Source organism: Halohasta salina (assembly GCF_024178165.1).
Lineage (GTDB): Archaea > Halobacteriota > Halobacteria > Halobacteriales > Haloferacaceae > Halohasta > Halohasta salina.
In genome coordinates, this window is sequence record NZ_JAMZIE010000002.1 from 388,812 (window position 1) to 614,405 (window position 225,594).

Below are 225,594 nucleotides of genomic sequence, written 5' to 3' on the forward strand. Positions count from 1 at the left end.
CGCCGATACGTGGTACTCGGAGAAGGGCACCGAGATGACGGTGTATGCGCCATGTGAGGCGGCGCTCGTCGTTACCGCGGGCACGGAGTCGACCACCGATCGGCTCAAGGCCACGATCAAAGACCTCCTCGGCGCGCTGGGGGTGTTCGGCCTCCTCAGCCTGTTGGTGCAGTACGTCGCCACGACCTACCTCCAGTCCGCCCCGACCGACGACTCCGCCGCGGGGCCGGAGCCGATGTCCGTGGAGACGACCGACGCCGCGACCGCGGCTGACCGGGCCGCCGGCGGTGGCCTCGTCGAGTTCCTGACCGAGCCGGGTGTCGTCTTCTTTCTCGGCTGCGTGATCGCGCTCGTCGTCGTGGTCGTCCTGATTCGTCGACGGCAGTGACGGCAGTCGGCCGCGGATTACCGGATCGGCGGTAGATCGGACGCCGACCCCGATCCGATGAGCGAACTGTTGTCGCCGCGGCTCTGGATCACATTGAACGCCGTCATCAGATCGGTCCGGGAGATGATGCCCCGAAGATTCCCCTGGCCGTCGACCACCGGTAGTCGGCCGACGCCGTGTTCCTGCATGGTCCGCAGGGCGGTGATCGCGTCGGCGTCGGGGGCGATCTGCTGGATGTCGCGTTCCATCACGTCCTCGACGCGATAGGCGTCGCGTTCGATCTCCTTGATCGTCCGGGCGTCGTCCAGCGTCACCATCCCCACGAGGTCGCCGCGGGCGTCGACCACCGGGTAGCCGGTGTGCCGCTCGGTGAACATCCGGCCGACGAGTTCGGCGACCGTCGACTCGGCTTCGACGACGTGAAGCTCTTCACCGGGGGTCATGATGTCCCGGACCGAAACGCCCTGAAAGGCGGCCTTGATCGTCGACTGCTGGGCCTCGCCGGAGGCCGCGATGTAGATGAAGAACGCCAGGAGGATAAACAGCGGGCTGAATGCGAACAGCCCGACCATCCCGAGCAGGAACGCGAAGATCTTGCCCACCTCGGCGGCCAGTTGGGTCGCCCGAGCGTGGGGGCGTTTGCGGGCCAGCAGCGCGCGGAGTACCCGGCCGCCGTCCATCGGGAACCCCGGAAGCATGTTGAAGAGCGCCAGCGTGACGTTCATCACGGCCAGATAGCCGAGGACGAACTGGACGGCCCCCAACCCCGGGGGGACCAGCCTGAACGCGCCGTAGGAGACGATCCCGACGAGCACGCTCACCACGGGACCGGCGATGGCGATGGTGAACTCCTTGTGCCAGTCTTCGGGCATCTCCCGGAAGCTCGCGACCCCGCCCAGCAGCCACAGCGTGATCGACTCGATTTCGAGCCCGTAGCGCATCGCCACCAGCGAGTGACCGAACTCGTGGAGCAACACGCCGAAAAACAGCCCGCCGGCGGCCGCAAAGCCGAGGAGCCACGGCGTCGACCCGGCGGTCAGCGAATCGGTGGCGATCGATCCGCCGAGGACGCGGTTGACGAGTTCGGCCAGCGTGATGATATCCGAGCCGATAATCCACGCGAACACCGGCAAAACGAGCAGAAACGTCCAGTTGAGTTGGATGGGGATGCCGAAGGCGCTCCCGAGACGAATGCCACGCATACCCACAGGTAGTCGCCGAGCCGGTATTAAATTGGCCGTCGACCAGCGTCGTCGGCTCGCGGCCGCCGTCTACGGTGCCCCTGTGTCGGGCTCGCACGTCGACACCGAGCCGAACCGCTGATATACCACGCTCGCATACCGTCGGGCGTGTCTCAGCAGGTCGCGCAGGTCGGTACGCTGTTCCTCCACGAATCCGGCGACAGCTACCGCGTCGTCGCCCGGAAAAACGGCAGCCGCGTCTTCCACGGCAGCCTCGACGTCAAGGAGACGAGCGCCGGCCCCCGGCCGGGGCGGTTTCGTCGTAAACAGGGCTCCAGCGAGGAGCCCCGCGATCCGACCGAGTTCGTCGACCTCGCGCGCAACGCCTCTCGTATCCGGATCTCTCAGCAGACCTCCACGCAGGGCCGCCAGGAACTCCAGGACCTCCTCGATGGCTACCAACTGGAGGCGGCGGTCGTCCGGACCTGCCGCTACTGCGCCAACGACGGCCGGTACTCCCCCGTAACGAAGGAGACGGCAATCAAGACCGACCGCGAACACATCTGTCCCGACTGCGCGGTCGAAGAGCTCGAACGCGAACTCTCCTACAAGGGGCAGTTCACCGGCTCCGCACAGGACCGGCTCGAAGACCTCCTCTTGGAGGTCCAAGACCTCGACCGGATCGTTGACCTGCTGTCCGGCAACCTCGATCCGGACCTCACCAAGTTCGACACCATCAGCGCGACCGTCGACGACGTCGACCCCGTCAAAACGGCCGACCTCGATCTCCACCCCCGGCTCAAGTCGATGACCGAATCCCGATTCGAATCCTTGCTGCCGGTCCAGAGCCTCTCGGTGCGCAACGGCCTCCTCGACGGTGAGGACCAACTCGTCGTGAGCGCCACGGCGACCGGGAAGACGCTCGTCGGCGAGCTTGCGGGAATTGATCGCGCCCTCAAAGGCAAGGGGAAACTGCTGTTTCTGGTTCCGCTGGTCGCCCTCGCTAACCAGAAACACGAGGACTTCCAGGAACGCTACGACGAGTTGGGCCTCGACGTGACGATCCGGGTCGGCGCGAGCCGGATCGCCGACTCGGGCAGCCAGTTCGACCCCAACGCCGACGTGATCGTCGGTACCTACGAGGGGATCGATCACGCGCTGCGGACCGGCAAGAACCTCGGCGACGTGGGGACGGTCGTCATCGACGAGGTCCACACGCTCAAGGAGGGCGAACGCGGCCACCGCCTCGACGGGCTGATCTCGCGACTCAAATACTACTGCGAACAGCGCGCGAGCGGTGACAGCCACGGCAGCAACTACGACGGCGCACAGTGGGTCTACCTCTCGGCGACCGTCGGCAACCCCGAGTGGTTGGCCGGTCGACTCGGCGCGCGACTCATCGAGTTCGAGGAGCGGCCGGTCCCCATCGAGCGGCACGTCACCTTCGCCGACGAACGCGAGAAGCTGCGGCTCGAAGATAAACTCGTCAAGCGCGCCTTCGACCAGAAGTCCTCGAAGGGATACCGGGGCCAGACGATCATCTTCACCAACTCCCGTCGACGCTGCCACTCGATCAGCCGGAAACTCCAGTACGATTCCGCGCCCTACCACGCTGGCCTCGGCTACAAGAAGCGCAAGAAGGTCGAAAAACAGTTCCTCGATCAGGAGCTGTCGGCGGTCGTCACCACCGCAGCGCTGGCGGCGGGTGTCGACTTCCCGGCCTCACAGGTGATCTTCGACACGCTTGCGATGGGGATCGAGTGGCTCTCCGTCCAGGAGTTCAGCCAGATGCTCGGGCGGGCGGGTCGACCCGACTACCACGATCAGGGGACCGTTTACATGCTGATCGAGCCCGACGCCACCTACCACAACTCGATGGAGATGACCGAAGACGAGGTCGCCTTCAAGTTGTTGAAAGGCGAGATGGAGGACGTCAAGAACGTTTACGACGAGGCGGCGGCTGTCGAGGAGACGCTGGCGAACGTCACCGTCGCGGGCAAAGGGGCCAAACGCCTCAACGACCGGATGCTCGGCGAGATCGACACGACGCGAGCGATCGGTCGACTGCTCGACTGGGAGTTCATCGACGGGCTAGAACCCACGCCGCTTGGCCGGGTCGTCACGCGGCACTTCCTCTCGCCGGACGACGCCTTCCGGCTGCTGGACGGCATTCGGGGGGGCCTCACGCCCTACGAAATCGTCGCCGAACAGGAACTGGCCGACGAGGAGATGTAGCGCTCGTGGTCGACGAACGACGGTAACGAACTCCTGTAGCCGCCAACAGATGGTGGTAGATAGCAGCAACACGGATAGATGCCGGCAAACACCAGTGAGTCCGGCTGTGGATGGGCGAAAAACGTTGCCGGTTGCCGCTTTGCAATCTCAGTTCAGTCACCATTGGCAGTTGCCCGACGTCCGCGACGGATCGGAAGTTAGTACATATATCCGTCATCCGTGTATTCCGACGATATATGCAATTCTGTGACGAGTGTGGCTCGATAATGCACACGGAGGGCGACACGTGGGTGTGTCGCTCCTGTGCGAACGAGGAGCCGCGGGACTCGCAAGCGGAAGCGGCGATGGCGACTCAGGATGGACAGCGGGACGACGGGGCACCCGCCGTGGCCGACGCGACCCGGGGGTCGACCGAGACGGTACAGGAGCCTTGTCCGGCCACCGACTGCGACAGCGATCGGGCCACTTCCGAGATGATGCCGAAGCCGGGCGGCTCCTACGAGGTTCGGCTGTTCACCTGCGTCGAGTGCGGCCACAAGTGGCGCGACTCCTGATACGGTTTGCTGTAGGAAGACCGCATCTCGACTACCCACCAGGGTGACGCTCAAGCCGCAACCGTCGACGGCAGACTATGGGTAGATCTCGCGACACTCGCCGCGTACAGGTACACAGGCTATCTGTGATAGGGAACAGTTCTCAGCAACGGGTCGCAGATCAGTCCAGCGAGATCGCTCGTCCCTGTTCGGACGAGCGGTAGATGGCGTCGATAACTTTCTGGACGGCCAGCCCCTCCTCGACGGTGTTTCGCTCGGGGGGAGAGCCGCCGACATGGTCGAGGAAGTAGCGCTGTTCGGTTTTGTGAGTGTCGGTGGCACGAGTTTCGATCTCGGCGTCGGTGAGGTGGTCCTGTCCGGCGGTGCTGTCCTCGTAGATCGTGAGTTCGTGGCTCGATCGATCGAACGTCGCCCCGGCCTCGGTCCCCCGAAGGATGAAGGCGTCGTTGGTCGGGCGGTTGGTCGCCCATGCGATATCCAGTGAGATCGTCCGGTCGTCGGCCGTCCGGATGAACGCGCTGGCCGAATCGTCGACGTCGAACCCCTCGGGGCCAGTATCGTCGCCCCACATCTCGACGTAGGCGTAATCTTCGCGGGTGCCGAACTGCGAGCGAGCGGTCCCCGAGACCTCGGCGATCCGCGGGAAATCCAGGAAGTACAACGCCAGATCGATGGCGTGGACGCCGATATCGATCAACGCGCCGCCGCCGGCGACCTCCTTCGAAGTGAACCACGACCCCCGGCCGGGGATCCCCCGGCGGCGGATGTAGTTGGCCTCGATGTGGGTGAGTTCGCCGAACCGGCCGTCGGCCTGATACTGTTTGATCACTTCGACGGGGGCGGAAAACCGGTTGTTGAAGCCGACCATACAGAACCCCTCGGCGGCGTAGGCCGCCTCGACGATCCGTTCGGCGCTTGCAACCGAGTGGGCCAGCGGCTTTTCGAGCAGCACGTCACAGCCCGCCTCCAGCGCCGTGACCGTATACTCCTCGTGGAACCGGTTGGGAGTGGTGACAAACAGTGCGTCGACCACGTCGATGAGGTCGCCGACCTGTTCGTACGTCGAGACGTTGAACTCCTCGCTAAAGCCGCGTCTGGCATCGCCGGAGATGTCGACGCCGCCGACGAGTTCGGCGTCCTGTTCGGCCAGCAGTTCGGCGTGGTACCGACCGATGCCGCCGAGGCCGACGATTCCGATCCGTGGTGCTGAGTCAGACGACATTGCTGTAGTGAGTACTCCCGAGTTCGACCGTCGCACAGCAGCGTCCCACGTCATCGACGGGACAACGCACGCGGGGTAGGTCCGTCTGAAAGTCCGCCAGCGTCGACAATAAACCCTGTGACGAATCAACAAGCGGGGAGGTCGGCGCTACGCGTCGGGATCGGCTGCAAGATGCCGCGTCGACAGGCCGACCAGATGCGGGGCCTCCTCGAGGATGATCGCTTCGGTCGCCAACTCGACGGCGTTGGTGCTGCCCGGCACGACGAACACCGGCGTCGCGTCGGCGATGCCGGCGGTCGCCCGCGTCGCCACCACACGCGTCCCGATCTCCCTGTGGGAGAGCCGGCGGAACAGCTCGCCGAACCCCGGCAGCTCGCGGTCGAACCGGGCGGCGACCGCCTCGGGGGTCACGTCGTCGACCGTCGGCCCGGTCCCCCCGGTGGCGATCACGAGGTCGACTGTCGGCTCGGCGACCAGATCGTCGAGGGCCGCCTGGATCGGGGCCCGCCCGTCGGCGACCAGCCGGCGGTCGACGACGCGGTGACCCGCCGCCTCGAACAGCGATTCGATCCGGTCGCCGCCGGGGTCGTCGGGGTCGACAGCCTCGGCCCGCGAGGTCGAGACGGTGATGATCGCCGCCTGAAGTGGGGTGACGATATCGTGGCCGTGGTCGTCGGTCGTCCGCCGGTCCGGATCGGTCGTCGGGGTCGGCTCCGTTGGTTCGGTCATCTCGGCTGTAGCTGCTCGGCTCGAAAACATAAAGCTTCCAGCAGTCTCCCGGTCGTCGGATCGTTTGCGGACGACCCCGACGCTCCCCCCGGAGCCGTCGGCGTCGTCGCCGATTGGAGCAGTGCTGATCTCGGTCGGGATCACCTCACCGTCGGCGGTCCGGACGCCCGCCTCGAAGGCCGACCAGTCGGTCTCGGGATCCCCGCGAACCCCGGCTAGGCAGTCACTACCGACCTGATAGTCGCCGGCTACGAGCAGTTCAGCGGCGTCCATGCCGACGACCTCCTGACGGTCACGACCGAGCATGTCGGCCAGCGCCTCGTTGGCCAGCGTGACCGTTCCCTCGGCGTCGAGCATGTACATCGGGTCGCCGACCGTCTCGACCAGCAGTTCGTACCGTTCGAGCTCTTTTCGGGCCCGATAGCTCTCGACGGCGTTTATGACCCGGTTGGCCAGCAGTTCGTACTGTTCGGTACCAGTCCGTTTCCGGAGGTAGTCCGTTGCCCCCGCCGAGATCGCGTCGCTGGCGATGGTCTCGGATCCCTCGCCGGTAAACAGGACGAACGGCAGGGCGGGGTACCGCTCCCGGACGGCGTCGAGGAACTCGATGCCGGTCATCGATGGCATCCGGTAGTCGCTAACGACGCAGTCGAACGCGCCGGTTTCGAGCCGGTCGAGCCCGTCGGTCGCCATCGATTCGGTGACGACCGACAGGCGGTCGTCGGCCGCGGCGAGGAACTCCGCCGAAAGCTCCAGAAACCGGGTCTCGTCGTCGACGTGGAGTACCCGGATCGGTGCCCCCATGGCCGGCTGTAGGGGACGAATCGAGGTAACTGTTCTGACTGCTGGAGTGTCGCTCCGGGAACGATCAGATCTCCGGCGGGGTCTCACGGCCGATGTGTATCTCTCGGCCCTCGATGTCCTCGAGGGCGGCGACGCGCCCGCCGATCTCGACGCGGCCGGAGTCGGTTGCGACGGTCAGGGAGGCGACCTCCTCGGAGTCGGTGAAGTCGACGCCGACGACCTTCCCCGAGCAGACCCGTGACTCGCCGGTTTCGACGTCCCGGCCCTCGACGGTCGCGTAGAACTCCCCGCCGAGCCCGCGGATGTCCTTGACCGCCCGGCGGATCGAGGCGTACTTCCGGGGAAACGGCCGCTCGGAGCTATCGGTCGCCAGCGTCTCGGCGGTGGTCCACAGCACGGTGCCGAAAAAGCCCGACACCAGAAAGCCCAGCGCCGACCGGTTGAAGATCACGCCGTAGCGGTCGGTGTCGTTCCGGAGGGCGTTCTGCGTGGCGTACACCGAGCGTTCGCCGTCGGCGACCGCCACCACCGGGGTAGTGATCCCGCGGCGGGCCCGGACGGTCGTCGCCACCGAGAGGTAGTCGAACGACGCCGGTTCGGGGGCGGCACTCGCCGGGGTGACAAGCAGGTCGACGCTGACACCGGCGGCGGTTCGGGCCGCCAGCGTGTCGCCGAACTCCTCGAGCAGCTCCGGGGTCAGCGAGACGGCGAGTTCGTACTCCGCCGACTCGATGCACTCGGCGAGATGGCGGACGATCGTCGACCGGGATTTGACCAGCGACACCGCCTCGGTCTCGCGTGCCGGCGCGGTGTAGCGGGCGACCAGTTCGTCGACCAACTCGGTGAACGACGTCTGGATCTCGCCGAAGGCCTCCTCGGGGTCGATGGCGACGATCCGCATCGGTCGGGACTCCCGGAGTTCGACGAGTTGTCGGTCCGCGAGGCTGCGGACGGTGTCGTAGACCCGTGGCTGTGGGATGTCGGTCCGATCGGCGATCTCGCTGGCGGTGAGCTGGCCGTGTTCGAGGACGACCAGATAGGCGTCGATCTCGTACTCGCCCAGATTGAACCGCTCGCCGACCGTATCGAGCGTCTGCCGGAGGTCGTCGGTCATAGTTCGATATCGGAGAGTGTACCTATGAGAGTTACTATACCCCGAGTTACACGCCACCGGATAGATCGGCGGCGTTCGGCATGGTACTTGTATCTGGAGCGGAACAGTCGGCTATGGACCGACGGACGTTCCTGCGAACGACGGGCGTTGCGGGCAGCGCGCTCGCGGTCGCGGGCTGTCTGGACGACGGCGACAGCAGCGAGCCGATCAGCAACATCGGATCGGGCCCACCGGAGTACGACCGGCCACCCTACAGCGCGTGGCCGCCGGCCGAGAGCCACGCCGGCGGCGGGGTCGTCGCCCTCTCGATGCGGCTCGATTCCGCCCACGGCGTCCGACAAGCGCTTGCGGCCGGTCGACTCCCAGTCGACGAGCCACTGGTGGGACTGCCGGCAGCCGCAACCGGGGCGATCCCCGACGCGGTCGCCACGCTCACCAGCTACCCGTTTGCGGCCCCCCTCCGCCGGGCGGTCAACGTCGCCGTCGGCACCGATCCGACCGACGACGACGTAGCCGGCAACGAGACCGTGATCGATCCGGTAAACCGGTCGATCGCCGGCATCATCGAGGAACCGACCGTGGCGGGCAACGAGACGATCGAGTCGACCAACGGAACGACTGTGGACGGGAACACGACAGCCGTCGACGAAAACACGACGGCTGTGGACGGAAACACGACGGCCGCCGACGAGAATACGACGGCCGTGGACGGAAACACGACAGCCGCCGGCGAAAACACGACAGTGGCGGCAAACAGGAGCGCCGAGGGGCCGGTCGTCGACACCCTCGGGATCGAGGTCGACAGGGTCACGCTGGTCGACGGCCTGCTGGTCTGTCACGGTCGCTTCGATACGACAGTGATTGCCGACCGGTACACCGACGGCTTCGAGGAGGTCGACCGACAGCGCGGCATCTCGATCTACGAGGCGACCGACGGCCCGTCGGCGTTCGCCGTCTCCGATGACGTCCTCGTGGTCCCGACCGAGCGGCCCGACCGGGAACCGCCCGCCGAAACCGTCCTCGCCCACGGCCTGAGCGGCTACGTGTCGACGGTCGGCCGGATGGTCGACGACGAGGACGGTCAGTGGCTCTTTGAGTCGACCGGCGAGGCCGCCCTCGCGGTCGCGATCTGGGGGAGCGACGACCCACTCGGATCCGTGGCGTCGATCGATCCCGACGGGCGCATGGTCGACGGCGAGGACCTGCTTGCGAGCGCCGACGGACTGGTCAGCATACTCGACGTGACGACCAACGAGGGGACAGTGACGGGGGGAAACGCGCGGTTCGCCGGACTGTTTTCGACGGCCGCCCCGACCGAAGACGAACTCGACGACCGCCTCGTCGGGGCCGGCACCGACGGCGAGATCTTCGTCGACGCCGAGCGCGTCCACGTGATGGCCGCGTTTGGCGGCAACTGACCCGGTAGGCAGTGGCTACTACAGCGGGCTTGTGGGACTCTCACAGTAAGTGGTGACTACTGCGACCCGGCGCGTGGTACCTCGCCCCGCACAACGCTTATCCCTCCGGCGGCGTTCGGAACAAAGGCAATGGCAAACGGTACGGTTGATTTCTTCAACGACACTGGCGGCTACGGTTTTATCGACACGGAAGATGCTGACGACGACGTGTTCTTCCACATGGAAGACGTCGGCGGTCCGGACCTCGAAGAGGGTCAAGATGTCGAGTTCGACATCGAGCAGTCCCCGAAGGGCCCCCGCGCGAACAACCTGACCCGTCTGTAAGGTCTCGCACCGCACAGACACCCGCTTTCTTCCATATTTCAGCCGGCTAGCGGCAGCGCCACACGGCAACCCGATCGACTACGCGTCCGAGGCGGCTGCCTCGTCGGTGTCGACGCCGGTAAACTCGAAGCGCGCGCCGCCGTCGGTGCCCGTCGTTACTGCGACGTGCCAGCCGTGGGCCTCGGCGATCTCCCGAGCGATGTTGAGCCCGAGGCCGGTGCCGTCCTCGCTGGTCGAGTAGCCGGGGTCGAACACCGAATCACGGTCGTCCTCGGGAATCCCCGGCCCGTCGTCGGCGACGTAAAACCCGTCTTCAAGACCACCGACGTGGATCGAGACGCCGGATCCCTCCACAGAGCCATGTTCCACACTGTTCCGAAAGAGGTTTTCGAGCAGCTGTCGACACCGGCTGCGGTCGGCCCGGATCCGGAGGCCGTCGGTCACCGACAGCGTCGCGTCGTCGGTCGAGACCGATTCCCAACACTCGGCTGCGAGCGCCGCGAGGTCGACGATGTCGGTCTCCTCGACGGTCTCTCCCTCGCGGGCCAGCGTGAGGACGTCCTCGATGATCGCCTCCATCCGGTCGAGGTTGCGTTCGATGACAGCGGCGTGGTCACTGTCGATCATCTCGATGCGCCCCTGAGCGACGCTCAGGGGGTTTCGGAGGTCGTGGCTGACGACGTTGGCGAACCGTTCGAGCCGGGCGTTCTGCCGCCGGAGCGCCTGTTGTTGGGCGTGGCGTTCGAGGGCATACCGGATCGTCCGGCGGAGGAGCGGCCCGTCGACGGTGTCTTTCACCAGATAGTCCTGTGCCCCGCGCTCGATCGCCTCAACGGCGGTGTCGTCGTCCTCCAACCCCGTCAGGACGATAACCGGTACGGGATCGATCCCCTCGGCGGCCGCGATGGCGTCGCTGTACCGGTCGAGAGTGTCGAGACCAGTGCTGGCCGGCAGCCCGAGATCGAGCACTACCAGATCGAACGCGTCGTCCTCGAGTGCCACGATCGCCTCGTCGAGCGATTCGACGGTGACGACGGTCGACGGCGGGAACGACCCGCTTCGGGTGGTCGTGAGGTAGCGCTCGAACAGCGTTGCATCGCCCGGGTTGTCCTCGATGAGGAGCACGCGAAGCTCCCCGTCTGCACCGACCGTCATCTATGTCTCCGGTAGTTTCACGACCTTGAACCAGAAGTTCTCCAGCCGGTCGACGATCTCGACGAAGCCGTCGAAGTCGACTGGTTTGGTCAGATAGGCGTTGGCGTTGAGTTCGTAGGATCTGGCGATGTCCTCCTCCGACTCCGAGCTAGTCAGGACGACGACCGGGATCCGACAGAGGTCGTCGTCCGCCGCGAGTTCCTGTAGCACGTCTTGGCCGTCCTTCCGTGGCATGTTGAGATCCAGCAGGATGAGGTCCGGTCGCGGAGCGTCCTCGTACTCGCCGTGCTGTCGGAGGTAGTCGAGCGCTTCGACGCCGTCGGTGACGACGTGGAGGTTGTTGGCGAGTTTTCCCTGTTCGAGCGCCTTCTTGGTCAGCATGACGTCGCCCGGATTGTCCTCGGCCAACAGTATCTCGACGGTTTTGTCGGGTGCACTCATCGCATCTCACCGCAGCGTAGCCGTCGATTCGAACGGCAGAACCCACTCATTGAGCGGTCTACGCACTCGGCCCGTTTAATGGTTCGGCGACACGTAGACTCGGATACGGAATCGACGAGCCGTTGGTCGACCGCCGGGCCGGGCCACGGTTTATTATGCCGGTCGAACTAGTACGGAAAACAGCCAATGAAAGAGACAGTGTCGACCGTCTTCGACGATCTGGAGATCGGGATTACGCTCCACGATCCGGAGACGGGGGCGATCGTCGGCGTCAACAGCCGGCTCGAATCCCTCTACGGCTACACCGAAGCCGAGATCAGGGAGCTATCGGTTGGCGACTACAGCGCGACCGACGAGGGGTACACACAGGCCGACGCCGAGGCCCGAATCGCGGCGGCCGCCGCCGGCGAGCCGCAAGCCTTCGAGTGGGTGATCGAGCGCGCCGACGGCCAGCGGGTTCCGGTCAGGGTCCGGCTGGCACGCACCGAACTCGACGGTGAGGCCTACGTTATCGCCGAGATCCGCGACATTAGCGACCGCAAACAGCGCCAGCAGACCCTCGAAGCCGAACGGGGGTTCATCGAGCAGAGCCTCGAAACGCTCCAAGACGTCTTCTATATGCTCGATGCCGACGGGAGGCTACAGCGGTGGAACTCGTCGTTTTCGACGATGACGGGCTACACGGACGAGGAACTCGACGGGATGGACGCACTCGATCTCATCGCGGCGGCCGACCGCCGGCGGGTCGACGACGCGATCACAACCGTCCTCGACACCGGCTCGGTCGTCGTCGAAGCCGAACTCCTGACCGCCGACGGCGAGACGATCCCCCACGAGTTTACGGGCACCCGACTGACCGACACCGAAGGGAACCTCCGGGGGATCGTCGGGATCGGCCGAGACGTCTCCGCACGAAAGCGGCGGCTGGAGCGACTCCGCAAGCAGGAGGCGGCGTTCCGACGTCTCCACCAGACGGCCTCGACATCCGCCCCCTTCGAGGAGAAGGTCGCCGAACTGCTGGAGTTCGGACGAGCGTATATGGATGTCGAACAGGGCTTTTACACCCGCGTCGACGACGATATCCAGAAGATCGTCGTCGGTGTCGGCCCGAACGAACAGCTCCAGACCGGGGCGACCGCACCGTTCGCCGAATCCTACTGTCGGAAGACCGTTCGGGGCGACGAGCCGCTTGTCGTCGACGATGCCGCCGCCGAGGGGTGGGCCGACGACCCGGCCTACGAGCGGTTCGAACTGGGTTGTTATCTCGGGTCGACCATCACGCACGACGGCGAAACCATCGGTACCGTCTGTTTCGCCGATCGGGACCCACAGGATGGCGAGTTTACCGACATCCAGTCGACTTTCGTGGAACTGCTCAGCGAGTGGCTGGGCTACGAGCTCGAACGCGCCGAACGCGAGCGGACCTACCGCCGGCTGACCGAGCGGATCTCGGATGCCTACTACGCCGTCGACACCGACTTCGAGGTCACCTACTGGAACGACACGATGGCCGCCCGGATCGGCGTGTCGGCCGACGACGTCCACGGGGAGAACCTCTGGGAGTACTTCCCCGAGGTTCAGGGGACCGTCGTCGAAGATCGGCTTCGGGAGGCGATGGAGACACAGGAGCCGACGGGGTGTGAGTACTACTACGAGCCGGCCGACTACTGGACCGAACTCCAGATCTATCCCGACGAGGACGGACTCGCGGTGATCTCGAAGGATATCACCGACCGCAAAGAGTACGAAGCCCGGCTCGAACGCTCCAACGAGCGACTCCAAGAGTTCGCCTACATCCTCTCGCACGATCTGCAGGAGCCACTGCGAATGGTATCGAGCTACGTCGACCTCTTGGAGACCGAACTCGACGAGCATCTCGACGCCGAGACACGGGAGTACATGGCGTTCGCGGTCGACGGGGCCGAGCGCATGCGCGGGATGATCGATGGCCTCCTGCAGTACTCACGGGTCGAAACCGAGGGCGAACCGTTCGAACCGGTCGACGTCGAGGCGGTCCTCGAAGGCGTCCGGCAGGACCTCCAGTTCGCACTCGACGAGGCCGACGCCGAGTTGCTGGCCGACGAGTTGCCGACGGTTCGGGGCGACGCCGACCAACTGGGGCAACTGTTCCAGAACCTCGTCTCGAACGCCATTGAGCACGGCTCAATGAGCAACCGGTCGGAGACCGGTGACGTTCACAGGAGCGATGCTCCTGTGAGCCAATCAGAATCGGGTGGCGATTCTGATAACGCCATCGAACACGGCGGGTCGACCATCGAGATCACGGCCACTGAAACCGCCGGCGGCCACCGGTTTGCGGTCAGCGACGACGGGCCGGGGATCCCGGCCGACCAGCAGGACGAACTCTTCGGGCTGTTCGACAAGGGTCCCAACAGCGACGGGACGGGGATCGGACTGGCGATCTGCGAGCGGATCGTCACTCGTCACGACGGCGAGATCTGGGTCGAGTCGACCGAGGGCGAGGGGTCGACGTTCTATTTCACCCTCGATGCGGCCTGATCGCCGAACGAAACGCTTTACACTACCTGTCCGGTAGAATGTGGTGAGGGTTCGTGGGTTAGCTTGGCCATACTTCGGGCCTTGGGTGCCCGTGACCCCGGTTCGAATCCGGGCGAACCCATACAACCGCCGACTCAAGAGAGGCGTGTTCTATTTCTGTGAGCGCGGATTCGAAGCAGGGAGTGAAGTGAGCGACAGCGAACGGAACGACCGAGGTTCGAACCCGGTCGACCCCACCAGCGTCGACACTCGGGTGCCCTACACTCCGTTCGGTGAGATGATAACAGTCACCGCCTCGTCGTTCCGTCCCATCGCTTGGACAGTCCAGCCATGACGCTCGACAGCCGAGCGAAGATTGTCGGGAACGAGATTCGGATCGCCCGCGTTACAGTAGACTCGCGGGAGCAGTCGTCGCCAACCCGTCGGCGGGTCCCGCCGATGGGCTTCGGGGAGTGGAACCTGTCCGCTCGCCTCGTCCGGATAGCCGTCGGTCAACGTGAGCTCCTCGTGTCGCACAGCCACGATCATAAACGTCGACCTTACTGGTGATACCCACGACAGCAACTGCTCGGAGTCCGTCCGCCGAACGACACCGGGACCTACGCCAGCGTGTACCGGTCGCCGTCCTTCGAGATCATGTTCTGTTTCTGTAGCGTTTTGAGAATACTGTAGAGGGAGATCTTCTTCATATTCAGGCTCTCTTGGAGTTCGGTGATCGTTGCCGTGCCGTTCATCGAGAGGAATAGATAGACCAGTTTCGCCCGCGGCGACCGAAGATCGGTCGGAATCGAGATCGCTTGCGACGACTGTGTGAGCATATCTGTAGATTGGGTTCGACAATAATAAAGCTGTCCTACGACATTCGTCGAACTTCGGGAGAGCGCCGCTGTCGACCGTTGGTGGCTGTTTAGTCCGATCTGGCCGGATCGAACCGCACCGGCGACGTGGGCCACAGGGCTCCATCGAGGGCGGCTTTCGACTCGTGACGAATCTGTGAGAGGAACTCCCATGCACGGTGGATTCGACGGTCACGGCCGCAGTCGACCGACAGCGTGTTGCCTCTCGACGAGGGGGATCTGCGGAGAAAAATCGGTGGTCGACCGCGATCAGTAGCTGCGCGTCTTCGGCTCGTAGGTCTTGTTCTCGCCTTCGAGGATGACCGGGCGGTACCAGAGTTCGGGCGCGCCGTCGTTCCACGAGAGCAGCGTGTGTTTCAGCCACTCGTCGTCCTTCCGCTCTTGGGCCTCGGCGCGCCAGTGTGCGCCACGGAACTCCTCGCGGGCCAGCGCGCCGACGGTGATCGCCTCGGCGAGATCGAGCAGGTTCCGGGTCTCGATCGTCTGCAACAGATCCGTGTTGAACGTCTGTGAGGGGTCCATCACGGTCACGTCGGTGTACCGCTCGCGTGCGTCCCGGATGTCACGTAGCGCCTGTTTGAGGCCTTCTTCCTCACGGAAAACGTTGACGTGCTGGGTCATCGTCTCCTGGACCGCCGAGCGGACTTTCGAGTGGTGGATGCCGTCGTCGCCCGACTGGAGATCCTCGATGCGCCGGCGCTCGGCCGCAACACTCTCTTCGAGCAGCGTGTCGGGATCGGCCGATCCGCCGGCGGCGACTGCGCCGCCGTCGGCGACCGCATCGCCGGGCGAGCCGCCCTCGCCGAGTTCGACCGGGGAGTCGACGGTCGCGCGCTCGAACTCGCCGCGCTGGCCGGTCTCGATCTCGGCGGGTTCCATCTCTTTGCCGGCGGCATGGTAGCCGGCGCGCTTGCCGAAGACGATGAGTTCGGGCAGCGCGTTGCCGCCCAGTCGGTTCGCACCGTGGACCGACGCACAGGCACACTCGCCGGCCGCATACAGGCCGGAGACACAGGTCTCGCCGTTCTCGTCGGTCTCAATGCCGCCCATCGCGTAGTGTTGGCCGGGTTTGACCGGCATCGGCTCTTCGAGGCCGTCTGCGCCCTCGAAGTCCTCCGCGAGGTGAAGGATGTTTTCGAGGCGGTCGAGAATGCGCTCCTCGCCGAGGTGCCGCATGTCGAGGTGGACGTACTCGTCTTCGATGCCGCGGCCCTCGTTGACCTCGGTCAACTCTGCACGAGAGACCACGTCACGCGAGGCGAGTTCGCCGTCGTTGTTGGCGTAGCCGTGTTCGAACATGAACCGCTCGCCGTCGCTGTTGTAGAGGATCCCGCCCTCGCCACGAACACCCTCGGAGATCAGCACCCCGGTAGAGGGGAGCGTCGTCGGGTGGAACTGGATGAATTCCATGTCCTCCAGCGGCACGCCCGCCCGGTAGGCCATCGCTTGGCCGTCGCCGGTACACGAAACTGCGTTGGTCGTGTGGTCGAAGGCCTGCCCGGGGCCGCCGGTGGCGAGGATGACGCCGTCCCGTGCCTTGAATCCGGAGACCTCGCCGGTCGCCACGTCGTAGCCGACGACGCCGTGGCAGTGGCGGTCCTCGGGGCGCTCCTCGTCGGTGACCGCGAGGTTGAGCACGTGCCACTCGTCGTAGACCTCGATCCCCCGCTTGACGACCTGCTCGTAGAGGGTATGCAGCAGGTGATGGCCGGTTTCCGCGCCGGCATAGGTGGTTCGGGGGAACGACAGTCCCCCGAACGGTCGCTGTGAGACCCGGCCGTCGTCCTCCCGCGAGAAGGCCATCCCCCAGTGTTCGAGTTGGATGACCTCGTAGGGACTGTTCTGACAGAGGGTCTCGATCGCCGGGGCGTCGCCCAGATAATCCGACCCTTTCATGGTGTCGTAGGCGTGGTCTTCCCACGAGTCGGCATCCCGCAGAGCGGCGTTGATGCCGCCCTCTGCCGCCCCCGTGTGGCTCCGCACCGGGTGGAGTTTCGTAACCATTGCCACGTCCGCACCGGCCTCGTCGGCGGCGATCGCCGCTCGAAGCCCGGCACCGCCCGCACCGACCACGATGACGTCGTGTTCGTACATAATTGTTTGTTGGTTTGTATTGGATCCGCAGCCCTTTGAGCGTTCCTACCAGAACTTCAGGTTCTTCTTGACCGCTTCGCGTTTGAGTTCCTGAATGTGTTCGGTGAGTGGGATATCCTTTGGACAGACGTTCGTACAGGAGAACTGGGTCTGACACCGCCAGACGCCGTGTTCCTGTTCGATAGTTTCGAGTCGGTCCTGTGTCTTGGCCTCGCCCTCCCGTTCGTCCATCGCGAACCGGTAGGCCTTGTTCAAGGCCGCCGGCCCGAGATACTGGTTGTCTCCGGCGGCGATGTTACAGGAGGAGAAACAGGCCCCACACCAGATACACCGCGTCGACATCTTGATCTTCTCCCGATTGGCCCGCGACTGACGCTGTTCGGCGAGTTCACCGTCGGGCGTCTCGTCGGGGTCGAAGTAGGGGTCGACTGCCTCCATCTCCTCGTAGAAGTGGTCCATGTCGACGACCAGATCTTTGACGACCTCCTGATGCGGCAGTGGTTCGATCCGGACCGGCTCGTTGAGGTCCGACAGCTGGGTCTGACAGCCCAGCCGCTGCTCGCCGTTGACGAAGAAGGCATCCGAGCCACAGACCGCCTGCCGGCAGGAGTGCCGGAAGGTCAGCGACGGATCGTACTCGTCGCGGGCGTAGATCAGCGCATCGAGGACGGTCATCCCCTTGGTGAAGGGGACGTGGAAGTCGTCGAACCGCGGCTCCTGTTTCCCCTCGATCTCGGGGTCGTAGCGGAACACCTTGATGTGCCGGGTCGGCTCGTCGCGTTTGGCCGCGGCGTCGTCCTCGGCCTGCCGCTGGGCGTCCCGCCCCCGCTTGTCGGCTTTGGCGTCCTCACGCCGCTGTTGGGCCGGCGGCGTCGACTCCGTCTCGTCGACGCTGTCGGCGGGCGATTCCTCGTGTTCTTGTTGTGGTGGTTGTGTGCTCATGGTTAGAAGAACGTCGTGAAGCCGGCCCACGCGTTCGCCGTCCGGACCCCCTGAACCAGCAGCACGACGCTGGCAGCGACGAGCGTCCACTTGACAGCTTGGCGCTTGGTCCCTGTTAACCCTTGGTTGACCAAGGCGTTGTAGACGCCGTTGACGCCGTGGAACGTCGCGGTGACCAGGAACAGGATCATCAGCGAGTAGTAGCTCAGCGTCTCCATCCGCCCCTGACTCATCGCGAAGGTGACTTCGTCGGCGTGGTAGACGAAGTGCAACAGGAAGAAGTGGAACGCGAGGACGACGACGAGGAACGCCGCCGTGATGCGTTGCCACAACCAGAGCCGTCCACCCTTCGTAAAGGAGGAGTAGTGCTCGGCCATCTCAGAACGCCCCCGCGATGAACGTTGGGACAGAGGCAACCGTGATCGCTCCGGTGAGGATCAGGGATGCATAGAAGCTCTTGTCCTGTGATTCCAGCCCGATTCCGAGGTCGACGAACAGTAGCCGGAGCCCGTTGAGGATGTGGAAGACGGCGACCGCGAGCAGGCCCACTTCGAGGATGCGAACCACGAGTAGGCTTTCGAGCGCGACGATCGTCGTCGTGTAGATGTCCTCGTTGGCGGCCAGCACGGCGGCGTCCTGGCTCGATGCCGGAATCGCTGTACTGAGCACCGCAATGTGGGTAAACAGGTATCCCACAAGCACCCAGCCGGTGAACTTGTGGAAGATCCATGCCCACATGCCCGCCGAGAACTCCCGCCAACGGCCGAAGTCCTCGATGAGGCCCCGATTGTACGACTGACTCATGTCGTGTGTGGATCCGTACCGGGGTGGTATAGAAGTTACGTGTCGACCATGCGGGTTAGCCCGCGGGCGACCGGTCGGGACGACGGCGGGATCGGTCGGCGACCGGTCGAGACGGGGGGTCGACCGGTGGGCCGGAGCGGGCGGTCAGCGCCGGGTTGCCACGATGGGCCGGCGCTACCGATCGCGGCGGAACACGACGAACACCGCAGCGCCGACCGCGAGAACCGCCAGCGTGCCGAGGACGAACAGCCCGGCGACGATCGGATAGACGAGCGCGAGCGCGATGACGAACGTGAACGCAAACAGGGTCAGTACGACGAGGAACAGCCCCATCGCCGGCTGCTGGCTCGTCGCAAGGGCGATCCGTTCCGGAATCGTGAGTTCGGTCAGGTCGACGTCCGGCTCCGCGGTCGCAGCGCCGTCGGCCTCGCCCGGGGATTGTGCTGAATCGGCCACACCTCCAGTATGACCGGGAGCCTCCTGAGTGTGTCGCTTACAGCCGTTCGTCCCAGTCGAGCCACTCGTACTCCCAGCCCGTCGGCGCGAAGTACCTCTGGGTGTCGAACTCGCTGTCCTCGCGTTCGGTCCGGTTTCTGACCGGCGCGCTGGCCTGCTCGCCGTCGACCAACATCGGGCGGAACTGAACGGCACCGAACTCACCGGCCGCCTCGACAGTACCGCTGTCGGGAGTCCGGTCGAAGGCGACGAGCGTCTGGGTGGTCGTCCCGCGGGGAGCCACCAGCCGCCCGCCGGGTGCGAGTTGGTCGACCAGCGCGCGCGGCGGCTCGACGACCGCACACTCGACCAAAACCCGGTCGAAGGGCGCGTACTCGGGCAGGCCTTTCGCGCCGTCACGCCGGTCGACCAACACCTCGTCGTACCCCGTCTCCCGGAGGTTCCGGCGGGCGACCGACACGAGCCGGCGGTCGATGTCGACGGCGTGGACGTGGCGGCCGCCGACGAGTTCGGCGAGCGCCGCGGCGGTGTAGCCGACGCCCGCACCGACGATCAGCGTCTCGTCGCCCGGCCCCGCATCGAGGGCGAGCAGCAGGCGGGCGACCAACTCGGGTGAGAGACTGCGCGACCCAGGGCCCTCGCCGCCGCTCTCGGGGTCGGAAAACTCGTGGGCGGGGACCGTCTGGAGGGCGTCGACGAGTGCGGGATCGAGCGGCCGGTCGAGGCTGTACTCCAGTCCCTCGACCATGTCTGCTCGGAGGGTTTCGCGATCCATTGTGGTGGCTCTGGTGTGGACAGTCTTTAACGGTCGGAGTTGTCAGCTACCACGCCGACCACGCGCTGGTGGTCTCGTCGGTGCCGTAGATCCGTTTGATGTCCTTTGCGTACACCATATCGCCCCGCTCGTCGAACTTGTCGAAGCGGTAGCCTTCGGCGTCGTCGCGGACGAAGATCCCGGTGATGGTGAACTCGTTGTCGCCAAACGACTCGGTGTCGCCGACGGTGAACTCGTAGTCGCCGGGGACGTTGACTTTCAGACTCCGGGTGTCGTCCCGCGAGCCGTCCTTGGGGTGGAGGGTGACGTTGACACCGACGTTGTCGACCGCGCGCGTCCAGACCGATTCGACCTCGTCCATCACCGCGCTCTCGACGCGGCTGTCGGTCTCCAGCAGTTCGATCCCGGTCACCCGGACCTGCAGGATGGCCTCGGGGGTGTCGACGATGAACTCGTCGCCGACCTCGACGTGTTCCTCGGGGTCGGTTTCGAGGTGGGTGCTGAACGACTCGCCCTCTTGGGAGACGATGACCCGTTTTTCGACGCTGGGCGTCGACTCGATGGTCGTCTTGTGGACGTGGCTGCAGTCGGTACACCGGACGGTCACGTCGCCGCCGGGTTTCAGCACCTCGTGGACGGTGTCTTCGCGTGGCGAACAGGCGGGACAGGCGAGTGCCACCCGGTCGCCGGCGTCGATATCGCTCATAGCCGCTTTTCCGGGGGCGGCAGGTAAAAAGTCGTGCTTGTGCGGGCGGTGTGGGTCTGCCTCACGCGGTGTCGAGCGCTTGGGAGTCGACTGCGGTAGCGAGTAGGATGACCCCACCGAGCGCTGAGAGTGCTGCACCGACGAGGCCGATCTGAGCGAACGGCAGTGGTGTTCCGGTGAGTGGATTTAGCAGGACAAGGCTGGCACCAACACAACTGAGCCCACCACCTTGTGCCAGTGTTGGATCAACACCCGTCAGTCGGCCCGTCGACTGCAAGAGGGCTGCAAGCAGGCCTGCAAATCCAATTCCCGAAACAACGGCGGCAACCCTCACCGAGCCGTAGGGACCAACAACAGCACCATTGACCACACCAATGACAGCCGTGACGAACATCCCACCGGCACCGATGAGCATGATCGTCATGCCCAGCAGATCCTGATCAGACATCGAAGCCAACTCGTGTTTGTTTACTGTTGTTTCTGTCGAACAGCCCTGCTGACAGCCATCCCGAGACTACTCGGGCAGTTCGATCTCGCTTCCGTCGACGGAGACGGTCGGCTCCCGCAGGATCCCATCGAGGTGGAGCGGAGCCTCGGTCTCGCCGCCGATCGAGGCGTTGTCGCCGATGGCGATGTGGACCGTCCCCGCGGCCTTCTCGTCCAACAGGACCGACCCCACGAGTTCGTCGACCCCCACGTTCGTCCCGATCCCCAACTCCGCGAGATTGTAGGCAGCCTCACCGGCCTCCTCGGCAGCGGTCTCGATCTGCTCGCGGATCTCGTCGTCGCTAATCGAGGTCACGAGGCCGTCGTCGACCTCGAATCGGAGTTGCTGGCCGTCTTCGAGCAGCCCGTGGGGGCGCATCGTCCCGTCGACGACGTAGGTCCCGGAGGCGCTTTCGGGGCTGACGAACACCTCGCCGGCCGGCAGGTTCGAGAAGTCGCCGGGCTCGTGGACGATCCCGGTGTCGAGATGCCACTCGCGGTCGCCGATCTCGAACGTAATGTCGGTGCCCTGCGGCGAGGTGACCCGGATCTCCTCGGCGTCCCGCACCTGCTCGTGGAGCGTCGCGGAGTGGGCGGCGATCGCCTCGTAGTCGGCGTCGAGCCCGGTGACGAACACGTCCTCCGTGATTCCGGGGAGAGTCGACCCCCGCGCGCCGGCCTCGCAGGCCGCCCCGCGGGCCCGAGTGTGGCTGATGCTCTTGGTGGTCGGGGCGAGAAAGACGTCGGCCTCGTCGAGTGCCGCGGCGACCGGTTCGGGTGGTTCGGCACCGTGCTGTGGCCCCGGCGGGTAGCGGACGATCACCGGGTCGTCGGTCAGTTCGGCGGCGACCGCATACAGGGCCTCGCCGATCGGCTCGCGTTTGTCGTCGGTGACGATTAGACAGGTCTCCTCGGGGCCGAGATCGAGACACTGGGTGAGTGCCGTCTCGGCGGCCGCCTGCAGGTCGACATCGCTCATACCGATCCATGGCAGCGGCGGCTGTTAGCCCTTCCCCCTCGGTCGACGACGGATCAGTGTCCCAACGTATTTATTGCGGACGCGGGACTACATCGTGTCTCGATCGAGGCGCACAATGAGTTGGGGACTCCCGGATCGACGGGGCGAATGGCGGCCGACCACGCCGATCCAGTCGACGGTACTGCTCGCCTTTACCGTGGGACTCGGGCTCGTCGTCGGGGTCGTGGTCATCCAGTTCGTCGGTGGGACCGGGCCCACGACGACCGTCTCGGGTGGCGACGCCCAGTGTAGCTACAGCCAGACGTTCGATCCGCGTGACGTGGCGGGCTTCGCCGCCGACCGCGCGGCCAACGAGCGCTACACCGACGGGACGGTGCCCTGTGTGCTCTGGCTCGACGCCGGCGCGAGCCCCGGCTTCGATCCCGGAACGCCGGTCGGGGAGTGGCGGGACCAAAGCAGCAACGGGTTCCGGGCGACGCCGACCGCCGCCGGCCCCGAGTGGGCGGTCGTCGACGGCGTCGAAGCCGTCCGGTTCGACGGCAGTCGGGGCTGGCTCCGGCTCGACGCACCGCCGTCGGCGCTGTCGGTGACAAACGACACCGGACTGACGGTGACGATGCTGGTCTACGTCGTCGACAGCGACCGCCGTGGCGGCGGGCCGTACGCGATCGATGCGGCCGACGGCAACGGTAGCGCCGTCGAACTCAGCCAGTCCGACCGGCCACCGGCGAGCCCCGAGGCCGACGAGTGGTGGTCGACGCCCGGCCCGGCCGCCGAGATCACGACCGACGGCGAGTGGGCGATCGTCACCCACACGACCGACGGCGAGACGGGAACCCTGTTCGTCGACGGCGACTCGCAGGGCACCGCCGGCGACGGCGTGGCGGCACTCGGCACCAGCGTCCGGATCGGCGGCGACGGCTCGGGGCGGGCCTTCGAGGCGTACGTCGCCGAATACTTCGTCAGCAACGAGCAGCTCTCACCGGGTGCCCGAAACGTCGTCCAGTGTGCGATGAACGCCAAACACGACGATATCGTCGACCTTGACGTGTGTTAACACGATCCTATTGGTAGTAGAAACCGACAACGTATTTCTCGGTGGGCTTCCGGCGGCTCGCCACAAGCTACCGACGGACGACGATCCGGGAAAGGACGTCCTCGGTGTGGTCGACGACCCAGTACACTGGGGCGCGGGTCGACCGAGAGGGACGTGGAACTGCCGATGCAGAGCGGCAGATCGCTACACTCGTCGACTGACCGTTCCCAGCATTTACTACAGGAACGGGAGATAGTCGGCCCAATGAGAAGCTGGCTCTGGCCGGTGGGTTCGGTGCTCGGGCTCTGGCTGCTCGCCGGGCTGACGTGTCTCCCCGCCCTCGCCACGAGGCAGGTTCGGGAACGGATCGAGCGGTGGCCGACCGGCCGGCTGGGCGTGAACTACACGGTGCTCATCGGACTCCTCGTGGTCATCCAGACCGGACTCTATCTCGGCCGCGCGTTCGTTCAGGGACCGATCGGCGGCCAGCCACTGCTCCGGTGGACGGCGCTGATGGCCGTCGGCTATCCGATCTGCGTCTGGGCACTGATCGCCGTCGGCGGATCGGCGACTGGGCGCTGGGATCGCTCGGAGCCCGGCGTCGACGGGCGACTCGTCCTCGGCGGGGTGGCCCTGCTGTATGCCGTCGCCACGGGTGGACTCGCTGCACTGATCGTCTTCTTGCTGTTCGTAGCGTACTTCCCCGGGTGAAGTCGGGTGGCTTATTCGAGTCGACCGCCCAAATGGCGTATGGAACCGACGACGACCGGCCGGTTTCGGGTGTTGGATCGGCGACCCGACGGCAGGCTCCTGTTGGTCGACCTCGACGAGGCAGTCGCTGCGGTCGAAGACGACGACACCGAGGCCGACCTCCAGCCACTTGCGGCCGTGCCGCCGGCATCTGACGACGACCTCGCCGAGACCGTTAGGGACCTCAAACCGGGCTACGAGGTGACCGCGAGCCTCTCGTGGGACGACAGCGAGGCGCGGTTCGTCGACTGCGCGGTCGACGGCCGGACGTGGATCCAGTACGCCGACGGCGTCAGCGGCCTCTTCGAAGCCGCACAGGAGACGTGGTACGACGCCCAGATGGCCGGGGAGGCGATGAACTCGCGGCTGACCTACAGCACCGACAACGAGCCCAACGGCGTCGTCTACACCTTCGCCAAACAGACGCCGCCGCAGGACCTCTTCGAAGAGTTCCGAACCGGCGCGACGCCGATCGAACCGCTGATCCAGCGCGTCGAGGCCGAACGCGACGACAGCGACGATCGGGCGGTGTTCGTGATGAACCCGGTCGACGAGGAGTTCGTCCTGATCTATATCGTCTTCCGCAAGGACGGCATGCTCGCCGAGACGGTGCGGGATACCTACGGCCTGCCGCCGCTGTAGATAGATCGGCGCGGCTGTTTCAGGCCAGCGCCATCGTGATATCGGTCGAGGAGACGATGCCGACGTAGTCGTTGTCCTCGTCGACCACCGGGAGGTGTTTGATGCCGAAGTTGGTCATCATCGCCGCTGCTTCCCCAAGCGGTAGCGACCGCGGGACGCGTTCGACCGGCGAGGTCATCACCTCGCCGACCGTCACGGCGGTCGTATCGGCGGCCGCGGCGACGGCGTCGACGATATCCGAACTCGTGACGATCCCGGCCTCGGCACCCGGTACGAACAGCGCATTGATGTTCTCGGCTTGCATCGTCTCGGCGGCCTCCCTGACGGTGGTCTCCGGCGACGTGGTGATGATCGGTTCCGACATCAGCTCTTCGACCGTTCGGTTGGACCCAGTTGACATACACCATACTCTAGAGGCCGGCGGCTTTGGTGTTTCGCCCGCCCGCTCAGAACTCGCCCAGTCGCGACTGGCCGTCGCTACCGCCGTTGCCGTCACCGAGGCTGGCGAGGTCGACCGCCTCGGCGATCGTCTCGAAAAAGGTCGCCCGCTGGCTCCGGTCGTACAGCGTGGCGGCCGGGTGGACCGACAGCAGGACGCGCTGACTCCGGTCGCCGAAGCGGGCGTCGACGATCTCGCCCGCCTCGTTCGTGATGCCGACCGACCGCCCCAACAGGTGTTCGCTCGGTACCTTGCCGAGGGTGACGACCAGCGTGGGGTCGACGGCCGCGATCTCGCTGTCCAGATACCCCCGACAGTTGGCGAGTTCTTCCGTGGTCGGGTCCCTGTTTTCCGGGGGTCGACACCGCACGCAGTTGGTGATCCGGACCTCCTCGCGGAGGACCCCGGCCTCGCCGAGCGCCTCGTCGAGGACGCTCCCCGACCGACCGACGAAGGGTTCGCCCTGCTCGTCTTCGGTTTCGCCGGGTCCCTCGCCGACAAACAGGAGGTCGGCGTCGTCCGGTCCGACGCCGTTGACGATCCGGCTCCGAGATTCGACGAGATTGGGACACCGCTGGCAGCCCTGCACACAGAGACCGTCGAACTGCTCCATACCGATCAGGGGGCGGGCAGCGGCTTAACCCTCCGTGTTTTCCGGCCTGTCCTCCGCCTGTTCCACCCCGTCGAGCCACTCGCGGCCGGCGCGGGCGGCGAGGCGGGCGACGCGCAGGGGTTCGGGCCGGCCGCTTCCCTCGAGCGTGAACGCACGAACCACGTCGGCGGCCACGTCGGTGTCGACCCCGACCGCCCGAACGAACACCGATTCGTCGCCGACCGAGACGCGGGTTCGAGGAGGGAGTCGGCGATAGACGTCGAGCCGAGTGTCGAGTGCATCGCCGTCGAACTGCTCGCGGAGCGGGGCTTCGAGGCCGTCGCTGTCCTCGAAGGCGACGGCGATGACCGGACGGTCGGTGTGGTCCGCGAGGGCATCGAGGTCGACGAGGTTGAACCACGCGGGCGCGACGCCGGCCAGCAGGAGCCACTGGACGTCGGGACGGTCGAGTCGGTCCCACAGCCGGCCGCAGGCGGCGGTCGCGTCGCTACCGCCGATGGTACAGCTCGCAAAAACGAGGTCGTCGACGACACGGTCGGCGCGGACCACCGCGCCAGATAGTCGGCTGCGGTCGGTAGCGTCGGAGGCTGCGATCCCGAGAGCGCGGCTACCGGCTTTCGGGGCCACTCCTCGGGCTACTCCTCGGCGGCTTCGGCCTCGTCGTCGGCCTTCATTTCCTGGAGCCTGTCCAGCAGTTCGTCGTTCGACGCGCCGATATCGAAGTCGACGCTCCCCGAGTGGACGTTCTCGGCGGTGTCGTGGCCTTCGTCGTCGTCGAAGTCGGTATCGAAGTTCTGGTTCTCCTGTTCAGACTCATCGTAGCTTCCGAAACCCATACGGAGTATACTACAGGAGCCGCACACAAAAATCCACGTCCGACCGGTCCGCGCTGGCTGTGGCGGCTCAGACGTCCCGAACCCGGACGATACCGTCTCTGAGGACGGTTCGGTTGGGAACGACGTACTCCTTGCCGTCGTTTTCGATCCGGGTGACGAGCAGGTCGACCTCCTGGACGATGCCGTGTCGACCGCCGATGGTCACCTCGTCGCCGATGCTGTACGGTTGGTGCAACAGGAGATAGACGCCGGCGGTCCCCGAGGCCAGCAGGTCCTTGGTGGCCAGCGCCGTGAAGACGATCAGCGCCAGCGCGTAGGCCGCCAGCAGGACGATCAGCGCCAACACTGCGACGCCGATCTGACTCAGCGCGATCAGGACCGCCACGAACAGCACGCTGTACTTCGCGAGCAACGGAAGCAGGCCGATCTCGGGGAGTTTGACCCCCCGAAGCCGCTCGGAGACCAGCAGTTCGATCTTGTCGGCGACGACAACCCCGACGACCAACACGACGAGCGCGGCGAACAGCCGCGGGAGAAACACCGCAACCGTTCCCCAAAACAGGTCCGCAAACCGGAGATCAGCGACCGTGACAGCCAGAAACACCGCTACAAGCAGCGTAAACCCGCCGCTAAGCTGGGTGATGATCCGGGCGGTCGACGTACCGAACTCGTTTGTCGTCCGCTCGAAGCTGGTTCCCTCGATCGTCTCGACGACGCCGATCCGGTCGAGTAGCCGGCTGGTGATCCCCATCACGACGTAGGCGGCAACTACCCCGGCGGCGACGATTCCGAGGGCGAGCCACAGCCGGATCGACACCGTCCCGAACAGCCGGTCGAGTGCCAACTGGAGCGGCCCGAACATCGGTCAGTAGGCCTCCGGATCGAGTTCGAGGATCAGCTCGCCGCTTTTGAACGCCCGTACCAGCCCGTCGGACTCCGAGAGCACGATCGCCGTCGCGTTCGTATCGCGGGTGATCGCCCCGCCGGCCATGTGGCGGGCCCCGAGCCCCTTGGGGATGTCGACGCCCTCGGCGGAGGGTTCGAGATAGCGGTAGGCGGAGACGATCTTCCCCGAATCCGAGATCACGAACGCGCCATCCAGCCGCGAAAACTCCTTGAGCATCACGTTGACGATCGGATCGCCGACGTGGACGTGAGATTTCTCGAAGGGGTTGTAGCTCAGTGGGCGGGACTTGTTCATCACCTTGCCCGCGTCGCCGACGACGAACAGCGCGCCGACGGGTTTGCCCTTCTGGCCCTTCCGGCCGAGTTCGAGGGCGACCTCGAAGACGTCGCTGATCACCGCCGGGTCCGCCCGGGAGTTGGTAAACAGGTCGTAGATCCCCGACCGCATCGACTCGTCGACCCGGACGCGGCTCACGAAGTCGGCGTCGTCGGCGAACAGCGAGCCGAAACAGGCGACGACATCGCCCTCACCGACCAGCTCGTCGTCCATCGCCCCCTCGATTCCGAACCGGATCCGGTCTTGAACGTCCGCGAAGGGGATCGGAAGCTCGACGAACGTTTCGGCGTCGACGGTGTTTTCGGGGCCAACCACCACCACGTTCTCGATCTCGCCGAACCGCTCGTAAAACGAGCCGTTCGGACCGAAGAGAAAGACAGCGTCGACGTCCGAGACGAGGCCGTCGAGCACGTCACTGAGGGAGGTCATTGCCTTATATACATTTCCGTTGTTAATAAAGGTTTAATGCAGCGTCCGACGGACGGCAGACGCATCAGGGGTCGACGGGTACAGGTCGACAACCGGCATGCGTGGATCGAACCCGAACCGCAGTCGCTCCGCTCACTGTGTTCGCTCAGTGCGTGGGACCGGATTTGAACCGGCGGACCCCTACGGGACAGCGTCCTAAGCGCTGCGCCTTTTCCTGGCTTGGCTACCCACGCGCAGGCTTACGTAGGCCCCAATCCCGGTAAGAAGCTGTCGTTCTCCACTGCGAAATGGCCGGAGGGTTCAATTGGCTCGGCGGGCAACCGGCGGGCATGTATCGCGCACGGGACCGGCTCGAACACCGCGAGTGGCTCGACCGCCTCGACGAGGCGGGCCAGCAGCTGGACCTCGGCGAGTCAACCCGGTCGACGGCCGGGGACCTCTTTCTCACGCACGTCCCCGACACGGAGCGGTCGAAGCCGGCGGTCGCCGCCGCGAGCCTCTACGTGGCCGCGCTGATCGACGGCGAGGAACGCTCCCAGCCGGCGGTCGCCGAGACGCTAGGGGTCTCGCGGCTCAGTATCCAGTCGCGGTGGAAGGAGATGATGGCCGAGGCGGGGTTTCAGCCGCCGGAGTGGTGACTGTCGTCCGAGCAACGACTGTTGGAGCAGGCTATTCCACTGGCGTACCCACTTGACTCACAGTTCCATCGAGCCAAGCGGCATCTATTGTGATAGTACACAACCGCTATACAATTGGCACTCAAACCTGACTGTATGGATGATGATCCATTCTTTTGTGACGATTGCGATACGGAATTAGACCACGAGGATATCAATACCGCCAAGGACGTCCCGAAAATCGACGTTGAGGGGTTCGAGATGTTCGCGGACACAGTCGACGTCTACCAGTGTCGCGACTGTGGCGTCGTCATCGGGTTCAACTCCGAGTAGGTCCCCTCTCGGAGGGTCCGCTGTAGCCGAACGTACGAGCAAGCCACACCAGTCGACGACCGAGTGAGGCGTGTTCCAAACCGCGGCTCGGAGCCACACTCAGCGCGTCGCCTCGCGGCCGGTCCGCTCCGGCGTGAGGTTGCCGTGGCGGTCGATCTCGCCGGTGACGATCCGCGTCGACGAGATGCGCTTGCCGTCGTCGGCCGGCACGTGGTCGACGACCTCGATGGCGAGCGGTTCGAGGCCGCGCTCCTCGCGGCGGTCGTTGATGCGTTCGGCCCCTTCGACCGTCTCGGGCGAGACGACAAGCGCATCGAACCGGGGTTCGACGGCGATCCCGGTCGGCTCGCTCAGCGGCCGGATCTCGAAGCGGCGGTCGTACTCGCCGGCGATCGGTTCGAGTTCGGCCCGGAGGTCGGCCTTCCGGTCGTCGAAAGACCGGACGTAGCGCTCGACGTGTCTGGTCTCGCTTGCGAGGTCGTCGTCGGTAAGCCCGACGGTCACATCACCCAGCGAAAAGGCCCGCTCGAACAGCGCACGGTGACCGTCGTGGACGGGGTCGAAGGTCCCGCCCAGCGCGACATTCATACTGCCGGGTAGCGGTCCCCGAACTTAAATATCCACACTCTACTCGTGGTCGTCGGCGTGGGCGTCGTCTCCGTCGGCATCCTCGTCCCCGGCGGCATCGTCGGCGTCCTCCGCAGCCTCGGCGTCGTCGACCTCGACCTCCACCGGCTCGTCGTCGACGCTGATCGTGATGGGGCCGCCCTCCTCGTCGTCGCCGCCGAGCCGATCGTCGAGGGTAAAGACGGTGTTGAGTTCGCGCTGGACGTCGCCGACGACGCCACGGACGAGTTCGCTGGGGGCGATGGCCTCGTACTCGTAGGGGTTGTTGCCCGCACCGCTGGACTCGCGTTTCTCCCGGTGGACAGTACCCTCGTCGTGGAGTTCCGCCAGCGCCTCCCGGACCGTACTGGGGTAGAGCCCCGTGCCGTCGGCGACCTCATCGCTGGTGCTGTGTGGGTGTTGCCGGAGGTAGACGTAGATCCGCGCCCGCGTCTCGGTGTCCAACAGCCACGCCAGCAGGTCGACGATCCCCTCATCGAACTCCGTGACTGCCCGGTCGGCCTCGGCTTCGATCCGGGCTTTCGTCTTCTGGAGTTCGACCCGCGGGCCGTCGGTCGACTCCGCATCCGCCTCACCGTCGGTTTCGTCGTCCGGATCCGTTGTCATAGCACCAGTACTCGGGACGCCGACGGCAAAAGAATTTCTGTCGCCACACCGGCGACACGTCGTTACAGCAGCAGCGATCGACACAGCGCATCGAGCCCCGACTCGGCCATCAGTTCACGCTGGCGCTGGCTCCCACTGGGGCGGTCGAGCAGGTCCTGAATCCCCTCGACGCCGAGCCGATCGGCCTCGCGGTCGACCACCTCGGCGAGGTCGACGACGCCCTCGCCGTCCCGCTCCAGAAAGCTCGCGTCGTGGCCGTGGCGGATCGCCCGCCACTTGTTCTCGTCGAGCAACTCCCGACGGAGCCCGTCGGTCGGCTCGCCGTCCTCGTAGCGGGCGGCGAGGTCCTCGACGAGCGCGTGGATGTACTCGACGAAGGCGTCGACGACCGCGGGATCGGACTGCCCGTCAGGGGTCCGAACCTCGACGGTGCCGTGGCCGGTGTGCGGGCGGACGTCGTACCACAGTTCGCCGCGGTCGTTGATCGAGCCGGTCTCGACCATCCGCTCTTCGAACCGCTGGAAGGCGTCGAAGTCCTCGAAGCGGGTCGGCACCCCTGTGTTGGGAAGGTTCTCGAACACCTTGGCGCGAGCCGAGGCCAGCCCGGTGTCGAACCCGTTCCAGAACGGCGAGTTGGCCGACAGCGCCAACACGGGCGAGAGATACCACCGGAGCTCGTTGGCGATCCAGACGGCCTTGTCGGCGTCGTCGACGCCGACGTGAACGTGGAGCCCGGCAGTCGTGTTTCGGTGCTGGGGATACTGGATGCGGTCGAGTTGGGCCTTATACCGCGGCTTCGTCGCGTGGTCGAGCTCCCGCCACTTTGCGGCGGGATGGAGCCCCGCGGCGGCGATCCGAAAGCCGTGGGCCTCGGCGTGGTCGACCAGCGCCTCGCGCACCTCGCGGAGCGTCTCTCCGGCATCGGCAGGCGATTCGATCAGCGGTGTCTGGGTCTCGATCGTACACTGAAACAGCTCGTGATCCAGCCGGTCTTCGAGAATCGTCGGCGGCTCCGAGTTGTAGATCAGCTCGTCGATCCCAGAAACTGGTCGACCATCGTCGTCGACAATAAAAAACTCCTCCTCGATGCCGAGAGTTCCCATTCGGGTGAACGGCTCCGACGCGCCAGTCTCCATTACTCCGCCGTATGGAACGGTCTCATAAATACCCCTTGAAGGCGGGTCTCTCTGCGACGGTAGCCACCACCTACTCGGAGACGGCAGCCCGACCATCGGCAAGCCGAGTCCGGAAGTAGGAGCCGACTAACAGGACGGTCGCGACGCCCAACAGGAGGGCGAACGCCAGCACGCCGCCCGCAAGCGGGGTCAGACCGCCACCGAGTTGACTCCCGACGAACGAGCCGGCGAGGACGCTGGCGACTGCGAAGACCGCAACTCCGCCGGCATTGAGCAGCGGTCCCGGCATGTCGGCAGGGGTCTCGGGGTCGTTCAATAGGACGAGTACGAGCGCGAGGGCGAAGGGCGTCCCGACAGTGCCGACCGCCAACACCAACACGAGCTGCTGGAGGAACGAGCCGCCGATGAACGCACCCGCCGCCGACAGCAAGGCCGTCGCCGCCAGCAGCCATCGGTAGCGGCTGTCGCTCACGTCGGTCTCCCAGCCGAGTTTGTCGGCGACGACGTAGGGCGGCACCAGCGTGTTCCCGCCGAGCGTCGAGACGGCCGCCCCGAGCAGGCCGGCGAGGAACAGCCGCTCGGCGAAGCCCCCGGCGATCGGTTCGAGCGCCTGTCCCGCCGCGACCGCAGTCAGCCCCTCGGCGTCGACGGTGCCGAACAGCGCACCTGCGGCGACGAGGAAGGTCGCGATGCTGAAGATCCCGAAGGCCACCAGCATCGAGACGCCGATATCGAACCGGGCGAGTCCGGCGTCCTCAGTCGTCCAGCCGCGGGCCCGGACGGTGTAGGTCTGCATCGTGATGATCGTGATGTGGACCGCGCCGCCGAGGATCCCAGCCGCGACCAGCGCCCCCTCGACACCTGCCGGGATCGTCGGTGCGAGCCCGCCGGCGGCGGCGACGATGTCCGTCGGTACGACGAAAAGCGAGACGACGAAGGCGACGACGACTGCCGAGACGAGCAGTTTCGCGCCGAGTTCGGCGATCCGGTAGCCGCCGCCCGCGAGCCCGGCCGCGAGGATAATCGCCCACGTGAGCCCCCAGACGCGGGCGTCAAAACCGGTCAGCAGCCCCGAGACGTCGGCGAGCGTCTTCATGATGATCAGCTGGGCGAAGCCGGCGGCGAGGACGACATCCGCCACGAGGAGCCACGCCCACATCGAGCCGAGCCGGCGGTCGACGGTCGTCACGAGTCCCTCCTCGGTCGCCAACGCGAGTTTGGTCGAGAGATACTGTGCCAACGCGCCGAACAGTGCCGAAACGATCACGACCCACAGCAGGGTGTAGCCGAAGCTTGCCCCCGCGACGACCAGACTCGCCATCGTCGCCGGGCCGGCCGCGATGGCCCCCGCCAACCACGTCGGCCCGAGCGCCGAAAGCTTCTCGTTGATCGATCGTTCCGCAGGTTCCTGACGGCTCATACTCGGGGGTCGACTCCCGAGTGGTAAAGCGTTATTACTTGGTGTTACCACCGGCAGTAGTCAGCGCTTACGGGCGACGACGGCGAGGTGATCGTCGTGGAACGGTTCGAGCCGCCGAGTGTCGACGATCTCGTAGGCGGCTGCTACCGCCTCGCGGACGTCCTCGAAGACCGTCTCGGGGTCGACAGTTACATCCTCGCTGCGGGCCTTGACCGCCAGACAGAGTTGGCCATCGTCCGCGAGAAACCGGGCGTTGTCGACGGCGACCGACGCCTGTCCGCGAGTGGCCACGTCTTGGACGAGCAGGTCGAGATCGCTCTCGACGACGTGGGCGTAGGTCTCCGGCTTCCGGGCGTCCTTCAGGAGCGGGAAGAGGTTCGGCCGCTCGGCGGCGACATCGAGCAGGTCTCGCGTCGGCCGCGGGGCGAACTCGACGGCGTAGGTCGGCCCCGCGAAGTCGGCGACGTGGCTCACGGTCGTCCCGCTGGCCGCGCCGAGATACAGGACGGAGTCGACGGCCGTGAGGTCGACGTCCATCCCGGTTTCGACCATTGCGCCGAGCTTCGAGCGGCCGGCGTCCCACAGTCGCCACTCGCCGTCGGTCGGCTCGCCGTAGACGGGTTCGCCGCGGGTCGCGAGCCGCTGTCGGCCGTCGAACTCGCGGCGCTGGATGCTCTCGGGGAGGTCAGTCATTGGTCGCCTCCCGTGGCGTCGTCGTCCGCGCGAGCTTGGATGGTCGACATCCGGTCTTCGAGATCCGCATGGATCTCCGGGCGTCGCTCGCCGCTGTAGTGGTCGACGCGAGCGGCAATCGAGAGTTTGCCCGCGAAGGCGCGGGCCGCCGAGCCGCGGTCCTCGGGCCGGGTGCCGCTGACGTACTCGTGGGTGTAGATGATCCCGTGTTTCGGGGAGCTCCCCCGTCCCGCGAGATGGGCGAACAATGCGTCTTCGGCTCCCAGCACCTGGACCGTGCCGCTGGGTTTCTTCGCCAGCGCCTCAAGCCCGCCGGCGAGCGCGATTAGCCGCGCAGCCAGCACGGGGCCGGCCATCTCGCTGAGGTTCGGCGCGACCTCGGGGGCCTGCCGTTCGATGAACGTCCGAAGCTCTTCGGCCTCGCCTGCGAGGTCGTCGACCCGCTCGGCCAGCGAGATCACGCGGGCTTCCAGCGGACTCTCGGGCTCGTGGTCGACCAACTGCCGGGCGGCGTCGACACCGGTACCGGCGTCGTCGAACAGCGTGCCGGCCCACTCGCCGAGTCGCTCGGCGAGTTCGTTGGCGGTTCGGGTGGCGTCGTCCATCGCCCGCACCGCGTGGAGGAGCTGTTTGTCGTCGGCCCGCTCGCGGTCGACGACGGCCGCCCGCGTGGCGGCGACGGTCGCCTCGTGGAGTAGTTCGTAGTAGTTGTCCTCGTCGGAAGCGAAACCAGCGTCGACGGCGCGTCGGGGCCAGTCGGCGGGCTCGGCGGCCGAACCCGACTCGATGGCCTCACGCGCCCCGTCGACTGATCCGGACGCAAGCCCAGTGAACCAGCCTCGGTCGGTGGTATGGTCGGTCATACGACGCCGTTCTTTCTCAGGCAGTATATCGCTCCCCCTTTCGACTGGTGATGCACAACTACTTCCATCGGGACGGCACACAGTCGGCTATGCTCTCAGAGGGCGACCGGGCGCCAACGTTTGAACTGGAAAATCAGGACGGCGGGACGGTGTCGCTGGCCGACGTCGACGGCGAGTATGCGGTGGTTTACTTTTATCCCCGAGCCGACACCCCGGGCTGTACGACCGAGGCCAAGAGCTTCCGCGACCAGTTCGCCGCGTTCACCGACCGCGGGATCACGGTCCTCGGGATCAGCGACGACCCCGTGGCTGATCTCGCGGCATTCGCCGAGAAACACGACCTCCCGTTCGACCTCCTGTCGGATCCCGACGGCGAGGTCGGCCGCGCATACGATTCCTACGGCGAGAAGAACATGTTCGGACGGACGTTCGACGGCGTCTTTCGGAACACCTACATCGTCGACCCCGACGGGCGGATCGCGCGTGGCTTCGAGGGTGCCTCCCCGGACGGGCACGCCGAAGAGATCCTTGCGGCGGTCGACGAACTCCACGCATAGAACCCTCCGACACCGGTCGGAGTCGACCGGTCAGTAGCCTCGAGAGATCAGGTAGTCGGCGAGATCGGCTAGCAGATCGCTTGCCTCGTTGTCCGGTAGCGCCTCCAGTCGCTGCTTGCTCCGTTCGGTCAGCTCTTCGGCCATCTCGCGGGCGTAGTCGATGCTGCCTGCGGCTTCGAGCTCCGCTACCGCGTCGTCGATCTCGGCTTCGGTGACCGTCTCGACGGTCGACCCATCGAGCAGGCCATCGACGTCGACGCCCTGCTGGCGGGCGTGGAGCGTAATGAGCGTCTCCTTGTTCTCGACGAGATCCGAGCCGCGCTGTTTGCCGAGCTCCTCACTCGGCACTGTCAGATCGAGCACGTCGTCCTGAATCTGGAACGCCTTCCCCGACTCGACGCCGTAGCTGTACATCGCGTCGACGACCGCCTCGTCGGCGTCCAGCAGCACCGCGGGGATCGCGGCGGCGGCACCGTAGAGGACGGCGGTCTTGCGCTCGACCATCTCCAGATACTCCTCGGGCGCGAGGTCGTCGCGGGACTCGAAGGCGACGTCCAGCGATTGGCCCTCGCAGATCTTGGTACAGGTCGAGGACAGCAGCCGCATCGCTTCGAGCGTATTGGCCGGATCGCCACCGACGTCAGCCATGATCTCGAAGGCTTTCGAGTAGAGCGTATCGCCCGCGAGGATCGCGGTCGACGTGTCGTACTGGTTGTGAACGGCTTTGACCCCGCGACGGAGGTCGTCGTCGTCCATGATATCGTCGTGGATGAGGGTAAACGACTGGATGACTTCGATCGAGACCGCCGCGGCCATCAGATCGACCTCGCCGCCGGTCACCGTCGGGAACGCCCGGTAGTCGGCCTCGCCGTCGACGTCGGCCAGCGCCTCGCCGACCAGCAGCGCGGCGGTCGGCCGGAGCCGCTTGCCGCCGGCTTCGAGAATGTATCGGGAGGCCTCGTACAGTCGCTCGGGCTCCTGTTGGGGAAGGTCGACGTCGATCGCGTCGTTGACCAACTCGCGGCGCTGGGCGATCGCCGCGAGCACCCGCTTTTCGGTCGCGTTTTGGGTCATTACTCCACCAACTGAATGAGGTTGCCGTTGCGCGAGACGTGGAGATCACGACCCATCTCGTAGCCGAGACTCGAACAGAGGTCGACGTACGGCGCGAGGCCCTTCAGATCCTGGTGCGCCGGGATGACGTGTTCGGGCTGCAAGGCCTCCAGCATCTCGAAATGCCCCTCCTCGCGGAGGTGGCCCGAGACGTGGATGTCGTCGTAGATGCGTGCACCCTGCATTTTGAGGAGGCGCTCGGACTGGTAGCGCTGGCCCTCGTTGGTCGGTTCGGGGATCACCCGCGCCGAGAAGATCACCTTGTCGCCCTCGTCGAGTTCGTACGGCGTCTCGCCGCGACCCATCCGGGTCAACATCGCTCGGGGCTCACCCTGATGGCCCGTGACGATCGGCAGGAAGTTCTCTTTGCCCTCCTTCATGATCCGCTTGAACGTGCGGTCGACCGACTTCCGGTGGCCGTACATCCCGAGATCGTCGGGGAACTCGACGAAGTTCAGGCGTTCGGCCGTTCCCGAATACTTCTCCATCGAGCGGCCCAACAGGACGGGCTGTCGACCGATCTCTTGGGCGAACTCGACGAGCGATTTCACGCGGGCGATGTGGCTCGAAAAGGTGGTCGCCACGATGCCGCCGTCGTAGTCCTCGACCGACTGCATGACGTCCCGGAGGTGTTCGCGGGCGACCGACTCCGATGGCGTCCGGCCCTTCCGGCCGGCGTTGGTGCAGTCCTCGATGTACGCGAGGACACCGTTGCCTTCCCGGCCGATCTCCCGGAACCGATCCATGTCGATGGGGTCGCCGATCACCGGCGTGTGGTCCATCCGTTTGTCGAGGCCGTAGACGACCGCGCCTTCAGGGGTGTGGAGCACGGGGTTGATCGCGTCGATCACCGAGTGAGTGACGTTGACGAACTCCAGTTCGACCTGCCCGCTGTCGCCGATCGACATCGTCTCGCCGGCGTCCATCTCGACGAGGTCGTTGTCGACGCTGAACTTCGACTCGTCGTCGATCTCCTGTTCGACGAGGGCGATCGTAAACGGCGTCGCGACGATCGGTGCGTTGTAGCGGTGGGCGAGCTTGGAGATCGCACCGATGTGGTCGAGATGACCGTGGGTCGGGACGATCGCTTTGACGTCGCCTTCGAGCTCGCTCATGACCCGGTCGTCGGGGATCGCACCCATGTCGATCAGGTCGAGACTGTGCATCTGTTCGGTTCGGACGTCGTCGTGGATCAGCACCTGCGAGAGGTTCAGACCCATATCGAAGATGACGACGTCGTCGCCCGCACGGACGGCCGTCATCTGCCGGCCGACCTCCTCGTAGCCGCCGATAGTTGCGATTTCGATTTCCATAGTTTCGAATCCTGCACAGCTCGGTCACGTACTGTGGCCCGCTGTGCGTCGAGCCGCGGAGGGGCCAACTGCCCCGGCGTACCGCGCGTCGGTCTGGCCCCGCTGTGTCGGCCGGCGGTCGACCGCCGAGCGACAGTTACCCGCGGGTGTTGGTAGATGGGGGTTGCACGCGTGGTGTTAAAAACTACGTGGGTTCTCGCAGTTCGCCCCCGCTGGGGGACCCATCAGCCGGCCTGAGCGAACCACACGGTTCCGGTACGTTTATTACTGAAACTGGAGGCAGTGACGGTATGAGTGGACGACCCCTCGACGTCCTCGAGGCGTCGCTGGAGGAGACGGTGACCATCGCGCTGAAGGACGGTACCGCCTACGTCGGGACGCTATCGGGCTACGACCAGCATATGAACGTCGTACTCGAAGCGCCGGGCGAGGCCGCCGACACCGAGGCACTGGGCGACCTGACGGTCGACTCGGTCGAAGACACAACCATTATACGCGGCGATAACGTCGTCTCGATAACTCTATGACCGGAGCAGGAACCCCCTCTCAAGGAAAGAAGAACAAAACGACGCACGTCAAATGCCGCCGCTGTGGCGAGAAGTCCTACCACTCCCGCAAGAAGGTCTGCTCGTCGTGCGGCTTCGGCAAATCCGCCAAACGACGCGACTACGAGTGGCAGTCGAAAAACGGCGAATAACTCTCCTGCGGTCGCCGCACGACGCCGACTTCTCGCCGACCGACACCGACCACTAGCGTCGGCTGTGGCCGGTCCGTTGCTCCACCACGACCCGAGAGTGTCGCCTCTGTGTGTCGCAAAGGTATGCACGAACGTGTGTATATTTGACGAGTAGATGGCTGTGAGGAGGCACAAACACGGGGTTTTTAGCTACTCAACCTCCAACGGTGGTGTATGGAACACGGCCGGGATTCGCACCACCCAGTCGACGGGCCCACAGAGAAATGTGGTGTCGTCGGGATCGCCACGGCGGATCGCCCTGTCGCACGACCGTTGTACTACTCGCTGTATGCGCTCCAACATCGGGGCCAAGAGTCGGCGGGGATCGTCACCCACGACGGCTTCCAGCAGCACAGCCACGTCGACATGGGACTCGTCGGCGATGTCTTCGACGAGGGCGATCTCAATAATCTCAACGGCTCGACGGGGATCGGCCACGTGCGGTATCCGACCGAAGGATCGATCGGCACCTGTTGTGCCCAACCCTTCTCCGTCTCGTTCAAATCGGGCTCGTTGGGCCTCTCGCACAACGGCAACCTCGTCAACGCCGACGAGATCCGCGAGGAACTCGCCGGGCTGGGCCACGCGTTTACCTCCGACGGCGACACCGAAGTCATCGCCCACGACATCGCCCGGAACCTCCTCGAAGAGGACCTGATTCGGGCGGTCAAACGGACCATGGAGCGGATCCACGGCTCGTATTCGCTGACGATCATGCACGACGACGCCGTCATCGGTGTTCGTGATCCGCAGGGCAACCGGCCGCTCTGTATCGGCAAACTGGAGGACGGCTACATGTTGGCCTCCGAATCCGCGGCCATCGACACCCTCGACGGCGAACTCGTCCGCGACGTCAACCCCGGCGAACTCGTCGTGCTCGACGACGACGGCTCCGGCTACGACTCGTATCAACTCGTCGACAAGGACAACACGGCCCACTGCTTTTTCGAACACGTCTACTTCGCTCGGCCCGACTCGGTGATCGACGAGAGTCTCGTCTACGACGTGCGGCGGACCCTCGGCGAGAAGCTCTGGGAGGAAAGCGGGATCGAGACCGACGTCGTCCTTCCTGTCCCGGACTCCGGACGGGCCTTCGCCTCCGGCTACGCCGACGCCGCAGGGGACACCACTGCCGACGGCGAACCCCGTGCGGCCGACGACGACGGCGTCGAGTTCGCCGAGGGGCTGATGAAAAACCGGTACGTCGGCCGGACGTTCATCATGCCGACACAGGACGAACGCGAACGCGCGGTCCGGCTCAAACTCAACCCGATCAAAAGCACCATCGAGGGCAAGACCGTCACCATCATCGACGACTCCATCGTCCGCGGGACGACCTCGAACCAACTGATCGGCCTCCTGAAGGACGCCGGCGCCGAGGAGGTGCATATGCGCGTCGGCTCGCCGCAGATCCTCGCGCCGTGTTATATGGGGATCAACATGGCGACCAGAGAGGAACTGATCGCCGCCGACAAATCCGTCGAGGAGATCCGCGCGGAGATCGGCGCCGACAGTCTGGCCTACCTCTCGATCGATGCCATCGCGGAGGCCCTCGACAACGACCGGCAGGACCTCTGTCTGGGCTGTGTCACCGGCGAGTACCCCTACGACATCGACGGCGAGACCACCGACCGCGAGGTGAGCCGGCCGGCCATCGGCGAACCCGAGGCGTTCGTCGCCGACGACTGAGCCCGACTGGGCGTCACTGACACCCGTTCTGTAACACGGCGGTACCGCAGCCGCACGACTAGGACCCATAAACGGACGACGACCGCGTTACCAGCGGAACGGGAGCAACTGAGCCGAACTGAAACGATCAGTAGACGACGTACAGCAGGCCGTAGACGAGGATCCCGAGACTAAAGGAGATCAGCCACAGCACCGCCGCGATCTGTCCGACGCTCCGGTGTCGACTCCGGTATATCTCTTCGACAGGGCGGCTCACCGCCAAGAGGAGTACGTAGAACAACAGCGGGACACAGACGACCGCCAGAAGGATGTGGATCGCCAACATCGGCAGGTAGAAGAACTGATAGACGGCGTCCGGGCCGCCGAACGTCGAGGGACCCTCGATGCTCACCCGGTAGAGGTAGAACACGAGGAACGCCCCGAAGAGTCCGAAGGAGGCCACCATCAGGTTGCGGTGGGTCGCGACCGCCCCGCGGCGGATCGCTCGCCAGCCGGCGACGATCGTGCCGATGGCAGTGAGGCTGATGACCGCGTTGAGGTGTGGGATGAGGTCGACGAGCGTCTGACTCCGTGGCAGCAGCCACTCGGGGACGACGCCACCGACCGCACTGAACACCAGTCCGAGCGAGACGATACTCAGCACCGCGGTCAGCAGCGGTACCCGCTGTCGTGAGACGAGTTGCATACGCTGATTGTTGGTGGCCGGCGGTCAAAATCGTTTGTTTGTCCGGCCGGCCGACCGGGACATCGAGGCTTCGCTCGGCTGGGACGCCGACCGTGACATCGGGGGGTTCGTCGACCGAGGGTGAGATGTGGGTTCCTCCCCCACTGGGGCGGAAAATCGACAACCCTTTTAGTAACCCTCGGATACGAATGAGTGCGGAAAGACAGAAACCACACGACGAGCGTGGGTAGCCAAGCCAGGCCAACGGCGCAGCGTTGAGGGCGCTGTCCTGTAGAGGTCCGCCGGTTCAAATCCGGTCCCACGCATCGTTAGCGGTTCACGCCGCATACCGATGCTCGGTGTTGTCTCTACGACAGCACCCACGCACATTCTTCCGACGCTACTCGGCGAGCGACCGCTCCGTCGACCCGCCGTGTACGTCCACGCACACAGCAAGCTACGGTACGCCTGTGACACAGCATGAGCTACGGCACGTCCACGACACTCCGCAAGCTACGGTGTCGACTCATACGGTTACACAGAACCGTCACACCGCCGTTGCGAGAACGAGTTTCGGAAAAAGCCCGACGCCCTACGCGTTCTCGTAGTCGCCGCCGTACTTGATGAAGAAGAACGCGAACGAGAGCGTCGAGACCATCGCGAAGAAGGTCGCGATGCCGAGGGTCTTCGCGCTATCCGGGATCTGTGGCGCGCCGCCGCCGCTGTCGCCGCCACCGGTTTCGACAGTCGGGACGTCGTCGCCGACGGCGACCGCGCCGAGCATCCCCAGCGAGGCGTGTGGGTTACACTGATAGTTCGTGATCCCCGCGTACTCTTCGGTGAACTCGAATTCGAACGTAAAGCCCGCCTCGGCTGTGAGTTCGCTTTCGAACTCGGCTGGCCCGTCGGTACTCTCGACGTTGTGTTCGCCGCCCTCGCCGGTCCACTCCCAGATCACGGTCGTGCCCGGATCGACCCATATACCTGCGGGCGCGAAGGCGAGGTTCCCGCCGTTGCCGCTGGCGCCGACCTCGACGGTGACCTCGCTTTCGCCGCGGAGGTCTTCGGTTCCGCCGTCGACGTCTGCGACCTCGCCGAAATCCGGCATTTCACTCTGTGCAGCGGCCGTGCCTGCGGTGGCTGTTGCGGCTCCTGCCGCGGCGGTCGCTCCGGCAGTCGTCCGGAGGAACCCGCGCCGAGAGACTGCGTTGTCGCTCATACCAAGAGGTTTGTCATCGGCCGTAGTGAATACTTTGGTTCGCTGTCGGCCGCGGTGCCGACACAGCCGCCGACTGGTCGGTGGCGAGGCGGCCGGTGTGTTGTCGTTCCGGAACGTTTTTGCTCTCCATCCCGCCTTGTGGGAGTATGACCGATATCGAAGCCGAACTCCGCGAGCAGTTCACCCAGGCCTTCGAGAACGCCGAGTTCCCGGTAACCAGTCAGATGGATCTGGTACCGGCACTCCCCGACGGCCCGGGAACGACCTTCTCGGCCGGCGACCGGAGCCTCTCGGCGATGGAGTTGGCCTCGAAGCTCGGCGGCCATCAGGACTTCCCCTACGAGGACATCGAGAGCCTCGTCGACGACGTGATGGCCGGACTGAAGGCCGAAGACGTGATCTGACTGCTCCGAGAGCTTCTTACTCCCTCGTCTCCAAATCCGGTTGTGCTCATCGAGCCGCTGACTTCCCTGCCCGGATGGTTGGTGCTAGGGGTCGGTCTCGGCGCGGTCGCGTCGGTGGTCGTCGGAGCGGTGTTCTACTTCGGCGACCGGCTGTTTCCCGCCACCGACCACGGCGACCACTACCGCCGAGTCGACGGCACCCTGCGCCGTCACGCCGAGGTCCGCTCGTACCTCAACGCTATCGGCGAAGGGTTCGTCGAAAACGCCGACATCGATGGCTTCACCGCTGCGTTCTATCTCCCCGACCGGGACGTCGTGGTGACGTTCGATCCGCGGGTGTTTTTCGGCCTCGAAGCGGCCGCGACCTACGTCGTCCTCTGTGAAGACGAGATGCCGATCGGCCAACTCGGCCGCCGGCTCCCCTTCGAGGTCGACGAGCCCGCGGGGTCCCAGCGCCGCGGCCCCGTCGACCGATCGGTGACCAGCGCGTTCGACGAGCTCGGATTGGACGCCGGCGCCACCGAAGACGAGATCCGGAGCGCCTACCGCTCGCTGGCCAAGGAGGCCCACCCCGACCGCGGCGGGACCGAAGCCGAGTTCAAACAGCTCCAAGACGCCTACACGACTGCCAAGGAGTACGCCGATTGAGCCGTGACTCGGATCCAATCGTCAGTAGTGATTGAGTGATCGAGAACGGCTGTCAGTTCCGATCGGCAGCGTTTGTTTGAACAATGAGGTCGGTGCCGGTGATTTCGAACCGTGCACCACCGAGGTCGCTGTCGGTGACACCGATCCGCCAGCCGTGTGCGTTCACGATGCGTTTGATGATCGCCAATCCGAACCCGGTCCCCTGTTCGTTCGTCGTAAACCCCGTCTCGAAGATCTGGTCTTTTTTGTCGTCCGGGATGGGGTCCCCGTCGTTTTCGACGTAGAACCCCGATTCGTCCTCCAGCAGGCCGACGCTGATCGTCACGTCGTCGCCACCGTGTTCGATGGCGTTTCGGAAGAGGTTCTCGAAGACTTGCCCCAGCCGAATTTCGTCGGCCTGAATCCGGACGTTCGTCTCGGCCTGCAGCGATGCGTTCTTTTGATCAATATTGTTCCAACTCGACAGCACGAGTTTGTCGAGCGACACCGGTTTGGTGTCGGTTACTTCTTGGCCCTCTCGGGCGAGGACGAGCAGCTCACTGATCAGTGTCTCCATCCGGTCGAGTGCGCGAGCGACGGTTTCGAGATGGTCGCTATCGGCCTCCTCGCGGGCCAGTTCGAGGTAGCCGTCGGCGACGCTCAGTGGGTTCCGCAAGTCGTGGGAGACGATCGAGGCAAACCGTTCGAGCTGTTCGTTTTTGCTCCGGAGTTCGAGTTCGCGCTGCTTGCGTTCGGTAATATCGTGTGTGAAGCCAGCGACGCGGACGACCGACCCCGTCTCGTCGCGGATCGGCTCGGCGTGGGACTCGACCCATCTGGTCGTGTCTCCCTCGATCCGGTACTCGATCTCCTGTGGGTTGCCCTCCGAGACTCGTTTCATTGCGCCTTCGAGATCGTCGACGTCGTCCGGATGGGTTGCCCGGAGAAACGCCGCCGGGTCCTGGTATAGTGTCTGGACCGATTGGTCGAACATCTCCTCGTAGCGCGAGTTGATGTATTCGAGTTCGGTCCAGTCGGCCGAAAAGATCCATAGCACGTCGTGGGTGTTCTCGGCGAGTTCGCGGAGCTGTCGTTGGGTACGATTCGCAACCGCTTCGGCCCGTCGACGCTCGACGTGTGTCGTGATCTTGGTCGCCAACAGCTCGTACTGGTTTTTGACCCTCTTTTTGATGACGTAGTCGGAGACCCCCGCCGAGATCGCTTCGCTGGCGATCGTCTCGCTGCCCGTGTCGGTAAACAGTATAAACGGGAGCTCCGGGTCGACCGTTCGAACCTCATCGAAAACGTCGAGGCCGGTCAGTTCCGGCATCGCGTAGTCGCTGAGTACACAGTCGACCGCTTCGGTCGCAACGATCTCGGCGACTTCCTCCGAGTCGGTCGTCCACTCCACGGTAAAGCGGTCGTCCTCCCGTTCGAGATTTCCGGCGACCATCCGTGCGAAATCCGGCTCATCGTCGACGTGGAGGATACGGATCTCCGAGCGTGGTGCGACCCGAGTCTGTGATGAAGCAGTCATAAATGGTTCCTGAAACTGCAACCACTGCTGATTGTCTTAGCGGTGTTTTATCAACCAGAAATAAATACGTTTGGAGTATTTATTGTAAACTAAATTTACATATTGTCCCACATTTGTTGAGTTATGTATGCTTCCAGAGCCACGGCGTCAGCGGTTGATGCAGTGAGTACAGAGCGGTACTGTAGACTGCGATCAGCACGGCTGCTCGCCGCTTAAAAATGGGGAAACTGAGTTGGGATCGGTTCAGTCGTCGGCCGGGGCCGCGCCGCTGCCGCCTTCGGCCTGCTGTTTGGTCCACGAGAGCTTGCCACCCGCGGCGAGGATGTCGCGCTCGCGTTCGGAGGCGTCGAGTTCGGCGGTGAACTCCCACTCGCCGTTGACGCTGACGGTGAACTCATCGTCGCCGGAGCGGACGCCCTCGCCGATGTCGTCGACGATCTCGATGTCGTCGCCCTGATCGATCTTCGCGTAGGTGTCTTCGTCGATCTGGAGCGGGACGATCCCGAAGTTGAACAGGTTCGCCTTGTGGATGCGGGCGAAGCTCTGGGCGAAGACGGCCTCGATACCGAGGTACATCGGACAGAGCGCCGCGTGTTCACGCGAGGAGCCCTGGCCGTAGTTCTCGCCAGCGACCAGCACGCCGCCGGGAGCGGCCTTGGCGCGCTCGGCGAAGGTGTCGTCGACACGCGAGAGGGTGAACTCCGAGAGCTTCTCGATGTTCGACCGGTACTTCAGGATGTCTGCGGTGGCGGGGATGATGTGGTCGGTCGTGATGTTGTCGTCCATCTTGAGGATGGTTTCGCCGCCGACCGTGTCACCGAGGGGGTCCTTCAGCGGCACGTCGCCGATGTTCGGCCCTTTGATGAGCTCGTCGTCGATCGCCTCGTCGGGCGAGATGAGATCCGCCTTCGAGCCGTCGTACTTCTCGGGCAGCTCGATACCGGGAGCTTCGAGGTCGTGTTCCTCGGCCAGATCCCGTGGGTCGACGATCTCGCCGGCGATGGCCGCCGCGGTGGCGACTTCCGGCGAACAGAGGTAGACGTTGTCGTCTTCGATCCCCGAGCGACCCTCGAAGTTGCGGTTGAAGGTACGCAGCGAGACCGAATCCGAGGCGGGCACGTGGCCGATGCCGATACAGGCACCACAGGTCGCCTCCGAGAAGTTGACACCGGCGGCCATCAGTTCCGCGACGTGGCCCTGTCGGGCGAGGATCTCGGCGGACTGCTTCGAGGCAGGCGCGATGATCATCTCGGTGTGTTTGGCCACCTCGTTGCCTTTGAGCATCTTCACCGCGGGCAGGATGTCCTCGTAGCTGCCGTTGGTACAGGAGCCGATCATGACCTGCTCGACGCGCTCGCCTTCGACCTCGCGGACGGGCACGACGTTGTCGGGCATGCTCGGCGTAGCGATGAGCGGTTCGAGCTCCGAGAGATCGATGGTGATCTCGTCGGCGTACTCGGCGTCCTCGTCGGGGCCGAGCTCGACGAACTCGTCGGCGCGGCCGACGCGTTCGAGGTAGTCTTTGGTCTGCTCGTCGGTCGGGAAGATCGACGAGGTCGCACCGAGTTCGGTACCCATGTTGGTGATCGTCGTTCGCTCGGGGACGGTGAGCGACTCGACGCCGGGACCGGTGTACTCGAAGACCTTGCCGACGCCACCCTTCACGCTGAGGCGGCGGAGCATCTCGAGGATGACGTCCTTCGCGGAGGCCCAGCCTTCGAGCTCGCCCTCAAGTCGGACGTTGACGACTTCCGGCATCTCGACGTAGTAGGCGCCGCCACCCATGGCAACGGCGATATCGAGGCCACCCGCACCGATGGCGAGTTGGCCAAGGCCGCCGGGGGTCGGTGTGTGGCTGTCCGAACCGAGCAGCGTCTTGCCGGGGGCGGCGAAGTTCTCCTTGTGGACGTTGTGGCAAATACCGTTGCCGGGTCGGGAGAAGTGCGCGCCGAAGGTGCCAGCGGCCGAGCGGAGGAAGCGGTGGTCGTCGGTGTTTTTGAAGTCGAACTGATAGGTCTGGTGATCGCAGTACTGCGCGGCCAGCTCGGTCTGGACGTCTTCGAGGCCCAGCGCCTCGAACTGGAGCCAGACCATCGTGCCGGTGGTGTCCTGCGTCAGCGTCTGGTCGATTTCGATACCGATCTCCTCTCCGGGGGTGAGTTCCCCTTCGACGAGATGATCGTCGAGGATCTTCTCTGTGAGCGTCTGTCCCATAACACTCGCCGATGGTCCCTACGCGGGTATAAATCCCGCGTATTTCTCGACTGTTAACCGTGTGGAATCGACCGCCGACATCCCCGTCGAGACGGCTCACCACCCCTACGCCATCGATTTTCGAGAATCGAACCAGTCCGATCTCGGTACTGTTTAGTCGGTTCCGACGGAGCCTCGGCCATGTTCGAATCAGGCGCGTTCGTCGGTCAGCATCTCACGCCGCTCGACGAGAGCCAACGCCAGCCCAACGGCGTCGACCTCACGGCTGCAGTGATCTACGAGCAGACGGGCACTGGGCGGATCGACCGCGACGACAAGACGATCGGCGACCGCGAGGAAATCGGCCCGGTCGACGGCACCTACCGGCTCGATCCGGGCGCGTACATCGTTCAGTACGGCGAGACCGTCCACATCCCGGAGGATCATATCGGCTTCATCTACCCGCGGTCGTCGCTGATGCGGAACTCGTGTATGCTCCACACCGCGGTCTGGGATGCGGGCTACGAAGGGAAAGGCGAGGGCCTCCTGGAAGTCCACCACGAGATCGAGATCGAACAGGGCGCACGCATCGCCCAGCTCGTCCTCGCCGAGGCCGACCACGAGGGCACCTACGACGGGAGCTATCAGGGCGAACACGTCGACTGATACCGATGGGAGTACCTGTCGGAGTCGTACTACTGCGTGTTTTCGTGGAGTGGATTTGGAAGGCGGTCGCCGAGGATAGCTGTGGTAGCCACTCCGCAGACGATGCCGAGGGCCAGACCGATGACCTCACCGAACAGCATATTCCCGGCGATCGCGGTGCCGAAAAAGACCGCCCCACCGACGAGTACGACCGTCCAATCACGTAGCTCATCGATGATGATCGCTTTCAGCCCAGCGACCAGTTCCGTGAGGAGACCCATACGGGCGCATCAGGATGTCAGTACAAAACCATTTTGATCAACAGCACAGCCCCATGACCATACTGCCTTCTGGAACGGTTTGGCTGCGCCACCGCGGGGACGGCTCACTCGTTCGTCGGTCGGAGACCGTCGACTGAGCTACTCGACGTCCTCGAACGGCGCGTCGACGAGTTCGGCGGCGGCGTCGGCCTCGGTGTCGTCCACCAGCGAGGCGAGATAGGGGGCGTCGGGATTGAAATGCCGGTGGGTGAGCGTCGAGGCGGCGTGATCCAGCGCCAGCGCCAGACTCGACGTCGTCTGGACGAGCCGGTGGCGGATCCCGCGGTTGCGGTCGTGGACGTAGAGTTCGATCTCGTCGGTCGGCAGGAAGATGTCGACCGGTTTGAGGATGACGTCGTAGGAGCGCTGGGTGTGGCTGAACACGAGCGCGTCGGCCAGTGGCTCGTCGCCGAACTTGACGATCTCGGGGTCGACCGCCCAGCCGGGGTCGAGCCGCCGATTCAGCGCGCGATAGTTGATGACGTTGCGGACGGTTGTCCGCTCGCGGATCGTTTCGAGGTCGACCCGCGGCTCGGATTTGAACACGGTGACGAGCCGCCTGACCAGCACGTCGATCGACTCCGAGGGGACCTCGTCGGCCGCCGACTCGTCGGCCGTGGCTGTGGGCACGGACGAATCGGCCTCGGCAGCGGGGTCGGTGTCAGTCATGCGCTGGCTCGCTGTCACCTCACGCTTGGATCCACTCCCTCAAAAATTGCTCGTACGGCCGCCGGTTCCCCGCGATATCGATGCGTCTGAACGGTGCTGTCGTTCAAGCCGTTCACGACGACGCAGAGAAAGCGGGCTGGGAGGGAGTTGAACCACGGTCGCAGCAAGCTGCTCCCTGATTCAACGCCCTCGACAGTCGCTTCGCTCTCCACGTTGTTCCGAGCAGAAGCGGGCTGGGAGGGAGTTGAACCCCCGACCGTCTGGTTAAAAGCCAGACGCTCTCCCTAACTGAGCTACCAGCCCTCACTCGAATTTGCCCACACGCGGTCATAAGCGTTTACATCGTTCGCCGCCGCGGGCTGCGGTCACACTATCCCGTCGACTGACAGGAGCTACCCGTCCCGCTCGAAGTACGTCGACAGCGCGTCGGCGACGACCGCGCCGGGGTCGCGGTTGGCCATCGAGGCCCGGTGGCGGAGTTCGACGTACAGCTCCGGTGGCAGCGTCATCGATAGCTGGCCGGGCGTCAGCCCGTGGTCCCGAAGGGCGGCCTCGACGTCGGACCCGTTGTTGATCTCGCTGGCGACCGACCGGATGTCCCGTACCGTGAGGTCGGCATCCAGACTCGCCCACGCCAGCAGATACCGGTCTTCGGTCGGCACACGGGCGATATGTTTGGCCGCCGTCGGAGCGATATGCCCGCGGGCGACGTGTCGACGGATCGACTGTGGTAGGTCGTGGACACGGGCCCACTTCCGGATAAACGAGACGGTCACGCCTTCGCCGGCTCGCTCGGCGGCCTGCTTGTACGAGCCGACGCCGCGGACCAGCGCCGCACACGCCGCCGCGCCCCGCAGCATCAGCACGTGGTCGTTGCCGCCGACCGCGCCGGTGGCGAACTCGGCGACGACATCGGCGGCTTCCTGTACGCTGGCGGGATCGTCGGGATCGAAGCCGACCGCTTCGGCGGCCCGCTCGCCGGTGATCGCCGGATCCGCACGCACGACGGGGGTGCCGACCGGTGTGTCTCGGTCCGAGCCGTACTCCTCACTCATCGACTGATCCAACAGCCGCCATGGTCAAAAGTATCGCGCACACTGACGGGCCGTCGACATCGATCGTGGTCGACCGAGAGTGAGACCGGCGGCCCTACGGACACAGCAGTGTGGCGTCGGCCGCGTCGACATCGTCGCCGTCGGGATCGTCGGCCTCGGCCTCGGCTTCGGACGTCTCGGCATTCTCGTCGTCGGCGTCACTGTCGCTGTCACGCTGCGCCGACAGGTGTTCCCAGACTTCCGCACAGCCGGCGCCGTCGGAGAGATCTGCCAGATGGTCCGTCTCGTCGCTCATAGAGTCGCCTCCGTAGGTACTGCTGTCATCGATACCTCGTAGACACCCATCACGCTTAACCACCGTCTAACCCGTAACACTGGCCCGCGCTCTGTGATAGGGGAGACTCTTGCGCCTATCACCGACGCCGAAACTGGGGCCGAATCGAATCCGGGCGGTCGAATCACCCTCCGGAGTGGCGTCAACGGTGCGGTCAGTGATTGCAGCGGTCGACTGATACACCTCCGTGGGGCGCCTACCGATCCGCAATGAGTGTCGCCCTGCGAATCCTCGACGACGGCGCGTGGCTCTCGGTCGACGACCAGCGCCGGGTCAGCGTCAGCGAACTGTGGCGGCTCGACGCCCCCGAGTTCTGTGACTGTGACCTCGTCGACTTCATCGCCGAGGGGTTTACCGAGGTGTCGGCCGACGGCCGCGAGGTGGCGGTCACCACCTACGGGAAGTGTATCGCCTGCGGCGAAAGCGGCGTTCCCGGCAGACTCCCAGTCGGCCGGATCCGCGAGGGGAGCTACGAGGGGTACGACCGCCAACACGTCGTGTTGCGGCCGATCGAACGCCGGGGGTAATTGTCGGCAACATCATCCGGTATACGGAACCACCGGGGAGGGTTGACGCGGCAACCGGCTGTTTACGTGTGGGGGGTTTGGGAGGAGACATGCCAACCGACGTCGAGCGATGGAAATCAGAGGTCTACGGCAACGAGATCCGGGAGCATCTCTTCCGGTTCGCCGAGGAGGGCTGGGAGTCGATTCCGGAGGACGAACACGACGCGTGGTTCGAGCGCTTCAAATGGTGGGGACTGTACCACCAGCGAAATGGTCAGGAAAGCTACTTCATGATGCGGATCGGCACGCCCAACGGCGTGCTCGAACCGGGCCAGACCGAGGTCGTCGCCGAGATCGCCGACGAGTACGCCCGCGGTCCCGAAACGAACCCCGAGTTTGGCGATGGCTACGTCGACTGGACGACCCGCCAATCGATCCAGCTCCACTGGATCAAACTGGAGGATATCCCCGCGATCTTCGAGAAACTCGAAGCCAACGGGCTGTCGACCCAGCAGGCCTGTGGCGACTCCTGGCGGAACATCGTCGGCAACCCGATGGCCGGGAAGGCCCCGGAGTTCGTCGACGCCCTCCCCGTAATCGAAGAACTCAACGAGACGTTCAAAGGCAACGAGGACCACGCGAACCTCCCGCGCAAATGGAAGGTCTCGGTCACCGGCTCGCCCGACGGCTCGGGACAGGGCGACATCAACGATCTCGCGCTCGAACCCGCCTCCAAGGAGATCGACGGCGAGGAAGTACGGGGTTTCAACGTCCGCGTCGGCGGCGGCCTCTCGCGGAACGAACCGCGCTTGGCCCGCGATATCGATGTCTTCGTTCGCCCGGAGAACGCCGTCGAGGTCGCCGGCGGCATCTCCGCGCTGTTCCGTGAGCACGGCGACCGCGAGGACCGGTACAACGCCCGGATCAAGTTCCTCGTCGACGAGTGGGGGCCCGAAAAGCTCCGCCGCGTCTTGCAGGAGGACTTCGTCGACTTCGAACTCGAATCGGCCGGCGAGGACATCCGCGAGCAGTACACCTACAACGCCGGCGGCGAGGAACACGGCGACTTGATCGGCGTTCACGAACAGCGCGACGGCAACTACTACGTCGGGCTCAACGTCTTGGTCGGCCGAATGGGTGCCGACGATACCCTTGAACTCGCCCGACTCGCCGAGGAGTACGGCTCCGGCGAGGTCCGGATCAGCCAGCGGCAGAACGTGATGATTACGGACGTGCCCGAGGCGGACCTCGACGACCTGCTCGACGAACCGCTCCTTGAGGACTACTCGCCGGACCCCCATCCGTTCATGCGTGGCTCGGTCGCCTGTACCGGAACGGAGTTCTGTTCGCTCTCGATCGTCGAGACGAAGAACCGTCAAGTACGGTACGCACGGTGGCTCAAGGAGAACGTCGACCTCCCCGAGGGCGTCGAGGACTTCCACATTCACCTCTCGGGCTGTACGGCCTCCTGTGCCCAGCCGCAGATCGCCGACATCTCGCTGCGCGGGATGAAAACCCGGAAGGACGGCGAGCCGGTCGAGGCCCTCGACATCGGACTGGGCGGCGGCCTCGGCGAGAACCCGCAGTTCGCCGACTGGGTCGGCCAACGCGTGCCGGCCGACGAGGTCCCCGGCGCGATCGAGAACCTGCTGGCGACGTTCGAGGACAACCGCGAGGGCAGCGAAACCTTCCGCGAGTTCATCGCCCGCCACGACGAGGAGGAACTAGAGGAGTTCATCGAGCCCGAGGAGACCAGCTACGAGGATCCCTACATGCACAACACCAAGATGACGTGGTACCCCTACGCCGAAGACGACGACATGGACGCCTCGCCCGCCCCGACCGACGGTGACGGCAACTCCATCGTCGCCGACGACTGATCGCCGGCCGACTGCGCGGCGGTAGCCGGATGCTACCGTCTGGTAGTCGACGCCTACCGACGGCTCATCGCACGAGATAGTAGGGATCGCTTTCGATCCGCTCGGCGAGGAACGCCTCCATATCGCCGGCCCGAACCCCCATCACGTTCAGTCCGTCGAGCAGATAGTGATCCATCACTCCCGCGGCCACCATGTCGTCCCGGAGGCCGCGGCGGTTCCAGAAGTAGAGGTAGTTGTTCTTGCTGTAGGTTCGTTGGGTGATCGATTCGGTCGACCCGTCGGCACGGAGTTCACCCTCGATTTCGATCGTCGAGGCGTAGGGGACGTCACAGATGCGTTCGATATAGTGAAGCTGTGTCGAGATCAGCCACGGCGTCCCGATGTTGAGACAGAGGACGTTGTCGTCGCTAAGTCGGCCGTAACAGCCCGCCGGCGAGAAGGTGTCCCGGAACGTACAGTCGGCGAACCGATACGGCCCCCCGACGAGGATCGAGTGGAGTGGATCCGGCGTCCGGTAGTCGGCGTCCTCGAAGAACAGTCCCGAGAACGCACCCAACTCCGGCGGCGTGTCGTCGACGTCGAACCGACGGGTCTCCCGGAACGATTTGGTGAATCCCGGCACCAACACCGACTCGAAGGCCCGGTCCAGCCGGTCGACGATGGCCTCGTAGGGGTCGCCGCCGAGTGCGGTTTTGACGTCGCTCAGCCCGATATGGACGAAGACGATGTCGTCGGTGTAGCCCTCGATGATCGTATCGAGGAGGGATCCGTCGATCGGCCCGACCGACCGGCTTCGCTGTTTGTACAGGTAGTGGGTGGCACTACACCACGCCGTTTCGGGGAGGTGTGTGACGCGCTGGATGGCGCGGCGAGCGGTCGACCGAGAGCTGTGTGAACTGTTTCGAATCATATTGATCGAACCGCGAGCAACTGATATCGACCGCCGTTTCCCTGTCGCAAGACGTTTGCCGGCTGATCGGGCGTAGTCCGACTCGGTACTGGAAGCCATCGGCCGATCACACTTCAGTAGGTGGGGCATAACAAACCGTACAACCCACTGCTGGCCATCCATGCCAGATTCGAATTGGGTGCAGGCGATCGATCGAACAGCGCCGAGTCGACCGCAGGCCGGCGGGCGCGACCGCCGTGATCACTGATGCGGGTTCAGTTCGACGTGACACACCCCGCACACGTCCATCTGTTCAAGAACGCGATCCGGACGCTGGCGGCCGACGGCCACAGCGTCGCCGTCGCCGCCCGGGAGAAGGAAGTGACGACGGCGCTGCTGGAGGCATACGGGATCGACCACACGGTGCTCTCCTCGAAGGGCCGGAGCATCGCGGCGCTGGTCGCCGAATGGTCGCTCCGCGAGCTCCGGACGATCAGCTATACGCGGGCATTCGATCCCGACGTGATCGTTAGCCGGGCGCTTCCCTCGGCGGTCCACGCGGCGGCGCTGACCGGTGCCTCGAGCGTGGTCTGTACCGACACCGAGTACGCCCGGGGGATCGCCACCCTGATCGGCCCCTTCGTCGACTACTGGTGGACGCCCGCATGGTTCACCGGCGACTACGGCGACCGCCAGCGCGTCCACGAAGGCGTCGACGAACTCGCCTACCTCCACCCCGACCGGTTTTCGCCCGACCCCGATCGACTCCGGGAGTACGACATCGATCCAGCGGAGCGCTACTTCGTCCTCCGGTTCGTCTCGATGGGGGCTCACCACGACCGCTCGCGGGCGGGGTTTTCGCCGGCGGGCAAACGTCGGCTCGCCGAGGCGCTGTCGGCCCATGGGACGGTCTACATCTCCGCGGAGGGGTCGCTTCCGGACGGTATTGCCGGGGAGCCGGTACCGGTGGAGCCGGCCGACATCCACCATCTGCTGGCGTTTGCCGATCTGCTCGTCGGCGACAGCGAGACGATGGCGACCGAGGCCGCCCTGCTGGGAACGCCGACGATTCGGGCGAACTCCCATGCGACCGACGAGGCTCTCGGGGTGTTCGTCCGGCTCGACGACTACGGGCTCGTCGACTCGATCAGCGACGAAACGACCGCCCACGAGCGGGCCATCGAGCTGGCCACCGACCCAGCCGCAGGCGATCGGTGGGACCAGCGGCGGGCGGCGCTGCTGGAGTCGACCCCCGACGTGACCGGCCATCTCCTCGGTGTGATCGAGGAAGCCGCCGATGGAGGTGGTCGATGACTTCGACCCGACCGGCAGACGCGGAGTTACGGGTGTTGAGCCTCGTCACGAACCACCGGGCCCGGTTCTATCGTCAGCAGGTCGACCGGCTCCGGGGGCGTGGAATCGGCGTCGACGTCCTCACGGTGCCGGACGGCGACGGCGGCGGCAGAGGACCGCACGACTACGCCCGGTTCTACGTCGCGGCCTTCCGGGCCAGCCGCGGGGCCTACGACCTCGTCCACGCCAACTACGGGCTGTCGGCCCCGCCGGCGGTGATCCAGCGGAACCATCCGACAGTCGTCTCGCTGTGGGGCAGCGATCTGTTGGGTACCTACGGACCGATCGGCCGGCTGTCGGCCCGGCTGGCCGACGAGGTGATCGTCATGTCCCCGGAGATGGCCGCCGAACTCGACGGCGACTGCCACGTCATTGCCCACGGCGTCGACAGCGAGCGGTTCCGACCGGAGCCACAGGCCGACTGCCAGGAGACCCTCGGATGGGCACCGGGGAGTGCCCACGTGCTGTTTCCGTACCCGCCGACACGCGATGTAAAAGATTACCCGCGGGCCGAGCGGCTCGCCGCGGCCGCCGAGGGCCGGCTGTCGCGGCCGGTCGAACTCCACACCGTCAGCGGCGTCGACCACGAGGAGATGTACCGCTACATGAACGCCGCGGACGCGCTGCTGTTGACCTCCCGCCGCGAGGGGTCGCCCAACTCGGTCAAGGAGGCGATGGCCTGTAACCTCCCGGTGGTTGCGACCGACGTCGGCGACGTCGCCGACCGGCTGGCGGACGTCGAGCCGTCGGCAGTCCACACCGACGACGACGCCCTCGTGGATGCACTCGTCGACATCCTTCGGCGTGGCGAGCGGTCCGACGGCCGCGAGCGGATCGCCGAGATCAGCCTCGCCGGACAGATCGATCGCCTCGTCGGCGTCTACCGGCGCGCATGCGACGACTGAGTGGGATATCGGGGCCCACGTGGCGATGGATTTTTACTCGTAGACGCCGGTTATTCGCTACCTACCAACGGCCCAGTCGTTGAGGGAGCCGTAATCTATGACTACCAACACCGACACGGAGACACGCGCGCAAGTCGACGTGATCAACTTCTGGTGTGTGGTAGTGCTGGTCGTCTCGGCGGCCTCGGTCGCGGGTGTCGTAGGTGCGGCAGTCGTCGCCGGTGAGTTCGCCGACCGTAACTTCAACTCCGATCCCGCCAACGCGACCGAGACGGGCGTCATCATGGAAACCAACGTCGACGGAAAGACCAGCGTTCGATGGTCCGAGAAGGGCGATGCGAAGTTCTTGGAGCTCCACGTCGACGGCGAGCGGGTCGACGCGCTCAACTACGTCGGCGACGAGGTGACCATGGAGGCCGAATCCTTCGAGGTCGTCGCCGTCTACGAGGGCCGAGAGACCGAGGTCATTGATAGCCACGGCCTCTAACGGGAGTAGGGACTACTTACCCCGCGGCTAACTACCGGGGTTCGGTTTCTGTGTGCGGATTCCGGCCGCTGTCGCCTCGCCGACTCGTCTACGGGATCGTTTGCTACCGGCAGCCGGCGAGCCGACGGCACAAGCGACCTATAACAAAGCGCGTCTCGTGACAGTCTCGGGTAGTCCGCACGCCGCATGGCGGCTCGGCGGCGTCGGGGCGCATCTATGACTGACACCAGACGACAGGCGACGGTTCTGAAGGCACTGCTCGCGGTCGGCTGTCTCGCGTTCGCCGGCGCGCTCGTGGCCGCCTACAGCCGGCCGGCGACCGGCTACGAGCTTTCGATCTACCGGTCGACGCCGGTCGGCTTCTGGATCGGCGTCGTCGTCGCCGGCGTCCTCGGGCTGACGGTCGCGTTCTCCCCGCCGGCTGCCCGCGGGATTCGGGCGATCGGCCTCGGCCTTGTGACGGGCGTAGCGCTTGCGGTCTTCGCGCTGCCGCTCGTGCGTGGCTACTTCTTCTACGGGGCCGGCGACTCGATGACCCACCTCGGCTGGGCCCGTGAGCTTCACGCCGGAACCCTGAGCCCGCTTGAGTTCGTCTATCCGGGGATCCACACGACCGCAGCGTATCTGGCTGAACTCAGCGGCTTCGCGCTGACCGACACCCTGCAGTTCGTCCCGCTTGTGGTCTTTCCGATCGTGAGCGTCGTCTTTACCGCACTGTGCGTGCAGTATCTCACAGGCAACAGGTGGGGCCTGCCGGTCGGCGTCGCCGTCGGTCTGCTGTTGGTCCCGATCAACCACCTCAGCATCCATCTGCTGGCCCACCCGTCGAGTCAGGCGGTGTTGTTCCTCCCGCTGGTGTTGTATCTCGTCTTGCGGTTCGTCACCGCTCCGGACGATGGGTCGACCCTCGGGACGCCGATCGGGATCGCGCTGGCGGTCGTCTGCGTGGCGATGGTGTTTATTCACCCACAGGAGACGCTGAGTCTCCTGCTGTTGCTCGGCGGGATCGCAGTCGTCCAGCTGGCGGCCACCCGGTGGCGACCGACCAGCCGGATCGCTCGCCACCGCCCGATCTACGCCCACGCCGCGCTGACGTTTCTCGTCTTCGCCACGTGGCTCCCCCAGCACGACCGGCCCGTCGGGCGGATCCGGTTCGTCGCCTCGCAGTTCCAACAGGTGGGTGTGACCGCGGGCGCGGAGAGCACCGACACGCAGGCCGCGTCGCTGGCGGCCCTCGGCGGCAGCATCGAGGAACTGTTCGTGAAACTGTTCGGCGTCGCGTTGCTCGTCTCGGTGATCGCGGCGGCGCTGATGGTGGCCGCCCTGCTCGGTCGACTCGACGACCGACCGACCGACCGGCGGGCACTGGTGACGTATCTGACCGCCGGGCTCGTCCCGCTCGGGTTTGCGTTTCTCGCCGTGTTCGCGGCCGATCAGGGGGACCACTACTTCCGGTTTCTGGGATTCATCATGGGTCCGGTGACGATTCTGGGGGCGGTCGGGATCGTCGCCCTCGTCGGGCGGGTCGACGGCGTCGTCTCGCGGCGAACGGTCGCCGCGGGGCTGGTAGTCGTCCTGACGGTGGCGATGGCCGCACAGGCGGCGGCGATACATCCCTCGCCGTACTACTACCAGTCGAACGGCCACGTCACCGAGCGCTCGATGGCGGGCCACACGGTCGCTTTCGACCATCGCGTCGAAGACACCGTCTTCATGGGGACCAGAAGCGGCCCCCGCCGGTACGTCCAGACCTACTACGGCCGGCCGACGGCCGATCGGGTTGAATTCCCCGATGTCGGCGTTCCCGGACCGGTGTTCAACACCAACCTGTCGACGGCGTACGACGACGACCGGTATCTCGGGATACAGGAATCGAACTACGCCACCGAAGTCGAACTCTACGATGGACTCCGGTACACCGACGACGGGTTTGCGGCCCTCGAACGGCGGGGCAACATCTACCGTGTACAGGACAACGGCGGCTTTCGACTGTACCTGATCGACAACGGGGAGTAATTCATGTCCTTCGCCGACCGCATCGCCGCCGGCGTCAAAGCGAGTTTCGGGGCCCGGATCGTCAAGATCGCCACCAACGCACTGCTGTTGGTGATTCTCACCCGATTCCTGTTTACCACCGACCAGTACGGCCTGCTGTATACGGTCGTCTCGGTCGTCGGCGTCGCCTCGATGTTTGCGACCCTCGGGTTGCCCTCCTCGGCGGCCCGCTACGTCGCCGAGTACTCCGAGGTCGACCCTTCGCAGGTCCCCCGGATCCTCGGGATATCGCTGCTGTTCGTCGCCGGCTTCGGCCTGCTGACGGCGGTCGTCATCGCCGGCTTCGACGGGCCGATCACGGCGCTGGTCGGCGAGGCGGCGATCGCACCGTTGCTGTCGCTGGCGGCCGTCTACGTCGTCTTCGAGTCGCTGCATAAGTACCTGACTGCCGTCCTCCAGGGGCTCAACGAGATCCCCCTGAGCGCGGGGCTCAACGCGACCGCCCAGATCGGCCGACTCGTGTTCGCGGTGGGGCTCGTCGTCGCCGGCTTCGGAGTGTGGGGTGCGCTGGCGGGCTATCTGCTGGGCTTCGTGCTCTCAGTGACGATCGGCGGCTGGCTGCTCTACAGCCGGATCTATACGTCGCTGCCGACCGCGTCCGAGATGGAAGACGGGCTAGCGCGGCGGCTCGTCGAGTACAGCGTCCCGCTGACCGCGACCCGCGGGGCAACCGTCATCGACAAAAAGGTCGACACGATCCTCGTGACGTCGCTGGCGGGGCTGACGCCGGCGGCCTACTACGCGGTCGCCAAACAGGTCGCCGATGCCTGCGTCTCGCCGGCGAGTTCGCTGGGGTATACGATCTCGCCGGCGTTCGGCGAGGACAAGGCCGGCGACCGTCTCGAACGGGCCGCCCGGCTCTACGAGTACTCGCTGGAACACGTGTTGATCTTCTACATCCCGGCGACTGTCGGGTTGATTTTGGTCGCCGAGCCGACGATGCGGCACGTCTTCGGCGCGTCGTATCTCGGTGCGACGCCGGTGGTACAGGTGTTCAGCCTCTTTATTCTCGCCAACGCGGTCAACAAGATCACCACCGATAGCCTCGACTACCTCGGGCGGGCCCGGATTCGGGCGATCTTCAAAGGCGGGATGGCCATCAGTAACGTCTCGCTGAACCTGCTTTTGATCCCGATCTACGGAGCGACCGGCGCGGCGGCGGCGTCGGTCGTCACCTTCGGGGCCTACACGCTGCTCAGCGTCTACATCATCTCGACCGAGCTACCGATCCGGTTCCGGGTCGTCACTGGCTCGGTCGCCCGGATCGGCCTCATCGCCGGAATAATGGGCGTGGGAGTGTGGCTCCTTCGCCCCTACGTGAGCGGCGTCTTCACCCTCGGTGCGGTTATCGCTACGGGGGGCGGGATCTGGTTGGCGCTGTCGGCGGCGTGGGGCGTCATCGACATCGAACAGCTGTGGTCGTACGTCGCGCCCTCCTCGTCGACTGCCGACGCCGACTGAGCTAGTCGTCCGAGGCGGCCTCGGATTCGACGGCTCCTTCGTCAGCCGCCTCGTCGGCCACGGTGCGCTCCTCCGGAACGCTCGCACGGATCGCCTCCTGAAGCCGGACGGTCCATCGGGCCTCCTCGACCGAGACCGCCGGCTCGGTGCCGGTCAACAGCGCCTCGGCCTCCCGATCGAACTGGTAGTAGCTGCCGTTGCGCTCCACCGCCGTCTCCCATTCGCCGGCGCGTTTGTCCGCGAGGACGACCCCGGCGTTGGCGGCGGTCCCCCGGATCCGGTCGGCGATCTGGTCGATATTGTTCCGGGCACGGGCCAGCGGCGAGGCCTTGTAATCACGGTCGAGCCGGACCAGCGTCTGGGAGACGAGATCCGCTGCCAGCGTCGACTCCGAGCCGTGGACATACAGAATGCGGACCGGCTTGGTACCGGAGAGCATCGTGATCGAACACAGCGCACCCGCCTCGCTGACGTACTGGAGCTGTGCGCCGTCGTAGCCGAACTCCATCTCGTAGTCGCCGACCAGACTCGTCTGGGCGGCCACGTCGGCCTCGCTCCGGGGGATCCCGCCGGCGGTGAGCCCGAGATACAGCGGATGAGGGAGTCCCTCCTCGAACTCCCCGCCGAGCAACTCGAAGTTCCACGGCCCGCGGTTGGCCGTATCGGGCTCGGTCGAGCCCGTATACAGCAGGTCGACGCCGCGGACCGTCCCGATGTCGCCGGCGGCGATCGACTCCCGAAGCTGCCGCATCACCAGCCCGAACTTGTGGTTGTGGACGACCGAGAAGTCGACGCCCTCGCGGTCGGCGACCGCCGCGAGCTCCTCGAACTCGTCGATGGTTTCGGTCACCGGCTTTTCGATCAGCACCGGGACGCCGGCTTCGAGGACCTCGGTGGCGACCGCTAGGTGGGTCTGCGGCGGGGTGCAGACGTGGACCCAGTCGAGCCCTTCGGAGTCCAACAGCTCCGCGACGTCGAAGTAGGCCTTGATCCCGTAGTCGGTGGCTCGATCCCTCGCGGTGGCCTCGTCGAGATCACAGATCGCTACTAGCTCCGTCTTTGGGTTGCGGGAGAGTCCCGAGAGGTGGGTCTCGGAGACGGTCCCGCCACCGATGACTGCCGTCTGAAGTGACATCGCTCCTAGATGCCGTCGACGGTATTTTGTTATGGGCCGGTATTCGGTCGCCAGCCACCCCACCCCGACCGTTGATTCGGACGCGAAACGGACGCTACCGCCAGCGTAGTCGGTCGACCGACTCGGATCGGTGACGGCCACAGAGGCCGACAAACAGCTCCGTCGACGCGGGTCGTTCCGTCGGGCTGTCAGCTATAACCACCGGCTGATCGAACGCACACTCAAGTACCGACGATCGACGAGGCGGTATCGTCGATGAGCAGGAGTTTGGGCGTCGGAGGGTGGAGATCAACCCGCAGACAGGGTGTATCGACGGACAGCCCCCGACGACGTCGATCCGGCGACTGCAGTAGGTAGAGGTTATTCCCGTCTCGGTTCGCAACCACGAGGGTAGGAAGCACCTAGTAGCAGCCGTCGAAGCTCTCACCGGCCCGGATCAGGTCGATAATCTCGGTCTAACAGCAAGTGTTTTAAAAGGCGTCTCCTACTCAGCGGAGTGCATACGGGCCAACTTATGACAGATGAATCCTCTCCGGGCAGTTCACGGCCGAGCGGTGAACAGGATAGCCAGCCACGGCGGTTTCGGTACGACCACCCCGACGAGTCGATCGGTGTCTCGATCGCCCACGCGGTGGCGACGGTCTGCGACGTCGACCCGCTGTCGCTGGAACCGCGGCTCTACGACGTCGTCGACCCCGACGCCCTCGAGACGTTGCTGGCCTCCGGAACGGGCGACAGCGACGTTCGAATCTCCTTTGCCTTCGGCAGCTGCGCGGTGACGGTGACACAGAACGGCGAGATCCTCGTCGGAGAGATGGCAAAATAACTATGCTATAAATTGTTACATTCTGGGAATGACCATTACCTCTACATTTTTATATGAGTGTGCAGAACGTGCAGGTGCATGTCCGATTGGCTGACAGACGACGAACTCGATCGGATCTCGCAGTTCGTCGACACCCCCGCATACGCACGGCGTCCAGAGATGTTGCTGCCGGACGCCGACGAAGAGTAGCCCTCCAACCGTTTGTCAACTACACCACAGAAACGTGTGTGCCCTCCAGCCAGTGACCGGGTCACTGGCAGGAATCCCGTCGACTGCTCAGGAGCGGTACCGGATCGACCGGCGGTGGTCGATTGGAGCCGTCTCCACGGACCGAATCAGTCGATAAGGTTTTTCGCCTGTATCTGGTCCCAGAGCTCCTCGCCACGGTCGGTCACGCCGTAGACCCGACCTTTTTTGCGCTCCTCGGGCACGAGTAGCTCGACGAGCTTGCGCTCTCGGAGCCGACCGAGTGCTCGCGAAACGTGGGTGATGCCGATCCCGGAGTCTTCGGCGATTCTGGAGGGCGTTGCTGGTCCCTCCGAGAGTCGTTTCAAGACTGCAATCCGGTACTGAGAGCTGATCACGAAGCCGATTTCGTCCCAATCTTCTGCCATTTGTTGTCCCTCTGTCATTATCTCTCTCCGCGGAGCTGCCGTCGTCGTTCGACGGCCGATCGTAGGACCAACGCCGACCGCTCGCCCGCAGCCCACTGCCAGCCCGCTGGCCGGCCTCGTCACGGGTCTCATACGGGAGTTGGTGCCGGCGGACGTGCCGCCGACCCGCCTGTGTCTCCCGCCGCCGCTACAGCATTGACCCCTTCGGTACATATGAGGTTGGCGATGCTACCTCTCTGTTACAGACTGTTTACGCGTCGTTTCCGGGTATTTCTCAGATTATCCATTGTTTGGATCATCTTACCGACTCGGTAATTCGGGCTGAACCGGTCGACCGACTGTCGACCGATCGGCCGGCGGTCGGATCCCCGCCAGTGTGGTCGCGTTCCGTGCTCGAACGGTTCGAAACGTTCCTACGGTAACTATAACAAAGCCGATAGCTGTCGGAGGGTCGCGCATGGATGCACTCTCCCCCCAAGAGGCACCAACAAAACGGCGGTCGGCCAACCGGCAGTGTCAGAACTGTGGCCACTACGTCACCAAGCAGTTCGTCCGGGTCTTCGGCGCGAACGACGGCTCGCTGTACGGCTGTCTGAGTTGCCTGACACTCCGTGACCTCCGCGAAGGTGGTGGCAAACAGCCGTAAGCTACCGGCTTACTCCCTGTCGACGAGGTTCGAGGGGAGTTCGGTCTGCTCCCTGCGCAACGAGAAATAGTGGGCGGCGGCAACTCCTCCGAAGGCGACGAGCACCGCCACCCCGACGAGAAACTGGAGGCCGGTGGTGACGCCAGCGATGCCGGCGAGGACGTAGACCGCAAAGCCAACGCCGGCGAGGGCGAGGTAGTAGTACTGCCACGGCCGGCTGCTCCGCTGTTGGCGGAAGTAGGCCCCGATCTCGCCGGCCCCCGATCCGAGTTCGACTCGGCCGGTTTCGGCGTCGTAGTGGACTGCCCCCGCGTCCTCTAGCTTCGGAATGTGTGTCTGGTACAGCGAGACGTAGGTCCGCTTGCGTTGCTGGCTGGTGAGTTCTTCGACCGACACCTCGTTTTCGATCGCCGCGATCTCGGCGGCGAGCTCGCTGAGCCGAACGGGGCCGTCGGCCTGCTTGAGGTAGTGCAAGACGAACCGTCGTCTGGGGTTGCTCAGCAGGTCGAAAACCGTATCTTGTGACAGCTGTTGATAATCGGAATCTGACATTCGATATCTGGTGTGGTTGTATCTGTGTCGGTCCCCGAACACGGCGGGGGATCGCCGAAATCCGATTGGATTGATTCCTGTTCGACACTTTGTTACGAGTAAATTACTCACAGTAGGCGGCTATTTATCCGGGCAGGCGGTCGGTCGACGCCGAATCGCCGATCCCGGCTACAGGAGCCGACCGCAGGACGCCGACCGATCCGCCGCCGGTAGGAGGCGGCTACCGATGGCGGCAGCCGCTATGCTCGGCATAACAAAGCCGACCGCCCTGCGGCCTCCGGTACATGTATCGGACTCCTACCGAGTCGCCACCGCGAGGTGTCCGGTGACGCTCAGTGACTCGAACGATGCCGACGGTCGGCTGCCCACAGCCGAAACCGTCCCGATCGACATGGTGGCGGTCGTCCTCGTCGTCGCCGCCATCGTCGGGCTCTACGCAGTCGGAGCGGGCCGACCCGTTCGGTTTCTGGTGGCGGTGCCGCTCCTGTTTTTCCTGCCGGGCTACGTGCTTGTCGGCGTCCTCTTCCCACGGAGCGGGCCACCAAGCGGTCGGGTACCGGCTGCCGGCGCGCAGTCGACGTCGACCGTCGGGGACCGATCACAGGTGGGGCTGACCGAGCGGCTGGCACTGTCGGTCGGGCTCAGCGTAGCGCTCGTTCCCCTGTTCGGGATCGGCCTCGAACTGCTGCCGGTGGCGGCGTTCGACGGCGCGATCCTCCCGGCGCTCGTCGTGTTCGTCCTCGTCGGGGCGGTCGTCGCCTCCGTGCGCCGGCTCCGGACGCCCGCCGTCGACCGGTTTCGGTTCCCGATCGATTCGATCCACGGGGCGATCACGGCGCCGTTCGACCCGGAGATGGCCCGCGGCGAGCGGCTCGCGACGATCGCGCTGGCGGTGGCCCTGTTGGTGGCGGTCGTGGCCACGGGCTACGTGTTCGCGGTGCCGCCGTCCGGCGAATCGTTCACCGACCTCCGGGTGATGACCGGCTCGCCGGCCGACCCCACCCTCGGCGAGTATCCCGAGGAGATCACGACCGACGGCGCGGAGCTGGTCGTCGGGATCGACAACCGAGAGGGGCGCCAGCAGACCTACACGATTGTCGTCACCGCCGACCAGCTCATCGAACGGACGGAGTCGGTGCGGCCGATCGAGTCGACCGAGCTGCTCCGCTTCGAGACCAGCCTCGATGACGGGCAGCGCCGGCTCCAGCCGATGACGATCACCCCCGATACGGGCGGGGAGTACCGCATCAGCTACTATCTGTACCGCGGGGTGGCTCCCGACGAAGCCGGCCCGGAGAGCGCCGACCGCCACGTCCACTTCACCACGCGCATGGTCGGCGATGGGGGATCGCCGGACGGCGAGCCTATCGACGGCGAGCCCGATCTCGACGGGACGGTCGATACCGACCGCGGGCGAACCGAACCGATCCCCGAGCAGCCGCCGTCGCTGACCGCCGATCGGTGAGCCGGCGGGTAAGGTGGCACCTACTGACCAAATGGACTCATAACAAAGACCGGCTCCCGTCTGTCGTCGGGTACTGCGACCGTGATGACCCCATCGCGGCTGCGAACACCTATGTATTTCACACAGACGCGTGTCGACGCCGGATCCGTATCGTGTACGGACAGCCCGCCGGCCGGGAGGCCGCAATGAGCCGGATCCCGATCGCCGACCCGGATATCGGCCGGGACGAACACCGCCGGGTGGCGGCAGTCCTCGAAGGCGGACGGCTGGCCGACGGCCCGACGGTTCGGGCCTTCGAGTCGGCGTTCGCCGACCGCTGTGGAGCCCCCCACGGGGTCGCCACATCCAACGGCACGACCGCCCTCGAGACGGCGATGCGCGCGCTCGAACTGGGGGCCGGCGACACGGTTCTCACCTCGCCGTTTTCCTTCATCGCCAGTGCGAACGCGATCCGACTCGCGGGCGCGTCGGTCGCCTTCGCCGACATCGACCCGTCGACCTACAACCTCGATCCGACGGCCGTCGAGGCGGTCCTCGAAGCGCAAGAGGTCGACGCCATCCTCGCAGTCCACCTCTACGGGCTGCCGGCCCCGATGGACCGGCTCCGGGAGCTGGCCGACGAACACGACTGCCTGCTGATCGAGGACGCCGCCCAGGCCCACGCGGCGGCGATCGACGGCCAGCCGGTCGGCTCGCTCGGGGAGGCGGCCTGTTTCTCGTTTTATCCGACGAAGAACATGACTACCGGCGAGGGCGGAATGGTCGTGACCGACGACGAGGCGGTCGCCGACCGGGCGGCCCGATGGGTCAACCACGGTCGGACGGAGACCTACGAACACGCCACCGTCGGCCACAACTACCGACTGACGAGCCTCGCGGCCGCCATCGGGCTGGCCCAGCTGAACAAGCTCGATGAGTTTACGGCCGCCCGCCGGTCGACCGCCGCGCGGCTCACCGAGACGCTGGCCGACGTCGACGCGATCGTCCCGCCGACCGAACCGGAGGGGTTCCGCCACGTCTACCACCAGTACACCGTCCGCACCGACGACCGGGAGGCCTTCCGGTCGTATCTCGACGAGGCGGGTGTCGACACTGCGGTCTACTACCCGACGCCGATCCATCACCAGCCGCCGTATGCCGACCACGAGCCGACCGCGCCCGAGGCGGAGGCCGCCGCCGAATCGGTGGTCTCGCTGCCGGTCCATCCGGGGCTCTCAGAGCGCCAGATCGACCGACTGACGACGATCCTGCGGGCCTACGACCGGCTCGAAGACCCCGTCGACGCCGGGCCGCCGGCGACCGCAGAGGGGGAGGGGGCCGATGACTGACCGACTCCCGGTCGGCGTGATCGGCGTCGGCAGCATGGGCCAACACCACGCCCGGGTGTATCAGGAGTTGCCGAGCGCCGAGTTGGTCGGTGTCGCCGACGTCGACGCCGAGGCGGCCGCCGAGACCGCCGCCCAGTACGGGACGACGCCGACGAGCGTCGACTCGCTACTGTCGACGGCGGCGGCGGTCTCGATCGCCGTCCCGACGCCCTACCACTACGACACCGCGATGGCGGCCATCGAGGCAGGGGTAGGGCTGCTGATCGAGAAGCCGATCGCAGAGGAGCCCGCCCAAGGTCGGGAGCTACTGGTCGCCGCCGAGGAGGCCGGTGTCACCCTGCAGGTAGGCCACATCGAGCGGTTCAACCCCGCGGTACGGACCTTGGAGACGGTCGCAACCGATCTCGACGTGATCGCGGTCGACAGCCAGCGGCTCGGCCCGCCGGCGGGCCGGGAGATCGCCGACGGCGTCGCCACGGACCTGATGATCCACGACGCCGACGTGCTGTTGTCGCTGGTCGACGAGCCGGTCGCCGACGTCTACGCCGCCGAGACCGCCGACGACCAGTACGTCGCCGCAACCGTCGCCTTCGAATCCGGCGTCGTGGCGACGCTGACCGCCAGCCGGGTGACCCAACAGAAGGTTCGGACGCTGTCGATCACCGCCGAGAGCTGCCGGGTCACCGTCGACTACATCGACCAGTCGGTTCGGATCAACCGCCACTCGCTGCCGGAGTACGTCGAGACCGACGGCGAGGTCCGCTACCGCCATGAGAACGTCGTCGAACAGCCGACCGTCGAGAACGGCGAACCGCTCAAAAAGGAGCTGACGGCGTTCGTCGAGGCCGTCCGAACCGGTTCGGAGCCGGTCGTCACGGCCGCCGACGGCGTCCGCGCGCTCGAACTCGTCCAGCGGGTCGAGGCCGTCGCCGAACGCGAATGATCGACGCACTGTTCGACGACCGCCGGTCGGGAGTCGACGGCGACGCGTTGGCCATTGAGCGGCTCGACGTGGCGGTCTACGGACTCGATCGGACCGGCCTCGCGCTGTCGGTGCTGTGTGCGCAGGCAGTGGGATCGGTGACCGCCGCCGACGCCGACGGGAGCCGGGTGAGCGCGGTCCGTCGCGGTCAGCCGCCGGCCGGCGGCCCGCTGGTCGCGTCGGCACTGCCCGACGAGATCGAGGCCGGCAGGCTCCGGTCGACGACCGACATCGCGGCCGCGGCGGCCGACGCCCGGATCCACCTGCTGGCGGTCGGTGCGGGGCTACGGACCGACGACACGCCGGACTGCTCGGCGCTCCGGTCGACGCTCCGGGATGCCGCCGCCGGCGTCGACCCCGGCGATATCGTCGTGGTGATCCCACCGGTACCGCCGGGGACGACCGAGGGCGTCGTCGCCCGGACGCTGGCTGACGGCGGGCCGTCGACTGAGGCGGTCGGATTGGGGGTGTGGGCGCTGCCGACCGATCGGTCGCTGCGGGCGATCCGGAGCGGTGACTCGGTGGTCGCCGGCACCGACGATCGGAGCCGAGAGGCGGTCGCCGACCTCGCCGGCGCGACCACCGCCGGCACGGTCTCGACGGTGCCGACGGTGGCGACTGCCGAGTGTGTCGACGCCGTTGAGCGGACCGCCGAAGAGATGTTGCGATCGCTGAGCAACGAACTGGCGGTATCGGCGGGGATCGACGCCGCGACGGTCGCCGAGTTGGTCTCGATGCGGGTCGACCGGCCACTCCCCGGTCCGGGTGTCGGTGGCAGCCAGCCGATCGGGGCAGGGTTCCTCCGGGATGCGGTCGCCGACCGGACGCCGCTGACCGACAGCGTCTACCGGTCGACACGGGAGTTCCCGCGGCTGATCGCCGAGACGGTTCTGGATGCGGTCGACCACGACCCCGAGGACGGAGAGACGACGGTCCTGATCGTTGGCGTCCCCGAGGCAGGGGCCGACGACGCCGCGGCGATGCCGCTGTCGTTGCTCGTCCGGGCGTTGACTCGGGCCGAGACCCGACCGCTGGTCTGCGATCCGGTCGCCGACCTTCCCCGGGGTCTCACCCCCCATGCGGTCTCGATCCGGGCGGCCAACCGGCTCAATCCTGACGCGGTCGTCGTGCTCGCCGACCGGCTGGTGTTCGAGGAACTCGACTGGGAGCGCTACGACGCCCCGGTCGTCGACTGCTGTGGGTCGGCCCTCGACGTCGGCGAGGACCGCCAACGCCTCGGTCGCCCGGATTCGCTCCGGAGCCGGTAGTCGGCTCCCGCAAGCGCCGACCGCGACGGACCAGTTATGTGCAGCCAAACGCCGGTAGTCACCGCCTACTGGGGGAGCGCCGAACGGGCGGCCGCGGCCCCGGTCCGGACGCCTAGGTTGACAGCCGGCCGCTCGCTCCCCGATACTGGCCGAGAGGCTGCCGTGGGGACCGCCACGGCCGCGTGTCGACCACCACCCGACCGCTAGCGGGAGCCGCCGGCCCGCAAGGTGGATATAACAATACCCACCGAACCCCGCAGAACGCGTAGTGGCCGGGCGTTTCAGTCGGCCAGAGACACCCATGTACAACGAACACACGGTCGCGGTCGTGGTGCCGGCATACAACGAATCCGGGTTCGTCGGGGAGGTGATCGAGACGCTTCCGGACTTCGTCGACCGCGTCTACGCCATCGACGATCGGTCGACCGACGAGACGTGGGCGGAGATCACCGCGACCGCCGCGACGGTCAACAGCGCGGCCGCGACCGGCGAGACGGCGTCGACGGAAGAGAGATCGGCCGTCGACGCGACCTCGACCGACGGCGGGGCGGCGTTCGACCGGCGGGTCGTCCCGATCCGCCACGAAACCAACCGCGGGGTCGGCGGCGCGATCAAAACCGGCTACCTGCGGGCCCGCGAGGACGAGGTCGACGTCACCGCCGTGATGGGCGGGGACGGACAGATGGACCCCGACTACCTCGAACGAATTATCCGGCCCATAACGACCGGCGAGGCCGAGTATACAAAGGGTAACCGGCTGCTCAACCGCGAGGACCACGCCGAGATGCCGCGGTTCCGGCTGGTCGGCAACCGGATCTTGACGCTGTTGACCAAGATCGCCAGCGGTTACTGGCGGATCGGCGACCCACAGATGGGGTATACGGCGATCTCGTTGGACGCGCTTCGGGAGACCGACATCGAGAACATGTACGAGTTCTACGGCTACTGCAACGATCTGCTGGTCCGGCTGAACGTCGCCGGCCACCGGGTCGCCGACGTCCCCTCGCCGCTGAACTACGGCGACGAACACAGCGACATCAACTATCTCACGTACATCCCCCGCGTCTCGCTCATGCTGCTGCGGACGTTCCTCTGGCGGCTCTGGTCGGGTCGCCGGACTGCCCGCGGAATGGCAACGCTTGTGTTGTACGTCGGCGGCGCTGCCGGCACGCTCGGCGGACTGGTGACCGGACTCGCCGACGACGATGGGTCGACGGCCAGCGCTCTCGGTGGGATCTTCGTGCTCTGTGTGGCAATGGTCTTCGACGGCCTGTTCAGCTGGCCGCAGAACAGCCGCGTCGAGCCCGAAGAATAGGTCGGCCGCCTTACTGTATCCGCTTGTAGACCTCGGCGGCCAGCGTCAACACCGGCGTCCCGCGCTGGAGCGTCTGGTAGGTCCGCAGTTCGGGGGCGAACTTCGCCTTGTACTTCGAGATGCGCTCGTTGTTCGCGCCGACCAGATCGTACCGTTCGAGCCCACGCTCGCGGGCCGAACTGATAATCGCCCAGTCGAGTAGATCGTTGACCGGGATCGGGGCGTCCATATCGCCCCAGCTCTGCCAGCCGTAGACGGTGTCGCCGGTTTCGAGGGTGATGTGGCCGCCGACGAACCGGTCGCCCCGGTGGCAGGCGTAGATCCGGAAGACGTCGTCGGGGAGTTCCCGCCAGAGGTCGACCACGAACTCCGGGGTGATCTCGAAGGCGACGTCTTGCTCCGCGTGGCGCTGCTGGAGCCGGCGGATCGTCCGGCGGATCTCGACGACGCCACCCCGAGAGATCTCGTAGGCATCGGCATCGGTGCCGGTGATGTTGCTGCGGGCGTCGCTGCTGAATGCCGCCAACAGATCGTCTTCCGACCGGTCGAGGTCGACCTCGTAGGTGTAGCGGGTCGTCGGCTCGAAGCCGGCCCAGACGAAGGGCCGGCTGTCGGTGTAGCCGGTGGCGGTCCGGAGGTGGACGAACGATGGGTCGACCGTCGCGTCGAGTTCGTCGAGACAGGCCGCAATAAAGCGGCTGTTGGTCTTCTCTCGGCGGCGCTGTTTCCCGTTGAGGGTTACCAAGGCGGGGCCGAGATAGCTGATCTTCTGTTTGGGCGGCGGCGAGAAGGCGGCGGTGACCGGCCCCTTCGAGAGCTCGAACAGTGGGAAGATCCCCACCGGTTCCTGACCTTTATAGCCGACATAGGGGTGGAGCCGCGCATCGGCGTAGTCCGCCATCACGCCGAGGCTCTCGGCGCGGTGAAACGGCGTCGCCTGCGGGCTCCGTTCGACCAGTTCGTTCCACGCATCCGGATCGTCGACGGAAGTGATATCGAGCACCATCTTACTCTAAGTAGCCGAGATCAGCGAGCCGCTGTTCGACCGCTTCGTCGTCGGTTGCCGTGGGTCCATCGGTGTCGAAGGCGGGGTACGATCGCCGCCCGACGGGGTCGACGACCGGCAACGGATCGCCGTCCATCTCCCGGTCGGTAGCCACGCCGAACGCCGCCAGAACCGTCGGTGCGATCTCGAAGATGTGCCCCTCGATCTCCCGTGGGTCGACGTCGTCGCCGGCGGCCATGACGAGCCCCTCGCGTTTGTGCTCCCACGGCTCGGAGGGAGGAGCGAACCACGATCCCCGGAGCGACGCCGAGAGGTAGTGGCCGAACCCCGCGGGGACGGTGAGGATGTCGGGGGCCGCATCGAGATGCGGGCCGTCGAACACCGCCTCCCGCGGGAGGACCTGCTCGAAACACGGCTCGCCGTCGGGGGTACGGACTGCCGACAACGCCTCGATGAGTTCGCCTCGAACCGACTCGTAGTCGTCGGGATCGACGACGCCGTCGGGCTCCCGGCCGGCGACGTTGAGCCGGACGCCCATCTCGGTCCGCGAGCGCATGTAGGCCGTCGAGGCGGCGAAGTCGACGCGCTCGCTGCTGGCCCGCACGAGCCCATCGGGAACCCAGGTGGCGACCGCCTCGGCGAGGCCGAGCCGCCGGAGCGCCGAGGCGATCCGCTGGCCGGTGAGACCGACCCCCGCGGCGAGTTCGAGGGCGCGGGCGGCCGTCGACGGCGGGCTATCGTCGGTGTGGTCGCGAAGCTGACTGCTGGCGAGACTCGACCACGAGGGCATTCCACCGTCGCCGGCGGTGGTCGCGGCGTGGCCGCGGTCCCGGAGGAACTCGTTGACCCGGAACTCCCGGTCCATCGGCCCGAGGCCGTGGTCGCTGACGACGAGCGTGAGGTCGGGATCGCAGGCCTCGATGGTCGCGCCGACCTCCTCGTCGACCGCCTGGTAGACCGCCTCGATGGCCGCCTCGTCGTCGGGATACTCGTGAAAGACGGTGTCGGTCTGCTGGAACTGGACGAAGCCGAAGTCGGGCTGACGGTCCGCGACCAGATACCGGAACGCCTCGCCACGCATTTCGATCAGTTCCCGGTAGCTGTCGACCCGGCGGTCCCGTGACATCTCGCCGGAGCCGACCTCGGCGTACAGCCGGTAGCCGCCGAGTTCGGCCTCCAGTTCGTCCCACGTGCCCTCGGGGTGGCAGGTGGGGGCCTCCGGGGCCATGTAGCCGGGGACGAGTGTGCCGTCGAACGGCCGCGGCGGACTCGTGACCGGCACGTTGACGACGACGCTCTCGTAGCCCGCCATCGACAACAGCTCCCACACCGCCCGGGCGTCGACCGCCGAACGGTTGACCACGTCCCAGTCGTAGCCGTCGAACCGGAGGAAGTCGTAGACGCCGTGTTTACCGGGGTTTTTGCCGGTGTACAGCGAGGGCCACGCGCTGGGCGTCCACGGCGGCAGCTGTGACTGCAGCGGGCCGACGGCAGCCTCCTCGGCGAGCGCGGCGAGGTTTGGGGCGACCCCCGACTCGATCAGTGGGTCGAGCACGCGGCGACAGACTCCATCCAGTCCGACCACGAGCAGCCGCAGCCCGGTGGTCTGGGCGTCAGGCATACGGTCGGCGGTCGGATGGCTGCGGCTTTGTTATGCTTCGCTTTGTCCATTCCCGCCGATCACCGGCCTCCCTACCCGCCCGCGCTGTCGACGGCGTCGCGGCGTGATCGCCCGGTCGACGGGACGGTGGCTGCCCGGTCGGCGAGCGGCCAGTGGCGAGCTATCGGCCGGCGTTACTAACCCCGCCTTACCGCGGCCGGTTCGGCAGGGATGGGTTCCGTCGACGCGCCGGAGCGAGACACGGCAGCCCGGAACCCGGCGGCCGGCGGACCGGCAGACAGCGGCTGGCGGCCGGCGGACCGAAAGGATCCTATAACAAAGCGGCCGCCACTGGAAGCCGCACCCGGTTCCACGGGCAGCGACTCGTGGGGCGAGCCATGAACGCACACGATGCCACATCGACGAGGGGCGGCCCCAGCGCCACCCACCGGGGAGGACCGTACCGATGAGTACCGAACCGCGGCTCGGCGAGGGCTGTGAGGTCGGCCCGGACGTCAGCCTCGGGGCGGCCAGCGAGGGCGACCCACCGACGATCGGCCGGGAGTCGACGATCCGCTCGGGGACGATCATCTACCCCGACGTGACCGTCGGCGACCGGCTTTCGACCGGCCACAACGTCCTGATCCGCGAGGAGACCACCATCGGCGACGACGTGACCGTCGGCACCAACACCGTCATCGACGGCGCGTCGACGATCGGCTCGGGGGTTAGCATGCAGACCGGAGTGTACGTCCCGCGGGAGACTACCATTGGCGACGACGTGTTTCTGGGTCCCCACGCCGTCCTGACCAACGACCCCTATCCGATCCGGCAGGACGTCGACCTCGCGGGGCCGATTCTCGAAGCCGGCGTCTCGGTCGGCGCGAACGCGACGCTGCTGCCGGATGTCGCCGTCGGCGAGGGCTCGTTCGTCGCCGCCGGGGCGGTCGTCACCGAGGACGTGCCGCCGAACCGGCTGGCGGTCGGCGCTCCGGCGACCCACCGCCGGCTGCCCGAGCCGCTACAGGGGGACAACGAGATCCGATGAGCGATCTCGGCCTCTACAACAGCGACCGCGAGGAATCGGCCCAGCGTGAGGCCCTGCTCGGTGGCGAGGTTCCGGTTGCCGTCTACGGCCTCGGAAAGATGGGGCTCCCACTGGCGGGCGTCTACGCCGATCTGACCGGCAACGTCGTCGGCGCCGACGTCGACCCCGCGGTCGTCCAGTCGGTCAACGACGGCGCGTGCCACGTCGACGGCGAGCCCGGACTCGCCGAGTTGGTCGACCGAACCGTCGAATCGGGCGCGCTTCGGGCGGTCGACGATCCCACGGCCGCCGCCACCGAGGCGCGGCTTCACGTCGTGATCGTCCCAACGCTGATCGACGACGGACGAGCCGATCTCACGGTCGTCGAGTCGGTGATCGAGGACATTGCCGCCGGTCTTCAGCCGGGGGATCTGATCGTCATCGAGTCGACCGTGCCGCCGCGGACCTGCGAGGACGTGGTCGTCCCGCGGCTGGCGTCCGACAGCGGCCTCCCAGCCGAGGAATTCGGCGTGGCGTTCTGTCCCGAACGCACCGAAAGCGGCCGGGCCCTCCGTGATATTCGGGGCTCGTGGCCGAAGGTCGTCGGCGGGGTCGATTCGGAAAGCACGCGCGCGGCGGCGCTGGTCTACGATCAGGTCACCGACAACGACGTAATCGCTGCCTCGGATGCGACGACCGCCGAGGCGGTCAAAGTCTTCGAGGGAGCCTACCGCGACGTGAACATCGCGCTGGCAAACGAGTTGGCGACCTACACCGACGCGCTCGGAATCGACGTGCGAGAGGCCATCGCGGTCGCCAACACGGTCGACGAATCCGACATCCTGCGACCGGGGCCGGGCGTCGGCGGCCATTGCATCCCCTACTACCCGTATTTCCTGTTCGGCGAGTTCGACGTCGACAGTCCGCTGCTGCGGACCGCCCGCGAGGTCAACGACGAGATGCCCGCCGTCGTCGTCGGCAAACTCGCCTCGCTGCTGGCCGACCGCGGTCGGTCGCTCGACGACGCGTCGATCCTCGTGTTAGGCGGCACCTACCGCGCCGGCGTCGCCGAAACACGGGCCAGTCCAGCCATCGGTATCACCGAGACCCTCTCTGCCAACGGGGCGGCAGTCGACATCGTCGATCCGATGCTCGATTCCTTCGACGAGTTCAACGCCACGCCCGTCTCGCTGGCCGATATCGACGCCGACTACGACGGGATCGTCCTCGTGACAGCCCACGAGGCGTTCGAAGCAATCGACTGGGCGACCTTCGACGACCCGATCGTCGTCGACACCCGCGCAGTACTCGACCCCGAGACGGTCGACCACGAGGTGTACACGATCGGTGGACGGGGTGGGGTCGACATCGCCACGCGGATCCGTGGTGGACCGGCAGCCAGCGGCCCCGCGGACGCGGCCGCCACCGACGGGGGTGGCGAGTGATGGTCGCCGATTTCGGCGACGAGGCCTACGCCGCCTTGCTGGATGCGGGCCTTGATGCTGGTTACGAGTTTCTCACCGTCAGGGAGTACCTCCGGACCGAGGAGTTGCCCGAGCGGTTCCTGATCGTCCGCCACGACGTCGACCGCAAACCTCGGAACGCCCTCCAGATGGCCCGCACCGAGGCGGTCCGCGGGGTGTCGACGACCTACTACTATCGAATTATTCCGAAGACGTTCCGCCCCGAACTCATCCGCCGGACTGAGGCGCTGGGCCACGAGGTCGGCTACCACTACGAGGACCTCGATTCGGCCGACGGGGACCGGGAGGCCGCCCACGCGTCCTTCGCCCGCAACCTCCGTCGGTTCCGGCGGCTCTGTTCGGTCGACACCGTCTGTATGCACGGCAACCCACTGACCGCCCACGACAATCGGGATCTGTGGTCCGGCGACCGAGTATACGCCGACTACGACTTGGTAGGCGAGGCCTACCTCTCGATGGATTTCGAGGACGTCACCTACTTTTCGGACACCGGGCGGACGTGGAAGGACGGTCCGCTCAAGGTCAAGGACCACACGATGGGCGAGGGCGACAAGCAGGTGCAGGTCGACTCCACGTGGGAGCTGATCGACCTATTGAGTGCGGGCGACGACCTATTGAGTGCGGGCGAGGTCGACCGTGCCTGCCTGCTTGTCCATCCCAATCGGTGGGCGGGCTCCTACGCCGAGTTGGTCGCCGAACGCACCAAGGACGCCGCGACGAACGTCGTGAAGTACGGCCTCCAGCTTCGGCCATGATCGACGACTACAACTTCGCGCTCTGTCTGACCCACGACGTCGACCGGCCCTACAAGACGTTTCACGCGCCGCTGTATGCGATTCGGGATCGGGACCCCGAACATCTCCGGTCGCTTTTGCCCGGCACCAACAGCTTCTGGACGTTCGACCGGATCATGGAACTGGAAGACGATCTCGGCGTCCGGTCGGCCTTTTATTTCCTCTCCGAGCAGCGACTGTGGGATCGGCCGCCCAGTGAGTGGCTGACGAAAGACGGCTGGCGGCTGTTCGCCGGTCGCTACTCGCTGGACGATCGCCGGATCAGGTCGCTGATCCGCGAACTCGACGCGGGCGGCTGGGAGGTCGGTTTGCATGGCTCCTACGAGTCGCCGACCGACCGCGAGCGGTTGGCCGCTGAAAAACGCGCTGTCGAGCGAGTCCTCGGGGAGTCGATTCGGGGCGGTCGACAGCACTACCTTCGGCTCTCGGTCCCCGAGACATGGAGCCATCATCGGGCGATCGGCCTCGACTACGACTGTAGTCCGGGGAGCGCCGAGCGCTACGGGTTCGAACACGGCTACGGGATCAAGCGGCCGTTCGACGACTCGTTTGTCGTCTTCCCGCTGACGCTCATGGAACTGGCCCTGCCGAACGTCGAGACCGATCTCGAAGGTGCATGGCGGGAGTGCGAGCAGTTGCTGGCGGAGGCAGTCGACAACGAGGCGGTGATGACGGTGTTGTGGCATCCGCGATTTTTCAGCGAACTCGACTTTCCGAACTACGCGGAGCTGTATCGTCGGCTTATCGAGCGTGCTCGGGAGTTGGGCGGCTGGGTCGGGCCACCCGGCGAGTACTACGAGCGACTCGACCACCCGAGGCCGTCGATAACGCCGCGACACCCCGGATAACCTGTCGATAACAAAACCGTCGGCTTGGGTTTCTTCGGTCGATTTCAGCATGCGAATCGAACGACTCACGCTGACCGACTGGGACGACGTCCTCCCCGCCCGTGGTTTCGAACCGTTCCATACTGCCGACGCGCTGTCGGTACTCGACGACCACGCGAGTGGTCGACTCCACCTGTTTGCGGGCTACAATGGAGGGAATCCGGTCGCGCTCCTCCCGTTGTTCGTCCAGCGACGGGCGGTCGGCTCGATCGTAACCTCGCCACCGCCGGGGTTCGGCGTGCCCCGACTCGGACCGATTTTGATGCCGGCCAGCCCGAAACGCAGCAAGGTCGAGCGGCTCAACCGGCGGTTCGCCGAGGGGATCGTCGACGAACTCTCGCTGGACGACTCGCGGACGCTGTTCCGGATGATCGGCAACACCAACTACACCGATCCACGTCCCTACCGATGGGCCGAGTTCGAGGTCGAGACCGCCTTTACCTACCGGCTCGATATCGACGGCCACTCGGCCGACGACCTACTGGCGAACTGCTCGAAGAGCCTTCGGCGGGAGATCCGGGACGTCCGTGAGTCGGCAGTCACCATCGAGCGGGCGGGGAGTGAGGGGACGAAGGCGATCTACGACCGGACCGCCGAGCGCTACGCCCAACAGGACGAACCGTTCGACCTCTCGTGGTCGTACGTCCGGGACCTCGTCGAGGCCCTCGACGACCGCGCACGAAGCTACGTCGTTCGGGATCCCGACGGCGCGTTCCTGAGCGGGATCACGGTGCTGTACTCCAACGACGCCGCCTACTTCTGGCAGGGCGGCACGCGTGGCGAGTACGACGGGACGACGGTCAACAGCGCCCTCCACTGGCGGATCGTCGAGGATCTCGTCGACGAGCCGCCGGTCGACTCGATTACCGCCTACGATCTGATGGGCGCAAACACCGACCGGCTCTGCCGGTACAAAAGCAAGTTCGGGGCCACGCTCGTCCCCTACTACACCATCGAGTCCAACGGGCCACAGATGGCGCTGGCGAAGCGTGCCTACCGCGCGATTTCCGGCTGACCCGTTTCGGGCCGATTCTGTCGGCCAAGCTGCAGTTATACCATCCGTCTGTGTGACGTGTGGACGCGACCGTTCGTCCGCCCGTTTTGGCCACACCATAACAAAGCCGGTCGTCTGCGAGGCGCTGACAGTATGGACGTTCCTGACGAGACGGAAATCGTGTACACGAGCGTGTCGACGCCCGGCCACCACGTTTTGAAGACGCTCCTCGATGAGGGGGTACCGATCACCCAACTCGTTTCGATCACCCCCGAGATGGGCGCGGCTGCCAACGTGGCGAAGTACACCGATTTTTCGGGGATCGCGGCGGCCAACGACCTGCCGATCTACTACCCCGAGACCTACAGCATGGACGAGACGGACGTCGACTTCTTCGAGCAGTTGGACGCCGATCTGATGATCGTCAACGGCTGGAACCGGATCATCCCCGGCGAAGTACTGGAGACCTTCGACCACGGCGTTCTCGGCAACCACGGCAGCGCCTTCGGCCTCCCCAAGGGACGGGGACGGTCGCCGCTGAATTGGTCGCTGATCGAGGATCTCGACCGGTTTCTGCTCTCGCTGATCCGCCTTGACGCCGACGTCGACGCCGGGGCGGTCGCCGCGACCCGAAAGTTCGACATCACCGAGTTCGACACCATCCAGTCGCTGTACTACAAGGTCAGCCTCGCCGTCGAGGAGATGTTGTTGGCGGTCATCCCGCCGATCTGCCGCGGCGACCACGAGTTCCACTCCCAAGAGGGCGAGCCGACCTACTACCCCAAGCGGACCCCCGACGACGGGGCGATCAACTGGGAAGAGCCCATGGACGCGATCTACAACCTCGTACGGGCAGTGACCCAGCCGTATCCCGGCGCGTTCACGTTCCACGACGGCCAGCGCGTCGACGTCTGGTCGGTCAGGCCGTTTTCGACCGACTTCGGATTCGACGCTGCGTCGGGCGAGATCCTTGCGGCGTTCCACACCGACGAATTCGTCGTTGCGACGCCCGACGGCTCGGTGCTGGTCACCGAGTGGGCCGCCGACGGCTGGCGACCCGAGGCGGGGATGGTCTTCGAGTCCGCGGGCGACCACGATCGGGTCGACGGCATCGAGCAGAAAGCACATCTGACCGCGAGCGACGATGACTGAAAGCATCCAGTCGCCGGCGGAGCTCTCGTCGCTCGACTACCGCCTCGAGAGCTATGCGGGGCTGCTGCGGTCGTTTCGGGAGGCGGGCTACGAGTTCGGCTCCTTCGAGGGCGGCCGGCCCGCGCCCGGCGAGATCCTGCTGCGGCACGACGTCGACCTCTCGCTGGATCGGGCGCTGGCGATGGCCGAACGGGAACGGGAACTCGGGGTGGCCTCGACCTACTGTGTCCTGTTGTCCGCGCCGGTCTACGACCTCACGCGCCCGCGGAACCTGCGGCTGCTCGGGCGGATCGTCGACCTCGGCCACGACCTCGCGCTCCACTTCGATACCCACCGCTACTGGTCGCCTACCGCCGATCCGGGGCGAGCAGTCATCGAGGCCAAGGCCACCGACGAACTCGACGTCCTCGGACGGCTCGTCGGCGAGACGCCGTCGACGGTCTCCTTCCACATCCCTCCCGAGTGGACGATCGACCGATCCTTCGAACCGTTTACCAGTACTTACGCCCCGGCGTTTTTCAGCGAGATCGGCTACCGCTCGGACTCCAGCCAGAAGTGGCGGTCGACTGATCCGTTCGGCGACACCCTCCCCGAGCGGTTGCAGTTGTTGGTCCATCCGGGGCTGTGGCACGCCGACGGCCGGCCGATGGGCGAGATCGTCGACGAGCGCCGCCGCCGATGTTACGGCCGCGTCGACGACTTCTTCGATCCCTTGGATGCGGCCGCCGGCGAGCAGTAGGAACCGGCTACGGAGGGCCGACACACCGGTAGCAACTGCCTACCCGCGGCGAACGGCGACAACCACTCCATAACAAACCCGGCCTCCCGTCTCGGGCCGTCAATGAACGACCAGAGAGCCGACACCCCGACGTCGACCGAGCTCGGGCCGACCGGCGAGTCGATCCTGATCACCGGCGGAGCCGGATTCATCGGCAGCCACCTCGCGGCGGCGCTGGCGGCCGACAACGACGTGACGGTGCTCGACAACTGCGCCGGTGAAGTACCATCGAGGCTCCCCGCGACGGTCGACGTCCGCCGCGGGGACGTTCGTGAGGCCTCGATACGCGACGCGCTGGTCGCCGAGGCCGATATCGTCTACCACGAGGCGGCGCTGGTCAGCGTCGAGGAGTCACTCGAACGACCCGCCGAGAGCCACGGAACGAACGTCGCGGCGACCGTCGACCTCCTCGATACCGCACGCAAGCACGGCACTCGAGTCGTCTTCGCCTCCAGTTGTGCGATCTACGGCGATCCGACCGGGGTCCCGATCGACGAAACCGAGCCGGCCAGCCCGCTGTCGCCCTATGCGGTCGACAAACTCGCCGCCGACCACTACGTCCGGGTTTACGGCCGCCAGTACGACTTCCCGACGGTTGCCCTCCGATACTTCAACGTCTATGGCCCCGGCCAGCGCGGCGACTACAGCGGGGTGATCGACGCCTTCGTCGAGCGGGCGCGGGCCGACGAACCGCTCGAAGTCCACGGTGAGGGCGACCAGACGCGGGATTTCGTCCACGTTTCGGATATCGTGCGGGCCAACTTGGCGGCGGCGGTGACGCCCCACACGGGGCGCGCCTACAACGTCGGCACCGGCCGGGAGACCTCGATCCAGGAGTTGGCGGAGACGGTCCGCGACCTCGTCGACACCGACGCCCCGATCACCCACACCGATCCCCGCCCGGGCGACATCAGCCGGAGCCGGGCGGATCTCACTCGGTCGACCGAATGGCTCGGCTACGAACCGACCGTCGAGCTGTCGGACGGGCTCAAGACGGTACTCGACGCCTAATTCGGGGGCGGCGAAACCCGATCCTGTCTGCCGGTCGGCTGCAGTGTAGCCGCCGACTACCGATCGCCCACGGTAGTACGGTGTGGCTATCGCTGACCCGTAGGAACTACTTACACGCTTGTTGTATCAGTAAACTGTACGTGAGATTTATACAATAGGTCTCACAATGTTCGTGTGCAGAGAAACGAACCGATGCGACACCCCACAGACGACACGTTCCGCCGAGGTCCCCAGCGCGTGCCTGACGCGGCCACTGCCCCCCATGCTCGCCGGTTAGACCGTCGCTACCGACGGTTCGACCGGCGCTCCGGCCGCACCACGGTACCCACATTCCGGAGGAACTGTCAGCCCGCCGCTGCCGACGACGCCAGTAGCACCTGCATAAACAGGCACTACTGTTGATGTCGGCGGGTGGGCCGACGGCCCGCCGGGGTGGAACGCTCGGCTGTCGACAGCACACGGTCGAAGCGATCGGGCGCTGGCCCCCCGCCGTAACCCGATCATCCCCCGCTGCATCCGTGACACATGAGTTCACAACTAGCCCCCACAGAAACGACACAAAGTACCGAGACAACGACCCCCACACCGACCGACGGCAGCGACGAGATGGGCGCGGAGTCGCTCTCGTTGGACCTCGTCTTCGAGGTCCTCAAAAACGAGCGCCGCCGCCGCGTACTCGCCTACCTTAGGGAGCACGACGGCACGGTCTCGCTGAGCGACGTCGCCGAGCATATCGCCGCCGTCGAGAACGAAAAGCCCGAGACGGCTCTGTCCTCACAGGAACGCAAACGGGTCTACGTCGGGCTCTACCAGTGTCATCTGCCGAAGATGGACGACACCGACGTCATCGAGTTCGACGGCAACCGCGGGACGGTCGCACTCGGAGACAACGCCGAGCTGCTCTACCCGTTCCTCGAAGCCGAGGCCGACCAGCGCCGGCCGTGGCCGACCTACTACCTCGGCCACACCGCGCTCAGCCTCACCCTGTTCGGGGCTGTCCTCCTCGCGGTCCCGTCGGTAGCGACCCCCGTCTTCGGTGCGTCACTGCTCGGGTTCGCCGCGTTGGGAGTGGCCCATCATACGATGAGCTAACCCCACATAGTCGAGAGCAACACACCCACCGAGGACGTCGACCCTCGTCTTCCATGGTCGAGATCTACCCGATCGATCTCGACCCACCCTTCGACGTTCAAACGTGGTGAAACGACACTCGTTTTGAAACAGTTCGGCACTGATCGGTCTGCGTCGCCACCGACTGGCCACTACCTGTGGGTAGTTGGGTAGTCACTACCTAGTCGGCTCCGGTCGCGCTGCCGTCGTGACAACCCATCTATAACAAAGCCCGTCGGGGCCCCCGAGGGGGTGTTGACAGTGTCCGCATCGACCAGTCAGCACCGTTTCAGATATCCATGATGGTTCGAGACACCCCCCCACGACGACAGCGAACCGGACGCCAACTACGCAGACCGACCACCGGGAGGGTCGACTGATGTGCGGCATTACCGGACGTATCCGCTCGGGCAACGCGGTCGACGACCTGCTGTCGGGGCTCGAAAACCTCGAGTACCGCGGCTACGATTCGGCGGGCCTCGCCGTCCAGAACGGCCACGGGATCGACGTGCTCAAACGCGAGGGCGAGGCCGACGTACTCCGTCGACTGGTCGAGGAACGGGAGCCGACCGGGCCCATCGGCATCGGCCACACCCGCTGGAGCACCCACGGGCCGCCGTCGGATGCCAACGCCCACCCACACACCGGGACGACCGACCGCGTGGCGGTGGTTCACAACGGGATCATCGAGAACTACGAATCCCTCCGTGAGGAGCTTCGGGACCGCGGCCACGAGTTCACCAGCGACACCGACACCGAGGTCGTCCCCCACCTCGTCGAGGCGTTCCTCGACGAGGGATGCGAGCCGTTCGACGCGTTCATGCAGGCGGTCGACCGGCTGGAGGGAAGCTACGCGCTGGCGGCGATCGTCGAGGGGACCGACGCCATCTTCGCCACGCGGAACGGCTCGCCGCTGGTCGTCGGGCTGGCAGACGACGGCTTCTTCCTCGCCAGCGACGTGCCGGCGTTCATCGAGTTCACCGATCGGGTGATCTACCTCGAAAACGAGGACGTCGCGGTGCTGCGGCCCGACTCCTACGGGATCTTCGACCGCTCGTCGACGCCGGTCAAGCGGCCGGTCGACACCGTCGAGTGGTCCTCCGAGGACGCCCAGAAGTCGGGGTTCGACCACTACATGCTCAAGGAGATCCACGAACAGCCCGCCTCGCTCAATCAGACGATCCATGGCCGGTTCGACCCCGAGGCGGGGTCGATCGAGTTCGAGGACTTCGCGCCCGGCGAGTTCAGCGATATCTCCCGTGTGGAGTTCGTCGCCTGTGGCACCTCGTATCACGCCGCGCTGTACGGCTGTCACCTGCTGGGCCAGCGCGGGATTCCGGCCTACGCCCATCGCGCCGGCGAGTACGCCTCCAACCCGCGGCCGGTCGACGAGGAGACGCTCGTGATCGGGGTCACCCAGTCGGGGGAGACGGCCGACACCCTCGAATCGCTCCGGCGGCTCGACGACACACCCGCGCGCACACTCGCGTTGACGAACGTGATCGGCTCGACGGCAGCCCGCGAGACGGACGACGTGCTGTACATCCGGGCCGGCCCGGAGATCGGCGTGGCGGCGACCAAGACGTTCTCCTCGCAGGTGACGGCGCTGGCGCTGCTGGCCGAACGGCTCCACCGCGATATCACCGGCGAGCCCAGCGAGCACTCCGCGGAGCTGCTCGACTCACTGAGCGCGCTGCCCGACCAGATCGAGTCGATCCTCGATGCCGATCCGACCGCCGAGCTCACGCGGAAGTACGAGGGGATGGACGCCCACTTCTTCATCGGTCGGGGGATCGCCCATCCGGTCGCGCTTGAGGGGGCCCTGAAGTTCAAGGAGATCACCTACGAGCACGCCGAGGGGTTCGCGGCGGGCCAGCTCAAACACGGGCCGCTGGCGCTTGTGACCCCCAACACCGTCGTCATCGCCGTCTTCACCGGCGACCACGACGAGAAGACGCTCAACAACGTCCGAGAGGTTCAGGCCCGCGGCGCGTCGGTGATCGCCATCGCCCCGGCCGACGCCGACGAGATCGCCGCGACGGTCGACGACTTCGTCGGTATCCCGGCGTCGACGCCCGCGCTCAACGGCCTGCTGGCGAACGTCCAACTGCAGTTGCTGTCCTACCACGTCGCCAACCGGCTCGAACGCTCGATCGACAAACCACGAAACCTCGCCAAGAGCGTCACCGTCGAGTAGCCGGCCGGCGTGGCCACCCGAACGTACGATGAACCGCGGTCTGTGATTTTCTCAATAACAGTAATTTACTTTACAAGGGAGTGTTTATCTAGAAGTATCCCTCCCGCTGGCGGCATAGCCGGCGACTCCTACGCATGAGCTACCCCAATACGGACACCGACTCCCACCGGACTGACCGGACAGACCGCGTCTCGTATCTCTCCGACTGGCGGACCGCCGATTCGGCCGCGACGGCCATCGTTCTCTCGGTTGCCGACAACTTGGACTGTACGCCGATGGCCCTCCCCGCGCTGTCGACGGCCGTCGACCCCGATGCGCTGGATACCGTGCTGGAAAGCGGCGACGAGTCGATCGTGGTCAGCTTCAGCTACGCCGGCTGTGAGGTGTCGTTGCGGGGCGACGGCGAACTCGTGCTCCGATAAGGCGCGAAAAAGGGCGCCGTAGCGCTACTCGGCGGGCGCCGAGACGTACTCGTCTTCCCACTCGCGGCGCTGTTCGATCAACTCTCGGCCCTCGGGGGCGAGTTCGTAGTAGTTGGTGCGCTGGTCGTGGCGTCCCTTCTCGACCAGTCCATAGTCGACCAGCGTATCGAGGTTGGGGTACAGCCGGCCGTGGTTGACGTTGTCGACGTGCTTTTCGATCTCTCTGCGGACCATTTGACCGGAGGGCCGTCCGAGGCCTGCGATGACGTACAACAGGTCCCGCTGGAAGCCGGTCAGTTCGAACATACGGGTCATGCAGATGGACGGTCACCCCGCACCGTCATTGTTAGTTACTGCTGAAACCGATATGCAGTAATTTACCGGCGTTCCGGCCGAATACGGACCGGTTTACCCCCATGTTGGTACGTCGGTAAGCCACAGTGAACGGTCGACCCCGCCTCCGGCTGGCGATTGCAACGATTGCAACGGTGCACAATCACCGATCTATGTGGGTCAGGGATCTCTGAACGATCACCTTACCAGACAATCGAGTGACAAACTCACGGCGTCCGTCCATCCCGCCGCCGACGCGTCGCTCACTCGAGGCCGCAGAATAAACGCCGCTACATACACCTTCAATTTGTTGTGAATAAATCATTTGTGTGTCGGCTGAGTACCGACTACCAATGGTTGGGCTGACTCGGCTGTGGGATTCGTTCGGTGACAACCGACCGACGGCGAAGCCTTCGGACGGAGCGCGATGACAGACGTCGACGACCCCAAGCGGCTGGTCTCGGTCGTCGTCTGTGGGCTCCTCCTCGTGGCCGGCGGGGGTCCGGCCGTCGGCCCCGCCGGGGCTGTCCCCCCCTCGTCCCCGACGGCGGTTCCGACCGAGGGAGCCGCCCAGCTCTCGGAGGCGTTGTTCCGGGAGCCCTCGGACACCGTCGGCGAACCCGAACTGGCCGTGGCGCTGGCCGATCCGGTCGTCGAGCCCGGAACCGAGACGACCGTCGAACTCACGATCGTGAATACGGGCCAGATCGAGGCCGGGGCGAGCCTCGACGAGGCGACCGCCACCGCCCGCGGGCTCACCGTGACCGTCGACGACGACGAGGCCCCGGTCGAGGTGGCCGACGGGACGGCCGCCGTCGGCTCGTTGCCGCCGGGGGAGTCGGTAACGGTCCCACTGGCGGTGACCGCGCCGGCGTCGGCCGACGGCGACGAGGGCGAACTCGACGTCGAGATCGAGTACACCTACACCGAGATCGACGACGACAACACGGCCGACGACGAGACCGACACCGACGAGTTCGACGTCGACATCGAGGTCGGCGAGCGCTCGCGGTTCGCCATCGAGGACGCCGAGACCGACGCGCAGGTCGGCACCGACGGACTGGTCGACGTCGAACTCGAAAACGTCGGCGAGGGCGACGCCGAGAACGTCCGGGTTACCGCTCGCTCGCCTACCGGCGGGGTAACGATCGGCGCGGGCTCCGGCGGTGGCACAGCGACAGGGGTCGACACCCCACCGCAACGCGGCGACAACGGGGGTCGTAACGCGTCGCTGAGCGAGCGAGCCGATATGTCGACGGAGTCGGCGGCCTTCCTCGGCGATCTCGACGAGGGCGACGACGAGACGGTGAGCTTCGACAGCCGGATCGACTCCGAGGTGAGCGTCGAGAGCTACCTGCTCGAGGTGACCGTCGTCTACGAGGACGAAGACGGCATTCTTCGGGAGTCCGCGACGCTGGCGGCAGCCGTCGAGCCGACCGGCGCACAGACGTTCGCGCTCAGCGACGTCGACAGCAGCCTCGCAGTCGGCGAGAGCGGCACCATCACCGCGACGCTCGAAAACACCGGACCGGAGGCCGTCGAGACGCCGGTCGTCAGCGCCGAGCCCGCCTCCGACCGGATCGATATCGGCGAGGGTCAGATCGCAGTTGAGGATCTCGACGAAGACGAGTCGGCGAACATCAGCTTCGAGGCCGACGTCAGCGGCGAAGCCGATCCGGGGCCCCGGCCGGTGACGTTCACCGTCGAGTACGGCGTCGACGACGAGCGACTCGATAGCGACCCCTTCGTCCGCCGGGTCGCAGTCGCCGACGACGAGCCCGCCTTCACCATCACCGCCGTCGACGCGGCGGTGCCTGCCGGAACGACCCAAACGGTCCAGTTCAACGTGACCAACAACCGCGCCGAAGCGCTCTCGAACATCAACGTCTTCCTCTATCCCGACGGCCCACTCGACGTCGACGCCGACGAGGCGTTCCTCAGCGACCTCGAACCGGGCGAGAGCGAAACGATCAGCGTCGACGTTTCGGTCGACGAGGGGACCGAACCGCGGACCTACCCGCTCGAGGCCGACGTTCGGTACGACTCCGAGACCGACGACGATCTGATCTCACAGGTGTATCAGGTGCCGATCGACGTTACCGAACCGCCCGACGACGACGGGCTACTGCCGTCGCTGGTGTCGCTCGTCGGGATAATGGTGATCGCCGGCGGCATCGCCGTCGTCGTACGGCGACAGCAGTGAGATGCGAGCCGACCACGTCGTCGAACGGCTCGCCGACGGGACCGTCGACCACGCGCGCGCAGTGCTCGTCGCCACCGCCCTGCTGTCGGTCGTCTTCGCGGGTGGGCTCGGGTTGGTCGATCAGGAGGCCGGCACCGACCAGTTCACCGAGGAGGTGCCGGCGGAAGACGCCCGACAGCAGGTCGACGATGAGTTCGCGGGGACGGTCGGCGACAGCGACACCAGCGCCCAACTGCTGATCGAGGCCGACAACGTCGTCGCCCGGCCCACGCTGCTCCGGATCCTCGAAACCCAACGGCGGCTCGAAGACGACGGCACGCTCCGGATCGGCGAGACCACCAGCCACGCCGACCGGATCGCGGCCGAACTCGATCCCGACGCCGAGACACCCGCCGACCGCCGCCGGGCCATCGAAACCGCCACCGACCGCGAACTGGCGACGGCGATCAGCGCGGCCGATGACGGCTCGACGTTCGACGAGCAGGTCTCAACCGACTACAACCCGACGACGGGCCGGGCATCGACCGCGCTCGTGACGATCGAGTACGACCTCCCCGACAGCGTCACCACGAGTCGGCTCCAGACGCTACAGGCCGACAGCGCCGCGACCGTCGACGGGGTTGGGGGTCTCGAAATCGGTGCCAACGCCTACCTGTTCGGCGAGGGGATCCTCCAGACCGAGATTACCGCGCTGCTGACCGACACCGCGATCGTCGTCTTTCCGGCGGCCCTCGGCCTCATTCTACTCTTCTTGCTCGTGGCTTACCGCGATCCGGTCGACCTGCTCGTCGGGCTGTCGGCACTGCTGTTGACCCTCGTGTGGACGTTCGGCTTCATGGGGTATGCCGGCATTCCGTTTTCCGACGCGATCGTCTCGGTCTTTCCGCTCCTGTTGGCGGTCGGGATCGACTTCGGGATCCACACGATCAACCGCTACCGGGAGGCCCGCCCCGACGAGCCGACCGTCGAGACGGCGATGACGAACGCGATGCGACAGTTGAACACCGCCTTTCTGATCGTCACCGTTACCACCGTCTGTAGTTTCGCCGCGAACCTCGCCAGCCCGCTGGGCTCGCTCCGGGAGTTCGGCATCGTCGCGGCCGTCGGGATGATCGCCACGTTCGTGCTGTTCGTCGTCTATCTGCCCGCCGCGAAGGTCACCGTCGACCGACTCCGCGAAGGGTTTCCGGGGCTCGCGTTCGGCACGACACCGATCATCAGCGAGGGATCGCGGCTGGCTCGCGGGCTCGGCGGTGGCGTCGCCATCTCGCGGCGAGCCCCGGTCGTGTTTCTCGGTATGGTGTTACTAACGACCGCCGTAGCCGGCGGCTACGGGGCGGGTGTCGACACCGAGTTCTCCGAGGAGGCCTTCTTTCCGAGCGAGACGTGGATCGACCGCTACGAGCGGCTCCCCGAGCCGTTTGCCCCCTCACAGTACACGTTCATCGAGACGGTCGACATCCTCGAAGAGTCGTTCGACGAGCCGATCGGCGGCGGGGTGACGCTCTACGTCGACCAGCCGGTCCGTCGGGACGACTCCTTGGAGCGGATCGACCGACTCGGCCGCGATCCCCCCGGCAGCTTCGCCGAGACGAGCGCCGGCCGCGCCGAGACGGAGAGCATTCTGACGGTGATCGAGCGCCAGCGCGAGGCGGACCCGGCCTTCGACCGGCTGGTCGCCCAACACGACCGACTCGGCACCGGGGTTCCCGACCGGGATATCGAGGTGGTGTACGACGCTCTCGACGACTCGCCGCGGGCCGAAGAGGCCGACCGGTATCTCTCCGACAACCGTGAGAGCGCCCGCGTCGACGTCGCGGTCGACCCCGACGCCGACACGGCCACCATCGTCGAGGATGCCGAGGCGGTCGCTGCCCGGTCGCCGCTGTCGGTGGTCCCGACCGGCGAGCGAGTCGTCCAACAGCAGGTGATCGACGCGACACTCGACTCGGCGATCCGGAGTCTCGTCGTCGCCTTCGGCCTCACGGCGATCGTCCTCGTCGGTAGCTACCGCCTACTCGAAGGCCGGACCGTGTATGGACTGCTTAACCTCGTGCCGGTGCTCGTGACTGTCGGTCTCCTGCTGGCTTCGATGCGGCTGCTCGGCATCCCACTGACGCCCATCAACGCGCCGATCCTCTCGATCTCGATCGGGTTAGGCGTCGACTATACGGTGCATTTCGTCCACCGGTTCGTCGACGAGTTCGAGACGGCGGGGGTTTCCGAGGCACTCGCGGCTACCATCGCCGGGACGGGCGGCGCGCTCACCGGGAGCATGGTGACGACCGTCTCGGGAATCGGCGTGCTAGTGATCGCACTGATCCCACTGATCCAGGAGTTCGGGATCCTGATCGCGCTGGGGATCGGCTATGCCTTCCTCGCGTCGATACTGGTAACGCCGTCGGTGATCGTCGTCTGGGAACGGATCGCGGGTGCGCTGCCAGCGTCGCTGCGGTCGGTGTAGTCTCAACCGTCGGTATCGAGAGCCTCGGCGTCGAGCGGGCGGCTCTCGTCGCGATAGCGCTCGTAGGCGTCCCGTGCCCACGCGGCGACGACCGCGTCGTCGGTGTCCAGTGCCGCCTGTAGCCGGCCGTCGTCGTCGCGGATCAACAGCCCCACCCGGTCGTCGGTCACGGTGACCGCCAGCGGGACCGGGCCCTCGTAGATCCGGATCGTCGACCCATCGGCGTCGACGAGTCGGCCGAACAGCCCGGCGAGGGCCTCGTCGTCGGCGACCGGCTCGATCGCCGCGGCCGAAAACACCCCCTCGAAGCGGCCGCCACCCTCGACCCACTCGGTGACCGCCTCGAGCATGCGGTCGTTGAACGCATGCGAGAGCACGGTGACCTCGTCGGTCCGCCCGAGGAGTTCGATCACACGGCCGACCGGCGCGCCGGGGCGGGTCCGGGTCGGGACAGTGACCGTCGCATCCCGAAGCTGCCGGAGGTCGAACGACAGCTCTTCGGCCGGGAGCCACTCGACGAACTCCCGGAGCTTCAGCTCCGTTTCGACGACCGCCGAGAACTCCGCGATCCCCTCGGCGACGAGCCGGCCGGTCGGTGTCAGTTCGTACCCCTCCGGCCGGCGGGTGACCCATGTTCGCTCCTCGAAATCCCGGAGAATCCGCCCCAGCGTCGGCTGGGAGGCCCCGGTCGCCGATCCGAGTTCCTGACGACTCCGAGGGCCGTCGGCGAGTTCCGTGAGGACCGCGACCCGATTCTCGGAGCGAGCGAGAAACTCGATCTCCGCCAGTGGCCGATCCATACGTCGGGTTGGACCCTGCGATGGAAGTGGGTTTCGCCCGCGTTTCACGCCGTGAAATCGTGTCGTGCCGTGAGGAGGTTCCGCACGTCGACCGATTGTCGGCGCGGGTTCGTATTTCTTCCAATGAAATTTTTACTGAATTAATTTATACGGCTGTGGCCCCTTCTCCTAGTTGATGACCGACACCAGCGAAATATGGATGTTGTGCCGGGGTCGGACTGGAGGTCGACGGTGAGATCTCGATGTCGGACCCTGTGTTCGTTTCTGCTCGTGAGCGTCTTCTTCGGCGGGACGTTCGTCGCGGCGAAAGCCGGACAGGCGGACGTGCCGCCGCTGCTGTTGGTCGCCCTCCGGTTCGACATCGCGGCAGTGCTGCTGTTGGGCTACGTCGTCCTGTCGACCCCGCGGTCCGAGTGGCTCCCGACGAGTCGGGGCGACGTGGCGGCCATCCTCGCGGCGGGGCTGTTGGCGATCGGGCTCTCGAACGGCCTGCTGTTCGTCGGGCAGGGCTCTGTCTCCAGCAGCGTGGCCGCGATCGTCTTCGCGCTCGTCCCGATCTTCGCGCCGCTGTTCGCCGGCGGGCTACTGGCCGACGAACGGCTGTCGGCAGCGGGTGGGGTCGGCACGCTGGTCGGCCTCGTCGGCGTCGGCCTCGTGATCGACATCTCGCCGTCGACGGTGGCCCAAACGGTCGACGGCGGGGCAGCGATCGTCCTCGCGGGCGCAATGAGCCTCGCGCTCGGGACCGTGTTGATCCGCCGGGCCGACAGCGGGCTGTCGAGTACCGTCCGGACGGCGTGGGCGCTGCCGATCAGTGCCCTCCTGCTCCACGGGCTCAGCCTCCGGGCCGGCGAGTCGCTCGCGGCCGCCGACTGGACGCTCGGGGCGATCGTCTCGCTGGGCTACCTCAGCGTGCTGGCGGGCGCAGTCGCCTACATCTACTACTTCGGACTGGTCGACGAGATCGGGGCGACCCGGTCGAGTCTGGTGTTCTACGCCAGTCCCGTGGTCGCCACCCTCGGTGGCTGGCTCCTGCTCGGCGAGTCGGTGTCGGCGACGACGATCACCGGCTTCGGCGTGGTCGTCGTCGGCTTCGCCATCATCGGCCACGAGTCGCTCGCCCCGGTGGTTCGCCGCGTCCTCGGCCGGTCGACCGACCGCTGGGGCCCGGTCGAGACGCGGGGGAACTGAGCGGGTGTCGACGGCCCGCTGGACGACGTCTTTGGCAGCCAGTTCATCCTCGGAAGGCCCGACGACTGCGTATACAACCGACACGTCTGCCTCGGGCGGCTGCTGGATCGCAACTGGGTGCGACGATCTAGATCCCAGACGATTGATCTCGAGCCACCAGTTTCGTGGTGTCGATACCACGACCATTAATTCGATATTCTACAAACTATATCCCGAATAAGACCCAGATAGAGTCACTAGTTGTGCTATTTGAAACTCAAAATCTGTATTTGTACCACTATTAGCGCGGTTGTGTAAGTTTTATATACGCGTGGCTGTTTGGTAGTGGTAATGAGTGTCAAGGGGGTGTCGGTCTGAAGTACGGCTATATAATGGGTCGACGCTGGCTCAGTTGCCACCGGTCGACCCACAGACTGCTCGGTTGACTCGTTCAGCGTTCAGCCCAAGGATTTACTCTCTGCTTGGGTACTGCCTTAACAGTCCGACTGGCCGAATCGAAGCCGCTCACTGCGGCTTCGTGATCCACCGTTCTCGCGTTCACCACTCGCCGTGTACAATCAAGAGACTGTCCCGAGAGAACCCCGATTCCTCGTCGGCGTCTGCGACTGAGAGAGCGACTGTCCACGTCGGGACGGCGTACTCAAGCCTTCCTCGACCGACGGACGGTTAGTCTTCGGACGCAGAACCCTCGCGGCGAGCGAGCAAGATCCCGGCGATGATGAAAACGGCCCCGAGGACCAACAACCCTACCGTGAGTTCCCTGCCCGAAACGAATACGCCGGCTCCAATAGCACCCGTGCCAAGAATATGAAGGATAGCAGTTTGGTTCACAGAGACAGTACAGGGAGACTGGATTTAACGCCATTGGAAGGCACGTCTATGGTGGATACCGTACCAGCAGTCGCTGACTCCCGTCAGGATTCGGATTCGGTGCCAGCCGTGATGCCGAAATCTCGCCGGATACACGTTCGGGCAGACGATGGAAAACACAAGATTTCCGGGATTCTCCGACGGTGTGGGGTAAAAAAGCTAAACTGATATTCATGACCACCGAACAACTAGTCGTGAACGCTCCGCAGCCGAAGACAGGCAGACAGGAACGATACGAGGCTGCAGCCGAGTTCGTTCGCCAATGTTACAGCGAATGTGGTCGCGATGCTGCGATCGACGATCGTATCACGGATGTTTGGCATGCGATCGGCCAGACTGGACGCTATACCCACACGCCGATGGAGCTCGCACATGGTGCGAAAATGGCGTGGCGAAACAGCAATCGGTGTATCGGTCGACACTTCTGGGATCGCCTGCGAGTGCGTGACTGCCGGGATGCGACCACCCCAACAGCAGTGTACGAAGCGTTAGTCGACCATATCACTGCTGCCACAAACGGGGGGAACATCCGTCCAACAATCTCCGTGTTTCCAGCGGCGATGCAGGACTCCCCACGAGTTCGGATTTGGAATACGCAACTAATCCGGTATGCTGGCTACGACACGGGGACAGGAATCGTCGGCGATCCTGACACTGCGGCGCTAACGAGATATTGTCAGTCCCGTGGGTGGGTGGGTGAAGGCACCCCGTTCGATCTGCTTCCGCTGGTGATCCAGGTCGGGGATCGAGAGCCGGAACTGTTCGAACTCCCCGAAGAGACAGTAGTCGAGGTACCACTATCGCATCCGGAACACGAGTGGTTCGCCGATCTCGAACTACAGTGGTATGCTGTCCCGATCGTGTCCGATATGATATTGGAAATCGGCGGGCTCCGATATCCTGCTGCGCCGTTCAATGGCTGGTATATGGGCACCGAGATCGGCAGTCGAGATCTCGGGGATCGAGACCGGTACGACAAACTCCCGGAGATCGGTGAGCGACTCGGGTTCGAGACGACGACCGATAGATCGCTATGGAAAGACCGGGCGCTCACAGCACTCAACCGCGCCGTTTTGCACTCGTTCGATCGCCACGGGGTTCGAATCGTCGACCACCACACGGCTGCCGATCAGTTCGAGCGGTTCGAACACGAAGAACGAGCCGCAGGGCGTTCGGTGACCGGCGATCGATCGTGGCTGCTCCCGCCGAACGCCTCGTCGACGACACACGTTTTTCATACCGAGTACGACGAGACGGTTCGGACGCCGAATTTCTTTTATCGGGATGCATCGTTGCCGAACTGAGCAGGCGTATGCGGCGGGCCACTAGTCGTGCTTCCAGTCAGATAGCATAATACCGTAACCAAACCGGTCTGCTCTCCTTGCGCGCGCACGCGCGAAGACCTCATAAGTCTCAAGCGTCTACTGTTCAGTATGGAAAAAACGGGGGCGGTGACGACTGACAGTTCGGCTGAGTACGACCGGATCGATGTCTCAGTGCTGGTCATCGGCGCAGGTGCTGCTGGCGCACGAAGTGCGATCACACTCGCCGAACAGGGTGTCGACGACATACTCGTCCTCGGCAAACGGAATCACGGCGATGCACATACGACGTGGGCGCGTGGTGGTATCAACGGTGCCCTCGGCACCCACGACCCCGAAGACAACTGGGCAGTTCACGCCGCCGATACGCTCAACGAGGGCCACTTTCTCAACGATCCCGAGAAAGTAGAAACGGTCGCCAAACAGATGCCCGACCGTCTCCGCGAACTCGACGAGTGGGGCATGGAGTACTCGCGGACCGAGGACGGAGCGATCGACCAGCGGTACTTCGGCGCCCAGTCGTTCCGTCGCACCGCGTTCGCTGGCGATCATACCGGTGAATCGCTGCTCGATACGCTGGTCGACCGGGCCCAAGACCTCGAAATCCCGTACCGGGAGAACGTGATGATCACGAAGCTCCTCTCGGACGGCGAAGAGGTCCATGGAGCAGTAGGGTTCGATATGGATTCCGGCGACTTCGTGCTGTTCAACGCCGGAAACGTCGTGCTGGCTGCCGGTGGCTACGCGGCCATCTACAACCGCCATACCTCGCGTGACGACGAAAACAACGGTGACGGTCCCGCACTCGCCTACGATGCCGGCGCGTCGCTGATGGACATGGAGTTCGTCCAGTTCCACCCGACCGGGATGGCAGTAGACGACTCAGATCCCGACTGGGAGCCGTGGAGCGGTCGACTCGTCACCGAAGCGGTCCGCGGCGAGGGTGGTCGACTGTACAACAGCGAGGGAGAGCGGTTCATGGAGCGCTACTCGCCGGACCAGATGGAACTCGATGCGCGGGACGTCGTCGCCCGTGCAATCGCCCAAGAGATCGCGGAGGGTCGCGGGACCGACAACGGCGGCGTCTATCTCGACATCTCCCACCGTGATGCCGCGTTCATTCAGGAGCGTCTCCCGCGGATGTACGAGCGGTTCGACGACCTCGGTGTCGATATGGCTGCCGAACCGGTCGAAGTCGCCCCGACGTCCCACTACGGCATGGGCGGAGTCGCCGTAGACGAGTACGGAGAGACTGACGTGGAGGGACTGTTTGCCATCGGCGAGACGATGGCTGGCGTCCACGGGGCGAACCGCCTCGGGGGGAACTCGCTGGCCGAGACGGTTGCCTTCGGTGCGGTCACCGGCGACCGCCTCGTAGACCGGGTCGACGGGCCGGGTGCGGTCCCGGCCGACCTCGTCGACGAAGTCGCCGAACCCCATTTCGCGGCCCTTGATGCGATGGCCTCCCGTGAGGGGACCTACGACGTCATGGAGGTCGTCGCCGAACTCCAAGAGCTGATGTGGGACCACGCGGGGATCCTCAGAGACGAGTCGACGCTACAGGCTGGCCTCCAGCGGCTGTCGGAGCTCCGCGAGCAGAGTGCCGATATGGACGTCGGGCCGATCACGAGCGACTCCTTCGAGTTCGCCGTCGACATCGGCTTCATGCTGACGGCTGCGGAAGCGGTACTCCGCGGCGCAGCCGAACGCGACGAGTCACGTGGGGCCCACTACCGGACGGACTACCCCGAGACCGATCCGGAGTGGCAACGAAACATCCTCTTCGAGGACTCCGACATCGGTGGGATGCGGACCGATACCGCTCCGGTTGGCACGCCGAGTGACGCTGTGCAGACTGCCCTCGATGAGGGCCACGAACTCGATTACCACCAACTAGAGTGAGGCCGTTCCGAACGTGAGGTAGATAACGGCCCACCGTTGTCTGGCGGTTTTGTCTACTTCGCGCGACGTATGGACCGTAGTGGGTTGGAGCGGATTCGGACCCCAATTGCAAGCCACTGCGTAGATAGAAACCAGTGTAGTAAGTGATTTGACGCTCCTCACAAAGAGTCTCGTATGAATTGGCTGTTATTGGCGGCTGCAGTGGCTGTCAACGTCGTTGTCTGGATCTCACTGTTGTATCTGTTTTTTACGAACTGAGACGACCCAACCGGTTTCAGTGCAGCGGTTAGTTGCTATCTGTCGACGACAGACCCCACAGTCGTATTCGGATCCGCCGAAATCAAAACATGGGTTGGGGCGGATTCGCACCTCAGTCGCTCTCTTCGATCGCTCCCTGCTTCGAATCCGCCAGTCAACCGAACAGACGGCACCGACTCCTCGCTCCGCATACGCTCCGCTCGTCGTTGTGATGCCGTCAGAAATGGGTTGGGGCGGATTCGAACCGCCGGCCTGCTCCGTGTGAAGGAGCCGTCATAACCTGGCTAGACCACCAACCCGCTACCGTTCGCTACCTGTCGACCGGACTTAAAGGCTTCTTTCTACACCCACCGATAAAAACGCGGAATTACCCGATCAGGCCGTCTGCTCGTCGGGCTGACGGACCTGCCGCAGACGCTGGAATCCCTGGGTGGCAGCGACGCGCACCCGTCCCGTACGCGTTTCGGGCTCCGTGGGCTCCTCGACCTCGTAGCCGAGACGGGCCCGCACACGCCGCGTGACCGGAGCCAGCTCCTCGCCCAGCCCGAGTTTGAGGTGCGATGCGGCGCGGCCGAGGTAGTACCGTGCGTCACTGAAGTGCTTGTTCATATCTGACCTAACGGCAGCAACAGATATAGCTTTTGTGCCGACTGTTTTTAGGCCGTCCTAAATCGAAGCCTTGATTATTCTTTAGGCAAACCTAAAAACACGGCTGGCGGGCGTGGCTTCCCGCCGCCGCGTATTGCCTCCGTCGCCGGGTCGACGGCACCGTGGGCTCGATCGATAACCTGACCCGGATCGGCCGCCGCCACACACTCATCCGTCTGTCCCACCACGGCGGCGGTCGAACCCGCTTCCCGCGACAGTACCGTTCCAGCAGCGCGGCGTCCAGTCTCAGTACGTCGGCGACTCCTCGGGGACGCCGTCGCGGGCGTTGACCAGCCGCGCGAACGTAAACAGGGCGTCCGAAAGCCGGTTGAGGTACGTCACTGCCTCGGCGTTGATCGGTTCGTTCTGAGCGAGTTCGACCGCGCGGCGCTCGGCCCGCCGTGTGACAGACCGGGCGTGATGCAACGCCGCCCCCGCGTCGCCGCCACCCGGCAGAATGAACGACGTGAGGGGTTCGAGTTCCTCGTCGGCGGCATCGATCCACTCCTCCAGTTGGTCGACGTGCTCCTCGCGGATCCGCGGATCCTCGTCGTCGGGCTCGGGGGTGGCGAACTCCGATTGGATGATATGGAGGTGGTTTTGGACCGACGCCAGCCAGTCGTCGACGTCGTCGTAGCCGCTGGGACGGGCGGTCCCGATCAGCGAGTTGGCCTCGTCGACGACGCCGTAGGCCTCGATTCGGGGGTTGGTCTTCGAGACGCGGGAGAGGTCCCGCAGGTCGGTCTCGCCCGCGTCGCCGCGACCAGTGTAGATCGTCACTGTCGACCGCCTCCGCCGGTGTATCGGATTGACATACATCCCGTTTCGGTGGCGATCAGCAAGTAGTTTGGTACCGTCACTCGATCGCGTCACCTTCGAAGTCGACGATCGCCGACCGCCACGCCTCGGGCACCGCCACCGGCTCGTCGGCCGCGTAATCGTAGCGTACCACTACCACGGTCGCAGTCGACACGACGTCGCCGTCGACCCGGAGGTCGTGGTCGAGCGTCAGGCTCGTCGTGCCGATGGCCGAGACTCGCGTCTCGACGGCGAGGTCGTCACCGAACTCGATCGGTCGGCGGTAGTCGATCGACAGCGAGGCCACCACCGTCCCGACCGAAGCGAGGTCGACACCCACCACCTGCTCGAAGTAGGCCATCCGAGCCTCCTCGACGTAGCTCGCGTGGACCGCGGTGTTGACGTGGCCGAACGAATCGAGATCACGGAACCGGACCGGAAGCTGCGTCACGAACGGCTGGCTGGGCATACGGGAGCGCTCGGCGGCCGACCATATCGGGCTGTCGGACGGGGGAGCCCCTCCCGCCGCTCAGCCACCCATCGGTACACAGCAGATCGGCACGTCCGCGTGCCGGACGACCGACTCGGTGACGCTCCCGATCAGATAGCGCTCGACGCCGCTGCGGCCGTGGGTTCCCATGGCGATCAGGTCGATCGCGTGCTCGTCGCTATAGCTCCGGATGACGCGAGCGGCCGGACCGGTGCCGATCGTCGCGGTCACGTCGACCTCGGTTTCGGCCACCTGCTCGCGGATCGCATCCAGGGCGGCCTCCCCGGTCGATTCGAGGGAGTCGTAGACGCCCGCCAGCTCGCCGCCGGCGAACCGCCCGGTGTCGACCGAATACAGCGCGTGGAGCCGCCCGTCGTCGGCATCGGCCAGCGTGAGCCCCCAGTCGACTGCGCCGGCTGCCGCCTCGCTGCCGTCGGTTGGGACGAGCACCTCCCGATACCCGGCTCCGATCTCGTCGGTCGACGCCGGCGGGACCACGAGGATCGGGACGCTCGCCGTCCGGAGGACCTTCTCGGCGACACTCCCGAGGACGAGGCGTTCGAGCCCGCTGCGGCCGTGGGTGCCCATAACGATCAGGTCGACCCCGTGGCGCTCGGCGTACTCGGTGATCGACCGGAAGGGACGACCCCACTCGACGGCGGTGGTGGGTTCGGAATCGAGGTGGGGCTGAGCCAGCTCCGTGACGGTCTCGACCGCGCGCCGCGCTTCGGCTTCGAACCGCCCCTCTGGATCGGTCTCGTCGACACCCGACAGCGAGGAGTCGAGTTCGAGGGCGTCGACGACCGACAGTACGTGCAGTTCGGCACCCGCCTCGGCCGCGACCCCGATTCCGTGCCGGGCTCCCGTCTCGGCCCCGTCGCTACCGTCGGTCGGAACCAGAATCGTGTCGATCGGCTGGTACATGGTCGACGTTCGGTGCTGGCACAGTTAGCCGTAACTGTCGACAGACGAAGTGTTCCGTCTCCGATCCAACTCGAGTGATACGACCACGATTGTATATCGCGGGATACGATTTATCAGTGTGTCGGCGGCCACCGTCGAGCACCGATGAACGGATATCTTAACAGGACGCGGTTCGAACGCCGTGGTATGAGTCTGGAACGTAGCCAGTACTGTCCCGACTGTGGATCCGAGTCGACGTTCTACCGGGCCGCCAGCACCACCCTCCATCTCGGCGAGAAGGTCAAGTGGCGGTGTCCGGACTGCGAGTACACCTTCGTCGAGATCGACGGCATCGACACCCTCCCGGCCGAGAGCTGACCCCCGCGCTGGCCGCGCTGCCGGCGACAGCCGTGGGTCGACGCGTGGCCGATTCACGGTCGACTGCTGTCCGGACCGGTACCCCGGTTAGCGGGTCGCCCGGCAGCACGCGAGGCCACTTCGCTACTCCCTGTTTCGGCCTCGGCCGTTGGGCGTGATACTTCTGGATCCCAGTGTTACCGCTACTGCCCCGCGTCGGGCGGTTCGTCGACTACGCGTAAATGGGATAACGATATACGAAATAGCATAACTCGCACAGCGCAGCCATGACTGCTGGCCGCACACGGTGATGGGGACTGAGAGGTCCGCTCCGTCTCAGAGCAGAACCACAACCGTGTTGATAGCGCCGCGGTGAGTGAGGGTATGAGGCGGACGCGCGCGACGCTGTGGGTGATCTTGGCGTCGGCGACGCTGACGGTGATGGCCGGCGCGATCCTCGGGCCAATCGTGCCGGCAATCCAGTCGAGCCTCGGCGTCTCCGAATCCAGCGCCGGCCTGATCATCACGACTCACGGGGCGCTGATCGTGCTGGTCAGTCCGCTGGCGGGGGCGCTGGTCGACCGGATCGGCCCGCGCCGTCCGTTCGTATTCGGCCTGCTACTGTACGGGGTCGGCGGCGGGGCCGGCCTCGGGATCGACTCGTTTTGGCCACTGCTGGCCTCGCGGGCCGTCCTCGGTGTGGGCGTGGCGTTCGTCTACACCGGGATTACGGTCCTGATCTACCAGCTCTACGAGGGCCAGCGGATGAACCGTGCGCTGGGCCTGCGGAGCAGCGCCAACAGCGTCGGTGCGGTGATCTGGCCGCTCGTGGGCGGCGCGCTCGGGACGCTCTCGTGGCAGGCCCCCTTTGGCGTCTACCTGATCGCCTTACCGCTCGGCCTGCTGGCGATCCTGACGGTTCCCGAGACCGGCGGCCGACAGCCGACCGCCGACGGCGGGACCGACGAGTCGGAGACCGGAGGGGAGACCGGGCTCGCCGGCGTCGTCACCGTGTTCCGCCGTCGACCGACGCTCGTCGGCGTCTACCTGCTGTATTTCGGGGCGAACGCGCTGCTGTACACGATCGTCGTCTTCTATCCGCAACTCCTCGAAGGCGTCGGGATCACCTCCTCGTTTTCGATCAGCCTCTATCTCGCCGCCAACGGGCTAGCCGGTGGCGTCTCGGCGGCGCTCTACGACCGTCTGATCGCCCGGACGAGTCGGCCCGTCCTCGTTGTTGCGGCGCTCACTCTGTGGACGGTTGCGTTCGCTGGGGTGCTGCTCGTCGACTCGCCGCTCTCGGCGATCCCCTCGGTGGTCGGCTTCGGCCTCGGACTCGGCCTCGTCTTCCCGTCGGCGTTCGGCTGGATCGAGGCGCTTGCGCCCGCCGGTCGACAGGGACAGTTCAGCTCCTATCTCGCCTCGGCCGGCTACACGGGACAGTTCGTTTCGCCCGTGTTCTTCGGCCCGCTGGTGCCGGTCGTCGGCGTCCGTGGCGTCTTCGGGGCGGCCGCAGTCGTGGCGACAGCCGGGCTCGTCGTGGTGGCTGTCCTCGGACGGTGAGCGAACGGAAAACTAGTCGGCCGGCTGTTCGGACTCGGGCTCGGACTCGAATGCTACATCGAGACACCGGCAGGCGTCGAGTTCCGGATCGAAACAGTCGGGACACTCGGGTTTGCGATCGATGATGGTATCGAGTCGCTCGGCGACGGTACCGTCGATGACGGGTTCGAGTTCGCGGGCCTCCGCACGGAACTCCTCGACACCGAGGACGTTGGCGAGGAATCGCTCGATGATGCAGTAGGTCTGGAGGGCATCCCGCGCGCGAACGATCCCGTCGTCGGTGAGACTCACGCCCTTGTACTTCTCGTGTTCGGCCAGTCCGCGGTCTTCGAGTTTGCCGATCATCTCGTTGGCGCTGGCGGGACTCACATCGAGCATGTCGGCCACGCGACCGGTCGCGGCGGGTTCGTTGTCCTGCTGTTGGATCAGATAGATGGCTTTGAGATACTGGTTGGCCGTGTTCATTCGCGTTCCTCCATGATCGTGGTTACTCGCTCGACGCCGTCGCGCTCCTCGTCTTTCAGCCCCTCCAGCACCTCGACCACGTGCTCGCGGTCGACGCTAAACTCGGCGTCGCTGGCCTCGATCGCTTCGATCAGGTCGTCGTAGAACTTGTAGGCCGTCTCCTCGTTGCAGAGTTGGTCGTAGAGCACGCCGTCGAAATCCTCGGGTTTGGTCTTGCCGTAGCGGGCCTCGACCAGCGTCTCGATCTCGTCGAAGGGGACGCTGTCGACGGTCAGTCCTTCGATAAGATCTTCGAGCCGCTTGCGGTGGTCGGCGGACTCGTCGGCGGCATGCGAGAGCAACTCCTCGATCTCGGCATCGAGGTCACGCTCGTCGGCGGCCAGCGACTGGTAGTGGCGGTGGGCGCGAGCCTCGACGACCTCTTCGAGGACGATCCCGATCTGGAGCAGGCGGGCCAACTGGCGGTCCGACCCCACCTGCTGACCGAGACTCACGGCCGTCCCCCGTTCGATACTGTCGATTCCATACGTTCCTCTCTGTGCGTTGGGAACTTACGGTTTTCCCCTCGGCCGTTCACCGGGGGTCAGCGACCGAACAGCCGGTCGACCAGCGACCGTTTCTGTGGCCGCTCGGCCAGCAGCACCGAGGAGTCGACGTCGTTGAGCACGTCGAAGGCCAGCGAGCCACGGACCAGCCGCGAGAGGAGCCCCTCGCGGGTCGCCCCGATGATCACCATCGACCGGTCGGCCGCGTGGTGGGCGATCGCGCCCTCGACATCCCCGGAGGTGTCGACGATCCGGTTTGCCTCGTCGAGCCCGCGGTCTTCGGCCCACTCTTCGAGGAACGCCTCGCCGTCTTCTTGTTCGGATTCGTCGTCGGCGACGTACAGCAGCGAGACGTCGGACCCCTCTTCGAGGAGGATCTCGGCAATCTCCGCGGAGAGATCCGAACTGTAGCCGCCCGCCGTCGGCACGAGCACGTCCGAGAGATCGAAGCCGCGATCCTTCATTACGAGGAAGTCACACGGAAGATTGCTGGTAAGTTCGTCCAGTGGGGACTCGACACGACCGGCCGACAGCGCGGAGTCGGCACCGCCCCACCCCATCACCACGAGGTCAGCCGCATCGGTTTCGGCGGCGTCGAAGACCTCCTCGAAGGAGCGATGCGAAAGGATAGTCTTCGTCTCGACGGGCGCGCCGAACGTCTCGGCGTCCTCGCGGGCGGCCTCGAGGAGTTTCTCCGATTCGGCGTCGATCCGGTCGACGTGCTCCGAGCCAGCGTACAGCGGCGTCTGATCCGGCACCTGGACGATGTGGGTCGCCACGACGGTGCCGCCCTTTGCCTTCGCAATCAGGCTGCCGAGTTCGATCAGGTCCCGCTCGGTTCGGGGGTTCGACAGCGGTACCATCACGCGGTACTCGCCGCCGTCAGGTTTGACCGAGGAGGCCGCCGACACCGCGGCGTCGGGCATCTCCTCGGACCGCGAGAGGATGTACTCCGAGAGCACGCCCTCGGCAGTCGTCCGCGAGCGTGCGTACAGCAGATACCACGCGACCGCCAGCGCGACGAAGATCCCACACAGCAGGACGACGAACGGCTCAATAAAGCCGATCAGGGCAAAGGAGAGCACGGCTCCGAGAATCGGCACGATCGGGTAGAGCGGCACCGTGAACTCCGGGTCGTACTCCTCGGGGTCGGCCTCCCGCATAACGATCAGCCCGATGTTCAACAGCCCGTAGACGACCAGATGCAGCACGCTCCCGGCGGTCGCCAGCAGTTCGAGGTTTCCGGCCAGAATGAACAGCACGATCAGCCCGCCGGTGAGCGCGATCGATTTGTACGGCGTGCCGAACCGCTCGTGGACCTCGTTGAGCTGCGGCGAGACGATCTTGTCCCGACCCATGGCGAAGTTGATCCGCGACGACGAGAGGATCGAGGCGTTGGCCGACGACGCGGTCGCCAGCAGCCCGCCGAACAGCATCGCCAGCGCGCCCAGCGGCCCGATCAGTATCTGGGCGACCTCGACGACCGCCGTATCGTTGCCCGCGACGATCTCGTTCGGTACGGCCGCCAGCACTGCGAGCAACACGAGCGCGTAGATGACTGTCACGATGACGACGCTGCCGACGATGGCGATCGGGAGATTACGGCCGGGATCCTGGATCTCCTCGGCAACCGAGGTGATCTGGACGAAGCCGAGATAGGAGACGAAGATCAGTCCCGTCAGCGGGAGCAGCGGCGCGTAGTCGTTCGGCGCGAACGGACGAAGCGATTCGATATCGGCGTTCAGTACACCGAACAGCGTGAAAACGGTGAGAATACCAAGCAGCGTGAAGACGATGATGTTCTGGAGTTTGCCGGTCTCCTTCGCGCCGAAGTAGTTGACCGAGACAAAAAAGACCGCCCCGAGCAGGGCGATGATCTTCGCGCTCGACAGCGGGATCGGGGCGAGGACGATTCCCGGTATTTCGAGCGCCGCAATAACGAGGTCGCCGAAGGGAGCCGACGAAACGATCTCGGTCAACAGCGGCTTGAACGCGATGACGTACTCGCCGAAGCCGAACATATAAAAGGCGGAAGCGAACGTGAGCCCAATCCAGTTGCCCCACCCGGCGATAGAGCCGAACATCGGCCCCAGCGAGCGGTTGATGTAGAAGTACGCGCCGCCGGATTTCGGCATCGCCGTCCCGAGTTCGCTGGCCGACAGCGCGGTGAAGATCGCAATAAACCCGCCGAGGACGAACGCCCCCGCAGCCAGCGGCCCGGCCTGTTCGACGGCTGTCCCCGGCAGGACGAAGATGCCCGCGCCGATCATCGTCCCGATCCCGATGGTCAGCGCCGAGGTCAGCGTCAGGTCTTTGGCGAGTTCTTGGTCACTCATCTCGACCCTCCAGTGAGCGACAGTCGACGCCTCGCCAGTGGCCCGGACCGGTCGACTGACCGAAGCAGCTGTGCTCAATCATACCGAGTGGTTCGTCGCCTTCGGTTTAATCGATTCGACTGTCCAACGAGGCGGTGTCGCCTGACGCCCCTGCCGGTCACAGTGTCGACTCGGTGTATCATACCGATCACTATCTACGATCTGTACTTAACGTGTTCGACAACTACATTCGGCATACACAGATGCATATTTAAACTGATTTGGTATACAGCATTTGTAACGGATTGTAGTTCGGATTTAGACATCTGGATCTACGACACGTTCCAGTTGCCACAGAACACTTATACAGGCTGTTCGTGTCGACTGCATATGGATCAGTCAGTCGACACGGAGCTTCTCTCTCATGTTATCGTGCCCGTTGCGACCAAGGAAGACGCACGGATAACCGCCCAACAGCTCGCCCCGTACAGCCCGAATCACGTGACTGCACTCCACGTCGTCGAAAAAGGCGATGGTGTAGTGGACAAGACGCCTGTCGAGCAGTCCGAGGAGATCGCCGAAGCGGCGTTTGCGGCGGTCCGCGAGGAGTTCCCCAACGCCGACACGCAGACTGCCTACGCACGGAACGTCGTGAAAGCGATCTTCCAGGCCGCCGACGAGGTCGACGCCAGCGCGATCGCCTACCGCGCACGCGGCGGCAACCGTCTCGTCCAGTTCCTCTCGGGGGATCGCTCGCTGAAACTCGTCACGCAGGCCGACCGCCCCGTAATCGCGCTGCCGAACGTCGACGACGAGTAGTTACCGCTTACGTTCCGGTACCGACAGGCTACTTCCGGTTCCGGAAGGCCACAAGCGTCTCGTCGCTGATCCCGCCACGGGAAAACAGCGTGACGAGGTCCCCCGCCTCGATCCGTGTCTCGCCGTGCGGTGTCAGTACTTTTCCCTCGCGTTCGATGGCGATGACGAGCGTGTCGTCGTCGAGCAGTCCGCGGCGGCTGGCCCCCGAGAGCGGTCGCCCGACGATCGGCGAATCCTCGCCCGCCGTGACTTCGACGATCTCGGAGCCGCCAGCCAGACTGGTGAAATCCGACAGCGTCTTGCGTTCCTCCTCGGGTTCGGGGCCGTACGGCGAGTAGGGGTGGACCGATTCGGTCTGGACCAGATCCTCGTCTTCGATATCGATACCGAGACTGGAGATGGCGCGGGCGATCCGCCGGAGGTCGTCGATCGACTCACCCACCGCCAGCACGTGGAGGTTCCGGCGACCGGTCATTAGCTCCCGGACGTTGACCACGCCCGGCACCGCGCGGACCTTGCTCGCATACGATTCGCGTTCGTCGACCGGCGCGTTGCAGAGATAGAGGTTCGTCAGGCGGCCGTCGGCAGCCTCGAAGTCGACCGCGGCGTGGTAGCCGGTGATGACGCCTGCTTCTTCGAGGCGGTCGATCCGGTTGCGGATCGTCGCCGGCGAGACGTCGACCGCCGCGGCGATCTCGGGGGCCGACGTCCCGCGAGCGTCGGCCATCAACTCGTAGATCACCCGGCGGTCGATCTCGTCGAGCTGCGTGTCCATACCCCGGCCACACAGCCGACTCATAAGACGGTTGTCCTCCGGCTACGACTCGAGTTCCGGCTCCAGCTCCGACTCCGACTGTTCGCGTCGACCTTTCCCGAACAACCGCTTGAGCAGCGAGCGCGAGGAGGGTCGTTCGGCCAACAGGACCGAACACTCGACGTCGTTGACGACATCCAGATGGAGCGAGTCGGTCGCCAGCCGGGAGAGCAGTCCCTTCTCGGTGGCGCCGATCGCGATCAGCGTCGCGTCCCGGGCCTCGCGTTCGATAGCGGCCTCGACATCGCCGGAGTCGTCGACGATGAACGCCGCGTCTTCGAGGCCGTGTTCTGCGGCCCACGTTTCGAGGAAGGCTTCGCCCGCCTCGCGCTGGGCGGGACTGTCGACGACGTGGAGCAGCGTGACCGCCGCACCGGTCGTTGCCTGCAAGGCCGCCGCGACCTCGGCGCTGAGTCCCGAGTCCGGACCCCCGGCAGTCGGAATCAGGATGCGCGAGGTGTCGAGCCCGCGGTCGTTGATGATGGCGAAATCACACGGGAGCTGGTTCGTAACCTCGTCGAGGGGGCGCTCGGCGCGGGCGGCGTTCCAGAGTTGGTCTTCGCCCCACTCCATGACGACCAGTTCCGGGCGAGTGCGGCGAGCCATGTTGAACACCTCCTCAAAGGAGTGGTGGCTCGCCAGCGACGATACCTTGACATCGGTGTTGTACTGCTCGCCGAGCCCGTAGATGTCCGCCATCCGCCTGTCGGATTCGGCCTCGATCCGCTCGATGTTGCCGCCGCTGACCAGCGACATCTTCGCGGGTGCCTGAACGATGTGGACGACGTGGACGGTGGCGTTCTCGCGGTGGCTGGCGATCCGACAGGCGAGTTCGACGATCGGCACATCCGTCCGGGGGTTCGTGATCGGCACCATGATCCGGTAGCGGTCCTCGCCGACGATGGCGGCCTCGGCGGCATCCAGGATCGGGACGTAGGATCGGCCAGCGAACCGACCGAACGTCCACTCGGGGATCGTGAGCCGGCGGTTGAGCCCCTCGAAGCGGGCGGATTCCAGCCGCTCTTCGCTCGTCTGGAAGTAGTTAACCACCGTCACCAACCCCACCCCGCCGATGGTGTTGCCGAGGAGGACCGGCAGGACGAAGCTCGTCATCCCGACGACGAGCGAGTAGTCGGTCTCCAAGACGAGATAGATGACCTCGGTAAACGACACCACGACGTGGAACAGGTTCCCGTTCGGGATCGCCAGAAAGGCGAGATAGACGGCCAAGAGCCGCGTGACGGTGTCGCCCGCCGCGAAGCCGACCCAGACGACGCCGGCGACGATGAGCCCGGCGAACACGGCCTTGAAAAACAGCGACCACCACTCGGTGTACAGGGCGCCTTTCTCGGCGATCTCGATGGCCTTCAGTTGGCTTTCGGGTTCGAAGATCCCGCCGTAGACCAACGAAATCGCGCCCATCGCCCCACCGATGAAGTTCCCCGCCAGAACGATCCCCCAGTGGCGAAACAGCGTCGGAATACTCGCCAGCCGTTCGAGGGTCAACGCGACCGGCGGCAGCGTGTTTTCGGTGTACAGCTGGTAGCCGCCGATGATGATGTAAATGAACCCAAGCGGGTAGAGTAGCGTGCCGACGACTGCGTTGTCGGCGGCCGCGGACATCGAGACATAGAGGAGAAAGGTGATGGTGATGGCAAAGCCGGCGGCGACCGCGCTGAAAAACAGCTCGCGGCTGCCGGAGGTGATTTCTTCGTCGGCGGCCGCCACGACCCGTTGAAACACTTCGTCCGCCGAAAACCGATCGCGGAGGACCTCACCGACAGCGGGTGCGCCGCTCCTGGACCGCTCGACGGCGTCCCGCACCGAGTCTTCCTGCTCGTTGCCGTTCGATTCGCTCATTACGGGTGACGAATCGGCTCCAAACCTAAGGTGTTGGCTTTTCGACTCGGGAGGTCCGGCTGGTGGGGCGCTACTGAGGCGCGCCCGCGAGGACCTCGACCCCAGCCGAGGCCCCGATCCGCTCGGCCCCCGCATCGAGCATCGCCATCGCCGTCTCGTAGTCGCCGATCCCGCCGCTGGCCTTCACCGGTAGATAGTCGCTCATCAGTTCGACGTCCGCGACGGTCGCCCCGCTCGGCTCGACGTCCGCGAACCCGGTCGACGTCTTGACCATCGCGGCGTCGGCGTCGACGGCGGCCTGACAGGCCCGCCGTTTCTCGTCGTCGGTCAACAGTCCGGCCTCGATGATTACTTTGACCGGAACCGGGACCGACGCGACGATCGCTTCGATCTCCTCGGTGACGGCGTCGGTCTCCCCGGCTTTGAGTCGACCGACGTTGATGACGACGTCGAGTTCGTCGGCACCGGCCTTCCACCCCGAGGCGGCCGCCTCGCGTTTGATTCGCGTGCTGTCTTGGCCGTGTGGGAAGCCGATCACCGTGGCGAGCGTCAGGGTAGGCGGTGCCTGCTCGGCGGTAGCCGCCACATAACACGGTGGAATACAGGCGTTCATCCCGTGTTCCGTGGCCTCCGCGACCACGCGGTCGACGTCGGCGGGCGTCGTCTCGGGGCCCAACACCGTGTGATCGATCCGCCCGGCGAGCTCCTGTCGGTTCATGGCTGGTCGACGGAGGGGCGGGATGATAAAGCTCGCTTCGAGCCTTCGGCACAGTTTTGACGCCGAACCGACTGCCTCCGGGTATGGTCTTGCTCCCCGAAGGGTTCGCGTTGCCGCCGTGGCCCTATTTGCTGGGTTTGCTCGCGGCCGCAGCGGCGGTCGGCGCTGGGCTCTTCCGCCGACGGCCGCCGGTCACCGCGCGGCACATCGTCGCGTTCGCGCCGTGGATGGCCGTCGGCTCGGCGCTCCACGTCCTCTATGTGGTCGATGGGCTCCCGCCGGCGCTCGCACCGTTCGGCGGGACGGCCGCAGTGTATCTGACGGTCGCGGTGCTCGCTGGGGCGGTCCTACTGGCTGGGGACGTGAGCCGCACGCGACGGCAGGTCCCACTCGTGATCGCGGCCACCGGGCTCGTGGTGTTCGTGCCGGTTGTCGGGACGACGCTCGCGGTCGGTGTCGACCGCGGCACGTTGGCGCTGTGGTGGCCCGCAATCGCGGCGGTCGCTTCGATCGGCCTCACGGGGCTGGCGTGGCTCGCCGTGCGGCGACTCCGCCCGGCAGCAGCGGCGACGACCGGCGGGGTCGGGCTGCTGGCGGTGTTCGGTCACACCCTCGACGGCCTGTCGACGGCCGTTGGGGTCGACGCCTTGGGGTTCGGCGAGCGGAGCCCCGTCTCGCGGGCGATCATGGGGGTCGCCGAGGCGTTGCCGACCGCCGAAGCGCTGGGGATCGGTTGGCTGTTCGTTCTGGTCAAACTGGCCGTGGTCGGCGGGGTTGTCGTGCTGTTCGCCGACTACATCGAGGAGACGCCGACCGAGGGCTACCTGCTGTTGGGATTCATCGCGGCTGTGGGGCTCGGTCCGGGGGTGCACAACCTGCTGCTGTTCGCCGTCACCGGCGGGTGACGGCCGTGATCGTCTGACGTGGATTATATACCGGCCGGTCGTGTGAGGGGTGTGTATGGACGGGCTGTTGACGACGCTCGGGGCGGCCACCGCGCCGCTGTCGTGGGTCACGGCGGTCGCGCTGGGTGCGCTGGCCGGCCTCGTGGCCGCGATCGTGATGGACTGGCCGATGAGCCGCCAGCCGGACGGGTTCGTCCCGGCGGCGATCGCCGCGGCGGTCGTCACCCGGCAGTCGGTCGACGACGTGTCGATGCCGGAGCTACTGGTAGTCCACCACGTCGCGGGGCTGCTGGCCGGCATCGCCTACGGCGTCGTCGCCCGTGGGCTTGCGGCTGGGCTGCCTGACCTCCTCCGAATCGGCGGTCTCGACCTGCTGGCCCATCTGTTGTCGGTCGGGCTCGTGGTGGGCTTTATTTACGGCTTCTTCGGCCACCTCGTCCTGCCGCGGGCTGGCGGCCGGAGTTACGAGGAACAGGCGACGGCGATCCGGGGCCAGTGGCTTCGGTCGGCGCTCGTCTTCGGGGTCACGCTGGCGGTGGTCGTGCCGCTCGTGGCCCCCTCGCTGGCGGGCTAATCAGTCGTTGTCGTCGGTTTTCTCCTCGATCTTCTCTTCGATCTCCTCGGTCTGTTGTTCGAGTTTCTCCTCGACTTTCTCTTCGACCTCGTCGGTCCGCGGCCGGCGGTCGACCCGCTCGTTGATGTCTTCGAGCTTTTCGATGACCTCCGAGACCTCCTTGCTGACGGTCCGTTCGACCGTCTCTTCGACCGTCTCGTCTACGGTTTCGCCGACCGTCTTGTCGACCGTCTTCTCGACGGTTTCGCCAACCGTCTTGTCGACCGTCTTTTCGACTGCCTCGTCGACTGTTTTGCCGACCGTCTCGTCGACCGTCTTCTCGACTGCCTCGTCGACTGTTTTGCCGACCGTCTCGTCGACCGTCTTCTCGACGGTTTCGCCGACGGTCTTTTCGACTGTCTCGCCGACGGTCTTTTCGACGGTTTCACCGACGGTCTTCTCGACTGTTTCGCCGACCGTCTCGTCAACCGTTTTCTCGACGGCCTCGTCGACGGTCTTCTCGACGGTTTCGGCGACCTCCCGTGTCATCCAGTCGGGGTCGAACCGGGCCATCTTCCAGACGACGTGGAGCACGTAGGACAGCAGCACGCCGAGGCCGAAGGCGACACCGACCCGGTTGCCGACGACGACGAAAAGCGAGATCGCCACGAACAGCAACACGCCGTAGGCCAGATCCACGAGGAAGTCGACGCGGTTGGGATTCATCGACACACACCACCTAACTGCGAATATATCTCGATCATATACTGACTGTTTGCGTTCAGCGGGGGAAAAGGGCGTGATTGACCGGCGGACGACGACCACCGACATCGGACGGTTTTTGTCGCCACCGACCGACCTCCAGCCATGGCCAAACAGCCGCATCTACTGGTAGAATCGGGCGATCTCCACGATCTGGCGATCATTCCGGGCGACCCCGGCCGCGTCGACCGGATCGCCGAGCAGTGTTCGAACGCCGAAGTGGTCGCCGAAAACCGCGAGTACAAACTGGTTAACGCCAGCTACGAGGGCCGGGAACTGACCATCTGTTCGACGGGTATCGGCTGTCCCTCCGCGGCGATCGCCATCGAGGAACTCCACGCGGTGGGCGTCGAGACGGTGATCCGATGCGGAACCACGGGCGCGCTGCAGGCCGACATGGAGATCGGTGACATGGTCGTCGCCACCGGCGCGGCCAAGGAGGAGGGCACCACCAAGCGCTACGAGTCGGCGGTCTACCCTGCGGTGCCCGACTACGAGGTCCTCGGCGGGCTGGTCGACGCGGCGGAGGCCAACGACGAGGACGTGCATGTCGGGCCCGTCGTCTCCGACGACGCCTTCTATGCCGAAGACGAGGCGGCCGTCGACGACTGGGAGGCCGCGAACCTCTTGGCCGTCGAGATGGAGGCCGCCGCCGTCTTCTCGCTCGCGCGGCGCAAGGGAATGCGAGCCGGCGCGATCTGTACGGTCGACGGTAACCTCGTCGAAGGCACCCAGAAGGGAGCCGACAGCGAGGAGGAGTTGCCCGAAAAGGCCAAGAACAACGTCGAGCGCGCCATCGAGATCACGCTGTCGGCGGCCGCCGAGTTATAAGCGTCTTTTACCGATCAAGATTTATATTCACATAGCAGCACACGGACAGGTATGTTGGCACGTAGCGGCGTCGATAGATGGTCCTGGCTCGTCAGTCGGCGGAGCGTCGACTGATGTGGATCACCGCGATCGCCGTTGTCATCGTGCTACTGGGTCTCGCGATTGGCTGGGTCGCGCTGCGATCGCTTCTGGTGGTCCCGCGACTCGTTCGGAGCGAGGTTCAAGCGCCGTCGACCGTCTCCGAAGGATCATTCGCCGTCTGTCGCGGAACCGCGACCGAAGGCGACGAGGGGGTGATTGCCGCACCGTTTACCGGCCAAGAGTGCTTGAGTTTCGAATTCGAGGTGACCGAACGCCAGCCGTCGTTCGTCGGCATCCCGTGGTCCAACGACCACCTCGACGACGGCGTTGCCACGACGACGTTCGAACTCGACGGCGAGTATGGGGACCTCGCGGTCGACCCCTCGCCGCGCCGTTTCTCGCTTGATACCGAGTCGACGGTCATCACCGTCGACCCACGCGAGACGCCGCCCGACCGGATCCGGCGGTTTCTCGACGTTCGTGGGCTCCCATCGGTCGCCCGGTGGCTCGCGGTGGTGCCGTTGCTCGGCACCCGCCGCTTCGTCGAACGCCGCGTCGACCCCGGCGAGGAGTACCTCGTCGCCGGGAAGGCCGACTACCGCGAAGGCCGGGTCACCCTCATCGGCGACCTCGTGATCACCGACCGCACGCCGTGGGGATTCGCGCTCGGTCGGCTCCGGATGGCCGTGTTTCCGCTGATCGTCGCGGCCGTCTTCGTCGCAACGGGATCGTGGGTACTACTCGGCTGAGATGGGCTCCCGGTCGGGGCTTCGACCGAGATCTTCGATCGAGAATATCCTGTGTGAACGAATATGATTCCGCGACAGACTCCGGATAGAGAAGCTTATGCTACCGAACGGCCCTGTAGAGCTATGCTCACTCGTCGAACACTCCTGTCGACGCTCGGTGGATCGGTGGCGCTTGCTAGCTGTCTCTCCGGGGATTCCGACCCCGCCGCAGCCGTCGAGCCCACCGAACCCGACCGACCCAACGACCGCACGGTGGCTGCCGACCGAACCGAGACCGTCGACCGGACCGATCCGGAGTCGACGGCGTGGCGGTTCTACGAGACGCTACTCGGCGGCGACGTCGACGCACTGAACGGACTGGTCCACCCCGAGTCACCGGGCTACCCGGTTGCGGCTACCGACCTGCCGCCCGAACGGTTCACACAGTTCGAGACGGTCCGGATCGCCGACACCGAAGCGGTCTCGGTGCAGGATCGGGTCGTCCAGCGGCTCTACCCCAACGTGACCCGAACCTCGAGGACCAGAAAGGCGATGGGGGCTGAGCGAATGCAGTACGTCCACACCCGGTTTTATATTACGCGTCCCGACGACGAGGGGATCTACGAGGCCGACACGATCGACTACCTCGTCCGCGACGACGGCCAGTGGTACGTCCGCTACGAGGGTGCGTCGGATCGCTGAGTCGACGGCAACGACCACACAATCAGGTCGCGGTCCCGTCCGGTTCCGCGCGGCTGGCGGCAAGCACCGACAGCGGGAACACGAGGAGTCCGAGGAGCGCCACGACAAAGGGGAGAACGAAGAGGATCAGGAAGAACGGTCGGCTGTCGAACGGGACGAAGGCCCCACCGGCGACGACGAAGGCGGCCACCGCGCCGGCGACGGCGGCGGCCGTCGACCGACTCATGAGGGCCTCACCGAGGACGCCGACCCCGAAGGCGGGGGCGACCGCCAGCGGGAGGTGGATCGCCATCGTGTGGGCGACCGTCGGCGCGAGGTCGGCGAACCGCGGGTCGATCGCGCCGAGTCCCAGCAGGATCCCGCCGACCGCCAGCAGCGCCGCGAGGCCGACCGCCAGCGACCCCCGAACCGAGCGGAGCCAGTCGGGGCGGACTAGCCCGGCGAGGCCTATCTCTGCGTAGAGTACGCCGACGCCGAGGAGCGTCGTCGGAAGCAGCCCGACGGCGGCGGCCAGCGCGCCGAGGACGCCGGCCCCGGCAACGGCGGCGGCGAACCGCCCGGCGTCGGTCGGCGTTTCGACCGTCCAGCGCGTCACGGCGGCGAGGCCGATCGAAACGAGGCCGTAGACGACCGCTCCCGGAAGCACGATATCCCGGACGTTCGAGAGCCAGATCGGCAGCGACGCCAACGTCAGCGCCGCGGTCACGCGAGTCGACCCCGTCTCGGGCTCGGCGAAGGCGATGTAGAACTCGTCGTACAGCTCCGCCGGATCTTCGGCGGCCGCCGTCCGCTGCCATGTCAGCGTCCCCTCGTCGACGGTCGGCAGCTCGCTGTCGGTGGCATGCTCGTCGTCGACGATCGAGCGAGGGTCGTTGGCGATGACCGTCCCCTCGGGGCCGGTGAGCGAAACCCGGTCGGCGTTGAAAACCGCACCCCACGTGCCGATCGCGTGGAAGTAGTCGACGACGAGCACGCCGGCGTGGCGGCTGGCCGCGTCGGGATCGGTAAACCGGACGCGAACCGTCTCGTTGTCGACGGTCGCCGACTGGACTGTGACCGACCCGGCCGAGTCTGCTGCCAACCCGTTATCGACGGCGGCCCCCCGAGCGATCTGCCTGAGCCGTTCGGGGGTTGCCGCGAGCAGCGACGCGTTTGCCTCGCCGAGTCGGTTAGTGACGATCCATGTCGCCGACCCGTTTTCGTCGACCCTGATCTCGGCCGTCGAGTGGGTGACATTGACCCCGACACCCTGCTGTTCGGCGCGTTCCTCGAACGCGGAGCTACAGGGCCCGCAGACCGGCTCCGGCGGCGAGCTGGCGGCCGCCGGCGCGGCGAGGGAGCCGACGGCGAGACACAGCACGGCAAGGATACCGAACACGACGGCGTGTTTCACTACCACGGTGTGTTACTGTTCGGGATAAATGTCTTCCGTGTGAAAACTCGCCGCGCTGCCGGGATGGCGACGGGGCGATCGACCGCGACGAATAGTTGGGTGGAATTTATATTTCTGCCCGAAGTTTATTCGGACAATGCACTGCCACGTATGACGACACCACCTACACAGCTCCGGGTCACGGTCGTCGGCGACAGAGCGGCCCTCGACAGCCCGACCGTCGATCGGCGGCTGTCGGTTTCGACCGCCGAGGCCGTGGCAATCGCGCCGCAGGCCGTCGACGGGCAGGCCGACAGTTCCGAGGCCGACCGGCTGGCCGACGCCGACTGTCTGATCGTCGACCGACCGACCGCAGAGGCGTGGCGCGCGGTCGTCGAGCGGGTGGTCGACCGCCGCCCGGAGCTACCGGTCGTCGTCTTCTTCGAGGAGCCGGCGGCGGTCGGCGAGGCGATCGCCGCCGGAGCCGACGACTATCTCCCGCGGTCGCTGGCGGATCGTCGGCCGTCGCTGCTGCTCGACCGACTGGTGGCGATCGCCGCCGACGGTTCCGAGGAGGAGTCGACGTCGGGCCGCGAGGAGTCGGGAGCCGAAAGCGAGATACCGGGGTCGGAAATCGAGACGTCGTGGGCCGAAAGCGAGGAGTCGACGCCGAGCAACGAGATACCGCTCGACGGAGTCACCCGCGAACTCTTCGAGAGCGTGGCCGACGGGCTGGTCGTCCACGACGCCGAGACCGGCGAGATACGCGACTGCAACGCGGCGTTCTGCGCCCAAACCGGCTACGATCGGGCCGAACTGCTCGGTGAGCCGGTCGACCGCGTGGTCGCCAGCGGCGAGGGGTACGGCTACGCGGAGGCCAGAGATCGGATCCGCCGGGCCAGCGAGCGCGGCCCCCAACTGTTCGAGTGGCGCGGCCGGCGGAAGAGCGGCGAGACCTATCCGGTGGAGGTCAGCCTCCGGCAGGCCACGATTGGGGGCCACGAGCGGGTCGTCGCGAGCGTCCGCGATATCACCGAGCGCCGCGAGAAGGAACGGCGGCTGGCGGCGGTCCGCGACCAGCGGTCGACGCTGTTCGCGAACTCCCCGGACCCGATCGTCGCGGTCACCCGGGTCGACGGCCGCCCGCAGATCACCGACGTCAACCCGGCCTTCGAGTCGACGTTCGGCTTCGAGGCCGAGAGCGTCGTCGGCGAGCCGATTTCGACGGCCATCGTCCCCGAGGACCGCCGCGAAAAATACGAGGGCCTGCGCGACCGCGCGCTGGGCGGCGAGCCGATCGAGGCCGAAGTCCGACGCGAGACTGCCGACGGGATGCGGGACTTTTTGCTCCGGGTCCTCCCGTTCGAGACCGACATCGACGACCACGCCTACGTCTGGTACACCGACATCACCGAGCGTCGCGAGCGGGAACGCGCCCTCGAACGCGAGCGCGACCGCCGGTCGGTACTGTTCGAGAACAACCCCGACCCGGTCGCCGGCATCGAGTTCGACGGCGACCGGGCGCTGATTCGCGAGGTGAACCCGGCCTTCGAGTCGACGTTCGGCTTCGCAGCCGAGGGCGTCGTCGGCGAACCGGTCGCCGAGACGGTCGTCCCCGAAGCCGAACGTGACGGCTACGACCGGCTTCGCAGCCGGGCGGCCGCCGGCGAGGCCATCGAGGGGGAGGCCCCGCGGCTGACCGCCGACGGCCGCCGGCAGTTCGTCTTCCGGGTGATCCAGTTCAACGACGAGCCGGGGACGACCGACGCCTACGTCTGGTATACCGACGTCACCGACCGTCGACGCCACGAGCGGGCCGTCGAGAGCCTGCAGGCGGCCACCGGCCGGATGCAGCGGGCCGAAACCGCCGACGCGATCGCCGAGATCGCCGTCGAGGCCGCCACCGAGGCGCTGGAGCTTCCGAGGGCGGTCTGCTGGCTCCACGACGCCGACCGTCGGCGGCTCGACCCGGTCGCGGCGACCGAGGGCGTCGACGCGGCGTTACAGCAGTCGATCGACGCCGGCAGCGAGCTGTACGACCGCTTCGAGACCGACGAGGTTACCCGGTGTCGAACCGACGACGGCGCGGCTATCGACGGACTGCTGTTGCCGCTGGGCGACCACGGCCTGCTGGCGGTCGGCGGGGCCGACGACGACGTGATCCGTGACGTCGTCGGGACGCTGGCCGAGCAGACCGAAACCGCCCTCAGGCGGGTCGACCGCGCCCAAGCGGTCCGGGAGAGCGAGCGCCGGCTGCAGGCCATCCTCGACCGGATCGACGAGGCGATCTTCCTCGGACCGGTTCCGGAACTCGATACGACCGCTCCAGACCCCGACTTCGTGAGTTCGGGCTACGAGGCGATCTGGGGCCAGTCGCTGGAGGCGATCCACGAATCGCACGACGAGGGGTTTTTCGAGACGGTTCACGACGACGACTACGACGGCTACCGCGCGTTCATCCGGCAGCTCATGACCGAGGTCGACGGCGGCGAGCCGGCCGCGAGCTACAGCTACGAGTACCGCATCCGGCGGCCCGATGGCGAACTGCGGTGGATCCACTCGGATTTCTACCCGATCGACTGGCTGGCCGGCCCCGAGCGCGTGGTGATCGTGAGCCGTGACATCACCGCCCGGAAACAGCGGCACCGCACGCTGGAATCGTTCCACGACGCCACCGCAGAGCTGACGACCGCCGACACCGTCGACGAGGTCAGCCGGCTGGGCGTCGAGGCCGCCGCCAGCGTCTTCGAGTTGCCGGCGACGGCGGTCTACCACTACGAGGAGTCGACCGCGCGGCTGACCCCGCGGGCGACCGGCCCCGAACTCCCGCCGCCGGACGAGCTGTCGCCGCTGAGCTCCGACCACCGCCACGTCTGGGATGCCTTCATCGGCGAGGGGATGGCCCGCATCGACACCGGTGACGAGCCCGCGCTGGCGGTCGGCCCCGGCGAGGAACTGCTGTTGTTCCCGCTTGGGCGCAACGGCCTGCTTGCGGCTTGGCGGGCCGGCGACGCCTTCGACACCGACGCCGCCAGCATCCTCGCGGCGACCCTCGAAGCCGCGCTCAACCGGCTGCGGGGGGAAAGACAGCTCGAATCCAGACAGCGGGAGCTCGAAGCCCAGACCGAACGCGCCGAGCGACTCGACGCGGTCGCCGAACTCACCCAGCGCGTCGAGGCCGCGATCACGACCACCTCCTCCCGTGAGGGGATCCAGACGGCCGTCTGTGAGGAACTGGTCGACGTCGAGCCCTTCGCGGGGGCGTGGATCGCCGCCGCCGAGGTCGGGGCCGACCGGCTGACCCCGCGGGCGGTCGCCGGCGTCGACCGGGACCACGCCGAACAGCTTCTCGGCGGCGAACAGGGCGGGACCGACCCCCACCCGGCGGTCGACGCCTGGCGGAGCGGCGAGTCACGGGTCGTCAACGATCTGGTCGGCAGCGGCCGGGCCAGCGGCTGGCGGGAGCAGCTCCTGAAGGCGGGGGTGGGGTCGGTGTGTGCGGTGCCGCTGACCTACAGCGGGATCACCTACGGCGTCGTCACCATCCGCGCCGACGAACCCGGCGCGTTCGGCGATCGGGAGATGGACGTCCTCGCCCAGCTCAGCCGGTCGATCGGCTACGCCATCACCGCCGTCGAGCGGCGGCGCGCTCTCGAATCCGACGACACGGTCGAACTGGAGTTCACCGGCAGCGAGATGGCGCTCCCGTTCGCCGAGCTTGCCCGCGAGACGGCGTGTCAGGTCCGCCACGAACGGACGGTCCGCCGACAGGACGGCACCGTCAGCGTCTACTACAGCCTCCGGGGGACGATCCCCGAGACGGTCGAGACGATCGCCGCCGACGTGCTCGCCGGCGAGGTGGACGTCGTCTCACAGCAGGACGGCGAGGCGGTCGTCGAGCGACAGGGGTCGTCGTGGTTCGGCTCGCTGATCTCGGAGTACGGCGGCGTCCTCCGGCAGGGAATGGCGACGACCGGCGGTGTCACGCTGCTGGTCGAACTCCCGCGGGAGGCCGACGTCCGGACCATCGTCGACCGGCTACAGGCGGCGTTCCCGTCGCTCGAACTCGCTGCCAAGCGCCAACACCGTGAGACAGCGTCGACCCCGCGGGAAGCTCGCAGCCGGCTCCAGCGGGCGCTGACCGACCGGCAGCACGAGGCCCTCCAGACGGCCCACGCGATGGGCTACTTCGCGTGGCCACGGGAGAACAGCGGCGAGGAGGTCGCCGACGCGCTGGGGATTACCCAGCCGACGGTAAACAAACACATCCGGCTCGGCGAGCGGAAGGTCTTCGACTTCTTCTTCGGCTCCAACGGGGAGTGATCGGCCGCAGAGCCGGAAGAGGAGCCCGCCGGTCAGCAGGGCGATGGGGGCTCGCGGAGTTCGCCGTCGACGCCGTCGCCAGACAGCGAGAAGGCCACGGTCTCGACGGCAAGGCGGTACTCCTGATGGTGGTGGCCCGACGCCGACGGCGAGCAGACGGCCTCGACCAGCCCGGCGTCGGTGAGCCGGTCGAGCCGCCGGTAGACGGTCGGCCGGGACATCTCACAGCGGTCGACGAGGTCGGCCGCCGACAGCGGCTCCGCCTCAAGCGCGACGAGCAGTCGACAGGCGTACTCGTCGCCGAGGAGAGCCAGCAGTGTCTCGGTGTCGGCACTGGCGTCGTCGTCACCGGCGGCGACACTGACGCTGTCGGTGTCGGCATTGACGCTGTCGGTGCCGGCAGCGTCACCAGCCGCCGGCGTCGACCGGGCGTCCGCCGACGCGCCTGCGGCCCCGTTCGATTCCGTCTCCGCGATAGTCGGGGGAGGGGTCATCACCGTCGACAAGGCCGACGGCCACCCCAAAGCTGCCGGAAACACAGATTACCGTGTCGAGCAGTTGGGGGCTATACATATTGCGTCGGGGGGTCTCTGGGTCAGAAACAGCCGGGGAGCGTTTAGGTAACTCGCGGCTGCGGTCGACGTATGCCGCAGTTTCCGGTCGGGGGCGAGCGCCCGGTGTTGGTCGTCGGCCGCGGGCTCACCGCCGCCGCGACCGCGGGCTTCCTCGATCAGGCGGGGCTGGATCCGGTGGTCGCCCCGACCGCCGAGCGGGGCCGGGTCGCGGGAGTGACGGTGCTCTGGCGGCCGGGACTGGTGTTGCTCGAACGCATCGGCCTCCGGCGACCGATCGAGCGGGTCGGGACCGCCCTCGAGAGTCACCGCTGTCTGACGACCGGTCGGTCGACGACCGCCGCCGAGGGCGACCGGCCGGCAGTCGTCGCCGTCGACCGGGCGCGACTCGCGGAACTGATCGAAGCGACGGTCTACGATCGTGTCCGGACGGTCGACCGCCCGGTCCGGCGCGTCGAACAGGCGGCCGCCGGCGTCGAGGTCGGCTTCGAAGGGGGCCTCACCGAGTCCTTCGACGCGGTCGTGACGACCACCCGCTCGCTGCCACCCGAGCGTTCGGCACCGACGCCTGACCGGGGGGTGCACAGTTGGTCGTTCGACTGGCCCGCCGGTCGACCGACGCCGCAGGCTCCCGCCGCAGTGTGGGATCGCCGCCGGGCGGCGCTGTTCGTCCCGACGGCCGACCGGACCCACGTCCGGCTGGTGTCGACGGCCGGCGTCGACGCCGCCAGCGCCCTCTCGATCGACGACCTCGAAGGCCGGTTCGGCGGGCTCTTCGAGACGGCGGACGGACTGTTCGCCGCCCTCGACCAGCACCGCCTCCGATACGCCCGCTCGGCGGCGGTGACCCCTACAACGGTGACCGGCGACGGGGTCGTGGTGGTCGGGGCCGCGGGCCGGCCGGCCCTCCCCGGCGACTGTCTGGGGGCGGCCCTCGACATCGAGGCGGCGTGGGTCATCGCCGACGCACTGGCCTACGGCCCGGAAGACATCGACGCCGCCCTCGAAGCCTATCAGTGCCGGCGCCGACGCCGCCAGCGGGTGATCGCCGAGGCGGTGGCCGCCGCGACCGACGACCCGCCGGTCGATCTCGACCCCGTCCTCCGTTGGCTTCGGACCCGTCGCAGACTGGCGTTCGGTCACACCGACGACGGCAACGCGGCGCTCGCCGAATCGATCCCCGACCGACTCTGAGGCCTGAGGCAATACATATAGCCCCCGCGAGAGGCGCATGTCAGTGTAGACAGACAGCAACAACAGGGAGGACGGGCCGGTACGTGGAGATACGATGGCGACGATACCCGATGACGCGAGTAGCGATCGATCGACCGTCGAGTCGGCCGGGCCGGGCGTCGACCGGGAGGCCGACGGCTCGTCCGAACCGGTGGTCGACCGAGCCACAGACGGGGTTCCCGAGCCGCTGTCGCTGCTGGAGGACAGCTACGCCCGGCGGATCCTTGCGGTGCTGACCGACGACCCCCACCGGGGGCGGGAACTCGCGGACGCCTGTGAGTTCTCCCGGCCGACGGTCTACCGCCGGCTCAATCGGCTCGAAGACGCCGGCATCGTCGACAGCGAACTCCGGATCGATCCCGGCGGCAACCACTGCAAGGAGTTTTTCATCCAGCGGGACGCCGTCGAGGTGACGATCGCCGACGGCTCGCTGACGGTGACCACCCGGTCGACCGATCGGTAACGGTCCGACGACCCGAGCAGCACCGACTCCCGGTCGCTGACCCCGTCCGTGTCGTGCGGCCGGCACCGTGATCCGCCGACCCCTTATGTGTCCGACTACGATACGAAACCACGATGACTGACGACCTGCTTTTCGACGAATTCGAACTAAACGGTCACAACCTCGCTAACCGTATCGGCCTCGCGCCGATGACACGCACGAGCGCGACCGACGACGGCCATGCGACCGACCGCATGGCACGCTACTACGCCTCCTTTGCCCGTGGCGGCTTCTCGTTCCTTGTTACTGAGGGCGTCCACCCGGACGCAACCCACAGCCAAGGCTATCCCAACCAACCCGGCCTCGCTACCGACGAGCAGGCGGCGGCCTGGGAGCGCGTGGTCGACGCCGTCCACGCGGAGGGGAGCCCCATCTTCGCACAACTCATGCACGCCGGGGCCCAAGCGCAGGGCAATCGCTACGGCTACGATCCGGTCGCTCCCTCTGCCTACCGTCCGCCGGGTGAGATGTCCGAACTCTACGGCGGGTCCGGCGAGTTCCCGGAAGCCGACGCGCTCGATGCTGACGGCCTCACAGCGGTGACGGAGGGATTCGTTGCTGCCGCCGAACGCGCCGTCGAGGCCGGCTTCGATGGTATCGAGGTCCACGCGGCCAACGGCTATCTTCTCCACGAGTTCGTCGACCCGCTGGTCAACGACCGCGACGACGAGTACGGCGGCTCGCCGGCGAACCGTGCGCGATTCCCCGCCGAGGTGACCGCCGCGATCGACGAGGCGACGCCCGACGAGTTCGTCGTCGGCGTGCGTACCTCGCAGGCGGCCGTCACCGACGAAGAGCGGGTTTGGCCGGACGGCGAGGAGACTGCCGCCGCGCTGTTCGGGGCGCTCTCGGAGGCCGGTGCCGACTACGTACACGTCACTGGCGGCGACGCGACCGCCCCGGAGGTGCCGGATACCGACCGCACGCTTGCCGAACTGGCGGTCGAATACGTCGACGACGTCGCCGTAATCGCCAACGGAGGGCTTGGTGATCCGGAAAACGCGCGGACGGCACTGGCGGACGGCTCCGACCTCATCACGCTCGGGACCGGGGCGCTCGCCAACCACGACTGGCCCGATCGAGTCCGGACGGGCGAACCGCTCGACGAGTTGGATCCGAGTATCGTCTTCCAGCCCGACGCCTCACTGAGCGACGCCGAGATCCCCGGCGACGATTGAGGGCGTCGGGTTACGATCTCCCGCACTCGTCGACCGGGCCGCGTACTTCGCAACCAGTAGCGTCGATATCGCCGCCCCACTCGGGAGATCACTCTGTCGAGGTACCACTGGGTTCCACGATCATCGTGGCGTGGTACCACTCACCAGCAAGTGCGACGGCTCGTAGACCAGCCCGACGACGCCGAGCGGACACGCCGTCTCTCCGGTGGTGTCGACGGCGTTGAACAGGATGAAACCGTCCGAGATGGTAGTCCCGTCTCGTCAGCAACCCCCTCAACAGGGATTCGATCAGCCAGCGATAGGTGCCGTCGCTGGCGACCCTAATACTGTGTGAATTGCACATACCAGTGGCGACCACTCGACCGGCTGCCGACCCACCAACAACGAGTGCGGTCGATCCAGCTCCGTGTGTTTACACCCAGTTTCCGATCGGGGGTCGGGCCGAACACTCACGCCGATCACGTGATTCTAACCGACCGACTGCAGCCCGATAGACTGGTTGTCGACGAGCAACACGGCCTCGGAGTAGTCGTTATTTTCGAAGTGAGGATGCAGAAACGAAGCAGTCGGATCGGTCCCGTGAGTTCCGAACAGACGACATCCGACAGCAGTATATTCTCGCAACGTATTGCATTGTAAGTACAAGATTACTTGCCAGTAACTTCGACACCAGCAAGAAATTCCCGCGAAAGCTGTGAACGAGAGATACTTATGATTTTTGATTCGGAATACCGTTCTCAGTTTTTAGAAACCCGTTATTGGGTTTATTAAATAGTGATGAATGCGGCCGAACATGGCTCAATCTGGTGTATCGGTGACTGAGTCTGGGACGACACGTCGGAACTTCTTGCGACTGGTGGGGACGGCCGCGACGGGCTCGGTCATCACCGAGTACAGTTCGGACGTCGCAGCAGCGCTCGACCGTGCGACGAACGGATCGAAAGAGGTCGTCTGGTTGCAGGGACAGACCTGTTCGGCATGTACGATGTCGACGCTACAGGGGACGTCACCGAGCCTCGAAGAGGCGGTCTCGGAGTTCAAACTGGACGTGACCTACCACCCGGAGTTGATGGCCGAAACCGGTGACGCAGCTATCGACGCGATGAGCAGTTCGCCGGACGTGCTGATGATCGAGGGGGCGATTCCGACGAAGATCCCTTCGGCCGCGACGTTCGGTCGGGACGCCGAGGGCCGTCCCAAACCCATCGTCGACTGGGTACACGAACTCGCCCCGGAGGCCGAGTACGTCATGGGGATCGGCACGTGTGCCTGCTACGGCGGCTGGCAGTCCGCCGAGAACGGCGCGCCGGCGGTCATGGACGACCCCGAGGAGGGGCCGTGGTTGGATTCGAACGTCACCGGCGCGAAGGGGGTCCAGTTCACCCACCAGCAGGGCGATCAGGGCGTCCTCGGCCCCGACTTCACCTCGAACGCCGGACTGCCCGTGATCAACGTGCCGGGCTGTATGACCCACCCGGACTACGTCCTGTTGACCGTCGCCACGCTGCTGAACGGCCACACCCCGGAACTCGACGAGTTCAACCGGCCGGAGGCGTTCTACGGGCCGCTCGTCCACGATCAGTGTTCACGGCGGGGCTACTTCGACCGCGGGGAGTTCGTCGACCACGTCGGCGAGGACTCCGAGAAGTGTCTCTACACCGTCGGCTGCAAGGGGCCGTACTGTCACTGTGACGACTCGGTTCGCCTCTGGAACGACGGGACGAGCGTCTGCCGGAACGTCGGCGCGCCGTGTATCGGCTGTATGGAACCGGGCTTTTGGGACAACATGACGCCGTTCTACGAACCGATCGAGAAACAGGGAATGGGAGTGACCGACATCGAAACGGCCGGGAAAGCGGCCGTCGGCGCGACGGTTGCGGGGCTCGGGGCCCACGCCGCACGGAAGGCGACAGGTTACGGTGACACCGACGAACCGCCGGCCGAAGCCGACGACGAGGCCGCGGAGAACGAACAGCCACCCAAAACGGACGGCTGTGGCTGTGGCAGCGCCTGCGGCTGCCAGCCGGACGACACGGAGAACACGGAGGACTGACAGATGCCGGAGATCGAAATCGATCCGACGACACGTATCGAGGGGCACCACAGCACGACGCTCGACGTCGAGAACGGAGTGGTGACCGAAGCCAAGAGCCACATGGACATGTTCCGCGGCATGGAGCTGGTCGTGCTGAACCGGCCGCCGTCGGACGCGCCGGTGTTCACCCAGCGCGTCTGTGGCGTCTGTTTCACGGTCCACCGCCAGACGTCGCTGTTGGCCATCGAGAACGCGGCCAAGAACGCCGGCGTCTTCGACGGCATCCCGGAGACGGCCCGGAAGATGCGGAACCTGCTCGAACGCATGGCGACGCTGTGGAACCACGCCGTCCACATGTTCGCGCTCGTCGGGCCGGACTACAGCGACGCCGTCGCCGACACGGGGCTGACCCGGATCGACCCGATGGAGGGAGAGGGGTACAAAGCCGCCTTGGAGGCCCAACGCGAGCTGCTGTCGGGCTTCGCCGAGTTCGGCGGGAAGGCTCCCCATCCCCTCACCTACGCCCCCGGTGGGATGTCCGCGAACCCCACGATCGAGAAACTCCAGCAGATCCGCGATCAGGTCGAGTTCGTCAGCGACTGGCTCGGCCCGACCGACGCCGTCCCCGAAGTCATCGAGAACGTCCGCAACGACGAGTTCGACCCTACGCTGGGCGAGGGGCTCCACGACATCGTGTCGATCCTCTTTGCCGCCAAGGAGGCCGGTGCCGACGACTTCGGTGTCGGGCCCGGCCGCTACTACTGCAACGGGATCTATCCCGACGAAAATGGCGACGACCAGATCCCCTCAGGGATCTACGTCGACGGCGAACTCTCCCATCCCAGCGACGAGGAGATCACGGCGGCGATAACCGAAGACACTGCCCACTCGTGGTACACCGACGACTCCGGCGGCCACCCGATGGAGGAGACCCCACCGAAGCCCGACCCCGAAAAGGAGGGGGCCTACTCGTGGGGGAAGGCCCCGCGGTACAACGGGATGAACATGGAGACGGGATCGCTGGCCCGCTTGATCATCACGGACAAGGACCCGTTCGATCTACGGTCGACGCTGGGCGGCGACCCGACCAAAAGCAGCACGCTCAACCGGCTGATCGCCCGTGCCCAGGAGTCACTGCTCCTCCGGGATCAGATTCTGGAACTGCTCGACGACATCGACCCCAACGGGACGGTCAACAACGGCTGGAGCGACGACTTCAGCGGCGAGGGCGTCGGCCTCTGGGAGGCCTCCCGGGGTGCACTCTCCCACTGGGTGAAGATCGAGGACGGCACCATCACCAACTACCAGATCATCACGCCGACGCTGTGGAACCTCGGCCCGCGAGACGAGTCGGGGACGCCGAGCATCTTCGAGGGGGCCGTCGAGGGGATGGCCGTCGAAGACGTCGAGAACCCGATCAACGTGATGCGGACGGTCCGGTCGTTCGACCCGTGTCTGGCCTGTTCGGTCCACGTCGAGAGCCCCGACGTGAGCTACACCGAAGAGATCACGCCGGCCTCGCCGGGCAGCGCGATCGGCGCGGCCTGTGACGCCCCCATCGCCGGCGAGGAGGTCGACGATCCATGACCACATCGGACCCCGGTCCAACCGGCGACGAGGCGGCTAATCTGCGCCAGCGACTGGTTGGCCTCGTCGGCTCGGTGCTCGCACCGCCCGAGGAGGCCGACGACCGGTACAGCCGGGTCCAGGCGCTGAAAGGCCGGGTTACCGTCGAACGACACGGCCTCGGCGCACGACTCTCCCATTGGACGCAGGCGTTTCTGATGTTCGTCCTGATGGGGACGGGGTATGCCATCTGGACGGGGAGCTACGGCCCGCTCAACGTCGTGCCGTGGGACGGCTACTACCTCGCCTTCGGGCTGCACATGTGGGCCGGGATCCTGCTCATGGCGTTTTTGTTCGTCCTGTTCCCGCTGTATCACGTCTACGTCGACGGCCACCGCCAACTGGCCGAACTCGCGGATATCCGGGTGGCGCTGCGGGTCGGTCAGGCCTTTGTCGGCCTGAAATCCTACATCCCGGGCTACCACGAGGCACGCCAGACCTACGACGAAGAAGACGGCGACTGGGTCGCCTACCACCCGATGCAGAAGACGTTCTTCTGGTGGGTATCGATCCTCTTCGGCGTGCTCGCGTTGACCGGCTTCGGCATGTATCGGGAGATGCGGTCGGATCCGGCCTGGTGGGTCGACTGGCTCGGCTTTCTGGACGGCTGGCTGAACATCGTCCTGCTGAAGCAGATCCACCTGCTGACCTTCTTCCTGATCGTGGCGATGGTCGCCGGTCACGTCTACTTCGCCCTCCTGCCGAGCAACCGGGAGACGCTCAAGTCGATGGTGTTCGGCGAGATGGACGCCTACGTACTAGGGGGAGAGGATGACGACGAGCGGTGAGGCGACCACAAGCGGAGTAGCGTCGAGTGGCGAGTCGACCGCCACGGAGCCCGCCGTCGAGCAGGCCGTCGTCGGCGTCGGCAGCCGCGTCATGGGCGACGACGGCGTCGGCTTCCACGCCGTCGAGCGCCTGCAGGACCGCTCGCTGCCCGGCGGCGTAACCGCGACCCACGCCGGAACGACCGCCTTCCTCGCGCTGGAGGCGATGAGCGGGGCCGACCGCGCGGTCGTCGTCGACGCGCTCGCACTCGACGACGACCCGGGGACGATCCGCGAGTTCCGGCTTCACGACGCACCCGAGGAGGCCCCGGAGGTAACGATGCACGACTTCAGCTTCACCGACGCGCTCGCGGTCGGCGACGCTGCCTACGACCTGCCCGAGGAGGTGTTGCTCGTCGGGGTCGTCCCCGAACGACTCGAACCGAGCCTCGAACTCTCCGAGACGGTCGCGGCGGCGTTACCCGACCTCGTCTCGCGTATCGAAACCCGACTCGACACAGCATGAACGGAACCTGGTACTGTACCGACTGTGAGGAACAGATCGACAAGGACGCCATCGACGACCACGAGGCCGACGGCCACCACGTCAAGGGGCATTTCCGCCCCGATCGGCTGTTGTCCGGCGATCCCGAACTCGTCGGCACGCAGGCGGGACTCGGCGATACCGGGGGTGGGTCCTGATGTGTCTGGGCGTCCCCGGCGAGATCAAAGAGATCGACGGCCACGAAGCCGTGGCCGACTTCTGGGGCGTCGAGCGACGCGTCCGCCTCGACGTGGTCGGCGACGCCGTCGACGTCGGTGACTACATCCTCAACCACGCCGGCTTCGCGATCCGAAAGATCCCCGACCGCGAGGTCGAAGAGACGATGGCGATCTACGAGTCGCTGTTCGGCGACGACGTCGACGAGGCGCTCGACGAGATCGGCGCGCCCCAGGGTGCGGATATCGACCTCGGCGACGAACAGCCGGCGGCCGAACCCGTGGGTGAGTCCAATGACGACTGAGGTCGACGATCTGAAGTTCCGCGACCCGGAGGCCGCAGAGGAACTCGCCGCCGACATCGAGGCCCAGATGGCGCGGATCGACGAGCCGGTCGAGATCATGCACGTCTGTGGGAGCCACGAGCAGGTCATCGCCAAGTTCGGGCTCCGGAGCATGCTCCCGGCTGACCTCTCGATAACGATGGGACCGGGCTGTCCGGTCTGTGTGACGAACATGCCCGAAGTCGACGAGGCGGTGGCGCTCGCGGAGGCCGGCAAGACCGTCGCGACCTACGGCGACATGTTCCGCGTGCCGGGGACGGTCAAATCACTCGCGGACGCCAAATCGGAGGGCGCGTCGGTCGAGGTCGTCTACAGCGCGAGCGATGCGGTCGACCTCGCCGCGGAAAACCCCGACGAGGACGTCGTCTTCTTCGCGACCGGCTTCGAGACCACGGCCGCGCCGACCGCGGCCGTCCTGCAGGCCGACCCGCCGGAGAACTTCTACGTCCTCTCGGCGCACAAGTACGTCCCCCCGGCGATGGAAGTCGTCGCGGAGATGCCCGACACCGACGTCGACGCGTTCCTCGCGGCCGGCCACGCGGCGACCATCACGGGCTACGGCCTCTTCGAGGAGTTCACCGACGAGTACGACCTCCCGGTCGTCGTCGGCGGTTTCGAACCGCTCGACGTGCTGTACGGCGTCCGCAGGATCCTCGAATTCATCGAGGCGGGCGAAAGTGGCCTCGACAACGCCTATCCACGTGGTGTCTCTCGCGAGGGTAACGTGGCGGCAATGGGTGCCATTGACGAGGTGTTCGAGCGCACGTCCGGCGAGTGGCGCGGTATCGCCGAGATCCCGGAGGCCAACTTCGTCCTGCGCGACGACTACGCAGCCCACAGCGCCCGCCGACAGTTCGACGTCGAGGCCGTCGACGGGGCGGGCGATCCCCTCACCGAGGAGTGTATTTGTGGCAATATCATGGCCGGAACGGCCTCGCCAAAGGAGTGTGATCTGTTCGGCGAGGAGTGTACGCCGTCGAACCCGGTCGGGGCGTGTATGGTCTCCGACGAGGGCACCTGCAAGATCGCCCTCGAGTACGGGGGGCAGCCGGACCTATGAGCGACGAGACGGTAACCGTCGCCCACGGCTCCGGAGCCGGGAAGACCCGGGAGTTCATCGAGGACCGTATCTGCTCGCGGTTCGCCGACGCTGGCGGAGACCCGGACCTCGCCGTCGGCCTCGGGGCACTCGACGACGGCGCGGTCCACGATCTCGGCGACCAGTCGGTGGTCGTCACGACCGATAGCCACGTCGTCTCGCCGCTGTCGTTCCCGGGCGGCGACATCGGTCGGCTGGCCGTCGCGGGGACGGTCAACGATCTGGCGGTCATGGGGGCAACCGACCCACTCTCGCTTACCTGTTCGCTCGTCGTCGAGGCGGGGACGTCTCTCGACCTGCTGGAGGAGATCCTCGACTCGATGCAGGCCGCCTGCGAGGAGGCCGGCTGTGCCATCACCACCGGCGACACGAAGGTGATGGGCAGCGGCGAGATCGACGGGATCGTCATCAACACCACGGGGGTCGGCGTCCTCCCGCGGGGCGAGCACGTTCCCGACGCGGGCCTCTCGCCGGGTGACAAACTCGTTCTCTCGGGGCCAGTCGGCGACCACGGCATCACGCTACTGGCCGAGCGCGAGGGGTTCGATATCGACGGCGACCTCACGAGCGACGTCGCGCCGATCAACGACATCGTCGACGCCGCACTCGACACGGGGACCGTCACCGCGATGAAAGACCCGACGCGGGGCGGGCTCGCGACCGCACTCAACGAGATGGTTCGGAAGGCCGACATCGGGGCGACGGTCGACGAGACCGCGATCCCGGTCCGCGAGTCGGTCGCGGCGGCGGGCGAACTCCTCGGGATCGACCCCTTCGACGTGGCCAACGAGGGGAAGGTCGTCTTCGGCGTCGACGCCGCCGACGCCGAGGCCGTCGTCGAGGCGATCCGGTCGACCCAACGGGGGAGCGACGCCGCCGTCATCGGCGAGGTCACCGCGGACAACGCCGGGCGGGTCGTCCTCGACACCGGGTTCGGACGCCGCTACCTGAGTGAACCGGAGGGCGAACAGCTCCCACGGATCTGCTGAGCATGCACGAACTCAGCCTCGCGGAGGCACTGCTCGACCGGGCCGCCGAGGTCGCCGCCGAACACGACGCCGAGACCGTCGACGCGCTGACCGTCGAACTCGGTGCGGCGACCCACGTCAACCCCGACCAGTTGCGGTTCTGTCTCGAAACGGTCGCGACGGCGACGGTCGCGGCGGATGCCACGGTCGACATCGAGACCGTCACCCCACGCGCGGCCTGCGACTGCGGCTGGGAGGGCGAGCCGCCGAGCTTCGAGGGGACCGCAGCCGTCGTACCGACGGCTCGCTGTCCGGAGTGTGGCGACCGGACCGAGTTCGTCCGCGGAAAGGAGTGTCACCTGACCGCCGTCTCCGTCCCTGACGACGCCGAGTCGACCACCGCCGAGAACGACAGCGATTCGACTTCCACCGAGAACGACACAGAAGCGACCACCACCGAATAGGAGCACGACACCATGACGACAGTACCCACCGCGAGACGGATGCATCGAACACCAATCGACCGGCTGCTGGCCGCTCTGTTCGGTCGATCACAGCGATCACAGCGAGCGCCGATCGCCCGCGCCCACCGGTTCGGCCACGATCACGACGAGTCGACCGAGTCGGAGGCCGCCGACGACGTACTCGCACAGTTCCGCGAGCAGGCCCAGGCGCTCCACGAGGAGGTCGTCCACGACCACGGCGTGTTCGTCGTCGAGTTCCTCGGGGCGACCGGCAGCGGCAAGACGACGCTCGTCGAGCGACTTATCGAGCGCGCCCCGAACGACGAGCAGATCGGTGTCGTCGTGGGCGACGTGGCCGGGGACGACGACGCGAGCCGGTTCCGTGACCACGGCGTGTCGGTCGCCAACGTCACGACCGGCAAGGAGTGTCACCTCGACCCCGGCCTGTTGGAGGGGGCCCTCTCCGAGTTCGATCTCGACGAACTGGATCGGCTGTACGTCGAAAACGTCGGCAACATGGTCTGTCCGGCCGACTTTCCGCTCGGCGCACAGGCACGGGTCCTCGTCGTGAGCACGACCGAAGGCGACGACGTGGTGCGCAAACACCCGCTGTTGTTCGAGGCCTGCGACGCCGCGGTCGTCAACAAGGTCGACATCGCGGATGCCGTGGGAGCCGATCTCGACCGCATGGCCGCGGATGTCCAGGATGTCGTCCCTGACATGGACGTGTTCCGGACGAACGCACGGGCCGACGAGGGTGTCGACGACCTCGCGTCGTTCCTGGCCAACCTCCGGACGGGCGACCACCACCATCACGGCCACGGCAACCACGATCACGCCCATGACGACCACGTAGGGACACACGACCACCACGACTGACGATGGTCGACACCTGCCGAGCGACGGTCCGTATCTCCGGCACCGTGCAGGGTGTCGGATTCCGGCCGTTCGTCTACCGAACCGCGGTCGAGGCGGGCGTGACGGGCCACGTCCGCAACGCGGGTGGGACCGTCGAGGCCGCCTTCGAGGGCCCCCGCGATGCGGTCGAGGATGTAGTAGCGACCGTCCGAGACGACACCCCGCCGCTGGCGACGGTCGACGCCATGACGGTCGACTGGGGTGAGCCGGCCGGTGACGATAGCTTCGAGATCCGCGACTCCGAGGCCGACGCCAGCGGCGGGATCGACGTTCCCGTCCCGCCGGACACGGGGATCTGTGAGGCGTGTCTCGACGACGTTCGCGATCCGTCCTCGCCGTACCACGACTACTGGGCGACCGCCTGCGTCGACTGTGGCCCGCGGTTTACCGCCGTCCGGGACGTTCCCTACGATCGAACCCGGACGTCGATGGCCGACTTCCCCCTGTGTGATGACTGTCGGGAGCGCTACGAGACGCCGACGGACCGACGCTACCACGCCCAGACGACCGCCTGTCCGGACTGCGGGCCGACCCTCCAGTATGAGGTCGACGGCTCCCCCGTAACGACTGGCAACGACGTGCTCCGGCGGGCTGGCGACGCGCTATCCGCCGGAAATATCATCGCGGTCAAAGGGATCGGCGGGTTCCATCTCGTCTGTGACGCGACTGACCCGGCGGTCGTCGACGCGCTCCGGGAGCGCACGGGACGGCCCGCCAAACCGTTCGCCTGTATGGTCCCATCGCTCGACAGCCTCAGTGGGTTCGCCGCGGTCGACGAGGCTGAGGCCGACGCACTCGGCGACATTCGCCGGCCGATCGTCCTGGTCGACAAAGCCGCCGAGACACCGTGGCTTGAGGCGGTCGCCCCGGGACTCGACACCCTCGGCGTGATGTTGCCGTACGCCGGCCTCCACCATCTCCTGTTCGACCACGTCTCCGGCCCGCTCGTGATGACGAGTGCGAACCGCCCGGGCGAACCGATGTGTACGACCGCCGACGCGGTGTGGGCGCGACTCGACGGAGTAGTCGACGGCGTGCTCACTCACGACCGCGAGATCGTCGCCCGGTGTGACGACAGCGTCGTCCGCGTCGTCGACGGCGACCGACGGTTCGTCCGTCGCTCCCGTGGCTGGACGCCGACGACCCTCCCGAACCCCGCGGGGGACAGCGAGACAGCGCCCGTGGTGGCGCTGGGCCCAGAGCGGGACGCCACGGTCGCCGTCGCGACGGGCGAGGGGGTCGTCGTCTCCCAGCACCTCGGCGATATCGACGGCCCCGAGGCGCTGTCGTTTCACCGCGAGGCGGTCGACCACTTGTGTCGACTGACCGACATCGAACCCGAGGTCGTAGCCTGCGACCAGCATCCCGAGTTCCTCACGACCGCCGAGGCCGACAGCTACGCCGCCGAGGGGACAGAGGGCCCGGTCGCCGTCCAGCACCACCACGCACACGCCGCCGGGTTGTGTGCCGAACACGGCATAGAGCGGGCCATCGTCGTGACGGCCGACGGAACCGGCTACGGGCCGGACGGAACGGTGTGGGGTGGCGAGGTCCTCGACGTCCAGTACGCCGACTTCGAGCGTGTCGGCGGACTGGGACCGTTCCCACTGCCGGGCGGACGGGCGGCCGTCGAATACCCGGCCCGCGTGCTCGCCGGTCTGCTTGCAGACCCCATCGTCGACGACCGACTCGTCGAGACCGGGGCCGTCGACTCGCGGGCGGAGGCGACGGTCGTCCGTCAGCAGGCCGAAACCGGGGTCAACGCGCCGACAACCACGAGTGCGGGGCGGGTGCTCGACGCGGTGAGCGCGCTGGTCGGTGCCTGCGACAGGCGGACCTACGAGGGCGAACCCGCCCAGCGGCTCGAAGCCCTTGCCACCAACGGCACGGTCCAGCCGATAGACATCCAGTACCGCTCTACTAACGGCCGTCGCGTTTTGGACACACAGTCCCTCGTTTCGGCTCTCGCCGACATGCTGACTCGCCAGTCGGCGGCCGACGTGGCGGCGACGGCCCAAGCCGCCGTGGCGCGCGGGCTCGGGACGCTCGCGGTCGCGGCTGCGAGGAGACGCGATGTGGGGACGATCGGGTTCACCGGTGGCGTCGCCTACAACGACGCCATCAATCGACACCTCCGAGCGGTCGTCGAGGGTGCGGGTCTCACGTTGCTCACACCGAATGCCGTCCCGCCCGGCGACGGGGGGATCGCCTACGGACAGGCCATCGTCGCCACCTCGCGCTCGGTCGACCGACATAACGAGTAGTTCCCACGCCGTCAGGCGGGACAGTAGTCGATCCAGCAGCGAGGCGGCGGTCGGTTCGAGCGGCGGTGAAGGGGCGTGGCCTGTCGACACCGGTCGACCACGGGGGGTGCGAAGCGCAGCCACAGCCGGCTACCCGACAGCGTCACGCCCGTCTGGCTCGCCTACCGCGGCGACGTAGCCCGTCTTCGTCCCGATGAGTGCCCGTGTCCCGTCCACAGCCGGCCGTGTGAACGCGCCCGCATGCGAAAACGACCACCGCTCGGTCCCGTCGGGCGCGTACGCCCGGAGCTGCTGGTCACCTTCGTCGCGGCCACCACGGACGATGAGTCCCTGCCGATTGCCGGCAACGAACCTCGCCTGCCCGGCTACCGGTTGTTTCCACTGCCGTTCCCCTGTCGTCACATCGACGGCATGGACACCGTCGTTCCTGCTGACCACATAGACCAGCCCGTCTCCGATCATCGGCGCGTCTCGCGTCTCGCCGTCCGTCGAGTACCGCCAGCGTTCGGTCCCGTCACTGGGGTCGACGCCGAACAGCCAGCCGCCGTACTCCGTGATACACACCGTCGCTCCCGACACGACAGCACCGGTCGGAACGAACGGTTCGTCGACGGGTACCGAGAATCGCCAGCGTTCGGTTCCATCGGCCGCAGCCACCGCGACGACCGGGTAATTTCCGTGCTCGTTCGTCCGTTCGGCTACCAGATACAGGGTGTCGTCGAACACGCGGGGCCCGTCGGTCGCCGGGCGCATGGCTTTCTGCCACCGCTTGGCCCCATCACTGACCGCATAGGCGGTCGTTCGACGGCTACCTTCCACGGCATACAGCGTTTCGCCGTCCACGGTGGCGGCGGTCGTGTCGCCGGCCTCGATAGCCCAGCGTTGGTCGCCATCGCCCGTGTGCACGGCAGACAGTTCCTCACCCTGGAGCCCGAACTCGTCGTCCGAGGTGCCGAGGTAGGCCGTCCCGTCGCGAACCGCCAAGAGGTGTCGGAAGCGGTCGCGTGACCGCGTCGACCACATCTCGGCGCCGTCATCGAGACGGACGAGCCGCTGGTCGATGCCGTGTGTGCCGGCGTTCCACCCAACGACGACGAAGACGCCGTCGCTGACGATCGGCGACGACGCGACGCCCGCCGACGCCTCGTAGCGCCACTGCTCGCTGCCAGTATCGGCACTGAGCGCGTAGACGTTCTCGCTTCTCTCCGGCCGGACGTGTTTCCTCTGGCTGGTCGCGTTCCCGTTTTCCCCGCCACCAACGTAGACGATGCCGTCTCGAAGAGTTGGCCGATGGCGAACGGAGCCGCCCGTCCGGTACGTCCAGTCGACAGCATCGCCGCTCGGTGCCGCACCCTCGGCGTCCGTTCTACGACCGGACGACTCACCGAGGATCCCGGTGCCGCCTCCACTCACACAGCCAGCACTGCTGACCGTTGCTGCAGAAACGGTAGCCAGCAGTTCCCGACGTTTCACACCGGATGGCTTTCCTCGACAACAATGGGTCTGTCGGAGACACAAAGGACCGTTTTACGTTCTGCAAAACCACTGCCGTACCAGCGATCGGTGGCTCCGTCTCGATCAGGCCGTCACCGACCAGCTATTTGACAACCCGATTCGCCACACGGCCCATGAATGCCAACCAAATTCATCAAAAACACCTCGAAAAGAGAGGCGTGATCGGAGAACGACCTATTGTTTTTATATTATCTGAGTGCTACCGTCGGAACGTTATAGAATGGATCGGAGTCAACTCGGCGAACTAACTATCGAACAGTTTCACGCTCGTCTCCGGACCGACGAACTCACCGTCGACGCCGTCGTCCGGGCGTATCTCGATCGCATTCAGGCGCTCGACCGATCCGGTCCGGCGCTCAATGCCGTCGTGACCACCAACGACGAAGCAATGGGCCGGGCCCGTCGACTCGATGCCGCCCTCGCCGACGAGGGGTTCGTCGGCCCGCTTCATGGGGTGCCGGTGTTGGTCAAAGATCAGGCGATGACCGCCGGGCTCCGAACGACCTTCGGCTCGGCGGCGTTCGCCGACTACGTGCCCGACACCAGTGCGACGATCGTCGACCGACTCGAATCGGCCGGGGCGGTGATCCTCGGCAAGACGAACCTGCCGGATTTCGCCGCCGGCTTCGTCGGCTACTCCTCGGCTGGCGGCCAGACACGCAATCCGTACGACCGATCGCGGGACTCCGGGGGGTCGAGCGCGGGCACCGGTGCCGGGATCGCGGCGAACCTCGGGCTGGTCGGCATCGGGGAGGATACCGGTGGGTCGATCCGCGTGCCAGCGTCGTTCTGCAACCTCTTCGGCCTGCGGGTGACGACGGGGCTCATCAGTCGGGCCGGGATGTCCCCGCTCGTCGCCGAACAGGACACCCCCGGCCCGATGTGTCGGACGGTCGACGATCTGGCCCGTGTGCTCGACGTGATCGTCGGTTTCGATCCCGCCGACGAGGCGACTGCGGTCCACAGCGAGTGGACTGCCGACGGCTCGTTCGTCGACGCCGTCGACGGGGCGAGCCTCGATGGCGCACGGATCGGCGTGTTGCGCGAGGCGTTCGGCGACAGCGATGAGACGCGGGTGACGGCCGTGAACGAGACCGTTGAGTCGGCGCTTGTCGAGATCGAGGCGGCCGGCGCGACGCTGGTCGACCCCGTTGAGATCGACGGGCTCGAACAGTTCATCGACGACACCTCGCTGTACGGGCTCGTGGCGAAACGCGATCTCAACGCGTTCTTCAACGAGCTCTCCGACCCGCCGGTCGACGCCTTCGAGGACATCTACGAACAGGGGGCCTACCACGAGGCACTCGAACACGTCCAGACCATTGCCGATGCGCCCGCCGATCCAACTGGCGACCGGGAATACTGGTGGCGGCTGGCCCGACAGGCGGCGTTCAGACGGCGCATCGAGTACACGCTGGTCGACCACGATCTCGACGCGCTGGCGTTTCCCGACGTGCAGGTCGTCCCACCGGTCGCCGACGACTACCACACCGGCGAGATCACGCGTGCGGACGTACCGACCAACACGTTCATCGCCTCCCAGTCGGGCTGTCCGGCGATCTCGATGCCCGCCGGCTTCACCGACGAGGGGCTGCCGGTCGGGATCGAACTGCTCGGCGCGCCACTCGCGGACCGTCGACTAGTCGAACTCGCGGCGGCCTACGAGAGCGCCACCGAGCCACGTCGATCGCCCGCCCTCGAATGAACGAACTCCACAGTCCCGACGTCTACGACGATCCGGCCCCGTATTCGCAGGGGATCGTCCACGGCGAGACGATATTTCTCGCCGGGCAGGTCCCGGACGACGATACCGGCGCGATCGTCGGCGACGACATCGAGACACAGACGCGACCGGCGATCAGTAATATCGAGGCGCTACTGGAGGCGGCCGGCTCGTCGCTCGACCGGATCGTCTCTGTGACGGCCTATCTCACGGATCGCGACGATCTCGACGGCTTCAATCGGGAGTACGCGGAACTGCTTGCCGATCCCAAACCGGCACGCGCGACCGTCGTCGTCGAGGAGTTGGTGGTCGACGCCCGGCTGGAGCTACAGGTTACCGCTGTCAAAAACGGGTAAACGAGGAGCCCGATCAGGCCTGTCGCCACGCGAAGGCGCGGTTCTGGACCGGGTTCAACACGGCGTACTCGATGACGAGCACCACGCCGACGAACAACACGGCGTAGGCCAGCACTTCGGCGATGTTGCCCTGGAGGAACCAAAACCGGACCCGCGAGCCGACACCGTTGCTGATGCCGAAGACCTCGGCGATCACCGCCACCTTCCAGGTCATCCCGAAGAGGTTGCGGAGCGACGAGAAGATGTACGACATGAGGTGCGGAACGTAGATCTGCCGCCAGATCTCGACCCGGCTAGCCTCGAAGGCGTCGGCCATCTCGACGAGCCCCGGGTCGACCTCCTGGAGCCCTTGCCAGATCGTCACCAGCGCGAACGGCGTGTAGGCGAAGGTGACCGCGACCACGACCGCGAGGCTGTTGAAGCCGAGAATCACCATCACGACGAGGATCACCACGACGTCCGGCGGCGTCATCCACACCGGCAGCCACGCTTCGAAGGCCTTGGCAACGCCGTCGTTGGTTTTCATCGCGATCCCGATGACGAGTGCGATCCCCAACGCGAGGGCGGTCGACGCCAGCACGCGGCCGAAGGTTACCCAGAGGTGGTAGAGCGCCGACCGGTTGTCGATATCGCCCTCGAAGACGAACTCGACGATCAGGCCGCCGACGGCGACTGGCGAGGGAAACATCCGGCCGTTGTAGAGCGACAACAGCCACCACCCTGCCACGAAGGCGACAAGCGAGACGGCGATGCGAGGGGCTCGGTTCATGACTCGTCGGGGCCGGTATCGAGATGGGCGAAGAACTGCTCCATCATCGTAGATTCGGTTTCGATCAGTGCCTCGTCGCCGATGGTACGTGGTCGCGGCGCGTCGACGCTGACCTGATCGAACAGTTGGCCGTTGTCGTCGAGGATCAGGATCGAATCCGAGAGGAAGACCGCCTCGCTGCTGTTGTGCGTGACGAAGATGATGGTCTTGCCCGTCTCCTTCCAGATTTCGAGTAAGTCCGCTCGGAGTTCCTTGGCGGTGAACTCATCGAGGCTGCTGAACGGTTCGTCCATGAACAGGATCTCGGGGTCGACCGCCAGCGCGCGGGCGATGCCGACACGCTGTCGCATCCCGCCCGAGAGCTGCTGGGGGTAGCTGTCGATCTTGTCTTCGAGCCCGACGAGTTCGAGATAGCGGTAGATCCGTCCCGACTGGTCTTCAGGGGGGACCCCCTGGGCCCGGAGGGCGAACCGCACGTTTTCGCCGATGGTGAGCCAATCGAGCAGCCGCGGCTCCTGAAAGACGTAGCTGTAGAAGAACTCCCCCGGCTCGACGATCTCGCCGTCCCGTCGAATCTCGCCTTCGTCCGGCGGAATCAGCCCGGAGATGACGTTGAGCAGCGTCGACTTCCCGCAGCCCGAGGGGCCCATAATCGAGGTGAAACTCCCTTCGGTGATCTCGAAATCGAGGCCCTCGAAGACGGTAAACGACTCCTCGCCGTTGGCGAAGGACTTCTTCAGGTTCGAAAACGCGATCACCGAGGCCTGGCCGTCGGCGGAGTGGCTATCGCTGCTGGCGGGAGCAGTTGGTTCGCCGTCGCCGGAGTGGCTCTCGTCGACTGGCGGTCCGGTCGTGGTGTCGTCGGATTGGCTCATCTGTGTCGTGCTGGCGGTGGTATCGGCCATCGTCAGCCCCAATCAGTCGCTCGGTACCCGTTGAGACGGCGGTCGACCTCGTCGCGTGAAGCGATCATGCATCGGCCTCCGCTCGGAGATCGTCGATCGAAATAACGTGGTCCTCACGCGGCGGGACCTCCTCGATCGAGCCGAGATCCGCCATCGCTTCGACGAGTCGCCACTGGGAGTCGATCAGGTCGTCTGTGTACTCGTCGATCGGGAGGTGGAGCCCGCCGGACTCGGCGAGCTCGATTACCGCATCCTGATCGCCTTCGCCGACACCGGCGAGCTGGCCGTACTCGGAGACGACCGCTTCGGCGTTGTTCTCGATGTGTTGTTGGGCCGTTCCCCAGCCTTCGACCAACGCGAGGGCGGTGTCGTAGTTCTCCTCGAGCCAGCTTCGTTGAGCACACCACGGCGTGATTAGCGGCGGGTAGCCGGTCTCGGCCTCCCACTCCTCCCAGGCGTTGTAGACGGGCCGAACGTCGTCGGAGTTGGCGAGACCACGCACCGTCTGGCCCGTGAACTGCAGCATCGCATCGACCTCGTCCTGCTCGACCATCAGATCGTACAGCGTGGCCGGATCGGACTCGACACTCTCGTTTTCCTCGCGGATGTCGAAGCCGTATTGCTCCCAGATCATCGCTTGGGTGTAGGTGCCGGTCCCGGTCGACCAGCCGGGATGACCGAACCGAATCCCCTGGAGGTCTTCGACGGTCTCGATATCGGAGTCAGTGGGGACGAAAATCGAGTTGATCTGGGTGATACACGGGCCGAACTGCACCAGCTCTTCGCCCTCTTGGGTGTACTGTGCGAGGTTGTTGTATTCGAGCAGTCCGACGTCGTTGCCGCCGGACGGCAACGCGTTGACGAACCGGCCGTAGGCCGCTACCTCGGGGGCGAATTCGAGTCCCTCGTCGGCCCAAAACCCCTCGTCGGTCCCCGAGAGGAAATGCATGATGTTGAGGTTCCCCTCCGGCGTGAGCAGTTCGATCGACTCCCCCGACTCGCCGCCGCCACCCATACACCCTGCCAGTCCGACCGATGCGGCAGCACTGATGCCGGCGGCAGATTTCACAAACGAACGTCTACTGAAACTGCGTTTTCCCATTACAATCAGGTCGATACACCACGCATAGTTATAGTTTTGGTCGGATTCAATCACAATATACTGTACAAGAGCCAAGGTAGACTGTATACTGTTTGTATGTCCTAATATTCGAAACGATTCGGCGGTTACCCATCGACGAGTCGGCTCTCGGTTCGGATTCTGGCTCGGAGGGCCACAGTTCTGCCGGAACAAACATTCCAAGTCGAGCGATTGCAGAATAAAGTGCCGGATCGACCGAAGCGGGTGCGGACATGCTGGCGATCGACCGGACGGATGCGGACGCGTCGGCGGTCGACCGGTCGGTCGACCTGTCGACGGCGGCATCGCTGGCAGCATCGGTGACGAACGGCGGTCGGAGGACAGTAGAACGGAGAGCGGTCAGGCGGCCTGAGTCGGTGCGTCGGCGTCCCGCCAGGAGAACCGCTCGGTTTCGATCCGTCGGAGCCCCCGGTCGATGAGGAACATCAGTGCCATCATCGGGAGCACCCACGCGATGATCATGTCGTTTTGGTTGGCTTTGAAGTAGTAGTTGATAATCTCGCCCAGTCCGAGTTGCGTCCCGAAGATCTCCGCGATGAGGGTGATCTTCCATGCGAGTGTCAGCGTGAGCCGCGTGCTACCGAAGATGTGTGGATAGAGATGGGGAATGTAGATGTTCTGCCAGACGAGGTACGACGAGGCATCGAAGGAGTCTGCCATTTCCGTGAGGTTCGAGTCCAACTCCTCGATTCCCTCCTTGATACTGATCGCGACGTACGGGGCGACGATCATGAAGACAGTGAAGACGGCGACGAACCACGTCGTCAGGCCGAACCAGATCACCGCCAGGAACGCCCAGATAACCGACGGGAACGCGAAGGTCCCGAGGACGTAAACGAACAGGTAGTCGTCGGCACGCTGGCTCGTGCCCATCAGGATCCCGGCCGAGATACCCACGACCAGGCAGAGCACGGTCGCTGCCAGGACACGGAGCAGCGTCATCCCGTAGTTGTCGACGACCGAAAACTCCCCGCCCGAGCCGAACACCCCAACGATGGACGCCAGTAGTTCAGGAATCGTCGGGAAGATGTACGACGGCGTCTGTGACGCCGCGAGCGTCCAGACACCCATCACGATCAGCACCGATACCGGAACGGCAACACGCTCGCCCAGCGGGCCGTTCCACCCGTCGGCCCACCCGTCCGTCGACGAAGACGTCGTGTCAGTGCCCATCGTTTTCCCCATTATTGTTCGACATGCATCCACTTTTCAGCGCAGATTTCAGTTGTCCCATCAGCTATGCAGCGATCGATCGGGCGAACATATAAATCTGTGTGTCAGCGCAGTCCTACCGTCGACGGCCGCCCTCAGTAGCCGATCGCCGCCCCGTCGCCGCGGGGATCCGCACCGCCTTCGAGCGTGCCGTCGGCGTGCAGGCGGATCGCCCCGGCGTGACCCATCACGTCGTCGACATCGCGGACCATCGCCACCGGTTGGCCCCGACCCTGAAGCTCCGTGGCGACGCCGTCGGGAATCCGCCCTTCCAGCGACAGCGATTTCGATTCCTCGCCCCACGTCCGGCCGAACAGCCATCGCGGGGCCTCGATAGCCTGCTGGACGTCGTAGCCGAAGTCGACGATCCGGGAGACCAGCGCGGCCTGCGTCTGTGGTTGGCCCTCCCCGCCCATCGTGCCGTAGACGAGCCACGGCTCGCCGTCCCGCGTGAGCAGCGACGGAATCAGCGTGTGGAACGTCCGTTTGCCGGGTTCGAGCCGGTTGACGTGGCTGGCATCCAGCGAGAAGAACGACCCGCGGTTCTGTGGGATGATCCCCGTGTCGCCAGTGATCATGCCGCTGCCGAAATCGAAGTAAATCGACTGGATCATCGACACCGCCAGCCCATCGTCGTCGACCACCGAGAGATAGCAGGTGTCGCCGCCGGGATCCTGTGGCTGAAGCGTCACACCTTCGGGCGTCAGACCGGGCTCGACAGCCGCCGGCAGCGAACTCGCGGCGTCGATCAGTTCGCGTCGTTCGTCGAGATACGACGCCGAGAGCAGCCGGTCGGCCGGCATGTCGACTGCCTCAGGGTCGGTGACCCAGGCGTCACGATCGGCGAAGGCGACTTTGACGGCTTCGGCCATGTGGTGGTAGTAGTCGGCCGTGCCGTCGCCCCACGATTCGACGTCGAACCCCGCCAACAGACCGAGGATCTGCAGCGCGGCGATCCCCTGGGTGTTCGGCGGTAGCGAGTAGGCCGTGAAGCCGCGGTAGTCGACGCTGAGTGGGTCGACCCACTCGGCGGTATACTGCTCGAAATCCTTCGGCGTGAGCGGCGACTCCTCGCCGAGCCCCGCACAGAACGCCTCGGCGACTGACCCCTCATAAAAGCCATCCCGTGGGCCGTGATCGGCGAGGGCCGCCAGCGAGTCGGCGAGGTCGGGCTGGCGAAGCACCGCCCCCGGATCGGGTGCTGCACCGTCGACGAGGAAGGTCTCGGCGGCAACCTGATCCTCGCCCAGCACGTCCGCATCCAGTGCGATCCACCGGGTGAAGTCGTCGGTCATCGCCACCCCTCTGCGGGCGTAGGTGATGGCATCTTCGAACAACCGTGCCCACGGTAGCTTGCCGTGTTTCTCGTGAGCGAGCCGCCAGCCGTCGACCGCTCCCGGCACCGTCAACGCTGACCCACTGCCACGCTCTGGAATCTCGTCGTACCCCAACGCGGTGTAGTACTCACGGGTCGCCGCTTCGGCTGCAGGGCCGCTGGCGTTGATCGCCTCGACGTCGGCGTCGTCGCCGGCGATCAGCCAGAAGCCATCGCCGCCGAGCCCGGCCATATGTGGATACACCACACACAGCGTCGCGTTGGCCGCGATGGCGGCGTCGACTGCCGAGCCGCCGTCCCGAAGGACATCGACGCCGGTACTGCTGGCGAGGTAGTGCGGGCTGGTGATGAGTCCGTGCTGTGCTCTGGTCGGTGGTCGACCGGTCGGTGTGTTCGAATACATCGGCTATCTTCCCCTCGTCGACCGTCTCTCAGTAGGTAACAACATCTGTCTTGTTATGATGGTATCCACAATTACTTATTAAAGTTATTCTCTCGAAAGGGTGGACGAGTCGATAAATATAGCTGTGGGTCCTCGGTTGATCGCCGTGTCGTACTCGTCGCTTCGATGCGCTCGATGGACGGGCAGCAGGCCGTCAGTCGTGTGGTCTCAGGCGGTCGAGGCTGGTGATTCGAGGTATCGCATGAGCGGTGGGATCGCCGTCCCGACGACCAGAACGGCGAATCCGACGGTCCACAGTGTCGACGCGCTCCCGGTCGACCCGAGGCTTATCAGCGGCAGCGAGATCGCCATCAGGACGAAGGCGACCGTCTCGAACTCGATCCGCTCCATTCAGGCCACCCCCAGGAAGCCGATGGCGTTGAACCCGACGATCAGCAGGCCGATGAGCGCGGCGACCGCCGCCACCCACGGAATCGTCTTGCGGAGCACGTCACCCTCGCGGCCGACGATACCGACCGCGGAGGTGCCGAGGATGACGTTGCCGGGCGACATCGCGTTGCCGATCGCGCCGCCGGAGGTCTGACCGCCGAGGATCCAGTTCTCGCTGAGCCCGCCCAGCGAGAGGGCCGTCTCCTGCTGGAGGCCGCTGAAGAGGATGTTCGAGGCCGTGTTACTGGAGGTCATAAACGCACCCAGCGCGCCGATCAGCGGCGAGAGGAAGCCGTAGCTGGCTGGCGTGGCGACCTCAGCGATCCCCTGTGCGAGCACCAGCGTCTGGCCGCTGTGGTCCATGACCTTCGCCATCACGAGGAAGGAGATCACCGCCACGGAGGCGGGGATGGCAGTCGACAGGACCGACCGAGTCAAACTGGTCGACTCGGTGGGTCCGGCCTCGAAGTAGCCCTCGTGTTTGTAGACGGCGTAGGCGACGAGCGTGCTCACGAGCAGCAGCGTCCCGGGGTGCGTCAGCGGGGTGAACGGGGAGTAGGGGGCTGCGGCCTCGACGGCGACACCGTAGCCGGTTTCGATCGCCGGGAACGAGAGCCCCGCCTGAACCGTGTTGAGTGCCGCAGCCAACGGGTCGAGCGTGGCCGTCAGGAACGCCACCGCCGCGAGGACGCCGAACGGAAGCAACGCGAGTTTCAGACCCATGAGATCGTCGGTCTCCGGTATCTCGACCCCGTTGGCGGTTGCGACGCCGCCGTCGGTCGCTACCGTGGCGGTGCCGCCTGCGGAGCCACCTCCGAAATCGTCACGCATCGCCGGCCGAAGCTCCAGCGCCGAGGTCGAATCGGCGTAGGGGGCCCACTTCGCCAACAGCGGCAGGGCGAGCAGGCCGAGCGTGGCGGCCATGAAGTTCGCGAACGCCGGCTCCCAGACGTAGATGCCGAGGAGCTGGCCCGCACCGTGAATCAGCGAGACGACACCGATCATCGGGAGGGCGTAGGTCACGGCTTCCTTGCGGCCGAAGAGCCACGCGACGGTCACCCCACCGGCGAGGTTGACGACCCACAGCAGGACGCCGGCTGCCACCGCCGTCAGCAGCACCGCCTGCAGTTCGACGGTCGAATCGAGCGCTAACCATGCTACACCGAGCGTGCCGAAGGTATTCGCCCACGCGTGGCCGACCAACGGAATGGCGACGGCGTACACCGGTTTGACCCCGAGTGCCAGCAGGATCGGCGCGACGACGACGATCGGCGTCCCGAAGCCGGAGATCGACTGCATGAACGAGACGAACACCCAGCCGAACCCCAACACCAGAAACAGCTCGTTTTCCGTGACGGCTTTGACCTCCTCGCGGAGCGCATCGAACCCGTTGGCGCGGTCGATGACGTGATAGAAGATCAACGCGGGGATGATCACATAGAGGACGAACACCGCGTCCCAGACACCCTTGCCGCTGGCGACCGTGAGATCCCGAAGCGGCATCTCGTAGGCTGTCAGTCCGATGAGCACCGCGGCGAACATCCCGACCGAGGCAGCCTCGTGAGCCTGCCAGCGGAGCCCGACGAGGGTCACCAACAGCAACACCAACGGCGCGACCCCGAGTCCCCAAAACAGCGGATCAACTGGCGGAACCATCACCAACCTCCGGTTTGGGTTCCGTTGGGCAATCGAAGACAGATTCGCCGATTCGTCTATGCTTTCGTCGACAGGGTAGACGTGTGTTTGTCTCTTCGAGCATACGACATACACTCGTAGTTCGAATTTTGCATATAAGTTTTTTCACACCCTTCTCGAAGGCCGATTGAGGCAGTATAACGTCCTATTATGTCTGGATTCGATATTCGAATCCGCTTTTCATGCTCGAATATACAGAATTAGGTCGACAGCATCGGCGGCAGCGCGCCCGTTCGGCGCGGGTTCGAACGGCCGTCGCTCGGAGCGAGGGTCCGAACCGAGGGGAGACGGGAACGCTCAGGTGTCGGGCGACGAGTCGGTCCGGTGTGTCGACCGCCCCCGTCGACTGAGGACGATCGCAAAGAAGCTGCCCAGCGCCGGGAACACCGCCAGTCCGAGGAAGGTGCCGTCGGTGGTGGTGACCGACAGCAGGAACCCCGCGATCGCGGCTCCGGCAGCGCCGATACCGAACGACATGAGGTAGGTGTAGCCGTAGGACAGTCCGCGATCACCGGGCGGGCTGTGGTCGGCAATCGTCGCCTGATACAGCGGCTGGAGCGCGAACAGCAGGAACCCCAACAGTCCGCTCGCGGCGAGCAGTGTCACCAGACCACCACTGGCCGCGGGGACGAACGCGACGGTGACGACGACGAGACTCCCGAAGACGACGGCCAGCCCGGTGGTCGACGGGATCCGATCGGAGACCTTGCCGCCGACGTACTGGCCGCCGATCCCGATCGTCAGCAGGGCGACATAGACGTACGACGAGAGGGTGAACTCCTCGGCGATCGGGCTGTCGGGATCGAACAGTTGGATGTAGTCGGTGATCGGCGGGAGGAACTGATCGAGGACGTCCGGGAGGAACGTCAACATCCCGCGGTAGAACAGGCCGTTCATCATCACGACCGCCATCGCGAGCGCGAAGCCGACGGTAAAGAGCGCCCGGCTGTCGACGAGGAACGTCGACAGCGACATCGGCTCGGTGTCGTCGACCGCCTCCGAGCGGTCGGTACCGCCGTCGGCAGTGACGGCGGCAGCCTCGTCGAACTCGGTGGTCAGCGCGTAGCCGATCGCCACCACCGTCGGGATCACGAGCAGTCTGGCCACCATCCGCCAGTCGAAGGTGAGCAACAACAGCGCCGTGAGCAGCGGGCCGAAGGCGATGCCGATGTTGCCCGCCATGCCGTGGTAGGCGAACGCCGACCCGCGGTTGTCGACGCCAGTCGAGATGAGCGACAGCCCAGAGGGGTGATAGACGCTCGCTGCGATTCCCCAAGCGGCCAGTGCGATCGCGATCGTCACCACGCCGGGGGCGAGACTCAACAGGAGAAACGAGATCCCCATGCCGGCCAGACAGCCGATGATGAGCGTCCGCGAGCCCAGTCGGTCGGCAAGCACCCCGCCGGGGAGCGCGCCGATGCCGAACAGTCCGTAGCCGATCGACACGACCGCTCCCAGCGTCGCCGTGGTGACCGGGAACTCGACGAGCCAGATGGCGACTAGGATCGGAATCGATAGTTCGTATGTATGAACTATCGCATGCGAAACACCGGTAAAGAAGACGATAGAACGGGAGTTATCGTTCATATTGTTGGGCACTTCGGGAAATCAGGCCGCAGTATTTAATATTTGTGGAGCTTCGTCCCAGTGGCACTCAAGAGATCCACGAGTGTTTCTCGGTCGCAAACGAGCGGGTCGACTCCCACCCCGAGTCGAGCCGGCTTTCGATCCGGGTTCGCAACCCGACTGCTGCCTCGGTGAGTTCCACAGAGCGCTGCTCGGAGCGGTCGGCCGGCAGGACCGCCCCGACGCTCCCACAGCAGTCGCCCGCCTCGTCGACGATGGGAACGGCGACGCAGTCGATCGACGTCGACGTCGTGAGGGGGCCGACGACGTACCCCTGCTCGGCGACGGCCTCGCGGATCGCTGTCGGCTCGTAGTCGGCTCCCGTCGACTCGGCCGAGACGGTCGGCGCACCGTCGGTCGCACTGACCGCGGCGACGAGCCCCGTCAGCGACTCCGAAACGGGGATCGGCGTGCCGACCGTGAGGTCGAGACGCTGGGGAAGTCGCTGGACATCGGTCACGATACACTCCGTCGAGGCCCGCTCACAGAGCACCACTCCGGTGTCGAGACGGTCGACGAACTCCGAAAGCGGGGCGTGAGCCGCAGTGAACAGCCGGGAGTACGACCGGGCCCGAAACCCGATGCTCAGGAACTTCGGCGACAGCTGGTAGTAGTCGCCGGTCTTTCGGACGTAGCCGAGTTCGCGGAGCGTACTCAGGTGGTTGTGAACGATCCCTTTGCTCTCGTCGAGCTCCGCCGCCAACTGGGAGAGCCGAATCCGATCGGTCCGACTCAACTGTTCTACTATCTCAAACGTCTTGACGCTTGTTTTTACAGGTCGGTTCGCTTCGAAGCTCATAGGAGAAAATTGTACAGTAACTCGTATAATTGTTGTGGGAACCATCACCGGACCACTGCTGTTCTACAATGTAGAACGCACAGGCACCAGTGGCCCCACTCCGAGACGTTCGAACTCTCGGACAGGTGTCGTTTTTATACATATGGTGGCGATTGTCGGTGAGTTTCGGTTCGTCGCTCGACAACACTCGTGGTTTCTGGATGAGCCACTCCATGAGGCTCCGGTAGCGGACCGAGGGCGTTTGCAGGAATAGAACGCGCTGGGACGTCACCTACAGCTGTCCGGATTGCTCCGCCTTCGCGGAGATCCGTTTCGCCATCCGATACATCTCTTGATCGATGATCTTCCCGTCGATCGCGGCGACGTCGTTCGACGGCGTCGACTCGTAGGTCTCGACGATGCGGCGGGCACGGTCGGCCTCCGCGTCGGTCGGCGAGAAGACCCGATTGACGGTCTCGATCTGGTCGGGATGGACGATGAGTTTCCCGTCGAATCCCAGCGCCGCTTCGGCCTGACAGGCCGCCTGAAACCCCTGTGTGTCGTAGGGATCCGTGTGGGGGCCGCCAATGGCCAGCAGGCCAGCACTCGCAGCCGCCTGCGAGACCCGCGACAGCGGGTAGTGCCAGTAGTGGCCCGGATAGTCGTCGACGCCGTGTGCGGCACCGATCGAGGCGGCGTAGTCCGCCGGGCCGAAGACGAGCGCTTCGAGCCGGTCGCTGGCGTGGGCGATCTCCCTGACCGCGTTCATCCCGGTAGCCGTCTCGATCTGCGCGCTGATGCCGATCGACCCGATCTCGGAGCCGGCGTTCGTCTCGACGGCCGCCAGAAGCGTCGCGACCGTCCGAATATCCGCGGGGCCCTCGACTTTCGGGACGATCATCGTGTCGACCACACCGCCGACAGCCTCGACGACGTCGATGACGTCCTCGTACCACCACCGCGTGTCGGTTCCGTTGATTCGGTAGCCGAGCCCGGTGTCGCTCCAGTCGTGGGCTCGCACGGTCTCGATCAACGCCGATCGGGCGGCGGTCTTTTCGCTCGGGGCAAGGGAGTCTTCGAGGTCGATAAAAACCACGTCGACCGGACTCTCGATCGCCTCTCCGACGAGTTGGGATTCGTTTCCGGGAATCCCGAGCTGAGAGCGGCGAAGACGGGTTTCGTTTGGCATATCCCCTATGGATGGGCGACTCGTAAATATACTATGGACGATGTGACGCTTTGTCGACCTCTCTTCGGCCGATGCCATCCGAGCGGACGAGTCGCGGCGTCGCGCCGGCGGTCGACATGTTGGGACGCGTAAAGTGATGTCCCACAACTGTCTTCGGGGCCGTCCGGTCGTCTACCTCAGGCGGGCTGGTCGACGTGATCCGAGACGACGGTCCAGTCGTCCGGCGAGAGCACGTGGCCGTCGAACTCGCCGGCCTCGGGGTAGGCGGTGGTGACGACGTAGTCCGTGCGGGCTTCGAGATAGGTGACGAGTGTGTGGATGTGTTCGCTCGCCAGTCCACCGAGGTCGTCGAGCAGGATACACGGCACCTGCTCGGCGACGTCGAAGGCTTCGTGGCCAGCGAGTGCCGCGATGAGCCCGATCAGTTCGACCTCGCCCTCCGAGAGCGCGTCGACGGATATCTCCCGGCCGTCTCGGGCGATGACCAACTCCAGTCGTTCGGTTCGTCCCGTGTCGGGGTCGGCGTGTTTTTCGAGCCGTGCCTGCTCGAAGCTGGGGTTGAATTTCGCGACGACGTCTTCGAGTGCCTCGTGGAAGGCCGTCCGAGCCGACCGAACGACGCGCTCACGGCGCGACCGAAGCGCCTCGATCTCATCGGAGAGTTCGTCGACCCGCTTTTGGAGCTGTTCGCGCTGCTGTGCACGTTCTTCCAGCGACGCTTGTTCCTCCCGGCTGCGCTCCAGTTTCGTCTCGGTCCGCGCGATCTCCTGTTCGAGGGATTTCCGCCGGTCGTCGGTCTCCTGGACCCGGCTCTCTAGTGTGTCGACGCGGTCGTCGTGGTCCGCCAGTTCCCGTTCGGCAGCCGCCAACTCCTCGCGGGAGTCGGCAAGGTTCGTCTCGAGCGTATCGAGGCTCGCTTCGAGGGACTGTTTCCGCCGGCGCTGTCGGTCGATCGTCTGCTGTGTCTCTTCGAGCTCCGAAACCGTCGACTGTAGCTCCGAGCGCCGCGCCCGACGCTCGGCGATCAGCTCGCTTACCCCCTCCATTCGGGCCTCGATAGCCTCGCGGGTGGTGTCGCTGCCACAGACCCAGCAGGCGACGTGGTCGCCGTCGAGCCGCCGATCGACATCCGCCAGCAGGTCGAGGTGGCCACCATCGAGAACGTCGTTCGTCGCGTTGTACAGCGACTCCAGGGTCTCGATCTCCCGGCCGACCTCCCGGAGCGCAGTCCGTTTGTCCTCCAGCTTCGACGCGAGCTCCGGTTCCGAATCGACCGTCAACTCGTCTAACTCCTGTCGTTTGGTCTCGATCTGGGACTCCAGTGAGTCGATTTTTCCTTGGAGTCGGTCGACCCGCTGGCTGACCTGCTCCCGCTCGCGGCGAGCCCCTGTAAGCTCCTCGCGTAGCTCGGCCTGATCGCCACTGTCGTCGGTGTCGCCTTCGAGGTCGGCGAGCTCCGCCTCGAGCTCCGCGAGTTCCGTCTCGAGATCGTCGACGGTCTCGATCGTCGCCGGCAGCTTCTCGGCGGCCCGTTCGGCGCGGTCGAGTTCGGCAGTGGCGGTCTCCCGATCGGATTTGAGCCGCCTGATCTGCCCCTCGATGTCCTCGTGTTCCAGCGGCTCGATGAGGTGTGGCGTGAGATCTGCGCCGTCACGCACCGCGGTCCGAATCGGGTTCTGTTCGTCCAGAAAGGCGAACAGCTCGGCGGCGGTCTGCTGCTGTGGCTCGGTGAGATACGGTTCCCCGTCGGTGGTGACGCTCCGACCGGCTCGCGTGAGGCGGCGCTCGTACTCGCCGTCGGCCGTTCGCAGCCGAACGTGGCCCGAGTCCGCGCCATCGGTGAGCGTCGCGGCCGTCACCGACCCGCCAAGTACGGTCCTGATGGCGGTTACCAGTGACGTCTTCCCCTGCCAGTTGCTCGCCTGCACGGCGTTAATGCCGGGTTCGAGCGTCGGGGCACCCTCACGGATCCCCGCGATATTCGAAACGTTGAGTGACCACATAGTTATCAATCAAGCAGAGTACGGACTTAAATCGGTCGACCCGCCGCGGACCGTCGGCTCTCAGGAGTCGTCGTGGTGATCCTCACAGACGTACCCCTGTTCGTAGGCCGTCTCGACGTTGACACGCGTCGGACACTCCGGACACGAGAGGGTGGCCTGAATCTGGAGGTCGGCCTCGTCGACGCCGGCGATCCGGCCTTTGGTATCAAGGGAGCCAAGCGCCGATTCGAGATGTGAGCGGTAGCTGCCGGTCGCAACCCGGATGCGGTCGATCTCCCACTCCGTCTCCGCCTCCGGCGTCTCCTTGCTCGCGCCCAGACACCCCTTGAGATGGCGCGACAACGTACTCTTCCCGATGAACTGCCGCGCCGTCGACTCGCCGTCGATGCCGTCGGCGGCGAGCTCCGAGAGGAGCTCCGCCCGCTGGTGGTCGGGGATCTCCTCGCCCTGCAGCGCCGCGTAGTCCGAATTGATCCGGACGCTCGAATCCGGTCGGCCGTGCTCGCGGTACACTGCCCGGAGGACCTGCTTATTAAACCACTCGGCGAGGGTCCGGAGACCCGTCGGTTCGGCCTCCCCCCTCCCGGTCCATCTGTCGACGAGATAGGTATCGAGCGCCCCGTTGGCACGCCCCGGCGGCGAGATGTCGTGGGCCGCACGGACCCGGTCGACCTTACAACAGTGTTCTGCACTCATCGAATACAGCGTTTTGCGGGTCGCTTTGTAACCGTTGTGGTCCCGGCTGCCCCCGACGACCGGCGGTGAACGCGCCGGTGGACGACCGCCGGACCGCGTTTGGGACAGTGATAGTGGTGTCCCAAACGGGACAGGGGACCGACCGTCTCCGACGCCTCGTTCGATGGCGGCCGGTCGACGCCCGCCACAGGTCCCTGCACGGAGGTGGGTTCGGTTATACCGAACAGTATCACAGTATTAATCGTGTTGTTTCCCCGACGTGGTATAAAACCGACCGCGAATCGGTCCGTTTTCGGAGCTGTCTGTTCGGTAACGCCGAACAGAACGTCGCGGTGGGTTCCGGCTCCGGTCTCAGGCGTCTCGAAGCGCGTTTCGGATCCGGGTGGCCGAACTGATGACCAGCCCGGGGAAGTCCTGCTGAAACCGCTTGCCAGAGTGGCTTTCGCTGCCGGTCAACAGATAAATCGCCCCCGCGACACCCCCGTCGGGACCTGTGACGGTCGCAGCGATGCCCCGCCTGTCGGGCTCCCACTCCTCCCGGTCGACCGCGAGGCCGCGTGCGGTGACCGTCCGGAGTTCGGCGGCGAGATCCGCCCGTTTCGCGTGTGACTGGTCGGTGCCGGCCGCGAAGGGATGGTCGGCGAGAATGTCCTCACGGCGTGCCTCCGGCAGCGCTGCGAGGATCGCCTTTCCGGGGGCCGTACAGTGAACCGGCAGCCGGTCGCCCGCCGCGAGCCGCGGCGAGCCGGCCTCGGGCCCGAGCCGGTGGTGGAGACAGACCACGCTGTCGCCTTCGAGGACGGCCATCCCGGCCGCACAGCCCGCGGCCGTCGACAGCTGCTGGACCTCCTCGATGCCGGCCTCGTACATCGGGTACTGCGAGCGGGCGAACTCACCGAGCCGGAGGAACCGCAGGCCGAGACGGTACTCGTGGCCGTCTTTGACAACGACGCCGAGGCCGACCAGCGTCTGGAGGTGGTCGTGAACCGAGCTTTTCGACCGGTCGAGCGCCTCGGCGATCGCAGTGACCCCGCCGCCGTCGAGGTCGACGAGCGTTTCGAGGATCCGCATACTCGTCCGGGTCGCCGCGACTGGGAGATCCGCGTCAGCTACCATACCGGTGAGTCACCACAGCTCTATTTAAATTTGTTCGCTCATGCCGAATCGGACGAGCAGCGCGCCGCGGGCTACCACTCGGCGACGCTGCCGTCGTCGTGGTACCAGATCGGGTTCTGCCAGTTGATCCGGGCGCTTGCCTGCTCCCGGACGACCGCCTCGTCGACCTCGATACCGAGGCCGGGGCCCTCGGGGGCGGTGACGTAGCCGTCGGTAAACCCGAAGACGTCCGGCTCGGCCAGATACGCCAGCAGATCGTTGTCGGCTGGCTGGTGGATATCGAGGCTCTGGGCTTGGACGATGCTGTTCGGCGTCACCATATCGAGTTGGAGACAGGCCGCGAGCGAAAGGGGGCCGAGCGGGCAGTGTAGCGACACCAGCACGTCGGCGCTCTCGGCGCTGCTCGCGATCTTCCGGACCTCCGAGATGCCGCCGGCATGTGAGGGCGACGGCTGGACGATGTCGACCGTCCCGGCCTCGAACAGCGGGGCGAAATCCCACCGGGAGTAGAGCCGCTGACCGATCGCCAGCGGGACCTTGGTGCTGGCGGCGATGTCGGCGAGAGCGTCGGCGTGCTCGGGGAGGACGGGCTCCTCGTAGAACATCGGGTCGTAGGGGTCGAGTTCGGTCGCCACCCAGTCGGCCATCGCCTTGGTCACCCGGCCGCGGAAGTCGACGCCGATGTCGATCTCGTCGCCGACGCGTTCGCGAACCGCCGCGAGCCGTTTTCGGGCGTGGTCGACCGCGGCCGGCGAATCGATCCGGCGGAACTGCGAGACCGCCGAGAGCTTCAGGGTCCGGTAGCCGGCGTCGACGGCGGCTTCGGCCGCGTCGGCGATCTCCCCGGGCGTGTCGCCGCCGATCCACTGGTAGACTCGGATCCGATCGCGAGCCCGGCCGCCCAGCAGGTCGTAGACCGGCGCGTCGTAGGCTTTCCCCTTGATATCCCACAGCGCCTGATCGATGCCACCCATGGCGCTCATCAGGATCGGCCCGCCCCGAAAGTGTCGACCCCGATACATCGCCTGCCAGTGGCGCTCGATCTCCATGGGATCCTTCCCGATGAGGTAGCTGTCGAGGATCTCCTCGACGGCCGCCCGCGTCGTCTTGGTATGACCCTCGACGATCGGTTCGCCCCAGCCACAGATTCCCGCGTCGGTCTCCAGTTTGAGAAAGAGCCACCGCGGTGGGACGGCGAACAGTTCGTAGTCGGTGATTTTCATACGCCGACAACGACGGTCCGGGAAAAATAGGTTTGCCCCAGTAGCGTCGACGAGGCCGTGCCCGGCGGCGGTCGTCGAACGCCCTCCGGTGCTGTGGAGCCGTCTCGTGTGGATAGGGTGCCTCGATACTGCCCGTGGAAGCTTACTGCGCCTGTGGCGTCGTACTCTGTGTGTCGTGAAGGCGGTCGAGGGTCTCGACACGGTCGTCCCACACCTCGAACATCGCCTGATAGGCGTCGTGGTAGAACTCGTACCACTCGTCGTATTTGGGGACTTTTTCGGGGTCGGGTTCGAAGCGATCGGTGGTCCGAACGGTCCGGTCGACCGCTGCTTCGAGGTCGTCGTACTCGTCGAGGGCGACGCCCGTCAGCAGCGCCGCGCCCTTCGCGCCGAGTTCGTCGCCCTCCGGGAGGACGATGGGCGCGCCGAGACAGTCGGCGAACATCTGACACCAGAACGCCGAGCGGGAGCCGCCGCCACTGATCATCACGCGGTCGGAGTCGACGTCGATGTGCTCGAAGGAGTCACGCATCGCCAGCGCGACGCCCTCGTAGATCGCCCGCATCATGTGTTTCTGGTCGTGTTCCGGCGACAGCCCGATGAACTGGGCGCGGGCGCTCGTCTTGAGGAACGGGTGGCGCTCGCCCGACGAACTCAGATACGGGTGATACAGCAGCCCATCCGAGCCGACCGGAAGCTCCTCGATCTCCGCCTCGACATCGGCGAACTCGCGGTTGTTGGCGATGTTCTCGTAGGACCAGTCGATGTTGGGGGTGCCCGCCATCGACGCCATCGACCGGAGGTAGAAGCCATCGTCGACTGCGAGCGTGAACCCCCGACCCAGTAGCTCCTCGGGCGGTTCGGTCAGGACGGTCTGGTTCAGCGAGGTCGTCCCCACGATCGAGGAGCTCTCACCGGGTCGGACCGCGCCGCTGCCGATGGCACACGCCGGGATGTCGAAGACCCCCGAGATCACGGGGGTTCCCTCGGGGAGGCCGGTCTCGACCGCGGCGTCGCCGGTCACCTCACCGATGATCTCGGTCGGCGGCGCGAGCCGCGGCAGGAGATCGTCGACGCCGTCGTAGTCGACCAGTTCTTGGACGTCCTCGGAGTACTCCAGCGCCTCGACGTCGAGGAACGGCAGCGTCGCGTCGCTGTAGTCCATCGTCCGCTCGCCGGTGAGCTTGAACTTGAGCCAGTCCTTGCAGAAAAACACCGTGTCGGCGTCGTCGAGGGTCTCGGGCTCGTTTTCGGCCAGCCACTGCATGATCGGCAGGGAAACACCGGGGAAGATGTCGGTCCCCGTCGCCTCCCGGATCACGTCGGCTTTCCCGTTGTCGACCCACTCGTCTACGATCTCGGCGGCCCGGCCGTCCGACCAGAGGATCGCATCCCGAACTGGATCACCGTCCTCGTCGATGAGCCAGCAGCCGTCGCCCTGGCCCGTGATCCCGATCCCGAGGATCTCGTGGTCGTCGCCGAGGTCCTCGACGACCTCGCTGATGACGGTGGCGGTCTTCTTCCAGTTGGTGGTCATGTTCTGCTCCTGCCACCCCGTCTGCGGCGTTTCGACCGGGTTTTCGATCGTGGCGATCTCGACCTGCTGGCCGTCGAGATCGAACGCTGCGGCTTTGAGGTTGGAGGTGCCGGCGTCGACACCTATGAGTACACGGCTCATGCGCAGCTAGGAATGAACAACCCTGATATATAACTATACATGGTTACTGTCTCGCGGTTTTCATATGTCTTCCAACTGTCAATCCCGGCCGATGCCAGCTAGCTGTGACGATCGATGATGGCATACATTGATCACCCCCCTCGCCAAATGGGAGAGTACGGACCATGACAGACCAATCTGCCCAGCGTGTGGTCAGCGAGCTCGGCCGCCGAATGCTCGCCGACGGCCTGACGAAAGGGACTGGCGGCAACGTCAGCGTGAAAACCGACGACGGAACCGTGGCGATCAGCCCCTCGGGAATGCCGTACGACGAGATCAAGCCCGACGACGTGCCGATCGTCGACGTCGACGGCACCCGGCTCGAAGGCGACCGCGAACCCTCCAGCGAGTTCCGGATGCACACCGACATCCTGCGGGAGCGCGAGGATGTGGGTGCGGTCGTCCACAACCACTCTCCCTATGCGAGTACCTTCGCCAGCATCGGCGAGGCGGTCGGCCCCTCGCATTACCTCATCGCGTTTATCGGCGACGAGATCCCGGTCGCCCCCTACGAGACCTACGGCACCGCGGAACTCGCGGAGGTCGCCCTCGAAACGCTGGGCGAGGAGTACAACGCCTGTCTGCTCGAAAACCACGGCGTCCTCGCCACGGGTGCGACCGCGGAGGCGGCCTACGAGGTCGCGCTGATGGTCGAGTACTGTGCGCGAATCCACTACCACGCGCTGTCGATCGGCGAGCCGAGCCTGCTCGACGACGCCGAAATCGACACCCTCCTGGAGCGGTTCGCCGACTACGGCCAGAGCCAATCCGCGGACGACGCGGGAGCCGAGCCGGACACCGGTGTGAGCGTGTCGGCCGACCGACTTACCGACCTGCGATCGGACCGCGAGGCCGTCAGCGAGTTCGGGCGGAAGATGTTGCATCAGGGACTCACCGAGGGTACCGGCGGCAACATCAGTTCGCAGCACGGCGACCTCGTCGCCATTAGCCCCTCCGGGATGCCGTACGACGAGATCGAGCCCGAAGACGTCTCGATCGTCGACCTCCAGGGCGAACACGTCGCCGGCAAGCGCGAGCCATCCAGCGAGTTCCGGATGCACACCGACATCCTGCGGGAGCGCGAGGACGTCGGCGCGGTCGTCCACAACCACTCGCCGTACGCCAGCGCCTTCGCCAGCCTCAACGAGCCGATCGAAGCCTCCCACTACCTGATCGCCTTCGCGGGCGATCAGATCCCGGTCGCGCCCTACGAAACGTACGGCACCGCCGAACTCGCGGAGGTCGCTCTCGAAACCCTCGGCGAGGCGTACAACGCCTGCCTGCTCGAAAACCACGGCGTGCTGGCGACCGGCGAGACGGTCGAGGAGGCCTTCGAAGTGGCGCTGATGGTCGAGTACTGCGCCCGGATCCACTACCAGGCCCGCAACATCGGCGAGCCGAACCTGCTGCCCGACGAGGAGATCGACACCCTGCTCGACCGCTTCGCCGACTACGGTCAGGACCACTGACCGTGTCGTCGACTCGCGACAGTGGCATGGCAACACGCCACAACCACGGACGCACGTAACGGTTATCATGCTACTCTACCACATCGAAACCACATGACTCACTCAGTCGTCGTTATCGGCGGCGGAGCGACCGGAACGGGCACGGCTCGTGATCTCGCAATGCGGGGGTTCGACGTGACGCTCGTCGAGCGCGGGAACCTCACCGAGGGGACCACCGGCCGTACCCACGGCCACCTCCACAGCGGGGGCCGCTACGCCGTTTCGGATCAGGAAAGCGCGGTCGACTGCATGCAGGAAAACCGGATCCTCCACCGGATCGCGGGCCACTGTATCGAGGATACCGGCGGGCTGTTCGTCCAACTGGAGGGGGATTCCGACGAGTACTTCGAACAGAAACTGCAGGGCTGTGCGGAGTGTGACATCCCGACGGAGGTCATCTCCGGCGAGGAAGCCCGTCGGCAGGAACCGCATCTCACCAAGCGCGTCGAGCGGGCGATCCGGGTGCCCGACGGCGCGATCGACCCCTTCCGGCTCTGTGTCGCCAACGCGGCCGACGCCGTCGACCACGGCGCACGCGTCGAAACCCACGCCGAAGTGGTCGACCTCGTCGTCGAAGACGACCGGGTCACCGGCGTCGAGATCGAACGGCAGGGACCCAACTACCTCGGCGAGGGACAGGAGGGCCAGACCGAAATTATCGAGGCCGACTACGTCGTCAGCGCGACCGGCGCGTGGGCGGGCCAGTTGGCCGCGATGGCCGGGGTCGATCTCGACATGGCGATCTCGAAGGGCGCGATGGTCGTCACCAACGTCCGGCAGGTCGACACCGTGATCAACCGCTGTCTGCCCAAGGGCGGGGGTGACACCATCATCCCCCACGAGACGACGGTCCTGCTGGGGGCCAACGACGATCCGGTCGAGGACCCCGACGACTACCCCGAAGAACAGTGGGAGGTCGATATGATGATCGACATCGCCAGCGAAATGGTGCCCATCGTCTCGGAGGCCCGCATGATCCGGGCCTACTGGGGCGTCAGACCGCTGTACGATCCGAACCCCGAGTCGACGAAGGAGTCCGGTGACGTAACCCGGAACTACTTCGTCCTCGACCACGCCGAGCGCGACGGGATCGAGGGCTTCACCTCGATCGTCGGCGGCAAACTCACCACCTACCGGGAGATGGCCGAATCCGCGACCGACCACGTCTGCGACGTCCTCGGGGTCGACGCCACCTGCCGCACTCACGAGGAGCCACTGCCGGGGAGCAGCGACATCTCGGTCCTCGAAGACCGGATGGACACCTTCGGGCTTCGGTCACCGATTGCCCGTCGCAGCAAACAGCGACTCGGGGATCGCGCTCCGGAGGTACTCATCACCGAGGGACCGAACCCCACGGTCTGTGAGTGTGAGGCCGTCACTCGCGCGGAGGTTCAGGACGCCGTCGACGAGGTCGGTGCGGATCCCAACGGGATCCGGCTCCGGACGCGCGCCTCGATGGGCAACTGTCAGGGCGGGCTCTGCTCGCACCGGATCAGCGCCGAGATCTATCCGAAACACGATGCGATCACCGCCCGCGATGCGCTCGATCAGCTGTATCAGGAACGCTGGAAGGGCCAGCGCCACACACTGTGGGGTCGACAGCTCTCGCAGGCCATGCTCAATCACCTCCTTCACGCAACGACCATGAACCACGATGCCGACCCCGCGGTCGGTGGGCCGGGTGTCGACTACGACGCCTTCGACTCCGGCCGCACGGACGCGATTGCCGAGGAGATCCATGGCGATTGAAAGCGAGGTGCTGGTCGTCGGCGGCGGTCTCGCCGGGATCACCAGCGCGATCGCGGCCGCCCGCGAGGGCGCGGACGTGCGGCTGGTCTGCCACAAGCGCACCTCGCTCCGGCAGGCCTCGGGGCTGGTCGACGGGCTGGGCTACGTCCCCGCCCGCAACGAGCCCCGCGAGGCTGCCGAGATCACCCAGCGACGCAAGGATTTTCGAACTGTTCGGGCCGAACGCGGCTCCTATACCGGGCCGCTCGTCTCGCCGTTCGAGGGGGTCGACGAACTTCCCGCGGACCATCCGTACTCGATTCTCGGCCCCGAGGCGCTTCGGGAGGGACTCGCCCTGTTCGACGAGCTTACCGGCGACATGTACCGCGGAAGCCACACCGAGCGCAACGCGCTCGTGCCGACCTTCGGCGGGACGGTCAAACCGACTGCCCGCTACCCGCGGGCGGTCGAAGCCGGGCTGGCCAGCGACAGTCGACCGATGGCCGTCGTTGGCTTCCGGTCGCTGGTCGACTTCGACGCCCGGATGGTCGCCGACACGCTCGAACTGGCCGACGTTCCCTTCGCGGTGACCGGCGCGGAGGTTGCCTTCGCCGAGGCGTTCCCTGACGACGCCAAGATCACCCGGTTCGCCAAAGCACTCGAGCACGACGAACCGATCGACGGCACGCCGGCCCGGCAGGCCCTCGCGGACGCGGTCGACCCACACGTCGGCGAGGCCGAACGCGTCGGCTTTCCCGCACTGTTGGGTGACGACAACACCGCCGCGGTGCGGGCCGACCTCGGTGACCGACTCGGCGTCGACGTCTTCGAGATCCCGATGGGGCCGCCCAGTCTGCTCGGGCTGCGGCTCGAAGACCGGCTCTACGAGGCACTGGATGCCGAAGGTGTTCGCTTCCAGACCGGCACCCCGGTCGTCGGCTACGAGAGCAGCGACGGCGAGCGGATCGAGTCGGTCGTCGTCGACCACAAGGGCCGCGAGGTGCCCTACCACGCCGACCGGTACATCCTTGCGACCGGCGGCTTCGTCGGCAAGGGCCTCGATTCCGACCGCCAGCGCGTTGAGGAGCCGGTCTTCGGCTGCCACGTGCCGCATCCCGAGGACCGCTACGACTGGTTCGTCGACGACGCCTTCGGCGACCATCCGTACGCACGGTTCGGCGTGCGACCCGACGCGTCGATGCAGCCGCTCGACGCTGACGGTAAGCCGGAGTTCACCAATCTGTATGCGGCCGGCTCGGTCGTCGGCGGTGCGGACGTCGCCCGCGAGAAGTCCGCCAGCGGCGTCTCGCTGTCGACCGCCGTCGTCGCCGGACGGATGGCCGCCGACCCGACCCAGTAGACGGCGACCCGCGGACGAGAGACGGTCGACAGGTGAGTATCAGTCAATGCTGACTGTCCACTTTTATGTCTCAAATTCTCAAAAAATACGAACGTTTATATTCTATTGAAATTAACTGGTAGCTGCATGGTAGAATCAATCCCGCTGGCAGTAGCAACGCAGTTGATCGAGGCGGCCGAGGCGAAAGCTGAGGCGATCGATAACCCGATGGTGATCACGGTCGCCAACAGCGAGGGCAACCTCATCGCCCAACACCGAATGGACGGCGCGTGGCTCGCGTCGGTCAACATCTCGAAGAACAAAGCCTACACGTCGGCTGCCCTCGACATGCCGACCCACGATCTCGCCGAGGCGAGCACGCCCGGCAACTCGCTGTACGGGCTCGACACCCGCGACGAGGGCCGGATGGTCGTCTTCGGCGGCGGCTATCCCCTCGAAGCCGACGGTGAGGTCGTCGGCGCAATCGGCGTCTCCGGCGGCGAAGTCTCACAGGACCGCACGGTCGCCGAGGCCGGCGTCGACGAGTGGGCCGACCTCCTCGAAGACGGTGCCGTCGACGTCCGGCACGACTGATCGGGAATCGAGCTCGTCGGAACCCATTTTTCAGGAGCGGTGCTCACGCCGAGGGGTCGTCTCACGCATCGTACTCAAAAGAAGCTCTACTGGGTGCCCGGTCTAGAAGTCGCCGTGCTCGTTGGCCGGCCACATGTAGGTCATCCCCGAACTCTCGGAGTCCCACGGCGTCTCAGGTGTGGTGTCGGCCTCGTGGTCTCGGACCTCGCTTACGATAGCTTCCACGACCGCCTCGTCGACGTCGGTCCGATCGGCGACGGCCCGGCTCCAGTCGTCGAGCGATTCTGCACTGTCGAGTTTCGGTAGTTGGACGAACATTCTCATCTGCCCGTTCGAACCGTGTCCTGATAAGTATTTTTGCGCATCCAAATTCGTGAAAAATAATGGCATGAATATTCATCCACGACTCCGAACGCCGATGGGCCGTCAGGTGTGCCGCGATCGCCGTGAGGCCGGCCGGCGGTAGGTTTAGGGACGGTGCGGCGAGTTATCGGATATGGTTTCAGTGACCGTCTGGAACGAGTTTCTCGAAGAGCAGACGAACGACGAGGTCGCGTCGGTGTATCCGGATGGGATCCACGAGGTACTGGCAGCGGGGCTTCGGGAGCGCGGCCACGAGGTCCGCACGGCGACCCTCGAGGAGCCGGATCACGGACTCACGCCCGAGGTCCTCGAGGAGACCGACGTCCTCGTCTGGTGGGAACACCGGGCCCACGAGGACGTCGACGACGAGGTCGTAGACCGGGTCTGCCAGCAGATCTACGACGGAATGGGGTTCGTCCCGCTCCACTCGGCGCACTTCTCGAAGCCGTTCAAGCGACTGATGGGCACCCCCTGCTCGCTGAACTATCGGGAGTCACGGGAGCGAGAACGCGTCTGGACCGTCGACCCGAGCCATCCGATCACCGCCGGGCTCAACGATTCGTTCGTGATTCCGGAAACAGAGATGTACGGCGAACCGTTCGCGGTTCCCGAACCGGAGCAGTTGGTGTTCGTCTCGTGGTTCGAGGGCGGCGAAGTGTTCCGGTCGGGCTGCTGTTACACCCGCGGCACCGGTCGGATCTTCTACTTCCGGCCGGGCCACGAAACGTATCCCGTCTACCACGAGGACGTGGTGCTCGACGTACTCGACAACGCCGTCGACTGGGCGGCCCCGCGTACCGAACGGTCCGTCTCGACCGAAAACAGTTCGGTGGAGCCACGGGAGTAGCCGGACCGATCCCCCCACGTGGCTCGGTTATCGATCCCGCCGGCCCTCACGTCGACGACGTCCCGTCGCTGGGCGTCGGGTCGAGCGGGATCGCCGCCGGCTCCCAGAGGTGGGTTTCGAGCCGGTCTGTCAGCGCGTCGAGTCGGGCGAGGTTCCGTTGGTACTGGTCGGACTCGACGAACCGCCCCCAGTTGGCGAGCGTCGCGAACTCGAAGCGGAGTCGAACCGCCGGACTCTCCCCCATGAGGCTCCGTTCGCTCCGGAAGCCATCGAGGCTCTCGGCCATGAGCCACTGTTCTGTCGTTTTCGAAAGCCACGTCTCGTGGTCCGCCCTGTGCTGATCACGGATGTCGTAACTGATCTCGAACACGTATCGTTCGTAGGGGTTCATGTCGAAACTCCTCCCCGGAGACTACCGGGTGGGTCACCCAGCAGACCGGAGGTAGGCTATTCCAGCAGCACCTCGCGGGTCGTCCGCGCCAGCGCGGCGTAGAATCCCTCGCAGGTCTCGGCTTCGACCCGGTCGAGGAACGTGTCAGCCCAGACGCGGAGGTGTTCGTCGAGGAACTGTTCGAGCCGGTCGACGCGTCCCTCGTCGGCGAGGGCGGCGGCGAACTCCAGTTCGGCCGCGATGTGGTCCGGCAGGTCCGAGTACTCCGGGGCGGGGTGGACGCCGAAGGCCCGATACCACCGTCTGACCGCGACCGTCGACGGGCCCTCGACCGGACCGAACTCCGCGTCGTCCTCCCCGTCGCGGTAGACGCTCTCGTAGGGGGGACACGGCGGTCCCGCCGGCCCGATGAACAGCCGGGTGTACTCGACGCGGAGGTCGTCGGGGTCGACGCCGTCGAGGTCGCCGACGACCGGCGTCAGTTCCCCCTCGTTGGCGACGGCGACCAGCCGGTCGGACGGCTCGCGCCAACACACGGCGAGGACCGCGTAGGTCGCCGCGAGGTCGGACTCCAGCCCGTCGACGCTGTCCGTGGTCGGGCGGTCGGTGGTGTCGCTCATGTGGTGTCCTCGTGGCCGCCATCAGTTGCATACGAGCGCTGTCCGTCGGGCTGCTGGATCGGGACGTACCGCATGCCGACGGTGACGATGAGGGCACCGACGGCGATGATCCCGAGGGTGACCACGACCTCGACCAGCGTCGGCGTGTAGGATCCGGCGGTCGCCCAGATGTCGGTCCCGACACCGGCGTAGGTGCCGCCGAGGGAGATCCCCGGCGCGGCATCGATGTTGGCGACCTCGTAGCCCGTGAACACCAGCCGGATTCCCTCGAACATCGTCCCGACGACCGCCAGCGCGCCAGCGGTGACGATGACCGGCACGCGCTTCCGCAGCGAGGGGATCGCCAACAGCCCCAGCGGCAGTGCCCCGCCGACGACCGTCCACAGCCAGAAGTACGCCGACTCGCCGATGAGGAAGCTCCCGGTGATCGCCCAGAACTCGAAGTGGTTGGCCCAGGCGTGTGGCAGCCGTTCGGCCGCCAGCAGGTAGACCACGTGGAACGCGAGGAAGATGCCCAGCACCTTCCCGAGGCTCGCGAGTTCTTCGCGGTCGACTCGGAAGCGCGTGAACCGGTCGGCGAGCACGGCGACGACCAACAGGAGGCCGAGGCCGGAGACGAGCGCCTTCGCGATGAAGACGGGCGCGACGAGCGGGCTGAACCAGTCGCCACGACCGATCTGGGTCGCGAAGATCCAGCCGGTCACCGAGTGGAGCGCGACCGCCGTCGGCAACGCGACCGTCGCCGTCCAGAACATCAGCTTGCGGTCGCGCTCGCGGCCCGCCTCGGTGTCCTCGCGGCCGAACGCTAGCCGCGAGCCGGCGGCGGCCAGATCACGGCGGGTCAACAGCCACAGGTACCAGAGGTTGAGCGCCCCGTAGAGGAGGACGATCCCGAAGTCCCACACCATCGGCGACCGGAAGTCCGGCGAGGTGACAAACTGGTAGAGTCGCTCTGGCCGGCCGATGTCGGGGAGGATGAGCAGTCCCGCGACGGTGATACACGCGAGGCTCACCAGCACGCCGAGGCGGGCGAACCCCTCGTAGCGGTGGGAGTGGAAGAACTTCGGCGCGCTCGAAATGATGAGTCCGCCCGCCGACAGCCCGACGAACAGGACGAACATCATGATGTACAACCCCCACGAGAAGACGTTTCGCATCCCGGTGGCGATCAGTCCCGTGGTGAGTTGGTACCCCCAGGCGGCCAGCCCGGCGACGATCAGCGCCCCCAGCAGGCCGAGCCAGAGTTTCCCCTTCCGGCCGAAGGCGGGGACCGCGATCCCAGAGGACTCGGTCGACGCCATTAGTCGTCACCTCCCGATTTCGCCGCGGGCACGCCTGGCATCGCGTCGTCGTCGAGTTCGCTCTCCAGTTTGTCGCTCGTCTGGGGTCGACCGGGGCTCATCTCGCCACGGATGTAGTACGTCTTGGGGTCGGTCCCCCGGTCTTCGAGCAGCCGGTCGGTCTCGTAGTTGTTGACGTACTTCGAGACGGTGCTGGTCTCCTCGTCGAGGTCGCCGAAGATCCGGGCGTCGGCCGGACAGTTGACGACACAGGCGGGGTCGAGCCCCTCGTCGACGCGGTGGCTACAGAACGTACACTTCTCGACGACGCCCTGCGGTCGGGCCTCGACGTCGCCGGTTCCCTCCTCGGGGACGTGTTCGGGCTCGTCCCAGTTGAACACCCGCGCGTTGTACGGACAGGCGGCCATACAGTACCGGCAGCCGATACACTTGTCGTAGTCGATCTCGACGATCCCGTCGTCCCGGGTGTAGGTCGCGTTGACCGGGCAGACCTTCACGCAGGGGGCGTTCTCACAGTGCTGGCAGGCCGTCGGCTGGTAGTGCATGTCCAGGGTGCCGTCGTCCCCGTCTTCGGGGTACCCCCCTGCCGGGGTGTCGAGCTTGTCGCCGCCCTCGGTGAGCACCCGGTTCCAGAACTGCCCCATCGGGACGTTGTTCTCCTGCTTACACGAGACGGCACAGGCCTGACAGCCGATACACCGTTCCTGGTCGATTACTAAGCCGTAGTTCGTCATTGTCAGTCACCTCCAGTGTGGGGAGTCGCCGCACCGGACCCCTTGGGGTTCCCCTCCGTGTACATGCTGGTGTCGACGTCCTCGGGTGCGGGTTCGACCGCCACACGGACGTCGTAGAACGCCATACACCGGCCGACATCGCTGGTCTCGTTGTGTGTGAGGTCGTTGAGGTGGCCCTCGACGAAGTCCCGTGCCCACCATCCCTGATCGGTGTTGACCAGACCGGGCTGGAACGCCTCGTTGTACTTCGCCTTCACGACCATCTCGCCGCGGTCGTTGTACACTCGGACGTACTCGTCGTCCTCGATGCCGCGGGCCTTCGCGTCCCGCGGGTGGATGTCCAGTTGCGGTTCGGGATTGATCTCGCGGCTCCAGTTCACCATCTCGTACTGCGAGTGGATGCGGAAGCGACTGTGCTTCTGCATGAACATGAGGGGGTACTCGTCGGCCTGCTCGTGGTCGTCGGCCGTCCGGTCTTCCAGCGGCCGCGGCAGCTCGAAGGAGACGCCCTCCTCGCTCGGGGCGTCGTCGTCGTACAGCTCGATGCGCCCCGTCTCGGTGGGGAACTCGTCGGTGTACTTGACGACCGGCGTGGTCTCCTTGCGCTGGGTCCCCTGTTCGTACAGCGTCTCGAAGTCGATGGCGTCGTCCCGGCTGGCGAGCTCCCGGAGCATCTCGCGTTTCGTCTCGGGGAACCGGTCGCCGAAGCCGAGTCGCTCGGCCAGACCACGGATGGCCTCGTAGTCGTCTCTGGTCTCCCAGAGCGGCTCCTGGACCCTGTGTCGGTAGCCGAGGTGTGGGTGCGACCCCCAACCGGAGATGATGTCCTCCTGTTCGAACCAGTGGGGCACCGGCAGGACGATGTCGGCCTGCTGGACCGTATCCGTGTGGTGCATGTCGGCAACCACGTACATCTCGAGGTTCTCGATAGCGTTCTGGTAGCGCTGGCGGTCGGGGAACTGGTTGCCCATCATGTTCGACTCGATGGAGTAGACGGCCCGGATCTCGTGGGGATCGCCGTCGATCATCGCGTCGGGGTACTCCGGGAAGATCAGCGACGGCCCGGGGTCGACGTCCGACGGCGCTGCCCAGTCGCCGGCGGCGAGCGTCGTTCCGCCGGGGTGGTGGGCGTGAATGTTGCCGTGGTTCCCGTAGTCGCCGGTCATCGCCAGCATGATCGCGTAGGCCTGCCCGAAGATGTGGCCGTGTGTGTACCGACCGAGGGCGTAGCTCGACGCGATGCCGCCGGGACCCCGGGTGGCCAGCCAGCGCGCGGCCGTGCGGATGTTGTCGGCGTCGACGCCGGTCTTCTCGGCGACCGCCGCGGGCGCGTGGTCGGCGGCGTGGTCACGGAGCTTCGTCAGCGAGGTCACACACTCGACGCCGTCGACCGTGTACTCGCCAAACAGGGCGTAGTCCCCCTCGGTTTCGGGTTCGAGGGCGACCGGTTCGCCGTCTTCGATCGCGACGACCTGATCGTCGCGCCCGTCGACCGAGACGTCGGCCGCCCGGAGCAGTTCGCCGGTGTCGGTGCGGACCAATGCGGGGGCGGTCGTCCGGCTGCGGAGGAAGTCGGTGTCGTAGGTTTCCTCCTCGAAGACGGTGTGCATCATCGCGAGGATGAGGTAGACGTCCTTGCCGGGTTTGACCGGGAGCCACAGGTCGGCTTTCGACGCCGTCGTCGTGTACACCGGGTCGACGACGACGAGTTTCGCCCCGTTTTCGACCGCATCCAGCACCTTCGAGGCGTCCATCTGGAACTGGCTGGAGAAGATGTCCGACCCCCAGACGATGATCGTGTTGGCGTTCTCCCAGTCCTCGGACTCGTTTGTCGGCGGGAGGAACGCGCCGTGGCCGGTGATGCGGTTGAATCCCTTGCCGACGTTGGTATCGATCCCCCACGCCGACTGGGTCGCGCCGAACAGCGAGGCCAGCCGCTTGAACGATTTGCCCGTCTGTCCGTAGTTCCCCGATCCCTCGTGGAACAGGACGCTCTCGGCACCGTACTCTGATTTCAGCGACTGCATCTTGTCGGCGACCAGATCCAGCGCCTCGTCCCACGAGATCCGCTCGAACTCCGCCTCCGGCCCTCTCCCCGTCGGATTGGGCTCGTCGGGCGACCAGTCGGCGCGCTTCATCGGGTACTTCAGCCGCGTCGGATCGTAGACGCGCTGGGTGTGTGACAGGCCGAGCACGCAGGCCCGTTTGTACTGTTCGTCCTCCGGCGGATGTGGCTCGATCTTCTTTATTTGGCCGTCCCGCACGTGGACGTCGATCGGACACTTCCCACGGCAGTTCGGCGAACAGACCGTCTGGGTGACCTCGTTTTGGCCGACGAAACTCTCGAGGCCGGTAGCCGTCGACGCTCCATCGCCGCCGCTGGCGAGTGCGTTGAGATAGCCACCGCCGCCGAGCCCGAGTGCGGCGGCCGCCCCACCGGCTTTCAGTACGTCGCGTCGGCCGACGTCCTCCGAGTCACCCATCGTCGAACCCCTCCGGTTCGGTCGGCCGGTTGTCCTCGCCGAACTCCGCCAGCACGTCCTCGTGGTACTTCTCGTGGAACTCGGCGTCGGTTAGCTCGCCGTTCGAAACGCGAATCGCGTCGCGAGCCATCTGCAGTCCCAGCTCAGCGTCGTAGTCGACGCCATCCAGAATATCCATCGCCTCCGATTCCCACTCGGGGAGTGGCGTCAGAGTCGGCTGTTGTGGGTCGTTCATGGCTACAGTTACACTGTCGGAGCCAAACGCCGTAGGGGATTGGCTGGATAATGAAGATACTTATAAGCAACCGGTTGGGAGGATGAACTATTCGTGGCGGTCATCGGGCTGCTTTCCCGACTACACAGTATCGGCTGGAAAACAACGACCGATATGGAAATTCGAAACAGCTACCGACGTGCTGTCGTCACGGATCGAAGACCGCGGTCGCCAGTTTCGACTCGACAGCGTTCAGCCGCTGTGAGAGTGCCGACTTCGAGATCCCAAGCGTCGTTGCGAGATCGTCGAGACTCGTCTGTCTGGGTGTCTCGTAGTAGCCCTCGCTTACCGCCATCGTGGCCGCCTCTCGCTGTTTCGCGGTCAGATGTGAGAGTTCGACGGTGGTCGGCGACGACGCGACGGCACCATCCCGTCTGGCGGTGAGTCGCTGGAGACTGACGTGCTCGGTCACGGTTTTGAGTCGGTCGACGAGTTCGCTGATGCGTTCTCGATCCGAGAGGTACGTCTCGATGAGGACCGCGTCCCCGTCGGCGTTCCGGATGCGTGGGATACAGCCGACCTCCCTGAACGCGAGACAGAGACAGGAGCCCTCGACGTGGTTCGTCGTGTGAACCACGTGGGCAGTATCGGACTCGTCACAGACAGTCACCTCCGCGTGACAGACCCCGTCGTCGATCTGGTTGTGCACGTTCTCGACCGGCGACTCCGAATTCGAGAGCGGACACGAACAGTCTTCGGACAGTATGACCTCGAACAACACCTGGAGGGTTCGCTCTTTCGAGGCGCTCTCCCCCGAGCCCGTGTTCCCACTCTCAGAACGTTCCATGCGTTCCGACTGTTTCGAACACTCTGGTATATAAATTTCGTCTGATTTATGACGTAATTTGTATAGGAAATTGACGAGATCGGCGTTCGGATCCCGTCGATCTGTGGTAGTATTTCGTATATTTAACAATACTTGGTCCGCTCGATCGGCAGAGTCGGTCGACAGGACGACGCCATGGGTGCACTCGGAGCGGACTAATGCCGAAACCAAAGGAACGATTGGTGGCTTGCAACTGGAAGTATCGATATTCCAGCGGGTCGACCGTCCACGGATTAGATGTGGGCGTGTCGGGAGAGAATCGAGATCGTGAGTGGGTTATCTACACACGATTGGACAGCGTTAACCGACGGGAAATCGACTTATCGGAATAGTGAATTGTGGGTCGTATTCGTCGTCATATCGCCCCTCTCGGCGGCCAGTGTGCGTCGACTCGTGTCTCAGGTGGTAGAAGGCCCCTACCTACAGAATACGTCGGTTTTTGCTGTTTTGTTGCGTGACTGTATATGAGATACTGCTATACAGAATTTCGATCCGGTGGAATTCACCACGATCAGCGTGTGTTGATACGGTCACTGCCGCTCGGACGTACGGTGGAGGCCGCTGGTGAAACGAGATAGCAACCGTCTCGTCGACGGGTGTGCCGGCGAGGGACCGATACGTCGACGTGACGGACTATAGCCTCACTCGCGGACGGATTCGAGGACGAGTTGCTGCTCGACGCGTGCGGCCTTCCGTTGGGCGTCGTGGACGGCATCGAGGTTGACACTGATCGACGAGATGCCGGCGTTGATCAACTCCTCGATCATCTTCGGATCCGAGGCCGCTTGGCCACAGATGCTCGTCGAGACGTCGTACTCCCGGCAGGTTTCGATCGTCTCCCGAATCAGGCGCAACACGGCGGGGTGCAACGCGTCGTACCGATCGGCGACGACCTCGTTGTTACGGTCGACGGCCAGCGTGTACTGGGTGAGGTCGTTCGTCCCGAAGGAGACGAAGTCGACGCCCGCCTCACAGATCTCTCTCGCACACAGCGCGCTCGCCGGGGTCTCGATCATCACCCCCCACTCCCGCTTCGTGGGGTCGATGCCGGCCTCGGTCATGAGGTCGCGGGCACGGTCGACGTCGTCGGCATCGTTGACCAGCGGGAACATGAGTTCGACGTTGTCGTACCCCATCCCGAACAGTTCCTCGAAGGCCTGCAACTGGAGGGTAAAGAGGTCAGGGTTGTCCAGCGACCGCCTGAGCCCGCGGTAGCCGAGCATCGGGTTGTGCTCGACCGGCTCGTCTCCACCGCCGTCGAGTTGGCGGAACTCGTCGGTCGGCGCGTCGAGCGTCCGGATGCGGACCGATCGGGGGTAAAACGCCTCTGCGACGGTCCGCATGTCGTCGGCCAGCATGGTGACGAACGCGTCGGCACCGTGATCGGCAACGTACTGCTCGGGCGTCTTGTTCGTCGAGATCACCATGTGTTCCATCCGGAGGAGACCGACACCGTCCGCACCAGTATTGGCCGCCCGCTCGGCGGCCGCAGGGATCGAGATGTTGGTCTTGATCTCCGTCGCCGTCATCGGCTTCGGCTGGCTGGTGGTGGAACTGGTCGGCGTGGGTTCCTGTTCGGGTTCCGGGGTGGTCTCCCGCTGGGCGTCAGTCACGACGCCGCGGTCTCCGTCGACGGTGATATACTGGTCGTCGGTGAGCGTGGCGGTGGCGGTTTCACAGCCGGTGATCGCCGTGACACCGAGCTCCCGTGAGACGATAGCGGCGTGACTCGTCATGCCGCCCTCGTCGGTGACGATCGCACTCGCCCGCTTCATCGCCGGCATCATATCGGGCGTCGTCACCTCGGTGACGATCACGTCGCCCTCGTTGACCTTGTCGAGTTGGTCAAGCGAGCCCACGATCCGAGCGGTCCCCGAAACCGTCCCGGGGCTCGCGCCGAGGCCGTCGACCAGTACCGAACGCTCGTTGGTGGATTCGTTCGGTTCGGTTCCGGCGTCCGACTCGTCTCCGGCGCCGTCGTCGATCGTCGTGATCGGACGGGACTGGAGGAGATAGATCTCCCCGTCGCTGATCGCCCACTCGACGTCCTGCGGCTGGCCGTAGTGGTCCTCGACGAGTTCCCCCATATCGCTCAGGCGGTCGAGTTCCTCGTCGGAGAGCACACGCTCGGTCCGCTTCTCGGGTGGCACCGACTTCTCCAGCGTCTCGCCGGTCTCTGGATCCTTGACGTGCATCGTCTTTTTCGTCGAGACGCTCACCGATCCGACGGCCTCCTCGGTCCGGTCGTACGTGTAGTGATCGGGCGAGACGGCCCCCGAGACGACCGCTTCACCGAGTCCCCAAGCGGCCTCGACGGTCATCTGCTTTTTTCCCGTCGACGGGTGGCTGGTGAACATCACGCCCGACTTGTCGGCGTCGACCATCCGCTGGACGACCACCGCGATGTCGACGTCGTGGTGGGCAAACCCCTGTTCTTCCCGGTAGCAGATCGCCCGCTCGGTAAACAGGGAGGCCCAGCAGCGCTTGATCCGGTCCAACAGGTCGCTCTCCGAGACGTTGAGGAACGTCTCCTGCTGGCCGGCGAACGAGGCATCCGGCAGATCCTCGGCCGTGGCCGAGGACCGAACGGCGACGATCGAGTCCGAGCCGAGATCCTCGAACGCGCTGCGGATCTCCGCCCGGGTCTCGTCGGGCCACGGTGCTTCGAGAATGAGCTGCCGAGCGCGCTGTTCGGCTTCAGCGAGTGCCCGAGAGTCCTCGATGTCGACGTCGACCGCGTCGAACAGTTCCTCGTCGATCCCGGTACTCTCGATGAAATGCCGGTAAGCGTCGGCGGTGACGGTGAACCCCGAAGGGATCGGCAAGTTGTGTGACGACAACTCGCCCAAGGACGCCGCTTTGCCACCGACGATGTCTACGTCACTGGCGCTGACCGCGCTCAGCCATGCTACTAACATCAGGTGGATACATTCCGCACCGCATCATAAGTATTCGTGTGGCAGAGAGAATAACTGCTAGTTGATTTCCGGAGAAATTAACTCGATTACGAGTCCGCACAGCGTTATATTCCCACCCCTGATAGCTGTCAGTGATGCCTGTAATCGAGGTATCGAACCAGCTGTACAGCCAGCTCCGGGCGGCCGATTCGACGGATGACACCGGGGCAGAACGCTGGCAACTCCTGGACGACCCACGACGGGAGAGCGCCAACAGATGATCGAGGTCGGTATCAACGGCTACGGAACGATCGGGAAGCGTGTCGCCGAGGCGGTCGACAGCCAGCCCGACATGTGTATCGTCGGCGTCAGCAAACGCACGCCGGACCACGAGGCCGCCAGTGCGGTCGACCGTGGCTTCGAGCTGTATGCGCCCGACGCCGAGACGGAAGCCACCTTCTCCGCCCACGAGCTGCCCGTCGCGGGCACCGTCGAGACGCTGATCGCCGACAGCGATGTCGTCGTCGACGCGACACCCGCGGGTGTGGGTGCGGAGAACGCGCCGCGATACGAGCGGGCGGAGACGCCGGTCGTCTATCAGGGCGGCGAGGACGCGACCATCGCGCCGACGAGTTTCTGTGCGCGGAGCAACTACGAGGAGACGGTCGGCCGGGCGTCGACGCGGGTCGTCTCCTGTAACACGACGGGGCTGGCTCGCCTGTTGTCGCCACTCGACGACCGCTTCGGCGTCGAGTCGGTCGACTGCACGCTGATCCGCCGGGGCGGCGATCCGACCCAGTCCGACCGGGGGCCGATCAACGACATCGTCCCCGATCCGGTGACCGTCCCCTCCCACCACGCCCCCGACCTCCGAACCGTGTTGCCCTCCGTCGACGTGATGACGAAGGGTGTGACCGTGCCGGCGACGCTGATGCACCTCCACAGTCTGACGGTGCGGCTCGACGACACGCCGACGGCCGCGGCGGTCGAGAGCTGTCTGGACGACGAGAGCCGCATCGAACTCGTCGCGAGCGCTCACGGGCAGGACAGCTGTGCGGCCCTCCGTGAGTCCGCCCACGACCGGGGTCGACAGCGTGGTGACGTCTGGGAGAACTGCGTCTGGACGGAGTCGATCACCGTCGACGAAGGGCAGCTATCGCTCCTTCAGGCGGTCCACCAGCAGGCCGACGTGGTGCCCGAAAACGTCGATGCGATCCGTGCGCTGGCAGCAGCCACCGACGCACGGACGAGTCGACAGCTCACCAACGACGCACTCGGCGTGGGCCTGAACAGTCCGCTCGCCTAGTCGGCGAGCCGTCCAATCCGCCTAGTTCGCCAGGTTACGAAGCTGTTCGTCGGTATCGAGCCGATCGATGTTGTCGGCGATGATATCGGCCATGCGATCCCAGTAGCGTGGCGTATAGCCGGCGTTGTGGGGCGTGATCAGACAGTTGTCGTGGCTCCACAGCGGGTGGCCCTCCGGAAGCGGCTCCGGATCGGTCACGTCGAGTGCGGCCCCCCGGAGTTCGTTGGTCCGGAGCGCCGTGAGGAGCGCGTCGGTGTCGACGACCTCGCCGCGGGCGATGTTGACGAGCACACTGTCCGGGGGCATCCGCGAGAGGGCCGTCTCGTCGACGAGCCCTTCCGTCTCTTCGGTGAGCGGACACGCCAAGATCAGGTAGTCCGTCCGTGGGAGGATCTCGGGGACCGCCTCGATACCGACGACCTCGTCGGCGTTGCCCCCTTTCGACGGGGAGTTGCGGACGCCGATGGTGTCGACGCCGAACGGAGCGAGCCGATCGAGGATCGCTCCACCGATGGCTCCCATCCCGACGACGGTGACCGTCGAGTCGTACAGTTCGTCGGTGTGATAGTGGCTCCACGTGCCGGCCTGTGACTGTTTCCAGCCACGGTCGAGACCGCGCGCGAACGACAGGACGTAGGCGAGTACCTGTTCGGAGGCGTTCGGTCCGTGGACTCCGGAAGCGTTTGTCACCTTGACGTCGTTTTCGGCGAAGGCATCCAGCGGGAGGTGATCGGTTCCCGCGAAGGTACAGGCGAACAGTTCGAGGTTCGTCGCCCGCTCGACGGTCGCGGCGTCGATCTCGAAACCGGTAATAATCCGGGCCTCGGGCAGAACCTCGTCGTACTCCGACGGCGAGGCGACGAGTTCGACTGTTTGTGAGGGGAGCCGCTCGGCAAGCACGTCCCGATAGGCCTCGGTCGACATTCCATGAATCGTCTGATTGAGAACGGCAATGTCTATCGATGTCACATCCGATGGCAACTCTACAATTACACAAAAATATACCGTTGTTTCCGGTCAGTAGCATGCCACGATGAGTGGGCAATAAAAAACTATTACATAGGTGTGTACCAGTATTGCGTATGGACGATCCACCGGATAGTTCAGGGACGCCGCCTGCGGCCACAGGGCAGGAACAGTTCACCCTGGATGCTGTGTTCGGTGTGTTCGAGGAGCGTTCGGACAGCGCACGGCCACTGACCGCCAGTGACGTGATGGACGCGGTCGACTGTTCGCGCCGGACGGCACACAACAAACTCGGCGAGCTAGTCGATCAGGGACGGCTCGAAACCCGGAAAGTCGGTGCGCGGAGCCGCGTCTGGTGGGTGCCGATGCCACGGTCGACAGGGGCTCCGACCCCCGAGACCGAGCGGGCGCCGACTGCCCAGCGGGATCCGGTGGTCGACGTCGAGATCGCCGACGCCGAACTCCCCGGTTCGGGGGAACTCCTCCGGGAGCGCCGGGAGGCGCTTCGGGCGGCCTACGATTACGTCACCGAGAACCCCGAGGCGACCAAGACGGAGTTTTTCACCGAGGTGTTCCCCGACCACTCCGCCGGCTTCAAAACGGCCGACGAGTGGTGGGAGATGATCGAACCGGCGCTCGCCGACCTGCCGAACGTCGACGTCGAGTTGGAGCGTGACCACGTCTGGCGGTTCGTCAAGGGATAGAGAGATGGTGAAACTGTCACAAGACACGGACGATGGGTATCGGCGCTCGAGAGCGTGGGCGACGTGCGGTTGGTGTATGGATTCGTCGACGGCCACAGAGACCCGATCGGAGCGTGTCTGCAATGGATAGCTCGGCGTCGGCAGCCGACACGGAGTCGGTGTCGGACGACGACATCTACGACGAGCCAGCGGACGCGACCTATCCGACGTCGACGTACACGCCAGTGGCGTACGACAATCTCGACCGAGCGCCATCGGATCAGTCCCACCCCGAGACGGGAGACGACGGACCGTTCAAAGAGCTCGATCTGCCGAAGGTGCCCAAACTGAAGTACGTCGTCGGGCCGAGTGCGATCATGCTCGGGGCGTCGCTCGGGAGCGGTGAGACGCTGTTCTGGCCGACGCTGGTCGCCCGATTTGGCTGGGCGCTGTTCGGCCTCTTCCTGTTGGCCGCGTTCATCCACTTCGTCGTCAACACCGAGATCCAACGGTGGACGCTGGCGACCGGCGAGAGTATCTTCCGGGCGATGGAACGACTCCATCCGGTGGTCCCACTCGCCCTGTTGCTCGGCGGGTTCGTGAGTCTCGGGTGGCCCGGTTGGGCGGCCAGTGCGGCCAAGATCGGTGCCGCGGGGCTCTCGCTGGGCACGTACTCGGCCTTCGGTGCCGAACTCCCCGGCTGGCGACTCCTCGGGATCGCGCTCATGGCCTTTATTTGGCTCACCTACCAGCTCGCGCCGCTGATGTACAACATCGTCGAGAAGTTCCAGCTGCTGCTGGTGGGGGCGTCGATCCTCTTCGCCCTCCTGTTGATCATACTCGTCGGGTCAGTCGAGACGGTACTCTCGATCCCATCCAACCTGACGCTTCCCGGTGAGCAGCTCCAGGTCGAGACGGTCGCGATCCTGCTGGGCGCACTCGCCTACGCCGGTGCCGGCGGCTATCTCAACCTCTCCCAGAGCCTCTGGATCCGCGAGAAGGGGTACGGCATGGGCCGGTATCAGGGACGGATCAAGAACCCGTTTGCGGGTGACGACCCCGAGACGGTCCACAGGGACGGCTTTACGTTCGTGCCCGACCGGATCAACCTCGAACGCTGGCGAGGGTGGTGGCGTGTCACACAGTTAGAGCACTTGCTGACGTTCCTCGTCGGGCTGGTGGTCGTGACGACGATCCTCACGCTGGTGGTGTTCACCTACGCAGCCGGGTCGACCGGGACGGCCGTCAACATCTGGCTGGACGAGGTCATTCCGGTCGTGGGGCCACTCGCGAGCGTCGTGATCTACATCCTGCTGTTTTTGGCGCTGTTTACGACCGAGTACGCCATCGTCGAGTCGTTCGTCCGGAACAGTTCGGATATCATCTACGAACTGTACGGGCGGGACGCCGGCTGGAGCCTGCCGCGGCTGTTCTGGACGCTGCTGACGATCTTTTGTGGCTGGGGGATCGCCATCCTGTTTTCCCCACTGTCGGCCGAAAACCCCTTCGGGCTGTTGGTCGTCGGCGCGTCGATGTCGGGGCTGATGATGTGGCCGTACATCCTCGCCGTGCAGATAGTCAATACGGTCCGGCTCCCCGAACACACGATGCCGGGGTGGGGCCGCATCGTCTCGATGTGGTTCGCGGCCGGCTTTTTCGGCTACTTCAGCGTCCTGTTGATCGGGGCCTACCTCTCGACCCGGCTCGGGCTGCAGTCCTTCGAGACGACGGCGACGATCCTCGGCAGTGGGATCGGCGGCACTGCGCTGTGGTTCGGCTACATCGTCATCCAACTGGCGGTGATGTATCACGTCACGCGGGCGAAAATTGCGTCAACAGGGACCGTCGACGACGCCGAGCGGGCGCGAGGCTGGTTCTCGTGACCGACGCGGTCCAGGTCCACCTCCACTGTACGATGTGGGGGGCGTTCCCGCTCCGACTGGCCGACGTGTTGTTCCGGTCGGACCGGCTGGTGATCGTCGTCTACGACTATCTGACGCCGCTGGATCTCGCGATGCGGTCGCCGTCCCAACGCGGCCGGGCGTTCGTCGACCGGATCGAAAACGAGGGGGTGGCCGCCGCCCTGACGGCTGCCGAGGACGTGACCGAACTGCCCTACGAGGAACTCGAGACGGTTCGCGTCTACGACGGCGGCCGGGTCGGCCGCGAGGCGGTCTCGATCCAGTCGAGCGACGGCTACTCGCGGATCGTCCGCGTTCACAGCGCGGTCGACCTCGATGGGTTCGTCGAGGCAGTCAGGTCGGTACTCTCCGGCTACGCCGTGGCCGTCAAACGACGAGACGGCATCGCATTCGAGTTCAACGGCCTCCTTGGGCGGCTCAGTCGCGTGTGACCCGCTCGGTCCACGAACGCGGTGCGATCAGTTCGATCGGGTGTTTCGGCGGGCGGGTCAGGAGATCGTCGAGCTGTTCGAGACAGGAGGTCCCGCTTGCGACGACCGTGCGGTCTTCGGTCTCCGGCGTCGTGAACTCCGCGGCGAGTTCCTCGCCGACGGCTATACTCACGTCGTAGTAGTCCTCTTTGTAGCCGAAGCTGCCGGCCATCCCACAGCACTCGACACTGGAGGTGGCGACGTCGTAGCCGAGGTCTTCGAGGACCGTCTCGGTGTACTGGTCGACGCCGATGGTCCGCTGCTGGCAGTGGCTGTGGTAGGCGATCTGCTGGCCATCACCCCCACGGAGGGCCGTCTCGTCCCCGCCGTTTGCCAGCAGGCCGTAGACGTACTCGAAGACCTCGTAACTGTTCTCGGCGAGCCGCTCGTAGCTCTCGTCGTCGAGCAGTTTCCCGTACTCCCGCTGGAAGAGGGCGTGATCGCTGGGTTCGATCACGACGATGTCACGGCCGGCCGCCACGTGCGGTCCGAGGTCGGCGGCGACCGTTTCGGCGTAGCTCCGGGCCGTCGAGATCATCCCCTGTGAGAGCGGCGCGCGGCCGCTGGCACTCACGTCGGCCAGCCGGACGCGAACGTCGAGGGCTTCGAGAACCCGGACGGCGGCTTTCCCCCGTTCCACCTGCACGTGGTTGGTGTAGAGATCGGGAAAGAGGACGACCTCGCGGTCGGGGTCGGCGACCGACGGCCGGTCGGCCATCCAGTCTCTGAGCGTCTCTCGCTGGAACTGTGGGAGCTCTCGTCGCCGGTCGACGCCGGCGACCCGGTCGAGGAGCCGCCGGGAGAGGTCGTTGCTCGCCAGCCAGTTCGAGACGGGGGCGGTCGCGCTGCCGAGCCGGGCGAGCGTCGCGAAGTTGCCGAACAGCCGCTTGTCGAGATCGAGGCCCGCCGACTCCTCGTCCGGCATGAGGCCGTCGACGAGCCAGTCGAGTTCGGCGTCGGTGCCGCGGTTGATCCGGTCGCGGACGACCGTGTTGATCCACGGGATGTCGATCTCGACCGGACAGGCGTTCACACACCGCGAACAGCCCGTACAGAGGTCGTTGAACTCCCCAGCCGTGTCGAGGCCTTCGACGCCGGCCTCCCAGCCGGTTGCGATCCCACCGGAGTAGGTCTCGCCGCCGAAGGCGTGGCCGCCGAGCTGCTGGAAGTTCGCACAGGAGTTCGAACACGCCGAACACCGGATGCAGTACAGCGTCTCCCGGAGGTCCTCGTCGTCGCGCATCGCCATCCGCCCGTTGTCGATGAGCACGAGGTGGAACTCACGATCGTCGGCCGAGCCGAGTTCGTCGGTCTCGAAATCGAGTGTGGGCGAGTCAACTGGTGGGGTGAGCAACGACACGTAGGAGGTGATGTCCTGTCCAGTGCCCGAGCGCCCGATCAGTTCGATAAAGGGGCGGAGGTCCTCGACGGTCGGAATCACCTTCTCGACGCCCGCGACGGCGATGTGGGTATCGGTTGCGGTGACCGTCTTCCGGGCGTTGCCCTCGCTCGTGACCAGCGCCATCGTTCCCGAATCGGCGGTGACGAAGTTCGCCCCCGTGACGCCGACGTCGGCCGCCGTGATCTTCTCGGCCAGTTTCCCGCGGGCGAACATCGTCAGGTCCTCGGCGGTTTCGAGCGGCTCGTCGGGGTCGAACTGTTCGTTGAACAGCTCGGCGATGCCCTCGCGGGATTTGTGGATCGCCGGGGCGACGATGTGCGAGGGGGCCTCGTCGGCGACCTGCAGCACCCACTCGCCGAGGTCCGTCTCGACGACGTCGACGTCGTCGCCCGCCAGCGCCTCGTTGAGTTCGATCTCCTCGCTGGTCATCGACTTGCTCTTGACGACGCGTTCGCCGTCGACCTCGTCGACGACCTCGCGGACGTAGTCGTTGGCATCGGCGTCGTCGTCGGCGAGATACAGCGTCCCACCGTTGGCTTCGACCGCCTCTCGAAGCTCCGCGATGAGGTCGGGCAACCGGTCGATGGCGTCTTCCTTGATCGCACGGGCCTCGGATTTGAACTGTTCGTACTCTTCGAGCGTCCCGACGGAGTCGTACCGCCCCTGATTGAACCCCTGTGTGTTCGCGGCGACGGCATCGCCCTCCGTTTCGAGGATGTGGTTGATGTGCGCTGCCTTACTGGTGGATGAGTTCGTCGTCATGATCGGACAATAATTACGTGGACGGTTTTCGGTCCGTGTGCGCCCGTTACCAGTGCGCCCATATCGGCGGTCGCGCTGGGGCCGGTCGCGATGATCCCGCTCCAGTCGTCGTCGCGGAACTGATCGCCGAGCGTCGACAGCGCCGCCCCCATATCCGGCACGATGTCCGCCTCGCGGAGGACGGCGACGTGCTGGTCGGCGAACAGGCTGACCGGCTCGACACCCGATTGGGTCGACGGGAGCACGATACTTCCGTAGTCGGCGACGCCGAGGACCGCCTCCGTCACGCCGGTGGCAGCCGCATCGACCGCTGCAGGCGACAGCTCACGGTCGACCGACTCCGGGAGCGAGACTCCCTCGATCGACGGGTCGACGCCGACTGCTGGCGTCGCGGCGACCGCCTCGATCTCCGTTTCGACCCCGTCGATCCCCGTAATGGTCGACGAGACGCCGAAATCCTCGAGCCGGTCGACGAACCGGTCTGTTGTCGATGCTGTGCTAGTTTTGCTCATACAAATGGTCTATCATGGTGTGTAATTATTGTTTTGTTGTTGTCGGTGTCACTGAGTGAACATCAGTCATCGAGTTCGACCATCGTCGCCTCCAGTTTCGAGACGGAGGGGAACTCGTAGCCGGGCGTCCCGAGTGCGTCCGCTTGCGACCGCCCGTAGGCGTCCTCGGCTGCAGGCTTGAAACGAACGAGCCGTCGCTCGTCGTCGACGACCAAGGCCGGTTCCGGGAACTGTTCGATCAACCCTGTGGACAGCTCACGCCGCCGGTCGCGTGCGGCCCGGAGCTGCTCGCGGCGCTTCTCGTCTGGCGGTACGTCTGCCTCTAGGTTGTCTCGAAACACCATTTTGTTTCGTTTGTGTGGCGTCATCCCGGGTATCGAGGTGTTGAAACCCGATACGTCGATTCGATACCGGCTGCGATCCGTCTCCCAGCGCGATGAAGAGTGCCTCTGTGGAGTGTGGTGAGGGAGTATGGTGAGTGGAGTGTGGTGGGTTGTCGCCACCGGTTCGGTCCCCGAGTTGGGTCGGGGACCGCACCGACGGCGACCTGCTGGAGGCGGATCCCACCGACGGTGGCTCAGCGAACCGTGTTCGGCGCACCGGAACGGCGAGCCATGCAGCAAGCCCGTGTGTCGACGAGATCCGCTCGCCCGGCCATCCCGGAACGGTGGTGTAGGCTGCTCGCGGTTCGTTGTCCGAGGATATCGGAGAGGTGTGGACGTGCTTCCGTTCGCCTGCTCAGAACACCCCCGGCGAGACCACGTAGACGAACAACAGCGTCAGAAGGCCGGTCATCGTCGCGTAGTACGCCAGCGGGATCAGTTCGAGTCGGATGACCCGTCCCTCCTCGCCGACAAGGCCGACGACCGCAAGCGCGGCGACGACGTTGTGGATTGCGACGAGGTTTCCGATCGCACCACCGACCGCCTGAGCGCCGACGACGATCGTCCGCGAGACGCCCAGATCGGTCGCGATGTTGTACTGGAAGGTCCCGAAGAGGATGTCACTGACCGTGTTCGAACCAGCGAGGAACGCGCCGAAGGCACCGACCAGCGCCGCAAAGAACGGGTAGACGGCACCCGCGGCGTTGGCGGTTGCCTCCGAGAGAACGACCAGCATGCTGTCGATGCCGGCACTCTGGCCGGACTGAATCATGATCTGGACGGTCGCAACGGCGAATATGAGCGCGATCACTGCTGGGGTCACCTTTTCGGTCGACTCGATCCACGCGGCTTTGATCTCGGTGGTGTCCATCCCGTGGAGCGGGATCGTCAGTAGGTGGACGAACACGAAGATCGCACCGGGGAGATACAGCAGTGCGAAGTCGTTGCTCATCCCGGTCCCGAGGATGTCGGCCCACTCGAAGACGAGCGTCGACGTGAGGAAGGCCGTCAGCGGATCGATCACGCGTGTCAACACGAGCAGTCCGGCGAGGACGAGGTACGGCGTCCACGCACGTGGGAGCGACATCTGCTTCGAGTCGGCAGTCACGGTCCCGCCGTCGGTCGCGACGGCCACGTCACGACGGGTCGACTCGCCGGGCTGGATGTCACCGATCCAGTGATCCGGCCAGTCGGCTTTGGAGCCGAAGTCCCACGTCTCGTCGGGTTCGAGATAGCCCGCACGAAGCGCGGTCACGGTCACTGCCATGCCGACCATCGATCCGAACAGCCCCGGGAAGGTCGGTCCGAGGTACATGGCGGTCAGTATATACGGAACAGCGAACGAAGCCCACGCGAACATCGTCAGCGGCAGGACTTCCAGCGCCGGTTTGATCGATCGCTCTTCGCCGAAGAAGCGGGTCATCATCGCGACGCTGATAAAGGGGAGCACCATGCCGACGATGACGTGGTGTGTGGCCGCCCATAGGCCGATCTCGGCGACCCACTGTTCGACATTCATCCCTTCTGCGGCAACAGCTGCCGAAATCGGATCGGACGATTCGAAGATATCCTGCAGGCCGATGATGAGTGGCGTCCCGACGGCACCGAACGTGATCGCCATCAGGTTCCCCGTCAGTGCGACCACGACGGCCGCGAGTGGCGGGAATCCCAGGCCGACAAGCAGCGGGCCGACGATCGCTGCTGGCGTCCCGAACCCGGCCGCGGACTCGATGAACGAGCCCATCAGGAACACGAGCAGGACGACCTGGACGCGTCGATCATCGCTGATCGCGGTGAACCCCGCGTTGATGACGTCGAACGCGCCGGTCTGCTTGAGCGTATACAACAGCAGTATCGCGCCGAAGACGATCCAGAGGATGTTGGTCGCGGTGATCGCCCCGTTGATCGACGACGCGAAGATCCACCGTGGAGTCATGCTCCAACCGAAGTAGCCGACCGCGGCGGCCACCACCCACGCGATCGGCATCGCGCGTGTTGCCGACCAGTAGCGGCCGATCATCAGAAACGAGATGACCGCCAGCGGCAACACGCCCAGAATAATCTGGGTCGACGTCGCCATTACGGGCTCCTCCCTGCATTGGGGGTACGATCAACGAACTGCCGGTGCGACTCTGTCCATGCCAGTAGTTGTGGCATAGCAGCCCTATCTATTCTACATTATTTATACCCCATTAATCGTTTACCTCCCGATCGACCGCTACACTCGTGTGTAATAGACCGAAAACGGCTATTTCCAGACCGCTACCCGAGTAGCAGGCTTGCACGGTCGGAGGCCGAATACTGAACCGTCTGCTTCGTGGACGGCTCATACACTCGTATACACCCGCATTAACGTAGATTAACGCACACTTTCACACGTGTGTACACCAGTAAAGATGCACTAAAAAGTACGCCAGTGTACAAATATGCACACTACACCGGCGTTCGACGGCGATGGTAGTCTCGATCGAATGGGACCGTCGAGTGACGCCGCTGCTGCATGTCACCGATCGAGTCGACTGCTGTCCTCCAGTTTCGTCGTTCGGAATGGGACAGTACGAGATAGACAGCGGATTTTGGGACACTACTATAGTTGTCCCACGCTTCGAGCCGACGGAGCGTCCCCGGCCGAAGGCATAGTCGCATGGATCCCGCGTTGCGGTGCCCGGTCCGTCGGTCGCCGTCGACGGGATTGGGGAGATGATCGCTGGAGAGTCGAGGGCGGGTTCGAACAAACAGATCCGATACAAAACTGTGTGATCCGATCCAGTCGTCAGCAGTGTCTACTGGGCCCCTAAAAATATCTGCGAAACGAATGGTTCAACGTTACATCGTATAGCTGATGAGTTTGAGAACAGCATCGTTTTCTCGCGTGAAATCCCAGCCCGTTCGGTGACACGCGAGTGGTGACGAACGTGAGCGATCGGTGAGAAACAGTGCTTGAGACACGTCAGGTCCTCGTCGGCGTCGGCAAACCGTCTGGTCGAGTACCGTGTTTGCGGTCACCTCTGGGCCGATATAGAGCAGTTCGTTCGCGGATCGACTGCAGCGTACCGCCAGCATGGTTCGTCGACGGGATCGCCTCACCACCCGCCACGTGCTCCGAACGCCTGCTGAAGCCGGACCGTCGATCGGTCTCGTGAGTCCGGATTCGAAGCGGTGAATCGATTGCCGTCGACGGTCAATTTATCAAAAACTCGAATAATATTCGAAAATGAGGCGTCAGGCGGAAAGCGCAGAATCCGACCCTCGCGAGATCCATCGGTGTCGTGTCTTGGTCCACGACTCCCACCCGAGTTGGTCGACCCCACCGCTGCGGCGGTCGGTGTCGGGCAGCGGGCACTCGAAACCCAGTGCCCAGTGTTCGATCCGTCTCGGAACCCACCCGGAAGGTATGCTCACGAGGGAGACGGCGGCTGTGAGGCCGGAACGTCTCAGAGGAGGCTCGAGAGGGCTTCCAGCGAGTCGACCACGTGATCTGCCGGTTCCGCCTCGAGACGTCGATCAGTTCGGTCGACCAGTCCCGTGAGTACGAGGACCGTCGTCAGCCCGGCACGTCGTCCCATTTCGATGTCGGTCTCCGGGTTGTCGCCGATCACCATACAGTCTGCCGGATCCGTCCCGAGTCGATCGAGACTCACCTCGATCATCGGATCGTGTGGTTTGCCACAGATCTGATCGGGGTCACGGTCGGCCGCATACCCGATCGCTGCGAGCAACGCACCACAGCCGGGAATCGTTCCCGTATCGGTGGGCACTTTTCGGTCCTCGTTGGTCCCGATGAACGTCGCCCCGGACTCGATTGCTCGGAGGCCGTGTGTCAGTGTCTGGAAATCGAACGATCGGTCTTTACCGACGACCAGAACGTCGGCCTCGGCTGGATCCGCAGTCAGTTTCGTATCGGTGTGAGCGAACTCCTGATCCAGCGCCGTCGAGCCGATCGTCGAGACCGTTGCTGTGGGGTACTCCCTGCTGACGTAGGTGGCGGTCACCGATGCGCTTGTCAGGATGTCATCGACACTGGCCTCGATTCCGAGCGATGCGAGTCGCTCCTGGCAGGTCTCTCGTGTCTTTGTCGAGGAGTTCGTGACGAATACGATATCAACCCCCGCATCCCGGAGCAGTTCGATACCCTCCCGGGCACCCGGAATGACGGTTTGCGATCTGTACACCGTTCCGTCGAGATCGATAATGGCGCTCTCCATTGTGGCTGAGTAGTCGTCGATTCTCCGAGGTCGACCCCCTGTGGAATCCACGTTACAGTCCCGTGTATCGATTCGGCTGATAAAACGGATGGCATTTCGTGTGGACAGCAGGCGTGTACCTCGACGACAGTGAGACGAACGTTCTGGAGGCGGCTTCGAATCAGGGGTTGCAAAGCCGGATCACGCCGGGTCGCTACGCTGCAGGACCACGGTGAACACACTCCCCTCGGGGTCGTTGTCGCCGGACTGCGTCCGGTTGCTTGCGGAAGGCCGTTCGGCTCTGTCTTCGAGGACGACCTCGCCGTCGTACATCTCGACGAGCGTGTCGACGAGATACAGACCGATCCCGGAGCCGGAGCTTTCGAGTCCCATCTCGCCGCGGCCGAAGATCTCGTCTTTCTGACTGTCCGGGATGCCCGGCCCGTTGTCGGCAACCGCCACCGACACGGTCTCGCCGTTGTCTGTGACGGTAACGGTGATCTCCGGTTCCGGCTTGTCGTTGTGGGTGACGGCGTTGTTCAAGAGGTTCCGAAACACCGACGACAGGAGGTCTGTCGCAACGACCTCGAGCCCATCGTGGAGGTCACCCTCGACGGTGATCGTCGTGTTGTCGTACGCCGAGCGGGCCTTTTCGATTTCGTTCGTCAGGACGCTTTCGAGGTCGACCGGATGGAGTTCCGGCTCGCTGTCGCCTTCGAGCACATCGAGGAAGTCACCGACCGTCTCGGTGATGTTGGTGATGTGTTCGCCGGCGCTCAACATCCGGTCGAGATACGTCCGGCCCTCCTCGTCGACGTGGGCTTCGAGCCCGTCGCCCCACCCCAAGATCACGGCGACATCGTTGCGGATATCGTGGCGAACGACCTGATTCAACAGGGCCAACTCGGCGTTCCGCTGGCGGAGCTCCCGTTGCTGTTGTTCCCGCCGGATGGCATACCGGAGCGTCTGCTGGAGCAATCGAGGTGTCACGTCGTCCTTGACGAGGTAGTCTTGGGCCCCGTGTTCGACCGCGTCGATTCCGACGCGTTCGTCGTCGAGGCCGGTCATGACGACGACCGGGGCCGGCACACCGATAGCAAGCACTTCGTCGAGCGTCTCGACGCCGGAACTGTCGGGCAGCCCCAGATCCAAGAGGACGACGTCCACGTCCTCGGTGAGCGCAGTACGAGCGTCCGCGAGTCGGTCGACGTGGTCGACGGTCGGTTTGTCGGCGTCGATGTTCGGCCAGGACTGTTCGGCGAGGTATTCCGTTATGAGGCGGGCATCGGCTGGATTGTCCTCGACGAGGAGGACGCGTGTGAGTGCTGTGTTAGTCATTACTTGGTGATCGAGTGGCAGTCGCGATCCAGAAGTCGATGGTGGCGTGGATCATCCCGATGTAGTCGTCGGGATCCGCTGGCTTCGTGACGTAGGCGTTTGCTGATAGTTCATAAACGCGGTTGATATCCTCCGGGCTCTCCGAACTCGAGACGACGACAACGGGCACGTCCGGAAAGGCGGTCCCGTTGCGGATCGTCTCGAGTAGGTCGAACCCCGATTTACCTGGGAGGTTCAGATCAAGCAGTATTAAATCCGGGTGGTGTTCGAGGGTATCAGCCCCCATGGCCGTGAGACGTTCGGCCGCCTCCCGACCACTGTTGATGACCTCCAGATCGATCGGATGCTCGGTAGCGTCGACACCCTCTCTGACCAACCGAGCGTCTGCCGGGTTGTCCTCGACAACGAACACACGCGGGATCGACGAGTTGGCTGGCTTACCCATCAATACCCCCTCCTTCTGGGAGCATGATAGTAAATGTCGACCCCTCGCCCGGCTGGGAGTTCACCTCGATGTCGCCGCCGTGACGGTCGACGATCTTCCGACAGATCGACAGCCCGATCCCCGTGCCGTCGAACTCCTCGCGGGTGTGGAGCCGCTGGAACACCTCGAAGATCCCGTCTCGCTGATCGGCTTCGATCCCGATGCCGTTGTCGCTGACATCGACAGTGACCATCCCGTCGTGGCTCCGAACGGAGATGTCGACCTCGGGGTGGCCCCTGTTGTACTTGATGCCGTTGTCGATGAGATTCTGGAACAGTTGGGCGAGTTGGCTCGGATCACCCATGACCGTCGCCTCGGTTGTCGGCGTCGAGACGGCCGCGTCGGTTTCGGCGATCTTGACGCCGAGACTGTCGGTGACCCGCTTGAAGAGTCCCGAGAGTTCGACCGCCTCGAAGGATTCGCCGCGGGTATCGACCCGCGAGTAGGCCAACAGCGCCTGAATCATGTTCCGCATCCGGTCGGCTCCGTCGACCGCAAACTCGATGAACTCGGTGGCGTCACCGTCGAGGTCCTCGCCGTAGCGCCGTTCCAGCAGCGTCAGATAGCTCGATACCGTCCGGAGCGGCTCCTGTAAGTCGTGGGAGGCCGCATACGCGAACTGTTCGAGTTCCTCGTTGGACTGCTTGAGTTCGGCTTGCGTCTCGCGGAGGACCGTCTCGCGTTCGGCACGGGCAAGGGCGGCTTCGACGGTCGAGGACAGCACTTCAAGCAGGTTGAGATCCGTCTCGGAGAACGCCCGCGGTTCGACCGAGGCGGCGCACATGACGCCGTGGTCGCCCAGCGGCACGATGACCTCGGAGTTGAAGATCGTCTCCTCGTTGTGCAGCCCGTCGACTGTCTTGAGATCGTCATACTCCCGTAGCTCGCCGGCGTCGAATGCCTCCCAGGCGAGTGCCGTCCCGCGCTCGAAGACCGGTTGCTCGGGGATAGGCTCGTCGGGGGCGCTGGTTGCCCCCTCCGGAACGAGCACGTCGCGGTCGTCGTCGTACCACCAGACACCGACCATCGGCGTCTCAAGGATCGCGCGGGCACTCTCGACGGTGAGCGACGCGATCTGTGCGTTCGATGGCACGGCCATGAGCTGTTGGGCCGTCTCGTTGATCTCGTGGAGTTTCGTCTCGAAGGCCTCCGTCGACAGTTCGTGGCTGATCCACTGGACCAGGAGTTCCACGAACGCGCGCTCGGAGGGATCGAACTCGTGGTCGCGGCTGTGGCTATCGGCGAAACAGAGCGTGCCGTACCGGTCGCCGTCGACGGTGACGGTTCCACCGATGTAACAGCCGAGGTCGAACCGTTCGTCAGCGGGATCGCCCTCCCACCCCTCGGCGGCGGCATCCCGGATGGCGAGCGGGGTCGACTGCTGGATGGTCTTCCGGCAGTAGGACTCGGATAACGGAGCCGAAGCCCCCATCTGGATCCCGGGATGATCACCGATAGCCTGCATGACGTGTACTGTGTCGTCGTCGATACGGTTCAGAAAGCCGTACGGGAGCCCGAGCCGCTGGCTCCCGAGTTCCAGCAGCGCAGAGAGTTTGGCCTCGAACTCACGGTCGGTATCCGAGGCAATGGTGGTGAGTTCTCGGAGCGACTGCTCGCTTTCCCGAAGCGAGGCTTCGAGGCGTTTCTGCTCGGTGATATCGATCAGGTAACCGAGGAGGTGTGTGATCTCCTCCTCTGTTCTGATGACTTTGGTGTTGTCGGTCACCCAGCGTATCTCCCCATCGCGTGTGACCATCCGGTAGGGGTCGTGGGTAAACCGGTCCATGGACCCCTCGCTCGCCTCGCGTACCTCGCCGATGACGCGGTCGCGGTCGTCGTCGTGAATCAGATCGGTGTACGGAACGTCGCCGGAGCGGAGTTGCTTGGGCGTGTAGCCGAACGTTTCGGTGACGTTCTCGGAGACGTACTCGACGGGCCACCCCTCGTCGTGTTCCCATTTGAAGACGACCGCCGGCCCCTCGGCAAACATGTCCCGTTCCTCTTCGAGATGCAGTTTCGACTTCTTTTCCTCGGTGATATCGAGATGGATTCCAACAGCTCGCTGTGGGGTGCCGTCGTCGGCCCGGTCAACGATTTTCCCGACGCTTCTGATCCATCGCCACTCACCGCCCTTCGCCTGCATCCGGTGCTCAGAGTCGTATAGTTCGGTCTCACCGGCCATATGAGCCTGGAATGCGGCTTCAATATCGTCCATATCTGCTGGATGAACGCGGTTTTCCCACGTTTCGAGTCGCGGTTCGATATCGTCCAGCGAGAAGCCAAGCATCGACGCCCACTGGTCGTTGAACGTGACGGCATCGGTCTCCACATCCCAGTCCCAGACGCCGAGGTTCGCCCCTTCGACGGCCAGATCGAGTCGTTCTTTCAGTTCACGGAGTTCGGCTTCCCGCTCTCTGCGCTCGGTGATGTCCTGGAAAACGCCCAGTGCTCCGACGACGGTGCCGTCCTCGTCAAACTGTGGATCGCCGACCGCTCGCACCCACCGAACGCGGTCGTCCGCAGTGACGATCCGGAGTTCGAGGTCGTACGATTCGCCGTGCTCGACGAGTCGCTCGAAGGCAGCCTCGATCTCGGGTCTGTCGTCCGGATGGTAGAAATCGAGTCCGTCCTCGAGTTCGACCGACGTGTCGGTTGGGATCTCGTGGATCCGGTAGACCTCGTCGGTCCATCGCAGGGAGTCGGTTTCGAGGTCGACCTCCCAGCCGCCGATCGCGGCGCTCTCTTGGGCTGCCTCGATGAACTCCCGGCTCCGTTTGAGTTCCGCTTCGCGCTGTTTCCGCTCGGTGATATCCCGCGCAACAGCGATATATCGGTCGTTGCCACCGACCTCGACCTTGTTTACCCAGACCTCAACGGGGTACGTCTCACCGTTCTGTCGACGGTGTTCGCCTTCGACTTTGAGCGTGTCGTTGGGCTCTATCCCGGCCCAGATGGAGACGAGTTCCGACCGGTCGATTCCCGCCTCGAACTCGGCAACGTTCATCGACATGAGCGTCTCCCGGTCGTACCCAAGGGAGTCGGCGATGGTTTCGTTGATATCGAGCACGGTTCCGTCGGCATCGTGAATCACAATGCCGTCCGGAGAGTTGTCGAATAAGGCCCGAATCCGGCTTCGCTGCTGCTGGAGTTCCTGTTCCCGTTGTTTTTGTGCGGTAATATCTCGGTTCGTACAGATCAGCTCGCCACTGTCGAGGAGCGCGAGGCCGAGATCCTGTGTGACAGGGGTGCCATCCCGTTTTTTCCCGATGGTTTCGCCACGCCACGACCCGGTGTCGGCGAGTGCCGGAAACACCTCGGCTTCGAGCCGTTCGATCTCCTCGTCGGCGTAGAGGTCACGCCACTCGCGGCCGAGCAGTTCCTCGGGGTCGTAGTCGAAGATATCGGCGTGAGCTTGGTTCATATACACGTACTCGTCGTCATCGAGAATGGCGATGCCATCCATCGCCACCTCCATGGCCGCCGACTGGAGTTCGATCTCGGCGGTTCGCTCCTTGCGGTCGGTGATATCGGTCGCGATCCCGACCAGTCGACGCGCTGTATTCTCGCCAGCAAGCAGTTCGGCACGAGCCTCCACCCACATATACGTCCCATCCTCCTGCTTGATGCGGTACTCGACCTGCAGCGTGTCGCCGTCCTCGGTTGCCGTTTCGATTGAGTCCTGTACCGCAGGGATGTCATCGGGGTGGACGAGGTCGATGAACTCCGCGTAGGACCCGTCGGACGCGTCGGGGTCGAGACCGAACAGTTGTTCCATGGAGTCGGTCCAAGCCACCTCTTTAGTCTCCAGATTCAACTCCCAGACGCCCGCGTTTGTCGCCTCCAAGGCAACGTTGAGTCGCTGTGATGTCTCTTCGAGTTCCCGCCGCTGTTCGGTCATCTCGGTGATATCGGTTGCGACACCCAACACCGCCTCCGTGTCGTGGTCGACCGGATCGTACGGGATCTTGATCGTTTGTAGCATCACCGTTTCGCCGTCGGCTTTTGTCAGTGGCTCCTCGGGGATGTGTTTCGGCTCCCCCGAATCCATTACGGCGAGATCGTCCTGTCTGAACTGTTCGGCTTCGGCCGCCGAGGAGACGAAGTCAGCGTCGGTCGAGCCTTCGACGTCGTCGACAGTTGTGCCGTAGGCGTCGGCAATCGCTTGGTTCGCTAGGATGTATTCGTTGTGCCTATCTTTGGCAAACACCAACTGCGGTAACAGATCGATGATCTGGCGGAGTCGGTCACGGTTTGCGGCCGCCCGCTGTTTGTTCTGGTGTCGACTCAGTTCCTTGCCGACCCACTGGGCGAAGAGGCGCACAAGGGTTCGTTCACTCTCGGTGAACGGCTGCTTGCGTGCGGCTGCCTGCGAGAAATTGAGCGTGCCGTACCGCTCGCCGTCGACGACCACTGGCGTCCCGATGTACGATTCGAGGCCCTGAGTCCTGTAGGCCGGATGATCGCCCAGTTCGCTGTTTCCGGCGTCGGTCACAGCCACGAGTTCCTCGCTGTCGACGACGAACTCACAGAACGTTTCGCCGAGGTCGAACTGCTCGCCCGGCCGAATGCTGTCGTCGGATGCGTCGACCTGTTCGACGGTGTACTCGGTGTCTTCGATCGCCGAGAGAATCCCGATATCGAGCCCTAAATGCTCACAGCCGAGTTCGAGCACCGCACCGATCCGCTCGTCGACCGACCGATCGTCGTCGGTCGAGATATCGTGGAACGTCTGGAGGGCATCGTTGTGGGCTTCGAGCGTTTCTTCGTACTCGATCCGTGCGCTGACGTCTCTGACCGAGCCGAGGAAGGCCAGCGTCTCGCCGTCCGGCCCTTTGAGCGAGGTCCCGAGGGTCTCGCCGACAAACGTCGTGCCGTCGGCCCGTTCGTACTCGACCCGATACGTCTCCTCACGCATGGGGGCGTCTTTATTAAATCGCTGGTCTCCCTGACGATCGTACTCGTCGTTGTCCGCATACAACAGACGCGTCCGTTCGCCGAGGACGTCGCTGGCGTCGTAGCCGAAGAGTTGTTCTGCCGCAGGGTTGAAATCCGTGATCCGACGGTCGGTGTCGGCGACGACGAGGGCGTCTTCGGTCTCCTCGAAGACGGTCTCGAACAGTCGACGTTGCCGCTGAATATCGAGTTGCGTGCCGCGTTCGTCGGTGATATCGTCGAAGCAGGCTGTCGCACCCTCGCTGTCGGGATAGATGCGGGTTTCGAACCAGCGGTCGCGTTCCTTGTCGTAGCGTTCGAACCGGGTCGGCGTCCCCGTCGACATCGCCTCTTGGACCTGCTCGCCGACGACCGTCTCGGTAATATCCGGTACCATCTCCCAGAGGTCTTCGCCGAGCAGTTCGTCGGGTGTGTGGTCCAGCATCGTCGCCGCCTGGTCGTTGACGAACGTGATCTGCCAGTCGTCGTCGAACGCACAGATCGCCTCCTCGACGCGACCTAGGACGCGCTCGGTCGAGGTTTCACCGAGGGCATGGATCCGCGAGTCAGCACTCATTGGGGGCTCCCAACGGCGACGCGTTCGAGCGTTTTGGCGTCGACCTCCTCGAACGTCCCGTCGCTGGCTTCGAGTTCGTCGAGTCGGCTCCGGAGCCGTTGATACAGGTCGTGTGTTTCGAGTGTGTCGTCGGGGTACTCGGCTCGCAGCAGTCCGATTTTGGACTTGAGCCCGAGATACTCCTGCAGTTCCGTACTGTAGGTCCGACGCTCGAAGAGGTCCGCAACCACCGATCGCAGTTCGTCCCGGCGGACGGGTTTGGTGAGATACTCGTCGAACCCCATATCGAGAAGGTCGAGGTCGACGTCCTCGGAGGTCACCACGACGACGCGAATGTCGTACCGCTGAGACCGGATCCAATCGAGAACCTCACCGCCAGAGAGCCCCGGCATTCGCCGGTCGAGGACGACCACGTCGACATCGGTATCGAGGTTTCGGAGCGTCTCCTCGCCGTCGCCGGCCGTCCGGACGGTGTAGTCGTCCTCCAGCCACGCGGAGTGCATCGTGTTGACACGCTTGTTGTCGTCGGCGACCAACACGACCGGTTCGGTTTCGGGCTCGGCGAGATGGGTTTCGCCCCAGTCGGCGAGCGACTGGATGACGGCGTTGAGTTCTTCGCCCCGCTCGGTCAGCGTGTAGTTGACCCGCAGTGGGCTCTGGCTGACCTCCCGGCGCTCGATGATCTCGTACTCCCGGAGTTCCGCCAGCGCGTCGGTCAGCACTTTCGCCGAAACGCCATCGAGCCGCCGTTCGAGGTCGCTGAACCCCTGGCCATCGGTGCCCGACAGACACCGGACGAGAGCCGGATGCCACTTCTTTGAGAGCAGAGAGACGCTGTCGAGAAGCGAGTCCGGCACCACCGGCGTCTCGCGTGCGTGAGAATCCGTCATACACATACTTCTACGTATCAGAATATAAGGACTCTGCCGGATACTGTGCCCACTCGAACCAGAACCGTGTGATCGAACGGACGAGGTCGACGTACTCCTCGGCCGTGTGTGGAGTTGTGACGTACGCGTTACCGCCGGCTTCGTATGTCGGTTCGACACCGGTGTCGTTCGGATCAAGGACGACGACTGGCACCGTTTCGAGGCGGGGACTGGATTTGATCGCGTGGAGGACGGTCATCCCATCGGGCAACTCGAAGTCACACTGCAGTAAGACGAGATCCGGTCGTGGATACGCCGTCGGTGACTCGCTGGCGGCTGTGAGCCGCCGGATGGCCGCTCGACCGTCTGCGACGACGTCGATGTCGACCGGGCGAGTGCACTCGGCGTCACACGTAGCCTCGAGGTCGACCGTCGGAGACCCCACAAACAGCACTGTAAGCTCGGTGTGATCCTGCCGGAGAGTGGCGGTTTGTGACATCAGAGCCCACCGTTGTACCGATCATTGGTCGTACATCTCATAATCGAGCTACCGACACGAGGCACATATGTTGTTGCTAACGTTCAGGATAGTAGCCTACTTACGTTCGCGTAAGTACCCTGCTTACCCAACAGTTTGTCGGAACTTATGATAGTACGGATACGACGAAATACTATGCTTGAGAGGGTGAACATAAGTGGCGCCGACTTGCGGCCGAAGATCGTCCTTGCGTTCGTCGTCGTCGCGCTTCTTGTGGGGGTAACTGGTGCGGTGGGGTACTATTCGGTGGGGACCGTCGACGACCAAGCTCATCACATTGCGGACGACGGCTACAAGATGGACGCAACGTCGGAAATGATCTTCGCGGTCGAGACACAGCAGGAGGCGATACTCCACGCCCAACTCGGCCACACCCAGCAGGCCGAACGGATGTTCACGGAGGGAGACGATCATTTCGAGGAGAAGGGCGTCGGCGCGTTCGAATCGTATGAAACGAGTGCTGCGGAGAGCCAACAGCTCTCGTCGATTAGTGAACTGCATGATGAGTACGACGCTGTCGCTGCCGAGTTCTTCGAGGCCCAAGCAGCGGGCAACACGGACCTCGCCGCGCAAAAAGCCACCGAGGCCGAAGCGATCAGTGCCGAACTCGAAACGACTGCACGAGAACTGAAAACACAGGAACAGACCGACCTCGCCCAGCAGGTCGCCAGTGCCGACGAAACGACGCGAACGGCCCAGATCGAGATGATCGGGCTGACGCTCGCAGCGTTCGTCGTTGCGATCGCTATCGGTCTCTTCGTGGCCAAACGTCTCACTGATCCGATAACCCAACTGTCGGAGGCGGCTCTGGCCGCCAGTGAGGGAGACCTGACCGTCGACATCGATGACCACGTTGAGGACGACGAACTCGGGCGGATGGTCGACGCGTTCACCGAGATGCAGGCAAACGTGCGTGACATCTTCGCCGAACTCGAAGCCGTGAGCCGGGGGCTCGCAACCGGGAACCTCGAGCGAGACCTCGACACCGATTACCCCGGGACGTACGGACAGCTCATGATGAATCTCGACGGGGCGACTGACCAGCTTGACGACAACTTCACCGAAATCGAGCGTGCCAGTGACAACCTCAGCGACAAGAACCTCGACCAGTCCATCGAGACCGACAAACCAGGACGTTACGGTGCTGTGCTGCGGTCGCTTGACGAGGGGATTACACAACTGAGCGAGAGTCTCGCGACCGTCACAGAGATCGCTGACGACGTTGCCGAATCCAGCGAAGTGACCGCAACCAACTCCGAACGAGTCGAAGCGGCGAGCAACGAGGTTGCCGCCTCTGTCACCGAAATCCAGGCCGCAAGCGAGGAGATCGCCGACTCCGTCGAGGAGATCAGTGCCGGTGCCGACGAGCAAAACGACGACCTCCGAGGCGTAGCCAGCGAGATGAACGAGATGTCGGCGACCGTCGAAGAGATCGCCGCCTCTGCAGAAGAAGTGAGTATGACTGCCGCAACTGCTGTCGACCGCAGCCAAGCGGGCCAGCGGTCCGCTGCCGCCGCAACCGAGGAGATCACGGCCATCAAATCACAGGCCGACACGGCAGCCACACGGGTCGAAACGCTCGATGAGAAGATAGACGAGATCGGCGAGGTCGTCGACCTCATCACGGACATCGCCGAACAGACGAATCTGCTGGCGTTGAACGCCTCGATCGAGGCCGCCCGCGCTGGCGATGCTGGCGACGGATTCGCAGTCGTCGCCGACGAAATCAAGGGCCTCGCTGAGGAAGTCGGAGCGGCTACCTCCGAGATCGAAGCCGAGATCGAGGATATTCAGTCGACGACAGCCGAGACGGTCGAGGGGATGGAGACGATGACCGAACGCGTCGACCGGGGCTCCGAGACCATCGAGACTGCCATCGAGATGTTCGACGAAATCGCACGCGCCGTCGGCGAGGCCGAATCCGGCGTCCAAGAGATCTCCATCGCGACCGACGACCAGGCGGCATCCTCGGAGGAAGTCGTCGCCATGGTCGACGAAGTAGCGACAGTGAGCGAACAGGCTGCAACCGAAGCTGGCACCGTCTCGGCGGCGACCGAAGAGCAAACGGCGTCGCTGTCGGAGGTCGCCGACACTGCCGCCCACCTCTCGACGCTCTCGGATGCCTCGACTGCCGAAGCGCTCGCGGAGCTTTCGAGGACGCTCCGCGAGCAGGTCGGGGCGTTCGAACTCCAACCCACGCCAGTCGACACACCGAGCACACCGCCGACGGTCGAAGCCACCGCGAGTCAGCAGCCCGCTCCGGCGGAGACGGATGGGGGTCAGCGCCCGAGTTCCCGCCGGACCACCGACCAGTGATCGACCCGGCGGAGAGAACGTCGACGTACCCGGTCGGGGTTGTACTCCGCTGTCGTCCTACCGTCCAGTGCCGGATGCGTGGTGACTGGGTAGCTGTAGACTGACGCACGTCCCATCGTCTGTTACGTCGACCGATACATCGCCACCCACCTGCGTGACGAGCATCCGAACCATCCAGACACCGAGTCCCTGGCCATGGTTCAGCGGGGTTTCTTCGCCGGTTTCGAGCACTTCGGCCTCCATCTCCGGCATTCCGGGGCCGTTGTCGTCGACGTCGATTTCGACCCAGTCGTCGGCGGGGCGAGACAGACGGACTGCAACGTGCGGATCCGAATGGTCAGTCGCTTTGATTGCGTTGTCGATCAACTCTCGCAATGCCCCTCTGATGGTGGCTGGAATCCGAACGGGATCCACGTCGGCTGTATTCACGTCGATAGTTGCGTCGGGGTACGCGTCTCTTCGTGACGAGACCAGCTCGGACACGAGTGGGAGTAGGTCTGTGACTGCCTCAGTCTTCTGCTGTGATCGCAACGCTCGTTCGATCTGTTTTAGATCGCCGTTCATCTTTTCCCATTTGTTGAGGATCCGTTCGATCCGCTCGTAGTAGTCGGCCCGCTTGTCGGCGTCGTCTTCCGTCGACAGAACCTCCGTCCAGCCACGGAGCTTCATCAGGTCGTTCCGCATATTGTGCCGCATCACACGCTGGATCACCTCTAAATGCTGGCGCTGCTGTTGGAACGCCGTGATATCACGGCCTTCGGCAATAAGCAGCGCCACCTCGCCGTCGTCGTTGGTCGCTGGTCTGAGTGAGAAGTCGATGTGTGCGATGCCGTCTTTCCCGTGAACATCTATTTCGAACCGGACGAATTCGCCGTCGGCTGCACGGTCGACTGCGTCTCGAACGCGATCGTTGACGTCTCCGGGCTGGGTCCACCACGGTGCTTCCGACAGCGCGGCGCCGACGATCTCCTCGGGGCCGTAGGGAACGAAGTTAATGACGGTATCGTTCCCCTCGATAATCGTTCCGTCGGGGCGTACCAGCCCGGTAAACTGGAACGTCCCGTTGAAAACCGCCTCCAGCCGCCGGGCCCGCTCTTTATCTTTGGTCACGTCTCGCAGATACAGCAGCATCCCGTTGACGGCATCCTCGGCCATCATGTTTTGACACCGCCCGTCGATGTTTAGTCACTCACCGGCGCCGGATTCGAACCGACATTCCGAGCGTACCACGGAGTCGGGGTCGTCGGTGCTACTGAAAAACACCTCCATGACGGGTTCCCGATCGCCGGGGTGGACATAGTCGAAGAAGTTCTCTCCGAGAAGGTCATCGGGGTCATGTCCGAGGACGCGCTCGCTGGACCCGCTCACGTAACTGAACGTTCCGTCCGGTTCCAGAATGGACACGACATCGTCCGACTCCTGGACGAACAGTTCCGTTCGGCGCTCCCGCTGACGCCGATCGGTCATATCTCGGACGATCATCGCATAGCCTTGGACCTCCCCATCGTCGGTTTCGAGCGGTGCGACGTGGGTATCGGCGTAGAACTCCGTGCCGTCGGCCCGGACCTGCCAGCCCTCGTGGGCACTCTCACCCGCGATCCGGGCTTGCTGAATCAGTCGCTTGGGGAGCCCCGACTCGCGATCCGTCTCCGGATGCAACTGTCCGACCGACATCCCGATGGCGGCTTCCGAATCGTAGCCGAAGATATTCTGTGCACTTTGGTCCCACGTTTCGATACGGCTAGCTTCGTCGACAATAATGAACGCGTACTCGTCGACACTTTCCGTAAGCAGTCGGAACTGTTCGCGCTCGTCCCGCAGTTGATGCTGGCGTTTGAGGGTATCCAACACTGCGACGAGGTTTCCAACCAACACCTCGATGAGTTTCCGGTCGGTCTTGCTCAGGCCGGGTTGATCGAGAGCACCGACAATGACTGCCCCATGATTCTGAATGGGGAAATACGCAGTCGCGGCCAGTTCCTCACGGTCGATTCCGTCATCGAGATCTGCGAATTCGTTGTGGACGACGGTGTCGCCCGACTCGATTGCTTCCCACAAGGGCGTCCGGCCGCGTTCGATTCGTTCGGGCACCTGCTCTGGCACAGCACCGAGCACCGTATTCTGAACGAGCTCATCTCCGTCACGGAGGTAGATGCCTGCAAGGTCGACGTCGAGTTCTTCGAATAGCACATCGGCGGCCACCGTCGCTGCGTCGTTGACCTCCTCGGTCTGGAGCAACTCCCGTGTCGTCTCGTGGAGCGCCCGCAGCCGTTGCTCTCTAAGCTTTTCTTCGGTGACCTCCTGTTGGATGCCGATGTAGTTCGCCAGCGTGCCCGTCTCGTCGTAGACGGGCGTTACAGACAGCCGGTTCCAGAACAGTTCGCCGTTCCGTCGGTAGTTCCGCAGGTCGACGGTCACGGGTTCTTCATCCATGACCGCCTCACGGAGTGTATCGAGCGCCTGCTGGTCCCGGTCGTCGCCCTGCAGGAACCGACAGTTCAGCCCGACTGCTTCCTCGCGACTGTACCCCGTCTGGTCGACGAACCCCTGGTTGACATATATTATCGGATTATCCGGAGTGTAGGGGTCTGAAATGGTGATGCCGACGTTCGCTTCGTCCATCGCGCGCTCTTTCAGTTCGAGTTCACGTTCGTTCTCGACGCGCTCAGAAACGTCCCGGAACACGCTGTATATAACCGGACCGTCGGGAAGGTCGACGGTGTCGGCAGCGATCTCGACGGGAACTGTCTCGTCGTCGACAGTACAGAGTTTCGGCTGTGTCCCATCGGACAGTTCGGTGATTTGCCCGTCGCACTGAAGTGCCCGCGTGAAGGCTGCCTTGTGGGCCTCGGTCTTGTCGCTGGGATGGAGTTCGGTCAGGTGTCGACCAATGATTTCCTCCTGGGGTTCTCCCCGCAGTGCCGCGGCGGCCGCGTTCGTTTCGACGATCTCGCCAGTCACGTCATCGGCGACGAACACCGGATCCGGGGCGGCCTGAAGCAACGTCTCGTATCGTTCTCGGCTTTCGGCGAGTGCCTGCTCGCGTTGTTTGCGCTCGGTGGCGTCGGTTCCCGTTGCGAGTACTTTCACTGGCTCGCCGTCCTCACAGACTGGAATAGCACGCATGCCGTACCAGGCGACCTCACCGCTTCCGGTGATCACTCTAAAGGCGTCATCCCACTGCTCGCCCGTCTCGATCATCTCGTCTAACCGCTCTTCGACGCGGTCGCGATCATCTGGATGGACGATTTCGGTGAACGCTTCGAGCGTCTCGGGGTTTCGTCCGAAGTTCTCCTGGAACGTCTCGTCCCATACGACCTCGTCCGTCCGGAGGTCCCACTCGGCGATCCCCGTGCCTGTTCCCGAGAGGACCATATCGAGTCGCTCTTGTTGCTCGCGTCGATTGGTCTGAGCGATTTTACGGTCGATCTCGTAGCCGATCCAGCGCTGGAAGAGACTGATCAGTGACTGTTCGGTCTCGCTAAACGACTGTTCTCGTGGCTCCGTCCCGGCGAAACACAGCGTTCCGTACACCTCCCCATCGGCAATAACTTTCCCGCCAATATACGTCTCTAAGTTCAAGAAATCGTAAGCCGGGTCATCATCCCACCCCGCTTCGCCGGCATTTGTGACCGTCACAAGGCCATCACTCTCTATCGTTTTTTACAGTAGGCCTGGGGGAGCGGACACGATTCGCCCGCCTGGAGCAGTTCGTGGGAACCGTGGGCTTCGACGATCGTCTGTGTCCCACTTTCGGTGGTTTCGGTCTCGATATTTGTCAGGTACCCGTACGGGAGATCGAGATACTCGCTCCCAGCCGCCAGTAGGCCGTCGACTTTCTCTTCGAAGGATCGATCAGGGTCCGTCGTTATTTGATAGATGCGCTCGAGGACCGCAACCGTCGCTTCCCGCTCCTGTTCGCGCTGTTTGCGCTCGGTGACGTCGGTTCCCGTTGCGAGTACCTTCACTGGCTCGCCGTCCTCGTAGACCGGGACGCACCGTGATTCGAGCCATGCGAGATCACCGCTGCCAGTGGTCAGTCTGAACGCCCCGCTCCACGGCTCGCCGGTCTCGATCGTCTTCTCTAACCCTGCGTGGATGTCCTCTCGGTCCGCCGAATGGACGAATTCGCCCCATTCTTCGATGGTTTCCGGATCGTGGCCGAACGTCTCTGTGAGTGTCTCGTCCCACGTGAGTTCGTCCGTCCGCAGGTCCAACTCGGCGATCCCCGTGCCAGTCCCCGACAGGACTAATTCGAGCCGTTCGGTCCGGTCTTCGAGCGTCTCACTGAGCCGACGCCGCTCGGTGACGTCCTGTTGGATCCCGATAAAGTTCCGCAACGTCCCCTCGTCATCGTAGACGGGCGTCACCGAGAGTTTCGCCCAGTACGGCGTCCCGTCGGAACGATGGTTGACGACCTCCATCGTCATCGGCTCCTCGGCATCGATTGCCGCGCGGAGCCTCGCGGTTTTTTCGGGGTCGGTCTCCGGACCCTGAAGGAAGCGTGGATTCCGACTGAGAGCCTCCTCACGGGTGTACCCCGTCATCTGTTCGAATCCATTGTTGACGTAGACGAGCGGATTGTCCTCCTGTGTCGGGTCGGTGATCTGGATGCTGACGTTCGTCTCGTCCATCGCCCGCTCTTTGAGTTCGAGTTCCCGTTTCCGCGCCACCCTGTCGGTGATGTCGCGAACGGCACAGACGAGTCGACCGTCGTCGACGATCGTGAGGGAGAGCTCCGCCGGGAACGTCGTTCCGTCGGGTCGACACCCAGTCACTTTGCCACGCCAGCGACCATCAGAGTCGAGTTTCGGGAACGCCTCCGACTCCAGGCGTGCTGCTTCCTCGTTGTCGTACAGTTTCCGCCAAGACTCTCCCAGGAGTTGGTTCGGGCTGTCGAAGCCGTACATATCTGCATGAGTCTGGTCGGCATAGACGTACTCGCCATCCTCGAGAATCGCCACCCCGTCGGCTGATTCTTCGATGGCTTGTTGGAACGATTCGAGCTGTCGACGGCGCTCTTCGCGCTCGGTAACGTTCCGGAGGATGCCAGCAGTCCCCTGGAACTCCTCGTCACCGATCACCACGTGCCGAGTTTCGACGATTTGTCGGCTCCCGTCGGCAGTCTCGAGATCGAACTGTGCCGTCAGCGATCGCGAATCGGTTTCCGCGAGCGCCTTTCGCTGGTCTCTGATTCGTTCGAGATCGTCGGTATCCATCACGACCGACACGTGCTCGCCGAGGATTTCCTGCCCGTAGCCGAACTCCCGTTCCGCGGCGTCGTTGACGAACGTAAACCGGCTTTCGGTATCCAGTGCGTACACCGGGTCCTCGACTGCCTCGATGATGGTTTCGTAGCGTTCGAGTGTCGAGAGCCGACGGTCCCGTTCGATCTGGGTGCCGATCCACTGAGCGATGAGTTTGGCGAACTCGCGTTCGCCCGGCCTAATTGCCTCGTTTCGCGGTGTCTCACTGGAAAAATTCACCGTTCCGTAGATCTCCCCGTCGACAACGACTGGCACACCGAGATACGCTCGGACATCGTCGGCCGCCGGGTGCGTCGAGTAGTCGGTGTCGGCACTGTCGGCAAACGCCAGTGGCTCGGTCGCCCCCTGTTCGACCGTGATCTCACAGATCGTGTCGTCGAGATCGAACACCGTCTCCTGTTCGTCGGTCCCGGTCGTATCGGCCCTGGACTCGATATAGTAGTCCGTTCCGGAGATCCGAGAGAGGATGCCAGTCTCGAGATCGAACTGGTCGCAGCCAAGCGAGAGGATGCGGTCGACCGTCTCATCGAAATCGGTGCTGTGCAGCGTGAGTTCGTGCAGCCGCCGGAGCGCCGTAACGTCGGCGTCGGCCGTCGGCCCCTCGCTCCGGAGCGTCGTGTGACTCTCGTTGGGCTCTCCCTATCTCTCACCCGCGAAGTCGCCATCGGATCGCTCGATACGGTCGACGGTGGCCGCGAGCGTCTCGGCGATTCCGTCGAGGAGATCCACCGCATCCGAATCGAACCGATCGGGCTCCGTCGACCCAACCGAAACGACGCCAAATCGGCCTATGGGGGCGAGCAGTTCGCTCCGGAGCGGCTCCCGGAGGTCGGCGGCCGGCTGCTCGGCGGCAGTATCGTTTCGTCGTATCGCCCCCCGACTCACAGACGGTTTGCAGCACCTCTTCGGACGGTGGATCATGCGTCGTCTCGAAGGAGTTCGGCGAGGTAGCATCGATCAGTGTCGTCTCCGCAGTGGACGACTCATACGAATACACAGCCGCAACCGCGTGATCGAACACCGTCTCGACCGCCTCGAGACAGTGTTCGACGCCCGCTTCGATCGAGTCGACACGATTGAGCGCAGCTGCCATCCCGAGGAGCGTATGTATCGAGTCTGACGGGGGAGCAGAACGTGTCACTAAGAGATATAGGGAGGGAGACAGTAAATAATTTTGTGCGTAGATTATTGAAATATATAATATGTGAACAATTACATATGTATATGTCCACTTACTTACCATCCGGTAACGCACTCGCTAACCTATCAGTTAGATTATTCTTATCCCCCTCGCTCGGTTGGAATACCATGTAATGTCACAACTCACAAAAACGCTGCTCGTGGCGGGTATTCTCCTCGTTGCAGGGGTTTCGGTCGGGACGAGTGCGTTCACCACCGCACAGGTCGACCGGCAAGCGAACGTCGACGTCGTCGCTGACGAGGCTGGACTGCTCGGTCTCACTGATGGGACCTCCGGCGACTTGGTGTTCCAGAACGGCGAGGGCCAACTCGGCATCGACTTCACAGCGGGCACAGCGGGCGGCGCGAACACCAACGCGCTGTTCGAACTCGGCAACCCCGACGATCCAACCAACTCACAGGCGTTCATGATCACGAACAACGACGTCGAGTCCCACGTGATCAACACCGAATACCGGGCTAACACCTCCGATGCCACCACCGAGGACAACCTCAAGTTCGAAGTCTACGACGGCAGCGGGGCCCTCGTCGACACGATCAGCGCCTCGGGGGCGACTGCATCCTGGAGCGCACCGGCGAACACCGCCTACTACGTGGTTGTCACCGTCGACACGGGCCACAGTTCGGACCTGCTCGGCCCGGATGCCGACCTCTCGGGGACGCTCGGCTTCAGCATCGATGACACCGTCGAAGGTGGTGCCTGATCCCACAGCGAGCAGGTACTGAATAGCCGCGTCGACCGCTTCCACGCCCCACCGTCCCCACACCAATGATACAAAAGGCAGGCATCGCTCTCGGGCTCCTCGTGCTCGTAGCGCTTGCTGTGCCGGCCGGTGTGCCCCTTCAGATCTCGTACGTCTCTTCGGATAGCATGTCGCCGACGATCGACACCAACGAAGGGTACGTCCTCGTCCCAGCCGGGACGGTTCACCCGGGCGACGTCATCACCTTCTACTCCGAGGAACGGGCGACGTACGTGACCCACCGGGCGACACAGGTGACCTCTGACGGCATCGTCACCAAAGGCGACGGCAACCCCTCGACCGATCAGGCATCGGGCTACCCCCTCGTCCAGCCGTCCGACGTCTCGGGGAAACTGCTGACGGTTGGCGGACGTCTCGTCGTCATTCCGTACCTCGGAACGCTGCTCGGGGCGATCACGAGCTACTGGTATCTCGTCGTCGGCGCACTCGGTGCCTACCTGCTGTTCGGCGGTTCGGGCTCCGACAGACGACGCACCCGGAAACACGTCCTCCGAAGTCGGGAGATCGTCCTCCCGGTGGTAGTGTTGGTGTTCGTCGCGGGTGTCGTCTTCGTCTCACAGGGAGCCGTCCAGCAGACGACGGTCTATACTGTCACCGAGCAGCCGACGCCCATCCCGTCGACGCTGACCGTCGGCGAGGCGGCAACCGAATCGATCTCGCTGCAGACGACGAAATCGCCGTTCGCGCACGTCGTGACCGAGACCGATGGGATGGAGATCGTTCGGATGACGCCGGAGTCGGGCACGGCTGTCGACAACCAACCACCAAGGGAAGCCACGGGCTGGCTTCCATGGCACCCCTTCGAATCGTCGACACAGCGGATCGAAACCCGGATTCCGGCACAGGAAACCGCAGGGCCACACGCGACGAGTATTCGGATGCACCCCTACCCTGCAGTCCTACCGGGCGAGCTCATCACTCGACTTCACGAGATCCATCCACTGGTTGCGGCGATCTCGACGGTCGGAACCAGCGTTCTGCCGCTGTCGCTGGTCTACTGGCTGTTCGTCGACACGACCGCACCGCTTCGGAGCGGCCGCAGTCGGCTCGAACGAACGCTCGGAGGCCGCCGATGACCGTCGGTCGACGATCACGGTCGCGGTCCCGAAACGGGGGGCACAGTCGGGCACTGGTCCTCCTCGTCGGGCTCGCAGTTGGGCTGCTCGTCGCCGGGTTCGTGGTCGCACCCTCGACAGCGTTTACGACCGGTTCGGTCGACCGCGGAACGGCCGCCCCCGTCGTGAACGATTCGGAGGGGATCCTCGGAATCGACGTGACAGACGGCCTGCAGGCGGGCACCGAGGGCCGGCTCGTCACCGTGACGAACAATCTCAATCGGTCGCTGAGCGTCGACGTCTCGGCGTCGGCGTCGCTGTCGAACAGCCAGGCAACGCTCGCCCCTGGTGACTCGGTGACGACGGCCGCGACCGTCAGCTGTGAGTCGCCGTCGAGCAACCTGGAGATGACGATCACTGCGAGCGCGAACGGGCAGTTCAGCGGGCTTGCGACTCGATATACGCCGGTCGACACGACCGACTGTGTGGACCCGACGCTCGCCTTTGGGACCGTCGAGATCGTCGATCAGACGACGAGCGCGCAGGGCGGGAAAGCAGAATACGCTGTCAGCTACAGTATCCAGAACGATACCGGCTCGTTCGATCGGGTGAGCGTCGACTTCGAGAACCTCGACAAGAATGACGGTGTTGCAACCGTAAGTTCGAGTGCACAGAGCGACACGATCAGCTTCACAAGCGGTGGCCAACGGTTCGGAGAGCGCTTCGAGATCACGGTTCGACTGTTCGACGACACCGGAGAGGTCCAGAGCGAACGGATCGTGATCACCGACACGGCCGACGGCAGTGGTACGATCTACCAGTCACCGTAGACCGGCCGGGAGGCCGTGGCCGACTCCCGCGGCGGAAGCGTCGACCGACTTACCCGGGCGTAAGTAGCCTGCTCACGCCGGAGTTAGCATACGCTTTTTGACACGTATGGCGGCCGTAGTAGTATGGATGTTACACACACGATCGTGGGGGCAATCGGATGACGAGCGATTTGCAGCTTCGGGCGAAATACATCTGCGGCAAGTACTGGCACCGGCTCGTCCCGGCGCTGCTTCTCGTCGGCGTGCTCGCGGTCGCCACGGCCGTCGGTGGCGTGGCCTCGGAACCCGAGCCGCAGCAGGTCACCGTCGAAACCGATTCGATGACCGTCGAGACGACGCTCTCGACCGAGGCGACAGTAACCGGAAACACGTCGCTGTACAACCGGAGCGAAACGCTGACCGACATGCCGGTCTACCTCCGGACGGCGACGCCGGCGGTGGAGTTGATCGCCGTCACGTCGACGCCACCCGACCGGGCCGTCTCGGTGACACAGCAGATCGTCCTCGAACTGTCGGCAACGCGGAACGGGGAGGTCTTCTGGCGGGACAGCCGGACGCTCGCCATCGACAGCCACAACGTGACCGACGGCACGGCACGGACGCAAGTCACACTTGATGTCCAGCAGCTCGCCCGCGACCAGTTGGCGAACGTGACTGCCGAAGCCGGAGATATCGGTACGATCGAAGCACGGGTCTCGGCTATCGCGCTGTACGACTCCGGCAGCTACAGCGGCACGGCGACTGCCGAAACCCCGCTGACGATTACCGACCGGGCATACGAACTCCGGACTCCACAACAGGACCGACAGACCAACACGACGACCGTCCAGCAGGCGGTCGCTGGCGGCGGCACGAGTGGTCTCGTCGGGCCTCGTGGTCGTATCCCTCCGCGTGATTTGGGGGTTGGCCTCGGTGGCCTTGCTGCAATCGGTCTCGCGGGGGGCGTGTTGTACACTGGACGACGGATCGACGATTTCGATGCGTTCCGGCGGCAGTACGAACGGGTGCGATACGTCGAATGGATCTCTCGGGGGACGATCCCGGCGACGGGCAACTATGCTCGCGTGCCGGTCGAAGCGTTGGTCGACCTGGTCGACATCGCGATCGACTCCGAGAAACGGGTCATTCACGACACGAGCAAGGACATCTACGCCGTCGTCGACGGAAACCTGATGTACGAGTATCGTGACGGCGATGACGGGAACACCGACGAGTTCGGGTTCGCAACGTTCGGGGCCTCGACCCCGTCACAGTCGTTCGATCAGGAGCCGGAGCCGATGAGCCCCGACACCGACCAGCCGATCGAATAGGACTCCGTGCAGCTTCCGGCCGGTTTGAGTGTCGTCTGCAAACGCTCGAACTCCGAGGCGACCGTATTCCTGCTCTGTGGTCGACAACACGGGTGAATTCGCCGATCGGAACACCGACACTCTCAGCGATCGGTACTCCCCGCATCGAGGGCTGCGGCGATATCGAGCAGTTGGATGGCGGCCGTATCCCCGATCCGGTAGTAGGTCCACTTGCCCTGCCGGCGCTTCTTGACGAGCCCGGCGTCCTTGAGTTCCCGTAGGTGGCTGGCCACCGTCGACTGCGGTGCATCGAGGACGACCTGTAGCTCGCAGGCACACATCTCGCCGTCGCGCAGCGCATCGAGGATCCGAATCCGGTGTTCGTTCGCGAGGGCTTTGAATACGGTGAGCTGGGCGTCGACCTGCTGGTCGTCCGCGCCGAGATCGAACAGCGACGTCAGCCGGGTTTCGGGATTTTCGTAGAGGCGTTCGAGGGTCTGGCGTGTCGATTCCGGTACGGTATCTGTCATGATGAGATCGTGTCGACGGCGGGTCGACGTTCGAATCGATATTGTTCGGTTCGAATCAAAAGCGTTCGGCTCCTGAATCGGTCAGCGATGACCGACGACGATCCTACAGGATGACGTTGAACAGCAGCCCGATCAGGAGGATTCCCGATGCGAGCGTCGTCGCATAGGCCGCGATCAACTCCTTCTGCATCACCTTCTTGAGGATCATGAACTGCGGCAGCGAGAGCGCCGCGACCGACATCATAAAGGCGAGGCCGGTCCCGATCGGCAGTCCCTTGCCGATCAGGGATTCGACGACCGGAATCACCCCGAGGATGTCGGTGTACATCGGCACGCCGACGGCGACTGCGCCGAAGACGCCCCACTGGCCCGAGAGGTAGGTCTCGACCAACTGTTCGGGGAGGTAGCCGTGGATGAGCGCCCCGACTCCGACCCCGACGATGACGTAGGGAATGATCTCGACGATGATCTCTTTGGCTTCGACGTAGGCCTCTTCGAGCCGTTCACGCCGGGTCGGTTCGTCGATGTCGACCCCCGAGTTGCCGAACTCGAAATCGTCGACGTAGCGATCGAAACCGAGTCGATTGAGCGTGTAGCCGCTGGTCATCCCGATGGTGATCCCGCTGACCGCATACAGCGCGGTCAGTTCCAACCCGACGACCCCCGGCAGCACGACGAGCGCGGCCTCGTTGATCATCGGCGAGACTGCGAGGAACGTGATTGTGATGCCGAAGGGGATGCCCGCCCCGACCATCCCGAGGAAGATCGGGATCGTCGAACACGAACAGAACGGCGAGACGATCCCCATGAGCGCGGCCAGCAGGTAGCCCGTAAAGGCCGTCTTGCCGTCGAGGTAGTCCCGGATCTTCTCCGGCGGGAAGTACGTCCGGAGGTACGTCACTCCGAAGATCACCGCCGTCAGGATGGCGAGGATCTTCAGGGTGTCGTAGACGAAGAAGTGCGCCGCCGCTCTCGGGGCCCCCGTCAGCCCGATGGCGTCGACGACGTACGTTGCGAACCGTTCGAAGACCATCCCGCGTTACAGATGCTCCGTGATGATCGATTCGAGTTCGTCGTCCGAGGGTGTCGAGCCGGCGAACACCATCTCGTCGTCGATCTCGAAGCCGGGCGTCGACATGACGCCCTTCTGTGCCAGTTTCGCCATATCTGGTTCCTTCGTTACGTCCGCGTCGATATCCTTGCGGTCGACGATCTCCTCTGCGGTCTCCTTGAGGTCGGTACAGTTGCTGCAGCCTGAGGGCCCGTAAACGGTGATTTTCATCGTTCTTCTCCCATCGTGGCGGTCGCAATCGGTCGTCGCTCAGTACCGGTCGTGTCGACTGTCATCTCCACCATACGTATCGACAAAAGACGATTTTGCATAAATGCGTTTCGAAGAAATCCGATTTGTACTGACGAGAAAGGGAATCGGTATCCCGGATCCGATCCGGCACGACTGTCACGGAAGACAGGTATCTGTCCGTTTAAAGCGTCTATCTAGCGGTATACGCCGAAAACTGTGCGTCCGTTTCCAGCGAGAGCAACAGCCCAATCGACAAACCGACATTGTATTATTGAAATATTCCGATTCGATGTCGGACCGGCCTGCTGGGGACTAACGAGGTCGAGGCTGTTGCGGTGGATTGTGTTACAGCGGCTGGCCACGTGCTGCGGCCCCGGCACGGTCGGCTCCGAAATCGCGCCCCAGTGGGAGCGACGCGGGTCGTCGACTTCGAACTCGGAGCCACCGGTATCTCCTGCCGCGATCGACCGCACGTGAGCCACCCTGTCGAACTGGATGGGACCGAACCGCGAATCCTTGATGAATCGGAACTCGACCCACAAAATGATCTCACCGTCTGTCAGTGTGGATTTTCAGGGAGGTCCGGATCGACATCCCTTCGAACACCAGCCCTCTCCAATATTTAAACCGATATAAATAACACGGATAAATATAACGAACGTTTATTATGTTTGGAAGCCATCTAGTATGCGAGAACCCGAACCGTCGATCGTTCCTTCTCAGAAAGTACCATGACAAACTACGACGTCTTGCGCGAGTTCGACACGGGAATAACAAACGAGCAGTTGGAGCAGGCGGTCGACCGATCGGGTGACGCTATCGAGGAACTCCGAACCGGGGGAGCACCGATGTCGTATCTCGGGTCCCAAACGTTCCTCAACGAGGATGGATCGATCGGCGCAACGATGTGTCGGTACGACGCGGACTCCGAAGCGACGCTCCGCGAACACAGCGAGCGGGCCGGGCTTGTCGTGAGCAATATCTTCGTCGTCGGCCCCCCACATGTCGGGGTCGCCCCGAAGGTCGGCGTCACGTCGAAGCCAGCCTAAACTGCTGGCCGCACACGACGGAAAAACTATGTCGACGAACACGGCGTGCGGCGACGGCGGTGACCTAGCAACTGCCGTCGCCGGCACCGCAGGCGCTGCCGTAGTCGACGCCGGTCTCCCGGCCGATGGGTTGGATTTCGCCCATGGGTTGTGTAGTCGTTGGTCAAACGAGCCTCGGCTGGTTGGAACCGCCGATCGGAAATCGATGTCGTCTCGTTTCGTAATTATTGAGCAAACATTAAAACGAGCACCTAGACATTTCGATGCCCACGAATCCGACAGTCGACCGGCGGAACCGTAGATAGTTGGCCGACCCACCGCCAAAAACGTCATTCCTGCTCCAGAGCCGCCGCCGACGGCGATCCTGAAACGCCTGAACCCGGACGTGGCTTTCGGACGAGTGTGCGTTCGATCTCGCCTGCGTCGACTGCCTCGGCTCCCGCTGTCCTGTGTGCCGGCCACAGAGTTGATGAAAAACCGCTCAAATGTCGTGTCGTGGAGATGGCGATACAACCGACCGGTCGCTACACAAGAATCAATTCATATTTCGTTCAATTATTTGTATGTCAGCGAGCGACCGGCTCCAGCGGTATCTCACCGACGAACGGGGGAGTTGCACGAACGACGCACTCCAGGAGCGACTCGAAGAACTCGAACAGTTGGATGCGGCCGTCGGCGGCCCCGATCTCGAATCGGATGTCGACCTCCTGTCGGCGATGGCCAACGAAACGCGGTACAAGATCGTTCGCATCGTTCACACGGCTGGCGAAGAGCTGTGTGTCTGTGAGTTCGCGCCACTGCTCGATGTGGGCGACAGTGCGATCAGCCATGCACTGTCACAGCTCACCGACGCCGGGCTCCTCACACGGCGAAAGGACGGCAAGTGGCGCAAATACAACACGACCAACCGGGCGACCGCCATGCTGGTCGCGCTCGACGGCTCCCGATCCGTCGAACCGTAACCGATCGAGCCGTCATCTGTCATCCGTCGAGCCGTGGTCCCTCCATGCTGTCAGACGGCGTCTATTGAGACATATATACACCACATAGAAGTCGTTAATCTGACAGCGGCAGTCGGGGTCGGTATGGGAGACGATTCGACGGCGACCCTTGGATTCGTGTGTGTACAAAACGCCGGGCGCAGCCAGATGTCGACCGCCTTCGCCGAACGCGAGCGTGAACGCCGTGGGCTCGAAGACAACGTCGAGATCATCACCGGCGGCACCCACCCCGCCGACAGCGTTCACGACGAGGTCGTGACCGTCATGGAGGATCACGATATCGATCTCTCGGAGCGGACGCCGCGGGAAGTCTCCACTGACGAACTCGAATCGTGTGATGTCGTCGCCACGATGGGCTGTTCGACGCTCGAACTCGATGCCGACGACGTCGACGTGCGTGACTGGGCACTGGATGATCCCGATGGGCAGGGTCTCGATGGGGTCCGCGCGATCGGGGACGATATCGAACAGCGCGTTACAGACCTGTTCGACGAAGTCGTCACGAACGGATCGTAGTCGTCGACGCAGCCCGGTCCCCCACCGGTCGGTCGTATCCGACCGCCGGTCTCACAGCGCGGGCGTCCCGCCGACGGCCGTCGACCCCTCGCGGAGTTGGACGAAGGCGTCGGCGAGGATGCCGTACGTGACGACGAGCAGCATGGAGTTGATCAGGATCGAGACGTACTGGGCGGCCGTCGGGTCGACCAGCGAGACCACGGTCCCGACGCCGCCGGCGACCGCACCGATGACGAAGACGAGCAACAACAGCCCGAACAGCCGCCAGCGGTTGCCGGTCGCCAGCTCCCAGCTCCGCCGGAGCGCCGCGACCGGCCCGCAGTCCTCGACGCCGACCGCGAAAACTGCGAACTGGAAGCTCACTGCGGCGAAGATCCCCGGAACCAGTAGCATCACCAGCCCGATCGGGATGAGGATCGACAACACCAGCGACACCGCCAGCGTCGACAGAAACGCCCAGCCGAAGCGGCGGCTCACCAGCGACGGCGGGATCGAGCCGAGCGACGAGAGATCACGGGCCAGCAGCCGGGTCGCAACGAAGAAGACGGCGACTCCGAACAGCACCGCGAGGACGGTAATGGCAGCGGCGACCGCCGTCGACACGGGGAAGGTAAAGCCGATCCCACCGGCCGCGTTGGCCTCGCTGACGACTTCTGGCGGGAGGCTTGTGGCGACCAGCGTGTTTATCGCCCCGACCATCACGAACTGGTAGAGGAGCATCGATACGAGCAGGACGAGCCCACTGGCCGAGAGCGTTCGACGCGTCCCCCGGCCGAGGGCCTGGCCGATTTGCAGTCCCATACGCCGCCACTATCCCCCCGCAGTGATAAATCCTGAAACCGGATTTCACGCCGAGAAAACTGCCGACCGACGGGGGGCTACAGCTCGTCGACCCGCTGTAGCTGGTCGGCGTACTCCTTCATCCGGACGAAGTCGACCCGGACCCAGTAGTCGTTGCCGTCGTAGCCGACGAGCCACTCGCCCTCGCGGTCCTCGACGAACACCGCCGGCCGGTCGACGAGCCGGTCGGCGACCCCCTCGAAGGCTTCCGCCTGATCGTCGCCAAGCGTCCCCTGATAGTAGGAGCCCTCCTCGATGACCGACTCGAAGAAGTCGCGTTCGGACTCATCGAGACCCGTGAGTTCGAACCGGTGGGCGGTCCGGAGTTCGCGGCCGAACGCCGCCAGTGACGACGCGCGCTCGGTCGTGGTGTAGCGGTAGACGTCGAGTTCGACCTCGGTCGACCGGACGTCGACGCTGGTGGGATACCCCAGCACCGCGACCGTCTCGTACTCGGGGTCGGGCACGAGCGCCGAGGCCTCGCGCTCGGCGTCGGTGTAGTAGTGTTGGAACGCCGCCTCCGGCAGCGGGCGCTCGGGATCGTCGTCGCCGGCGGCCTCGTCGTACTGCTCGAGTTCACGGACGAAAAGCTGGAGCCGCTGGCGGTCGATCTCGGGAAGGTCGTCGAAGCCGATCTCGGTCTCGCGGCCGTCGTCGTGGGCAGTCAGCGAGACGACGTGTTCGGTTCGGGTCTCGGTGCGGCCGGTCGACTCCCAGTCGAGGTCGTAGACCCTCCCGTCGTGGACGACCGGTCGGTCGACCTGAAACGGCGGCCGGCCCGCCTCGCCGTCACTCGGTGCCTCAGTGCCGTTTGCGGTCGCGTTGCCGACAGTGGCGGCGAACTCGCTGCCGGCGTCGGGCTGGATCGTCGCCCGCCCGGCGATCTCGCGGTCGGACGACACCGGGTCGACGAACATGGCGACGTCGGGGTCGACACAGCCCGCGAACGCGGCGGTCGACCCGGCCGCACAGGCCGCCAGCAGCCGGCGTCTCGAAAGCTGCTCCATACTGACCGACACGGGGCCGGACGGATAACCCTCCGTCACAGTTTCAGTGTCCGAAACGCCGGGGTCCGAACCCACGACGCGGCGGCGGACGATCGGATCAGTCGTCGACCGGTGCCGTGTCGCTCGATCGCCGCCGGAGGAGGGCAACCACGGCCACCGCGAGGGCGACGAGTCCCCAGAGCCGCCGGTTCATCGGTCGGCCTCCTCGGTCGTCGGAGTGCGGAGTTCGAGCGTGGTGTCGACCGCGTAGTAGAGGTTCATTTCACAGCCCTTCTCGGAGTAGACCGTATCACAGACGCGGACGAGCCCGGCGTCGGTGAGCCGGTCGAGGTGGTAGCTGGCGTTCTGGACCGAGGTGTCGACGCGGTCGGCGATCTCGGAGGCGGTCAGCGGCTGTTGGCTGACGCTCAGCAGGATCCCGCGGGCGGTATCGGAGCCGATGGCGTCGAGGACGTCGGTGAACGCCTCGGAGCCGAACCGGACGACCCGCGGCTCCTCGCCCGTCTCCCGGCCGGGATCGGGCCGGGTCGACAGCGTGTGCATCAGCCGGTCACCTCCGGAGCAGCCAGTCGGTCGGTCCGACGGCGGGCCGTCCGTCGGCCCGCCGCCACGATGCCCGGTCGTGAGTCGGTCGGGTGTCGGTGTGTCGGGTACATCTCCGTATCCCGACGTACTGGCGGCTACTGCTTAATGCAGCACGACCAGTTTCAGACCCAGAAACACCGGTTTCCGATGTAGTCACCCCGACAGACCCTTTCGCCCCGCGTGGGTTCCAAGCGGTGGCTATTTGTTTCCGGCGGCTATCAAACGTCGTATCACTGACACCGAGACGACCGACGGCCGGTTCGGCCTCACGCGCCGACGGCTGCTGGCGGCGGCCGGCGGGCTCGTCGGCCTCGGCGGCCTCGGCGCGCTCTACGTGAGAAGCGAGCTCTCGGGGGATTTCGGCCCCTACACCGCCCCCGATGGGTTCCCTGCCATCAGCACACGCGGGCGCGTCGACCCCGCAGTCGACGATCCGGAGTCACTCCCGTCCAGCGAGTCGGGGTCGGCGTCAGCCGACGACCAAGGGTCGGCCGTGGTCGACAAACGAACAGCAGCCGTGGTCGACAAACGAACAGCAGCCGTGGTCGACGGCTCGCTGGCCGAAAAGGGCGATGCGCTCCTGCTGTTCGTCCACGGCTTCGGCACCGACGACGCGACCGCCCGCGATCAGGCCTTCGCAGCCGCGACCGGGCTCGAATCGATCCGACCGCTGCCCGTGGTGGCCTACAGTTGGGATGCCGATCGGGAGTGGGAACCCGCCAAGGCGATGGCCGACGCCAACGGCCCGGTGTTGGCCGACTGGCTGATCGAGTGGGCCGACACCGACGGTCGACCGGTCCACGTCGTCGGCTACTCGCTGGGCGCGCGGGTGGTCTGCCGGGCGCTGTTCGCGCTGGCGCTGGCCGGTCGTGGCGACGCTGCGGCCTCGGTGTCGCTGCTCGGCGGGGCGATCCCCCACGACAGCGTCGCACGCGATACCCCATACGGCGAGGCGATCGACGAACTCGACGTTCCGGTGACCAACTTCCACAACGCCGACGACCGCGTCCTCGGCTGGACCTATCGCCTCTCGGATCGTACACAGGCGGTCGGCGAAACCGGCATCGCCGACCCCGAATCGGCCCCCGCCGGCTACACGGACGTCGACGTCACCGAGGCCGTCCCGGATCACTACTCGTATTTCGAGCCCGACGAGGGCTGTCTCCCGCAGCTCGCCGCCCGGCTGCCGCGGTGAGGATCTCGGGACGAGACACGTCGCCTGTGTTTATGTGTCGACCGGTCGAATCGGCGAACGATGAACGCCCAACGTGGCGTCCTCCTCGCGCTGATCGCCGGCCTGCTGGTGCTCTCCGTTCAGTTGGTCCAGCCGTACCTCTCGTTTATCATCGGGGCGTTGCTGTTGGCCTACGTGCTGGCACCGCTCCAGAGTCGCCTCGAAGACCGGCTGGGGCCGACGGCCGCCGCCGGGCTGTTGGTGGCGGCGGCGACGCTCGCGCTTCTGGTCCCGTTTACGGTGCTTGTGATCACCGTCGCCGGCGAGACGGTGACGATCGCCCGACAGTTGGCCGGCGGCGATCCGCTCGCCCAGTTGGACGGCCCCGAGGCGTGGCTCGAAGCCCGGTTCGCCGGCGAGGTCGACCTCGCCGCGGAACTCGGCAGCCGGCTGGAGGGGCTCGCCGAGACGGTGTTGGGGACCGCGCCGGATCTGGTCGCCGCGTTGACCCACATCAGCGTCGGCCTCGGGCTGTCGGCGTTCCTGCTGTTCTACCTGCTTCGGGACGGCGACCGACTGTTGGGGTGGCTCCGACGGATGACGCCGCTACCCGACCCGGTCCAGACGCGACTCTACGACCGCGTCGACAACATGACCCGCGCCGTGCTGTTGGGGCACGTGCTGGTGGCGATCATACAGGGGGCGATCGCCGGCGTCGGGCTGCTCGTGGTCGGGGTTCCGAACGTGCTGTTTTGGACCGTGGTGATGATTCTGCTGGCACTGTTGCCGTTCATCGGGACGTTTCTGGTCTGGGGGCCGGCGGCGCTCTACCTGCTTTCGACCGGCGAGACGCTGACCGGGGTGCTGTTGATCGGCTACGGGACCGTCGTCGTCGGCGTCTCCGACGAGTACCTCCGGCCGCTGATCGTCGACCGGTACGCCGAGATCAGCCCGGCGGTGATCGTCGTCGGCGTCATCGGCGGACTGTCGGCGTTCGGTGTGATGGGGCTGTTCATCGGGCCGATCATTGTCGGCGCGCTCAAAGCCACCATCGAGGTCTTCGACGAGGAGTACGACCAGTTGTAGGCCGGCGGTCAGTCGAGTTCCTCGCCGAGCAACTGTTTGGAGGCGGCCTCGGCGTCGCCCTTACCGGTCGCGGAGTTCGCCAGCAGTCGACCGCCGATCTCGGCGGGGCTGATCACCCGGTCAGCACCGGCCCGGCGGAGTTTGGCGACGTTCTCCCGCTGCATGGCCGCCGCGAGGATCTGCAGGTCGGGGTTGAGCTGTCTGGCGGTGAGGATGGCCAGCGCGTCTTGGGCGTCGTTTTCGGTGGCGACGATGACCGCTCGGGCGTCGGCGATCCCGGCGCGTTCGAGCGGTTCCTCGTCGCTGGGGTCGGCGGTCAACACGGGGATCTCGCGGTCCGAAAACCGGCGGGCGGCGGTTTCGTTCGTGGTGATGACCGCAAAGCTCGTCGCGTCGAGGTGTTCGATGATCGGTTCGGTCAGATCCCCGTAGCCGAGGATCACGACGTGGTCGTCGAGGAGGTTGAACTGGCTGTCTGTCATGCGTCCGAGTGCTTTCGAGAGTTGGGCTTCGATGGCGGGCGTCAGCAGGACACCGAGGGCGACGGCAAACGCCGCGACGTTGATCAACAGCACCGAGATGGAAAACAGCTTGCCGAGTTCCGAGGCCGGTGCAGCCGTCACGTCACCGTAGCCGACGGTGCTGGCGGTGACGATGGTGTAGTAGAAGGCGTCGGTGAGGGTGACGATCCCGTCGAACTCCTCACGGAGCGCATAGGAGCCGAAGGTGCCGTACGACAGCGCCGTCACCAGCGCGACCCCCGCCGCGAGCTGGGTCGGCGATGGCGAGACCGTCCGGTCGAACCGCTGGCGGTTGTAGATGAGCGCCGGCACCGACACCACCGACACCGCGACCAGCGGTACCGAGTACGGCGAGACCTGCAACAGCCCCTGTATCACGGTCACCGGCAGCAGGACCGCGGTGGCGTACCAGCCGACCCGGAACCGCTGTTTCAGGGCGTAGGCGCTGCCCAGCATCGAAAACCCGGTCAGCGTCCCGGTGAAGCCGACCGTTCGTCGGACGGCCGCCGGGACGTACATCGCCAGCGGGCTGTCGACACCCCCCGTCGAGATGTGGACGAGGCCGACGATGATCGAGAGGATCGCGACCGCGAACGTCAGCAGGATCGACGCCCGGACGGTCACCCAGTCGTGTGTCCACCGCATCGCTCACAGCTACCTCAGCAGGGTATTAATAGTCGCGGACTGACGGGCGAAGAGTTGGATTTTTCACGACAGACTGCCCTGAGTGAGATATGGCCACACGTAGCTCCGCGACCCGATGTGGACCGCTCCCCGAGGCCGTGCCGTTGGATCTCGAACACACGACGCGGCTGAGCTGGGAACTCGGCTCCCGTGTCGTCGACGACGAGGCCGCAGCCCTCGACGGTCGGTGGCGGCAGGCGGAGGCCGGCTGGGGCCTCAGCGTCTACCGTGTCACCAACCACACCGACATCCTCAAAGTACGGACACCGGTCGGCCGCGAACAGTTCTACGGCGTCACCCGCACGGAGTTCACTACCGCCGTCTCGACGCTGGAGGCCGCCGACCGCTGGCAGCAGGTCGCATAGTCACGGCCGTCGACCGATCATTTAAGCGACACGCCCACCAGAGGCGACCATGGCCGCGCTTCCGTTCGAGATTCTGCTGGGGATCTATCTGGGTGTGCTGACGGGGATCGTGCCGGCGGCGATCGCCGGCGCGCTCGGCTTCCTGTTCAAATACGTCACCGACGTGTCGATCCCCAGCTTCGGGGTGGTCGTCCTCGCGCTGGGGATCGCGGGGGTCAACGGCGGGCTGATGGCGCTCACCGACGAGCAGATCCGCAGTGCGGAGAACGCGGTGGTGCTGGTGACCGCGATCATCGTCGTGCTCATGCTCGCGCTGTACGCCCACGCCCGCGGCGATAGCCTCGGTAGCAGCCTCCCCAGACGGTTCTCGCTGGGCAGCCTCGGCAGCCGGACGCTCAACACCGACGTGATCGAACTCGTCGAGGGCCGGAATCAGGTACGCGTCCGCGTCGACGGCGACGTGGGCGACATCGAGGGGTATCCGGCGCTGTCGCCGGCCCTCCGCAGCGAGATCACCGCCGGTCGGTGGGCGTTTCCGGCCGACCTGCCGCTGGCCGAACTGGAGCGCCGGTTCGCCGACCGGCTGCAGTCGGCGTTCGATCTGGCCGCCGTCAACGTCACGATCGACCGGCGGGGCCGGGCGACCGTCGCTGCAGCCCCGCCGACCGGCAGCACCTCCAGACGGGTTCCCGCGGGCAAGCGGGCGGTGTCGGTGGCCGCGCTCGTCCCGACCGGACTGACCCGCGGGGCATCGGTCCGGCTCGTCACCGCCGCGACGAGCGTGGCCGGCACGGTGATCGCCGCCCGGTCGACGCCGCCGCCGGCCGATCCGGCAGTCGAGACCGACGGCGGCGAGCCGGTCGCCCCGCCGGCCGCCCCGCCGACCGCCGCGACGACGACCGGCGGCGAGGGGCGGGTGACCGTCGCAGTCGACCGGACGGCGGCGTCGGCGCTGCTTGCGGCCGACCAGCCGCAGGTCGTCGTCGCCCCGCGGGGGACCCGGCGGGAGTTCGAACTCGTCGGGCTGCTGCGTCGGTCCGGGGTTCGGTTCGCCACGGTGACCCTCGCCCCCGACAGTGAGTTCGCCGGCCACACCATCGGTGACCTCGATCTGCGGGACCGGTACGGCGCGGTGATCGTCGCGGCCAAAGGCGACCACTGGCAGCTCGCCCCCGACACCGAGTACCCGCTTTCGACCGGCGACAGCCTCTATCTCGCCGGGAGCCGCCAGTCGCTGGCCGCGGTCAGGGAGGCAGCCGAATGAGTGCCGTGCCGGCGGCGATGCTGTTACAGACCGGGATCCGGTTCGAGCAGCCGTCGGTCGCGGCGGCCAGTCTCGTCGTCCTCGCCCTGCTGTCGGCATCGACCGCCGGCGGGGTGACGGTGGCCTACCGGTGGTATTTCGGGGCGCTCGTTCCCAAGGGAGTGGCTGTCGTCTCGGGGGTGGCCGTCGTCGCCCTCTACATCAATACGGTCTCGCTGGGGGCGGTCGTCGGCCAGCGGTCGGTCGACCTCTTCCGGCCCGGCGTCGTCGGGTTCAACGTGGTCGCTCTCGGGGTTGCGGCGGCCGCCGCGCCGGTGGGACGGCGACTCGGTGCGGCAGTCGCCGGCGAACTGTTGGCACTGGTCGGCATCGAGGCCCGCGACGTCGAGGTGGCAGCGATGGTCCGGTCGGTGGGGCGGTCGACGACGATCGAACTCCCCGCCGAGATCGAGGACATCGAGGGGTACGATCCAGTCGCCGACGAGACCAAAGCCGACCTCGCAGGCAAGCGACTCGTCTTCCCCCGGCGACTCACCGTCGACGAACTCCGATCGCGGCTGGTCGATCGGCTCAAAACCGACTACAGCGTCGGCTTCGTCGACGTCGATCTCACCGCCGAGGGCGGCGTCGACTACCTCGCGGTCGGCTCGCGGGCAGCGGGTCTCGGCGCGACGATCACTCCGGGGACGGTCGGGGTTGCGATCCGTGCGGATCCGCCGCACAACGCCGCCGCGGGCGATCAGGTGCAGGTGTGGTCGGCCGGCGACGCCCCCGAACGGCTCACGACCGGTGAACTCCGGGGCGTCGCCGGCGAGACGGTGACGCTGGCGGTCGACGAGGGCGACGCCGAGGTGCTGTCGCCGGCCGAGCAGTATCGGCTGGTGACGCTGCCGGCCGAGCCGCAGCCCGACCGGGAGTTCGCCACGCTACTGGGCCGGGCCGACGAGACGATCGGCACCGTCACCGTCGAGGCGGGGAGCCAACTCGTCGGCGAGACGCCGGCGGCCATCGGGGGCACCGTGATGGCGATCGAGCCGGCAGCCGAGCCACTGATCGCCCTGCCGGCATCCGATCGCCCCATCGAGTCCGGCGACACGATCTACGTGCTGGGCCGCCCGGAGCTGTTTCGGCAACTCGAAACGCGGGCGTCGACGCCGGAGCCGGCGACCGACAACGACGCCACGCAGTCGGACGCCGACACCGATGCCGCTCCGGCAGACGAGTCGGCCGACAGTGCGAAGGGTGGCCGGGAGGCCGCAGGGTCGGCCGACCACGACGGTAGGGCGTCGTGACGCAATTCTCATACCGACCGAGCCGCGAGTTGCGGTATGCACTGGAAGCTGTTCGCGGATCTCGCGGAAGTAGCCGGCGACCGTGAGGTCGACGTCGACGTCGAGGCCGACGCGCCGACCGTCGACGACGCGCTTTCCGCCCTGTTGGACGCCTACCCGGCGCTCGAACCACGGGTTCTGACCGACGCGGGGAAGCTCGAACCGCATCTGAACCTGCTGAAAAACGGCGAGCAGATCGGCGAGCCGGGACTGTCGACGCCGGTCGACGAGGGCGACGAGCTGGCGCTGTTCCCGCCGGTCAGCGGCGGGTGAGCGGGCGACCGGGGCGGCGTGGGCGCTGCCAATCGAGCCGCGGGCGCTCGCAGTCGTGGCCGACCCGGATCTGGTCGACTATAGAGACACACAGGGGTGGACGGACACGAACGGGGTCGTTTCGGCTGTAAAATTTATATTCCCTGTCTCCCAACGCAGTAGTAGTGGCATCCCGACAGCACGGTCCGGGTGTCAGCGAGACATCGGGACTGGGGTCACTCCCCGAACCGGCTGCGTACGCCGAAACGACCGGCCTCACACGGTCGAGTGCCGAAACACCCGCTCGCAGGCGGTCGCCAGAAGATCCGCCGCTTCGGAACCCCTCGTTGTATGCGCAAACCGACCACTTCCGCGAGCGACTGCACCAGCAGGGTCGCTACGTGTCGGTACCGATCGTCAGCGAGGCGATCACCGACGGCCAGATCCGCTGGAACACCACCGACGGCTGGCGCTTTGCGCTCACGAAGGCGGGGATTCGGTATATCGTCGTCGTCAGCGACACCGAGACGGCCTCGCCGGTCGTCGTCACCGGCTGGACCGAAGTCGACGACTGGGAGACCGCGATGGACTCCGATCGGTGGCACGCGACCGACGTCCATACCATCAAGCTCCGGGCGGATCTCAGCGACAACCACGACGACCAGATTCCGGATCTGATCCGCCCCCGGATCGTCACGCGCGCCTTCGAGATCGGTGGCCATCGCGTGACGACCGAGGCCGGCGAGGGATCGGTCGAGTGTGTCGACTGCGGCGGCCGGTTCCGCTCGAAGGCGGAACTCTGCCGCCGACACTGCCGGTCCTGACCGGCGTTCACAACCGGTTTGTCGGTCGGCCCCATTCGGTCGACAATGACCGACGACACCGACGGGGACCCCCTCTCGCTCGACGACTTTTATGCTGCCGTCGACGCCGAAGAACGACCGGTGTTGACCGCCGGGCAGGTCGCCCGGCGGCTCGACCGTTCCGAATCTGCTGCCCAACGTGACCTTGAGGCGCTCGCCGAGGCCGGTGACCTCGAAACCGTCCGCCTCGAAGGCGAGTCGGTCGCATGGTACCCCACCGACATCCGTGATCTCGCCGGCCGCGAGCGCGTGATCGTCTTTCCGACCCGGCGGGAGGTCGTCGTCGACCAGCCGACCCAGTACACCCGCGCCCAGCTCTCGCAGTTCGCCCATCTGGTCGACTCGACGGGCACCGATCCCGGCACGCGGGGGTATCTCTACCGGATTCGCCAAGAGGACATCTGGGCCGCCCCCTTTGATGATCTCGACGACCTGCTGGGATCGATGCGGTCGGTGCTGCCGCGGCGGTCGCCGCATCTCGAAGAGTGGGTCGAATCACAGTGGAATCGCGCCCACCAGTTCACCCTCCGGACCCACGAGGACGGCTACACGGTGCTGGAAGCCGCGACCGAGGAGCTGATGGGCAACGTCGCCCGGCAGAAGCTCGACGACGACCAGCTTCGGGCCCCGATGTCGGATACCGAAAGCTGGGTCAACAGCGACGAGGTGGCCAGTGTCAAGCGCACGCTCTACGAGGCAGGGTATCCGGTCGTCGACGAGCGCGACCTCGACACCGGCGACCCCATCGAGGTCGACCTCACCGCGACGCTTCGTGAATATCAGCAGTCGTGGGTCGACACCTTCCTCGACCAGCAGGCAGGGGTGTATGTGGGCCCGCCGGGTAGCGGCAAAACGATCGCCGCCATCGCCACCATTGCCGCAGTGGGCGGTGAGACGCTGATCCTCGTGCCGAGTCGAGAGCTTGCGGCGCAGTGGCGCGAGGCGTTGACGAGTGAGTCGACGCTGGTCGACGAGCAGATCGGCGAGTACCACGGCGGCCAGAAGAATATTCGACCAGTCACGATCGCGACCTACCAGACCGCCGGGATGGACCGCCATCGCCAGCTGTTCGATTCGCGGAAGTGGGGGCTGATCGTCTACGACGAGGTTCACCATATTCCCAGCGAGGTATTTCGCCGGAGTGCCGATCTCCAGACGTCCCACCGCCTCGGGCTCAGCGCATCGCCAGTCCGTTCTGACGACAAGGAGTCCGAGATATTCACCCTGATCGGCCCGCCGATCGGCACAGATTGGGCCGCGCTGTTCGACGCCGGGTTCGTCGCCGAACCCGAGGTCGAAATCCGGTACGTGCCGTGGCGCGACGAGATGGCCAGAAACGAGTACACGAGCGCGGATGGTCGGGAGCGCTACCAGTTGGCCGCGATGAATCCCGCGAAGATCGCCGAGATCCGGTATCTCTGCGAGACGCATCCAGATTCGAAAGCGCTGATCTTCGTCGACTACCTCGACCAAGGGACCGAGATCGCCGAGGCGCTCGACGTACCGTTTATCAGCGGCGAGACGCGACACCACGAGCGCCAGCGGCAGTTCGAAGCGTTCCGCAACGGCGAGTTGCGGACGATGGTCGTCTCGCGGATCGCCGACGAGGGGATCGATCTCCCCAACGCGGAGTTGGCGATCGTCGCCTCGGGATTAGGTGGATCGCGTCGACAGGGTACCCAGCGGGCCGGGCGGACGATGCGGCCCGTCGGGAGTGCGGTCATGTACGTGCTGGCGACGCGTGGGACCCGCGAGGAGGACTTCGCTCAAAAACAGATGCGGCACTTGGCGGGCAAAGGTGTGCGGATTCGGGAGACGACCGTCAGCGAGTAGCCGGATCGTCAGTGGCTGAGTGCCCACGGATAGCCGCCAGCGTGACTACCGTGATCGTGTCCCGCGTGGCCCTCATGAGCGTGTCCACTGTGGCTAGCATGGTGCGTGTCTTTCTGCGACTGTTCGGATACACTCACAGAACCGATCCGCAACAGCGTTACGGTGGCTTCGAGCGCGGTCACCAGTGCGCGTTCGAAAACCGCTCGCGGCTCGACGACGCCCGCCTCGATCATCTCCCGCGTCGACCCCGAGCGGTCGATTCCCACGGTCGTGGCTCCCGCGTCGTGACTCGTTCGAAGCGCCGCCAGCGTGTCGACCGGGTTTGCGCCGGCGTTCGTCGCCAACACGCGTGGGATGCCTTCGACAGCCTCGGCGAACCCGCGAACGGCGAGCTGCTCGCGGCCCGACACCCCTTCGGCAAACGCCGAGAGCTCCCGTACGACGGCCATCGCAGTCGCGCCGCCACCCGGAACCACCACGCCGTCGTGGGCCGCCTGCTCGACGACAGCCGTCGACGTCCGCAGAATGCGGGCCATCTCGTCGGCCACGTGGGGTGTCCCACCGCGTAGTAGTAGCGTCGACCGCGAGCAGTCGGGGGCGCCCGCAATCGTCAGGGTCTCGGTCGCGCCGAACGACCGCTGGCGGACCGACTCGGCGCGGCCGACAGCCTGCGGCGTCAGTTCGTCGACTGACTGGACCGCGGTTGCGCCGGTCGACCGCGTGATGGCGTCGAACTCGTCCTGTCGGGTGCGCTCGACGGCGAGAATCCCGGCAGCCGCCAGTTTGGTCCGAACGTTGTCATCGATGGATTTCTGGCAGAAGACGACCGTCGCTCCGACCTCCCGCAACCGGTCGACGATCCTCTCCCGAACCTGCCGGTCGTGGTGCCGGAAGGCGGCCGCCTGCTTGGCATCGGACACCGAGAGTGTCTCGACGCAATCGGGGACCTCGACAGTCAACTCGGAGCCGATCAGGGCGATTTTCGGCTCGCTAACCGTCCGAAACCCGGTGGCATCGAGGAGATCGATGCTCGTCGACGAGCTATCGAGGTCGACGAGGAGGCCGTCGACGACGCGGGAATCCCGAAGTTCGCCGCCGGGATAAGCACGGATCGTGAGTCGGTCCGATTCGAAGTCGACGGCTTCGAGGGCCGAGACTGCCAGCGAGGCAAAGCGGTCGGTCGACTGGTCGTCCCAGCGGCCAGTGACGGCCGTGGTCGCGACTGAGTGGAGGGCGTCGTCATCGGGGTCGATGCTGTGTGCGTGCTCCGAGAGCCGCTGGCGGGCACACGTTGTGGCCTGATAGTAGCCGTCGATGATCGTCGTCGGATGGAGGCCATCCGACTGCAACGACTGGGCCGTCGACAGGAGTTCACCGACGAGCAGCAGCGCCGTCGTCGTGCCGTCGCCGACCGCCTGCTGGTGGCGCTCGGCCACGGTTTCGAGCACTCGCCCGACGGGGTCCGTGATCGCCAACCGGTCGAGGATGCTCGCGCCGTCGTTCGTCACGACGACCCGGCCGCGATCGTCGACCAGCATCTTGTCCCTCCCGTTCGGCCCGAGCGTCGACCGGACGGTGTCCGCCAGCGCGATGCCGGCGTCGAGCGGCGACCCGTCGGAGTCGTCGTCGCTGCTCACAGCGGATCGTCGGTGACGACGACGTTGCCGCGGTCCTCGCTGTTGGCGTCGAGGCCGCTGGGGGAGATGTCGAACTCGAAGGCCCCCTTCGGGAGCGCGAGCGTCGAACAGGCGTTCGGGACGTCGACGACGCCGCTCTGTCGCCCCTCGACCGGCACCGTGCCGAGGATGTGGTAGGCCTGCTCGCCGGTGTAGCCGAACTGTTTGAGGTAGTCGATCGCCTGGAGGGAGGCCCGGCGGTAGGCGGTGTGGGAATCGATGTATTTCTGTTCGCCGTCCTCGGTGACGGAGTAACCACAGAAGGTGACGTAGTCCTCGAAAGTCGGCCCGCGGTGGCCCGGTTCGAAGATCGGATGGTCGACGCCGTGTTTCTCCATCCCGTTTTTGACGAGATCGAACTTGACGTCGGCGTAGGCGGCCATCTCGATGGCCCCACAGAAGGTGATCTCGCCGTCGCCCTGCGAGGCGTGGAAGTCGCCGAGGCCGAACTTCGCGCCTTCGACGTACACCGGGAAGTAGACCGTCGAGCCGATCGAGAGGTCCTTGATGTCGTGATTACCGCCGTGTTCGCGCGGTGGGACGGTTCGGGCAGCCTCCTCAGCGGCGTCTTCGGCCTCGTCAGGGTCCATCTCACCCATCATCGCGCCCTCCGTGGTTGGTGGGTTTGCGACGCCCGGCTCGTGTTCACCGGTGGGATGGTTCGGGATCGATTCGGGATCCTCCTCGAACTTGTCGATCAGTTCCTGCTCGCGGCTGTTCCACTCGTCTAAGAGTTCCTGACTCGGGGCACAGCCTGCGAGACCGGGGTGGATCTTGCCCTCGTACCGAACGTCGGGGATGTGCCGCGAGGAGACGGTGTAGCCTTCGAGATCCCAGATGGATTTGGCGGCGTGTGGGAAGTGGTCGGTGAGGAAGCCGCCGCCGTTCTGCTGGGAGAACGTGCCGGTGAAACCGAACTCCGAGCGGTCGTTGAGCGGCCCCATATCCAGGAACTCGACTTTGAGCAAATCGCCCGGCTCCGCGCCGTTGACGTGGACCGGTCCGGCCAGATAGTGGACTTGGCTGAGGTCGACGTCCCGAACGTCGTTGGCGTTGTCGTCGTCGCTGATCTGGCCGCCTGTCCAGTCGAGGGCCTCCAACCGCATCGTCTCGCCGGGGTCGGCCTCGGCGACCGCCGGAATATCCGGATGCCATCGGTTGAACGGCTTGGCATCGGGCTGTTCGTCTGGTGGGCTCTCGACGTCGACTTCGAATGCTATCTCAGGCATTGATGACAACCTACATACAGGCGATGTGGACGAGCATACATAAACTCAATTCGCAATATAGATTAATTTCTAGGCACCAAATACAAAGATAGAATCGTATTCGTCTAAGAAAACCTCTTTTCAGCCAACTATGTTAGAATAATCGACGGTTTAAACGATGAAGTACCAAGCGTGGATTGTCAGGTCGTATACTGCGTACACCCGATCTACTCGACGACCGCTTCGACCGCGTCCATTACACGGTCGACCTTCTCCACGTCCGCATTGTAGCCCATGTGGCCGACACGGAGGATATCGTCGGCCAAATCGCCGAGGCTCGTTGCGAGGACGATGTCGTGGTCTTCCTCGACGCGCTGTTGAATTCGCTTGGCCTCAGCGGGGATGTGGAAGGCCGTGACTGTTGGCGAACTCCGGGCTTCGTCGGGATACAGATCGAGTCCGAGTTCCGCGCCGCGCTCGCGGCACCGCTCGGCAGCCCGCTGGTGTCGTTTATAAACGGCTTCACGGCCTTCGTCGACCAGCCGCTCGACGGCCACATCGAGCGCCGCAACGTTCGCGTCGAGATGGGTGTACGGGAACCCCTCCGAGACGTCGCGCCACGGGAGAAGATTCGTATACAAGGAGGATGGCTCGCGGGCTTCCATCCCATCCCACGCGCGGTCGCTGACCGCGACCGTCGTCAGCCCCGGCGGCGCACTGAAGACCTTCTGGGAGGCGCCGAGACAGATGTCGATCCGGTCGGTCGGGACCGGCGTGCCGCCCAGCGAGGAGACGGCGTCGACGACGCTCAAAACATCGTACGCGTCTAACAGATCCAACACGGGTCCGAGATCGTTGAGTGTCCCTGTCGGGGTTTCGCAGTGGACCAGCGTGGCAGCCGTGAACGGATCGTCCGACTCCTCAGCCTCGGCGAGTGCAGCCTCGATGGCGTCGAGATCGTACCCCTCGTCGTAGGGGGCAGCGACGAGTTCGGGCTCGCCGTCGTAGTCGTCGACGAAGTTGGCGAACCCGTCGCCATACAGGCCGTTCGAGATACAGAGCACGCGGTCGCCCGGCGCGACCAGCGAGGCGATGGCAGCTTCGAGGCCGAGGATGCCCTCGCCGCCGGGGACGATCACGTCGTGGTCGGTGTCGTAGACCGTCTGGAGGTTCCCACAGAGTCGGTGATAGCGGTCGGCGAACCCGGATTGCACGGCGGAGTTCGGCTGCGGTTCGGCCATCGCCTCCCGGACCTCGGGTGGGACCGCGGTCGGCCCCGGTGTGAATAACATACAGTGTGTGGGGAGTCGACCCATTAGCCGGTTGTGGTCTGGCGGGCGGCGGTGAGGTGTTCAGTTTATGAATATGAAATTTTATTGTAATCTGTGTGGATGGTTCGATACATGAAACGCCGGTCATTTTTTGCCGCTGCGTTTCTGTTTTCCGGCATCATCTTTGCCGGAATCACAGCTAAATGGATTCGTACCGGGGACTCAGCTAGCTATATATATGCCATTCTCACTATAATATATATCGCTTGGGCTGGTATGTATCAGCTGCATCCGAAACCGATAGGCGATCCCGACGAACCGGCCCCGCGTGAGTGGTTCGTACTTGCAGGCCTCGTTGCGCTGGTATTGCTCGGTTCCACACTGCTGCTACTTGGTTCTGCACTGCTACTGCGCGATTCCGTACTGCTACTGTTCGTCGTGGTTGGTTAGTCGATCTCGTCGGGTTCGTCCCACGGCGCGTCGACGTCGACTGCCTCAATCGCGTGGCTGATCTCCGCTTCGCTGAAGTCGATCTCGTCGAGCACCATGCTCAGGCGTTGCCATCGGGCGCTCTGGTCGTCCTCGCCCTCCGGGCCGACACGCGCGCCGCGAGTCTTGAAGAAGCGTTTGCCGCGGCCGAGGCGGGAGCCTTCGCCGGTGTGGCCGTCGAAGATCGCGTCGCATTTCTCTCCGGGTTCGAGATCGCCCGCCGGGAAGTCGACCGCAGGCTCCTCGTCGTTCTCCCTCGCTTCGGCGCGCACGTCGGCGACTTTGCGGAAGTACTCGTCGGCATTGGCGGCTTCGCGCGTGGAGGGCGCGCGGGCCGCGGCGAGGGCGGCGTGGATCGCACAGAGTCGACCCTTCCAAGAGGCTTCATCCCAGCGCTCTGTGGCGAGTTCCTCGTAGCGTTCGATAGTGAGTGCGACCTCGTGGCCCGCCCGGAGATCCTCGACGACATAGAGGTTGAGTCGGTCCCAGAGGTTCCACGCGTAGCCCGAGCGGGCGAGTTCCCAGGCGGCCCAGGCGGCGACTTCCTCGTCAGAGCGGCGGACGGCCTTCTGGAGCAGACTAGAGATGGCATAGCGGTTGTAGCCGCCGTCGGTCTCGTTGGCTTCCTTGGGCTTGCCGAAGTCGTTGTCCGTGTCGGCCTCAGGGTCGCGGTCAGTATCGAGTTCGCCGTCGCTGCCGAAGGT

210 protein-coding genes, 5 tRNA genes and 1 pseudogene (2 of these 216 running past the window's edge) are annotated in these 225,594 nt (G+C 65.2%); 102 read left to right on the forward strand and 114 right to left on the reverse strand.

Features of this window, described 5'->3' with window-relative positions; genetic code table 11:
- Positions 1-388, forward strand: the 3' portion of a protein-coding gene (locus NKJ34_RS06000; protein ID WP_253737375.1) for an ArsR/SmtB family transcription factor. 248 nt of this gene lie to the left of the window's left edge; only the last 388 of its 636 coding nucleotides appear in the window; its start codon lies off the left edge, out of view; its stop codon occupies positions 386-388.
- Between the two features lie 17 nt (positions 389-405).
- On the opposite strand, the gene NKJ34_RS06005 is transcribed toward NKJ34_RS06000, so the two are convergent.
- Entirely contained in the window at positions 406-1,590 is a 1,185-nt protein-coding gene (locus tag NKJ34_RS06005) for a CBS domain-containing protein (RefSeq protein ID WP_253737376.1), read from the reverse strand.
- Positions 1,591-1,737: 147 nt separating this feature from the next.
- Between NKJ34_RS06005 and NKJ34_RS06010 the strand changes: the two genes are divergently transcribed.
- Both NKJ34_RS06010 and NKJ34_RS06015 read left to right on the forward strand, forming a co-directional pair.
- Complete coding sequence (locus tag NKJ34_RS06010) at positions 1,738-3,804, forward strand: DEAD/DEAH box helicase (protein ID WP_253737377.1); 2,067 nt, start codon at positions 1,738-1,740, stop codon at positions 3,802-3,804.
- Between the two features lie 236 nt (positions 3,805-4,040).
- Positions 4,041-4,358, forward strand: coding sequence for an RPA12/RPB9/RPC11 RNA polymerase family protein (locus tag NKJ34_RS06015; RefSeq protein WP_253737378.1), 318 nt, complete (start codon positions 4,041-4,043; stop codon positions 4,356-4,358).
- 160 nt (positions 4,359-4,518) lie between these two features.
- On the opposite strand, the gene NKJ34_RS06020 is transcribed toward NKJ34_RS06015, so the two are convergent.
- The 4 genes and pseudogenes from NKJ34_RS06020 to trmB form a co-directional block, all read right to left on the reverse strand.
- Positions 4,519-5,580, reverse strand: coding sequence for a Gfo/Idh/MocA family protein (locus NKJ34_RS06020; RefSeq protein WP_253737379.1), 1,062 nt, complete (start codon positions 5,578-5,580; stop codon positions 4,519-4,521).
- A gap of 147 nt (positions 5,581-5,727) precedes the next feature.
- Positions 5,728-6,309 (reverse strand): MogA/MoaB family molybdenum cofactor biosynthesis protein, encoded by a 582-nt coding sequence (locus NKJ34_RS15950; protein WP_425491775.1) that lies wholly within the window; start codon positions 6,307-6,309, stop codon positions 5,728-5,730.
- Positions 6,310-6,375: 66 nt separating this feature from the next.
- Positions 6,376-7,113, reverse strand: a pseudogene (locus tag NKJ34_RS15955) (response regulator); the annotation flags it as partial.
- Positions 7,114-7,177: 64 nt separating this feature from the next.
- Positions 7,178-8,227 (reverse strand): HTH-type sugar sensing transcriptional regulator TrmB, encoded by a 1,050-nt coding sequence (gene trmB / locus NKJ34_RS06030; protein WP_253737381.1) that lies wholly within the window; start codon positions 8,225-8,227, stop codon positions 7,178-7,180.
- Between the two features lie 113 nt (positions 8,228-8,340).
- Between trmB and NKJ34_RS06035 the strand changes: the two genes are divergently transcribed.
- A complete protein-coding gene (locus NKJ34_RS06035) occupies positions 8,341-9,645 on the forward strand; it encodes a twin-arginine translocation signal domain-containing protein (RefSeq protein WP_253737382.1) in 1,305 nt (434 codons plus the stop codon).
- A gap of 129 nt (positions 9,646-9,774) precedes the next feature.
- On the forward strand, positions 9,775-9,969 hold the full coding sequence (locus NKJ34_RS06040) for a cold-shock protein (protein WP_253737383.1): 195 nt from the start codon (positions 9,775-9,777) through the stop codon (positions 9,967-9,969).
- Between the two features lie 78 nt (positions 9,970-10,047).
- On the opposite strand, the gene NKJ34_RS06045 is transcribed toward NKJ34_RS06040, so the two are convergent.
- Together NKJ34_RS06045 and NKJ34_RS06050 are read right to left on the reverse strand one after the other, a co-directional pair.
- Positions 10,048-11,124 (reverse strand): ATP-binding response regulator, encoded by a 1,077-nt coding sequence (locus tag NKJ34_RS06045; RefSeq protein WP_253737384.1) that lies wholly within the window; start codon positions 11,122-11,124, stop codon positions 10,048-10,050.
- Positions 11,125-11,565: a response regulator gene (locus NKJ34_RS06050; RefSeq protein ID WP_253737385.1), complete on the reverse strand. Its 441-nt coding sequence runs from the start codon at positions 11,563-11,565 to the stop codon at positions 11,125-11,127.
- A 186-nt stretch (positions 11,566-11,751) separates the two neighbouring features.
- Between NKJ34_RS06050 and NKJ34_RS06055 the strand changes: the two genes are divergently transcribed.
- Both NKJ34_RS06055 and NKJ34_RS06060 read left to right on the forward strand, forming a co-directional pair.
- A complete protein-coding gene (locus NKJ34_RS06055) occupies positions 11,752-14,085 on the forward strand; it encodes a PAS domain-containing sensor histidine kinase (protein WP_253737386.1) in 2,334 nt (777 codons plus the stop codon).
- 47 nt (positions 14,086-14,132) lie between these two features.
- Positions 14,133-14,206, forward strand: a tRNA-Pro gene (locus NKJ34_RS06060).
- Positions 14,207-14,684: 478 nt separating this feature from the next.
- Here NKJ34_RS06060 and NKJ34_RS06065 read toward each other — a convergent pair.
- The 10 genes from NKJ34_RS06065 to NKJ34_RS06110 form a co-directional block, all read right to left on the reverse strand.
- Entirely contained in the window at positions 14,685-14,903 is a 219-nt protein-coding gene (locus tag NKJ34_RS06065; protein WP_253737387.1) for a TrmB family transcriptional regulator, read from the reverse strand.
- A gap of 288 nt (positions 14,904-15,191) precedes the next feature.
- Positions 15,192-17,036 (reverse strand): FAD-binding protein, encoded by a 1,845-nt coding sequence (locus tag NKJ34_RS06070; protein WP_253737388.1) that lies wholly within the window; start codon positions 17,034-17,036, stop codon positions 15,192-15,194.
- A gap of 45 nt (positions 17,037-17,081) precedes the next feature.
- Positions 17,082-17,978: a succinate dehydrogenase/fumarate reductase iron-sulfur subunit gene (locus NKJ34_RS06075; protein ID WP_253737389.1), complete on the reverse strand. Its 897-nt coding sequence runs from the start codon at positions 17,976-17,978 to the stop codon at positions 17,082-17,084.
- 2 nt (positions 17,979-17,980) lie between these two features.
- Entirely contained in the window at positions 17,981-18,355 is a 375-nt protein-coding gene (locus tag NKJ34_RS06080) for a succinate dehydrogenase hydrophobic membrane anchor subunit (RefSeq protein ID WP_253737390.1), read from the reverse strand.
- A 1-nt stretch (position 18,356) separates the two neighbouring features.
- A complete protein-coding gene (sdhC, locus tag NKJ34_RS06085; RefSeq protein ID WP_253737391.1) occupies positions 18,357-18,782 on the reverse strand; it encodes a succinate dehydrogenase, cytochrome b556 subunit in 426 nt (141 codons plus the stop codon).
- Positions 18,783-18,956: 174 nt separating this feature from the next.
- Positions 18,957-19,238 carry a hypothetical protein gene (locus tag NKJ34_RS06090; protein ID WP_253737392.1) on the reverse strand — a complete coding sequence of 94 codons (282 nt, stop codon included), beginning with the start codon at positions 19,236-19,238 and terminating at the stop codon, positions 18,957-18,959.
- 37 nt (positions 19,239-19,275) lie between these two features.
- Complete coding sequence (locus tag NKJ34_RS06095) at positions 19,276-20,013, reverse strand: protein-L-isoaspartate O-methyltransferase family protein (RefSeq protein ID WP_253737393.1); 738 nt, start codon at positions 20,011-20,013, stop codon at positions 19,276-19,278.
- A 46-nt stretch (positions 20,014-20,059) separates the two neighbouring features.
- Entirely contained in the window at positions 20,060-20,719 is a 660-nt protein-coding gene (locus NKJ34_RS06100; protein ID WP_253737394.1) for an HVO_0476 family zinc finger protein, read from the reverse strand.
- A gap of 61 nt (positions 20,720-20,780) precedes the next feature.
- Complete coding sequence (locus tag NKJ34_RS06105; protein ID WP_253737395.1) at positions 20,781-21,167, reverse strand: nucleoside transporter family protein; 387 nt, start codon at positions 21,165-21,167, stop codon at positions 20,781-20,783.
- A 66-nt stretch (positions 21,168-21,233) separates the two neighbouring features.
- The gene (locus NKJ34_RS06110) at positions 21,234-22,184 is read right to left on the reverse strand and encodes an aminopeptidase (RefSeq protein ID WP_253737396.1); all 951 of its coding nucleotides are present in this window, start codon (positions 22,182-22,184) and stop codon (positions 21,234-21,236) included.
- A 115-nt stretch (positions 22,185-22,299) separates the two neighbouring features.
- Between NKJ34_RS06110 and NKJ34_RS06115 the strand changes: the two genes are divergently transcribed.
- The 3 genes from NKJ34_RS06115 to NKJ34_RS06125 all read left to right on the forward strand — a co-directional run bounded on the left by NKJ34_RS06115 (position 22,300) and on the right by NKJ34_RS06125 (position 24,612).
- On the forward strand, positions 22,300-23,241 hold the full coding sequence (locus tag NKJ34_RS06115) for a LamG-like jellyroll fold domain-containing protein (RefSeq protein ID WP_253737397.1): 942 nt from the start codon (positions 22,300-22,302) through the stop codon (positions 23,239-23,241).
- Between the two features lie 243 nt (positions 23,242-23,484).
- Positions 23,485-23,931, forward strand: coding sequence for a hypothetical protein (locus NKJ34_RS06120; RefSeq protein WP_253737398.1), 447 nt, complete (start codon positions 23,485-23,487; stop codon positions 23,929-23,931).
- A 39-nt stretch (positions 23,932-23,970) separates the two neighbouring features.
- Positions 23,971-24,612 carry a DUF6663 family protein gene (locus NKJ34_RS06125; RefSeq protein WP_253737399.1) on the forward strand — a complete coding sequence of 214 codons (642 nt, stop codon included), beginning with the start codon at positions 23,971-23,973 and terminating at the stop codon, positions 24,610-24,612.
- A gap of 19 nt (positions 24,613-24,631) precedes the next feature.
- Here NKJ34_RS06125 and NKJ34_RS06130 read toward each other — a convergent pair whose 3' ends face one another.
- From NKJ34_RS06130 to NKJ34_RS06160, 7 genes are all read right to left on the reverse strand, one after another.
- Positions 24,632-25,012 carry a CBS domain-containing protein gene (locus NKJ34_RS06130; RefSeq protein WP_253737400.1) on the reverse strand — a complete coding sequence of 127 codons (381 nt, stop codon included), beginning with the start codon at positions 25,010-25,012 and terminating at the stop codon, positions 24,632-24,634.
- 46 nt (positions 25,013-25,058) lie between these two features.
- Positions 25,059-25,664 (reverse strand): uracil-DNA glycosylase, encoded by a 606-nt coding sequence (locus NKJ34_RS06135; RefSeq protein ID WP_253737401.1) that lies wholly within the window; start codon positions 25,662-25,664, stop codon positions 25,059-25,061.
- A gap of 24 nt (positions 25,665-25,688) precedes the next feature.
- The gene (locus NKJ34_RS06140) at positions 25,689-26,291 is read right to left on the reverse strand and encodes an endonuclease dU (protein ID WP_253737402.1); all 603 of its coding nucleotides are present in this window, start codon (positions 26,289-26,291) and stop codon (positions 25,689-25,691) included.
- Between the two features lie 8 nt (positions 26,292-26,299).
- Positions 26,300-26,500 carry a DUF5786 family protein gene (locus tag NKJ34_RS06145; RefSeq protein ID WP_253737403.1) on the reverse strand — a complete coding sequence of 67 codons (201 nt, stop codon included), beginning with the start codon at positions 26,498-26,500 and terminating at the stop codon, positions 26,300-26,302.
- Positions 26,501-26,567: 67 nt separating this feature from the next.
- Positions 26,568-27,362 carry a mechanosensitive ion channel domain-containing protein gene (locus tag NKJ34_RS06150; protein WP_253737404.1) on the reverse strand — a complete coding sequence of 265 codons (795 nt, stop codon included), beginning with the start codon at positions 27,360-27,362 and terminating at the stop codon, positions 26,568-26,570.
- Positions 27,363-27,365: 3 nt separating this feature from the next.
- Positions 27,366-28,172 (reverse strand): diadenylate cyclase DacZ, encoded by an 807-nt coding sequence (gene dacZ, locus NKJ34_RS06155; RefSeq protein WP_253737405.1) that lies wholly within the window; start codon positions 28,170-28,172, stop codon positions 27,366-27,368.
- Between the two features lie 149 nt (positions 28,173-28,321).
- Positions 28,322-28,405, reverse strand: a tRNA-Leu gene (locus NKJ34_RS06160).
- A 96-nt stretch (positions 28,406-28,501) separates the two neighbouring features.
- On the opposite strand from NKJ34_RS06160, the gene NKJ34_RS06165 reads away from it, so the two are divergent.
- Both NKJ34_RS06165 and NKJ34_RS06170 read left to right on the forward strand, forming a co-directional pair.
- A complete protein-coding gene (locus tag NKJ34_RS06165) occupies positions 28,502-28,810 on the forward strand; it encodes a cyclin family protein (protein WP_253737406.1) in 309 nt (102 codons plus the stop codon).
- Between the two features lie 135 nt (positions 28,811-28,945).
- Positions 28,946-29,122, forward strand: coding sequence for a hypothetical protein (locus NKJ34_RS06170; RefSeq protein WP_253737407.1), 177 nt, complete (start codon positions 28,946-28,948; stop codon positions 29,120-29,122).
- A gap of 99 nt (positions 29,123-29,221) precedes the next feature.
- Here NKJ34_RS06170 and NKJ34_RS06175 read toward each other — a convergent pair whose 3' ends face one another.
- The 6 genes from NKJ34_RS06175 to NKJ34_RS06200 all read right to left on the reverse strand — a co-directional run bounded on the left by NKJ34_RS06175 (position 29,222) and on the right by NKJ34_RS06200 (position 34,467).
- Positions 29,222-29,710, reverse strand: coding sequence for a phosphopantetheine adenylyltransferase (locus tag NKJ34_RS06175; RefSeq protein WP_253737408.1), 489 nt, complete (start codon positions 29,708-29,710; stop codon positions 29,222-29,224).
- Positions 29,711-29,749: 39 nt separating this feature from the next.
- Positions 29,750-30,355: a winged helix-turn-helix domain-containing protein gene (locus NKJ34_RS06180; RefSeq protein WP_253737409.1), complete on the reverse strand. Its 606-nt coding sequence runs from the start codon at positions 30,353-30,355 to the stop codon at positions 29,750-29,752.
- 62 nt (positions 30,356-30,417) lie between these two features.
- Positions 30,418-31,491, reverse strand: coding sequence for a glutamate--cysteine ligase (locus tag NKJ34_RS06185; protein WP_253737410.1), 1,074 nt, complete (start codon positions 31,489-31,491; stop codon positions 30,418-30,420).
- 70 nt (positions 31,492-31,561) lie between these two features.
- Positions 31,562-32,911, reverse strand: a complete 1,350-nt coding sequence (locus NKJ34_RS06190; protein ID WP_253737411.1) for an NRAMP family divalent metal transporter — start codon at positions 32,909-32,911, stop codon at positions 31,562-31,564.
- Positions 32,912-32,971: 60 nt separating this feature from the next.
- Positions 32,972-33,604, reverse strand: coding sequence for a fibrillarin-like rRNA/tRNA 2'-O-methyltransferase (locus NKJ34_RS06195; protein WP_253737412.1), 633 nt, complete (start codon positions 33,602-33,604; stop codon positions 32,972-32,974).
- On the reverse strand, positions 33,601-34,467 hold the full coding sequence (locus NKJ34_RS06200) for an NOP5/NOP56 family protein (protein ID WP_253737413.1): 867 nt from the start codon (positions 34,465-34,467) through the stop codon (positions 33,601-33,603). Before NKJ34_RS06200 ends, NKJ34_RS06195 begins: the two co-directional genes overlap by 4 nt.
- A gap of 89 nt (positions 34,468-34,556) precedes the next feature.
- Here NKJ34_RS06200 and bcp point away from each other — a divergent pair, with 89 nt between their 5' ends.
- The gene (gene bcp / locus NKJ34_RS06205; RefSeq protein WP_253737414.1) at positions 34,557-35,024 is read left to right on the forward strand and encodes a thioredoxin-dependent thiol peroxidase; all 468 of its coding nucleotides are present in this window, start codon (positions 34,557-34,559) and stop codon (positions 35,022-35,024) included.
- Between the two features lie 30 nt (positions 35,025-35,054).
- Here bcp and NKJ34_RS06210 read toward each other — a convergent pair whose 3' ends face one another.
- Both NKJ34_RS06210 and NKJ34_RS06215 read right to left on the reverse strand, forming a co-directional pair.
- Positions 35,055-36,098, reverse strand: a complete 1,044-nt coding sequence (locus tag NKJ34_RS06210; protein WP_253737415.1) for a polyprenyl synthetase family protein — start codon at positions 36,096-36,098, stop codon at positions 35,055-35,057.
- Positions 36,098-37,450: a ribonuclease J gene (locus NKJ34_RS06215; protein WP_253737416.1), complete on the reverse strand. Its 1,353-nt coding sequence runs from the start codon at positions 37,448-37,450 to the stop codon at positions 36,098-36,100. Before NKJ34_RS06215 ends, NKJ34_RS06210 begins: the two co-directional genes overlap by 1 nt.
- 290 nt (positions 37,451-37,740) lie before the next feature.
- Between NKJ34_RS06215 and NKJ34_RS06220 the strand changes: the two genes are divergently transcribed.
- From NKJ34_RS06220 to purF, 3 genes are all read left to right on the forward strand, one after another.
- A complete protein-coding gene (locus NKJ34_RS06220; protein ID WP_253737417.1) occupies positions 37,741-37,977 on the forward strand; it encodes an LSM domain-containing protein in 237 nt (78 codons plus the stop codon).
- Positions 37,974-38,147, forward strand: a complete 174-nt coding sequence (locus NKJ34_RS06225; protein ID WP_253737418.1) for a 50S ribosomal protein L37e — start codon at positions 37,974-37,976, stop codon at positions 38,145-38,147. Before NKJ34_RS06220 ends, NKJ34_RS06225 begins: the two co-directional genes overlap by 4 nt.
- 213 nt (positions 38,148-38,360) lie before the next feature.
- Positions 38,361-39,875: an amidophosphoribosyltransferase gene (gene purF / locus NKJ34_RS06230; protein ID WP_253737419.1), complete on the forward strand. Its 1,515-nt coding sequence runs from the start codon at positions 38,361-38,363 to the stop codon at positions 39,873-39,875.
- A gap of 127 nt (positions 39,876-40,002) precedes the next feature.
- On the opposite strand, the gene NKJ34_RS06235 is transcribed toward purF, so the two are convergent.
- On the reverse strand, positions 40,003-40,560 hold the full coding sequence (locus NKJ34_RS06235; RefSeq protein WP_253737420.1) for a DUF420 domain-containing protein: 558 nt from the start codon (positions 40,558-40,560) through the stop codon (positions 40,003-40,005).
- 220 nt (positions 40,561-40,780) lie between these two features.
- Here NKJ34_RS06235 and NKJ34_RS06240 point away from each other — a divergent pair.
- A tRNA-Leu gene (locus NKJ34_RS06240) sits at positions 40,781-40,865 on the forward strand.
- Positions 40,866-41,131: 266 nt separating this feature from the next.
- Here NKJ34_RS06240 and NKJ34_RS06245 read toward each other — a convergent pair.
- Positions 41,132-41,758, reverse strand: coding sequence for a halocyanin domain-containing protein (locus tag NKJ34_RS06245; RefSeq protein ID WP_253737421.1), 627 nt, complete (start codon positions 41,756-41,758; stop codon positions 41,132-41,134).
- Positions 41,759-41,904: 146 nt separating this feature from the next.
- Here NKJ34_RS06245 and NKJ34_RS06250 point away from each other — a divergent pair, with 146 nt between their 5' ends.
- Positions 41,905-42,162, forward strand: a complete 258-nt coding sequence (locus tag NKJ34_RS06250) for an MTH865 family protein (protein ID WP_253737422.1) — start codon at positions 41,905-41,907, stop codon at positions 42,160-42,162.
- 42 nt (positions 42,163-42,204) lie between these two features.
- Positions 42,205-42,810, forward strand: a complete 606-nt coding sequence (locus NKJ34_RS06255) for a J domain-containing protein (protein ID WP_253737423.1) — start codon at positions 42,205-42,207, stop codon at positions 42,808-42,810.
- Positions 42,811-42,862: 52 nt separating this feature from the next.
- Here NKJ34_RS06255 and NKJ34_RS06260 read toward each other — a convergent pair whose 3' ends face one another.
- Both NKJ34_RS06260 and NKJ34_RS06265 read right to left on the reverse strand, forming a co-directional pair.
- Complete coding sequence (locus NKJ34_RS06260; RefSeq protein ID WP_253737424.1) at positions 42,863-44,326, reverse strand: sensor histidine kinase; 1,464 nt, start codon at positions 44,324-44,326, stop codon at positions 42,863-42,865.
- A gap of 243 nt (positions 44,327-44,569) precedes the next feature.
- Complete coding sequence (locus tag NKJ34_RS06265) at positions 44,570-46,540, reverse strand: aconitate hydratase (protein ID WP_253737425.1); 1,971 nt, start codon at positions 46,538-46,540, stop codon at positions 44,570-44,572.
- 180 nt (positions 46,541-46,720) lie between these two features.
- Between NKJ34_RS06265 and NKJ34_RS06270 the strand changes: the two genes are divergently transcribed.
- Positions 46,721-47,185 carry a deoxyuridine 5'-triphosphate nucleotidohydrolase gene (locus tag NKJ34_RS06270; RefSeq protein ID WP_253737426.1) on the forward strand — a complete coding sequence of 155 codons (465 nt, stop codon included), beginning with the start codon at positions 46,721-46,723 and terminating at the stop codon, positions 47,183-47,185.
- A 29-nt stretch (positions 47,186-47,214) separates the two neighbouring features.
- On the opposite strand, the gene NKJ34_RS06275 is transcribed toward NKJ34_RS06270, so the two are convergent.
- The 5 genes from NKJ34_RS06275 to NKJ34_RS06295 form a co-directional block, all read right to left on the reverse strand.
- Positions 47,215-47,445, reverse strand: a complete 231-nt coding sequence (locus tag NKJ34_RS06275; RefSeq protein WP_253737427.1) for a hypothetical protein — start codon at positions 47,443-47,445, stop codon at positions 47,215-47,217.
- Positions 47,446-47,583: 138 nt separating this feature from the next.
- Positions 47,584-48,153: a hypothetical protein gene (locus tag NKJ34_RS06280; protein WP_253737428.1), complete on the reverse strand. Its 570-nt coding sequence runs from the start codon at positions 48,151-48,153 to the stop codon at positions 47,584-47,586.
- Positions 48,154-48,382: 229 nt separating this feature from the next.
- Positions 48,383-48,456, reverse strand: a tRNA-Lys gene (locus NKJ34_RS06285).
- Positions 48,457-48,545: 89 nt separating this feature from the next.
- Positions 48,546-49,208 (reverse strand): DUF7119 family protein, encoded by a 663-nt coding sequence (locus NKJ34_RS06290; protein WP_253737429.1) that lies wholly within the window; start codon positions 49,206-49,208, stop codon positions 48,546-48,548.
- A gap of 94 nt (positions 49,209-49,302) precedes the next feature.
- On the reverse strand, positions 49,303-49,503 hold the full coding sequence (locus NKJ34_RS06295) for a hypothetical protein (protein ID WP_253737430.1): 201 nt from the start codon (positions 49,501-49,503) through the stop codon (positions 49,303-49,305).
- Between the two features lie 248 nt (positions 49,504-49,751).
- Between NKJ34_RS06295 and NKJ34_RS06300 the strand changes: the two genes are divergently transcribed.
- Entirely contained in the window at positions 49,752-50,069 is a 318-nt protein-coding gene (locus NKJ34_RS06300; protein WP_253737431.1) for a DUF8134 family protein, read from the forward strand.
- 89 nt (positions 50,070-50,158) lie between these two features.
- Complete coding sequence (locus NKJ34_RS06305; protein WP_253737432.1) at positions 50,159-51,928, forward strand: nitrite/sulfite reductase; 1,770 nt, start codon at positions 50,159-50,161, stop codon at positions 51,926-51,928.
- Between the two features lie 64 nt (positions 51,929-51,992).
- On the opposite strand, the gene NKJ34_RS06310 is transcribed toward NKJ34_RS06305, so the two are convergent.
- On the reverse strand, positions 51,993-52,838 hold the full coding sequence (locus tag NKJ34_RS06310; protein WP_253737433.1) for an AAC(3) family N-acetyltransferase: 846 nt from the start codon (positions 52,836-52,838) through the stop codon (positions 51,993-51,995).
- Positions 52,839-53,084: 246 nt separating this feature from the next.
- Between NKJ34_RS06310 and NKJ34_RS06315 the strand changes: the two genes are divergently transcribed.
- From NKJ34_RS06315 to NKJ34_RS06335, 5 genes are all read left to right on the forward strand, one after another.
- Positions 53,085-54,131 carry a DUF354 domain-containing protein gene (locus NKJ34_RS06315; protein ID WP_253737434.1) on the forward strand — a complete coding sequence of 349 codons (1,047 nt, stop codon included), beginning with the start codon at positions 53,085-53,087 and terminating at the stop codon, positions 54,129-54,131.
- Complete coding sequence (locus NKJ34_RS06320) at positions 54,128-55,075, forward strand: glycosyltransferase (RefSeq protein ID WP_253737435.1); 948 nt, start codon at positions 54,128-54,130, stop codon at positions 55,073-55,075. The genes NKJ34_RS06315 and NKJ34_RS06320 overlap by 4 nt, the downstream gene beginning before the upstream one ends.
- Before the next feature lie 97 nt (positions 55,076-55,172).
- A complete protein-coding gene (locus NKJ34_RS06325) occupies positions 55,173-55,562 on the forward strand; it encodes a hypothetical protein (RefSeq protein WP_253737436.1) in 390 nt (129 codons plus the stop codon).
- A gap of 216 nt (positions 55,563-55,778) precedes the next feature.
- Positions 55,779-57,578 (forward strand): hypothetical protein, encoded by a 1,800-nt coding sequence (locus tag NKJ34_RS06330; RefSeq protein WP_253737437.1) that lies wholly within the window; start codon positions 55,779-55,781, stop codon positions 57,576-57,578.
- 3 nt (positions 57,579-57,581) lie between these two features.
- On the forward strand, positions 57,582-59,078 hold the full coding sequence (locus tag NKJ34_RS06335) for a flippase (protein ID WP_253737438.1): 1,497 nt from the start codon (positions 57,582-57,584) through the stop codon (positions 59,076-59,078).
- A 1-nt stretch (position 59,079) separates the two neighbouring features.
- Here the strand turns inward: NKJ34_RS06335 and NKJ34_RS06340 are convergent, their stop codons facing one another.
- Positions 59,080-60,213 (reverse strand): Gfo/Idh/MocA family protein, encoded by a 1,134-nt coding sequence (locus NKJ34_RS06340; RefSeq protein WP_253737439.1) that lies wholly within the window; start codon positions 60,211-60,213, stop codon positions 59,080-59,082.
- Between the two features lie 514 nt (positions 60,214-60,727).
- On the opposite strand from NKJ34_RS06340, the gene NKJ34_RS06345 reads away from it, so the two are divergent.
- A complete protein-coding gene (locus NKJ34_RS06345; protein WP_253737440.1) occupies positions 60,728-61,039 on the forward strand; it encodes a HalOD1 output domain-containing protein in 312 nt (103 codons plus the stop codon).
- Between the two features lie 335 nt (positions 61,040-61,374).
- On the opposite strand, the gene NKJ34_RS06350 is transcribed toward NKJ34_RS06345, so the two are convergent.
- Positions 61,375-61,653, reverse strand: coding sequence for a winged helix-turn-helix domain-containing protein (locus NKJ34_RS06350; RefSeq protein WP_253737441.1), 279 nt, complete (start codon positions 61,651-61,653; stop codon positions 61,375-61,377).
- Between the two features lie 457 nt (positions 61,654-62,110).
- Between NKJ34_RS06350 and NKJ34_RS06355 the strand changes: the two genes are divergently transcribed.
- Positions 62,111-62,299: a DUF7563 family protein gene (locus tag NKJ34_RS06355; RefSeq protein WP_253737442.1), complete on the forward strand. Its 189-nt coding sequence runs from the start codon at positions 62,111-62,113 to the stop codon at positions 62,297-62,299.
- A gap of 9 nt (positions 62,300-62,308) precedes the next feature.
- Here the strand turns inward: NKJ34_RS06355 and NKJ34_RS06360 are convergent, their stop codons facing one another.
- Complete coding sequence (locus tag NKJ34_RS06360) at positions 62,309-62,851, reverse strand: DUF7344 domain-containing protein (RefSeq protein ID WP_253737443.1); 543 nt, start codon at positions 62,849-62,851, stop codon at positions 62,309-62,311.
- 325 nt (positions 62,852-63,176) lie between these two features.
- Here NKJ34_RS06360 and NKJ34_RS06365 point away from each other — a divergent pair, with 325 nt between their 5' ends.
- From NKJ34_RS06365 to NKJ34_RS06385, 5 genes are all read left to right on the forward strand, one after another.
- The gene (locus NKJ34_RS06365) at positions 63,177-64,316 is read left to right on the forward strand and encodes a DUF1616 domain-containing protein (protein WP_253737444.1); all 1,140 of its coding nucleotides are present in this window, start codon (positions 63,177-63,179) and stop codon (positions 64,314-64,316) included.
- 185 nt (positions 64,317-64,501) lie between these two features.
- Positions 64,502-65,644 (forward strand): DegT/DnrJ/EryC1/StrS family aminotransferase, encoded by a 1,143-nt coding sequence (locus NKJ34_RS06370; RefSeq protein WP_253737445.1) that lies wholly within the window; start codon positions 64,502-64,504, stop codon positions 65,642-65,644.
- Complete coding sequence (locus tag NKJ34_RS06375; RefSeq protein ID WP_253737446.1) at positions 65,637-66,587, forward strand: Gfo/Idh/MocA family protein; 951 nt, start codon at positions 65,637-65,639, stop codon at positions 66,585-66,587. Before NKJ34_RS06370 ends, NKJ34_RS06375 begins: the two co-directional genes overlap by 8 nt.
- Positions 66,584-67,894 (forward strand): Rossmann-fold NAD(P)-binding domain-containing protein, encoded by a 1,311-nt coding sequence (locus tag NKJ34_RS06380; protein ID WP_253737447.1) that lies wholly within the window; start codon positions 66,584-66,586, stop codon positions 67,892-67,894. Before NKJ34_RS06375 ends, NKJ34_RS06380 begins: the two co-directional genes overlap by 4 nt.
- Positions 67,895-68,195: 301 nt before the next feature.
- The gene (locus NKJ34_RS06385) at positions 68,196-69,209 is read left to right on the forward strand and encodes a glycosyltransferase family 2 protein (protein ID WP_253737448.1); all 1,014 of its coding nucleotides are present in this window, start codon (positions 68,196-68,198) and stop codon (positions 69,207-69,209) included.
- Positions 69,210-69,219: 10 nt separating this feature from the next.
- On the opposite strand, the gene NKJ34_RS06390 is transcribed toward NKJ34_RS06385, so the two are convergent.
- Together NKJ34_RS06390 and NKJ34_RS06395 are read right to left on the reverse strand one after the other, a co-directional pair.
- Positions 69,220-70,215: a GNAT family N-acetyltransferase gene (locus NKJ34_RS06390; protein WP_253737449.1), complete on the reverse strand. Its 996-nt coding sequence runs from the start codon at positions 70,213-70,215 to the stop codon at positions 69,220-69,222.
- A 1-nt stretch (position 70,216) separates the two neighbouring features.
- On the reverse strand, positions 70,217-71,836 hold the full coding sequence (locus NKJ34_RS06395) for an alkaline phosphatase family protein (protein WP_253737450.1): 1,620 nt from the start codon (positions 71,834-71,836) through the stop codon (positions 70,217-70,219).
- A gap of 445 nt (positions 71,837-72,281) precedes the next feature.
- On the opposite strand from NKJ34_RS06395, the gene NKJ34_RS06400 reads away from it, so the two are divergent.
- The 11 genes from NKJ34_RS06400 to NKJ34_RS06450 all read left to right on the forward strand — a co-directional run bounded on the left by NKJ34_RS06400 (position 72,282) and on the right by NKJ34_RS06450 (position 83,671).
- Positions 72,282-72,863, forward strand: a complete 582-nt coding sequence (locus tag NKJ34_RS06400; RefSeq protein WP_253737451.1) for an acyltransferase — start codon at positions 72,282-72,284, stop codon at positions 72,861-72,863.
- Positions 72,860-74,287 carry a nucleotide sugar dehydrogenase gene (locus NKJ34_RS06405; protein WP_253737452.1) on the forward strand — a complete coding sequence of 476 codons (1,428 nt, stop codon included), beginning with the start codon at positions 72,860-72,862 and terminating at the stop codon, positions 74,285-74,287. Before NKJ34_RS06400 ends, NKJ34_RS06405 begins: the two co-directional genes overlap by 4 nt.
- The gene (locus tag NKJ34_RS06410) at positions 74,287-75,081 is read left to right on the forward strand and encodes a hypothetical protein (RefSeq protein ID WP_253737453.1); all 795 of its coding nucleotides are present in this window, start codon (positions 74,287-74,289) and stop codon (positions 75,079-75,081) included. The genes NKJ34_RS06405 and NKJ34_RS06410 overlap by 1 nt, the downstream gene beginning before the upstream one ends.
- Entirely contained in the window at positions 75,078-75,968 is an 891-nt protein-coding gene (locus tag NKJ34_RS06415; protein WP_253737454.1) for a polysaccharide deacetylase family protein, read from the forward strand. Before NKJ34_RS06410 ends, NKJ34_RS06415 begins: the two co-directional genes overlap by 4 nt.
- Positions 75,969-76,017: 49 nt before the next feature.
- Positions 76,018-77,022 carry a GNAT family N-acetyltransferase gene (locus NKJ34_RS06420; RefSeq protein ID WP_253737455.1) on the forward strand — a complete coding sequence of 335 codons (1,005 nt, stop codon included), beginning with the start codon at positions 76,018-76,020 and terminating at the stop codon, positions 77,020-77,022.
- A gap of 132 nt (positions 77,023-77,154) precedes the next feature.
- On the forward strand, positions 77,155-78,153 hold the full coding sequence (locus NKJ34_RS06425) for a methionyl-tRNA formyltransferase (RefSeq protein WP_253737456.1): 999 nt from the start codon (positions 77,155-77,157) through the stop codon (positions 78,151-78,153).
- Positions 78,146-78,892: a polysaccharide deacetylase family protein gene (locus NKJ34_RS06430; RefSeq protein ID WP_253737457.1), complete on the forward strand. Its 747-nt coding sequence runs from the start codon at positions 78,146-78,148 to the stop codon at positions 78,890-78,892. The genes NKJ34_RS06425 and NKJ34_RS06430 overlap by 8 nt, the downstream gene beginning before the upstream one ends.
- A gap of 102 nt (positions 78,893-78,994) precedes the next feature.
- Positions 78,995-79,942 carry an NAD-dependent epimerase/dehydratase family protein gene (locus tag NKJ34_RS06435; protein ID WP_253737458.1) on the forward strand — a complete coding sequence of 316 codons (948 nt, stop codon included), beginning with the start codon at positions 78,995-78,997 and terminating at the stop codon, positions 79,940-79,942.
- A 525-nt stretch (positions 79,943-80,467) separates the two neighbouring features.
- The gene (locus NKJ34_RS06440; protein ID WP_253737459.1) at positions 80,468-81,034 is read left to right on the forward strand and encodes a DUF7344 domain-containing protein; all 567 of its coding nucleotides are present in this window, start codon (positions 80,468-80,470) and stop codon (positions 81,032-81,034) included.
- A gap of 397 nt (positions 81,035-81,431) precedes the next feature.
- Entirely contained in the window at positions 81,432-83,249 is a 1,818-nt protein-coding gene (gene glmS / locus NKJ34_RS06445) for a glutamine--fructose-6-phosphate transaminase (isomerizing) (protein ID WP_253737460.1), read from the forward strand.
- A gap of 134 nt (positions 83,250-83,383) precedes the next feature.
- Positions 83,384-83,671 (forward strand): HalOD1 output domain-containing protein, encoded by a 288-nt coding sequence (locus tag NKJ34_RS06450; RefSeq protein WP_253737461.1) that lies wholly within the window; start codon positions 83,384-83,386, stop codon positions 83,669-83,671.
- Between the two features lie 24 nt (positions 83,672-83,695).
- Here the strand turns inward: NKJ34_RS06450 and NKJ34_RS06455 are convergent, their stop codons facing one another.
- Positions 83,696-83,977, reverse strand: a complete 282-nt coding sequence (locus tag NKJ34_RS06455; RefSeq protein ID WP_253737596.1) for a PadR family transcriptional regulator — start codon at positions 83,975-83,977, stop codon at positions 83,696-83,698.
- A gap of 454 nt (positions 83,978-84,431) precedes the next feature.
- Here NKJ34_RS06455 and NKJ34_RS06460 point away from each other — a divergent pair, with 454 nt between their 5' ends.
- Positions 84,432-86,207 carry a COG1361 S-layer family protein gene (locus NKJ34_RS06460; RefSeq protein WP_253737462.1) on the forward strand — a complete coding sequence of 592 codons (1,776 nt, stop codon included), beginning with the start codon at positions 84,432-84,434 and terminating at the stop codon, positions 86,205-86,207.
- Between the two features lies 1 nt (position 86,208).
- Positions 86,209-88,671 (forward strand): efflux RND transporter permease subunit, encoded by a 2,463-nt coding sequence (locus NKJ34_RS06465; protein ID WP_253737463.1) that lies wholly within the window; start codon positions 86,209-86,211, stop codon positions 88,669-88,671.
- Positions 88,672-88,673: 2 nt separating this feature from the next.
- Here the strand turns inward: NKJ34_RS06465 and NKJ34_RS06470 are convergent, their stop codons facing one another.
- On the reverse strand, positions 88,674-89,471 hold the full coding sequence (locus NKJ34_RS06470) for a helix-turn-helix transcriptional regulator (protein ID WP_253737464.1): 798 nt from the start codon (positions 89,469-89,471) through the stop codon (positions 88,674-88,676).
- A gap of 231 nt (positions 89,472-89,702) precedes the next feature.
- On the opposite strand from NKJ34_RS06470, the gene NKJ34_RS06475 reads away from it, so the two are divergent.
- The 3 genes from NKJ34_RS06475 to NKJ34_RS06485 all read left to right on the forward strand — a co-directional run bounded on the left by NKJ34_RS06475 (position 89,703) and on the right by NKJ34_RS06485 (position 94,756).
- Positions 89,703-90,662 carry a DMT family transporter gene (locus NKJ34_RS06475; protein ID WP_253737465.1) on the forward strand — a complete coding sequence of 320 codons (960 nt, stop codon included), beginning with the start codon at positions 89,703-89,705 and terminating at the stop codon, positions 90,660-90,662.
- A gap of 1,043 nt (positions 90,663-91,705) precedes the next feature.
- Complete coding sequence (locus NKJ34_RS06480) at positions 91,706-92,836, forward strand: nitric oxide synthase oxygenase (RefSeq protein WP_253737466.1); 1,131 nt, start codon at positions 91,706-91,708, stop codon at positions 92,834-92,836.
- A 129-nt stretch (positions 92,837-92,965) separates the two neighbouring features.
- Positions 92,966-94,756, forward strand: a complete 1,791-nt coding sequence (locus NKJ34_RS06485) for an L-aspartate oxidase (RefSeq protein ID WP_253737467.1) — start codon at positions 92,966-92,968, stop codon at positions 94,754-94,756.
- Between the two features lie 482 nt (positions 94,757-95,238).
- Here the strand turns inward: NKJ34_RS06485 and NKJ34_RS06490 are convergent.
- The 5 genes from NKJ34_RS06490 to NKJ34_RS06510 all read right to left on the reverse strand — a co-directional run bounded on the left by NKJ34_RS06490 (position 95,239) and on the right by NKJ34_RS06510 (position 97,874).
- A tRNA-Val gene (locus tag NKJ34_RS06490) sits at positions 95,239-95,313 on the reverse strand.
- Between the two features lie 76 nt (positions 95,314-95,389).
- Positions 95,390-95,623: a hypothetical protein gene (locus NKJ34_RS06495; RefSeq protein WP_253737468.1), complete on the reverse strand. Its 234-nt coding sequence runs from the start codon at positions 95,621-95,623 to the stop codon at positions 95,390-95,392.
- A gap of 285 nt (positions 95,624-95,908) precedes the next feature.
- Positions 95,909-96,442, reverse strand: coding sequence for a cob(I)yrinic acid a,c-diamide adenosyltransferase (locus NKJ34_RS06500; protein ID WP_253737469.1), 534 nt, complete (start codon positions 96,440-96,442; stop codon positions 95,909-95,911).
- 76 nt (positions 96,443-96,518) lie between these two features.
- Complete coding sequence (locus NKJ34_RS06505; protein ID WP_253737470.1) at positions 96,519-96,929, reverse strand: acyl-CoA thioesterase; 411 nt, start codon at positions 96,927-96,929, stop codon at positions 96,519-96,521.
- A 60-nt stretch (positions 96,930-96,989) separates the two neighbouring features.
- On the reverse strand, positions 96,990-97,874 hold the full coding sequence (locus NKJ34_RS06510) for a universal stress protein (RefSeq protein WP_253737471.1): 885 nt from the start codon (positions 97,872-97,874) through the stop codon (positions 96,990-96,992).
- Between the two features lie 186 nt (positions 97,875-98,060).
- Between NKJ34_RS06510 and NKJ34_RS06515 the strand changes: the two genes are divergently transcribed.
- Together NKJ34_RS06515 and NKJ34_RS06520 are read left to right on the forward strand one after the other, a co-directional pair.
- Positions 98,061-98,231, forward strand: coding sequence for a DUF7838 family putative zinc beta-ribbon protein (locus tag NKJ34_RS06515; protein WP_253737472.1), 171 nt, complete (start codon positions 98,061-98,063; stop codon positions 98,229-98,231).
- Positions 98,232-98,594: 363 nt separating this feature from the next.
- Entirely contained in the window at positions 98,595-99,773 is a 1,179-nt protein-coding gene (locus NKJ34_RS06520; protein ID WP_253737473.1) for an MFS transporter, read from the forward strand.
- A 12-nt stretch (positions 99,774-99,785) separates the two neighbouring features.
- On the opposite strand, the gene NKJ34_RS06525 is transcribed toward NKJ34_RS06520, so the two are convergent.
- The 3 genes from NKJ34_RS06525 to NKJ34_RS06535 all read right to left on the reverse strand — a co-directional run bounded on the left by NKJ34_RS06525 (position 99,786) and on the right by NKJ34_RS06535 (position 103,119).
- Positions 99,786-100,238: a metal-dependent transcriptional regulator gene (locus NKJ34_RS06525; protein WP_253737474.1), complete on the reverse strand. Its 453-nt coding sequence runs from the start codon at positions 100,236-100,238 to the stop codon at positions 99,786-99,788.
- Positions 100,235-100,732 (reverse strand): ferritin-like domain-containing protein, encoded by a 498-nt coding sequence (locus NKJ34_RS06530; RefSeq protein WP_253737475.1) that lies wholly within the window; start codon positions 100,730-100,732, stop codon positions 100,235-100,237. The genes NKJ34_RS06525 and NKJ34_RS06530 overlap by 4 nt, the downstream gene beginning before the upstream one ends.
- A gap of 89 nt (positions 100,733-100,821) precedes the next feature.
- Complete coding sequence (locus tag NKJ34_RS06535) at positions 100,822-103,119, reverse strand: amino acid permease (RefSeq protein ID WP_253737476.1); 2,298 nt, start codon at positions 103,117-103,119, stop codon at positions 100,822-100,824.
- Between the two features lie 369 nt (positions 103,120-103,488).
- Here NKJ34_RS06535 and NKJ34_RS06540 point away from each other — a divergent pair, with 369 nt between their 5' ends.
- The gene (locus NKJ34_RS06540; protein ID WP_253737477.1) at positions 103,489-103,917 is read left to right on the forward strand and encodes a universal stress protein; all 429 of its coding nucleotides are present in this window, start codon (positions 103,489-103,491) and stop codon (positions 103,915-103,917) included.
- A gap of 28 nt (positions 103,918-103,945) precedes the next feature.
- On the opposite strand, the gene NKJ34_RS06545 is transcribed toward NKJ34_RS06540, so the two are convergent.
- The 3 genes from NKJ34_RS06545 to deoC all read right to left on the reverse strand — a co-directional run bounded on the left by NKJ34_RS06545 (position 103,946) and on the right by deoC (position 107,309).
- A complete protein-coding gene (locus NKJ34_RS06545; RefSeq protein WP_253737478.1) occupies positions 103,946-104,692 on the reverse strand; it encodes an Lrp/AsnC family transcriptional regulator in 747 nt (248 codons plus the stop codon).
- A 42-nt stretch (positions 104,693-104,734) separates the two neighbouring features.
- Entirely contained in the window at positions 104,735-106,591 is a 1,857-nt protein-coding gene (locus NKJ34_RS06550; protein ID WP_253737479.1) for a formate/nitrite transporter family protein, read from the reverse strand.
- Between the two features lie 70 nt (positions 106,592-106,661).
- Positions 106,662-107,309, reverse strand: a complete 648-nt coding sequence (gene deoC / locus NKJ34_RS06555) for a deoxyribose-phosphate aldolase (protein ID WP_253737480.1) — start codon at positions 107,307-107,309, stop codon at positions 106,662-106,664.
- A gap of 83 nt (positions 107,310-107,392) precedes the next feature.
- Here deoC and NKJ34_RS06560 point away from each other — a divergent pair, with 83 nt between their 5' ends.
- Both NKJ34_RS06560 and NKJ34_RS06565 read left to right on the forward strand, forming a co-directional pair.
- A complete protein-coding gene (locus NKJ34_RS06560; protein WP_253737481.1) occupies positions 107,393-108,214 on the forward strand; it encodes a DUF63 family protein in 822 nt (273 codons plus the stop codon).
- 55 nt (positions 108,215-108,269) lie between these two features.
- A complete protein-coding gene (locus NKJ34_RS06565; RefSeq protein WP_253737482.1) occupies positions 108,270-108,788 on the forward strand; it encodes a hypothetical protein in 519 nt (172 codons plus the stop codon).
- On the opposite strand, the gene NKJ34_RS06570 is transcribed toward NKJ34_RS06565, so the two are convergent.
- Entirely contained in the window at positions 108,789-109,493 is a 705-nt protein-coding gene (locus NKJ34_RS06570) for a hypothetical protein (protein ID WP_253737483.1), read from the reverse strand.
- A gap of 141 nt (positions 109,494-109,634) precedes the next feature.
- On the opposite strand from NKJ34_RS06570, the gene NKJ34_RS06575 reads away from it, so the two are divergent.
- The 3 genes from NKJ34_RS06575 (at position 109,635) to NKJ34_RS06585 (ending at position 111,871) form a co-directional block, all read left to right on the forward strand.
- Entirely contained in the window at positions 109,635-110,360 is a 726-nt protein-coding gene (locus NKJ34_RS06575; RefSeq protein ID WP_253737484.1) for a guanosine phosphorylase, read from the forward strand.
- 77 nt (positions 110,361-110,437) lie between these two features.
- Complete coding sequence (locus tag NKJ34_RS06580; protein ID WP_253737485.1) at positions 110,438-111,190, forward strand: hypothetical protein; 753 nt, start codon at positions 110,438-110,440, stop codon at positions 111,188-111,190.
- Positions 111,191-111,313: 123 nt separating this feature from the next.
- The gene (locus NKJ34_RS06585) at positions 111,314-111,871 is read left to right on the forward strand and encodes a hypothetical protein (protein WP_253737486.1); all 558 of its coding nucleotides are present in this window, start codon (positions 111,314-111,316) and stop codon (positions 111,869-111,871) included.
- Positions 111,872-111,893: 22 nt separating this feature from the next.
- Here the strand turns inward: NKJ34_RS06585 and NKJ34_RS06590 are convergent, their stop codons facing one another.
- Complete coding sequence (locus NKJ34_RS06590; protein WP_253737487.1) at positions 111,894-113,264, reverse strand: hypothetical protein; 1,371 nt, start codon at positions 113,262-113,264, stop codon at positions 111,894-111,896.
- Between the two features lie 150 nt (positions 113,265-113,414).
- Between NKJ34_RS06590 and NKJ34_RS06595 the strand changes: the two genes are divergently transcribed.
- On the forward strand, positions 113,415-117,566 hold the full coding sequence (locus NKJ34_RS06595; protein WP_253737488.1) for a PAS domain S-box protein: 4,152 nt from the start codon (positions 113,415-113,417) through the stop codon (positions 117,564-117,566).
- 32 nt (positions 117,567-117,598) lie between these two features.
- On the opposite strand, the gene NKJ34_RS06600 is transcribed toward NKJ34_RS06595, so the two are convergent.
- Complete coding sequence (locus NKJ34_RS06600) at positions 117,599-118,060, reverse strand: ArsR/SmtB family transcription factor (RefSeq protein ID WP_253737489.1); 462 nt, start codon at positions 118,058-118,060, stop codon at positions 117,599-117,601.
- Between the two features lie 150 nt (positions 118,061-118,210).
- On the opposite strand from NKJ34_RS06600, the gene NKJ34_RS06605 reads away from it, so the two are divergent.
- The 14 genes from NKJ34_RS06605 (at position 118,211) to hypF (ending at position 132,256) form a co-directional block, all read left to right on the forward strand.
- Entirely contained in the window at positions 118,211-119,332 is a 1,122-nt protein-coding gene (locus NKJ34_RS06605) for an FAD-dependent oxidoreductase (RefSeq protein WP_253737490.1), read from the forward strand.
- A 94-nt stretch (positions 119,333-119,426) separates the two neighbouring features.
- Positions 119,427-119,834 (forward strand): ArsR/SmtB family transcription factor, encoded by a 408-nt coding sequence (locus tag NKJ34_RS06610; protein ID WP_253737491.1) that lies wholly within the window; start codon positions 119,427-119,429, stop codon positions 119,832-119,834.
- Positions 119,835-119,947: 113 nt separating this feature from the next.
- Complete coding sequence (locus tag NKJ34_RS06615) at positions 119,948-121,051, forward strand: NADH:flavin oxidoreductase (protein ID WP_253737492.1); 1,104 nt, start codon at positions 119,948-119,950, stop codon at positions 121,049-121,051.
- Positions 121,052-121,865: 814 nt separating this feature from the next.
- A complete protein-coding gene (locus NKJ34_RS06625) occupies positions 121,866-123,104 on the forward strand; it encodes a hydrogenase small subunit (RefSeq protein ID WP_253737493.1) in 1,239 nt (412 codons plus the stop codon).
- A gap of 3 nt (positions 123,105-123,107) precedes the next feature.
- Positions 123,108-124,673 carry a nickel-dependent hydrogenase large subunit gene (locus tag NKJ34_RS06630; protein WP_253737494.1) on the forward strand — a complete coding sequence of 522 codons (1,566 nt, stop codon included), beginning with the start codon at positions 123,108-123,110 and terminating at the stop codon, positions 124,671-124,673.
- Positions 124,670-125,500 (forward strand): cytochrome b/b6 domain-containing protein, encoded by an 831-nt coding sequence (locus NKJ34_RS06635; protein ID WP_253737495.1) that lies wholly within the window; start codon positions 124,670-124,672, stop codon positions 125,498-125,500. The genes NKJ34_RS06630 and NKJ34_RS06635 overlap by 4 nt, the downstream gene beginning before the upstream one ends.
- Positions 125,484-126,005: a hydrogenase maturation protease gene (locus tag NKJ34_RS06640; RefSeq protein WP_253737496.1), complete on the forward strand. Its 522-nt coding sequence runs from the start codon at positions 125,484-125,486 to the stop codon at positions 126,003-126,005. The genes NKJ34_RS06635 and NKJ34_RS06640 overlap by 17 nt, the downstream gene beginning before the upstream one ends.
- Complete coding sequence (locus tag NKJ34_RS06645; protein ID WP_253737497.1) at positions 126,002-126,181, forward strand: hypothetical protein; 180 nt, start codon at positions 126,002-126,004, stop codon at positions 126,179-126,181. The genes NKJ34_RS06640 and NKJ34_RS06645 overlap by 4 nt, the downstream gene beginning before the upstream one ends.
- On the forward strand, positions 126,181-126,504 hold the full coding sequence (locus NKJ34_RS06650) for a HypC/HybG/HupF family hydrogenase formation chaperone (RefSeq protein ID WP_253737498.1): 324 nt from the start codon (positions 126,181-126,183) through the stop codon (positions 126,502-126,504). The genes NKJ34_RS06645 and NKJ34_RS06650 overlap by 1 nt, the downstream gene beginning before the upstream one ends.
- Positions 126,494-127,603, forward strand: coding sequence for a hydrogenase formation protein HypD (hypD, locus tag NKJ34_RS06655; protein ID WP_253737499.1), 1,110 nt, complete (start codon positions 126,494-126,496; stop codon positions 127,601-127,603). Before NKJ34_RS06650 ends, hypD begins: the two co-directional genes overlap by 11 nt.
- Positions 127,600-128,631 (forward strand): hydrogenase expression/formation protein HypE, encoded by a 1,032-nt coding sequence (gene hypE, locus NKJ34_RS06660; RefSeq protein ID WP_253737500.1) that lies wholly within the window; start codon positions 127,600-127,602, stop codon positions 128,629-128,631. The genes hypD and hypE overlap by 4 nt, the downstream gene beginning before the upstream one ends.
- Positions 128,632-128,633: 2 nt before the next feature.
- Complete coding sequence (locus NKJ34_RS06665) at positions 128,634-129,074, forward strand: hydrogenase maturation nickel metallochaperone HypA/HybF (RefSeq protein ID WP_253737501.1); 441 nt, start codon at positions 128,634-128,636, stop codon at positions 129,072-129,074.
- Positions 129,075-129,113: 39 nt separating this feature from the next.
- A complete protein-coding gene (hypB, locus tag NKJ34_RS06670) occupies positions 129,114-129,953 on the forward strand; it encodes a hydrogenase nickel incorporation protein HypB (RefSeq protein WP_253737502.1) in 840 nt (279 codons plus the stop codon).
- A 2-nt stretch (positions 129,954-129,955) separates the two neighbouring features.
- Positions 129,956-132,256, forward strand: a complete 2,301-nt coding sequence (gene hypF, locus NKJ34_RS06675; RefSeq protein ID WP_253737503.1) for a carbamoyltransferase HypF — start codon at positions 129,956-129,958, stop codon at positions 132,254-132,256.
- A 129-nt stretch (positions 132,257-132,385) separates the two neighbouring features.
- On the opposite strand, the gene NKJ34_RS06680 is transcribed toward hypF, so the two are convergent.
- Positions 132,386-133,729, reverse strand: a complete 1,344-nt coding sequence (locus NKJ34_RS06680) for an outer membrane protein assembly factor BamB family protein (protein WP_253737504.1) — start codon at positions 133,727-133,729, stop codon at positions 132,386-132,388.
- A gap of 262 nt (positions 133,730-133,991) precedes the next feature.
- On the opposite strand from NKJ34_RS06680, the gene NKJ34_RS06685 reads away from it, so the two are divergent.
- Together NKJ34_RS06685 and NKJ34_RS06690 are read left to right on the forward strand one after the other, a co-directional pair.
- A complete protein-coding gene (locus NKJ34_RS06685) occupies positions 133,992-135,476 on the forward strand; it encodes an amidase (RefSeq protein ID WP_253737505.1) in 1,485 nt (494 codons plus the stop codon).
- Positions 135,473-135,850 (forward strand): RidA family protein, encoded by a 378-nt coding sequence (locus NKJ34_RS06690; protein WP_253737506.1) that lies wholly within the window; start codon positions 135,473-135,475, stop codon positions 135,848-135,850. Before NKJ34_RS06685 ends, NKJ34_RS06690 begins: the two co-directional genes overlap by 4 nt.
- A gap of 13 nt (positions 135,851-135,863) precedes the next feature.
- Here NKJ34_RS06690 and NKJ34_RS06695 read toward each other — a convergent pair whose 3' ends face one another.
- The 15 genes from NKJ34_RS06695 to NKJ34_RS06765 all read right to left on the reverse strand — a co-directional run bounded on the left by NKJ34_RS06695 (position 135,864) and on the right by NKJ34_RS06765 (position 154,049).
- Positions 135,864-136,619 (reverse strand): ABC transporter permease, encoded by a 756-nt coding sequence (locus NKJ34_RS06695; protein WP_253737507.1) that lies wholly within the window; start codon positions 136,617-136,619, stop codon positions 135,864-135,866.
- A complete protein-coding gene (locus NKJ34_RS06700; RefSeq protein WP_253737508.1) occupies positions 136,616-137,524 on the reverse strand; it encodes an ABC transporter ATP-binding protein in 909 nt (302 codons plus the stop codon). Before NKJ34_RS06700 ends, NKJ34_RS06695 begins: the two co-directional genes overlap by 4 nt.
- A 64-nt stretch (positions 137,525-137,588) precedes the next feature.
- Positions 137,589-138,593: an ABC transporter substrate-binding protein gene (locus NKJ34_RS06705; protein WP_253737509.1), complete on the reverse strand. Its 1,005-nt coding sequence runs from the start codon at positions 138,591-138,593 to the stop codon at positions 137,589-137,591.
- 411 nt (positions 138,594-139,004) lie between these two features.
- Entirely contained in the window at positions 139,005-139,838 is an 834-nt protein-coding gene (locus NKJ34_RS06710) for an ABC transporter permease (RefSeq protein WP_253737510.1), read from the reverse strand.
- Positions 139,839-139,972: 134 nt separating this feature from the next.
- Positions 139,973-141,616 carry a gamma-glutamyltransferase gene (gene ggt, locus NKJ34_RS06715; RefSeq protein WP_253737511.1) on the reverse strand — a complete coding sequence of 548 codons (1,644 nt, stop codon included), beginning with the start codon at positions 141,614-141,616 and terminating at the stop codon, positions 139,973-139,975.
- Positions 141,617-141,823: 207 nt separating this feature from the next.
- Complete coding sequence (locus tag NKJ34_RS06720) at positions 141,824-142,006, reverse strand: hypothetical protein (protein WP_253737512.1); 183 nt, start codon at positions 142,004-142,006, stop codon at positions 141,824-141,826.
- On the reverse strand, positions 142,007-143,701 hold the full coding sequence (locus NKJ34_RS06725; protein ID WP_253737513.1) for an L-lactate permease: 1,695 nt from the start codon (positions 143,699-143,701) through the stop codon (positions 142,007-142,009).
- Between the two features lie 336 nt (positions 143,702-144,037).
- On the reverse strand, positions 144,038-145,327 hold the full coding sequence (locus NKJ34_RS06730) for an MFS transporter (protein WP_253737514.1): 1,290 nt from the start codon (positions 145,325-145,327) through the stop codon (positions 144,038-144,040).
- A gap of 67 nt (positions 145,328-145,394) precedes the next feature.
- Complete coding sequence (locus NKJ34_RS06735) at positions 145,395-146,165, reverse strand: IclR family transcriptional regulator (protein WP_253737515.1); 771 nt, start codon at positions 146,163-146,165, stop codon at positions 145,395-145,397.
- 271 nt (positions 146,166-146,436) lie between these two features.
- Positions 146,437-147,333, reverse strand: coding sequence for an HpcH/HpaI aldolase/citrate lyase family protein (locus tag NKJ34_RS06740; RefSeq protein WP_253737516.1), 897 nt, complete (start codon positions 147,331-147,333; stop codon positions 146,437-146,439).
- Positions 147,334-147,509: 176 nt separating this feature from the next.
- The gene (locus NKJ34_RS06745) at positions 147,510-149,336 is read right to left on the reverse strand and encodes an archaea-specific SMC-related protein (protein WP_253737517.1); all 1,827 of its coding nucleotides are present in this window, start codon (positions 149,334-149,336) and stop codon (positions 147,510-147,512) included.
- 60 nt (positions 149,337-149,396) lie between these two features.
- Positions 149,397-150,032 (reverse strand): rod-determining factor RdfA, encoded by a 636-nt coding sequence (gene rdfA / locus NKJ34_RS06750; RefSeq protein WP_253737518.1) that lies wholly within the window; start codon positions 150,030-150,032, stop codon positions 149,397-149,399.
- A gap of 351 nt (positions 150,033-150,383) precedes the next feature.
- Positions 150,384-151,148, reverse strand: a complete 765-nt coding sequence (locus tag NKJ34_RS06755; protein WP_253737519.1) for an IclR family transcriptional regulator — start codon at positions 151,146-151,148, stop codon at positions 150,384-150,386.
- A 71-nt stretch (positions 151,149-151,219) separates the two neighbouring features.
- The gene (dgoD, locus tag NKJ34_RS06760; protein WP_253737520.1) at positions 151,220-152,371 is read right to left on the reverse strand and encodes a galactonate dehydratase; all 1,152 of its coding nucleotides are present in this window, start codon (positions 152,369-152,371) and stop codon (positions 151,220-151,222) included.
- 142 nt (positions 152,372-152,513) lie between these two features.
- Entirely contained in the window at positions 152,514-154,049 is a 1,536-nt protein-coding gene (locus NKJ34_RS06765) for an FGGY-family carbohydrate kinase (protein ID WP_253737521.1), read from the reverse strand.
- Positions 154,050-154,213: 164 nt separating this feature from the next.
- Between NKJ34_RS06765 and NKJ34_RS06770 the strand changes: the two genes are divergently transcribed.
- The 4 genes from NKJ34_RS06770 to NKJ34_RS06785 all read left to right on the forward strand — a co-directional run bounded on the left by NKJ34_RS06770 (position 154,214) and on the right by NKJ34_RS06785 (position 159,257).
- Complete coding sequence (locus NKJ34_RS06770; RefSeq protein WP_253737522.1) at positions 154,214-155,557, forward strand: class II aldolase/adducin family protein; 1,344 nt, start codon at positions 154,214-154,216, stop codon at positions 155,555-155,557.
- A gap of 93 nt (positions 155,558-155,650) precedes the next feature.
- A complete protein-coding gene (glpA, locus tag NKJ34_RS06775; RefSeq protein ID WP_253737523.1) occupies positions 155,651-157,345 on the forward strand; it encodes an anaerobic glycerol-3-phosphate dehydrogenase subunit GlpA in 1,695 nt (564 codons plus the stop codon).
- Complete coding sequence (gene glpB, locus NKJ34_RS06780; protein WP_253737524.1) at positions 157,335-158,684, forward strand: glycerol-3-phosphate dehydrogenase subunit GlpB; 1,350 nt, start codon at positions 157,335-157,337, stop codon at positions 158,682-158,684. The genes glpA and glpB overlap by 11 nt, the downstream gene beginning before the upstream one ends.
- 126 nt (positions 158,685-158,810) lie before the next feature.
- Positions 158,811-159,257 (forward strand): GlcG/HbpS family heme-binding protein, encoded by a 447-nt coding sequence (locus tag NKJ34_RS06785; RefSeq protein ID WP_253737525.1) that lies wholly within the window; start codon positions 158,811-158,813, stop codon positions 159,255-159,257.
- 102 nt (positions 159,258-159,359) lie between these two features.
- Here NKJ34_RS06785 and NKJ34_RS06790 read toward each other — a convergent pair whose 3' ends face one another.
- A complete protein-coding gene (locus NKJ34_RS06790) occupies positions 159,360-159,581 on the reverse strand; it encodes a hypothetical protein (RefSeq protein WP_253737526.1) in 222 nt (73 codons plus the stop codon).
- 172 nt (positions 159,582-159,753) lie between these two features.
- Here NKJ34_RS06790 and NKJ34_RS06795 point away from each other — a divergent pair, with 172 nt between their 5' ends.
- Positions 159,754-160,467 carry a ThuA domain-containing protein gene (locus NKJ34_RS06795; RefSeq protein ID WP_253737527.1) on the forward strand — a complete coding sequence of 238 codons (714 nt, stop codon included), beginning with the start codon at positions 159,754-159,756 and terminating at the stop codon, positions 160,465-160,467.
- 46 nt (positions 160,468-160,513) lie between these two features.
- On the opposite strand, the gene NKJ34_RS06800 is transcribed toward NKJ34_RS06795, so the two are convergent.
- From NKJ34_RS06800 to ppsA, 8 genes are all read right to left on the reverse strand, one after another.
- A complete protein-coding gene (locus NKJ34_RS06800; RefSeq protein WP_253737528.1) occupies positions 160,514-160,858 on the reverse strand; it encodes a hypothetical protein in 345 nt (114 codons plus the stop codon).
- Between the two features lie 56 nt (positions 160,859-160,914).
- Positions 160,915-161,478, reverse strand: a complete 564-nt coding sequence (locus NKJ34_RS06805) for a TorD/DmsD family molecular chaperone (protein WP_253737529.1) — start codon at positions 161,476-161,478, stop codon at positions 160,915-160,917.
- Complete coding sequence (gene nrfD, locus NKJ34_RS06810) at positions 161,475-162,779, reverse strand: NrfD/PsrC family molybdoenzyme membrane anchor subunit (RefSeq protein ID WP_253737530.1); 1,305 nt, start codon at positions 162,777-162,779, stop codon at positions 161,475-161,477. Before nrfD ends, NKJ34_RS06805 begins: the two co-directional genes overlap by 4 nt.
- Complete coding sequence (gene dsrO, locus NKJ34_RS15835) at positions 162,779-163,513, reverse strand: sulfate reduction electron transfer complex DsrMKJOP subunit DsrO (RefSeq protein ID WP_303647403.1); 735 nt, start codon at positions 163,511-163,513, stop codon at positions 162,779-162,781. Before dsrO ends, nrfD begins: the two co-directional genes overlap by 1 nt.
- A gap of 2 nt (positions 163,514-163,515) precedes the next feature.
- Positions 163,516-165,996, reverse strand: coding sequence for a molybdopterin-dependent oxidoreductase (locus NKJ34_RS06825; protein WP_253737531.1), 2,481 nt, complete (start codon positions 165,994-165,996; stop codon positions 163,516-163,518).
- A complete protein-coding gene (locus NKJ34_RS06830) occupies positions 165,989-166,231 on the reverse strand; it encodes a 4Fe-4S ferredoxin N-terminal domain-containing protein (RefSeq protein ID WP_253737532.1) in 243 nt (80 codons plus the stop codon). The genes NKJ34_RS06825 and NKJ34_RS06830 overlap by 8 nt, the downstream gene beginning before the upstream one ends.
- 187 nt (positions 166,232-166,418) lie before the next feature.
- On the reverse strand, positions 166,419-167,057 hold the full coding sequence (locus NKJ34_RS06835; protein WP_253737533.1) for a helix-turn-helix domain-containing protein: 639 nt from the start codon (positions 167,055-167,057) through the stop codon (positions 166,419-166,421).
- A gap of 680 nt (positions 167,058-167,737) precedes the next feature.
- On the reverse strand, positions 167,738-170,014 hold the full coding sequence (ppsA, locus tag NKJ34_RS06840) for a phosphoenolpyruvate synthase (RefSeq protein WP_253737534.1): 2,277 nt from the start codon (positions 170,012-170,014) through the stop codon (positions 167,738-167,740).
- A gap of 134 nt (positions 170,015-170,148) precedes the next feature.
- On the opposite strand from ppsA, the gene NKJ34_RS15750 reads away from it, so the two are divergent.
- Together NKJ34_RS15750 and NKJ34_RS06845 are read left to right on the forward strand one after the other, a co-directional pair.
- Positions 170,149-170,274 carry a hypothetical protein gene (locus NKJ34_RS15750; RefSeq protein ID WP_256488621.1) on the forward strand — a complete coding sequence of 42 codons (126 nt, stop codon included), beginning with the start codon at positions 170,149-170,151 and terminating at the stop codon, positions 170,272-170,274.
- On the forward strand, positions 170,271-171,299 hold the full coding sequence (locus NKJ34_RS06845; protein WP_253737535.1) for a type II glyceraldehyde-3-phosphate dehydrogenase: 1,029 nt from the start codon (positions 170,271-170,273) through the stop codon (positions 171,297-171,299). The genes NKJ34_RS15750 and NKJ34_RS06845 overlap by 4 nt, the downstream gene beginning before the upstream one ends.
- Positions 171,300-171,320: 21 nt before the next feature.
- Here the strand turns inward: NKJ34_RS06845 and NKJ34_RS06850 are convergent, their stop codons facing one another.
- Positions 171,321-172,268 (reverse strand): D-2-hydroxyacid dehydrogenase, encoded by a 948-nt coding sequence (locus NKJ34_RS06850; RefSeq protein ID WP_253737536.1) that lies wholly within the window; start codon positions 172,266-172,268, stop codon positions 171,321-171,323.
- A 113-nt stretch (positions 172,269-172,381) separates the two neighbouring features.
- Here NKJ34_RS06850 and NKJ34_RS06855 point away from each other — a divergent pair, with 113 nt between their 5' ends.
- The 3 genes from NKJ34_RS06855 to NKJ34_RS06865 all read left to right on the forward strand — a co-directional run bounded on the left by NKJ34_RS06855 (position 172,382) and on the right by NKJ34_RS06865 (position 175,301).
- The gene (locus NKJ34_RS06855) at positions 172,382-172,969 is read left to right on the forward strand and encodes a hypothetical protein (protein WP_253737537.1); all 588 of its coding nucleotides are present in this window, start codon (positions 172,382-172,384) and stop codon (positions 172,967-172,969) included.
- Between the two features lie 122 nt (positions 172,970-173,091).
- Positions 173,092-174,831: an Nramp family divalent metal transporter gene (locus tag NKJ34_RS06860; RefSeq protein ID WP_253737538.1), complete on the forward strand. Its 1,740-nt coding sequence runs from the start codon at positions 173,092-173,094 to the stop codon at positions 174,829-174,831.
- Positions 174,828-175,301 (forward strand): hypothetical protein, encoded by a 474-nt coding sequence (locus NKJ34_RS06865; protein ID WP_253737539.1) that lies wholly within the window; start codon positions 174,828-174,830, stop codon positions 175,299-175,301. The genes NKJ34_RS06860 and NKJ34_RS06865 overlap by 4 nt, the downstream gene beginning before the upstream one ends.
- Here the strand turns inward: NKJ34_RS06865 and NKJ34_RS06870 are convergent.
- The 10 genes from NKJ34_RS06870 to NKJ34_RS06915 form a co-directional block, all read right to left on the reverse strand.
- Positions 175,288-177,504 carry an LUD domain-containing protein gene (locus tag NKJ34_RS06870; RefSeq protein WP_253737540.1) on the reverse strand — a complete coding sequence of 739 codons (2,217 nt, stop codon included), beginning with the start codon at positions 177,502-177,504 and terminating at the stop codon, positions 175,288-175,290. The two genes, NKJ34_RS06865 and NKJ34_RS06870, sit on opposite strands and share 14 nt — an antisense overlap.
- Complete coding sequence (locus NKJ34_RS06875; protein ID WP_253737541.1) at positions 177,501-178,016, reverse strand: LUD domain-containing protein; 516 nt, start codon at positions 178,014-178,016, stop codon at positions 177,501-177,503. The genes NKJ34_RS06870 and NKJ34_RS06875 overlap by 4 nt, the downstream gene beginning before the upstream one ends.
- Before the next feature lie 62 nt (positions 178,017-178,078).
- Positions 178,079-178,360: a PAS domain-containing protein gene (locus NKJ34_RS06880; RefSeq protein ID WP_253737542.1), complete on the reverse strand. Its 282-nt coding sequence runs from the start codon at positions 178,358-178,360 to the stop codon at positions 178,079-178,081.
- A 394-nt stretch (positions 178,361-178,754) separates the two neighbouring features.
- The gene (locus NKJ34_RS06885) at positions 178,755-180,479 is read right to left on the reverse strand and encodes an L-lactate permease (RefSeq protein WP_253737543.1); all 1,725 of its coding nucleotides are present in this window, start codon (positions 180,477-180,479) and stop codon (positions 178,755-178,757) included.
- Positions 180,480-181,833: 1,354 nt separating this feature from the next.
- Entirely contained in the window at positions 181,834-182,604 is a 771-nt protein-coding gene (locus NKJ34_RS06890; protein ID WP_253737544.1) for an HAD-IIA family hydrolase, read from the reverse strand.
- A 180-nt stretch (positions 182,605-182,784) separates the two neighbouring features.
- Complete coding sequence (locus NKJ34_RS06895) at positions 182,785-183,921, reverse strand: hybrid sensor histidine kinase/response regulator (RefSeq protein ID WP_253737545.1); 1,137 nt, start codon at positions 183,919-183,921, stop codon at positions 182,785-182,787.
- Positions 183,914-184,366 carry a response regulator gene (locus NKJ34_RS06900; protein ID WP_253737546.1) on the reverse strand — a complete coding sequence of 151 codons (453 nt, stop codon included), beginning with the start codon at positions 184,364-184,366 and terminating at the stop codon, positions 183,914-183,916. Before NKJ34_RS06900 ends, NKJ34_RS06895 begins: the two co-directional genes overlap by 8 nt.
- A complete protein-coding gene (locus NKJ34_RS06905) occupies positions 184,359-189,914 on the reverse strand; it encodes a PAS domain S-box protein (RefSeq protein ID WP_253737547.1) in 5,556 nt (1,851 codons plus the stop codon). The genes NKJ34_RS06900 and NKJ34_RS06905 overlap by 8 nt, the downstream gene beginning before the upstream one ends.
- Positions 189,911-190,804 (reverse strand): winged helix-turn-helix transcriptional regulator, encoded by an 894-nt coding sequence (locus NKJ34_RS06910; protein ID WP_253737548.1) that lies wholly within the window; start codon positions 190,802-190,804, stop codon positions 189,911-189,913. Before NKJ34_RS06910 ends, NKJ34_RS06905 begins: the two co-directional genes overlap by 4 nt.
- A 10-nt stretch (positions 190,805-190,814) precedes the next feature.
- Positions 190,815-191,282: a response regulator gene (locus NKJ34_RS06915; RefSeq protein WP_253737549.1), complete on the reverse strand. Its 468-nt coding sequence runs from the start codon at positions 191,280-191,282 to the stop codon at positions 190,815-190,817.
- Positions 191,283-191,456: 174 nt separating this feature from the next.
- Between NKJ34_RS06915 and NKJ34_RS06920 the strand changes: the two genes are divergently transcribed.
- On the forward strand, positions 191,457-193,637 hold the full coding sequence (locus NKJ34_RS06920) for a methyl-accepting chemotaxis protein (RefSeq protein WP_253737550.1): 2,181 nt from the start codon (positions 191,457-191,459) through the stop codon (positions 193,635-193,637).
- A gap of 57 nt (positions 193,638-193,694) precedes the next feature.
- Here NKJ34_RS06920 and NKJ34_RS06925 read toward each other — a convergent pair whose 3' ends face one another.
- From NKJ34_RS06925 to NKJ34_RS06940, 4 genes are all read right to left on the reverse strand, one after another.
- Complete coding sequence (locus tag NKJ34_RS06925; RefSeq protein WP_253737551.1) at positions 193,695-194,795, reverse strand: sensor histidine kinase; 1,101 nt, start codon at positions 194,793-194,795, stop codon at positions 193,695-193,697.
- A gap of 27 nt (positions 194,796-194,822) precedes the next feature.
- Entirely contained in the window at positions 194,823-197,171 is a 2,349-nt protein-coding gene (locus NKJ34_RS06930) for a PAS domain S-box protein (RefSeq protein ID WP_253737552.1), read from the reverse strand.
- Positions 197,172-197,290: 119 nt separating this feature from the next.
- Positions 197,291-199,465: a PAS domain S-box protein gene (locus NKJ34_RS06935; protein ID WP_321169445.1), complete on the reverse strand. Its 2,175-nt coding sequence runs from the start codon at positions 199,463-199,465 to the stop codon at positions 197,291-197,293.
- 78 nt (positions 199,466-199,543) lie between these two features.
- Entirely contained in the window at positions 199,544-199,789 is a 246-nt protein-coding gene (locus NKJ34_RS06940) for a GAF domain-containing protein (protein ID WP_253737553.1), read from the reverse strand.
- A 428-nt stretch (positions 199,790-200,217) separates the two neighbouring features.
- On the opposite strand from NKJ34_RS06940, the gene NKJ34_RS06945 reads away from it, so the two are divergent.
- The 4 genes from NKJ34_RS06945 to NKJ34_RS06960 all read left to right on the forward strand — a co-directional run bounded on the left by NKJ34_RS06945 (position 200,218) and on the right by NKJ34_RS06960 (position 204,063).
- Entirely contained in the window at positions 200,218-200,808 is a 591-nt protein-coding gene (locus NKJ34_RS06945) for a hypothetical protein (protein ID WP_253737554.1), read from the forward strand.
- A 65-nt stretch (positions 200,809-200,873) separates the two neighbouring features.
- Positions 200,874-201,944, forward strand: coding sequence for a signal peptidase I (locus NKJ34_RS06950; RefSeq protein ID WP_253737555.1), 1,071 nt, complete (start codon positions 200,874-200,876; stop codon positions 201,942-201,944).
- Entirely contained in the window at positions 201,941-202,753 is an 813-nt protein-coding gene (locus NKJ34_RS06955) for a hypothetical protein (protein WP_253737556.1), read from the forward strand. Before NKJ34_RS06950 ends, NKJ34_RS06955 begins: the two co-directional genes overlap by 4 nt.
- A gap of 158 nt (positions 202,754-202,911) precedes the next feature.
- On the forward strand, positions 202,912-204,063 hold the full coding sequence (locus tag NKJ34_RS06960; RefSeq protein WP_253737557.1) for a DUF5305 family protein: 1,152 nt from the start codon (positions 202,912-202,914) through the stop codon (positions 204,061-204,063).
- Between the two features lie 122 nt (positions 204,064-204,185).
- Here the strand turns inward: NKJ34_RS06960 and NKJ34_RS06965 are convergent, their stop codons facing one another.
- The 3 genes from NKJ34_RS06965 to NKJ34_RS06975 all read right to left on the reverse strand — a co-directional run bounded on the left by NKJ34_RS06965 (position 204,186) and on the right by NKJ34_RS06975 (position 205,854).
- Positions 204,186-204,572, reverse strand: a complete 387-nt coding sequence (locus NKJ34_RS06965) for an ArsR/SmtB family transcription factor (protein WP_253737558.1) — start codon at positions 204,570-204,572, stop codon at positions 204,186-204,188.
- Positions 204,573-204,675: 103 nt separating this feature from the next.
- The gene (locus NKJ34_RS06970; protein ID WP_253737559.1) at positions 204,676-205,605 is read right to left on the reverse strand and encodes a permease; all 930 of its coding nucleotides are present in this window, start codon (positions 205,603-205,605) and stop codon (positions 204,676-204,678) included.
- Positions 205,606-205,611: 6 nt separating this feature from the next.
- Entirely contained in the window at positions 205,612-205,854 is a 243-nt protein-coding gene (locus NKJ34_RS06975; protein WP_253737560.1) for a thioredoxin family protein, read from the reverse strand.
- A 752-nt stretch (positions 205,855-206,606) separates the two neighbouring features.
- On the opposite strand from NKJ34_RS06975, the gene NKJ34_RS06980 reads away from it, so the two are divergent.
- The 3 genes from NKJ34_RS06980 (at position 206,607) to NKJ34_RS06990 (ending at position 208,441) form a co-directional block, all read left to right on the forward strand.
- Complete coding sequence (locus NKJ34_RS06980; protein WP_253737561.1) at positions 206,607-206,924, forward strand: nickel-binding protein; 318 nt, start codon at positions 206,607-206,609, stop codon at positions 206,922-206,924.
- Positions 206,925-207,487: 563 nt separating this feature from the next.
- Positions 207,488-207,886 (forward strand): ArsR/SmtB family transcription factor, encoded by a 399-nt coding sequence (locus tag NKJ34_RS06985; RefSeq protein WP_253737562.1) that lies wholly within the window; start codon positions 207,488-207,490, stop codon positions 207,884-207,886.
- A gap of 123 nt (positions 207,887-208,009) precedes the next feature.
- Positions 208,010-208,441, forward strand: a complete 432-nt coding sequence (locus NKJ34_RS06990) for a low molecular weight phosphatase family protein (RefSeq protein ID WP_253737563.1) — start codon at positions 208,010-208,012, stop codon at positions 208,439-208,441.
- Positions 208,442-208,492: 51 nt separating this feature from the next.
- Here the strand turns inward: NKJ34_RS06990 and NKJ34_RS06995 are convergent, their stop codons facing one another.
- From NKJ34_RS06995 to NKJ34_RS07005, 3 genes are all read right to left on the reverse strand, one after another.
- Positions 208,493-209,242, reverse strand: a complete 750-nt coding sequence (locus NKJ34_RS06995; protein WP_253737564.1) for a DUF7847 domain-containing protein — start codon at positions 209,240-209,242, stop codon at positions 208,493-208,495.
- A gap of 77 nt (positions 209,243-209,319) precedes the next feature.
- On the reverse strand, positions 209,320-210,288 hold the full coding sequence (locus NKJ34_RS07000) for a hypothetical protein (protein ID WP_253737565.1): 969 nt from the start codon (positions 210,286-210,288) through the stop codon (positions 209,320-209,322).
- Between the two features lie 189 nt (positions 210,289-210,477).
- Entirely contained in the window at positions 210,478-210,831 is a 354-nt protein-coding gene (locus NKJ34_RS07005) for an ArsR/SmtB family transcription factor (protein ID WP_253737566.1), read from the reverse strand.
- 244 nt (positions 210,832-211,075) lie between these two features.
- Here NKJ34_RS07005 and NKJ34_RS07010 point away from each other — a divergent pair, with 244 nt between their 5' ends.
- Positions 211,076-212,068, forward strand: coding sequence for a DUF726 domain-containing protein (locus NKJ34_RS07010; protein ID WP_253737567.1), 993 nt, complete (start codon positions 211,076-211,078; stop codon positions 212,066-212,068).
- Positions 212,069-212,128: 60 nt separating this feature from the next.
- On the forward strand, positions 212,129-213,133 hold the full coding sequence (locus NKJ34_RS07015; RefSeq protein ID WP_253737568.1) for an AI-2E family transporter: 1,005 nt from the start codon (positions 212,129-212,131) through the stop codon (positions 213,131-213,133).
- Between the two features lie 8 nt (positions 213,134-213,141).
- Here the strand turns inward: NKJ34_RS07015 and NKJ34_RS07020 are convergent, their stop codons facing one another.
- The gene (locus NKJ34_RS07020) at positions 213,142-214,299 is read right to left on the reverse strand and encodes an NAD-binding protein (RefSeq protein WP_253737569.1); all 1,158 of its coding nucleotides are present in this window, start codon (positions 214,297-214,299) and stop codon (positions 213,142-213,144) included.
- An 89-nt stretch (positions 214,300-214,388) separates the two neighbouring features.
- Here NKJ34_RS07020 and NKJ34_RS07025 point away from each other — a divergent pair, with 89 nt between their 5' ends.
- From NKJ34_RS07025 to NKJ34_RS07050, 6 genes are all read left to right on the forward strand, one after another.
- Positions 214,389-214,703 (forward strand): hypothetical protein, encoded by a 315-nt coding sequence (locus tag NKJ34_RS07025; RefSeq protein ID WP_253737570.1) that lies wholly within the window; start codon positions 214,389-214,391, stop codon positions 214,701-214,703.
- Between the two features lie 49 nt (positions 214,704-214,752).
- Complete coding sequence (locus NKJ34_RS07030) at positions 214,753-215,967, forward strand: TrkA C-terminal domain-containing protein (RefSeq protein ID WP_253737571.1); 1,215 nt, start codon at positions 214,753-214,755, stop codon at positions 215,965-215,967.
- A complete protein-coding gene (locus tag NKJ34_RS07035; RefSeq protein ID WP_253737572.1) occupies positions 215,964-217,259 on the forward strand; it encodes a DUF8167 domain-containing protein in 1,296 nt (431 codons plus the stop codon). The genes NKJ34_RS07030 and NKJ34_RS07035 overlap by 4 nt, the downstream gene beginning before the upstream one ends.
- A gap of 36 nt (positions 217,260-217,295) precedes the next feature.
- Positions 217,296-217,571, forward strand: coding sequence for a ubiquitin-like small modifier protein 1 (locus tag NKJ34_RS07040; protein WP_253737573.1), 276 nt, complete (start codon positions 217,296-217,298; stop codon positions 217,569-217,571).
- Between the two features lie 164 nt (positions 217,572-217,735).
- Positions 217,736-218,374, forward strand: a complete 639-nt coding sequence (locus NKJ34_RS07045) for a hypothetical protein (protein WP_253737574.1) — start codon at positions 217,736-217,738, stop codon at positions 218,372-218,374.
- 45 nt (positions 218,375-218,419) lie between these two features.
- Positions 218,420-220,246 (forward strand): DEAD/DEAH box helicase, encoded by a 1,827-nt coding sequence (locus tag NKJ34_RS07050; protein WP_253737575.1) that lies wholly within the window; start codon positions 218,420-218,422, stop codon positions 220,244-220,246.
- Positions 220,247-220,254: 8 nt separating this feature from the next.
- Here the strand turns inward: NKJ34_RS07050 and thsB are convergent, their stop codons facing one another.
- The 3 genes from thsB to NKJ34_RS07065 form a co-directional block, all read right to left on the reverse strand.
- Positions 220,255-221,883, reverse strand: coding sequence for a thermosome subunit beta (gene thsB / locus NKJ34_RS07055; protein WP_253737576.1), 1,629 nt, complete (start codon positions 221,881-221,883; stop codon positions 220,255-220,257).
- Complete coding sequence (gene fmdA, locus NKJ34_RS07060) at positions 221,880-223,151, reverse strand: formamidase (protein WP_253737577.1); 1,272 nt, start codon at positions 223,149-223,151, stop codon at positions 221,880-221,882. The genes thsB and fmdA overlap by 4 nt, the downstream gene beginning before the upstream one ends.
- Before the next feature lie 206 nt (positions 223,152-223,357).
- Positions 223,358-224,422 carry a pyridoxal-phosphate-dependent aminotransferase family protein gene (locus tag NKJ34_RS07065; protein WP_253737578.1) on the reverse strand — a complete coding sequence of 355 codons (1,065 nt, stop codon included), beginning with the start codon at positions 224,420-224,422 and terminating at the stop codon, positions 223,358-223,360.
- A 111-nt stretch (positions 224,423-224,533) separates the two neighbouring features.
- On the opposite strand from NKJ34_RS07065, the gene NKJ34_RS07070 reads away from it, so the two are divergent.
- Complete coding sequence (locus NKJ34_RS07070) at positions 224,534-224,851, forward strand: hypothetical protein (protein WP_253737579.1); 318 nt, start codon at positions 224,534-224,536, stop codon at positions 224,849-224,851.
- Here NKJ34_RS07070 and NKJ34_RS07075 read toward each other — a convergent pair.
- Positions 224,848-225,594, reverse strand: partial view of a hypothetical protein gene (locus NKJ34_RS07075; protein ID WP_253737580.1) — the 3' portion only. It continues 30 nt past the right edge of the window; the window shows 747 of its 777 coding nt (coding positions 31-777); its start codon lies off the right edge, out of view; it ends in the stop codon at positions 224,848-224,850. The genes NKJ34_RS07070 and NKJ34_RS07075 overlap by 4 nt on opposite strands.

What these genes read in the sequence shown, in the direction of transcription:
- NKJ34_RS06005 (WP_253737376.1), bottom strand. Translation starts at nt 1,590, where the DNA reads ATGCGTGGCATTCGTCTCGGGAGCGCCTTCGGCATCCCCATCCAACTC.
- NKJ34_RS06015 (WP_253737378.1), top strand. Translation starts at nt 4,041, where the DNA reads ATGCAATTCTGTGACGAGTGTGGCTCGATAATGCACACGGAGGGCGAC.
- NKJ34_RS06020 (WP_253737379.1), bottom strand. Translation starts at nt 5,580, where the DNA reads ATGTCGTCTGACTCAGCACCACGGATCGGAATCGTCGGCCTCGGCGGC.
- NKJ34_RS15950 (WP_425491775.1), bottom strand. Translation starts at nt 6,309, where the DNA reads ATGACCGAACCAACGGAGCCGACCCCGACGACCGATCCGGACCGGCGG.
- trmB (WP_253737381.1), bottom strand. Translation starts at nt 8,227, where the DNA reads ATGACCGACGACCTCCGGCAGACGCTCGATACGGTCGGCGAGCGGTTC.
- NKJ34_RS06035 (WP_253737382.1), top strand. Translation starts at nt 8,341, where the DNA reads ATGGACCGACGGACGTTCCTGCGAACGACGGGCGTTGCGGGCAGCGCG.
- NKJ34_RS06040 (WP_253737383.1), top strand. Translation starts at nt 9,775, where the DNA reads ATGGCAAACGGTACGGTTGATTTCTTCAACGACACTGGCGGCTACGGT.
- NKJ34_RS06045 (WP_253737384.1), bottom strand. Translation starts at nt 11,124, where the DNA reads ATGACGGTCGGTGCAGACGGGGAGCTTCGCGTGCTCCTCATCGAGGAC.
- NKJ34_RS06050 (WP_253737385.1), bottom strand. Translation starts at nt 11,565, where the DNA reads ATGAGTGCACCCGACAAAACCGTCGAGATACTGTTGGCCGAGGACAAT.
- NKJ34_RS06055 (WP_253737386.1), top strand. Translation starts at nt 11,752, where the DNA reads ATGAAAGAGACAGTGTCGACCGTCTTCGACGATCTGGAGATCGGGATT.
- NKJ34_RS06065 (WP_253737387.1), bottom strand. Translation starts at nt 14,903, where the DNA reads ATGCTCACACAGTCGTCGCAAGCGATCTCGATTCCGACCGATCTTCGG.
- NKJ34_RS06070 (WP_253737388.1), bottom strand. Translation starts at nt 17,036, where the DNA reads ATGTACGAACACGACGTCATCGTGGTCGGTGCGGGCGGTGCCGGGCTT.
- NKJ34_RS06075 (WP_253737389.1), bottom strand. Translation starts at nt 17,978, where the DNA reads ATGAGCACACAACCACCACAACAAGAACACGAGGAATCGCCCGCCGAC.
- NKJ34_RS06080 (WP_253737390.1), bottom strand. Translation starts at nt 18,355, where the DNA reads ATGGCCGAGCACTACTCCTCCTTTACGAAGGGTGGACGGCTCTGGTTG.
- sdhC (WP_253737391.1), bottom strand. Translation starts at nt 18,782, where the DNA reads ATGAGTCAGTCGTACAATCGGGGCCTCATCGAGGACTTCGGCCGTTGG.
- NKJ34_RS06095 (WP_253737393.1), bottom strand. Translation starts at nt 20,013, where the DNA reads ATGGATCGCGAAACCCTCCGAGCAGACATGGTCGAGGGACTGGAGTAC.
- NKJ34_RS06100 (WP_253737394.1), bottom strand. Translation starts at nt 20,719, where the DNA reads ATGAGCGATATCGACGCCGGCGACCGGGTGGCACTCGCCTGTCCCGCC.
- NKJ34_RS06105 (WP_253737395.1), bottom strand. Translation starts at nt 21,167, where the DNA reads ATGTCTGATCAGGATCTGCTGGGCATGACGATCATGCTCATCGGTGCC.
- NKJ34_RS06110 (WP_253737396.1), bottom strand. Translation starts at nt 22,184, where the DNA reads ATGAGCGATGTCGACCTGCAGGCGGCCGCCGAGACGGCACTCACCCAG.
- NKJ34_RS06115 (WP_253737397.1), top strand. Translation starts at nt 22,300, where the DNA reads ATGAGTTGGGGACTCCCGGATCGACGGGGCGAATGGCGGCCGACCACG.
- NKJ34_RS06120 (WP_253737398.1), top strand. Translation starts at nt 23,485, where the DNA reads ATGAGAAGCTGGCTCTGGCCGGTGGGTTCGGTGCTCGGGCTCTGGCTG.
- NKJ34_RS06125 (WP_253737399.1), top strand. Translation starts at nt 23,971, where the DNA reads ATGGAACCGACGACGACCGGCCGGTTTCGGGTGTTGGATCGGCGACCC.
- NKJ34_RS06130 (WP_253737400.1), bottom strand. Translation starts at nt 25,012, where the DNA reads ATGTCAACTGGGTCCAACCGAACGGTCGAAGAGCTGATGTCGGAACCG.
- NKJ34_RS06135 (WP_253737401.1), bottom strand. Translation starts at nt 25,664, where the DNA reads ATGGAGCAGTTCGACGGTCTCTGTGTGCAGGGCTGCCAGCGGTGTCCC.
- NKJ34_RS06145 (WP_253737403.1), bottom strand. Translation starts at nt 26,500, where the DNA reads ATGGGTTTCGGAAGCTACGATGAGTCTGAACAGGAGAACCAGAACTTC.
- NKJ34_RS06150 (WP_253737404.1), bottom strand. Translation starts at nt 27,362, where the DNA reads ATGTTCGGGCCGCTCCAGTTGGCACTCGACCGGCTGTTCGGGACGGTG.
- dacZ (WP_253737405.1), bottom strand. Translation starts at nt 28,172, where the DNA reads ATGACCTCCCTCAGTGACGTGCTCGACGGCCTCGTCTCGGACGTCGAC.
- NKJ34_RS06165 (WP_253737406.1), top strand. Translation starts at nt 28,502, where the DNA reads ATGTATCGCGCACGGGACCGGCTCGAACACCGCGAGTGGCTCGACCGC.
- NKJ34_RS06170 (WP_253737407.1), top strand. Translation starts at nt 28,946, where the DNA reads ATGGATGATGATCCATTCTTTTGTGACGATTGCGATACGGAATTAGAC.
- NKJ34_RS06175 (WP_253737408.1), bottom strand. Translation starts at nt 29,710, where the DNA reads ATGAATGTCGCGCTGGGCGGGACCTTCGACCCCGTCCACGACGGTCAC.
- NKJ34_RS06180 (WP_253737409.1), bottom strand. Translation starts at nt 30,355, where the DNA reads ATGACAACGGATCCGGACGACGAAACCGACGGTGAGGCGGATGCGGAG.
- NKJ34_RS06185 (WP_253737410.1), bottom strand. Translation starts at nt 31,491, where the DNA reads ATGGAGACTGGCGCGTCGGAGCCGTTCACCCGAATGGGAACTCTCGGC.
- NKJ34_RS06190 (WP_253737411.1), bottom strand. Translation starts at nt 32,911, where the DNA reads ATGAGCCGTCAGGAACCTGCGGAACGATCGATCAACGAGAAGCTTTCG.
- NKJ34_RS06195 (WP_253737412.1), bottom strand. Translation starts at nt 33,604, where the DNA reads ATGACTGACCTCCCCGAGAGCATCCAGCGCCGCGAGTTCGACGGCCGA.
- NKJ34_RS06200 (WP_253737413.1), bottom strand. Translation starts at nt 34,467, where the DNA reads ATGACCGACCATACCACCGACCGAGGCTGGTTCACTGGGCTTGCGTCC.
- bcp (WP_253737414.1), top strand. Translation starts at nt 34,557, where the DNA reads ATGCTCTCAGAGGGCGACCGGGCGCCAACGTTTGAACTGGAAAATCAG.
- NKJ34_RS06210 (WP_253737415.1), bottom strand. Translation starts at nt 36,098, where the DNA reads ATGACCCAAAACGCGACCGAAAAGCGGGTGCTCGCGGCGATCGCCCAG.
- NKJ34_RS06215 (WP_253737416.1), bottom strand. Translation starts at nt 37,450, where the DNA reads ATGGAAATCGAAATCGCAACTATCGGCGGCTACGAGGAGGTCGGCCGG.
- NKJ34_RS06220 (WP_253737417.1), top strand. Translation starts at nt 37,741, where the DNA reads ATGAGTGGACGACCCCTCGACGTCCTCGAGGCGTCGCTGGAGGAGACG.
- NKJ34_RS06225 (WP_253737418.1), top strand. Translation starts at nt 37,974, where the DNA reads ATGACCGGAGCAGGAACCCCCTCTCAAGGAAAGAAGAACAAAACGACG.
- purF (WP_253737419.1), top strand. Translation starts at nt 38,361, where the DNA reads ATGGAACACGGCCGGGATTCGCACCACCCAGTCGACGGGCCCACAGAG.
- NKJ34_RS06235 (WP_253737420.1), bottom strand. Translation starts at nt 40,560, where the DNA reads ATGCAACTCGTCTCACGACAGCGGGTACCGCTGCTGACCGCGGTGCTG.
- NKJ34_RS06245 (WP_253737421.1), bottom strand. Translation starts at nt 41,758, where the DNA reads ATGAGCGACAACGCAGTCTCTCGGCGCGGGTTCCTCCGGACGACTGCC.
- NKJ34_RS06250 (WP_253737422.1), top strand. Translation starts at nt 41,905, where the DNA reads ATGACCGATATCGAAGCCGAACTCCGCGAGCAGTTCACCCAGGCCTTC.
- NKJ34_RS06260 (WP_253737424.1), bottom strand. Translation starts at nt 44,326, where the DNA reads ATGACTGCTTCATCACAGACTCGGGTCGCACCACGCTCGGAGATCCGT.
- NKJ34_RS06265 (WP_253737425.1), bottom strand. Translation starts at nt 46,540, where the DNA reads ATGGGACAGACGCTCACAGAGAAGATCCTCGACGATCATCTCGTCGAA.
- NKJ34_RS06270 (WP_253737426.1), top strand. Translation starts at nt 46,721, where the DNA reads ATGTTCGAATCAGGCGCGTTCGTCGGTCAGCATCTCACGCCGCTCGAC.
- NKJ34_RS06275 (WP_253737427.1), bottom strand. Translation starts at nt 47,445, where the DNA reads ATGGGTCTCCTCACGGAACTGGTCGCTGGGCTGAAAGCGATCATCATC.
- NKJ34_RS06280 (WP_253737428.1), bottom strand. Translation starts at nt 48,153, where the DNA reads ATGACTGACACCGACCCCGCTGCCGAGGCCGATTCGTCCGTGCCCACA.
- NKJ34_RS06290 (WP_253737429.1), bottom strand. Translation starts at nt 49,208, where the DNA reads ATGAGTGAGGAGTACGGCTCGGACCGAGACACACCGGTCGGCACCCCC.
- NKJ34_RS06295 (WP_253737430.1), bottom strand. Translation starts at nt 49,503, where the DNA reads ATGAGCGACGAGACGGACCATCTGGCAGATCTCTCCGACGGCGCCGGC.
- NKJ34_RS06300 (WP_253737431.1), top strand. Translation starts at nt 49,752, where the DNA reads ATGAGTGTCGCCCTGCGAATCCTCGACGACGGCGCGTGGCTCTCGGTC.
- NKJ34_RS06305 (WP_253737432.1), top strand. Translation starts at nt 50,159, where the DNA reads ATGCCAACCGACGTCGAGCGATGGAAATCAGAGGTCTACGGCAACGAG.
- NKJ34_RS06310 (WP_253737433.1), bottom strand. Translation starts at nt 52,838, where the DNA reads ATGATTCGAAACAGTTCACACAGCTCTCGGTCGACCGCTCGCCGCGCC.
- NKJ34_RS06315 (WP_253737434.1), top strand. Translation starts at nt 53,085, where the DNA reads ATGCGGGTTCAGTTCGACGTGACACACCCCGCACACGTCCATCTGTTC.
- NKJ34_RS06320 (WP_253737435.1), top strand. Translation starts at nt 54,128, where the DNA reads ATGACTTCGACCCGACCGGCAGACGCGGAGTTACGGGTGTTGAGCCTC.
- NKJ34_RS06325 (WP_253737436.1), top strand. Translation starts at nt 55,173, where the DNA reads ATGACTACCAACACCGACACGGAGACACGCGCGCAAGTCGACGTGATC.
- NKJ34_RS06330 (WP_253737437.1), top strand. Translation starts at nt 55,779, where the DNA reads ATGACTGACACCAGACGACAGGCGACGGTTCTGAAGGCACTGCTCGCG.
- NKJ34_RS06335 (WP_253737438.1), top strand. Translation starts at nt 57,582, where the DNA reads ATGTCCTTCGCCGACCGCATCGCCGCCGGCGTCAAAGCGAGTTTCGGG.
- NKJ34_RS06340 (WP_253737439.1), bottom strand. Translation starts at nt 60,213, where the DNA reads ATGTCACTTCAGACGGCAGTCATCGGTGGCGGGACCGTCTCCGAGACC.
- NKJ34_RS06345 (WP_253737440.1), top strand. Translation starts at nt 60,728, where the DNA reads ATGACAGATGAATCCTCTCCGGGCAGTTCACGGCCGAGCGGTGAACAG.
- NKJ34_RS06350 (WP_253737441.1), bottom strand. Translation starts at nt 61,653, where the DNA reads ATGGCAGAAGATTGGGACGAAATCGGCTTCGTGATCAGCTCTCAGTAC.
- NKJ34_RS06355 (WP_253737442.1), top strand. Translation starts at nt 62,111, where the DNA reads ATGGATGCACTCTCCCCCCAAGAGGCACCAACAAAACGGCGGTCGGCC.
- NKJ34_RS06360 (WP_253737443.1), bottom strand. Translation starts at nt 62,851, where the DNA reads ATGTCAGATTCCGATTATCAACAGCTGTCACAAGATACGGTTTTCGAC.
- NKJ34_RS06370 (WP_253737445.1), top strand. Translation starts at nt 64,502, where the DNA reads ATGAGCCGGATCCCGATCGCCGACCCGGATATCGGCCGGGACGAACAC.
- NKJ34_RS06375 (WP_253737446.1), top strand. Translation starts at nt 65,637, where the DNA reads ATGACTGACCGACTCCCGGTCGGCGTGATCGGCGTCGGCAGCATGGGC.
- NKJ34_RS06380 (WP_253737447.1), top strand. Translation starts at nt 66,584, where the DNA reads ATGATCGACGCACTGTTCGACGACCGCCGGTCGGGAGTCGACGGCGAC.
- NKJ34_RS06385 (WP_253737448.1), top strand. Translation starts at nt 68,196, where the DNA reads ATGTACAACGAACACACGGTCGCGGTCGTGGTGCCGGCATACAACGAA.
- NKJ34_RS06390 (WP_253737449.1), bottom strand. Translation starts at nt 70,215, where the DNA reads ATGGTGCTCGATATCACTTCCGTCGACGATCCGGATGCGTGGAACGAA.
- NKJ34_RS06395 (WP_253737450.1), bottom strand. Translation starts at nt 71,836, where the DNA reads ATGCCTGACGCCCAGACCACCGGGCTGCGGCTGCTCGTGGTCGGACTG.
- NKJ34_RS06400 (WP_253737451.1), top strand. Translation starts at nt 72,282, where the DNA reads ATGAGTACCGAACCGCGGCTCGGCGAGGGCTGTGAGGTCGGCCCGGAC.
- NKJ34_RS06405 (WP_253737452.1), top strand. Translation starts at nt 72,860, where the DNA reads ATGAGCGATCTCGGCCTCTACAACAGCGACCGCGAGGAATCGGCCCAG.
- NKJ34_RS06410 (WP_253737453.1), top strand. Translation starts at nt 74,287, where the DNA reads ATGGTCGCCGATTTCGGCGACGAGGCCTACGCCGCCTTGCTGGATGCG.
- NKJ34_RS06415 (WP_253737454.1), top strand. Translation starts at nt 75,078, where the DNA reads ATGATCGACGACTACAACTTCGCGCTCTGTCTGACCCACGACGTCGAC.
- NKJ34_RS06420 (WP_253737455.1), top strand. Translation starts at nt 76,018, where the DNA reads ATGCGAATCGAACGACTCACGCTGACCGACTGGGACGACGTCCTCCCC.
- NKJ34_RS06425 (WP_253737456.1), top strand. Translation starts at nt 77,155, where the DNA reads ATGGACGTTCCTGACGAGACGGAAATCGTGTACACGAGCGTGTCGACG.
- NKJ34_RS06430 (WP_253737457.1), top strand. Translation starts at nt 78,146, where the DNA reads ATGACTGAAAGCATCCAGTCGCCGGCGGAGCTCTCGTCGCTCGACTAC.
- NKJ34_RS06435 (WP_253737458.1), top strand. Translation starts at nt 78,995, where the DNA reads ATGAACGACCAGAGAGCCGACACCCCGACGTCGACCGAGCTCGGGCCG.
- NKJ34_RS06440 (WP_253737459.1), top strand. Translation starts at nt 80,468, where the DNA reads ATGAGTTCACAACTAGCCCCCACAGAAACGACACAAAGTACCGAGACA.
- glmS (WP_253737460.1), top strand. Translation starts at nt 81,432, where the DNA reads ATGTGCGGCATTACCGGACGTATCCGCTCGGGCAACGCGGTCGACGAC.
- NKJ34_RS06450 (WP_253737461.1), top strand. Translation starts at nt 83,384, where the DNA reads ATGAGCTACCCCAATACGGACACCGACTCCCACCGGACTGACCGGACA.
- NKJ34_RS06455 (WP_253737596.1), bottom strand. Translation starts at nt 83,977, where the DNA reads ATGTTCGAACTGACCGGCTTCCAGCGGGACCTGTTGTACGTCATCGCA.
- NKJ34_RS06460 (WP_253737462.1), top strand. Translation starts at nt 84,432, where the DNA reads ATGACAGACGTCGACGACCCCAAGCGGCTGGTCTCGGTCGTCGTCTGT.
- NKJ34_RS06465 (WP_253737463.1), top strand. Translation starts at nt 86,209, where the DNA reads ATGCGAGCCGACCACGTCGTCGAACGGCTCGCCGACGGGACCGTCGAC.
- NKJ34_RS06470 (WP_253737464.1), bottom strand. Translation starts at nt 89,471, where the DNA reads ATGGATCGGCCACTGGCGGAGATCGAGTTTCTCGCTCGCTCCGAGAAT.
- NKJ34_RS06480 (WP_253737466.1), top strand. Translation starts at nt 91,706, where the DNA reads ATGACCACCGAACAACTAGTCGTGAACGCTCCGCAGCCGAAGACAGGC.
- NKJ34_RS06485 (WP_253737467.1), top strand. Translation starts at nt 92,966, where the DNA reads ATGGAAAAAACGGGGGCGGTGACGACTGACAGTTCGGCTGAGTACGAC.
- NKJ34_RS06495 (WP_253737468.1), bottom strand. Translation starts at nt 95,623, where the DNA reads ATGAACAAGCACTTCAGTGACGCACGGTACTACCTCGGCCGCGCCGCA.
- NKJ34_RS06505 (WP_253737470.1), bottom strand. Translation starts at nt 96,929, where the DNA reads ATGCCCAGCCAGCCGTTCGTGACGCAGCTTCCGGTCCGGTTCCGTGAT.
- NKJ34_RS06510 (WP_253737471.1), bottom strand. Translation starts at nt 97,874, where the DNA reads ATGTACCAGCCGATCGACACGATTCTGGTTCCGACCGACGGTAGCGAC.
- NKJ34_RS06515 (WP_253737472.1), top strand. Translation starts at nt 98,061, where the DNA reads ATGAGTCTGGAACGTAGCCAGTACTGTCCCGACTGTGGATCCGAGTCG.
- NKJ34_RS06520 (WP_253737473.1), top strand. Translation starts at nt 98,595, where the DNA reads ATGAGGCGGACGCGCGCGACGCTGTGGGTGATCTTGGCGTCGGCGACG.
- NKJ34_RS06525 (WP_253737474.1), bottom strand. Translation starts at nt 100,238, where the DNA reads ATGAACACGGCCAACCAGTATCTCAAAGCCATCTATCTGATCCAACAG.
- NKJ34_RS06535 (WP_253737476.1), bottom strand. Translation starts at nt 103,119, where the DNA reads ATGAGTGACCAAGAACTCGCCAAAGACCTGACGCTGACCTCGGCGCTG.
- NKJ34_RS06540 (WP_253737477.1), top strand. Translation starts at nt 103,489, where the DNA reads ATGGATCAGTCAGTCGACACGGAGCTTCTCTCTCATGTTATCGTGCCC.
- NKJ34_RS06545 (WP_253737478.1), bottom strand. Translation starts at nt 104,692, where the DNA reads ATGGACACGCAGCTCGACGAGATCGACCGCCGGGTGATCTACGAGTTG.
- NKJ34_RS06550 (WP_253737479.1), bottom strand. Translation starts at nt 106,591, where the DNA reads ATGAGCGAATCGAACGGCAACGAGCAGGAAGACTCGGTGCGGGACGCC.
- deoC (WP_253737480.1), bottom strand. Translation starts at nt 107,309, where the DNA reads ATGAACCGACAGGAGCTCGCCGGGCGGATCGATCACACGGTGTTGGGC.
- NKJ34_RS06560 (WP_253737481.1), top strand. Translation starts at nt 107,393, where the DNA reads ATGGTCTTGCTCCCCGAAGGGTTCGCGTTGCCGCCGTGGCCCTATTTG.
- NKJ34_RS06565 (WP_253737482.1), top strand. Translation starts at nt 108,270, where the DNA reads ATGGACGGGCTGTTGACGACGCTCGGGGCGGCCACCGCGCCGCTGTCG.
- NKJ34_RS06570 (WP_253737483.1), bottom strand. Translation starts at nt 109,493, where the DNA reads ATGAATCCCAACCGCGTCGACTTCCTCGTGGATCTGGCCTACGGCGTG.
- NKJ34_RS06575 (WP_253737484.1), top strand. Translation starts at nt 109,635, where the DNA reads ATGGCCAAACAGCCGCATCTACTGGTAGAATCGGGCGATCTCCACGAT.
- NKJ34_RS06580 (WP_253737485.1), top strand. Translation starts at nt 110,438, where the DNA reads ATGGTCCTGGCTCGTCAGTCGGCGGAGCGTCGACTGATGTGGATCACC.
- NKJ34_RS06585 (WP_253737486.1), top strand. Translation starts at nt 111,314, where the DNA reads ATGCTCACTCGTCGAACACTCCTGTCGACGCTCGGTGGATCGGTGGCG.
- NKJ34_RS06595 (WP_253737488.1), top strand. Translation starts at nt 113,415, where the DNA reads ATGACGACACCACCTACACAGCTCCGGGTCACGGTCGTCGGCGACAGA.
- NKJ34_RS06600 (WP_253737489.1), bottom strand. Translation starts at nt 118,060, where the DNA reads ATGACCCCTCCCCCGACTATCGCGGAGACGGAATCGAACGGGGCCGCA.
- NKJ34_RS06605 (WP_253737490.1), top strand. Translation starts at nt 118,211, where the DNA reads ATGCCGCAGTTTCCGGTCGGGGGCGAGCGCCCGGTGTTGGTCGTCGGC.
- NKJ34_RS06610 (WP_253737491.1), top strand. Translation starts at nt 119,427, where the DNA reads ATGGCGACGATACCCGATGACGCGAGTAGCGATCGATCGACCGTCGAG.
- NKJ34_RS06615 (WP_253737492.1), top strand. Translation starts at nt 119,948, where the DNA reads ATGACTGACGACCTGCTTTTCGACGAATTCGAACTAAACGGTCACAAC.
- NKJ34_RS06630 (WP_253737494.1), top strand. Translation starts at nt 123,108, where the DNA reads ATGCCGGAGATCGAAATCGATCCGACGACACGTATCGAGGGGCACCAC.
- NKJ34_RS06635 (WP_253737495.1), top strand. Translation starts at nt 124,670, where the DNA reads ATGACCACATCGGACCCCGGTCCAACCGGCGACGAGGCGGCTAATCTG.
- NKJ34_RS06640 (WP_253737496.1), top strand. Translation starts at nt 125,484, where the DNA reads ATGACGACGAGCGGTGAGGCGACCACAAGCGGAGTAGCGTCGAGTGGC.
- NKJ34_RS06645 (WP_253737497.1), top strand. Translation starts at nt 126,002, where the DNA reads ATGAACGGAACCTGGTACTGTACCGACTGTGAGGAACAGATCGACAAG.
- NKJ34_RS06650 (WP_253737498.1), top strand. Translation starts at nt 126,181, where the DNA reads ATGTGTCTGGGCGTCCCCGGCGAGATCAAAGAGATCGACGGCCACGAA.
- hypD (WP_253737499.1), top strand. Translation starts at nt 126,494, where the DNA reads ATGACGACTGAGGTCGACGATCTGAAGTTCCGCGACCCGGAGGCCGCA.
- hypE (WP_253737500.1), top strand. Translation starts at nt 127,600, where the DNA reads ATGAGCGACGAGACGGTAACCGTCGCCCACGGCTCCGGAGCCGGGAAG.
- NKJ34_RS06665 (WP_253737501.1), top strand. Translation starts at nt 128,634, where the DNA reads ATGCACGAACTCAGCCTCGCGGAGGCACTGCTCGACCGGGCCGCCGAG.
- hypB (WP_253737502.1), top strand. Translation starts at nt 129,114, where the DNA reads ATGCATCGAACACCAATCGACCGGCTGCTGGCCGCTCTGTTCGGTCGA.
- hypF (WP_253737503.1), top strand. Translation starts at nt 129,956, where the DNA reads ATGGTCGACACCTGCCGAGCGACGGTCCGTATCTCCGGCACCGTGCAG.
- NKJ34_RS06685 (WP_253737505.1), top strand. Translation starts at nt 133,992, where the DNA reads ATGGATCGGAGTCAACTCGGCGAACTAACTATCGAACAGTTTCACGCT.
- NKJ34_RS06690 (WP_253737506.1), top strand. Translation starts at nt 135,473, where the DNA reads ATGAACGAACTCCACAGTCCCGACGTCTACGACGATCCGGCCCCGTAT.
- NKJ34_RS06695 (WP_253737507.1), bottom strand. Translation starts at nt 136,619, where the DNA reads ATGAACCGAGCCCCTCGCATCGCCGTCTCGCTTGTCGCCTTCGTGGCA.
- NKJ34_RS06700 (WP_253737508.1), bottom strand. Translation starts at nt 137,524, where the DNA reads ATGGCCGATACCACCGCCAGCACGACACAGATGAGCCAATCCGACGAC.
- NKJ34_RS06710 (WP_253737510.1), bottom strand. Translation starts at nt 139,838, where the DNA reads ATGGGCACTGACACGACGTCTTCGTCGACGGACGGGTGGGCCGACGGG.
- ggt (WP_253737511.1), bottom strand. Translation starts at nt 141,616, where the DNA reads ATGTATTCGAACACACCGACCGGTCGACCACCGACCAGAGCACAGCAC.
- NKJ34_RS06720 (WP_253737512.1), bottom strand. Translation starts at nt 142,006, where the DNA reads ATGGAGCGGATCGAGTTCGAGACGGTCGCCTTCGTCCTGATGGCGATC.
- NKJ34_RS06725 (WP_253737513.1), bottom strand. Translation starts at nt 143,701, where the DNA reads ATGGTTCCGCCAGTTGATCCGCTGTTTTGGGGACTCGGGGTCGCGCCG.
- NKJ34_RS06730 (WP_253737514.1), bottom strand. Translation starts at nt 145,327, where the DNA reads ATGAACGATAACTCCCGTTCTATCGTCTTCTTTACCGGTGTTTCGCAT.
- NKJ34_RS06735 (WP_253737515.1), bottom strand. Translation starts at nt 146,165, where the DNA reads ATGAGCTTCGAAGCGAACCGACCTGTAAAAACAAGCGTCAAGACGTTT.
- NKJ34_RS06740 (WP_253737516.1), bottom strand. Translation starts at nt 147,333, where the DNA reads ATGCCAAACGAAACCCGTCTTCGCCGCTCTCAGCTCGGGATTCCCGGA.
- NKJ34_RS06745 (WP_253737517.1), bottom strand. Translation starts at nt 149,336, where the DNA reads ATGTGGTCACTCAACGTTTCGAATATCGCGGGGATCCGTGAGGGTGCC.
- rdfA (WP_253737518.1), bottom strand. Translation starts at nt 150,032, where the DNA reads ATGAGTGCAGAACACTGTTGTAAGGTCGACCGGGTCCGTGCGGCCCAC.
- NKJ34_RS06755 (WP_253737519.1), bottom strand. Translation starts at nt 151,148, where the DNA reads ATGGTAGCTGACGCGGATCTCCCAGTCGCGGCGACCCGGACGAGTATG.
- dgoD (WP_253737520.1), bottom strand. Translation starts at nt 152,371, where the DNA reads ATGAAAATCACCGACTACGAACTGTTCGCCGTCCCACCGCGGTGGCTC.
- NKJ34_RS06765 (WP_253737521.1), bottom strand. Translation starts at nt 154,049, where the DNA reads ATGAGCCGTGTACTCATAGGTGTCGACGCCGGCACCTCCAACCTCAAA.
- NKJ34_RS06770 (WP_253737522.1), top strand. Translation starts at nt 154,214, where the DNA reads ATGACAGACCAATCTGCCCAGCGTGTGGTCAGCGAGCTCGGCCGCCGA.
- glpA (WP_253737523.1), top strand. Translation starts at nt 155,651, where the DNA reads ATGACTCACTCAGTCGTCGTTATCGGCGGCGGAGCGACCGGAACGGGC.
- glpB (WP_253737524.1), top strand. Translation starts at nt 157,335, where the DNA reads ATGGCGATTGAAAGCGAGGTGCTGGTCGTCGGCGGCGGTCTCGCCGGG.
- NKJ34_RS06785 (WP_253737525.1), top strand. Translation starts at nt 158,811, where the DNA reads ATGGTAGAATCAATCCCGCTGGCAGTAGCAACGCAGTTGATCGAGGCG.
- NKJ34_RS06790 (WP_253737526.1), bottom strand. Translation starts at nt 159,581, where the DNA reads ATGAGAATGTTCGTCCAACTACCGAAACTCGACAGTGCAGAATCGCTC.
- NKJ34_RS06795 (WP_253737527.1), top strand. Translation starts at nt 159,754, where the DNA reads ATGGTTTCAGTGACCGTCTGGAACGAGTTTCTCGAAGAGCAGACGAAC.
- NKJ34_RS06800 (WP_253737528.1), bottom strand. Translation starts at nt 160,858, where the DNA reads ATGAACCCCTACGAACGATACGTGTTCGAGATCAGTTACGACATCCGT.
- NKJ34_RS06805 (WP_253737529.1), bottom strand. Translation starts at nt 161,478, where the DNA reads ATGAGCGACACCACCGACCGCCCGACCACGGACAGCGTCGACGGGCTG.
- nrfD (WP_253737530.1), bottom strand. Translation starts at nt 162,779, where the DNA reads ATGGCGTCGACCGAGTCCTCTGGGATCGCGGTCCCCGCCTTCGGCCGG.
- dsrO (WP_303647403.1), bottom strand. Translation starts at nt 163,513, where the DNA reads ATGACGAACTACGGCTTAGTAATCGACCAGGAACGGTGTATCGGCTGT.
- NKJ34_RS06825 (WP_253737531.1), bottom strand. Translation starts at nt 165,996, where the DNA reads ATGGGTGACTCGGAGGACGTCGGCCGACGCGACGTACTGAAAGCCGGT.
- NKJ34_RS06830 (WP_253737532.1), bottom strand. Translation starts at nt 166,231, where the DNA reads ATGAACGACCCACAACAGCCGACTCTGACGCCACTCCCCGAGTGGGAA.
- NKJ34_RS06835 (WP_253737533.1), bottom strand. Translation starts at nt 167,057, where the DNA reads ATGGAACGTTCTGAGAGTGGGAACACGGGCTCGGGGGAGAGCGCCTCG.
- ppsA (WP_253737534.1), bottom strand. Translation starts at nt 170,014, where the DNA reads ATGTTAGTAGCATGGCTGAGCGCGGTCAGCGCCAGTGACGTAGACATC.
- NKJ34_RS15750 (WP_256488621.1), top strand. Translation starts at nt 170,149, where the DNA reads ATGCCTGTAATCGAGGTATCGAACCAGCTGTACAGCCAGCTCCGGGCG.
- NKJ34_RS06845 (WP_253737535.1), top strand. Translation starts at nt 170,271, where the DNA reads ATGATCGAGGTCGGTATCAACGGCTACGGAACGATCGGGAAGCGTGTC.
- NKJ34_RS06855 (WP_253737537.1), top strand. Translation starts at nt 172,382, where the DNA reads ATGGACGATCCACCGGATAGTTCAGGGACGCCGCCTGCGGCCACAGGG.
- NKJ34_RS06860 (WP_253737538.1), top strand. Translation starts at nt 173,092, where the DNA reads ATGGATAGCTCGGCGTCGGCAGCCGACACGGAGTCGGTGTCGGACGAC.
- NKJ34_RS06870 (WP_253737540.1), bottom strand. Translation starts at nt 177,504, where the DNA reads ATGACGACGAACTCATCCACCAGTAAGGCAGCGCACATCAACCACATC.
- NKJ34_RS06875 (WP_253737541.1), bottom strand. Translation starts at nt 178,016, where the DNA reads ATGAGCAAAACTAGCACAGCATCGACAACAGACCGGTTCGTCGACCGG.
- NKJ34_RS06880 (WP_253737542.1), bottom strand. Translation starts at nt 178,360, where the DNA reads ATGGTGTTTCGAGACAACCTAGAGGCAGACGTACCGCCAGACGAGAAG.
- NKJ34_RS06885 (WP_253737543.1), bottom strand. Translation starts at nt 180,479, where the DNA reads ATGGCGACGTCGACCCAGATTATTCTGGGCGTGTTGCCGCTGGCGGTC.
- NKJ34_RS06890 (WP_253737544.1), bottom strand. Translation starts at nt 182,604, where the DNA reads ATGGAGAGCGCCATTATCGATCTCGACGGAACGGTGTACAGATCGCAA.
- NKJ34_RS06895 (WP_253737545.1), bottom strand. Translation starts at nt 183,921, where the DNA reads ATGACTAACACAGCACTCACACGCGTCCTCCTCGTCGAGGACAATCCA.
- NKJ34_RS06900 (WP_253737546.1), bottom strand. Translation starts at nt 184,366, where the DNA reads ATGGGTAAGCCAGCCAACTCGTCGATCCCGCGTGTGTTCGTTGTCGAG.
- NKJ34_RS06905 (WP_253737547.1), bottom strand. Translation starts at nt 189,914, where the DNA reads ATGAGTGCTGACTCGCGGATCCATGCCCTCGGTGAAACCTCGACCGAG.
- NKJ34_RS06910 (WP_253737548.1), bottom strand. Translation starts at nt 190,804, where the DNA reads ATGACGGATTCTCACGCACGCGAGACGCCGGTGGTGCCGGACTCGCTT.
- NKJ34_RS06915 (WP_253737549.1), bottom strand. Translation starts at nt 191,282, where the DNA reads ATGTCACAAACCGCCACTCTCCGGCAGGATCACACCGAGCTTACAGTG.
- NKJ34_RS06920 (WP_253737550.1), top strand. Translation starts at nt 191,457, where the DNA reads ATGCTTGAGAGGGTGAACATAAGTGGCGCCGACTTGCGGCCGAAGATC.
- NKJ34_RS06925 (WP_253737551.1), bottom strand. Translation starts at nt 194,795, where the DNA reads ATGATGGCCGAGGATGCCGTCAACGGGATGCTGCTGTATCTGCGAGAC.
- NKJ34_RS06945 (WP_253737554.1), top strand. Translation starts at nt 200,218, where the DNA reads ATGTCACAACTCACAAAAACGCTGCTCGTGGCGGGTATTCTCCTCGTT.
- NKJ34_RS06950 (WP_253737555.1), top strand. Translation starts at nt 200,874, where the DNA reads ATGATACAAAAGGCAGGCATCGCTCTCGGGCTCCTCGTGCTCGTAGCG.
- NKJ34_RS06955 (WP_253737556.1), top strand. Translation starts at nt 201,941, where the DNA reads ATGACCGTCGGTCGACGATCACGGTCGCGGTCCCGAAACGGGGGGCAC.
- NKJ34_RS06960 (WP_253737557.1), top strand. Translation starts at nt 202,912, where the DNA reads ATGACGAGCGATTTGCAGCTTCGGGCGAAATACATCTGCGGCAAGTAC.
- NKJ34_RS06965 (WP_253737558.1), bottom strand. Translation starts at nt 204,572, where the DNA reads ATGACAGATACCGTACCGGAATCGACACGCCAGACCCTCGAACGCCTC.
- NKJ34_RS06970 (WP_253737559.1), bottom strand. Translation starts at nt 205,605, where the DNA reads ATGGTCTTCGAACGGTTCGCAACGTACGTCGTCGACGCCATCGGGCTG.
- NKJ34_RS06975 (WP_253737560.1), bottom strand. Translation starts at nt 205,854, where the DNA reads ATGAAAATCACCGTTTACGGGCCCTCAGGCTGCAGCAACTGTACCGAC.
- NKJ34_RS06980 (WP_253737561.1), top strand. Translation starts at nt 206,607, where the DNA reads ATGACAAACTACGACGTCTTGCGCGAGTTCGACACGGGAATAACAAAC.
- NKJ34_RS06985 (WP_253737562.1), top strand. Translation starts at nt 207,488, where the DNA reads ATGTCAGCGAGCGACCGGCTCCAGCGGTATCTCACCGACGAACGGGGG.
- NKJ34_RS06990 (WP_253737563.1), top strand. Translation starts at nt 208,010, where the DNA reads ATGGGAGACGATTCGACGGCGACCCTTGGATTCGTGTGTGTACAAAAC.
- NKJ34_RS06995 (WP_253737564.1), bottom strand. Translation starts at nt 209,242, where the DNA reads ATGGGACTGCAAATCGGCCAGGCCCTCGGCCGGGGGACGCGTCGAACG.
- NKJ34_RS07000 (WP_253737565.1), bottom strand. Translation starts at nt 210,288, where the DNA reads ATGGAGCAGCTTTCGAGACGCCGGCTGCTGGCGGCCTGTGCGGCCGGG.
- NKJ34_RS07005 (WP_253737566.1), bottom strand. Translation starts at nt 210,831, where the DNA reads ATGCACACGCTGTCGACCCGGCCCGATCCCGGCCGGGAGACGGGCGAG.
- NKJ34_RS07015 (WP_253737568.1), top strand. Translation starts at nt 212,129, where the DNA reads ATGAACGCCCAACGTGGCGTCCTCCTCGCGCTGATCGCCGGCCTGCTG.
- NKJ34_RS07020 (WP_253737569.1), bottom strand. Translation starts at nt 214,299, where the DNA reads ATGCGGTGGACACACGACTGGGTGACCGTCCGGGCGTCGATCCTGCTG.
- NKJ34_RS07025 (WP_253737570.1), top strand. Translation starts at nt 214,389, where the DNA reads ATGGCCACACGTAGCTCCGCGACCCGATGTGGACCGCTCCCCGAGGCC.
- NKJ34_RS07030 (WP_253737571.1), top strand. Translation starts at nt 214,753, where the DNA reads ATGGCCGCGCTTCCGTTCGAGATTCTGCTGGGGATCTATCTGGGTGTG.
- NKJ34_RS07035 (WP_253737572.1), top strand. Translation starts at nt 215,964, where the DNA reads ATGAGTGCCGTGCCGGCGGCGATGCTGTTACAGACCGGGATCCGGTTC.
- NKJ34_RS07040 (WP_253737573.1), top strand. Translation starts at nt 217,296, where the DNA reads ATGCACTGGAAGCTGTTCGCGGATCTCGCGGAAGTAGCCGGCGACCGT.
- NKJ34_RS07050 (WP_253737575.1), top strand. Translation starts at nt 218,420, where the DNA reads ATGACCGACGACACCGACGGGGACCCCCTCTCGCTCGACGACTTTTAT.
- fmdA (WP_253737577.1), bottom strand. Translation starts at nt 223,151, where the DNA reads ATGCCTGAGATAGCATTCGAAGTCGACGTCGAGAGCCCACCAGACGAA.
- NKJ34_RS07065 (WP_253737578.1), bottom strand. Translation starts at nt 224,422, where the DNA reads ATGTTATTCACACCGGGGCCGACCGCGGTCCCACCCGAGGTCCGGGAG.
- NKJ34_RS07070 (WP_253737579.1), top strand. Translation starts at nt 224,534, where the DNA reads ATGAAACGCCGGTCATTTTTTGCCGCTGCGTTTCTGTTTTCCGGCATC.